The sequence below is a fragment of the Ramlibacter agri genome (genome assembly GCF_012927085.1).
Classification (GTDB): domain Bacteria; phylum Pseudomonadota; class Gammaproteobacteria; order Burkholderiales; family Burkholderiaceae_C; genus Ramlibacter; species Ramlibacter agri.
Genome location: NZ_JABBFX010000001.1, coordinates 832,913 through 1,052,991, shown reverse-complemented (window position 1 = coordinate 1,052,991; position 220,079 = coordinate 832,913). Strand labels below are relative to the sequence as shown.

At 69.1% G+C, this 220,079-nt stretch carries 220 protein-coding genes and 2 tRNA genes (2 of these 222 running past the window's edge); 88 read left to right on the top strand and 134 right to left on the bottom strand.

The window, feature by feature from the left end:
• Positions 1-384, top strand: partial view of a LysR substrate-binding domain-containing protein gene (locus HHL11_RS05085; RefSeq protein ID WP_240980006.1) — the 3' portion only. The gene continues 534 nt to the left of window position 1, outside the view; the window shows 384 of its 918 coding nt (coding positions 535-918); the start codon falls outside the window, past its left edge; it ends in the stop codon at positions 382-384.
• A 1-nt stretch (position 385) separates the two neighbouring features.
• Here HHL11_RS05085 and HHL11_RS34590 read toward each other — a convergent pair whose 3' ends face one another.
• Complete coding sequence (locus HHL11_RS34590; RefSeq protein WP_281068644.1) at positions 386-1,993, bottom strand: methyl-accepting chemotaxis protein; 1,608 nt, start codon at positions 1,991-1,993, stop codon at positions 386-388.
• Complete coding sequence (locus HHL11_RS05075) at positions 1,990-2,427, bottom strand: rhodanese-like domain-containing protein (protein WP_169417345.1); 438 nt, start codon at positions 2,425-2,427, stop codon at positions 1,990-1,992. The genes HHL11_RS34590 and HHL11_RS05075 overlap by 4 nt, the downstream gene beginning before the upstream one ends.
• A 187-nt stretch (positions 2,428-2,614) precedes the next feature.
• On the opposite strand from HHL11_RS05075, the gene HHL11_RS34810 reads away from it, so the two are divergent.
• Together HHL11_RS34810 and HHL11_RS05065 are read left to right on the top strand one after the other, a co-directional pair.
• Positions 2,615-4,471 (top strand): ATP-binding protein, encoded by a 1,857-nt coding sequence (locus tag HHL11_RS34810; protein WP_169417344.1) that lies wholly within the window; start codon positions 2,615-2,617, stop codon positions 4,469-4,471.
• Positions 4,468-5,127 carry a response regulator gene (locus HHL11_RS05065; protein ID WP_169417343.1) on the top strand — a complete coding sequence of 220 codons (660 nt, stop codon included), beginning with the start codon at positions 4,468-4,470 and terminating at the stop codon, positions 5,125-5,127. The genes HHL11_RS34810 and HHL11_RS05065 overlap by 4 nt, the downstream gene beginning before the upstream one ends.
• A gap of 118 nt (positions 5,128-5,245) precedes the next feature.
• Here HHL11_RS05065 and HHL11_RS05060 read toward each other — a convergent pair whose 3' ends face one another.
• A complete protein-coding gene (locus HHL11_RS05060) occupies positions 5,246-5,752 on the bottom strand; it encodes a tetratricopeptide repeat protein (protein ID WP_169417342.1) in 507 nt (168 codons plus the stop codon).
• A 141-nt stretch (positions 5,753-5,893) separates the two neighbouring features.
• Between HHL11_RS05060 and HHL11_RS05055 the strand changes: the two genes are divergently transcribed.
• Complete coding sequence (locus HHL11_RS05055; protein ID WP_169417341.1) at positions 5,894-6,253, top strand: hypothetical protein; 360 nt, start codon at positions 5,894-5,896, stop codon at positions 6,251-6,253.
• 52 nt (positions 6,254-6,305) lie between these two features.
• On the opposite strand, the gene HHL11_RS05050 is transcribed toward HHL11_RS05055, so the two are convergent.
• The 5 genes from HHL11_RS05050 to HHL11_RS05030 are packed head-to-tail and all read right to left on the bottom strand — an operon-like array spanning position 6,306 to position 11,528.
• Positions 6,306-7,364, bottom strand: a complete 1,059-nt coding sequence (locus tag HHL11_RS05050) for a maleylacetate reductase (protein ID WP_169417340.1) — start codon at positions 7,362-7,364, stop codon at positions 6,306-6,308.
• Positions 7,361-8,707 (bottom strand): amidohydrolase family protein, encoded by a 1,347-nt coding sequence (locus HHL11_RS05045; RefSeq protein WP_169417339.1) that lies wholly within the window; start codon positions 8,705-8,707, stop codon positions 7,361-7,363. Before HHL11_RS05045 ends, HHL11_RS05050 begins: the two co-directional genes overlap by 4 nt.
• A 4-nt stretch (positions 8,708-8,711) precedes the next feature.
• Positions 8,712-9,014 carry a Dabb family protein gene (locus HHL11_RS05040; RefSeq protein ID WP_205964207.1) on the bottom strand — a complete coding sequence of 101 codons (303 nt, stop codon included), beginning with the start codon at positions 9,012-9,014 and terminating at the stop codon, positions 8,712-8,714.
• A gap of 16 nt (positions 9,015-9,030) precedes the next feature.
• Positions 9,031-10,692 carry an amidohydrolase gene (locus HHL11_RS05035; protein ID WP_240980005.1) on the bottom strand — a complete coding sequence of 554 codons (1,662 nt, stop codon included), beginning with the start codon at positions 10,690-10,692 and terminating at the stop codon, positions 9,031-9,033.
• Positions 10,689-11,528 (bottom strand): intradiol ring-cleavage dioxygenase, encoded by an 840-nt coding sequence (locus HHL11_RS05030; protein WP_169417337.1) that lies wholly within the window; start codon positions 11,526-11,528, stop codon positions 10,689-10,691. The genes HHL11_RS05035 and HHL11_RS05030 overlap by 4 nt, the downstream gene beginning before the upstream one ends.
• A gap of 116 nt (positions 11,529-11,644) precedes the next feature.
• Here HHL11_RS05030 and HHL11_RS05025 point away from each other — a divergent pair, with 116 nt between their 5' ends.
• From HHL11_RS05025 to sorB, 3 genes are all read left to right on the top strand, one after another.
• On the top strand, positions 11,645-12,571 hold the full coding sequence (locus tag HHL11_RS05025) for a LysR substrate-binding domain-containing protein (protein WP_169417336.1): 927 nt from the start codon (positions 11,645-11,647) through the stop codon (positions 12,569-12,571).
• A gap of 81 nt (positions 12,572-12,652) precedes the next feature.
• Positions 12,653-13,879, top strand: a complete 1,227-nt coding sequence (sorA, locus tag HHL11_RS05020; RefSeq protein WP_169417335.1) for a SorA family sulfite dehydrogenase catalytic subunit — start codon at positions 12,653-12,655, stop codon at positions 13,877-13,879.
• An 11-nt stretch (positions 13,880-13,890) separates the two neighbouring features.
• Complete coding sequence (sorB, locus tag HHL11_RS05015) at positions 13,891-14,208, top strand: SorB family sulfite dehydrogenase c-type cytochrome subunit (protein ID WP_169417334.1); 318 nt, start codon at positions 13,891-13,893, stop codon at positions 14,206-14,208.
• A gap of 9 nt (positions 14,209-14,217) precedes the next feature.
• On the opposite strand, the gene HHL11_RS05010 is transcribed toward sorB, so the two are convergent.
• The 12 genes from HHL11_RS05010 to HHL11_RS04955 all read right to left on the bottom strand — a co-directional run bounded on the left by HHL11_RS05010 (position 14,218) and on the right by HHL11_RS04955 (position 24,832).
• On the bottom strand, positions 14,218-15,033 hold the full coding sequence (locus HHL11_RS05010; protein WP_169417333.1) for a hypothetical protein: 816 nt from the start codon (positions 15,031-15,033) through the stop codon (positions 14,218-14,220).
• Between the two features lie 84 nt (positions 15,034-15,117).
• Positions 15,118-15,546, bottom strand: coding sequence for a DsrE family protein (locus tag HHL11_RS05005; RefSeq protein WP_169417332.1), 429 nt, complete (start codon positions 15,544-15,546; stop codon positions 15,118-15,120).
• 15 nt (positions 15,547-15,561) lie between these two features.
• Positions 15,562-17,115: a methyl-accepting chemotaxis protein gene (locus HHL11_RS05000; RefSeq protein WP_169417331.1), complete on the bottom strand. Its 1,554-nt coding sequence runs from the start codon at positions 17,113-17,115 to the stop codon at positions 15,562-15,564.
• Between the two features lie 19 nt (positions 17,116-17,134).
• Positions 17,135-17,587, bottom strand: a complete 453-nt coding sequence (locus tag HHL11_RS04995; RefSeq protein WP_169417330.1) for a cache domain-containing protein — start codon at positions 17,585-17,587, stop codon at positions 17,135-17,137.
• A gap of 129 nt (positions 17,588-17,716) precedes the next feature.
• Positions 17,717-18,988, bottom strand: coding sequence for a serine hydrolase domain-containing protein (locus HHL11_RS04990; protein ID WP_169417329.1), 1,272 nt, complete (start codon positions 18,986-18,988; stop codon positions 17,717-17,719).
• Between the two features lie 55 nt (positions 18,989-19,043).
• The gene (locus HHL11_RS04985) at positions 19,044-19,910 is read right to left on the bottom strand and encodes an NAD(P)-dependent oxidoreductase (RefSeq protein ID WP_240980004.1); all 867 of its coding nucleotides are present in this window, start codon (positions 19,908-19,910) and stop codon (positions 19,044-19,046) included.
• Complete coding sequence (locus HHL11_RS04980; protein ID WP_169417328.1) at positions 19,907-20,866, bottom strand: tripartite tricarboxylate transporter substrate binding protein; 960 nt, start codon at positions 20,864-20,866, stop codon at positions 19,907-19,909. The genes HHL11_RS04985 and HHL11_RS04980 overlap by 4 nt, the downstream gene beginning before the upstream one ends.
• A gap of 30 nt (positions 20,867-20,896) precedes the next feature.
• A complete protein-coding gene (locus HHL11_RS04975; protein ID WP_169417327.1) occupies positions 20,897-21,820 on the bottom strand; it encodes an NAD(P)-dependent oxidoreductase in 924 nt (307 codons plus the stop codon).
• A gap of 89 nt (positions 21,821-21,909) precedes the next feature.
• Positions 21,910-22,059 carry a twin-arginine translocation signal domain-containing protein gene (locus tag HHL11_RS04970; RefSeq protein ID WP_169417326.1) on the bottom strand — a complete coding sequence of 50 codons (150 nt, stop codon included), beginning with the start codon at positions 22,057-22,059 and terminating at the stop codon, positions 21,910-21,912.
• 190 nt (positions 22,060-22,249) lie between these two features.
• On the bottom strand, positions 22,250-23,455 hold the full coding sequence (gene pcaF, locus HHL11_RS04965) for a 3-oxoadipyl-CoA thiolase (protein ID WP_169417325.1): 1,206 nt from the start codon (positions 23,453-23,455) through the stop codon (positions 22,250-22,252).
• Between the two features lie 31 nt (positions 23,456-23,486).
• Positions 23,487-24,128, bottom strand: a complete 642-nt coding sequence (locus HHL11_RS04960; protein WP_169419914.1) for a 3-oxoacid CoA-transferase subunit B — start codon at positions 24,126-24,128, stop codon at positions 23,487-23,489.
• A 2-nt stretch (positions 24,129-24,130) separates the two neighbouring features.
• Positions 24,131-24,832 (bottom strand): 3-oxoacid CoA-transferase subunit A, encoded by a 702-nt coding sequence (locus HHL11_RS04955; RefSeq protein ID WP_169417324.1) that lies wholly within the window; start codon positions 24,830-24,832, stop codon positions 24,131-24,133.
• 68 nt (positions 24,833-24,900) lie between these two features.
• Here HHL11_RS04955 and HHL11_RS04950 point away from each other — a divergent pair, with 68 nt between their 5' ends.
• Positions 24,901-25,686 carry an IclR family transcriptional regulator domain-containing protein gene (locus tag HHL11_RS04950; protein WP_169417323.1) on the top strand — a complete coding sequence of 262 codons (786 nt, stop codon included), beginning with the start codon at positions 24,901-24,903 and terminating at the stop codon, positions 25,684-25,686.
• On the opposite strand, the gene HHL11_RS04945 is transcribed toward HHL11_RS04950, so the two are convergent.
• The 13 genes from HHL11_RS04945 to HHL11_RS04885 form a co-directional block, all read right to left on the bottom strand.
• Positions 25,577-26,611, bottom strand: a complete 1,035-nt coding sequence (locus tag HHL11_RS04945) for a branched-chain amino acid ABC transporter permease (RefSeq protein WP_169417322.1) — start codon at positions 26,609-26,611, stop codon at positions 25,577-25,579. The two genes, HHL11_RS04950 and HHL11_RS04945, sit on opposite strands and share 110 nt — an antisense overlap.
• Positions 26,612-26,742: 131 nt before the next feature.
• Entirely contained in the window at positions 26,743-27,615 is an 873-nt protein-coding gene (locus HHL11_RS04940; RefSeq protein ID WP_342593176.1) for a branched-chain amino acid ABC transporter permease, read from the bottom strand.
• A 2-nt stretch (positions 27,616-27,617) separates the two neighbouring features.
• Positions 27,618-28,316: an ABC transporter ATP-binding protein gene (locus tag HHL11_RS04935; protein ID WP_425355182.1), complete on the bottom strand. Its 699-nt coding sequence runs from the start codon at positions 28,314-28,316 to the stop codon at positions 27,618-27,620.
• Positions 28,313-29,032 (bottom strand): ABC transporter ATP-binding protein, encoded by a 720-nt coding sequence (locus tag HHL11_RS04930; protein ID WP_169417321.1) that lies wholly within the window; start codon positions 29,030-29,032, stop codon positions 28,313-28,315. Before HHL11_RS04930 ends, HHL11_RS04935 begins: the two co-directional genes overlap by 4 nt.
• Complete coding sequence (locus HHL11_RS04925; protein ID WP_169417320.1) at positions 29,032-30,279, bottom strand: ABC transporter substrate-binding protein; 1,248 nt, start codon at positions 30,277-30,279, stop codon at positions 29,032-29,034. Before HHL11_RS04925 ends, HHL11_RS04930 begins: the two co-directional genes overlap by 1 nt.
• Before the next feature lie 21 nt (positions 30,280-30,300).
• The gene (locus HHL11_RS04920; RefSeq protein WP_169417319.1) at positions 30,301-31,773 is read right to left on the bottom strand and encodes an aldehyde dehydrogenase family protein; all 1,473 of its coding nucleotides are present in this window, start codon (positions 31,771-31,773) and stop codon (positions 30,301-30,303) included.
• Positions 31,774-31,784: 11 nt separating this feature from the next.
• Positions 31,785-32,783: a hydroxyquinol 1,2-dioxygenase gene (locus HHL11_RS04915; protein WP_169417318.1), complete on the bottom strand. Its 999-nt coding sequence runs from the start codon at positions 32,781-32,783 to the stop codon at positions 31,785-31,787.
• Between the two features lie 16 nt (positions 32,784-32,799).
• The gene (locus tag HHL11_RS04910; RefSeq protein ID WP_169417317.1) at positions 32,800-33,306 is read right to left on the bottom strand and encodes a cupin domain-containing protein; all 507 of its coding nucleotides are present in this window, start codon (positions 33,304-33,306) and stop codon (positions 32,800-32,802) included.
• A 111-nt stretch (positions 33,307-33,417) separates the two neighbouring features.
• Positions 33,418-34,365, bottom strand: a complete 948-nt coding sequence (locus HHL11_RS04905; RefSeq protein ID WP_169417316.1) for a LysR family transcriptional regulator — start codon at positions 34,363-34,365, stop codon at positions 33,418-33,420.
• Positions 34,366-34,383: 18 nt separating this feature from the next.
• Positions 34,384-35,109, bottom strand: coding sequence for a ribonuclease activity regulator RraA (locus HHL11_RS04900; protein ID WP_425355204.1), 726 nt, complete (start codon positions 35,107-35,109; stop codon positions 34,384-34,386).
• A 17-nt stretch (positions 35,110-35,126) separates the two neighbouring features.
• Positions 35,127-36,062 (bottom strand): dihydrodipicolinate synthase family protein, encoded by a 936-nt coding sequence (locus tag HHL11_RS04895; RefSeq protein WP_169417315.1) that lies wholly within the window; start codon positions 36,060-36,062, stop codon positions 35,127-35,129.
• Positions 36,059-38,107, bottom strand: a complete 2,049-nt coding sequence (locus tag HHL11_RS04890; protein WP_169417314.1) for a TRAP transporter permease — start codon at positions 38,105-38,107, stop codon at positions 36,059-36,061. The genes HHL11_RS04895 and HHL11_RS04890 overlap by 4 nt, the downstream gene beginning before the upstream one ends.
• 10 nt (positions 38,108-38,117) lie before the next feature.
• The gene (locus HHL11_RS04885; protein WP_169417313.1) at positions 38,118-39,077 is read right to left on the bottom strand and encodes a TAXI family TRAP transporter solute-binding subunit; all 960 of its coding nucleotides are present in this window, start codon (positions 39,075-39,077) and stop codon (positions 38,118-38,120) included.
• Positions 39,078-39,223: 146 nt separating this feature from the next.
• On the opposite strand from HHL11_RS04885, the gene HHL11_RS04880 reads away from it, so the two are divergent.
• Positions 39,224-39,652, top strand: coding sequence for a DUF1841 family protein (locus HHL11_RS04880; protein ID WP_169417312.1), 429 nt, complete (start codon positions 39,224-39,226; stop codon positions 39,650-39,652).
• 40 nt (positions 39,653-39,692) lie between these two features.
• Here HHL11_RS04880 and HHL11_RS04875 read toward each other — a convergent pair whose 3' ends face one another.
• The gene (locus tag HHL11_RS04875) at positions 39,693-40,439 is read right to left on the bottom strand and encodes a c-type cytochrome (RefSeq protein ID WP_169417311.1); all 747 of its coding nucleotides are present in this window, start codon (positions 40,437-40,439) and stop codon (positions 39,693-39,695) included.
• 102 nt (positions 40,440-40,541) lie between these two features.
• Here HHL11_RS04875 and HHL11_RS04870 point away from each other — a divergent pair, with 102 nt between their 5' ends.
• The 3 genes from HHL11_RS04870 to HHL11_RS04860 are packed head-to-tail and all read left to right on the top strand — an operon-like array spanning position 40,542 to position 43,180.
• Positions 40,542-41,384 (top strand): AAA family ATPase, encoded by an 843-nt coding sequence (locus tag HHL11_RS04870; RefSeq protein ID WP_169417310.1) that lies wholly within the window; start codon positions 40,542-40,544, stop codon positions 41,382-41,384.
• Positions 41,385-41,388: 4 nt separating this feature from the next.
• A complete protein-coding gene (locus HHL11_RS04865; RefSeq protein WP_169417309.1) occupies positions 41,389-41,988 on the top strand; it encodes a GNAT family N-acetyltransferase in 600 nt (199 codons plus the stop codon).
• Between the two features lies 1 nt (position 41,989).
• Entirely contained in the window at positions 41,990-43,180 is a 1,191-nt protein-coding gene (locus tag HHL11_RS04860; protein WP_169417308.1) for a vWA domain-containing protein, read from the top strand.
• Between the two features lie 6 nt (positions 43,181-43,186).
• On the opposite strand, the gene HHL11_RS04855 is transcribed toward HHL11_RS04860, so the two are convergent.
• Positions 43,187-43,483 carry a hypothetical protein gene (locus HHL11_RS04855; protein WP_169417307.1) on the bottom strand — a complete coding sequence of 99 codons (297 nt, stop codon included), beginning with the start codon at positions 43,481-43,483 and terminating at the stop codon, positions 43,187-43,189.
• 120 nt (positions 43,484-43,603) lie between these two features.
• Between HHL11_RS04855 and HHL11_RS04850 the strand changes: the two genes are divergently transcribed.
• A tRNA-Arg gene (locus tag HHL11_RS04850) sits at positions 43,604-43,678 on the top strand.
• A gap of 10 nt (positions 43,679-43,688) precedes the next feature.
• Here HHL11_RS04850 and HHL11_RS04845 read toward each other — a convergent pair.
• The 3 genes from HHL11_RS04845 to HHL11_RS04835 all read right to left on the bottom strand — a co-directional run bounded on the left by HHL11_RS04845 (position 43,689) and on the right by HHL11_RS04835 (position 46,513).
• Complete coding sequence (locus HHL11_RS04845) at positions 43,689-44,660, bottom strand: Bug family tripartite tricarboxylate transporter substrate binding protein (RefSeq protein ID WP_169417306.1); 972 nt, start codon at positions 44,658-44,660, stop codon at positions 43,689-43,691.
• A 20-nt stretch (positions 44,661-44,680) separates the two neighbouring features.
• Positions 44,681-45,562, bottom strand: coding sequence for an SMP-30/gluconolactonase/LRE family protein (locus HHL11_RS04840; RefSeq protein ID WP_169417305.1), 882 nt, complete (start codon positions 45,560-45,562; stop codon positions 44,681-44,683).
• A gap of 141 nt (positions 45,563-45,703) precedes the next feature.
• Positions 45,704-46,513 (bottom strand): hypothetical protein, encoded by an 810-nt coding sequence (locus HHL11_RS04835; RefSeq protein ID WP_169417304.1) that lies wholly within the window; start codon positions 46,511-46,513, stop codon positions 45,704-45,706.
• A 318-nt stretch (positions 46,514-46,831) separates the two neighbouring features.
• Here HHL11_RS04835 and HHL11_RS04830 point away from each other — a divergent pair, with 318 nt between their 5' ends.
• Positions 46,832-47,059 carry a hypothetical protein gene (locus HHL11_RS04830; RefSeq protein ID WP_169417303.1) on the top strand — a complete coding sequence of 76 codons (228 nt, stop codon included), beginning with the start codon at positions 46,832-46,834 and terminating at the stop codon, positions 47,057-47,059.
• Between the two features lie 19 nt (positions 47,060-47,078).
• Here HHL11_RS04830 and HHL11_RS04825 read toward each other — a convergent pair whose 3' ends face one another.
• The 7 genes from HHL11_RS04825 to HHL11_RS04795 form a co-directional block, all read right to left on the bottom strand.
• Positions 47,079-47,453, bottom strand: a complete 375-nt coding sequence (locus tag HHL11_RS04825) for a response regulator (protein ID WP_169417302.1) — start codon at positions 47,451-47,453, stop codon at positions 47,079-47,081.
• Positions 47,454-47,521: 68 nt separating this feature from the next.
• A complete protein-coding gene (locus HHL11_RS04820) occupies positions 47,522-48,277 on the bottom strand; it encodes a 1-acyl-sn-glycerol-3-phosphate acyltransferase (protein WP_169417301.1) in 756 nt (251 codons plus the stop codon).
• A 4-nt stretch (positions 48,278-48,281) separates the two neighbouring features.
• The gene (locus tag HHL11_RS04815) at positions 48,282-49,574 is read right to left on the bottom strand and encodes a dihydroorotase (protein ID WP_169417300.1); all 1,293 of its coding nucleotides are present in this window, start codon (positions 49,572-49,574) and stop codon (positions 48,282-48,284) included.
• A complete protein-coding gene (locus HHL11_RS04810) occupies positions 49,571-50,542 on the bottom strand; it encodes an aspartate carbamoyltransferase catalytic subunit (RefSeq protein WP_169417299.1) in 972 nt (323 codons plus the stop codon). The genes HHL11_RS04815 and HHL11_RS04810 overlap by 4 nt, the downstream gene beginning before the upstream one ends.
• Positions 50,543-50,551: 9 nt before the next feature.
• Positions 50,552-51,070 (bottom strand): bifunctional pyr operon transcriptional regulator/uracil phosphoribosyltransferase PyrR, encoded by a 519-nt coding sequence (gene pyrR / locus HHL11_RS04805; RefSeq protein WP_169417298.1) that lies wholly within the window; start codon positions 51,068-51,070, stop codon positions 50,552-50,554.
• A complete protein-coding gene (gene ruvX, locus HHL11_RS04800) occupies positions 51,067-51,486 on the bottom strand; it encodes a Holliday junction resolvase RuvX (protein WP_169417297.1) in 420 nt (139 codons plus the stop codon). Before ruvX ends, pyrR begins: the two co-directional genes overlap by 4 nt.
• On the bottom strand, positions 51,483-52,082 hold the full coding sequence (locus HHL11_RS04795; protein WP_169417296.1) for a YqgE/AlgH family protein: 600 nt from the start codon (positions 52,080-52,082) through the stop codon (positions 51,483-51,485). The genes ruvX and HHL11_RS04795 overlap by 4 nt, the downstream gene beginning before the upstream one ends.
• A gap of 77 nt (positions 52,083-52,159) precedes the next feature.
• Here HHL11_RS04795 and HHL11_RS04790 point away from each other — a divergent pair, with 77 nt between their 5' ends.
• A complete protein-coding gene (locus tag HHL11_RS04790) occupies positions 52,160-53,068 on the top strand; it encodes a DUF5996 family protein (RefSeq protein WP_169417295.1) in 909 nt (302 codons plus the stop codon).
• Between the two features lie 6 nt (positions 53,069-53,074).
• On the opposite strand, the gene HHL11_RS04785 is transcribed toward HHL11_RS04790, so the two are convergent.
• The 6 genes from HHL11_RS04785 to HHL11_RS04760 form a co-directional block, all read right to left on the bottom strand.
• Entirely contained in the window at positions 53,075-59,131 is a 6,057-nt protein-coding gene (locus HHL11_RS04785) for an Hpt domain-containing protein (RefSeq protein ID WP_169417294.1), read from the bottom strand.
• A 43-nt stretch (positions 59,132-59,174) separates the two neighbouring features.
• Positions 59,175-61,448, bottom strand: a complete 2,274-nt coding sequence (locus HHL11_RS04780) for a methyl-accepting chemotaxis protein (RefSeq protein ID WP_169417293.1) — start codon at positions 61,446-61,448, stop codon at positions 59,175-59,177.
• A gap of 27 nt (positions 61,449-61,475) precedes the next feature.
• The gene (locus HHL11_RS04775; protein WP_169417292.1) at positions 61,476-62,006 is read right to left on the bottom strand and encodes a chemotaxis protein CheW; all 531 of its coding nucleotides are present in this window, start codon (positions 62,004-62,006) and stop codon (positions 61,476-61,478) included.
• Between the two features lie 26 nt (positions 62,007-62,032).
• Entirely contained in the window at positions 62,033-62,398 is a 366-nt protein-coding gene (locus tag HHL11_RS04770; RefSeq protein WP_169417291.1) for a response regulator transcription factor, read from the bottom strand.
• 21 nt (positions 62,399-62,419) lie between these two features.
• The gene (locus HHL11_RS04765; RefSeq protein ID WP_169417290.1) at positions 62,420-62,800 is read right to left on the bottom strand and encodes a response regulator; all 381 of its coding nucleotides are present in this window, start codon (positions 62,798-62,800) and stop codon (positions 62,420-62,422) included.
• An 89-nt stretch (positions 62,801-62,889) separates the two neighbouring features.
• Complete coding sequence (locus HHL11_RS04760) at positions 62,890-63,042, bottom strand: rubredoxin (protein ID WP_205964350.1); 153 nt, start codon at positions 63,040-63,042, stop codon at positions 62,890-62,892.
• Positions 63,043-63,143: 101 nt separating this feature from the next.
• On the opposite strand from HHL11_RS04760, the gene thiD reads away from it, so the two are divergent.
• Together thiD and hemL are read left to right on the top strand one after the other, a co-directional pair.
• Complete coding sequence (gene thiD / locus HHL11_RS04755; RefSeq protein WP_169417288.1) at positions 63,144-64,076, top strand: bifunctional hydroxymethylpyrimidine kinase/phosphomethylpyrimidine kinase; 933 nt, start codon at positions 63,144-63,146, stop codon at positions 64,074-64,076.
• Positions 64,077-64,183: 107 nt separating this feature from the next.
• Positions 64,184-65,482, top strand: coding sequence for a glutamate-1-semialdehyde 2,1-aminomutase (gene hemL / locus HHL11_RS04750; RefSeq protein ID WP_169417287.1), 1,299 nt, complete (start codon positions 64,184-64,186; stop codon positions 65,480-65,482).
• Between the two features lie 128 nt (positions 65,483-65,610).
• On the opposite strand, the gene purH is transcribed toward hemL, so the two are convergent.
• From purH to dusB, 3 genes are read right to left on the bottom strand one after another with little or no spacing between them, the layout of a single operon-like run.
• On the bottom strand, positions 65,611-67,179 hold the full coding sequence (gene purH, locus HHL11_RS04745; protein ID WP_169417286.1) for a bifunctional phosphoribosylaminoimidazolecarboxamide formyltransferase/IMP cyclohydrolase: 1,569 nt from the start codon (positions 67,177-67,179) through the stop codon (positions 65,611-65,613).
• The gene (locus HHL11_RS04740) at positions 67,176-67,412 is read right to left on the bottom strand and encodes a Fis family transcriptional regulator (RefSeq protein ID WP_169417285.1); all 237 of its coding nucleotides are present in this window, start codon (positions 67,410-67,412) and stop codon (positions 67,176-67,178) included. The genes purH and HHL11_RS04740 overlap by 4 nt, the downstream gene beginning before the upstream one ends.
• Positions 67,409-68,452 carry a tRNA dihydrouridine synthase DusB gene (gene dusB, locus HHL11_RS04735; protein ID WP_169417284.1) on the bottom strand — a complete coding sequence of 348 codons (1,044 nt, stop codon included), beginning with the start codon at positions 68,450-68,452 and terminating at the stop codon, positions 67,409-67,411. The genes HHL11_RS04740 and dusB overlap by 4 nt, the downstream gene beginning before the upstream one ends.
• A 133-nt stretch (positions 68,453-68,585) precedes the next feature.
• On the opposite strand from dusB, the gene HHL11_RS04730 reads away from it, so the two are divergent.
• A complete protein-coding gene (locus tag HHL11_RS04730) occupies positions 68,586-69,056 on the top strand; it encodes a YqaA family protein (protein WP_169417283.1) in 471 nt (156 codons plus the stop codon).
• Here the strand turns inward: HHL11_RS04730 and HHL11_RS04725 are convergent.
• From HHL11_RS04725 to ychF, 4 genes are all read right to left on the bottom strand, one after another.
• Positions 69,011-69,196 carry a hypothetical protein gene (locus HHL11_RS04725; protein ID WP_169417282.1) on the bottom strand — a complete coding sequence of 62 codons (186 nt, stop codon included), beginning with the start codon at positions 69,194-69,196 and terminating at the stop codon, positions 69,011-69,013. The genes HHL11_RS04730 and HHL11_RS04725 overlap by 46 nt on opposite strands.
• An 86-nt stretch (positions 69,197-69,282) precedes the next feature.
• A complete protein-coding gene (locus HHL11_RS04720) occupies positions 69,283-69,732 on the bottom strand; it encodes a DUF2846 domain-containing protein (protein ID WP_169417281.1) in 450 nt (149 codons plus the stop codon).
• Positions 69,729-70,136, bottom strand: a complete 408-nt coding sequence (locus HHL11_RS04715) for a hypothetical protein (protein WP_169417280.1) — start codon at positions 70,134-70,136, stop codon at positions 69,729-69,731. The genes HHL11_RS04720 and HHL11_RS04715 overlap by 4 nt, the downstream gene beginning before the upstream one ends.
• A 173-nt stretch (positions 70,137-70,309) precedes the next feature.
• Positions 70,310-71,401: a redox-regulated ATPase YchF gene (gene ychF / locus HHL11_RS04710; protein ID WP_169417279.1), complete on the bottom strand. Its 1,092-nt coding sequence runs from the start codon at positions 71,399-71,401 to the stop codon at positions 70,310-70,312.
• Between the two features lie 130 nt (positions 71,402-71,531).
• On the opposite strand from ychF, the gene HHL11_RS04705 reads away from it, so the two are divergent.
• Entirely contained in the window at positions 71,532-73,241 is a 1,710-nt protein-coding gene (locus HHL11_RS04705; RefSeq protein ID WP_169417278.1) for a 7TM diverse intracellular signaling domain-containing protein, read from the top strand.
• Here HHL11_RS04705 and HHL11_RS04700 read toward each other — a convergent pair.
• On the bottom strand, positions 73,238-74,080 hold the full coding sequence (locus HHL11_RS04700) for an MOSC domain-containing protein (protein ID WP_169417277.1): 843 nt from the start codon (positions 74,078-74,080) through the stop codon (positions 73,238-73,240). The two genes, HHL11_RS04705 and HHL11_RS04700, sit on opposite strands and share 4 nt — an antisense overlap.
• Positions 74,081-74,148: 68 nt before the next feature.
• Between HHL11_RS04700 and HHL11_RS04695 the strand changes: the two genes are divergently transcribed.
• From HHL11_RS04695 to HHL11_RS04680, 4 genes are read left to right on the top strand one after another with little or no spacing between them, the layout of a single operon-like run.
• A complete protein-coding gene (locus HHL11_RS04695; RefSeq protein ID WP_169417276.1) occupies positions 74,149-75,279 on the top strand; it encodes an FAD-dependent monooxygenase in 1,131 nt (376 codons plus the stop codon).
• Positions 75,276-76,040, top strand: a complete 765-nt coding sequence (locus tag HHL11_RS04690) for a DsbC family protein (protein WP_169417275.1) — start codon at positions 75,276-75,278, stop codon at positions 76,038-76,040. Before HHL11_RS04695 ends, HHL11_RS04690 begins: the two co-directional genes overlap by 4 nt.
• Entirely contained in the window at positions 76,040-77,797 is a 1,758-nt protein-coding gene (locus tag HHL11_RS04685) for a M61 family metallopeptidase (RefSeq protein WP_169419910.1), read from the top strand. The genes HHL11_RS04690 and HHL11_RS04685 overlap by 1 nt, the downstream gene beginning before the upstream one ends.
• Positions 77,776-78,918: a DUF3108 domain-containing protein gene (locus tag HHL11_RS04680; protein ID WP_169417274.1), complete on the top strand. Its 1,143-nt coding sequence runs from the start codon at positions 77,776-77,778 to the stop codon at positions 78,916-78,918. The genes HHL11_RS04685 and HHL11_RS04680 overlap by 22 nt, the downstream gene beginning before the upstream one ends.
• A gap of 14 nt (positions 78,919-78,932) precedes the next feature.
• Here HHL11_RS04680 and paaK read toward each other — a convergent pair whose 3' ends face one another.
• The 3 genes from paaK to HHL11_RS04665 are packed head-to-tail and all read right to left on the bottom strand — an operon-like array spanning position 78,933 to position 81,468.
• Positions 78,933-80,228, bottom strand: coding sequence for a phenylacetate--CoA ligase PaaK (gene paaK / locus HHL11_RS04675; protein ID WP_169417273.1), 1,296 nt, complete (start codon positions 80,226-80,228; stop codon positions 78,933-78,935).
• A complete protein-coding gene (gene paaI, locus HHL11_RS04670) occupies positions 80,228-80,668 on the bottom strand; it encodes a hydroxyphenylacetyl-CoA thioesterase PaaI (RefSeq protein WP_169417272.1) in 441 nt (146 codons plus the stop codon). The genes paaK and paaI overlap by 1 nt, the downstream gene beginning before the upstream one ends.
• Complete coding sequence (locus tag HHL11_RS04665) at positions 80,665-81,468, bottom strand: enoyl-CoA hydratase-related protein (protein ID WP_169417271.1); 804 nt, start codon at positions 81,466-81,468, stop codon at positions 80,665-80,667. The genes paaI and HHL11_RS04665 overlap by 4 nt, the downstream gene beginning before the upstream one ends.
• A gap of 90 nt (positions 81,469-81,558) precedes the next feature.
• On the opposite strand from HHL11_RS04665, the gene HHL11_RS04660 reads away from it, so the two are divergent.
• A complete protein-coding gene (locus tag HHL11_RS04660; protein WP_169417270.1) occupies positions 81,559-82,338 on the top strand; it encodes an enoyl-CoA hydratase in 780 nt (259 codons plus the stop codon).
• Between the two features lie 108 nt (positions 82,339-82,446).
• Here the strand turns inward: HHL11_RS04660 and HHL11_RS04655 are convergent, their stop codons facing one another.
• Both HHL11_RS04655 and HHL11_RS04650 read right to left on the bottom strand, forming a co-directional pair.
• Complete coding sequence (locus HHL11_RS04655) at positions 82,447-83,505, bottom strand: hypothetical protein (protein WP_169417269.1); 1,059 nt, start codon at positions 83,503-83,505, stop codon at positions 82,447-82,449.
• Positions 83,502-84,116 (bottom strand): sigma-70 family RNA polymerase sigma factor, encoded by a 615-nt coding sequence (locus tag HHL11_RS04650; protein ID WP_169417268.1) that lies wholly within the window; start codon positions 84,114-84,116, stop codon positions 83,502-83,504. The genes HHL11_RS04655 and HHL11_RS04650 overlap by 4 nt, the downstream gene beginning before the upstream one ends.
• Positions 84,117-84,234: 118 nt before the next feature.
• Here HHL11_RS04650 and HHL11_RS04645 point away from each other — a divergent pair.
• The 18 genes from HHL11_RS04645 (at position 84,235) to HHL11_RS04560 (ending at position 103,991) form a co-directional block, all read left to right on the top strand.
• A tRNA-Met gene (locus tag HHL11_RS04645) sits at positions 84,235-84,311 on the top strand.
• Positions 84,312-84,669: 358 nt separating this feature from the next.
• Complete coding sequence (locus HHL11_RS04640) at positions 84,670-85,161, top strand: YbhB/YbcL family Raf kinase inhibitor-like protein (protein ID WP_169417267.1); 492 nt, start codon at positions 84,670-84,672, stop codon at positions 85,159-85,161.
• A gap of 127 nt (positions 85,162-85,288) precedes the next feature.
• Positions 85,289-85,702: a hypothetical protein gene (locus HHL11_RS04635; RefSeq protein ID WP_169417266.1), complete on the top strand. Its 414-nt coding sequence runs from the start codon at positions 85,289-85,291 to the stop codon at positions 85,700-85,702.
• 7 nt (positions 85,703-85,709) lie between these two features.
• Positions 85,710-87,050: a tRNA (N6-isopentenyl adenosine(37)-C2)-methylthiotransferase MiaB gene (gene miaB / locus HHL11_RS04630; RefSeq protein WP_169417265.1), complete on the top strand. Its 1,341-nt coding sequence runs from the start codon at positions 85,710-85,712 to the stop codon at positions 87,048-87,050.
• Positions 87,051-87,060: 10 nt separating this feature from the next.
• The gene (locus tag HHL11_RS04625) at positions 87,061-88,467 is read left to right on the top strand and encodes a sensor histidine kinase (RefSeq protein ID WP_169417264.1); all 1,407 of its coding nucleotides are present in this window, start codon (positions 87,061-87,063) and stop codon (positions 88,465-88,467) included.
• Positions 88,457-89,038 (top strand): hypothetical protein, encoded by a 582-nt coding sequence (locus HHL11_RS04620; protein WP_169417263.1) that lies wholly within the window; start codon positions 88,457-88,459, stop codon positions 89,036-89,038. The genes HHL11_RS04625 and HHL11_RS04620 overlap by 11 nt, the downstream gene beginning before the upstream one ends.
• A gap of 10 nt (positions 89,039-89,048) precedes the next feature.
• Complete coding sequence (locus HHL11_RS04615; protein ID WP_169417262.1) at positions 89,049-90,449, top strand: sigma 54-interacting transcriptional regulator; 1,401 nt, start codon at positions 89,049-89,051, stop codon at positions 90,447-90,449.
• Positions 90,450-90,625: 176 nt separating this feature from the next.
• Positions 90,626-92,179, top strand: a complete 1,554-nt coding sequence (locus HHL11_RS04610; protein ID WP_169417261.1) for a glucan biosynthesis protein G — start codon at positions 90,626-90,628, stop codon at positions 92,177-92,179.
• A complete protein-coding gene (gene mdoH / locus HHL11_RS04605; protein WP_169417260.1) occupies positions 92,152-94,113 on the top strand; it encodes a glucans biosynthesis glucosyltransferase MdoH in 1,962 nt (653 codons plus the stop codon). Before HHL11_RS04610 ends, mdoH begins: the two co-directional genes overlap by 28 nt.
• A gap of 36 nt (positions 94,114-94,149) precedes the next feature.
• Positions 94,150-95,088 (top strand): LysR family transcriptional regulator, encoded by a 939-nt coding sequence (locus tag HHL11_RS04600; RefSeq protein ID WP_169417259.1) that lies wholly within the window; start codon positions 94,150-94,152, stop codon positions 95,086-95,088.
• A gap of 68 nt (positions 95,089-95,156) precedes the next feature.
• Complete coding sequence (locus HHL11_RS04595; protein ID WP_169417258.1) at positions 95,157-96,131, top strand: tripartite tricarboxylate transporter substrate-binding protein; 975 nt, start codon at positions 95,157-95,159, stop codon at positions 96,129-96,131.
• A gap of 5 nt (positions 96,132-96,136) precedes the next feature.
• Entirely contained in the window at positions 96,137-97,501 is a 1,365-nt protein-coding gene (locus HHL11_RS04590) for an acyclic terpene utilization AtuA family protein (RefSeq protein WP_169417257.1), read from the top strand.
• Positions 97,498-97,821 carry a DUF4387 domain-containing protein gene (locus HHL11_RS04585; RefSeq protein ID WP_169417256.1) on the top strand — a complete coding sequence of 108 codons (324 nt, stop codon included), beginning with the start codon at positions 97,498-97,500 and terminating at the stop codon, positions 97,819-97,821. The genes HHL11_RS04590 and HHL11_RS04585 overlap by 4 nt, the downstream gene beginning before the upstream one ends.
• Before the next feature lie 98 nt (positions 97,822-97,919).
• Positions 97,920-99,086, top strand: a complete 1,167-nt coding sequence (locus HHL11_RS04580) for a CaiB/BaiF CoA transferase family protein (RefSeq protein WP_169417255.1) — start codon at positions 97,920-97,922, stop codon at positions 99,084-99,086.
• 48 nt (positions 99,087-99,134) lie between these two features.
• Entirely contained in the window at positions 99,135-100,103 is a 969-nt protein-coding gene (locus HHL11_RS04575; RefSeq protein ID WP_169417254.1) for a tripartite tricarboxylate transporter substrate binding protein, read from the top strand.
• A gap of 13 nt (positions 100,104-100,116) precedes the next feature.
• On the top strand, positions 100,117-102,216 hold the full coding sequence (locus HHL11_RS04570) for an acetate--CoA ligase family protein (protein WP_169417253.1): 2,100 nt from the start codon (positions 100,117-100,119) through the stop codon (positions 102,214-102,216).
• 37 nt (positions 102,217-102,253) lie between these two features.
• Positions 102,254-103,003, top strand: a complete 750-nt coding sequence (locus tag HHL11_RS04565) for an enoyl-CoA hydratase/isomerase family protein (protein WP_169417252.1) — start codon at positions 102,254-102,256, stop codon at positions 103,001-103,003.
• 22 nt (positions 103,004-103,025) lie between these two features.
• Positions 103,026-103,991, top strand: a complete 966-nt coding sequence (locus tag HHL11_RS04560) for a tripartite tricarboxylate transporter substrate-binding protein (RefSeq protein WP_169417251.1) — start codon at positions 103,026-103,028, stop codon at positions 103,989-103,991.
• Between the two features lie 6 nt (positions 103,992-103,997).
• Here HHL11_RS04560 and HHL11_RS04555 read toward each other — a convergent pair whose 3' ends face one another.
• From HHL11_RS04555 to ffh, 3 genes are all read right to left on the bottom strand, one after another.
• A complete protein-coding gene (locus HHL11_RS04555; protein WP_342593174.1) occupies positions 103,998-104,963 on the bottom strand; it encodes a tripartite tricarboxylate transporter substrate binding protein in 966 nt (321 codons plus the stop codon).
• Between the two features lie 31 nt (positions 104,964-104,994).
• Positions 104,995-106,185 carry a M20 aminoacylase family protein gene (locus tag HHL11_RS04550; protein ID WP_169417250.1) on the bottom strand — a complete coding sequence of 397 codons (1,191 nt, stop codon included), beginning with the start codon at positions 106,183-106,185 and terminating at the stop codon, positions 104,995-104,997.
• Positions 106,186-106,314: 129 nt separating this feature from the next.
• A complete protein-coding gene (gene ffh, locus HHL11_RS04545) occupies positions 106,315-107,682 on the bottom strand; it encodes a signal recognition particle protein (RefSeq protein ID WP_169417249.1) in 1,368 nt (455 codons plus the stop codon).
• A gap of 73 nt (positions 107,683-107,755) precedes the next feature.
• On the opposite strand from ffh, the gene HHL11_RS04540 reads away from it, so the two are divergent.
• The 9 genes from HHL11_RS04540 to HHL11_RS04500 all read left to right on the top strand — a co-directional run bounded on the left by HHL11_RS04540 (position 107,756) and on the right by HHL11_RS04500 (position 118,642).
• A complete protein-coding gene (locus HHL11_RS04540; RefSeq protein ID WP_169417248.1) occupies positions 107,756-108,550 on the top strand; it encodes a cytochrome C assembly family protein in 795 nt (264 codons plus the stop codon).
• Positions 108,547-108,780, top strand: coding sequence for a PP0621 family protein (locus HHL11_RS04535; RefSeq protein WP_169417247.1), 234 nt, complete (start codon positions 108,547-108,549; stop codon positions 108,778-108,780). The genes HHL11_RS04540 and HHL11_RS04535 overlap by 4 nt, the downstream gene beginning before the upstream one ends.
• Entirely contained in the window at positions 108,767-110,476 is a 1,710-nt protein-coding gene (locus HHL11_RS34805; RefSeq protein WP_169417246.1) for an ATP-binding protein, read from the top strand. The genes HHL11_RS04535 and HHL11_RS34805 overlap by 14 nt, the downstream gene beginning before the upstream one ends.
• Positions 110,476-111,954, top strand: coding sequence for a sigma-54-dependent transcriptional regulator (locus HHL11_RS04525; protein ID WP_169417245.1), 1,479 nt, complete (start codon positions 110,476-110,478; stop codon positions 111,952-111,954). Before HHL11_RS34805 ends, HHL11_RS04525 begins: the two co-directional genes overlap by 1 nt.
• A complete protein-coding gene (gene ampD / locus HHL11_RS04520) occupies positions 111,935-112,522 on the top strand; it encodes a 1,6-anhydro-N-acetylmuramyl-L-alanine amidase AmpD (protein ID WP_169417244.1) in 588 nt (195 codons plus the stop codon). The genes HHL11_RS04525 and ampD overlap by 20 nt, the downstream gene beginning before the upstream one ends.
• Positions 112,523-113,064: 542 nt before the next feature.
• Positions 113,065-115,929, top strand: a complete 2,865-nt coding sequence (locus HHL11_RS04515; protein ID WP_425355203.1) for a ribonucleoside-diphosphate reductase subunit alpha — start codon at positions 113,065-113,067, stop codon at positions 115,927-115,929.
• Between the two features lie 137 nt (positions 115,930-116,066).
• A complete protein-coding gene (locus HHL11_RS04510) occupies positions 116,067-117,287 on the top strand; it encodes a ribonucleotide-diphosphate reductase subunit beta (protein WP_169417242.1) in 1,221 nt (406 codons plus the stop codon).
• A gap of 190 nt (positions 117,288-117,477) precedes the next feature.
• Entirely contained in the window at positions 117,478-117,999 is a 522-nt protein-coding gene (locus HHL11_RS04505; protein WP_169417241.1) for a histone H1-like DNA-binding protein, read from the top strand.
• A 67-nt stretch (positions 118,000-118,066) separates the two neighbouring features.
• A complete protein-coding gene (locus HHL11_RS04500) occupies positions 118,067-118,642 on the top strand; it encodes an alpha-ketoglutarate-dependent dioxygenase AlkB (protein ID WP_169417240.1) in 576 nt (191 codons plus the stop codon).
• Here HHL11_RS04500 and HHL11_RS04495 read toward each other — a convergent pair.
• The 3 genes from HHL11_RS04495 to HHL11_RS04485 are packed head-to-tail and all read right to left on the bottom strand — an operon-like array spanning position 118,639 to position 121,129.
• Entirely contained in the window at positions 118,639-119,286 is a 648-nt protein-coding gene (locus tag HHL11_RS04495; protein ID WP_169417239.1) for a hypothetical protein, read from the bottom strand. The genes HHL11_RS04500 and HHL11_RS04495 overlap by 4 nt on opposite strands.
• The gene (locus HHL11_RS04490; RefSeq protein ID WP_169417238.1) at positions 119,283-120,323 is read right to left on the bottom strand and encodes an MlaD family protein; all 1,041 of its coding nucleotides are present in this window, start codon (positions 120,321-120,323) and stop codon (positions 119,283-119,285) included. The genes HHL11_RS04495 and HHL11_RS04490 overlap by 4 nt, the downstream gene beginning before the upstream one ends.
• Before the next feature lie 2 nt (positions 120,324-120,325).
• Positions 120,326-121,129: an MlaE family ABC transporter permease gene (locus tag HHL11_RS04485; RefSeq protein WP_169417237.1), complete on the bottom strand. Its 804-nt coding sequence runs from the start codon at positions 121,127-121,129 to the stop codon at positions 120,326-120,328.
• Between the two features lie 152 nt (positions 121,130-121,281).
• On the opposite strand from HHL11_RS04485, the gene HHL11_RS04480 reads away from it, so the two are divergent.
• A complete protein-coding gene (locus tag HHL11_RS04480) occupies positions 121,282-123,162 on the top strand; it encodes a FecR domain-containing protein (RefSeq protein WP_169417236.1) in 1,881 nt (626 codons plus the stop codon).
• Here HHL11_RS04480 and HHL11_RS04475 read toward each other — a convergent pair.
• Positions 123,155-123,412 (bottom strand): hypothetical protein, encoded by a 258-nt coding sequence (locus tag HHL11_RS04475; protein WP_169417235.1) that lies wholly within the window; start codon positions 123,410-123,412, stop codon positions 123,155-123,157. The genes HHL11_RS04480 and HHL11_RS04475 overlap by 8 nt on opposite strands.
• 171 nt (positions 123,413-123,583) lie before the next feature.
• Here HHL11_RS04475 and HHL11_RS04470 point away from each other — a divergent pair, with 171 nt between their 5' ends.
• Positions 123,584-125,077 carry an AMP nucleosidase gene (locus HHL11_RS04470; RefSeq protein ID WP_169417234.1) on the top strand — a complete coding sequence of 498 codons (1,494 nt, stop codon included), beginning with the start codon at positions 123,584-123,586 and terminating at the stop codon, positions 125,075-125,077.
• Between the two features lie 6 nt (positions 125,078-125,083).
• Here HHL11_RS04470 and HHL11_RS04465 read toward each other — a convergent pair whose 3' ends face one another.
• Positions 125,084-125,419, bottom strand: coding sequence for a hypothetical protein (locus HHL11_RS04465; RefSeq protein ID WP_169417233.1), 336 nt, complete (start codon positions 125,417-125,419; stop codon positions 125,084-125,086).
• A gap of 83 nt (positions 125,420-125,502) precedes the next feature.
• Positions 125,503-126,315 (bottom strand): archaetidylserine decarboxylase, encoded by an 813-nt coding sequence (gene asd, locus HHL11_RS04460; protein ID WP_169419908.1) that lies wholly within the window; start codon positions 126,313-126,315, stop codon positions 125,503-125,505.
• 113 nt (positions 126,316-126,428) lie between these two features.
• On the opposite strand from asd, the gene HHL11_RS04455 reads away from it, so the two are divergent.
• The 4 genes from HHL11_RS04455 to HHL11_RS04440 are packed head-to-tail and all read left to right on the top strand — an operon-like array spanning position 126,429 to position 129,979.
• Positions 126,429-127,355 (top strand): ATP-binding cassette domain-containing protein, encoded by a 927-nt coding sequence (locus HHL11_RS04455; RefSeq protein ID WP_169417232.1) that lies wholly within the window; start codon positions 126,429-126,431, stop codon positions 127,353-127,355.
• A gap of 1 nt (position 127,356) precedes the next feature.
• Positions 127,357-128,151, top strand: coding sequence for an ABC transporter permease (locus HHL11_RS04450; protein WP_169417231.1), 795 nt, complete (start codon positions 127,357-127,359; stop codon positions 128,149-128,151).
• Complete coding sequence (locus tag HHL11_RS04445; protein ID WP_169417230.1) at positions 128,148-128,639, top strand: hypothetical protein; 492 nt, start codon at positions 128,148-128,150, stop codon at positions 128,637-128,639. Before HHL11_RS04450 ends, HHL11_RS04445 begins: the two co-directional genes overlap by 4 nt.
• Positions 128,636-129,979, top strand: coding sequence for a GAF domain-containing protein (locus HHL11_RS04440; RefSeq protein ID WP_169417229.1), 1,344 nt, complete (start codon positions 128,636-128,638; stop codon positions 129,977-129,979). The genes HHL11_RS04445 and HHL11_RS04440 overlap by 4 nt, the downstream gene beginning before the upstream one ends.
• 7 nt (positions 129,980-129,986) lie before the next feature.
• Here HHL11_RS04440 and HHL11_RS04435 read toward each other — a convergent pair whose 3' ends face one another.
• Together HHL11_RS04435 and HHL11_RS04430 are read right to left on the bottom strand one after the other, a co-directional pair.
• Positions 129,987-130,694: a hemerythrin domain-containing protein gene (locus tag HHL11_RS04435; protein ID WP_169417228.1), complete on the bottom strand. Its 708-nt coding sequence runs from the start codon at positions 130,692-130,694 to the stop codon at positions 129,987-129,989.
• A gap of 90 nt (positions 130,695-130,784) precedes the next feature.
• Positions 130,785-132,413, bottom strand: coding sequence for a GMC family oxidoreductase (locus HHL11_RS04430; RefSeq protein WP_169417227.1), 1,629 nt, complete (start codon positions 132,411-132,413; stop codon positions 130,785-130,787).
• Between the two features lie 49 nt (positions 132,414-132,462).
• Between HHL11_RS04430 and HHL11_RS04425 the strand changes: the two genes are divergently transcribed.
• The 7 genes from HHL11_RS04425 (at position 132,463) to HHL11_RS04395 (ending at position 138,225) form a co-directional block, all read left to right on the top strand.
• On the top strand, positions 132,463-133,269 hold the full coding sequence (locus tag HHL11_RS04425; RefSeq protein ID WP_425355181.1) for a crotonase/enoyl-CoA hydratase family protein: 807 nt from the start codon (positions 132,463-132,465) through the stop codon (positions 133,267-133,269).
• A gap of 70 nt (positions 133,270-133,339) precedes the next feature.
• Positions 133,340-133,792: a MarR family winged helix-turn-helix transcriptional regulator gene (locus HHL11_RS04420; RefSeq protein ID WP_169417225.1), complete on the top strand. Its 453-nt coding sequence runs from the start codon at positions 133,340-133,342 to the stop codon at positions 133,790-133,792.
• Between the two features lie 33 nt (positions 133,793-133,825).
• Complete coding sequence (locus tag HHL11_RS04415; protein WP_169417224.1) at positions 133,826-134,245, top strand: organic hydroperoxide resistance protein; 420 nt, start codon at positions 133,826-133,828, stop codon at positions 134,243-134,245.
• 71 nt (positions 134,246-134,316) lie between these two features.
• Positions 134,317-135,393, top strand: a complete 1,077-nt coding sequence (locus tag HHL11_RS04410) for a DUF2855 family protein (RefSeq protein WP_169417223.1) — start codon at positions 134,317-134,319, stop codon at positions 135,391-135,393.
• A 22-nt stretch (positions 135,394-135,415) separates the two neighbouring features.
• Entirely contained in the window at positions 135,416-136,420 is a 1,005-nt protein-coding gene (locus HHL11_RS04405; RefSeq protein ID WP_169417222.1) for a serine/threonine protein kinase, read from the top strand.
• 120 nt (positions 136,421-136,540) lie between these two features.
• Positions 136,541-137,506, top strand: coding sequence for a tripartite tricarboxylate transporter substrate binding protein (locus HHL11_RS04400; protein WP_169417221.1), 966 nt, complete (start codon positions 136,541-136,543; stop codon positions 137,504-137,506).
• Positions 137,507-137,511: 5 nt separating this feature from the next.
• Positions 137,512-138,225 (top strand): molybdate ABC transporter substrate-binding protein, encoded by a 714-nt coding sequence (locus HHL11_RS04395; RefSeq protein ID WP_169417220.1) that lies wholly within the window; start codon positions 137,512-137,514, stop codon positions 138,223-138,225.
• A gap of 9 nt (positions 138,226-138,234) precedes the next feature.
• Here HHL11_RS04395 and HHL11_RS04390 read toward each other — a convergent pair whose 3' ends face one another.
• The 8 genes from HHL11_RS04390 to HHL11_RS04355 all read right to left on the bottom strand — a co-directional run bounded on the left by HHL11_RS04390 (position 138,235) and on the right by HHL11_RS04355 (position 147,212).
• Positions 138,235-138,951, bottom strand: a complete 717-nt coding sequence (locus HHL11_RS04390; protein WP_169417219.1) for an energy transducer TonB — start codon at positions 138,949-138,951, stop codon at positions 138,235-138,237.
• Between the two features lies 1 nt (position 138,952).
• The gene (locus tag HHL11_RS04385; protein ID WP_169417218.1) at positions 138,953-143,563 is read right to left on the bottom strand and encodes a PilC/PilY family type IV pilus protein; all 4,611 of its coding nucleotides are present in this window, start codon (positions 143,561-143,563) and stop codon (positions 138,953-138,955) included.
• A gap of 25 nt (positions 143,564-143,588) precedes the next feature.
• Positions 143,589-144,245: a pilus assembly PilX family protein gene (locus HHL11_RS04380; protein ID WP_169417217.1), complete on the bottom strand. Its 657-nt coding sequence runs from the start codon at positions 144,243-144,245 to the stop codon at positions 143,589-143,591.
• Entirely contained in the window at positions 144,242-145,384 is a 1,143-nt protein-coding gene (locus tag HHL11_RS04375) for a PilW family protein (protein WP_169417216.1), read from the bottom strand. Before HHL11_RS04375 ends, HHL11_RS04380 begins: the two co-directional genes overlap by 4 nt.
• Complete coding sequence (locus tag HHL11_RS04370; protein ID WP_169417215.1) at positions 145,359-145,769, bottom strand: type IV pilus modification PilV family protein; 411 nt, start codon at positions 145,767-145,769, stop codon at positions 145,359-145,361. Before HHL11_RS04370 ends, HHL11_RS04375 begins: the two co-directional genes overlap by 26 nt.
• Positions 145,766-146,371: a GspH/FimT family pseudopilin gene (locus tag HHL11_RS04365; protein ID WP_169417214.1), complete on the bottom strand. Its 606-nt coding sequence runs from the start codon at positions 146,369-146,371 to the stop codon at positions 145,766-145,768. Before HHL11_RS04365 ends, HHL11_RS04370 begins: the two co-directional genes overlap by 4 nt.
• Entirely contained in the window at positions 146,365-146,853 is a 489-nt protein-coding gene (locus HHL11_RS04360; protein ID WP_281068643.1) for a type IV pilin protein, read from the bottom strand. The genes HHL11_RS04365 and HHL11_RS04360 overlap by 7 nt, the downstream gene beginning before the upstream one ends.
• A 167-nt stretch (positions 146,854-147,020) precedes the next feature.
• Complete coding sequence (locus HHL11_RS04355; protein WP_169417213.1) at positions 147,021-147,212, bottom strand: hypothetical protein; 192 nt, start codon at positions 147,210-147,212, stop codon at positions 147,021-147,023.
• A 147-nt stretch (positions 147,213-147,359) separates the two neighbouring features.
• Here HHL11_RS04355 and htpG point away from each other — a divergent pair, with 147 nt between their 5' ends.
• Positions 147,360-149,246: a molecular chaperone HtpG gene (htpG, locus tag HHL11_RS04350; protein WP_169417212.1), complete on the top strand. Its 1,887-nt coding sequence runs from the start codon at positions 147,360-147,362 to the stop codon at positions 149,244-149,246.
• Between the two features lie 34 nt (positions 149,247-149,280).
• Here the strand turns inward: htpG and HHL11_RS04345 are convergent, their stop codons facing one another.
• The 9 genes from HHL11_RS04345 to HHL11_RS04305 all read right to left on the bottom strand — a co-directional run bounded on the left by HHL11_RS04345 (position 149,281) and on the right by HHL11_RS04305 (position 158,209).
• Complete coding sequence (locus HHL11_RS04345) at positions 149,281-150,636, bottom strand: ATP-binding protein (RefSeq protein ID WP_169417211.1); 1,356 nt, start codon at positions 150,634-150,636, stop codon at positions 149,281-149,283.
• Positions 150,633-151,316 carry a response regulator gene (locus HHL11_RS04340; protein WP_169417210.1) on the bottom strand — a complete coding sequence of 228 codons (684 nt, stop codon included), beginning with the start codon at positions 151,314-151,316 and terminating at the stop codon, positions 150,633-150,635. Before HHL11_RS04340 ends, HHL11_RS04345 begins: the two co-directional genes overlap by 4 nt.
• A gap of 59 nt (positions 151,317-151,375) precedes the next feature.
• Positions 151,376-152,383, bottom strand: coding sequence for a Csu type fimbrial protein (locus HHL11_RS04335; protein WP_169417209.1), 1,008 nt, complete (start codon positions 152,381-152,383; stop codon positions 151,376-151,378).
• Positions 152,383-154,779 carry a fimbria/pilus outer membrane usher protein gene (locus HHL11_RS04330; protein ID WP_169417208.1) on the bottom strand — a complete coding sequence of 799 codons (2,397 nt, stop codon included), beginning with the start codon at positions 154,777-154,779 and terminating at the stop codon, positions 152,383-152,385. Before HHL11_RS04330 ends, HHL11_RS04335 begins: the two co-directional genes overlap by 1 nt.
• Entirely contained in the window at positions 154,730-155,539 is an 810-nt protein-coding gene (locus tag HHL11_RS04325; protein ID WP_169417207.1) for a fimbria/pilus periplasmic chaperone, read from the bottom strand. Before HHL11_RS04325 ends, HHL11_RS04330 begins: the two co-directional genes overlap by 50 nt.
• A 67-nt stretch (positions 155,540-155,606) precedes the next feature.
• Positions 155,607-156,083, bottom strand: a complete 477-nt coding sequence (locus HHL11_RS04320) for a Csu type fimbrial protein (RefSeq protein ID WP_169417206.1) — start codon at positions 156,081-156,083, stop codon at positions 155,607-155,609.
• 19 nt (positions 156,084-156,102) lie between these two features.
• Entirely contained in the window at positions 156,103-156,594 is a 492-nt protein-coding gene (locus tag HHL11_RS04315) for a Csu type fimbrial protein (RefSeq protein WP_169417205.1), read from the bottom strand.
• A gap of 114 nt (positions 156,595-156,708) precedes the next feature.
• On the bottom strand, positions 156,709-157,494 hold the full coding sequence (locus tag HHL11_RS04310; RefSeq protein ID WP_169417204.1) for a pseudouridine synthase: 786 nt from the start codon (positions 157,492-157,494) through the stop codon (positions 156,709-156,711).
• On the bottom strand, positions 157,487-158,209 hold the full coding sequence (locus HHL11_RS04305) for a Crp/Fnr family transcriptional regulator (RefSeq protein WP_169417203.1): 723 nt from the start codon (positions 158,207-158,209) through the stop codon (positions 157,487-157,489). Before HHL11_RS04305 ends, HHL11_RS04310 begins: the two co-directional genes overlap by 8 nt.
• A 102-nt stretch (positions 158,210-158,311) precedes the next feature.
• On the opposite strand from HHL11_RS04305, the gene HHL11_RS04300 reads away from it, so the two are divergent.
• The 9 genes from HHL11_RS04300 to HHL11_RS04260 all read left to right on the top strand — a co-directional run bounded on the left by HHL11_RS04300 (position 158,312) and on the right by HHL11_RS04260 (position 168,654).
• A complete protein-coding gene (locus tag HHL11_RS04300) occupies positions 158,312-160,246 on the top strand; it encodes an AMP-dependent synthetase/ligase (RefSeq protein WP_169417202.1) in 1,935 nt (644 codons plus the stop codon).
• A 2-nt stretch (positions 160,247-160,248) separates the two neighbouring features.
• Entirely contained in the window at positions 160,249-161,076 is an 828-nt protein-coding gene (locus tag HHL11_RS04295; protein WP_169417201.1) for an ABC transporter ATP-binding protein, read from the top strand.
• Position 161,077: 1 nt separating this feature from the next.
• Entirely contained in the window at positions 161,078-162,007 is a 930-nt protein-coding gene (locus HHL11_RS04290) for a branched-chain amino acid ABC transporter permease (RefSeq protein ID WP_169417200.1), read from the top strand.
• A 2-nt stretch (positions 162,008-162,009) separates the two neighbouring features.
• Entirely contained in the window at positions 162,010-163,086 is a 1,077-nt protein-coding gene (locus tag HHL11_RS04285) for a branched-chain amino acid ABC transporter permease (protein WP_169417199.1), read from the top strand.
• Positions 163,087-163,106: 20 nt separating this feature from the next.
• A complete protein-coding gene (locus HHL11_RS04280) occupies positions 163,107-164,420 on the top strand; it encodes an ABC transporter substrate-binding protein (protein ID WP_169417198.1) in 1,314 nt (437 codons plus the stop codon).
• 20 nt (positions 164,421-164,440) lie between these two features.
• Positions 164,441-165,244, top strand: a complete 804-nt coding sequence (locus tag HHL11_RS04275) for an ABC transporter ATP-binding protein (protein ID WP_169417197.1) — start codon at positions 164,441-164,443, stop codon at positions 165,242-165,244.
• On the top strand, positions 165,244-166,494 hold the full coding sequence (locus HHL11_RS04270; protein WP_169419906.1) for a phenylacetate--CoA ligase family protein: 1,251 nt from the start codon (positions 165,244-165,246) through the stop codon (positions 166,492-166,494). The genes HHL11_RS04275 and HHL11_RS04270 overlap by 1 nt, the downstream gene beginning before the upstream one ends.
• Before the next feature lie 102 nt (positions 166,495-166,596).
• Positions 166,597-167,580, top strand: coding sequence for a tripartite tricarboxylate transporter substrate-binding protein (locus tag HHL11_RS04265; protein WP_342593173.1), 984 nt, complete (start codon positions 166,597-166,599; stop codon positions 167,578-167,580).
• 75 nt (positions 167,581-167,655) lie between these two features.
• A complete protein-coding gene (locus HHL11_RS04260; protein WP_169417195.1) occupies positions 167,656-168,654 on the top strand; it encodes a Bug family tripartite tricarboxylate transporter substrate binding protein in 999 nt (332 codons plus the stop codon).
• A 3-nt stretch (positions 168,655-168,657) separates the two neighbouring features.
• Here HHL11_RS04260 and HHL11_RS04255 read toward each other — a convergent pair whose 3' ends face one another.
• Together HHL11_RS04255 and HHL11_RS04250 are read right to left on the bottom strand one after the other, a co-directional pair.
• Positions 168,658-168,993, bottom strand: a complete 336-nt coding sequence (locus HHL11_RS04255) for a DUF1840 domain-containing protein (RefSeq protein WP_169417194.1) — start codon at positions 168,991-168,993, stop codon at positions 168,658-168,660.
• Positions 168,993-170,255 carry a class I SAM-dependent methyltransferase gene (locus HHL11_RS04250; protein ID WP_169417193.1) on the bottom strand — a complete coding sequence of 421 codons (1,263 nt, stop codon included), beginning with the start codon at positions 170,253-170,255 and terminating at the stop codon, positions 168,993-168,995. The genes HHL11_RS04255 and HHL11_RS04250 overlap by 1 nt, the downstream gene beginning before the upstream one ends.
• Before the next feature lie 150 nt (positions 170,256-170,405).
• Here HHL11_RS04250 and HHL11_RS04245 point away from each other — a divergent pair, with 150 nt between their 5' ends.
• The 3 genes from HHL11_RS04245 to HHL11_RS04235 all read left to right on the top strand — a co-directional run bounded on the left by HHL11_RS04245 (position 170,406) and on the right by HHL11_RS04235 (position 172,975).
• A complete protein-coding gene (locus HHL11_RS04245) occupies positions 170,406-170,882 on the top strand; it encodes a MarR family winged helix-turn-helix transcriptional regulator (RefSeq protein ID WP_169417192.1) in 477 nt (158 codons plus the stop codon).
• Entirely contained in the window at positions 170,879-172,492 is a 1,614-nt protein-coding gene (locus HHL11_RS04240) for an AMP-binding protein (protein WP_169417191.1), read from the top strand. Before HHL11_RS04245 ends, HHL11_RS04240 begins: the two co-directional genes overlap by 4 nt.
• 126 nt (positions 172,493-172,618) lie before the next feature.
• The gene (locus HHL11_RS04235) at positions 172,619-172,975 is read left to right on the top strand and encodes a hypothetical protein (protein ID WP_169417190.1); all 357 of its coding nucleotides are present in this window, start codon (positions 172,619-172,621) and stop codon (positions 172,973-172,975) included.
• A gap of 51 nt (positions 172,976-173,026) precedes the next feature.
• Here HHL11_RS04235 and HHL11_RS04230 read toward each other — a convergent pair whose 3' ends face one another.
• Positions 173,027-174,259, bottom strand: a complete 1,233-nt coding sequence (locus HHL11_RS04230; protein WP_169417189.1) for a sensor histidine kinase — start codon at positions 174,257-174,259, stop codon at positions 173,027-173,029.
• Entirely contained in the window at positions 174,249-174,980 is a 732-nt protein-coding gene (locus tag HHL11_RS04225; RefSeq protein WP_169417188.1) for a response regulator transcription factor, read from the bottom strand. Before HHL11_RS04225 ends, HHL11_RS04230 begins: the two co-directional genes overlap by 11 nt.
• A 95-nt stretch (positions 174,981-175,075) precedes the next feature.
• Here HHL11_RS04225 and HHL11_RS04220 point away from each other — a divergent pair, with 95 nt between their 5' ends.
• From HHL11_RS04220 to HHL11_RS04190, 7 genes are all read left to right on the top strand, one after another.
• Positions 175,076-175,615, top strand: a complete 540-nt coding sequence (locus HHL11_RS04220; RefSeq protein WP_169417187.1) for a phosphatase PAP2 family protein — start codon at positions 175,076-175,078, stop codon at positions 175,613-175,615.
• 72 nt (positions 175,616-175,687) lie between these two features.
• Positions 175,688-176,266 (top strand): undecaprenyl-diphosphatase, encoded by a 579-nt coding sequence (locus HHL11_RS04215; RefSeq protein ID WP_169417186.1) that lies wholly within the window; start codon positions 175,688-175,690, stop codon positions 176,264-176,266.
• A 77-nt stretch (positions 176,267-176,343) separates the two neighbouring features.
• Complete coding sequence (locus HHL11_RS04210) at positions 176,344-177,006, top strand: response regulator (protein WP_169417185.1); 663 nt, start codon at positions 176,344-176,346, stop codon at positions 177,004-177,006.
• Positions 177,003-178,310 (top strand): ATP-binding protein, encoded by a 1,308-nt coding sequence (locus tag HHL11_RS34800; RefSeq protein ID WP_169417184.1) that lies wholly within the window; start codon positions 177,003-177,005, stop codon positions 178,308-178,310. The genes HHL11_RS04210 and HHL11_RS34800 overlap by 4 nt, the downstream gene beginning before the upstream one ends.
• 120 nt (positions 178,311-178,430) lie before the next feature.
• A complete protein-coding gene (locus tag HHL11_RS04200; RefSeq protein WP_169417183.1) occupies positions 178,431-178,817 on the top strand; it encodes a response regulator in 387 nt (128 codons plus the stop codon).
• A gap of 107 nt (positions 178,818-178,924) precedes the next feature.
• On the top strand, positions 178,925-179,314 hold the full coding sequence (locus HHL11_RS04195; protein WP_169417182.1) for a response regulator: 390 nt from the start codon (positions 178,925-178,927) through the stop codon (positions 179,312-179,314).
• 45 nt (positions 179,315-179,359) lie between these two features.
• Positions 179,360-179,572, top strand: coding sequence for a hypothetical protein (locus tag HHL11_RS04190; RefSeq protein WP_169417181.1), 213 nt, complete (start codon positions 179,360-179,362; stop codon positions 179,570-179,572).
• A 13-nt stretch (positions 179,573-179,585) separates the two neighbouring features.
• Here the strand turns inward: HHL11_RS04190 and HHL11_RS04185 are convergent, their stop codons facing one another.
• The 27 genes from HHL11_RS04185 to HHL11_RS04055 form a co-directional block, all read right to left on the bottom strand.
• A complete protein-coding gene (locus HHL11_RS04185; RefSeq protein WP_169417180.1) occupies positions 179,586-180,941 on the bottom strand; it encodes an MATE family efflux transporter in 1,356 nt (451 codons plus the stop codon).
• Positions 180,942-180,968: 27 nt separating this feature from the next.
• The gene (locus HHL11_RS04180) at positions 180,969-182,105 is read right to left on the bottom strand and encodes a tetratricopeptide repeat protein (protein ID WP_169417179.1); all 1,137 of its coding nucleotides are present in this window, start codon (positions 182,103-182,105) and stop codon (positions 180,969-180,971) included.
• 7 nt (positions 182,106-182,112) lie between these two features.
• Positions 182,113-182,880 carry a sigma-70 family RNA polymerase sigma factor gene (locus HHL11_RS04175; protein ID WP_240980001.1) on the bottom strand — a complete coding sequence of 256 codons (768 nt, stop codon included), beginning with the start codon at positions 182,878-182,880 and terminating at the stop codon, positions 182,113-182,115.
• 4 nt (positions 182,881-182,884) lie between these two features.
• Entirely contained in the window at positions 182,885-183,607 is a 723-nt protein-coding gene (gene fliP / locus HHL11_RS04170) for a flagellar type III secretion system pore protein FliP (protein ID WP_169417178.1), read from the bottom strand.
• Entirely contained in the window at positions 183,604-184,053 is a 450-nt protein-coding gene (locus HHL11_RS04165; protein ID WP_169417177.1) for a flagellar biosynthetic protein FliO, read from the bottom strand. The genes fliP and HHL11_RS04165 overlap by 4 nt, the downstream gene beginning before the upstream one ends.
• 1 nt (position 184,054) lies before the next feature.
• Complete coding sequence (locus tag HHL11_RS04160) at positions 184,055-184,402, bottom strand: FliM/FliN family flagellar motor switch protein (RefSeq protein ID WP_240980000.1); 348 nt, start codon at positions 184,400-184,402, stop codon at positions 184,055-184,057.
• A 35-nt stretch (positions 184,403-184,437) separates the two neighbouring features.
• Positions 184,438-185,208, bottom strand: coding sequence for a FliM/FliN family flagellar motor C-terminal domain-containing protein (locus HHL11_RS04155; protein ID WP_169417175.1), 771 nt, complete (start codon positions 185,206-185,208; stop codon positions 184,438-184,440).
• The gene (locus HHL11_RS04150) at positions 185,208-186,383 is read right to left on the bottom strand and encodes a flagellar hook protein FlgE (RefSeq protein WP_169417174.1); all 1,176 of its coding nucleotides are present in this window, start codon (positions 186,381-186,383) and stop codon (positions 185,208-185,210) included. Before HHL11_RS04150 ends, HHL11_RS04155 begins: the two co-directional genes overlap by 1 nt.
• Positions 186,384-186,392: 9 nt before the next feature.
• On the bottom strand, positions 186,393-186,794 hold the full coding sequence (locus HHL11_RS04145) for a flagellar hook assembly protein FlgD (protein WP_169417173.1): 402 nt from the start codon (positions 186,792-186,794) through the stop codon (positions 186,393-186,395).
• Positions 186,795-187,467: 673 nt separating this feature from the next.
• Positions 187,468-187,923 (bottom strand): flagellar export protein FliJ, encoded by a 456-nt coding sequence (locus HHL11_RS04140; protein ID WP_169417172.1) that lies wholly within the window; start codon positions 187,921-187,923, stop codon positions 187,468-187,470.
• Complete coding sequence (locus HHL11_RS04135) at positions 187,920-189,242, bottom strand: FliI/YscN family ATPase (protein WP_205964205.1); 1,323 nt, start codon at positions 189,240-189,242, stop codon at positions 187,920-187,922. Before HHL11_RS04135 ends, HHL11_RS04140 begins: the two co-directional genes overlap by 4 nt.
• Positions 189,239-189,943, bottom strand: a complete 705-nt coding sequence (locus HHL11_RS04130) for a FliH/SctL family protein (protein WP_169417171.1) — start codon at positions 189,941-189,943, stop codon at positions 189,239-189,241. The genes HHL11_RS04135 and HHL11_RS04130 overlap by 4 nt, the downstream gene beginning before the upstream one ends.
• Entirely contained in the window at positions 189,925-190,422 is a 498-nt protein-coding gene (locus tag HHL11_RS04125) for a hypothetical protein (protein WP_169417170.1), read from the bottom strand. The genes HHL11_RS04130 and HHL11_RS04125 overlap by 19 nt, the downstream gene beginning before the upstream one ends.
• On the bottom strand, positions 190,419-191,837 hold the full coding sequence (gene fliF, locus HHL11_RS04120) for a flagellar basal-body MS-ring/collar protein FliF (protein WP_169417169.1): 1,419 nt from the start codon (positions 191,835-191,837) through the stop codon (positions 190,419-190,421). Before fliF ends, HHL11_RS04125 begins: the two co-directional genes overlap by 4 nt.
• Positions 191,838-191,846: 9 nt before the next feature.
• Positions 191,847-192,149, bottom strand: a complete 303-nt coding sequence (fliE, locus tag HHL11_RS04115; RefSeq protein WP_342593172.1) for a flagellar hook-basal body complex protein FliE — start codon at positions 192,147-192,149, stop codon at positions 191,847-191,849.
• Between the two features lies 1 nt (position 192,150).
• Positions 192,151-192,567, bottom strand: a complete 417-nt coding sequence (locus HHL11_RS04110; RefSeq protein ID WP_169417168.1) for a flagellar basal body rod protein FlgC — start codon at positions 192,565-192,567, stop codon at positions 192,151-192,153.
• A 1-nt stretch (position 192,568) separates the two neighbouring features.
• Complete coding sequence (locus HHL11_RS04105) at positions 192,569-192,952, bottom strand: flagellar basal body rod protein FlgB (protein WP_169417167.1); 384 nt, start codon at positions 192,950-192,952, stop codon at positions 192,569-192,571.
• Between the two features lie 16 nt (positions 192,953-192,968).
• Complete coding sequence (locus HHL11_RS04100) at positions 192,969-194,078, bottom strand: flagellar basal body P-ring protein FlgI (protein ID WP_169417166.1); 1,110 nt, start codon at positions 194,076-194,078, stop codon at positions 192,969-192,971.
• Between the two features lies 1 nt (position 194,079).
• Positions 194,080-194,658, bottom strand: coding sequence for a flagellar basal body L-ring protein FlgH (locus tag HHL11_RS04095; protein ID WP_169417165.1), 579 nt, complete (start codon positions 194,656-194,658; stop codon positions 194,080-194,082).
• The gene (locus tag HHL11_RS04090; protein ID WP_169417164.1) at positions 194,655-195,608 is read right to left on the bottom strand and encodes a flagella basal body P-ring formation protein FlgA; all 954 of its coding nucleotides are present in this window, start codon (positions 195,606-195,608) and stop codon (positions 194,655-194,657) included. The genes HHL11_RS04095 and HHL11_RS04090 overlap by 4 nt, the downstream gene beginning before the upstream one ends.
• On the bottom strand, positions 195,605-196,378 hold the full coding sequence (gene flgG / locus HHL11_RS04085) for a flagellar basal-body rod protein FlgG (protein WP_169417163.1): 774 nt from the start codon (positions 196,376-196,378) through the stop codon (positions 195,605-195,607). The genes HHL11_RS04090 and flgG overlap by 4 nt, the downstream gene beginning before the upstream one ends.
• A 15-nt stretch (positions 196,379-196,393) precedes the next feature.
• On the bottom strand, positions 196,394-197,134 hold the full coding sequence (locus tag HHL11_RS04080) for a flagellar hook-basal body protein (RefSeq protein WP_169417162.1): 741 nt from the start codon (positions 197,132-197,134) through the stop codon (positions 196,394-196,396).
• A 7-nt stretch (positions 197,135-197,141) separates the two neighbouring features.
• Positions 197,142-199,184, bottom strand: coding sequence for a flagellar biosynthesis protein FlhA (locus HHL11_RS04075; RefSeq protein WP_169417161.1), 2,043 nt, complete (start codon positions 199,182-199,184; stop codon positions 197,142-197,144).
• Positions 199,181-200,254, bottom strand: coding sequence for an EscU/YscU/HrcU family type III secretion system export apparatus switch protein (locus tag HHL11_RS04070; protein WP_169417160.1), 1,074 nt, complete (start codon positions 200,252-200,254; stop codon positions 199,181-199,183). The genes HHL11_RS04075 and HHL11_RS04070 overlap by 4 nt, the downstream gene beginning before the upstream one ends.
• Positions 200,254-201,036, bottom strand: a complete 783-nt coding sequence (locus tag HHL11_RS04065) for a flagellar biosynthetic protein FliR (RefSeq protein ID WP_169417159.1) — start codon at positions 201,034-201,036, stop codon at positions 200,254-200,256. The genes HHL11_RS04070 and HHL11_RS04065 overlap by 1 nt, the downstream gene beginning before the upstream one ends.
• Entirely contained in the window at positions 201,036-201,302 is a 267-nt protein-coding gene (locus HHL11_RS04060) for a flagellar biosynthetic protein FliQ (RefSeq protein ID WP_169417158.1), read from the bottom strand. Before HHL11_RS04060 ends, HHL11_RS04065 begins: the two co-directional genes overlap by 1 nt.
• A gap of 137 nt (positions 201,303-201,439) precedes the next feature.
• Positions 201,440-202,366, bottom strand: a complete 927-nt coding sequence (locus HHL11_RS04055; RefSeq protein WP_169417157.1) for a peptidoglycan-binding protein — start codon at positions 202,364-202,366, stop codon at positions 201,440-201,442.
• 136 nt (positions 202,367-202,502) lie between these two features.
• On the opposite strand from HHL11_RS04055, the gene HHL11_RS04050 reads away from it, so the two are divergent.
• Positions 202,503-204,233: an ABC transporter permease gene (locus HHL11_RS04050; protein WP_169417156.1), complete on the top strand. Its 1,731-nt coding sequence runs from the start codon at positions 202,503-202,505 to the stop codon at positions 204,231-204,233.
• 10 nt (positions 204,234-204,243) lie between these two features.
• Positions 204,244-205,554 (top strand): ABC transporter ATP-binding protein, encoded by a 1,311-nt coding sequence (locus HHL11_RS04045; protein ID WP_169417155.1) that lies wholly within the window; start codon positions 204,244-204,246, stop codon positions 205,552-205,554.
• A gap of 1 nt (position 205,555) precedes the next feature.
• Here HHL11_RS04045 and HHL11_RS04040 read toward each other — a convergent pair whose 3' ends face one another.
• Genes HHL11_RS04040 through paaA form a run of 6 tightly spaced genes read right to left on the bottom strand, consistent with a single transcriptional unit; the run spans position 205,556 to position 209,906 of the window.
• Entirely contained in the window at positions 205,556-206,176 is a 621-nt protein-coding gene (locus tag HHL11_RS04040; protein WP_169417154.1) for a TetR/AcrR family transcriptional regulator, read from the bottom strand.
• A gap of 4 nt (positions 206,177-206,180) precedes the next feature.
• A complete protein-coding gene (gene paaE, locus HHL11_RS04035; RefSeq protein WP_169417153.1) occupies positions 206,181-207,266 on the bottom strand; it encodes a 1,2-phenylacetyl-CoA epoxidase subunit PaaE in 1,086 nt (361 codons plus the stop codon).
• A gap of 1 nt (position 207,267) precedes the next feature.
• Complete coding sequence (gene paaD, locus HHL11_RS34265) at positions 207,268-207,780, bottom strand: 1,2-phenylacetyl-CoA epoxidase subunit PaaD (RefSeq protein WP_169417152.1); 513 nt, start codon at positions 207,778-207,780, stop codon at positions 207,268-207,270.
• Complete coding sequence (gene paaC / locus HHL11_RS34260) at positions 207,774-208,547, bottom strand: 1,2-phenylacetyl-CoA epoxidase subunit PaaC (RefSeq protein WP_169417151.1); 774 nt, start codon at positions 208,545-208,547, stop codon at positions 207,774-207,776. The genes paaD and paaC overlap by 7 nt, the downstream gene beginning before the upstream one ends.
• Entirely contained in the window at positions 208,547-208,840 is a 294-nt protein-coding gene (paaB, locus tag HHL11_RS04020; RefSeq protein WP_169417150.1) for a 1,2-phenylacetyl-CoA epoxidase subunit PaaB, read from the bottom strand. Before paaB ends, paaC begins: the two co-directional genes overlap by 1 nt.
• Positions 208,841-208,895: 55 nt before the next feature.
• Entirely contained in the window at positions 208,896-209,906 is a 1,011-nt protein-coding gene (paaA, locus tag HHL11_RS04015; RefSeq protein ID WP_169417149.1) for a 1,2-phenylacetyl-CoA epoxidase subunit PaaA, read from the bottom strand.
• A gap of 340 nt (positions 209,907-210,246) precedes the next feature.
• On the opposite strand from paaA, the gene HHL11_RS04010 reads away from it, so the two are divergent.
• Positions 210,247-211,191, top strand: a complete 945-nt coding sequence (locus HHL11_RS04010) for a hypothetical protein (protein ID WP_169417148.1) — start codon at positions 210,247-210,249, stop codon at positions 211,189-211,191.
• On the opposite strand, the gene HHL11_RS04005 is transcribed toward HHL11_RS04010, so the two are convergent.
• Both HHL11_RS04005 and HHL11_RS04000 read right to left on the bottom strand, forming a co-directional pair.
• The gene (locus HHL11_RS04005; RefSeq protein WP_169417147.1) at positions 211,188-212,222 is read right to left on the bottom strand and encodes a transporter; all 1,035 of its coding nucleotides are present in this window, start codon (positions 212,220-212,222) and stop codon (positions 211,188-211,190) included. The two genes, HHL11_RS04010 and HHL11_RS04005, sit on opposite strands and share 4 nt — an antisense overlap.
• A 28-nt stretch (positions 212,223-212,250) precedes the next feature.
• Complete coding sequence (locus HHL11_RS04000; protein WP_169417146.1) at positions 212,251-212,757, bottom strand: Lrp/AsnC family transcriptional regulator; 507 nt, start codon at positions 212,755-212,757, stop codon at positions 212,251-212,253.
• A gap of 101 nt (positions 212,758-212,858) precedes the next feature.
• On the opposite strand from HHL11_RS04000, the gene HHL11_RS03995 reads away from it, so the two are divergent.
• On the top strand, positions 212,859-216,416 hold the full coding sequence (locus HHL11_RS03995; protein ID WP_169417145.1) for an indolepyruvate ferredoxin oxidoreductase family protein: 3,558 nt from the start codon (positions 212,859-212,861) through the stop codon (positions 216,414-216,416).
• 4 nt (positions 216,417-216,420) lie between these two features.
• On the opposite strand, the gene HHL11_RS03990 is transcribed toward HHL11_RS03995, so the two are convergent.
• The 3 genes from HHL11_RS03990 to HHL11_RS03980 all read right to left on the bottom strand — a co-directional run.
• Entirely contained in the window at positions 216,421-217,629 is a 1,209-nt protein-coding gene (locus HHL11_RS03990) for a hypothetical protein (RefSeq protein ID WP_169417144.1), read from the bottom strand.
• A 24-nt stretch (positions 217,630-217,653) separates the two neighbouring features.
• Positions 217,654-219,984 carry an arylsulfatase gene (locus HHL11_RS03985; protein WP_169417143.1) on the bottom strand — a complete coding sequence of 777 codons (2,331 nt, stop codon included), beginning with the start codon at positions 219,982-219,984 and terminating at the stop codon, positions 217,654-217,656.
• Between the two features lie 78 nt (positions 219,985-220,062).
• Positions 220,063-220,079 carry the 3' portion of a glutathione S-transferase N-terminal domain-containing protein gene (locus HHL11_RS03980; protein ID WP_169417142.1) on the bottom strand. The gene runs 691 nt beyond the window's last position, so the window shows 17 of its 708 coding nt (coding positions 692-708); its start codon lies off the right edge, out of view — the gene reads right to left on this strand; it ends in the stop codon at positions 220,063-220,065.

Here is a 220,079-nt window from a genome sequence, read left to right as displayed (position 1 = left end):
GTGGTGGGCATCCGCCATCCGCTGGCGCGGCGCCGTCGCGTGCGCATGGCGGAGCTGCACCAGGTGCGCATGGTGCTGCTGGGGCGGCAGTTCCTCACCCGCAAGCTGCTGGACGAATGCTTCGACCAGGCCGGCGCTTCGCCGATGGTCGTGGCGCAGCTCAATTCGGTGGCGCCGATGATCGAGCTGGTGCGCCAGACCGACCTGGCCGGCGTCATCGCCGAGACCGCCGTCTCGCAATCCGCCGACCTGCGCGTGATTCCGCTGGAAGACCCGACGCCGATCCGCACGCCGGGCATGCTGTGGCACAAGGGCGCGACGCGCTCCCCGGTGTTGAAGCACTTCGCGGAGATCATCCGCCGTGCCGCCGGCACGGCGGCGTGAATCACGCGGGCATCCAGGCCAGGGCGGGCAGCTCCGGCTGGCTCTCCGAAGCGACGGGCCGCTCCTCCACCCGGAACACCGCCACCGCCTTCACCAAGCCCTGCGCCTGCTCGCGCAGCGACTCCGCGGCGGCCGAAGCCTGCTCCACCAGCGCCGCGTTCTGCTGCGTCACGCGGTCCATCTGGCCCATCGCCTGGTTGACCTCCTCGAGGCCTTGGGCCTGCTGGCGCGAGGCCGCGGCGATGTCAGCGATGAAGCCGTCGACCCGCTGCACCGACTGCACGATGTCCGCCATCGTGCGGCCGGCGGCAGCCACCAGGCGCGAACCTTCCTGCACCTCGCCGGCCGAAGCGGCGACCAGCTGCCGGATCTCCCTGGCCGCGGTGGCGCAGCGTTGCGCCAAGGTGCGCACCTCGCCCGCCACCACCGCGAAGCCGCGGCCCTGGTCGCCGGCGCGCGCGGCTTCCACCGCGGCGTTCAGCGCGAGGATGTTGGTCTGGAAGGCGATGCCGTCGATCACGCCGGTGATGTCCGCGATGCGGTGCGAGCTGGCGTCGATCGCGCCCATGGTCTTCACCACCTGCTCGATCACGTCACCGCCCTGCCCCGCGACCTTCGCTGCGCCGTTGGCGAGCGCGCTTGCCGCCCGGGCGTTCTCGGCGTTGCGCTGCACGGTGCCGGTCAGCTCCTCCAGGGCGGAGGCGGTCTCCTCCAGCGAGGTGGCCTGCTCCTCGGTGCGCCGCGACAGGTCCGCATTGCCGACGGCGATCTCGCGCGAGGCGCCGGCGATGGCACGGGTGCCGCCGCGCACGCCCGCGATGGTTCCGCGCAGCCGCTCCACCGTGCCGTCCAGCGCACGCAGCAACTGGCCCAGTTCGTCCGAGCCGCGCCCGCCCGCCGGCTGCGACAGGTCGCCGCGCGCCAGCGCTTCGGCCACGGCAATCGCCGCGCCCACGCCCGCCATCAGCGAGCGGATGACCAGCAGCGCCAGCACCAGGGTCACGCCCAGCACCGCCGCCGCGACGGCCGCCATGGTGCCGCGGAAGCGCCGCGCATAGGCTTCCAGCGACGCGGTCTCCTTCGCCACTTCGGCGCTCAGGCTCGGCACCATCGCATCGAGCGGCTTGACGATCTTCTGCTGCACGATCGGCCACTCGTCTTCCAGCAGCGCCTGCAGCGCCTCCTTGTCCTCGGCGGCGTAGGCCCGGTCCAGCGCCTGCGCGAAGCGCTGGAACTGCGGCATCTCCGATTCGATGGCCCGGGCCAGTTCGGCGCTGCGGCCTTCCAGGTGGCCGGCCGCATTGCGGAACTGCCACCACAGGATGGGCGCCGCCTGCACGGTCTCGTGCAGCTGGTTGCGCGAGCCCGGCACGGGCATCTGATCGAGCAGCACGCCGGCCAGGCGGAAGCGCACCTCCTTCAGCTGCGAGCCCAGCTCCTGCAGCCGCGACAGCGGGGCGAAGCGCTCCTCGTCGATCACGCGCGCGCTCTCGGCCACGCGGTTCGAGAACAGGATGGCCAGGGCGGCCAGCGCGGAGGCGCCGACCAGGCACACGAATCCGAGCAGGACCAGCTTCTGCCGGATGCTCAAGCCTCTGCGCTTGTTCATTCGACCGCGAAGCCCTTGGACTTCCACTCCGGGAAGCCGCCACGCAGCCACTGCACCTTGCGCCAGCCGGCGTCGGAAGCCACCTTGGCCGCCTTGTAGCTCTTCCAGCACTCGGGGCCATTGCAGTAGAAGATCAGCGGCGCGTTGTGGTCCGCGGGCAGCTTCGCCAGGTCGAAGTGGTCCTGCTTCGCGTCGAAGCCGGTGTCCTTGGCGCTCTTCTCCTTGTACGGCACGTTCTTCGCGCCCTGGATGTGCGCATCGGCGTACTCGTTGCCGACGCGGGTGTCGATCACCGGCACGCCAGTTTCGGCCATCTTGCGCGCCTGTTCGGCGCTGACCACCGTCACGCCGGCCAGCGTGGCGGGTACATCGTTCGCGAGCGCCAGGCTCGCGCTTGCGGCGAGCAGCAGCCCCGCAACCCTCTTTCCCAACATGTCTGTATCCCTTCGACGACGTCCACGGCTGCAGGTCCTGCAGTCCGGCGACCAGTCTAGGGAAGCGGCCTACTTGTCACCCCCTCGTCTAGGGGGGGTCTGGGGTTTCACCTTACGGGCCGGGTTCCCCCCGAACAGGGGGTGCCGGCGGGTCGGCGCCGGGCAACCGGCCGGGTAAAGTCCGTTCGTGTCGACTCCGCCCCTTCCGCTGCTGCGCCTGCTGCTCGCCTTCGCCTGCTGGCTGGCGCTGGCCTGGGCGCTGCCCGCACGCGCGGAGGTGCTGACGTTGCGCGAGGCGGTAGCCACGCCGGCCGGTGGCGCCAGCCGGCCCGTGCAGCTGCCGCACGAATGGGCCGACGGCTTCCCGGAATTCGAGGGCATCGTCGAATACCGGCTGCCCTTCGACACCCCCGGCGGCAGCGAGCTGCTGGCCGTGTACGTGCCGCGCGCCTGCAGCACGCTGGAAGTGTCCGTCAACGGCCACCTGGTGGGCTCCGGCAGCGGCATGGAAGCGCCCTACGCGCGCAACTGCTACTACCCGAGCCTGTTCGCCCTGCCGCTGGCGCTGCTGCGGCCGCAGGGCAACGAGCTGCGCATCCGCGTGGCCGGCCATCCCTATGGCGAGGCGTCCTCGCGCCAGCGCGCGAGCGGCCTGGGCGCGGTGCAGGTCGGGCCCATGGCCGAACTGCAGCCGGACTACGAGCAGCAGTACTTCTGGAACATCACCGCCGCCCAGATCATCTGCGTGTGCGTGCTGGGGCTGGGGCTCGCGCTGTTCGGCCTGTGGCTGGCGCGCCGGCACGACCGCTACATGCTGTACTTCGCGCTGTTCACCGTCGGCTGGGCGGCGCTCACGGCGCGCCTGTTCGCGCGCGTGGCGCTGGCCTCGCACTGGGCGACCGAGGCCCTGGTCTGCTTCGTCTTCTTCCCGGTGGTGTCGTTCGCGATGCTGTTCCTCATGCGCTTGCTGGACCGGCCGGTGCGCGGGATGCATCGCGCGCTGGTGCTCCAGTGCGTGGTGTTCGCACTGGTCCTCGCGGGCTCGGCCCACGGCCGGCTGCTGCCGGTGTCCTCGCTGCTCTACGCGATCGGCGCGCTGGAGTTCCTCGCCTGCGTGGTCGCCTTCTTCGTGCTTTCCTGGCGCACGCATCGCAGCGAGTTCTGGCTGGTCGGCGCGGTGCTGCTGCACTCGGTGCTGATGCTGGTGCTGGAGCTGCTGCAGCAGTACCACGTGCTGCCGCTCACGCGCATCCATCCGGCCCACTTCGCGATGCCACTGGTCTTCGGGGTCATCGCGGCACGGCTGATCCAGCTGTTCGTGCGCGCGCTGGGCCAGGCCGAGACGCTGAACCTGCAGCTGGAGCAGCGCGTCGTCGCGAAGACGCAGGAGATCGAACGGAACTGGCAGCAGATCGCCGAACTGCGCACGGCGCAGGCCACGCAGGAAGAGCGCCGCCGCATCGCATCGGACCTGCACGACGACCTGGGCGCGCAGCTGCTGACGATCGTGCAGGCCAGCCAGCGCGGCGGCGAGCCCGAGCGCATCGCCGGCCTGGGCCGCCAGGCGCTGGAGGAGATGCGGCTGTCGGTGCGCGGCATGACGGGCCACGTGACGCCCGCGGAAGAAGCGCTGGCCGACTGGCGCGCGGAAACGGTGACGCGCCTCTCCGAAGGCGGCCTGCGGCCCGAGTGGCTGGCCGACGATCCGCCGCCCGGGCTGATCCTGCCCGCGCGCACCCACGTGCAGCTGACGCGCATCCTGCGTGAAGCGGTGAGCAACGCCATCCGCCACAGCGGCGGCAGCCGCTGCGCGGTGCGCATCCGCTTCCCGCACGAAGAAATCCAGATCGAGGTGGAGGACGACGGCCGCGGCATGCCGGCCGCCGGCCGGCCACAGCGCGGGCACGGGCTGCCCAACATCGAGCGGCGCATCCGCAACCTGGGTGGCACGCACCGCTTCGCCGCGGTCGCCGGCGGCGGCACGCAACTGCTCGTGCGCGTGCCGCTCGCCCCCATCCAACCCGTCCCGCAGGAGGTCGCATGAAGCAAGCGCTGGTGGTGGAGGACCTGGCCGAGGTCCGCGACTGGCTGGCGGACATCGCCCGGTCGGTGTTCCCCGAGATCGAAGTGCACGCGGTGGGCCGCGTCGATGAAGCGCTGGCGGTGCTGGCGACACGCCGTTTCGACCTGGCGCTGGTCGACCTGGGCCTGCCCGATGCCAGCGGCATCGCCGTCGTGCGCGCGCTGCACCAGCGCGACCCGCAATGCCTGGCCGTGGTCGTGACCATCTACGACGACGACGAGCACCTGTTCCCGGCCCTGCAGGCGGGCGCTTTCGGCTACCTGCTGAAGGAGCAGCCACGCGAGGCGCTGGCCGCGCAGCTGCTGCGCATCGCCAATGGCGAGCCGCCGCTGTCGCCGCCGATCGCGCGCCGGGTGCTGTCCTGGTTCGGCCAGGCCCGCGCGCCGGTCCCGCTGGTGCCCCTGGCCGGCGAGCCGGAAGGCGCGCGCCTGACCGAGCGCGAGACCGAGGTGCTGCAGCGGGTGGCCAAGGGCTACACGCTGCCCGAGATCGCGCAGCAGCTCGGGCTGTCGCGGCACACCGTGGCCTCTTACATCAAGCAGATCTACCGCAAGCTGGACGTGTCCTCGCGCGCCGAGGCCACGCTGGAAGCTGCGCGGCGCGGGCTGGTGCAATAAAAAGAAACGCCCCGACTTGCGGCGGGGCGCTGAATCCGGTCCGGGGACCGAAGGAGACAATCGATCGTTGTTCTGGCTCATGGATCATGCCCGCGGCATGTTGCGGCTGCGTGACGCTTCAGGGCTCCGGCGGCCGATGCTTCTGCGCGTGCTGCGCTTCCATCATGTAGCGCGCAGTTTCTTCCGGCGTGATGCCCCAGTCGCCGCGTTGGCCCGCCATCGCGAGTTCCAGGTTCGCTTCCGGCAAATCGTGTTCGGCGGCCTGCTCGAACCAGTACCTGGCCTGCGTCGCGTCGTGCGCGGCGCCCTCGCCGGCCAGCAGCATCTGCCCCAGCAGGAACTGCGCGCGCGGCAGGCCGCCCTGCGCGGCCCGCTGCATCCAGGCGAAGGCTTGCGCGTGGTCCACCGTCACGCCGTCGGCCCCATTGCGAAGCAGCAGCGCCAGGTGGAAGGCTCCCCGCGCGGAGCCCGCTTGCGCCGCCCGGCGCAGCAGCACGGAGGCGGCGCGCGCATCGGGCTGCGGCGCGGCCAGCACGCGCAGGCCCTGCGCGAGTTCGGCTTCGGGGTGCACGCCGCAGCCGGCGACGCCGGCGGCGAGCAGCAGGACGGCGGCGAGGCGGCGCATCTCTTCTTCTCCTTGCACTCCAAAGCCCGGGAGTTTCGGCAGCGAAGGTGAAAGTCGTGTGACACCGGAGGTGCGAAAACGCACTGCGCCGGGCGTGACGCGCCCCTACGCTGTGTCCATCCCTGCGAAAGGAGTCCGACCATGCAGCGCATCGCCCTCGTCCTCGCCGCCGCCGTGCTGGCCTGCAGCGCACTCCTGTCGGGCCGGGCGCAGCCGCCGGCAACCGTCGACGTCGAGGCCGCACAGCACCAGGCGCAGGATGCCCGCTTCCGCGAGGCGATGCGCCTGTGCCGCGCGGGCCATTGGTCCGCCGCCTACGGCCGCTTTGCCGCGCTGGCCGACGAAGGGCATGTGCCTGCGGCCCGCGTCGCACTGGCCATGTGGCAGAACGGCCACCGCGTTTACGGCACCGATTGGAGCGCCGCGCCATCGCAGGTCCTGAGCTGGGAACAGGCGACTGGCGTGCCGGCCACGCATACCGTCGCCGCATCGGCCGAGTGAGGCCCGCGCGACGACCGCCAATGGATGCCGGGTCAAGCCCGGCATGACAGCATCAGGCGGGCCGGCGGCCCTCGTACGCATCCTGCAGCAGTTGGCGGATCGCGGCCTTCTCCAGCGGCCGCGGATTCGGGTACTGGTTGCTCATCGCAATCTCGCAGGCGCGGTCCAGGTCCGCTTCCTTCATGCCGATGTCACGCAAGGCCACCGGCGCGCCGTTGTCCTTGGCGAGATCGAACACGGCCCGCGCCGCGCTCTTGCCTTCCAGCGCCCGCGCGATCTTGCGCATCGCTTCCGGCGCGGCCGGCGCGTTGTAGGCCAGCGCGTGCGGCAGCACGATGGTGTGCGTCTCCGCGTGCGGCAGGTTCCAGGTGCCGCCCAGCGTGTGGCACAGCTTGTGGTGCAACGCCATGTCCACCGAAGCCAGCACGGTGCCGCAAAGCCACGCGCCATAGAGCGCGTCGCTGCGCGCTTCCATGTCGCTTGCCTGCGCCTTGATGCGCGGCAACGCGCGGCCCAGCGCCGCGATGCCCTGCTCCGCCATGATCTCGATGATCGGATTGGTCGTCACCGAGTACAGGCCTTCGGCCGCGTGCGCGATGGCGTTCATGCCACTGGTGATGCTCAAGCCCACCGGCAGGCCGGCGGAGAGCTCGGGGTCGTAGATCACCGTGCGCGGCAGCACCTTGTCGTCGCGGCCGGTCTTCTTCAGCCCGCCTTCGGTGATGCCGTAGATGGTGGTCATCTCCGAGCCGGCGTAGGTGGTCGGGATGGCGATGATGGGCAGCGCGGATTCCAGCGCGATCGCCTTGCCCAGGCCCGTGGTGGAGCCGCCGCCGATGGCCACCGCGCAATCGGCGCCCAGTTTCCTCGCGACCTCACGCGCCTCGCGCGCCGTCTCGATCGGCACGTGCATCACCGCGCGGTCGAAGATGCCGGCGGCCCGCGGCCCCAGCAGCGCCGCGACCTGTTCGGCCGAGGCACGTTGCTCGGGCGTGGAGAGCACGAGCGCCTTGCGCGCGCCCAGCTGGTCGACCTCGGACGGCAGCTGCTGCAGGGTCCCCGCGCCGAAGACCACGCGGGCCGGGCGGCCGATATAGACGAAGTTGTTCATGACGCAAGTCCCAGGGCGGACGTGATCTTGCGCCCGGACGCGCGCAGCGCCTCGAGGCAGGGCGCCAAGTCCACGCCGACGAGGCGGCCATCGCGCTTCTTCCAGCGGCCAGCCACCATCACGTCGGAGATGTTGGACAGCGAGGTCTGGAACACGACCGAGTTCACCGGGTCGTGCACCGGCTGCATGTTGAGGTCGCTCGCGCGGATCACCACCAGGTCGGCCTGCTTGCCTGGCGCAAGCGTTCCGATGCGGTCCTCCTGCTGCAGCATGCGCGCGCCCTCGACGGTCACCCACGACAGCGCTTCGCGCGTGGTGATGGTGGACGTGGGCGGGATGGTGCCGTGCTGTTCGCGCCAGGCGAAGTTGTCCAGCGTGCGTTGCATGCCAAGCGCGACGCGGGCCTGCGTGAACATGTCGCCCGAGAGCACGCTTTCCAGATCGACGCCCAGCGATGGCGCGCGGCCGAACTGGCGCAGGCGCCCGGTCAGCGGATGGCCGTGGCCCTGGGACATCTCGTTCTCCGCCGCCGCCGAGAAGCTCATGCCCAGCTCGCAGAAGCGCTTCAACTGTTCGTCGCTGAGCGCGTGGCCGTGCACGATGTTGATGTTGGGCCCGAGCAGGCCTTCCTGCTCCAGCCGCACCCAGCCGTCCGGCGTGCGGGCCGGCCCGCCGCCCTGGTGCAGCGAGGCGATGAGGCCCAGCTCGCGCGCCATGCGGAAATCGTGCATCGCGACCGGCAGCGTCGAATAGTGCGGACCCAGCACGGCGGCGTGGATGGTGAGCAGCGGGTTGCCCTGGTGCTGCTTCAGCAGGCGCTCCACTTCCGCGCGCGGATGCGGCACTTCCCAGAAGGGCGTCTGGCCCGGCTTCGGGTCCGGCTTGGGCGTGCCATGGAAGAAGGCGGCGCGGATGCCCGTGGAGCGCAGGCCCTCGATAGCGGCGTCGTTGTGCGCCGGCGTCGGATTGTTGTGGCACCAGTCGGCGAGCGTCGTGGTGCCGCAATTCAGCTGGTTCAGCGCGCCGACGCGGGTGGCGATGCGCAGGTCCTCCGGCTGGAACACCGTGGCCAGGCCGGCGTGCATCTTCTGGAAGTACTCCAGCAGCGTCCAGTTGGCGGCCAGCCCGCGCAGCGCCGTCTGCCACGTGTGCATGTGCGCGTTGACGAGGCCCGGGATGACGATGCTGCCGCTGGCGTCCACCACCTCGGCGTCGTCCACCTTCAGCGAAGGCGCGATCTCCACGATGCAGTCGCCGCGTACCAGGATGTCGGCCCGCGGCAGGTCGCCCTGCTGGTCCATCGTGATCACGGTGGCGCCGCGCACCAGAGTCTGCTTTTCCATGTTGCTACTCCACGCGGTAATCGACCTGGTGGCGGGCGATGCGCATGTCGCCCACCTCCTGCTTCACCCGCAGGTGTTCCGGGTGCGTCGCATAGGCGTCCAGGGCCGCCTGCGACTCGAAATCGCTCACCAGCACGACGTCGCAAGCGTAGTCCACCCGGCTGTGGTCCACGCCCACTTCCAGGTGCAGCAGGCCCGGCACGCGGCCGCGCAGGCTGTGGAAGCTGGCCTGCAGCTTCGCGATGTTGGCGCTCTTTTCCTCGGGCGTGGCGCCGCGCACGCTCCACATGACGATATGGCGAATCAAGCCGCGCTCCTCGTTTTCATTGCAGCGCGAACGGCGCGGCCGCATAGACCGGCTTGCCGCCCACCACCGTCAACAGCGACACCGTGCCGCCGATCTCCGCCACCGGCACACCGAAGAAATCGCGGTCCAGGACCGCGAAGTCGGCCAGCTTGCCGGGCTCCAGTGAACCGCGCTTGCGCTCGTCGAAACTGAACCAGGCGCTGCCCAGCGTGTACAGGCGCAGCGCCTGCTCGCGCGTGGGCGTCTCCTCGGCGCCGCGCGTCGCACGGCCGCCCACCGTGCGGCCGTCCAGCATCCATTGCAGCGCGACGAAGGGGTTGTAGGAAGCGACCCGGTGCGCGTCGGTGCCCGCGCCCACGGGCACGCCCAGGCGCAATGCGGTGACCAGGGGCGGCATGTGCGCCGCGGCCGGCCCCGCCTGCGCGGCGATCCGGTCGCCCGAGAGGTACATCGCGTCCTGCATCGTCCAGCCCACCCCCAGCGCCTTCATGCGCGCCAAGGTCGCGGGCGAGGCGTTGTCCAGGTGCGCGATGGACCAGCGCAGCGGCGCGATGGGCGTCTCGCGGTTCACCTGCTCGAACAGGTCCAGCAGCACCGGCGCCGAAGCGTCTTCCTGCCAGTGGATGGTGAGCGCCATGTGCTCGTGCGCCGCCCAGCGCGCCACCTCCAGGAATTTCTCGCGGGTGGCGGCGTCCGGCTGGTTGTTGTTGTACATGGCGATGGTGATGCGCTCGCCGATGCCGTTGAAGCGCAGCATGTCGTCGCCGAAGCCCATGGGCAGCATCTGCGTCAGGTCGCGGTACTCCGCGAGCTCGGCGCCGGGCTTCTGCGCAAACAGGCTGTAGGCCACGCGCAGGGTCAGCTGGCGCTCCCGCCACAGCTGCAGCAGCGCCGCGTATTGCGACGGATAGATGCTGAAGCCGCCCGGGTCCACCACGCCGGTCAGCGCCAGGCGATTCAGCTCGGTGAAGAACTGGCGGGTGCCGGCCACGTTGTCCTGGTACGTCGGCCGCGGCAGCTTGTCGAACAGCGCCGACATGTTGACGATGCTCGCCGTGGCCCAGCCCGTGGGGGCGCCGGCCGCATCGCGCTCCAGCGCCATGCCGGCAGGCAGGCTGGCGTTCGACAGGGCCAGCGCTTCCTGCGCCTTCGGCGTCAGCAGCAGGTGGCTGTAGAACATCTGGACCCAGACCGGCTGGTCCGGCACCGCGGCCATCACCTCGGCCAGAGTGGGCTTGCGCTTCTCGGCGAACTGCAGCTCGGTCCAGCCGCCCGCGACCACCACCCATTGGCCCGGGCGGGCCCGGGCGCCTTCGCGCAGCCGCTGCATCGCTTCGGGAATGGTGTGCGCGCCGATCCAGTTGACCTCGGTGGAGTAGCTGAGCGCGGCCCGCACCGCGTGCATGTGCGAGTCGATCAGGCCCGGAATCACGGTGCGGCCGCCTGCATCGACGCGGCGCGTCGCCGGGCCGGCCAGCGCCAGCATGTCAGCGTCGCTGCCGACCGCGAGAATGCGACCCTCGCGCACGGCGATCGCCTGCGCCATGTGCGAGCCCGCATCCAGGGTCGCGACCTTCGCGTTGGTCAGCACCCAGTCCGCCTGCACCGCGGCCGGCTGCACGCTGGCGCATCCGCCAACGAGGACGGCGGCCAGCGCCGCGAGGCAGGCGCGGATCAATGCTGCCCCTTCGCCGGATTCAGCACGAAGTCGTATTCGACGAGGTAGTGGCCATCCGGCTGCTTCACCCAGTCGGCGATGAGCGACTGCCGCACGCCGAACACCGCATCGGAGTCGAGGTAGGTGTCACCGTTGCGGAACACGTGGGTGATCAGCGTCTCGTAGCCCGGCGCCTTGATCATGAAGTGCAGGTGCGCCGGCCGCCAGGGATGGCGCCTGGTCGCGCGCAGCATCTCGCCGACCGGCCCGTCGGTGGGAATCGGGTAGGCCTCGGCCAGGATGGACTTGAACCAGTACTTCCCGTCCTTGCTGGCGTGCAGCACACCGCGTGCCTGCGCGTGCTCCAGGCCTTCGCGCTGCACGTCGTACATCCCTTCGGCATCGGCCTGCCAGACGTGCAGCTCGGCGCCGGGCACCGGCTCGCCGTTGAGGCCCAGCACGCGGCCGCGCACCTCGCAGGGAACGCCGGGCGCGCCGCCCGCCACGTCCTCGCCCAGGTCGAACTCTGGTGCGCCTTCCACGTAGAAGGGGCCGAACACGGTGGCTTCGGTGCAGCCTGCCGGCTTGTCGTTGTTCATCGCCACCGTCAGCATCGACATGCCCAGGGTGTCCGACAGCAGGATGAACTCCTGCCGCTTGTCGTCGCACTTCTGGCCCACGCGGGTCAGGAAGTCGATGCCCTGGAACCACTCGGCTTCGGTCAGCTTCACCTCGCGGGCGAAGGCATGCAGGTGCTGCACCAGGCTGGTCATGATCTCCTTCAGGCGCGGGTCCGGCGTTTCGGCCAGCCGGGCGATGACGGCCTGGGTGATGGTGTCCTGGTTCACGTTGCGCATGGGTCTCTCCTGCCCCCGCGGGGCGTGGGTGGGACTGTAGGGGGCGGCCATAATTTGGGAAAGCGCGCCGGGGCAAATGAGTTTTTCGCGGCGCGGAAGAGAGCAGGAGACTGGCAGTGGATCGCTGGACAGAGATGGCCTTGTTCGTGCAGGTGGCGGAGACCGGCAGCCTGAGCCGTGCCGCGGAGGAGTTGGGGCTTTCCAACGCCGCGGCCAGCCGGCACCTCTCGGCGCTGGAAGAGCGCCTGGGCGCGCGGTTGGTGGAGCGCAACACGCGGCGCCTCTTCCTCACCGAGCCGGGGCAGGAGTTCCTGCGCCGCAGCAAGGGCATCCTCGCGGACCTGCACGAGGCCGAGTCGGCGGTGAACGCGTCGACGCTCAACCCCACCGGCACCTTGCGGGTGACGGCCTCGCTGTCCTTCTCGATGTCGCACATCGCGCCGCTGCTGCCCGAATACACGCGGCGCTATCCCAACGTGCGCGTGCACGTGGAGACGGCCAACCGCTACCTGGACCTGATCGACAACAACATCGACGTCGCCATCCGCACGCGCGAGACGGAGCCGGACTCCAACATCACGATCCGGCGGCTGGCGGAAACGCGGCGCATCCTGGCGGCCTCGCCCGGTTACCTCAGTCGCGCCGGCACGCCGCGCACGCTGGACGACCTGGCGAAGCACGCGATGCTGATCTACACGTATTCCAACCATCCGCACGAACTGCGCTTCACGCGCGACGGCGACACCGTCTCCGTGCCGGCCACCGGCGTGCTGGAGTCCAACGACGGCCAGGTGCTGCGGTCCGCGGCGCTGGAAGGCCTGGGCATCCTGGTGCAGCCCACGTACATCCTGTACGAGGACATCGTGGCGGGCCGGCTGGTGCCGGTGCTCGATGCCTGGGACCTGCCGCGGCTGGTGATCAACCTCGCCTACCCGAGCCGCAAGCACCTGTCGGCCAAGACGCGCACCTTCATCGACTTCCTCGCGGAGCATTTCGACCGCATGGAATACGAGCGCAAATGGACCACCCGGTTCAACTACTGACTAGGGAAAACCCCCGCGCCTGAGACTTCCCTCTGACCGCTACAGTGCCCGGCAGTACAACTTAAGCATCAGGGAATGTCCATGAATTCGATCCGCAACACGCGGCGCCGCCTGCTGGGTGGCGCCGGTGCGCTCACGGCCTCGGCCCTCGCGCCCTGGCCCTTGAAGGCGGCCGCGCAGGCCGCCGGCAGCGTGGACCTGCCCCTGGCCAACGGCCACCGGCTGCTCGCGAAGTACCCGGAGAAGCGGCCGCTGATCGTGCTGACCTCGCGCCCGCCGCAGCTGGAGACGCCCTGGGAGGTGTTCAACGAAGGCGTGATCACGCCCAACGACGCCTTCTTCGTCCGCTACCACAACGCCGGCCTGCCGTTCTCGGTCGATGGCGACGCGCATGCCATCAAGATCGGCGGCAACGCGGTGGCCAAGCCGTATGCGTTGACGGTGGCGGAACTGCGCAGCCAGTTCAAGCCCGTGGACCTGGTGGCGGTGAACCAGTGCTCGGGCAACAGCCGCGGCCACTTCGAGCCGCGCGTCACCGGTGGCCAGCTGTCCAACGGCGCCATGGGCAATGCGCGCTGGGTCGGCGTGCCGCTGAAGGACGTGCTGGCGCGTGCCGAGCCGAAGAACACGGCGCGCCAGGTCACCTTCGACGGCCTCGACCAGGCGCTGTTCGGCGGCGGCGATTTCGTCAAGGCGCTGGAGATGGGCCACGCCATGGACGGCGAGGTGATGATCGCCTTCCAGATGAACGGGGCCGACCTGCCGATGCTGAACGGCTTCCCGGTGCGCCTGGTGGTGCCGGGCCACTACGGCACCTACTGGGTCAAGCACCTGTCGGCGATCGAGGTCATCGACAACAGCTTCGAGGGCTTCTGGATGCGCCCGGGCTATCGCGTCCCCGACAACGACTGCGCCTGCGTCCCGCCCGGCACCGCGCCGGCGGCGACGCGGCCCATCGGCCGCTTCAACGTGCGCTCCTTCATCACCTCGGTCAACGACGGCGCGCGCGTCAGCGCCGGCCAGCCGCTGGCGGTGCGCGGCATCGCCTTCGACGGCGGCCAGGGCATCCGCGAGGTGGCGTGGTCAGCCGACGGCGGCCAGAGCTGGCGCGGGGCGAAGCTGGGCGAGGACCTCGGTCGCTACTCCTTCCGCGAGTTCACGTTCGGCTTCACGCCGCAGGCGGGCGCGCACGACCTGCGCGTGCGGGCCTGGAACCGCTCGGGCCAGAGCCAGCCGATGGAGGCGCTGTGGCAGCCGGCCGGCTACATGCGCAACGTCGTCGAGTCCGTGAAGATCATGGCAGCCTGAGGAGAACAGCGATGAAGAAGACCCTCGGCCTCCTGCTGCTGGCTGCCTGCACTTGCGCCGGCGCCGTCACCAAGACCATCGACCTGCCGTCCGACGGCGTGTTCCTCAAGCCCAGCCCGCTGCCCGGGTACGCCAAGGCGCAGGCCCAGTGCGTGGCCTGCCACTCCGCCGAATACATGGCCTACCAGCCGGTCAACGCGCCGCGCGGCTACTGGGAAAACATGGTCAAGCGCATGCAGCAGGTGTTCAAGGCGCCGGTGAACGACGCCGACATGCCGGACATCATCGACTACCTGGTCAAGACCTACGGCAACGAACAGGGCAAGTGAGCCCGCCGCTCACGGCAGCACGGGCGGGCCGCTGGCCACGACCGGCCCGGGCTTGCTGTGCGGCACGGCTTTGCCCACCAGGTAGCCGGCGTGGCTGATGCCTATGAGCGCCACCATGCCCTGGCCGATGGCCGGCAGCTCCGTCACCGGCTTGCCGGCCAGCAGGCCGAAGGTGTGCGCCAGCATGGCCGCATAGGCCGCGATCGTCACCAGCGTGAAGAAGAACATCTGCATCCGCGCGAGGTCCAGGTGCGCCGCGTTGCCCACCTCCTCGCCGGTGAACAGGTCCGAGAGGCGCGCCCGCGCCGGTGAATCGTTGATGACCAGCTGGCCCTGGGCGCCCACCGTGCCTAGTGCGTCACCCTGCTGGTCCAGCCGCTCCAGCGTGCGCATGGTCTCGCCCGGGTCGGCGCCCTGGTTCGCCTTGGTGCTCAGGATCAGCGGCGAGGCAACCAGCGAGGTCGTGCTGATGCCCATGAGCAGCCACAGCTCCGAGGGCACGGCGATGTCGAGCGCCGTGCCCGAGCCGATGGCGATGTTCGACAACGCCGCCGTCAGGTAGCCCGAGAGCACCAGCACCGTCCACGCGGCCATCTGGAAGCGCGCGAGCGACATGACGTTGCGGGCGTCGATCAGCGCGCCGAGCGGGCGGCCGGTGATGCCGTGCCCGCACACGAACAGGAAGGCCACCAGCGCCAGCATGGAGAGGTACCACCCCGCCATCAGGTGCTGCGTCTCCGCAAGCCAGCGGGTGCCCGCGAGGATCGCGACGACGATCACGAACAGGCCGGCGGTGTGCCAGATCTTCCAGGAAGGATTGGGCATATGCGCTCTCCGGCTGCGCCAATGCCCGGAACATAGCGGGCCACCGGGCTGCGGCCCATCCGCCATGCGACGGAAGAAAGCTGACTACGGCCGCACGTAGGCCCAGCCCTGCTGCTGCTTCTTCATCAACTCCACCACGCCGGCAGGGACATAGCCGATGTCCGGCAACATGTCGCTCTTCTGCAGGTGCATGCCGGCCATGGTGTTCTCGCAGGCGACCACCTTGACGCCGTTGGTAAGCGCGCTGGAAATGCGCGGCGCCACCGGCGAGCCGGCCTTGAGCATGCCGATGCCGGGGCCGTAGACGACGATCTCGACGTCGACGTCGTCCATGCCCAGTTCCTTCTGGATGTTGGTGGCGTTGTTCAACGCCAGGTTCCACTTGCCCGGATCGTTGTCGCTCACCTGCATCACCACCCGGTTGCGGTTGGCCTGCTGCTGCGCGAGCACGGGCAGGGCGAGCAGGAAGGCCGGCAGGGCGGCGGCGGCGAGGAAAACGCGGCGGGTCGTCATGCCGCGGATCGTAGCCTAGGCCGCAACCCGGAAGCGGCCGAGGGTCATCGCCAGGCTATCGGCCTGCTCGCGCAGGCTGTGGGCGGCCGCCGTCGATTCCTCCACCAGCGTGGCGTTCTGGATGGTGGCCGAGTCGATGGCGGTGATGGCCTGGTTGATCTGCTGGATCTCGCTGCTTTGCTGCAGGGTGGCGGTGCGGATATCGCTCAGCACCTCGGCCACCGCGGTCACCTGGTCCACCAGCTGCCGGATCGCGCCGCCCGCCTTGCCGACCAACTGCTCGCCGGCCTGCACGCTGCCGGCGGATTCCTGGATCAGCGCGGCGATCTCGCGGGCCGCGGCCGATGCGCGTTGCGCCAGGCTGCGCACTTCGCCGGCCACGACCGCGAAGCCGCGGCCATGTTCGCCCGCACGCGCGGCCTCTACGGCGGCATTGAGCGCGAGGATGTTGGTCTGGAAAGCGATGCCGTCGATCACGCCGGTGATCTCCGCGATGCGCTTGCTCGCATCGCTGATGCTCCCCATGGTCTGCACCACCTGCGACACCACGTCGCCGGTGGCACGGGCGGACGCCGCGGCACCGCTGGCCGTGTCGCTGGCCCGTTCGGACGCGCGGGCGTTCTCGTTGACGGCGCCGGTCAGCTGGTGCATCGAGGCCGAGGTCTGCTGCAGCGAGCTCGACGCGGAGTCGGTGCGTTCGCCCAGGCTGGCGTTGCCGCTGGCGATCTCGCCCGCGGCGGCGCGCACCGATTCGCTGGCCTGGCGCACGTCCAGTAGCGATTGTGCGAGACGCTCGCGCACCGCTTCGGCGTCGCGCATCAAGGTGCCGATCTCGTCGCGGCCGCCGGCCTGCACCGGCCGCGTGAGGTCGCCGTCGCCCAGCGCCGTCATGGCCTGCGACAGCAGCTGCACGCGCCGCAGCATGCCGCGCGTGATGGCCATGGTCGCCAGCACCGCCAGGCCGGCGGCAGCCAGCGAAGCCAGCAAGGTCAGCACCTGCATGCGGCTGCTGCGCGCCTGCGCCGCGGCCACTTCCTCGCCGGCGCGCTTCAGCTCGCTGGCGCTCATGGCCGCCACCGTCTTCAGCAGGGTCGCGTACTGCGAGTTCGCCGTCGTGAGGAAGGTGGTCGCGTTGGCAAGCCCGGTGCTCTTGAGGTCCAGCGTGTCGGCCAGCGACTTGCGGTACTTCTTGAGCGCGGCCGAAATGGTCTCCAGCTGCGCGCGCTCGCTGGCATCGGCCGTCTTCAGGCGCTCGGCCACCGCGGCTTCCATGCGCTCGCCCGTGGCCACGATGGCCTTGTCCACCGGGGCCACTTCCTGCGCGCTGAAGCCTATGCCTTCGAACGCGATGGACTGGTTGATCAGCCCGTTCAGGTCGCGCAGGTCGGCTTCCATGCGCGCGGCAAAGCCGTAGCTCGGAAGCCTATCGTTGTACAGGGAATCCAGCGCGGCACCCAGGCGCGCCGAGCTCCACCAGGTCAGGCCCGCCCCGCCGGCCAGCAGCACCAGGCAGGTGGCCAGCACGAGGGCGAGCTTGAGCTTCAGGGACAGGTCATCCAGCCCTCGCATGCCGCAACTCCTTGAAAGCCTACTCCCAGTAGCCGACGGCGACGTAGGCTTCCTTGCCCGGCACGCGGCGCGCCATCAGGTGGCCGTTGTCGATCTTCTTGGTGGTGGGGTTGGCCCAGCGGTAGTCGACCAGCGATTCGCCGCTGGACTTGACGTTGGCGATGGTCTCCTGCACGAAGGCCTTGCCCGAGGCGTCGCGCGCTTCCAGGAAGGACTTGCCGGCCAGCTTGGGGTTGTCCGCGTGGGCCAGCAGCGTGCCGCCATCGAAGTTGACCAGCACCACGTAGGCCTTGGGGTGCTTCCACTTGCCGCCGGCGTTGAAATCGGCCGCGGCGCCGTCCAGGCCCTTGCTCACCACGAGGGCATGCGCTTCGGCCAGCATGGCCTTCGCTTCGGCGGGGGTGTCCGCGGCGGCGAAGCCGGCGGAGACGGTCAGGGCAAGGGCCATCGCGGCCCGGATCCAGGTCTTCATGCTTTGCTCTCCAACGACGTTTGTTGACGGGTACTCGCGGCGATGCCGGGTCCCGCGAACCAATATAGGCCGAACGTATTGAGGTGTAAATGGTGCTTACATCCTCGGATGCGCAAGACGCAACAGCCCTCAGGCCAGGACGCGTCCGAGTGCGAGCAGCATGGGCAAGGTGATCGGGTCGTTGGCGGCGCTGGCGGCGACCGGATGCGAGGCGAAGCGAGCCACCACCATCTGCGCTTTCGGCGCCACGTAAAGCCGCTGGCCGTGGATGCCGCGGCCTTCGAAGGCGCCGAGTTCGTTGTGGGTGACCCACCACATGCTGCGATACGAGTAGCCAGGCAGCAAGGTGTAGCCCGCCTTCGCGAACTTGGCCGGATCGCTGCCGCGGCGGATGTCCGCCACCACCGCGGCGGGCAGCAGCTGGCGGCCGCCCCAGTCGCCTTCGCGCCGCATCAGCTCGCCGAAGCGCGCCAGGTCGCGCAGGCTGGCGTGCAGGCCGCCGCCGCCCATGGGCACGCCGAGCGGGTCGACGGTGAGGTAGGCGTCCTCCTCGCAGCCAAGCGGTTCCCACAGCTGCTCCGACAGCATCTGCGCCAGCGGCTGCCCGGTCACCTGCTTCATCACCCAGCACATCAGCTCGGTGTTGACCGTCTTGTACGCGAAGGCCTGGCCGTGCGCGCCTTCCGGCTGCAAGGTGCGGAGGTACTCGTAGAAGCTGCCCGGGCCCGCGTAGCCGGACGGCCGCGGACGCAGGCCGCCGGCACGCGCGTAGTTCCAGATGTCGGCATTGGCATCCGCGTAGAGCTCCGAATAGGCGACGCCGACCTGCATGTCCATCACTTCGCGCAGGGTGGCGTCCTCGTAGGCGGTGCCGCGCATTTCGGGCAGCCAGTGCGGGATGCGCTGCGTGTCCTGCAGCAGGCCTTCGTGCACCAGCTTCGCCGCCAGCGTGGCCGCATAGGACTTGGTGATGGAGAAGCAGCTGTGCGGCAGCTGCGGCTGCAGCGCGCCGAAGTAGCGCTCATAGATGCAGCGGCCACGGTGCAGCACCAGCAGGCCGTCGGTGTAGGTGTCGGGCAGCGAGCTCGCCCAGGTGCGCGCGCGGCCCTGCATGTCGGTGAAGGCGAGCGCGTCGATGCGCGCCATGTCCGCTTCCGAGGGCGTGCCCAGCGTGTGCGAGGGACCGCGCCCGCGCCAGACGTTCACCGTCGGCAGCAGCTCGCGCATGTGCGACAGCGACCAGCGGATCTGCGGGAAGTCCAGGAAGCGGTCGTCACCGAACTGCACGCGCCGCTCCGGCGCCGGCGGCGTGCCCTGCATCCAGCCCAGGAGGCGGGGATCGGAGGCGTGCCCGTCGAGATAGGGAACGCCGTCGAATTCCAGCTGGCCTTGCGCTTCCATCGCTTCTCCTTCGCCGCTGCGATGGGCGCAGGCTAAGCGGGCCGGGCGGGCAACGTCAATCGGGCGAAAGACCGGCGGCGGTTTCGACGGTGCGGATGATCGCCGCGTAGTCCTCGCCGCCGCGCCCTTGCGCCACGGCGGCCTGCATCAGCTGCAAGGTCGCCGCGGTCTGCGGCAGCGGCACGTGGTTGGCGGAACCGGCGCCGAGGATCAGCCCCAGGTCCTTGATCATCTGTTCCACCGTGAAGGTCGGCGTGAAGTCCCGCTTGGCCAGCTGCACCGACTTCGCCTTGAGGATCGGCGAGGCGACCGCGCTGGCCGTGAGCACGGACCACATGTCTTCCCACTGCAGGCCGCCCTTGCGCCCCAGCGCCAGCGCTTCGGCCAGCATCGCGCTGGTCTGCGCGATCATCAGGTTGACCACCAGCTTCATCAGCCGCGCCTGCTCGGCGTCGCCCAGCCAGAACTGGGCCGGGCCGAGCAGTTGCAGCAGCGGCTGCACGGCGTCGTAGGCCTCGCGCGGGCCCGACGCCATCACGGTCAGCTGCGCCGCTTCGGCCATGTGGTTGTTGCCGGAAACGGTGGCCCGCACGTGGGCGATGCCCGCTTCCGAACAAGCCCGTGCCACCGCGGCCGATACGCGCGGCGATACGGTGCTGGTGTCCATATAGATGGTGCCGCGCGACGCCTCGCGTGCGACCTGGCCACCGACGGCCAGCAGCGCGTCGTCGTGCGGCAGCGAAGACAGCACCACCTCGGCCCCGCGCAGCGCTTGCGCGTCGACGGCGAGCCCGGCGGCTCGGGCCAGCGCGAGCCGCTCCGGCGCCGTGTCCTGCACGCTGACGACGTGGCCACCGCGCCGGAAATGCAGCGCCATCGGCAGCCCCATCTTGCCGACGCCGATGACGTGCACCCGCATCATTGCGCCTTCAGGTTGGCGGCCTTGGCGATCTGCGCGGCCGATTCCATCTCGGTCTTGATGTAGCCGTTGAAGGCCGCCGGCTCCATCGTGAACGCTTCCGCGCCCAGGTTGGCGAGGCGCTGCTTCACCTCGGGCGTGTTCAATGCCTTCACCGCTTCGTCATGCAGGCGCTTGACGACGGCCGGCGGCGTGGCCGAGGGCACGATCATGCCGACCCAGAAGGTGTAGTCGGAGCCGGGCACGCCGGCTTCCACCGTGGTCGGCACATCCGGCAGCGCAGGCGAGCGGCTCGCGGTACTGACGGCCAGCGCCAGCAGCTTGCCGTCCTTGATCAGCGGCAGGGCCGAGGACAGCGGCGCGAAGAACCAGTCGTCGCGGCCGCCGATGACGTCGCTCAGCGCTTCCGGCGTGCCCTTGAAAGGAACGTGCACCGCGTCGATGCCGGCCTGCAGCTTGAACTTCTCCGCGTTCAGGTGGGTCGCGCTGCCGACGCCGGCCGATGCGTAATTGAGCTGGCCCGGCTTGGCCTTGGCCGCGGCCACGACGTCTGCCACCGTCTTCCAGCCGCGCGTGGGCGACACGACCATCACGTTGGGCAGCGCCGCGAGCGGCGTCACGCCGGTCAGGTCCTTCAGCGTGTCGTAGGAGAGGTTGGGATAGATCGCGGGGTTCAGCGCATGGCCGGAGGAGTGGACCAGCACCGTGTAGCCATCCGGCTCGCTGCGCGCCACCTGCGCGGCGCCGATGGTGCCGCCGGCGCCCGGCTTGTTGTCGATGACGATGGGCTGGCCCAGGTTCTTCCCCATCACGTCGCCCACGGTGCGGGCAATGATGTCGGTGCCGCTGCCCGGCGTGAAGGGCACGATGAACCGGATCGGCTTGTTCGGATAGGCTGACTGCGCGGCGGCCACGCCAGCGAGCAGGGTGGCGGCCAGGAGGGTGATGAGTCGCTTCATGTCTTGTCTCCTCTCACGAAGGTTTGGGGTTCAGGATTCCAGGCCGTCGCTGATCTTCACGTTGGCAGGCTTCAGTTCCAGCCCCGCGTCCTTGGCCATTTCCACCAGCAGCACGGCGAAGTCGATGTCCTCGTAACCGCGGCCCACCATGCGCGCCACCGATTCGCGCGTGGCGGCGGCGGCCGGCATGGCGACACCGTGCGCCTTGGCCGCGCCCATGCCCAGGTCCATGTCCTTCAGCAGCAGCTTGGGCGTGAAGGTCACCTGGTCGAAGGTGAGGTTGGACAGCATCGGCGTCTTGTAGCGCGTGTACATCGAGCCGAGCACCGAGTCGTTGATGCTCTCGAGGAACACGTGGCGCGGGATGCCGGCCTTTTCGGCCAGCACCGTGATCTCGCACAGGTTCTGGATGATCACGCCGAACATCGTGTTGTGCGCGATCTTCCAGATGCGGGCCAGCTCGCCCTCGCCCACCCACATCGCCTTGCGGCCCATGGCCTGCAGGAAGGGCTGCGCCTTGTCGTACAACGCCTGCGGGCCGGAGCAGACGATCAGCAGCTTGCCCGCCTTGGCCACCTTGGCGTTGCCGGACACCGGCGCGCAGAGGTAGGCCACGCCCATGGCTTCCAGCTGCTCGCGGATCTCGGCCGAGCCCTCCTGCGAGATGGAGGACGAATCGACCACCACCTTCGGCTTCTCCGCGCCCGTCACCAGGCCGCCTTCGCCGAACAGCACCTCCTTGAGGTCGTCGGTGGTGGAGACCATGGTGAACACCACCTCGCAGCTGGCGAGGTCGGTCTTGTGGTTGACGATCTCCGCGCCGTATTCGGCCAGCGGTTCCGCCTTGCTGCGCGTGCGGTTCCACACCTTCGCGCCGAAGCCGGCCTTCAGCAGCCGCTTGACCATTGCCTCGCCCATGCGGCCGAGGCCGATCCATCCGATCTGGTTTGCCATCTCTCTGTCTCTCTCTCTTCTCTGCTTGCGTGTTCAGCCCGCCATCGCCTGCCGCCAGTAACGGCGGTCGATGCACTTGTCGGGGTCGTTCAAGGGTCGCGGAGGTTGACACCCCTGCCGAAGCTGATGACGGAGACGGGTTGCGGCGGCTTGGCGGGCTGGCTGGCGCAACCGGCGAGAGCGGCCGCGCCTGCAGCCGCCGCGAGCACGCTGCGGCGACGGATCTTGCTTGTCTCCATGGCGCGCAGTGTGTTGCGCGCCCCCGCGGCTTGCAAGCTGGAGCGCCGGAATTCAGTTTTCCGGCGCTTGGAAGAGCACCCTTCGTCATTCCCGCGAAGGCGGGAAGCTGGGGCGCCCAAAGAAAACGCGGCCGGCGGCCGCGTTCATTTCAATGCCCTGGGTCCCCGCCTCCGCGGGGATGACGAGGGTTTACACGTGTTCCAGGATGACGGCGATGCCCTGCCCCACGCCGATGCACATCGTGCACAGCGCGTAGCGGCCGCCGCTGCGGTGCAGCTGGTTGACGGCGGTGGTGGCCAGGCGCGCGCCCGAAGCCCCCAGCGGATGGCCCAGCGCGATCGCGCCGCCATTCGGGTTGACCCGGGGGTCGTCGTCCTGCAGGCCCAGCATGCGCAGCACGGCCAGGCCTTGCGCGGCGAAGGCTTCGTTCAGCTCGATGACGTCGATCTGCTCCAGCTTGATGCCGGTCAGCGCCAGCACCTTCTGCGTGGCCGGCGCCGGGCCGATGCCCATGACGCGCGGCGCCACGCCGGCGGTGGCCATGCCGACGATGCGGGCACGCGGCGTCAGGCCGTTCTTGGCGGCGGTGGCTTCATCGGCCAGCAGCAGCGCACAGGAACCGTCATTGACGCCGCTGGCGTTGCCGGCGGTCACCGTGCCGTCGGGACGCACCACGCCCTTGAGCTTGGCCAGCGCTTCCAGCGAGGTCTCGCGCGGATGCTCGTCCTTGCTGACGACGATGGCATCGCCCTTCTTCTGCGGGATCGTCACCGGCGTGATCTCGGCGTCGAAGAAACCGGCCTTCTGCGCGGCCACGGCCTTCAGCTGGGAGGCGAGGGCCATGCGGTCCTGCGCCGCGCGCTCGATCTTGTAGTCGGTGGCGACGTTCTCCGCCGTCTCGGGCATGGCGTCGACGCCGTACTGTTCCTTCAGCAGCTTGTTGATGAAGCGCCAGCCGATGGTGGTGTCGTACACCGCGTTCGAGCGGCTGAAGGCGCTCTCGGCCTTGGGCATGACGAAGGGCGCGCGGCTCATGCTCTCGACGCCGCCCGCGATCATCAGCGAGGCTTCGCCCGACTTGATGGCGCGAGCGGCGGTGCCGACCGCATCCAGGCCGGAACCGCACAGGCGGTTGATGGTGGCGCCGGGCACGGCTATCGGCAGGCCGGCCAGCAGCGTGGCCATGCGGGCGACGTTGCGGTTGTCTTCGCCGGCCTGGTTGGCGCAGCCGTACAGGACGTCGGTGACGGCCTGCCAGTCGACCTTGGTGTGGCGCGCCATCAGCGCCTTGAGGGGGATGGCGCCGAGGTCGTCGGTGCGCACCGAGGACAGCGCGCCGCCGTAGCGGCCGAAGGGCGTGCGGATCGCATCGCAGATGAAAGCTTGGCGGGTCATTTCAGAGGTCTCCTGGGTTCAGGCTGCCAAATCAGGCGGAAATCGGCAGGCCGACGAGTTTCTCGAGTTCCGCGTGGCTGAGGCCGTCGACGGCGTCGATCAGCTTCAGCCCCTGCGGGGTGCATTCCAGCGTAGCAAGGTCCGTGTAGATGCGCTTCACGCAACCCACGCCGGTCAGCGGGTAGTTGCAGCGCTCCACCACCTTGCTTTCGCCCTTCTTGGTGAGCAGGTCCATCATCACCCAGGTCTGCTTGGCGCCGATGGCGAGGTCCATGGCGCCGCCGACGGCGGGGATGGCACCGGGCTCGCCGGTGCTCCAGTTGGCGAGGTCGCCCTTGGCCGAAACCTGGAAGGCGCCCAGCACGCAGATGTCCAGGTGGCCGCCGCGCATCATGCCGAAGGAGTCGGCGTGATGGAAGAAGGCGCCGCCGGGCAGCAAGGTCACCGGCTGCTTGCCGGCGTTGATGAGGTCGTAGTCTTCGCTGCCCGCGGCCGGCGCCGGGCCCATGCCCAGGATGCCGTTCTCGGAGTGCAGCACGATCTCGATGCCGGGTGGCAGGTGGTTGGCGACGGCCGTGGGCATGCCGATGCCCAGGTTGACGTAGGCGCCGTCGAACATGTCGCGCGCCACGCGGGCGGCCAGCTGGTCCTTGGTTCGCTTCTGGTAAGCCATGTTCATGCTGCCTTCTTGAAGCCGGCGCCTTGCGTGGCGACGCGCGGGATCTTGACGATCTTGCCGACGAAGATGCCCGGGGTGACGATCGCTTCCGGATCGAGCTGGCCCAGCTCCTTGATCTCGAACACGCTGGCGATGGTCAGCTTGGCGGCCGTGGCCATCACCGGGCCGAAGTTGCGCGCGGCCATGCGATAGGTGAGGTTGCCCCAGCGGTCGCCCGCCTCGGCCTTGATCAGCGCGACGTCGGCGTGGATCGGGTGTTCCAGCACGTACTGCCTGCCGTTGATCTCGCGCGTCTCCTTGCCCTTGGCCAGCTCGGTGCCGTAGCCGGTGGGGCAGAAGAAGGCGCCGATGCCGGCGCCGGCCGCGCGGATGCGCTCGGCCAGGTTGCCTTGCGGCACCAGTTCCAGCTCGATCTTGGCGCTGCGATACAGCTCGTCGAACACGAAGCTGTCCACCTGGCGCGGGAAGCTGCAGATGATCTTGCGCACGCGGCCGGTCTTCAGCAGCGCCGCCAGGCCGGTGTCGCCGTTGCCGGCGTTGTTGTTGACGACGGTGAGGTCGCGGGCGCCGTGCTCGATCAGGCCGTCGATCAGCTCGCCGGGAATGCCGGAGGTGCCGAAGCCGCCGATCAGCACGGTGGCGCCGTCGCGCACGCCGGCCAGGGCCTCGGGGATCGAGGCCGCGATCTTGTCGATCATGGGGAAGAACTCCTAAATGTTCGCTATTCGAACAAGTGTTCGTATAATGAATTCTACAAGCCAAACCCATGGACCGCCCGAATAACCCCGAATTGCGCCCCGGCGATGCCTACGTGCAGAGCTTCGCCCGCGGGCTGGAGGTGATCCGCTCCTTCAACGCGCAGTCGCCGCGGCAGACCTTGAGCGACGTGGCGGCGCGCACCGGCCTCACCCGCGCCGGCGCGCGGCGCATCCTGCTCACCTTGCAGACTCTGGGCTACGTGGAGAGCGACGGCAAGCTGTTCGCGCTGACGCCGCGCATCCTGGACCTGGGCTTCGCCTATCTCTCGTCGATGCCGATGTGGAACGTGGCGGAGCCGCTGATGGAAGCGCTGGTGGAGGAGGTGAAGGAATCCTGCTCCGCGGCGGTGCTGGAAGGCACGGACATCGTCTACGTGCTGCGCGTGTCGACGCGCACGATCATGCGCAATTCGCTGGGTATCGGCTCGCGGCTGCCGGCTTATTGCACGTCGATGGGGCGGATGCTGCTGGCTGGCTTGTCGGACGAAGAGGCGATGGCCTTGCTGCGTGCGAGCAAGCTGGATGCGCGCACGCGCTACACGCTGGTCGAGCCGGAGGCCATCCTGGCCAAGGTGCAGCAGGCGCGCAAGCAGGGCTGGTCGCTGGTGAACCAGGAGCTGGAAGAAGGGCTGGTGTCGATGGCCGCGCCGGTGCTGAATCGCGCGGGGCGGATGGTCGCGGCGATCAATGTGAGCGGACAGGCGAACCGGACGACGGCGCGGCAGATGCAGGATGCGATGCTGGCGCCGCTGCGGCAGGCGGCGCAGGAGATTTCGCAGCGGCTCGCGATGTGACGAGGCGTCGCTGAGTCGGGAACAGCGACCAGCCCCAGCGCTGCTGCGCATAGCCCCACAGTCCCTGCTTGAAGAACAGCGTCACCACGATCGCCAGCAGGCCCAGTCCCAGCAGGTACCAGGTGCCCCAATCGCTGAAGAACTTGTTCAGCGCCCAGAAGATCAGCGCGCCGACGATCGGCCCTTCGATGCGGCCGATGCCGCCGATCACCACCATGAAGATCGCGAAGGCCGTCCAGTTCACGCTGAAGGCCGCATCCGGGCTGATGCGCAGGTTGCCGACGAAGTACAGCGCGCCGGCCAGCCCGGCGCCGAAGGCGGCCACCGTGTACACGGCCAGCTTCATGCGCCGCACCGCGATGCCTTGCGACTCCGCGGCCACCTCGTTGTCGCGGATCGCCATCAGCGCCAGGCCCTGCTTGCTGCGCAGGAACAGGTAGACGCCGGCGACGCAGGCCACGACGCTGGCGAGCGCGATCCAGTAGGTGAGGCTCTCGCGGGTGCCGCGCTCGAAGCCGCGCAGTGCCGTGAGCGTGGTGCCCGAGCCGCCGCCCACCGCCGGCACGTTGGCGATGGAGAGGCGGAACACTTCGGCGATGACCCAGGTGCCGATGGCGAAGTAGCCGCCCTGCAGGCGGAAGGCGACCCACGAGACGGGCAGCGCGATCAGCGCCGCGGCGAGCCCGCCGAGCGGCACGGCGAGGAAGGGGTTCATGCCGGCGAAGTTGCCCAGCGCCAGCATCCCGTAACCGCCCAGGCCCAGGAAAGCCTGCTGCCCGATGCTGACCATGCCGCCGTAGCCGGCCAGCAGGTTCCACATCATCGCGAAGATGAAGTAGCTGGCGATCTCGACGAACTCGCGCATCCAGCTGGATTCGGCCCAGAAGGGGAGCGTGGCCGCGACCACGACGAGGATCGCCGCCATTGGGAGCGCCACCAGGCTTGCGCGCGACCCGCGCGTGACCGTCATTCCCGCGGAGGCGGGAACCCAGGGCGTCCCGGCCGCAGGGAGCCCTGGGTCCCCGCCTTCGCGGGGATGACGAAGAGTGCTTTCCATCATCCTCGCGTCCTCGGAAACAGCCCTTGCGGCCTGAGCACCAGCACCGCCAGGAACACCAGGTGCCCGAACCAGATCCCCCAACCCGGATCCAGCCGGAAGCCCACCTGCTGCGCCAGCCCCAGCAGCATCGCGCCGGCCAGGGTGCCCCAGAACGAGCCCATGCCGCCGATGATCACCGCCTCGAAAGCGAACAGCAGCAGCAGCGGGCCATCGGAGGGCGACACCGTCGTGCGCATCGCCTGCAGCACGCCCGCCAGCGCCACCAGCACGAAGGCGATGCCGGTGGCCAGCGCGTAGACCTTGCCGGCATGCAGGCCCATCAACTCTGCGATCTCGCGGTCGTCCGACACCGCGCGGAATGATCGGCCCAAAGCCGTAGCCGAGAACAGCCACTGCAGCCCCGCCGTCGCCGCCACCGCCAGCACCAGGATCAGCAAGGGCAAGGCGCCGATCGCCAGGCCGCCCGGCAAGGCCAGGCTGTGCGTGTTGAAGCCGCCGGTCTCGATGGCCCGCGGGTCCGCCGAGAACAGTTCCAGCAACAGGTTCTGGATGACGATGGCCAGGCCGAAGGTCACCACCAGCGAAGGCAAGGGATCGCGACCCAGCGTGCCATTCAACACCCAGCGCTGCAGCGCCCAGCCGAAGCCGAAGGCAATGGGCAGCAGCGCGAGCGAGACACCCAGTGCCGCCCAGCCCGAGCCGCCGGTGAGCATCAGCCCCGCAATCGCGGCGAAGGCGGCCAGGATGATGAAGTCGCCGTGCGCCGTGTTGGTCAGGCGCATGACGCCGAACATCAGCGACTGGCCCAGCGCGAACAAGGTGTACAGCCCGCCCAGCAGCGCCGCCTGCACCAAGACATCCAGTACCACGCTCAGACTCCGAAATAGGCGCGGGCAACCTGCTCGCGCGTGACGGACGACGAGGCGCCGCTCAAGGACACCTTGCCTTCCTGGAAGCAATAGAGCCGCTGCGAGACCTGCTGCGCCATTTGCACGTCCTGCTCCACGACGACGGCCGTCATGCCCTCCTGCGTGATCTTCGGCAGGGCCGCATAGATCTCGCGGATGACGATGGGCGCGAGCCCCAGCGAGAGTTCGTCGCACAGCAGCAGCTCGGGATTGCTCATGAGCGCGCGGCCGATCGCCACCATCTGCTGCTGGCCGCCGGAGAGCGAAGTGCCGGGCTGCCGCCGCTTTTCCAGCAGCACCGGAAACAGCTCGTAGACGCGACGCAGGTTCCAGGGCCCGGCGCGGCGCGAGTTCGCGCCCATCAGCAGGTTCTCTTCGACGGAAAGCGAAGGAAAGAGCCGCCGGCCTTCGGGCACCAGCGCGAGACCGCGGCGGACGATCTCACCAGGCGCAAGGCCACCGACCGGCTCGCCCTTGAAGCGGATCGCGTCGCGCGGCGCCTTCACCAGCCCGCACAGCGCTTTCAGGAAGGTGGACTTGCCGGCGCCATTCGCGCCGATGATGGCCACCAGCTCGCCGGCTTCCACTTCGAAGTCGATGCCGAACAAGGCCTGCGCGTCGCCGTAGAACGCCTGAAGGCCATGCGTGGACAGCAAGGTCACGCTTCCACTCCCATGTACACCCGCCGCACCGCCTCGTCCTGCATCACCGCCTGCGGCGCGCCCTCAGCCAGCTTGCGGCCGAAGTCGATGACGAACAGGCGATCGGCGATGGACAGCAGCGCGTGCACCACATGCTCGATCCAGATCATCGTGATGCCGCGCGCCTTGATGCGGCGCAGCTCGGACACCAGTTCAGAGGCCTCATGTTCGGTGAGGCCGCCGGCGATCTCGTCCAGCAGCAGCAGCTTGGGGCGCGTGGCGAGCGCGCGCGCCAGCTCCAGCCGCTTGCGGTTCAACAAGGTCAGGCCGCCGGCCGGCTTGTTGGCGTGCGGCATGAGACCGGTCTCCTGCAGCACCTCCTGCGCCGTGTGCCAGGCTTCGCGCTCGGCCTGGCGGCCGCCGAAGCAGGCCGCGGTGACGAGGTTCTCGAACACCGTCATCGCGCCGAAGGGCTGCGGCACCTGGTAGCTGCGGCCGATGCCGGCGCGGCAGCGCTGGTGCGGCGCCAGCGCGGTGACGTCGCGGCCTGCGTACTCCACGCGGCCGGCATCGACCCGCACGTCGCCGCTGATCAGGTTGAACAGCGTCGTCTTGCCCGCGCCGTTGGGCCCGAGGATGCCCAGGGTCTCGCCCTCGGCCACCGCCAGCGAGACGCCGTCGGTGACCCTGAGCGCGCCATAGGACTTGCTGACGCCGTGCAGTGCCAACAGCGACATCAGATGGGGCGGATTGTCCCGCCAGCGGGGATCTGCTTGAACGCCTCGTTGTTGACGATCACCAGGTCGTACTTGTACTTGCCCTTGCCTTTCACCCACTGGCCCAGTACCAGCGGCGTCTTGCTGACGTTCTTGAAGGGACCTTGCCCGCCCCACTTCACCGGCCCGACCACGGTCTGCAGGTTGGTGGCGGCGATCGCGTCGCGCACGTCGCTGTTCTTCAGCGACTTGCTGCGCGTGAGCGCGTCCGAAGCCACTTCGAACAGCGCATGGGCGAAGCCGATCGGCTGCGTCCACTGCCGCTTGGTGCCGGCTTCATAGGCGTCGGCCAATTGCTTGGCGCTCTGCTTCGTCAGCGAGGATGTGAAGGGATGCGAAGGGCTCCACCACACTTCCGTGGTCAGGCCATCGCCCAGGTCGCCCAGGGCCTCGATGGCGCCAGGGAACAGCAGCGCCTTGCCCAAGGTGACCACCTTGGGCCTGAAACCCTGCTGCCGCGCCTGCGTGAGGAAGGTCTTGGCGTCCGGCGGGATCACCACGCCGGTAACGATCTCCACGTTCTCCGCCTTGAACTTCGCGATCTGCGCACTGAAGTCCTGCGTGCCGTTCTGGAAGCGGCCCGGGTCGGTGAGCGTGAAGCCCATCTGCGACAGCGGCTTCGGGAAACCCAGCTCCTTGTCGCCCCAGGCATTGCCATCGCCGTCGTTGGGGAACAGCCCGCCCACCTTCTTGTTGGTGGACACGCTCTTCCAGCCGTTGGTGAAGTTGGCGATGACGTCTTCCAGGCCCCAGAAGACGTGGTAGGTCCAGTCGAAGCCCTTGGCCGGGTCGCCCTTGCGGCCGAAGAACCAGGGCTGCCACGGCACCACGCTGGAGATGCAGGGCACCTGGTTCAGTTCCGCGGCGTCGCTGACGGGATTGGCCGTCTCCGGCGTCCCCGCGGTCAGCAGCAGCGCCACCTTGTCCTTCAGGATCAGGTCGTTGGCCACCTCGCCGGCGCGGTTGGGGCTGGACTGGCTGTCCTTCAGGATCACCTGCACTTCGTACTTCCTGCCGCCGACGGTGATGCCGTTCCTGAAGGCGGTCTTCATCTGCTCGATGACCCACTTGTCCGCTTCGCCGAAAGGCGCCAGCGGGCCGGTCTGCGGCGTGACGTAGCCGATCTTCAGCACGTCCGCCGCGAACACATCGGGGACGGCGCCTGCGGCTGCGAGGGCCGCGGTGAACTGCCTGCGCGTGAGTTGCATGCTTAGTCTCCTTCTCTCTTCTCAACGGGGATAGTGCGGCGGGATGCGGGCGTCGACGTTGACCCAGACGCTCTTCACCTGCGTGTACTCGCGCATCGCGTCGAAACCCATCTCCCGGCCATAGCCCGAGAGGCCCACGCCGCCGAAGGGCGAGCCCGGGTTGACGCGCTTGTAGCTGTTGATCCAGACCATGCCCGCGTGCAGCTCGCGGGCGAAGCGGTGCGCCCGCTGCAGGTTGGCCGTCCACAGGCCGCTGCCCAGGCCGTAGTCGGTGCCATTGGCGATGGCGAGCGCTTCCTCGTCGTCGCGGAAGGTAAGCACCGTGACGAAGGGGCCGAACACTTCCTCCTGCGCGATGCGATCGCGCGGCGTCTTCGCCCGCACGATGGTCGGCTCGACGTAGCAGCCCTGCGCCAGTTCTTGCGCCACCGGGGCGCGGCCGCCCGCCAGCACTTCGCCGCCTTCAGCGCGCGCAACCTCCACATAGGCGAGCACGCGCTCCTGGTGCTGCGCGCTGGTCAGCGGCCCCATTTCGGTGGCGTCGTCCAGCGGGTTGCCCAGCTTGATCGAGCGCGCCAGCGGAATGAACTTCTCCAGGAAGGCGTCGGCGATCTTCTCGTGCAGCAGCAGCCGCGAACCGGCGATGCAGGCCTGGCCCTGGTTGTGGAAGATGGCCCAGGCGCTGCCGTTGACGGCCGCCACCAGGTTCGCATCTTCGAACACGATATTGGCGCCCTTGCCGCCCAGCTCCAGCTGCACCTTCTTCAGGTTGCCCGCCGAGGCCTGCACGATGCGCCGGCCGGTGGCCGTGCTGCCGGTGAAGGCGATCTTGGCGACACCGGGGTGTTCGGCCAGGTACTGGCCCGCAACACTGCCCAGGCCAGGCACCATGTTGACGACGCCGGGCGGCATGCCGGCCTGCGCCATCAGCTCCGCGATGCGCAGCGAAGTGAGCGGCGTGATCTCCGCGGGCTTCATGACGATGGTGTTGCCCGCGGCCAGCGCCGGGCCCATCTTCCAGCTGATGAACATCAGCGGGAAGTTCCACGGCACCACCTGGCCCACCACGCCCACCGGCTCGCGCAAGGTGTAGTTGAGGAAGCCCGCTTCGACGGGAATCGTCTCGCCCTGGAACTTGTCGGCCATGCCGCCGAAATAGCGGAAGCAGCCGGCCGTGCGCGGCACGTCGAGCCCGCGCGAATCGCGGATCGGGTGGCCGGTGTCCAGCGACTCGAGCCGCGCGAGTTCCTCGGTGTTCGCCTCGATCAGGTCGGCCAGCTTCAGCAGGACACGCCCGCGCTCCGCGGCCGGCAGGCGGCTCCAGGCCGGGAAGGCCTTCTGCGCCGCCTCTACAGCGCGATCGACGTCCTCGCGGCCGGCGAGCGCCACCTCGGCGAGCACGCTGTTGTCGTGCGGGTTGCGCGTGGGCAGCGTCTCGCCGGACAGCGCGTCGGTGAACTCGCCGGCGATGAACAGTTGGTGGCGGGGGGTCATGACAAGCAAGGTCAGAACTTGACCGGAACCTCCGGCGCCTCGCCCTTCTGGATCTCGTAGACGAGATTGGGCGAGCCGTTTTCCCACACCAGCAGCATCGAGCGCTTGGGGCTGTAGCCCTGGTGGCGGCAGTAGGCCGGCATGGCGGCCATGTCGCCCGCCTTCATGATCACGCGGGCCAGCGGCTTGCCGGTGTTCTTGTCGGCGCAGTCCCAGTGGATCTCGTCGCACATCTGGAAGAACCACTCGACGCGGTCGTTGCCGTGGATGATGGGCAGGATGTGCTCCTCGGTCGTCGGGCACATGTAGCTGTACTTCACCACGCTGGTGAAGGAAGGGTTCCAGGTCACCTGCGAGCGCGAGAGGAAGGCGAACAGGTTGAAGGCGTGCACCTCGTTCTCGAAGCCTGGTTCGGGGTGCAGCTCCGGCTGGTCCTGTGGCACGTCGGCGAAGGCGCGGTTGATGGTGGCGCCGCGCTCGTCGGTGCGCAGCGGCAGGTCGCCCTTCAGGCCGACGCAGCGCGTGGCGAGTTCGCGGGCGCGCGTGATAGCCTTGGTGTTGTTGCCGTGGCGGCGGCCATAGGGCGTGCCGGTCTCCTGCGGCGCCGCGAAGGGATCGAAGCCCTCGTTGGTCCAGTCGTCCAGCATCGCCTGGAAGGTCGCGGCGATCTGCTCGGTGGGGAAGTTCTCCAGCAGGTCGACGCCGGCCTCCTTGAAGCTGCCGTTGAAGCTGCCGGCATAGAGGTCCACCGACTTGTAGTGGTTGACCGTGCCGAGCACGTTGTCGAAGTTGACCCAGCCATAGAAGAAGCCCCAGGCCACATCGCGCATCAGCGCACGCAGGTAGTTGCCGGCGTCCATGGTGTGCGACAGCGGGCGGCCGTCGCGCGTGGTCCAGCGGATGTGCGCGAAGTACTCGTCGCGCGAGAAGTTGAAGCTGCCCAGCGTGAAGGACTTGTAGCCGAAGGTGGGATGCGGCGCGCTGGCGATGACGGGGGTGGTGTCGCTCATGGTGTGTCTCCTCGCTTCACTGGACCTGGCAGATCTCGGCCCACTTCTCCACGGAGACCTGGCCCTTGCACGTCTGCAGCACCACCACGGCAGGGTGGCTGGCGTAGAACTGGTAGGCCGTGTTCTTGGGCAGCAGGCCCTGGTGGCCGCGCCGCAGCTTCATCCAGCCCATGTTCGGCCCTTGCGGCGGCCCTTCGACGAGGACCGCGCCGTTGTGGTCGGCATCGGGCACGTGCTGCGCCTTGTCCAGCTTGATCAGCCGGATCTCCACTTCGCCGTCCATGCACAGGGCGAACTCGTCGTGCGCGCAGGTGTACCAGGGCGACTCGCCCTGCGCGCGCGCCACCTCCAGCACGTAGATCTGGTTCTGCCCGAACACGACGCGCTCGTACGGCTGGCTCTTGCTCGCGATCTCGAAGCAGTTGGAGAAGGCGTAGTTGCGGACGTCGTCGGTGATCGCTTCGACGCCGCCCTTCTCGTAACTCGCGAGCGAGCCGAATTTCGTCTGGTAGGCCACGGCCATGGTTTGCTCCTGGAGTGCGGAGCGAACTTTAGGAAGCCGAGGCCTCGGCCGGTAGATGGGACTTGGTGACTGGATTGTTCGGCGGCTCCGAACAATCGCGGGGGTTTACCCCTACGCTTCGACCAGCGTCTCGGGCAGCAGGCCCGCGGCGACCAGCGCCGCGTCCCAGGGTGGCACGCGGCCGAAAGCGGCCGTCACGTCCTCGATGAACAGCTTGAGCTTGAAGGCGTTGCGCGACGTGCCGGCATATACGGCGCTGAGCCAGAATGAGGACAGCTGGTACTGCGGCAGCACCATTTGCAAGGCCCCCGTGCGGATCGCCTCGGCAGCCACGAGCGTGGGCAGGCAGACGATGCCGGCGTGCTCCAGCGCGTATTCGCGCAGCAGGTGCACGCTGTTCGTCAGCAGCGCCGCCGACAGGTAGGTGGTGAGCTCGCCACCGTCCTTGTAGAAGGTCCAGCGGTCGCGCGTCGGGTAACCGGAGTAGAGGCCCAGCTGGTGGTGGTGCAGGTCGCGCGGGTCCTGCGGCTCCGGGTGCTGCGCCAGGTATTGCGGCGTGGCGCAGAACACGCGGCGCACGGCGAACAGCGGGCGCGAGATCAGCTCGCTGGAAGCCGCGGGGAAGATCTGCAGCGCGCAATCGACGCCCGCCTGCACCGGGTCGACCACGTTGTCGCCGACGATCAGTTCGAGCCGGATCTCCGGGTAGCGCGCCTGGAACTCGCGCAGCAGCGCGCCGAAGTGCCCCAGCACGAAGCCGGTGAGCGCATGCACGCGCAGGGTGCCGGCGGGCTTGCCGCGCACGTCGCGCATCTGGTCGACGATGTCGTTGGCGCGGCCCACCAGCTCGGTGCAGTCACGCAGGAAGGCCTGGCCCAGCTCCGACAGCCGCACGACGCGCGTGCTGCGATGGAACAGCGGGCCGCCCAGGTAGTCCTCCAATTGCTTGATGCGCGTGGTGACGACGGACTTCGCCACCCGCAGCTGGCGCGCGGCTTCGGCGAAGCTTTGCGTCTGGGCGACGCGGACGAAGGTTTCGATGTTCTGGAGGCGGTCCATGTCTCCAGCGCTCGCCGACTATTTCTTCGAAGCTTCGTAGCGCTTCTTGTTCTCTTCGTTCGGCGGATACAGCCCGGGCAGCGGCACGCCCTTCTCCACCTCCGCCATGATCCAGCCTTCCAGGCGCTCCTGCTCCGGCGCTTCGGCGAGCACGTGGTCCAGCAAGGCGGCGGGGATCAGCACCGCGCCGTCGTCGTCGGCCACCAGCACGTCGCCGGGGAACACCGCCACGCCGCCGCAGCCGATGGGCCGCTGCCAGTCGACGAAGGTCAGGCCGGCTACCGACGCGGGCGCGGCAGCGCCGCTGCACCACACGGGCAGCTGGGTCCCCAGCACGCCATGCAGGTCGCGCACGACGCCGTCGGTGACGAGCGCCGTGATGCCGCGCTTGGCCATGCGCGCGCAGAGGATGTCGCCGAAGATGCCCGCGTCCGTCACGCCCATGGAATCGACCACGGCAATGCAGCCGGCCGGCATGGCTTCGATGGCCGCACGCGTCGAGATGGGCGAGCCCCAGGAGGCCGGCGTCGCCAGGTCCTCCCGCGCGGGCACGAAGCGCAGCGTGAACACGCGGCCGACCAGGCGCGGCTGACCGCTGCGGATGGGTCGCGCGCCGCGGATCCACAGGTTGCGCAGGCCTTTCTTCAGCAGCACCGTGGTCAGCGTGGCGGTGGTGACCTGCGAGAGCGTCGCTATCGCCTTGGGATCGAGCGGGCTCATGTCGGGTTCGGGCAGCGCGGGCATGGTCATGGGGTCGTCCTTCAGGCGAGTTCGCGCAGGCGCTTGTCCTGCCGGCGCACCAGCAGCGCGATGTCGGCGAGGTCCTTGTCGGACAGCTTCGGCCCGGGCTTGCGCACGAAGGCCGAGGTGATCACGCCGCGGTCCTGGAACAGTTGCTTGCGCACTGCGAGGCCGACGCCGGCCTGCTGCTCGTAGCGCGCCAGCGGCAGGTAGGCGTCGAACAGGTCGTGCGCGCGCTCGCGGTCGCCGCGCGCATGGGCCGCCACCACGTCCACCATCATCTCGGGATAGGCGAAACCTGTCATGGCGCCGTCGGCGCCGCGCGTCAGTTCCTCCGGCAGGAACAGGCCGCCGCCGTTGCCGGTGAGGATGGACACGCGCTTCACCTCGCCCTTGTCGCTGGCCGCGCGGATGGCGGAGAGCTTGGCCAGGCCCGGCCAGTCCTCGTGCTTCAGCATCACGCAAGTGGGCGAGTTCTTCAGGATGCGCAGGATGACGGAGGCCGACATCTGCACGGTGGTCGACACCGGGTGGTCCTGCAGCACCCAGGGCACTTTGGCGCCCAAGGTCTCGTCGACCATCTGGAAGTAAGAGAGGATCTGGTCGTCGGTGCGCACGCTGGGCGGCGGCGCCACCATGACGCCGGAAGCGCCGAGGTCCATGACGGAATCCGTCAGCTCCTTCATGGCTGCGAAGCCCGGCGCCGAAGCGCCGACCACCACCGGCACCTTGCCGTTGACACGCGCCAGCACCTGCTTGACGAAGGTGCGCGACTCTTCGGCGGTGAGCTTGGTGGCCTCGCCCATGATGCCCAGCACCGTGAGGCCGGTGACGCCCTTCTCCAGGCAGAAGTCCACCATGCGGTCGGTGCTGGCGAGGTCCAGCGCACCGCTGTCGGTGAAGGGAGTGACGGTGATGAGGTAGACGCCTTGGGCGGAAGAGTCCAGTCGGTTCATGGGCGCGATGCTACGCCGTCCGCGAGCACCGGCCGCATCAACTGCATCGCCAGCACCGCCACCATCAGCGCGAAGCCCACCAGGTCGGCGATCCAGCCCGGGTAGGCCAACGCGAAGCCGGCGATGATCAGCAGCACGCGTTCCACGCTGCTGGTCTTGCGCAGCGCCCAGCCCTGGAAGCCGGCGGCCAGCGCCGCGATGCCCAGCGCGCAGGTGAAGGTCACTTCGAAGATCGACCACCAGTCGGCGTTCGCCAGTGCCTTGCTGGAGCCCATGAGCAGCAGGCCCTGGCCGCTGGGGTCCAGCACGAACATGAAGGGCACCAGGAAGGCCGGCACGGTGTACTTCCAGCACTGCATGGTCGTCTTGTACGGGTCGCCGCCGGTGATGGCAGCCGCTGCGAAGGGCGACAGCGCCGTCGGCGGCGACACCTCGGACAGCACCGCGTAGTAGAAGATGAACATGTGCGCCGCGAACTCGGGCACGCCCAGTTTGATCAGCGCCGGCGCCGCGATCACCGCGCAGATGATGTACGAGGCCGTCACCGGCACCGCCAGGCCGACGATCCACACCACCAGCGACGTGAAGATGGCCGTCAGCAGCAGCGAGCCGCCGGCATAGGCGATGACGATGGTGCTGAACTTCAGGCCCAGGCCCGTGAGCGTCACCACGCCGACGATGATGCCGGCGCCGGCGCAGGTGGCCGCCACGTTCAGCATGCCGATGGAGCCGCCTTCCATGGCCTTGATGAAGGGCGAGCTCCACAGCTTCTTCACGATGCCCGGTCCGCGGAAAGCGTCGTACGGGACCAGCGTGGTGTCCGGCCGCAGGAAGCTGGTGAAGAAGGACACCACCGTCGCCCAGAACACCGACAGCACGGGCGAGAAGCCCCACATCATGAAGGCGATGATCGAGACCAGCGACAGGAAATGGAACCAGTACTTCTTCGTCAGGTTCCACACCGAGTCGACCTTCTCGAAGGTGGTGTTGCCCATGCCGTACTTGCGCGCGTCGATCTCCACCATCAGGAACAGCGCGAAGTAGAACAGCAGCGTGGGGATGCACGCCATCAGCAGCACGTCGAGATAGGAGATCTTCAGGAACTCCGCGATCAGGAAGGCGGCCGCGCCCAGCACCGGCGGCGAGATGATGGCGCCCAGCCCGCCGGCGGCGAGCAGGCCGCCTGCCGCGTTTTTCTCGTAGCCCACCTTGGCCAGCATCGGGTAAGCCACCGTGCCCAAGGTCACAGTGGTTGCCACGCCCGAGCCCGAAGGGCCACCAAGCAGGAAGGAAGCGAGCACCACGGTGCGCCCCGCACCGGTGGGCTTGCCGCCCATCGCGGCGAACGAGAAGTCGATGTAGAACTTGCCCGCGCCCGAGTACTGCAGGAAGGCGCCGAAGATCGTGAACAGGATGATGAGGGACGAGGACACGTCGATCGCCGAGCCGTAGATGCCCTCGAGCGTCATGTACATCACGCCCACCAGCCGGCCGATCTCGTAGCCCTTGTGCGTCCACGGCGCCGGCAGCCAGGGCCCGGCCAGCGCATAGCCGACGAAGGCAAGGCAGATCACCGGCATGATCCAGCCGGCGGTGCGGCGCATCGCCTCCAGCACCAGCAGCACGAGGCAGGTGCCGAAGAAGATGTCCCAGTTGTTCGGGTCGGTGTTGCGGTCGGTGAAGTCGTCGCCGCCCAGCACCAGGTAGACGGCGATGGCCACGGCCAGCAGGGCCGCGATCCAGTCCCACCACATCACGCGGTGCCGGAAGCGCGCGGCCACCGGGAACACGAGGAAGGCGAGGAACAGCACGAAGGCCACGTGTACCGGCCGCAAGGTCTGCGTCGGCACGATGGCATAGGCCGTGTACAGGTGGAAGGCGGACATCGCCACCGCAACGAGCGTGATGAACACCGCCATCGCGCCCTTGAACTTGTTGGCGGCGCCTTCTTCCTGCTCGATGTATTCCTCGGCCTTCTGCAGGCCGGCTTCGCTGACGGCCTCGCTCAGCGCGACGCGCTCTGCCCGCTGTTGTTCTTGCGTCATGGGCCCGTGCTCAGTTCAGCTTGATGCCGTGTTCCGCGAAGTACTTGATGGCGCCGGGATGCCAGGGGACGGGGCTCGCGTCCTTCTTCTGGTTCTCCATCCTGAAGTTCTCGGCTTCCTTGTGGACGGCGACGATGTCGGCCTTCTTGTCGAAGATGGTCTTGACGATTGCGTAGGCCGTCTTGTCGTCCATGCTCTGGTCGGCGACCAGGATGTTCTGCACGGTGGCCTGGTGGTTGTCCTTGTCCATGCCGCGGTACGTTTCCTTGGGGATCACGTCCTGCACGTACAGGTTGCCGTACTTCTGGTTCATCTTCGCCACCAGGTCGGCGTGGTCGATCATCTTGATCTTGTTGCCGGGCGTGTTGGCCAGGTCGGACACGGCGGCCGTGGGCAGGCCGCCCACCCAGAAGAAGGCGTCGATCTTGCCGTCCTTGATGGCGTTGACCGATTCGGCGGCGCCCAGGCGCTCGCGCTTCAGGTCCTTGTCCTTGTCGAAGCCGGCGGCCTCGATCAGGCGGAAGGCCATCACCTCGGTGGCGCTGCCGGGAGAACCGGTGGACACGCGCTTGCCCTTCAGGTCGGCGAAGCTGTTGATGCCCTTGCCCTCGATGGTCACCACGTGCATGCGGTTCGGGTACAGCACCATCAGCGTGCGGACGTTGACCTTGTGGCCCTTGAACTTGTCCTCGCCCTTGAACGCGTCCTGCGCGGCGTCGCTCATGCTGAAGCCCACGTAGGGCTTGCCGCTGCCGACCAGCTTGAGGTTGTCGACCGAGCCGCCGGTCACTTCCGCGGTGGCCTGCATGCCTGGCACGTACTTGGACAGCACGGCCGCGAGGCCGCCTCCCATGGGGTAGTAGACGCCGCCGGTGCCCCCGGTGGCGATGGAAATGTTCTGGGCAAAAGCGGCGAGGCTGAGGCCGAAGGCCGCGATGAGCGCGACCAGGGCAGTCTTCCAGGACTTCATTGCGTTGTCTCCGAATAGGAATGCACTCACGCTCCCGCGCTGTACGGCACGGTGCGGCGCCATTCTGCGGTCAGCTTGCGTTCAGGCGCCTGCGGACTTACCAGCAGACGGGCAGCGGGTTTGGGGCGCGTGCTACCCTGCCGGCCATGTTCGATCCCTCCCAGGAAGAGGTGCGCCGGTTCTTCTGCGGCGTGCAGGCCAAGGCCCGCGGCGGCCAGCTGCTGGACGCGCTGGAAACGCTGGCCAGCGAGTGGCTGAAGGAGCACCCGGAATACGACGCCGACCTGGCCGACGCCGATGCGGCGGTGGCGCGCGTCTACGACGGCAGCAAGGGCACCAATCCCTTCCTGCACCTGTCCATGCACCTGTCGATCAGCGAGCAATGCTCGATCGACCAGCCGCGCGGAATCCGCCAGGCAGTGGAGTTGCTGGCGGCGCGCCGCAACTCGTTGCACGACGCGCACCACGAGGCCATGGAGTGCCTGGGCCAGATGCTGTGGGAAAGCCAGCGCGCGGGACGGCCGCCGGATGGCGAGGCCTACGTCGAGTGCGTGCAGCGGCGCGCGACGAAATGAAAAGGGGCCCGTCGGGCCCCTTCTGCTGTCTGCGTTCCACTCAGTGGTGGAAGCGGGACTCGGTCTTCGTTTCCAGCTCGCTATCCAGCGAACCCACGAACTTGGCCAGCGCCTTCAGTTCGTCGTTGGAGAACTGCTTGGCGATGGCGCCCATCACGCCGTTGTTGCGGCCGACGGCGGGGTTGTTCTCGGTCTTGTACGACTTCAGCGCCACGAACAGGTAGTCGGCGTGCTGGCCCGCGATCTTCGGATAGTTGGGCGCGATCGGCTTGGACAGGTTGGCGCCGTGGCAGGACACGCAGGCGGCCTTCTGCATCAGCGCGGCGACCTGGGCGTCGGGCTCGCGGCTCAGCTTGTCCGCGACCGGCTTCATGTCCTGCTGGCCGGCCTTCTCGTAGTAGGCGGCGATGTCGTTGATGTCCTGCTCGGACAGCGTCGTCGCGATGGCGCGCATGGTGGGATGCTTGCGGTCGCCGGTCTGGTAGGCCTTCAGGGCGGCCGCGATGTAGGCCGCGTTCTGGCCGGCGATCTTGGGAACCTTGTAGACCTCGGGGAAGCTGGTTTGGTAGCCGACGATGCCGTGGCAGCCGAAGCACATGGCCGTCTTGGCTTCCAGCGACTTGGGGCTGGCCGGTGCCTGGGCCGGCTTGGCGGCTGCGGGAGCAGCAGGCGCGGCCGCGGCCGCAGGAGAGGCAGCAGGAGCCGGAGCAGCCGGCGCCTGCGCATGGGCCAGATTGGTCGCGCAAGCGACAAACATGGCGAGAAGCGTGTTCAACAACTTGTTCATTTTGCGCGCACAATCAGACCCGAAGGCCCGTTTCTTTGGATCAACCGGCGATTATAGGGGGGCTCCTCCGGGGCCCTTCCCTCGCACATTCCCGCACCCCCCATGAAGTTCCAAGGCTCCCAGAACTACGTTGCCACGCAGGACCTGATGCTGGCCGTCAACGCCGCCATCACCCTGAAACGCCCCCTGCTGGTCAAGGGCGAACCGGGCACCGGCAAGACCATGCTGGCGGAAGAAGTGGCCCAGGCCTTGAACCTGCCGCTGTTGCAGTGGCACATCAAGTCCACGACGAAGGCGCAGCAGGGCCTGTACGAGTACGACGCGGTCAGCCGCCTGCGCGACTCGCAGCTGGGCGACCAGCGGGTCAAGGACATCCACAACTACATCGTCAAGGGCGTGCTGTGGCAGGCCTTCACGGCGGACCAGCCGGTGGCGCTGCTGATCGACGAGATCGACAAGGCCGACATCGAATTCCCCAACGACCTGCTGCGCGAGCTGGATCGCATGGAGTTCTACGTCTACGAGACGCGCGAACTGGTGAAGGCCAGGCACCGGCCGCTGGTGTTCATCACGTCGAACAACGAAAAGGAACTGCCGGACGCCTTCCTGCGCCGCTGCTTCTTCCACTACATCAAGTTCCCCGACGCCGACACGATGAAGCAGATCGTGGACGTGCACTTCCCGGGCCTGAAGAAGGAGCTGCTCACCTCCGCGCTCAAGACCTTCTACGACGTGCGCAACCTGCCCGGCCTGAAGAAGAAGCCCAGCACCTCCGAGCTGCTCGATTGGCTGAAGCTGCTGGTGGCCGAGGACATCCCGGTGGAAGCGCTGCAAAGCAAGGACGAGAAGGTGGCGGTGCCGCCGCTGGTGGGCGCGCTCTTGAAGAACGAGCAGGATGTGACGCTGTTCGAGAAGCTGGTGTTCATGCAGCGCCACAACCGGTGAGCCGATGAAGAAGCCCGAGCCGACGACCCTGCAGGCCGCGACGCTGCGGCTGGTGCCCATGACGACCGGCCACGTCGCCGGCCTGGAAGCCGCGGCGCGCGATGGCGAGCTGTGGAACCTGCGCGTGACCTCGGTGCCGGAACCCGGCGCGACGGCGGCCTATGTCGCAGCGGGCCTGAAGGGTTGCGAGGACGGCCACATGCTGCCCTTCGTCGTGATCGATTCCGTCAGCGGCCAGGTGATCGGCACCACGCGCTACCACGACATCGTGCCGGCGGTCGAGCGCGTCGAGATCGGCTACACGTGGTACGGCAAGAGCTGGCAACGCACGCACGTCAACACCACCTGCAAGCTGCTGCTCTTGCAGCACGCCTTCGAGACGCTGGGCGCCAAGCTGGTGGGCTGGCGCACCGACAACTTCAACTTCGCCTCGCAGCGCGCCATCGAACGCCTGGGCGCCAGGAAGGACGGCGTGCTGCGCCACCACGCGCTGCGCCGCGACGGCACGGTGCGCGATACGGTGATGTACAGCGTCGCCGCCGGCGAGTGGCCGGAGGTCAAGGCACATCTCACCTATCAGCTGAATCGCCCGCGGGAGGCCTGACATGCTGATCGACTTCTTCTACACCCTGCGCAGCGCCAAGCTGCCGGTCTCGGTCAAGGAATACCTCGTCCTGCTCGAGGCCTTGCAGCAAGGAGTCGTGGGCCCCGAAAGCGACGGCGCGTACAGCCTCGACGACTTCTACTATCTCGCCCGCACCGCGCTGGTGAAGGACGAGAAGCACTACGACAAGTTCGACCGCGCCTTCGCGGCCTACTTCAAGGGCGTGGAGCTGCTCGCCGACTTCAGCAAGGACGTGCCGCTGGAATGGCTGCGCAAGAACCTGGAGCTCGAACTCTCGCCCGAGGAGAAGGCGAAGATCGAGAAGATGGGCTGGGACGAGCTCATGGAGACGCTGAAGAAGCGCTTCGAGGAGCAGAAGGAACGCCACGAGGGCGGCAGCAAGATGATAGGCACCGGGGGCACCTCACCCTTCGGCGCCTACGGCTACAACCCGCAGGGCATCCGCATCGGCCAGGACAAGGGCCGGAACAAGAGCGCGGTGAAGGTGTGGGACCAGCGCGCCTACAAGGACTACGACGACACCCAGGAGCTGGGCACGCGCAACATCAAGGTCGCCCTGCGGCGGCTGCGCAAGTTCGCGCGCCAGGGCGCGGCCGAGGAACTGGACCTGGACGACACCATCAAGTCCACCGCCGCCAACGCCGGCTGGCTGGACATCAAGATGGTGCCGGAGCGGCACAACAACGTGAAGGTGCTGCTGCTGATGGACGTGGGCGGCACGATGGACGAACACGTGCACCGCGTCGAGGAGATGTTCTCGGCCGCCAAGGCGGAGTTCAAGCACCTCGAGTTCTACTACTTCCACAACTGCGTCTACGACTTCATGTGGAAGAACAACCGGCGGCGCTTCAGCGAGAAGTTCCCCACCTGGGACATCATCCGCAAGTACAACAAGGACTACAAGCTGGTGTTCGTGGGCGACGCCACCATGAGCCCTTACGAGATCCTGCAGCCGGGCGGCAGCGTCGAATACAACAACGAGGAAGCCGGCGCCGAATGGCTGCAGCGCCTGACCGGCGCCTTCCCCAAGTTCGTCTGGATCAACCCGGAGCCGCAAGGCGTCTGGCAATACCGCCAGAGCATCGCGGTCGTCCAGCAGCTGATGAACCAGCGGATGTACCCGCTGACCCTCAAGGGGCTGGAAGACGCGATCCGGCTGCTGACGAAGTAGCGGCCCTCAGGGGTTGGCGCCCGGGTTCTGCAACTGCTGCAGCTGCTGCATCGCCAGGTGTGCGCGATAGTCTTCCGGGCTCACGTTGCGCCGCTGCAGGCGCTCGTAGCGGCGATAGTCGGAAGCGCTGTAGCCGTTGCTGTCGATGGCTGCGACCGGCACGCACTGATAGCGCTGCTGCACGTAGCCGACCGGGCAGGCCCGTTCGTAGTTCTGCGTGAGATAGCGGACGGCGGATTCGTGGGCCATGGCGCCGGTGGCGCAAAGCGCGGCGGCCGCGAGGGCCAGCAGTTTTTTGCTCATGAGGTACTCCTTTTGTGGCTTTGCCCCATTCCACACGGGCGCGGCGCCCGCCGGCGTCCGCCGAGGTCCGCGACCGTTGTAGGAAGGGGTAGAGCGGCCACACTTAGAATATCGGCCTCAGCCGCCGTAGTTCAATGGATAGAACGAGCGCCTCCTAAGCGCTAGATACAGGTTCGATTCCTGTCGGTGGCGCCAGTTTTCGGCGCTACTGCCCCTTCCAGCGCTTGTCCATGCCGATCCGCTTGATCTCGGCGCCCATCGTCTCGTAGTCGTCCTTCACCTGGCTGGCAAACTCAGCCGGCGTCGAGGTCGAAACGACCAGCCGCATGGTGGCGATCTGGCTGGCGTAAGCCGGGTCGGCCGAGGCCTTGACGATCGCCGCATTGAGGCGGTTGACGATGTCCGGCGGCGTGCCCTTGGGGGCGAAGACGCCGCTCCAGATCGACACGCCGAACTTGTCCACGCCTTGCTCGCGGACGGTGGCCACATCCTTGATGACCGAGGAGCGGCTGGGCGTGGTGGCGCCCAGCACGCGCATCTTGCCGGACTTCACGTAGGGCTCCACGGTGCCATAGCTGTCGAACATCAGGTCGACGCGGCCTCCCAGCAGGTCGGTGATCAGCTGCGGCGAGCCGCCGTAGAAGATCGGCGTGAATTGCACCTTGGCCGCGTCCTGCAGCTCCTCGACGACGTAGTGCACCACGCTGCCCTGGCCCTGCACGCCGACGTTCAGCTTGCCGGGGTTGGCCCTGGCATAGGCGACCAGTTCGCGCGCGTCCTTCACCGGCAGGTCGGCCCGCGCGGCGAGCACCTGCGGGAACACCCATACCCGGCTGACCGGGGCGAAGTCGTTGACCGGGTGGAACTGCACCGGGCTCACGTAAGGCAGCAGGATCTGCGAGAAGCCGCCAAAGAGGAAGGTGTAGCCATCCGGCCTGGCATGGGCCACCAGGTCCGCCGCGATGCCGGTGCCGGCGCCCGGGCGGTTGTCGACCAGCACCTGGACGCCGATTTCGCGCTTCAGCGCGTCGGCGAGCGCGCGCGCCGCCACGTCGGTCGGCCCGCCGGCCGGATAGCCCACCACCAGGCGGACCGGGTGGTCCGGCCACTTCGGCTCGGCGGCCGCCACGAAGTTGCAGAGCACGGCCGCGGCTACGGCCACCATCCAGCGTTTCATCTTCATCGTCTCCAGGAAATTCACAGGTCTTTGAATCTCGGCTCTTCCAGCCCGCGCACGCCCGTGCCATCGACCCGGAAGACGGCGCCCGCCTGCGGGTTGGTGGAGCGGAACAGGTGGCCGCTGTCGCTGATCGAGGTCACGAACAGGGTCCCGAACTCCGGGCCGCCGAAGCACGGGCAGGTGATGTAGCTCTCCGGCTCGAAGGGGATGGACTGCAAGGAGCGGCCACTGGCGTCGAAACGGGCGAGCCGGCCGTCGCGGATCACGGCGACCCACAGGCAGCCTTCGGCATCGACCGTCGCCCCATCCGGCGGTTTGCCGAGCGCATCCTTGTCGACGAGGATTTCGCGCGGACCGACCGTGCCGGCTTCGGAGTCGTAGGCATAGCGCCAGATCTGCTGGGCGACGCTGTCGGCCAGGTAGAGCCAGCGGCCGTCGGGGCTGAAGCAGGTGGCGTTGGCGATGTGGATGTCGCGTTCGATCTCCAGCAGCCGCCCGCGCCCATCGAGCTGGTAGAAGGCCCCCAGCGGCTCGCGGCGGCCCACGGTCATCGAACCGACCACGAAGCGGCCCTGGCGGTCGACGCGGCCGTCGTTCAGCCGCATCTGGCCGGCGCGGTGCGTGACGGTGGGTCCCCACGGCGTGATCCCGCCACTGGCCGGGTCGAGGAAAGCGAAGCCGTCTTCCAGCGCCAGCAGCACGCGGCCGCTTTCGCAGAGGGCGATCGAGCCGATGTGCGCGGATGCTTGCCAGCTTGCGCGTGCGCCGGTGGCCAGGTGCTGGCGGTGGACGCGCTGGCCGCGGCCGTCGATCCAGACCAGCGACTCGGTGCGCACGTCCCACAAGGGGCACTCGCCAAGCAGGTCGCGATGGGGCGAAAGGACGCTGATGCGGGTCATTTGGGAGGGAAAGGAAAGGCAGCGCGAAACCGCGCCGGAGCCGGCAACGATAGCCAGCGGCGCGCCCGCGGAAACCCATTCCGCGCAAAGCTGCTTTACGGATCCTCGCGACTGCGCCGGCGAGGCCGGGGCGGCGGAGACTCAGCCGGCCGTGGCCAGGCCCTTGCGCGGCAAGAGCCGGTCGCCATCCTGCCCGGCCCGCGGCAGCAGGCTGCAGCGGTGCCGCAGCGCGCCCGCCTCCCGCACCAGGCGGTCCTGCGAGGCCTGCATCCGCAGCGCCAGCGACAGCGCCTGCGTCACCCAGATCTGCGCCTCGCTGCGCGCGCCGGTCACGCCGTGGACGGCGGAATCAGGCGCCAGCGGGCCTTGCAGCAACAGCACGAGGCGGCTGCACAGGCTGGCGCAGGAAGGCTTCACCTTGCGCTGCACCGCTTCGGCCAGCTTGGGCCGGGTCACCGCCAGGCTGTCGGCCAGCGCGTGCACGTTGCGGGCACTGCGGTCCACGGCCTGCAGCAGGGCGAGCCGGCTGCGCAGCTCGCTCAGGCGCTCGGAGACCTCGGCGTCGAACGAGCGCGCCAGGCCTTCCTCCAGCTCCAGCATCCATTCGCCGCAGCGCTCCACCACCTTTTCCAGGACGCGGAAGGCCTGCACGAATTCGAGCAAGGCAGGACCCAGCCGGCCGGCCGCGACCTCGCTGCGCTGCAGGAAGGTGTCGGCGCCCGACACCGCGCGTTCGGCGCTGGCGCGCAGCTGTTCGGCCCGGGAGCCCAGGTGGCCGCGGGCCTCGGCCTCCTCCGGCCCGGGCCAGCGGGCACCCCACTCCAGGGCCGTCAGGCTTTCGTGCAGCGTGTGCAGGTGGCTTTCCAGGCCGGCGGCGTGCCAGGACGCGTGCTGGTGCACCTGGCCCCCCATCGACGACAAGGCAGGCAGGTGCGCAATGGCGCGGGCCATGACTTTCTGCAGCCACGCGGCGAGCTTCGCCGGCGATCGGTGGCGTTGGGAGTGGGTCACTGCGAACCTTGTGCTTGTTTCTGAGCCTTGCGGCGTCAACTACATTCTGTAACACCGGTTGGGCTGGAGCAAGCCAGGACCGCCAAAAGTCCTACGGCACCGTGGGCCCCATCCTACAGACGGCCCGTTCCGGCGGGAGTTGGTGCCGCAGCGCACCATTGCACTCACTTACACCTGAAGCCCTCGCCTTGCAATGCCTGTCATCGGGCCGCCATGCCCGTCTTCCAGAATGGCCTGGAGCTATCAGGAGAGGATGTAATGACTTCGGACTACCGCATCGAGAGCAGCATGCCCATCGCCAGCAGGTTCTGGCCGGCTGCCCGCTCGACGCAATTCGCCGTCAATGACCGCGCGCTGGCCGTCAGCCTCGCGGCCAAGAGCTTCACGGGCCAGGACGAGATCCGCGTGGTGCACGTGCCGACCGGCGAAGTGGTCTTCCGCAAACCGGCTCCGCCCCAACGGGTGGAATGGAGCGAGGAGATCTGAGACCAGGGAGCCCCGGCTCCTACGCCCGGACCGCGCTGCGAGCCGCCGGGCCCCCCGTGAATTCCTCGATGCGGGCCAGCAGGTCCGACAGCGGCGCCCGCTTGGAGGCGCCCGGCCGGCCCCGCACCTGGCCTTCCAGGTCGCGCAGCGCACCCGGGGACACCAGCGACGTCAGGTAGACCAGCGGGATGTCGGCGAGCTGAGGGTCGCCATGGAGCGCGGACGCCACTTCCATCCCGCTCATGCCCGGCATGTCGTAGTCGCACAGGATCAGGTCCGGCCGTTCGCCGCGGGCGAGCGCCAGCACCTGGTAGGGATCGACCGTCGACACCACGTCGTAGTGCCTCGCCAGCTTGGCGCCAAGGTAGACCAGCACCGACTGGTCGTCGTCCACCAGCAAGATTTTTTTCTTGCTTATCCGCATGAGGCCCTCCGAGCACCCCCCATGCTAGTGCTTCAGCGTTACGACTGCTGAGTAACCCGACCGGCCTGCAGGGATTCCACCGACGAGCGGAGGTCCGCGGCCCATTCGCGCCGGTCGCGGCCATCGGCCTGTTCGGGTTCGCCGTAGTGGACGTGCGCTGCGAAGGGCCGGTCCGTCACGCTGCGCCACAGCGAGTGGACGAGCGTGTCGTCCCCGAGCCAGAGCGGCGCCGGGCTGGCCGCGCCGCTGGCCTGGTCCACGTAGCGCAGCGCCACGGGGCCCGCCGGAGCGTCCGCGGAGATCGCGGCCTGGAACAGGTTGGCATGAAAGGGCAGCAGCTGTTGCCCGTCGCCCGTGGTGCCTTCGGGGAAGACCGCCACGATGTCGCCGGCGCGCAGGCTCTCGCTGACGTGGTGCACCACGCGCATCGCATCGCGGCGCTTCTCGCGCTCGATGTACAGCGTGCCGGCGCCGGTGGCCAGCGTGCCGATCAGCGGCCAGTGCTTCACGTCCGACTTGGAGACGAAGCGGCAAGGCCGCGCCGCATGCATCACCAGGATGTCCAGCCAGGACAGGTGGTTGGCCACCAGCAGCAAGGGACCGCGCGGCGGCGGCTCCCCGTGCAGGTGCAGCGGGATGCCCAGGATGCCGAGCATGCGCCGGGCCCAGGCCTGCACGGTCGCGTCCCGCCGCGGCTGGTTCCAGCGCGGGAACAGCAGCCGGATGATCAGCCAGCCGCGGAGAACATGCCCGAGGACGCGGAGCAGGCGCCACGCACCCCGCAGGCCGCGCACCGGCTCAGGCCTCGTAGGCGACCTGGCCGCCCACGATGGTGAAGCGCACCTGCCCGGGCAGCTCGTGGCCGGCGAAGGGCGTGTTGCGGCCCTGGCTGCGCAGCGCGCCGGGCGTGACGGTCCAGGCTTCCTGCGGGTCGAAGATGCAGACGTCGGCCACGCCGCCATCGAGCAGCTGGCCGGCACTCGCCTGCAGCGTGCCCAGCGCGCTTCCCAGCACGCGGGCCGGCTCGCTGGTCAGCACCGCCAGCGCGCGCATCAGGCCCACGCCGTCTTCCTGGCCCCACTTCAGCGCCAGGCCCAGCAGCAGCTCGAGGCCGGTGGCGCCCGGCTCCGCTTCGGCGAAAGGCAGCGTCTTGGCGTCTTCATCCACCGGCGTGTGGTCCGAGACCAGCGCGTCGATGGTGCCGTCGGCCAGGCCTTCGCGCAGCGCGTCGCGATCGCGCTGCTGGCGCAGCGGCGGGCTCAGGCGCATGCGGCTGTCGAAGTAGCCGATGTCGACGTCGGTGAGGTGCAGGGAGTTGATGCTGACGTCGCAGGTGATTGCCAGGCCTTCGCTCTTGGCCGCGCGCACCAGCGCCACGGCGGCGGCGCTGCTGATGCGGCACAGGTGCACGCGCGCGCCCGTGATGCGCATCAGTTCCAGGATGGTCTGGATCGCGATCGTCTCCGCCGCCACGGGAATGCCGGACAGGCCCAGGCGCGTCGCCAGCGCGCCGCTGGCGGCCACGCCCTTGCCCAGGTAGTAGTCCTGCGGCCGCAGCCACACGGCATAGCCGAAGGTGGCCGCGTACTGGAAGGCGCGCTGCAGCACCTGCGTGTTCTGCAGCGGCACTTCGGCCTGGCTGAAGCCGACGCAGCCCGACTCGGTGAGCTCCGCCATCTCGGTCAGCACTTCGCCCTGCAGGTTGCGCGTCAGCGCGCCCAGCGGGAACACGCGCGCCTGGTGCAGCTTCTCGGCGCGGAACTTCAGCATGTCCACCAGGCCGGGCTCGTCCAGCACCGGGTCGGTGTCGGGCGGGCAGACCAGGCTGGTGATGCCGCCGGCCACCGCCGCCGCCATTTCGCTTTCCAGCATGCCTTCGTGCTCGTGGCCCGGCTCGCGCAGGCGCACGGCGAGGTCCACCAGGCCGGGCGCGACGATGCAGCCGCGGGCGTCGATGACGCGGTTGGGGCTGAAGCCCTCCGGGATGTTGCCCACGCTGATCACGCGGCCGGCAGCCAGCGCGACCTCGCAGAACTCGTCGAAGTTGCGCGCCGGGTCGATCACGCGGCCGTTCTTGATCAGGATCTTCATGCCGCCTCCCGCACGTTGTGGGCGACGATCCCCATCACCGCCATCCGCACCGCGATGCCGAAGGTCACCTGCGGCAGGATCACGCTCTGCTTGCCGTCCACCACCGAGGAGTCGATCTCCACCCCGCGGTTGATCGGCCCGGGGTGCATCACGATGGCATCCGGCTTGGCCAGCGCCAGCCGCTCCGGCGTCAGGCCGTAGCGCTTGAAGTACTCCTGCGAGGACGGCAGCAGCGCGCCGCTCATGCGCTCGTTCTGCAGCCGCAGCATGATGACGACGTCGCAGCCCTTGATGCCTTCTTCCAGCGAGTGGAAGACGCGCACGCCCATCTCCTTCAGGTCGCCGGGCACCAAGGTCTTGGGCCCGACCACGCGCACCTCCGCGCAGCCCAGCGTGGTCAGCGCGTGGATGTCCGAGCGCGCCACGCGCGAGTGCAGCACGTCGCCGACGATCGCCACCGTCAGGTTGCTGAAGTCCTTCTTGTAGTGGCGGATCGTGTACATGTCGAGCAGCCCCTGCGTCGGGTGCGAGTGGCGGCCGTCGCCGGCGTTCACCACGTGCACGTGCGGCGCGACATGCTGCGCGATCAGGTACGGCGCACCGGATTCGCTGTGGCGCACGACGAACAGGTCGGCGGCCATCGCCGACAGGTTGGCGATGGTGTCCAGCAGCGACTCGCCCTTGGACGCCGAAGAGCGCGCGATGTCCAGGTTGATGACGTCGGCCGACAGGCGCGTGGCCGCGATCTCGAAGGTGGTGCGCGTGCGCGTGCTGTTCTCGAAGAACAGGTTGAACACGCTCTTGCCGCGCAGCAGCGGCACCTTCTTCACCTCGCGGTCGCTGACGCTGACGAAGGTGGAGGCGGTGTCGAGGATGTGCGTGAGGATGTCCTTCGGCAGTCCCTCGACGGAGAGCAGGTGGATCAGCTCTCCATTCTTGTTCAGTTGCGGGTTTCTCTTGTAGAGCATGGTGTTGTCTTAGTTTGCTCGCTCGACCTCGAAGGTGAACAGCCCGGCGGGGTCGCGCGCCAGGGCCAGGCTCTGGTTGTCCGGCAGGGCGACGCGGGCCGCGGCAAAGTCGGCCTGGATCGGCAGTTCGCGGCCGCCGCGGTCCACCAGCACCGCCAGCTGCACGCTGGCCGGGCGGCCGTAGTCGAACAGCTCGTTGATCACCGCGCGGATGGTGCGGCCGGTGTAGAGCACGTCGTCCAGCACCAGGATGTGCGCGCCGTTCACGTCGAAATCCAGCTTCGTCTGCGCGGTGGCGGCGACGCCGCGCTGCGCGTAGTCGTCCCGGTGCATGGCCGACGAGATGACGCCGGGCGTGCCTTCCAGGTCCAGGTCCTTGTGCAGGCGCTCGGCCAGCCAGGCGCCGCCGGAGGTGATGCCCACCAGGCGCGTGTCGGCGCGGCGCAGCTGCCGCACGCCGCGCGCGAGCTCGCGGTACAGGGCTTCGGCGTCGAGGGTCAGGGCGCCGTTGTGGGTGGCGGGGTTCAAGGCAGGCTCCTCAAGAATTGCTCCAGGATGACGCAGGCCGCGCCGGCGTCGGCATCGCGCGCCCCGCTGGCCAGCGCTTCGGTGGTGCTGTAGCGCTCGTCCACCTCGTACACCGGCTTGCCGAAGCGGCCGCGCAGCTGGCGGGCGAACTTGCGGGCGCGGAGCGTATTTTCGTGGCTGGCGCCATCTGGGTGGAACGGCACGCCCACGACCAGCGCGTCTGGCTGCCAGTCCTTGATGCGCTGATCGGCGGCGGCGAAGCGGGCATCCGCTGCGTCGGCGCGGATCGTCGGCTGCGGCGTGGCGGTGCGCGTCATCCGGTTGCCTACGGCGACCCCCGTGCGCTTCAGCCCGAAGTCGAAAGCGAGAAAGGTCTGGAAATGGGAAGGGACGTCGGGGGTCTCAGGCGCGCTCATGCGTGCCCGGCTCCCGGCGACAGCATCCAGGCCTGCAGGCCCAGCAGCGACAGCGCCTTGTCGTAGCGTTCCTCGATCGGCGTGTCGAAGATGACGATCGGGTCGGCGCCCACGGTCAGCCAGCTGTTTTCGGCCAGCTCGGTTTCCAGCTGGCCTTCGCCCCAGGCGGAGTAGCCCAGCGTGACCAGCAGCTTGCGCGGGCCGGCGCCGGTGGCGATGGCTTCCAGCACGTCCTTGGACGTGGTCATCTCGATGCCGCCGGCGATGGTCATGGTGGAAGCGTAGACCGACTCGTTCGCGTCGGCGCCCTCGGGATGCATGGCCTCGTGCAGCACGAAGCCGCGCTCGGTCTGCACCGGGCCGCCTTGCAGCACCGGCGTGCGGGCCAGTTCCTCGCGGCCCAGCGGCAGGTCGACCTTCTCGAAGAGGTTGCGCAGGTTGATGTCGGTGGGCTTGTTGATCACCAGGCCCAGGGCTCCGCGCGGGCTGTGCTCGCACAGGTACACCACCGAACGCGCAAAGGCGGCGTCCTGCAGCCCCGGCATGGCGATCAGGAAGTGATGGGTCAGGTTGATCGAATCGGCCTCAGTCGGCATGGACCCGATTTTAGTTGCTTGGGCGCCGGTCGATATTGGGACTTGCGCCCCTCGCCAGCGAGTGGTCATATGGCGCGATGAATTCCGCCTGGCCTCCCCTCCCTTTCGAACCCTGGCAGGACACGCATGCGGGCCTGCACCGCTGGCTCCAGGTGGTGGGCAAGCTCAAGCTCGCCTGCACCCCCTGGACCAACCATTCCTGGCACGTGGCGCTGGCGCTGACAGCGCGCGGCCTCAGCACCGGCCCGCTGGCCTGCGGCGAACGCTTCTTCCAGGTGGACTTCGATTTCCTCACCCATCGCCTGCTGGTGCAAGCGAGCGATGGTGGCTCTGCCGCGGTGCCGCTGGAGGCGCAGTCGGTGGCACGCTTCCATGGCGGCGTGCAGCAGGCCCTGGATTCGCTGGGCCTGGCAGTCGCGATCAGTCCCGCTCCCTGCGAGATTCCGGACGCCTTGCCCTTCGCGCAGGACGAGGCGCCGCGCCCCTACGACGCCGACGCCGTGCAGCGCTACTGGCGCATCCTGCTGCAGGCCGAGCGCGTGCTGCGCATCTTCCGCACGCGCTTCACCGGCAAGTGCAGCCCGGTCCACTTCTTCTGGGGCGCGGCCGACCTGGCCGTCACGCGCTTCTCCGGCCGGCGCGCGCCGGCGCATCCGGGCGGCGTGCCGGCGCTGGCGGACTGGGTGGTGCGCGAGGCCTACTCGCACGAGGTGAGCAGCGCGGGCTTCTGGGCCGGCGCCGGGCTGGGGTATCCGGCGTTCTATTCCTACGCCTATCCCGAGCCGGTGGGCTTCGCGGACTGGAAGGTGGGACCGGCAGGCGCGTTCTACAGCGCGCAGCTGCGCGAATTCATCCTGCCGTATGACGTGGTGCGGGAAGCGGAGAACCCGGACGAGACGCTGCTGGCTTTCCTGCAGTCGGCGTACGACGCCGCCGCGGACCTGGGAAAGTGGGACCGGGAGTCGCTGGAGTGCGATCTCCCGTAGGGCCCCTTACGCTGCCACGCCCTGCCTGGCGTAGTGCTTCACCAGGCTCAGCAGCTCCTCTTCCGAGTACGGCTTGCCCAGGTAGTGGTTCACGCCCAGTTCCTTGGCGTGCTCGCGATGCTTCTCGGCGATGCGCGAGGTGATCATCACGATCGGCAAGGCCTTCAGGCGGGCGTCGGCGCGGATGTTGCGGGCCAGGTCGAAGCCGTCCATGCGCGGCATCTCGATGTCCGACAGCACCACCGTCGGCAGTTCGTCGGCCAGCCGCTCCAGCGCCTGCAGGCCGTCGGCCGCCAGCGCGACGCGGTAGCCTTCGCGCTGCAGCAGGCGCTGCGTCACGCGGCGCACCGTGATCGAGTCGTCGACCACCAGCACCAGCGGCACCGAAGGCACCGCCGGGGCGACCGGCTTCGCCGGCGTGACGACCCGCACGGCGTTTTCGCCGAGCACGTCGGGGCTGGCGTGGTCCGCGCTCATCGCGCGGGCCTGCTCGCCGTACACCTGCGTCAGCGCCACCGGGTTGTAGATCAGGACCACGGCGCCGGATGCCAGCACGCTCATGCCGGCCAGGCCGGGCAGGCGCGACATCTGCGGCCCGAGGTTCTTCACCACGACTTCCTGGTTGCCCAGCACTTCGTCGACGTGCACCGCCACGCGCTGCGCGGCGGAGCGGAAGATCACGACCGGCAGCGTCTTGCCCTGCGGCTCGTTGCTGCGCGAAGAGGACTGCAGCAGCGCGCCCGACCAGAAGAAGGGCAGCTGCTCGCCGCCGAAGTCGAAACTGGCCGAGTTGTAGGCCTGCTGCACTTCCTTGACGCTGGCGCGGCGCACCAGTTCCACCAGGTTGGCGGGCACGCCGATGGCCAGCCTGCCGGAGCGCACCATCACCACCTGCGTGACCGCGGTGGTCAGCGGCAGCACCAGCTTGAAGCTCGTGCCGCGGCCCATCTGGGTCGAGGTCTCGATGCGGCCGCCGAGCGCGTTGACTTCGGCGCGCACCACGTCCATGCCGATGCCGCGGCCGGCCAGTTCCGTCACTTGCTGCGCGGTGGAGAAACCGGGCAGGAAGATCAGGTTGGCCGCTTCCTCGTCGGAGATCTGCTGCTCGGGCGTGATCAGCCCTTGCTGCAGCGCCTTCTCGCGGATCCGCGGCACGTTCAGGCCGGCGCCGTCGTCCTGGAATTCCACCGAGACGTCGTTGCCTTCCTGGCGCACGTGGATGCTGATGGTGCCGGTGGCATCCTTGCCGGCGCCGGTGCGCACGTCGGGCGTTTCGACACCGTGGGCCACGCAGTTGCGCAGCAGGTGTTCGAAGGCCGGCGTCATGCGATCCAGCACGCCGCGGTCCATTTCGATCGAGCCGCCCAGGATGTCCAGCTTGACCTGCTTGCTGCTTTCCTTGGCGGCCAGGCGCACCACGCGGTACAGGCGGTCCGAGATGCCCTCGAACTCCACCATGCGCGTGCGCAGCAGGTCGCGCTGCAGTTCGCGGGTCTGGCGGGCCTGCGCGATCAGGTCGTCTTCGGTGGCTTCCACCACGCGCTGGATGTTCCGCTGCACCGTGGCCACGTCGTTCACCGACTCGGCCATCATGCGAGTCAGTTCCTGCACGCGGGTGAAGCGGTCGAACTCCAGCGGGTCGAAGCCCGAGGTTTCCTTGGCCTGCGCCATGCGCGACTGCATCTGCGACTCGGCCTGCACCTCGATGTCCCGCAGCTGGCCGCGCAGGCGGTCCAGGTTGCCGGTGAGGTCGCCGAGCGAGCCACGCAGCTGCTTCAGTTCGGACTCCAGGCGCGAGCGGGTGATCATCACCTCGCCGGCCTGGTTGACCAGGCGGTCCAGCAGCTGCGAGCGCACGCGCACCGCCTGGTTGGCGGCCTGGCGCGCGGGCGCCAGCTGCGTCTGCACCGGCAGCGCGATGGCGGTGCTGCGCACCACCGGCGCAGCGGCGGCCTGCACTTGCGGTGCGGCGGCCTGCACCGGCGCGGCGGCGTGCACCGGCGCCGGAGCGGGCGCGGCCACCGGCGCCGGCGCTTCGTAGGCGGCTTCCGCCGGGGCGACGCCGCCGGTGGCACGCAGCGTGTCGAAGCGGGCCTGCATCGCATCGAAACGCTGCAGCAGCGTGTCGACGTCGGCGGCGGCGATGTTCTCGTGGCCGAGGTATTCCACCTCGGACTCCATGCGGTGCGCCAGTTCGCCCAGCTGCAGCGCGCCGGCCAGGCGGGCGCTGCCCTTGAGCGTGTGCAGGTGGCGCAGCACCTGGTCGCGCGGCTCGCGCTGGCCCGGGTGGCTGGCCCACAGGCGCAGCGCGCTGCCCAGCGCGGGCATCAGTTCGGCCGCCTCTTCCTCGAAGATCGGGAACAGGTCGGGGTCGATGGCGTCGACGACGTCGAGGTCTTCGTCGCCGCTCACCTGCGCCAGCGGCGCATGCCTGGGCGCGAGCACGGTCTGCACCGGCGCGATCAGCGGCTGCACCACCGGGCGCGGACGCTCCATCGGCGGCGGCGTGACGGCGGCGATCTCCGCGGCGTCCGGCGTGGGGAACACGCTTTCGGGCGTCTCGGAACGCGGCTCGCCTTCGGCGTCCTTCAGCTGCTGCAGTTCCTGCAGGATGCGCGGCTCGGGATCCTTCAGGAAACCGGCGGCGAACTGGTGCAGCAGGCGGCGCACTTCTTCGGAAGCTTCGGTGAACACGCGGGCGTGTTCACGCGTGCCGGTGGCCAGCGTCTGCGTGTGCTGCAGCGCGCCTTCGAGGCCGCGGGCGATGTCGGACAGCGCCTGGAAGCCCACGGTGGCGGAGCTGCCCGCCAGCGCATGGGCCCAGCCCACCGTGGAATCGGGCACGCGCTGGTTCATTTCCAGCGTCCACTCGCTGATCTCGGTGGCGAGGCGGCGCGACCACTCGTCCGCCTCGTTGAGGTAGACGTTGTAGAGCGGGATGCCGATGCGCAGGTGGCCGATGACCTTGACCTGCTCGTCGCGCGCCGGGGCCGCGGCCTCCAGCACTTCGGGCTGCGGCTCGGGTTCGGGCTGCATCGCCGGCACCGGCGCGGCGACCGGTTCCGGCTGCGCGGCGGGGCCGGCGACAGCGGACAGGCTGGAGAAGTCGATGCCGTCGATCTCGATCGGCGCGGCCGGCTCCGCCGGCACCGCGGGTGCGGCGGCGGCGGGCGGGAGCTCCAGCTTGGGCAGGATCGCCGTGGTGCTGAATTCGGGCAGGTCCTCGTGCGGGGGCCGCACGGGCAGCTCGATCTTCATTTCCTCGGCCGGCAGTTCCACCTTGAGCAGCTTCTGCGTGGTACCGAGTTCCGCGAATTCGGGCGGCAGTTCGTCGAGGCTCAGTTCCGAAACTTCGGTCGCCGGCACCGGCTCGGCCGGCGTCACTTCGAAGTCGAACTCGAAATCGGGCAGCGAGGCCACCGGTTCGGCCACCGGCGCGGGGTCCGCCACCGGCGCGATGGCCGGTGCCGGCGCGGCGGCGGCGAAGTCGAGGTTGAGGTCGCCGAAATCGGGCAACTCGAGCGCGGCCGGCACGGACGCAGGCGCGGGTTCGGGCGCCACAACGGGCGCGGGCGCAAAGTCCAGGCTGTCGAAGCTCAGCTCGATGGCCGGCTCGGCGGCGGGAGCGGGTGCCGGCAGCGGCGCGGGGGCCTGCGTCGGCAGTTCGTCCAGCGCGGCCAGCGAGGAGATGATCTCGAGGTCCTGCGCCGGCACGGGCTCGGACGCAGGCGCGACTTCCAGCGGGGCCGGCGCGGACACGGCGCCGCCCTTCGGCGAAGCGATGCGCACCAGGCGGTGCTCGGTGCGCATGGCGTCGGCGGGTGCGCGGAATGCGGAGGCCTTCCAGGCGGTTTCCGTGCGGCTGGAGATGTCGGCGATCCAGACGTCGAACAGCTCCATCGCCTGCGTGCACAGGCTGCGAAGTTCGTCGTTGGACGGCTTCTGGTCGGCGAGCCAGGTGTTCATCACCTGCTCCATCGACCACGCGGCTTCACCGAACTCGTTGAGGCCCACCATGCGCGAGCTGCCCTTGAGCGTGTGGAACGCGCGGCGCAGCGTGGTCATGTCCGCCAGGTTGCCGGGGTCGGCGGCCAGCGCCTGCAAGGCGCCCAGGCCGTTCTGCACGACCTCCTTGGCTTCCTCCAGGAAGATGTCCAGCAGCTCGCCGTCATCGTCGCCGTCGTCGACGACGGGGGCGGGCGCAGCCACCACGGGCGCGGGCGCCGGCTTGGCCACCGGGGCCGGGGCCGGCTGCACCGGGGCGAAATCGATGGACAGCTCCGGCGCGGCAAGCGGCGCCGGCGCGGCCACGACGGGCGCGCGGCTCGACGCCAGCACGTGCGAGTCGCCGCCTTCACGGCCCATCAGCGGGCGCAGCTCGCCATTGAGGTCGTCCCACACGAACAGCTTCTTCGCCAGCGTCGGCTGGTAGTTCAGCATGTCGATCAGGAAGCCCAACGCGCCGAGGTTCGTGCCCAGCTTGTCGAAGGTGCCGGCGGCGCGCGCCTTCTCTTCGTCGACCTCGGTCACGATGATGTTCTCGACCGTGTCGCGCATGCGCAGCACGGCCTGCGAGGCCTGTTCCAGGCCCAGCACGGACAGCACGCCGCGCATCTGCGCCGCCTCCCGCAGCGGCCCCTTGTCGGCCGGGTTGCGGAAGAACATGTCCAGCAGCTTTTCCAGCTCGCCCAGGGTGCCGCGCAGTTCGCCGACGACGCTGCCCATGGTCTGCTTGTCGCTGACGCGCCGGTACAGGTCCTCGACCCAGTGTTCCAGCGGCTCCTGCTGGCCGCCGTGCACCACCTTCAGCAGGCGCTCGGACAGGCGCTGCGTGCGCTCGGGCAAGGTGGCGTCGTTCGGGTCGAGGTCCTTGGCCACTTCCATGGCCAGTTCGGGGCTCGGCGGGCGGCCGGAGCGGCCCACCGCTTCCATCGCGGAGCTCAGGCCCTTGGCCAGCGGCTCGCTCGGCGGATAGAGCTTCAGCAGCGTGTCGTTCAGCGCCGTGAACTGGTCCAGCACCGTCTTGAGCTTGTGGGCGTCGCCACCCGACAGCGCCGACCACGACTCCTTGGCCGCGCCGATGCGCTTGCGCATCTGCGACAGCAGCACGGGGTCGAAACGGCCGAAGGGGCTGGTCGCGTAGTCGACCGGCTTGTGCTTGCCCAGGCCATAGGCCTCGCGCACGGCCGCCAGGGCCGGCGCGCTGGCGCCCTGCGGCGGCACGGCCTGCGCGCAGAAGAAAGCGAGGTCCTGCGCCAGGCGGTCGGACACGCCCTGCTCGCCTTTGGCGAGCGATGCGTATTGCAGCAGCACGCGCGAAGCGGCGCGCTTGACGAACACGTCGGGCGGCAACAGGCCCAGCGAGATCGCCTCGAAGTAGCCGGCGGCGATGCGCCAGAAGATGCGCGGCTGGCGGTCCTGCTGCGCCGTGGCCAGGCCCTGGCTGACGTCGACCAGCTCGCGGCCGGCGGCGGCGTCGGCGGACTTGACGATGCGCAGCACCGCCTGGTCCATGCGCGCGCGCACGGCGGGCTCATAGGCGAGCGGCTGCGCCGCGGGGCCCTGCACTTCGTTCCAGCGCCAGTCCATGCCCCACAGGTCGCCGGGGTGGGCCTGGTTGGCGCCCGCGAGGTCCTGCACGTCCTTGTACTGCGGGAACAGCGACAGCGGCGAGACGTCCTTGCCGCCCAGCAGCGCTTCGAGGAATTCCGTCAGCGCGAAGCCGGCGCGCTCCACCTTGGCCGCGGCGGCCTCGGTGCACAGCTCGGGCTTCTCGACGAACTTCTGCGCCGCGCCTTCCATGGCGCGCAGGATCGAGGCCGGCGCAGCCAGCCCCACCATCTCCAGCGCACCGACGGCCTGGTGCATGTGCTGGCGCGCGATGCGCAGCTGCCCCGTGTCGACGGAGCTCATGTCCTGGCCGCGGGCCTGCGCGGTATCGCGCACGAAGCGCCGCAGCGCGGACGAAGCGGACTCGAGCGACTTGCGCAGCTCGTCCAGAACCCAGGCCAATGGGCCCAGGTCGTTGTTTGCCAGGTCTTGGTCGAGTTCGGTGGCTTGCATGAAGGGGCTCGGGATCGGGCTCCGTAGAGGTCAGGCTACCGGGTTATGCAATCTTGAATCGCGACACAGACTGGCGCAGTTCCTCGGCCATCCGGGTCAGCTCGCGCACCTGCTGCGCGGTCGAACGGGTACCTTCACCGGTCTGTTCCGTCACGGCGAAGATGTGCTGGATGTTTCCGGCCACCACGTTGGCGGATTCGGCTTCCTTGGACGCGGAGGTCGAGATCTGCTCGATCAGTTCGGCGAGGCGGCGCGACACCTGGTCGATTTCCGTCAGCGCGGTACCCGCGTTGTCGGACAGCTTGGCCCCTTCCACCACACCCTGCGTGGAGCGCTCCATGGCGGCCACGGCGTCCTGCGTGTCGGTCTGAATGGCCTTCACCAGCGCCGAGATCTGGCGCGTGGCGTCCGCGGAACGTTCAGCGAGGCGCTGCACTTCTTCCGCCACCACCGAGAAGCCGCGGCCGGCTTCACCGGCCGACGCGGCCTGGATGGCGGCGTTCAGGGCCAGCACGTTCGTCTGTTCGGTAATGTCGGAAATCAGTTCGGTGATTTCACCGATCTCCTGCGACGATTCGCCCAGCCGCTTGATCCGCTTGGAGGTTTCCTGGATCTGGTCGCGGATGGCGTTCATGCCGCCGATGGCGTTCTGCACGGCCTGCAGGCCCTGCTCGGTCGCGCGCAGCGTCTGGCGGGCCACCTGGGCGGACTCCTGCGCCTGCCCGGACACCTGGTTGATTCGGGACGCCATGTCCAGCACGGACTGGCCGGTTTCGCGAATTTCGCGCAGCTGCTCGGTCGAGGCCGCCAGCAGCTCGGTGGAGGTCGATTCCACCTGCGCCGTCGTCTGCGCCACCTTGGTTGCCGTGTTCTGCACGGCGCCCACCAGCTGTCGAAGTTCTTCCACCGTGTAGTTCACCGAGTCGGCGATGGCGCCGGTGATGTCCTCGGTCACGGTCGCTTCCTGCGTCAGGTCGCCTTCGGCGACCGACTGCAGTTCGTTCATCAGCCGCAGAATGGCCGCCTGGTTGGCGTCGTTCACGCGCTTGGCTTCCTGCTCCTGGCGCTCGGCTTCGTGGCGCTGCGATTCAGCGCGCTGCTGGCGAACCCGCGAGTCCTGCAGCTGCACGTAGGCGAGGCCGATGGCGCACAGGATGGCGAACAGCGAGGACACCGCCAGGGCGGTCAGGGCGGCGAAGCCCAGGCCGGTCTGCGCGGACAGCTTGCCCTGGATGTCTTCCAGCTGGCGGCGCAGCGGCTCGGAGTCCTGGATGATCGAGGCTTGCGCTTCACGAGCGGACACCAGGCCCTGCAGGTTGCCCAGGATGGCGCCGGCTTGCGTGCGGGTCTGCTCGTACAGCTTCAGCAGCGCATCCAGGCGTTCGCGCGTCTGTTCGTCCTTGGAGGCGGCCAGGCGCAGCTCGGGGCTGCCATCCAGCATGCCTTGGGCGATTTCCTTGAAGGAGTTCAAGTCCTTGCCCAGCAGGAACACGGCTTCCGGCGACACGCCTTCCATCGTCAGGAATTCGTTGGCGGACTTGCCGATACGCTGGGTCAGCATCACCAGCTGGCCGGCGGCGGAGATCTCGGCGGGCGCGGCGTTCTGCTGCAGCTTCAGCGAGGACACCGTCTCGGCGATTTCCAGCAGGTCGGACGACTGGCGGTTGATCGTGCGCAGAGCGGCGCCCACCTGGGTCAGGATCTTCTGCTGGCTCATCACGGTGCCGGCGTTCTTCTCGGCGCGGTCGATCAGCGGCAGCACCTTGTCGACGTCGGTCTGCAGGTCGCCGCTCACCGGCGCCAGGCGCAGGCTGGGGTCGCCGTTCTTCAGGCCGCGCACCGTGGAGGCCAGCACCTTGGCCGACTCCTGCACGTCCGGGAAGGCCTGCGGGCTGCCGATCAGGGCCTGCGACACCGACTTCGCCAGGCGCTGCGACTGCATCAGCGAGCTACCGGTACCCGCCACCTGCTGGGCGACCTTGTCGGCGGAGTTCACCGCGTAGATCGCCACGCCGCCCAGGACCACCAGGGCCAGCGACAGCAGCGTGAACAGGAAGCGCTGGTGGGTGGTGGTGGTGCGGCGCCCCAGCAGGGGCACCGCGATCAGTTCCGCCGCGTCGATTTCCTCGAGCTGGTCGATCGAGTCGACGCTGTCCGGCTCGATGGAGTTGCGGTCCACGCCCTGGGTGCTGCCGGCCTCGATGCTCGCGGTGGAGCCGTAAGGCATGCCCAGGCTCAGTTCCTGGGTGACAGACGGGTCGGCGTCGGGCGGCAGTTTCTTACCGAACAGGTTTTTGATGGAATCGGCGACGGACATGATGGCAAGCCTTCGTGCTTGTTGGGCCTAAGCACTGATGCTCAGGAACTGCGGTTGTTGCGACAGCGCCTGCAGGTTGATTTCCTGCCAGTAAGCACCGCTGGCATCGGTGTAGCCGCTGCCAAAGTATTCGGGGGAGCCCTGGGGGGCCTCGTTCGAGGCGGTGAAGGCGTCGATGTTCCGCAGACCGGCGAGGCGGTCGATCAGGAGTGCGCAATTGATCTCGAGGAGAGCATTGAGCGCGACCAGCCGCGACTCCGCGCGGCCGGCATCGGAACGCTGCGCGGGCGCCTGGCCGCTGACGAAGCTGCCCAGGTCCACGACGCCATAGAGTCCACCGCGCAGGTTGGCGACGCCGAGGAACCACGGATGGGTGTACGGCACCACCTGGGTGGCGGCGAAGGGGAAGATCTCGCCCGACTGGGCCAGGGGGAACAGGAACTTGCGCCCGGCGGACTCGACGGCCAGCCAGGACGCCTGCACGCCTTCGCTGCGGGCGGCCTGCAGCCGGCTGGCCAGCCGGCTCTGCAGCTCACGGAGGGCTTCGCGGTTGGCCATGGACTACTCGGTTACGGCGCGCGGGCTCAGCCCAGGGCCTTGATCTTGGCCATGAGTTCGTCGGCGTCCACCGGCTTCGTGATGTAGTCGCGCGCGCCCTGGCGCATGCCCCACACACGGTCGGTTTCCTGGTTCTTGCTCGTGCACATGATGATCGGCACGTCCGCGTAGTTCGGATCGCGGGTGATCGCGCGCGTGAGCTGGAAGCCGTTCTGCCCGGGCATCACGACGTCCATCAGGATCAGGTCCGGCTTTTCCTCGGCGAGGCGGCGGAATGCATCGTCCGCGCCCTCGGCGGTCTTGACCGAGAAGCCGTTCTTCTGGAGAAGGTCGGTCATGAACATGAGTTCCGTCTTCGAATCGTCGACGACGAGCACTTTCTTGATGGCCATGGGCATCTAACTCCTGAACTTCTATTTCTGTTGGCCGAACTGCTGCACGGTCTGCAGCAGCTGGTCCTTGGTGAAAGGCTTGGTAAGGTAATCCTGCGAGCCGACCATGCGGCCGCGGGCCTTGTCGAAGACGCCGTCCTTCGAGGACAGCATGACGACGGGCACGGCAGAGAACTTGGCGTTGCGCTTGATGATGGCGCAGGTCTGATACCCGTCGAGGCGGGGCATCAGGATGTCGCAGAAGATCAGGTGGGGCTCGTAATCGTTGACCTTGGACAGCGCGTCGAAGCCGTCCTCGGCCAGCATTACCTCGTGGCCGCCCTGCTTCAGGAAGATTTCCGCGCTGCGCCGGATGGTGTTGCTGTCATCGATTACCAGCACCTTCAACCCAGACGTGCTCACTTGACGCTGCTCCTCAACTCGTTACTGCTTTATGTTTTGGGCGGCAGGCGTCCGCTTTTATGAATCTCCGTCGTTGCGGATCCCCTGCCTCAGATCTGGACCATCTCGAAGTCTTCCTTGCGGGCACCACACTCCGGACAGGTCCAGTTCATCGGCACCTGGTCCCAAGGGGTTCCGGGCGCGATGCCATGTTCGGGGGCGCCGGTGGATTCGTCATAAATCCACCCGCAAATCAGACACATCCACGTTTTGGTCTCAGTCACAGCTTAAAGGGCCTTCGCTTAGAATGCAACGATTGTATCTAGGCCCTTTGCCTAGGTTTCTGCGGGCGAAGCGGGCCCCAATGACTAATTCCACACCTATCTCCACGCGCCCGGATCCCCAGCCCGAAAACGACGACGCAGGCCCGGCTTGCGTGATGGTGTTCAACGCGAGCGACCCCAGCGGTGCAGGCGGACTCGCGGCGGATGTCACCTCGATCGCATCGGTGGGCGCGCATCCGCTGCCCGTCGTCACCGGCGCGTATGTGCGCGACACCGGAGAGGTGTTCGACCATTTCGCCTTCGACGAGGACGCGGTCGCCGAGCAGGCGCGCACGATCCTCGAGGACGTTCCGGTGCAGGTGATCAAGGTCGGTTTCGCGGGCAGCCCCGAGTCGATCAGCACCATCGCGGAGATCGCCGCGGACTATCCGGACGTTCCTCTCATCGCGTACATGCCTGCGTTGTCCTGGTGGGACGAAGGCCCTGCGGACCTCTACGAAGACGCCTTCAAGGAGCTCTTGCTGCCGCAAACGACCGTGTTGGTAGGAAACCACAGCACCCTGTGGCGCTGGCTCCTTCCGGACTGGAACAAGGAGAGCAGCCCCACCGCCCGCGACCTCGCCAAGGCCGCTTCGGAGATGGGCGTGCCCTATACGCTCGTCACCGGCGTGCCGTTGCCGGACCAGTTCGTCGACAACGTGCTGGCCACGCCGCAGGCTGTGCTGGCCAGCGAGAAGTTCGAGCGTTTCGACGCCGTGTTCTCCGGCGCCGGCGACACCCTGTCGGCCGCCCTCGCCGCCCTGGTGGCCGGCGGCTCCGACCTCGCGGCGGCCGCCACCGAGGCGCTCGCCTATCTCGATCGCTGCCTCGACGGCGGCTTCCGGCCCGGCATGGGCCACGTGGTCCCGGATCGCCTGTTCTGGGCGCAGCCCGAAGCCGAAGCCGCCGACGAGGACGACTCCTCTTCCGCCCAGCCCGGTTTCGACCTGCCGCCCCATGACACCAAACACTGAGGACAAGGTCCACCCCCGAAGCGCCTGCGGCGCCTCCCCCTCAAGGGGGCGCCACCAGCGGCCCGGCAAAGCCGGTTCCGCGGTGGCACTTGAACAGTCACGACTTCATGGCCACTGACAAGAACTCCCTTCTCTTCGAGCGCGCCCGCGCGCTGATCCCCGGCGGCGTGAACTCGCCGGTGCGCGCCTTCCGCGCCGTCGGCGGCACGCCGCGCTTCGTGCAGCGCGCGCAAGGCGCCTGGTTCTGGGACGCCAACGGCGCCCGCTGCATCGACTACATCGGCTCCTGGGGCCCGATGATCCTGGGCCACGGCCACCCGCGCGTCGTCGAGGCGGTGCAGCGCGCGGTCCTCGAAGGCTTCTCCTTCGGCGCGCCGACCGAGCGCGAAGTGGAGCTGGCCGAGGCCATCGTGCAGCAGCTGCCCTCGGTGGAAATGGTGCGCCTGGTGAGCTCGGGCACCGAAGCGGCGATGAGCGCGATCCGCCTGGCGCGCGGCGCCACCGGCCGCAGCCGCATCATCAAGTTCGAGGGCTGCTACCACGGCCACGCCGACGCGCTGCTGGTGAAGGCCGGTTCCGGCCTCGCGACCTTCGGCCACCCGACCAGCGCCGGCGTGCCGCCCGAGGTGGTGCAGCACACGCACGTCCTCGAATACAACAACGCCACGCAGCTGGAGGAGGCCTTTGCCGAATTCGGCGACGAGCTGGCCTGCGTGATCATCGAGCCGATCGCCGGCAACATGAATTTCGTCCGCGCCAGCCTGCCTTTCATGCAGCGGGCGCGCGAACTGTGCACCCAACATGGGGCGCTGCTGGTCTTCGACGAGGTGATGACCGGCTTCCGGGTGGCGCTGGGCGGCGCCCAAAGTGTGTACGCCAAGCAACTCCCGGGCTTCGCGCCGGACATGACGGTGCTCGGAAAGGTCATCGGCGGCGGCATGCCGCTGGCGGCTTTCGGCGGCCCGCGCGCGCTGATGGAGAAGCTGGCGCCGCTGGGCCCGGTCTACCAGGCCGGCACCTTGTCCGGCAACCCGGTGGCCACGGCCTGCGGCCTGGCGACCTTGCACGAGATCTCGCAACCGGGCTTCTATGAGGCGCTGGGCGCGCGCACCCGGACGCTGGTGGCAGGCCTGGAGTCAGCGGCGGCGGAAGCCGGCGTGCCTTTCGCGGCGGATTGCGAAGGCGGGATGTTCGGCTTCTTCCTGCTTCCCGCCTTGCCGCAGAACTACGGGCAGGTCATGAAGAGCGACAGCGCGAAGTTCGGCAAGCTGTTCCACGGCCTGCTGGATCGCGGCGTGTACATCGCGCCGGCGCTCTATGAAGCCGGGTTCGTCAGCGCGGCACACAGCGATCAGGACATCGCGGACACCGTGTCGGCGGCGCGCGAGGTCTTCAAGAGCCTCTAAGGACGAAAAGCGGCCGATGGCCGCTTTTTGTTGCCAATGCCCTGGGTCTCCGCCTCCGCGGGGATGACGAGGGAATCAGCGATGCAGGGTGCGCAGCGTGCTGCGCACCGCGCGAGGACGCGGGGAAATCAGTGCCGGAAGTGGCGCACGCCGCTGAACACCATCGCCACACCGCGCTCGTCGGCGGCGGCTATGACTTCCGGGTCGCGCATCGAGCCACCCGGCTGGATCACGCAGGTTGCGCCCGCGTCCACCACCACGTCGAGGCCGTCGCGGAACGGGAAGAAGGCGTCGCTGGCGACGGCCGTGCCCTGCAGCGACAGCTTGGCGTGCTGCGCCTTGATGCTGGCGATGCGCGCCGAGTCGAGGCGGCTCATCTGGCCCGCGCCCACGCCCATGGTCATGCCGCCCTTGCAGAAGACGATGGCGTTGGACTTGACGAACTTCGCCACCTTCCAGGCGAACAGCAGGTCCTGCAGTTCTTCCGCCGTCGGCTGCTTCTTCGTCACCACCTTCAGGTCCGCGAGCTGCAGCTCGTGGTTGTCGGCGGTCTGCATCAGCAGGCCGGAGCCGACGCGCTTCACGTCCATGAAGTTCTGGCCCTTGTCCCAGGGCGTCGCGCCGCCCGGGGGCAGCGCGATCTGCAGCAGGCGCACGTTGGGCCGGTCCTTGAAGACCTGCAGCGCCTCTTCGGAATAGGCCGGGGCCATCAGCACTTCGACGAACTGGCCGCGCACGGCCTGCGCCGCCGCGCCGTCCACCGGACGATTGAAGGCGATGATGCCGCCGAAGGCCGAGGTCGGGTCGGTCTGGAAGGCTTTCGAATAGGCTTCCAGCGGGTCCTTGCCCACCGCCACGCCGCAGGGGTTGGCGTGCTTCACGATCACGCACGCGGGCGCGTCGAAGCTCTTCACGCATTCCCACGCCGCGTCGGCATCGGCGATGTTGTTGTACGAAAGCTCCTTGCCCTGCAGCTGCTGCGCGACGGCCAGCGAGCCGGGCGCCGGATACAGGTCGCGGTAGAACGCGGCCTGCTGGTGCGGGTTCTCGCCGTAGCGCAGGTCCTGGATCTTCACGAAGCGGCCGTTGGACTGCGCCGGGAACATCGAACGCGCGCCATCCTCCTGCAGCGACGACAGGTAGTCGCTGATCGCGCCGTCGTAGTTGCTGATGCGGTTGAACGCGGCGACGGCCAGCGCGAACTTGGTCTTCTGCGAAACCGCGCCAGCCTTCAGTTCGGCGATGAAGCCTTCGTACTGCGACGCGTCGGTCAGCACCGCCACGTCCTTCCAGTTCTTGGCGCCGCTGCGCACCATGGCCGGGCCGCCGATGTCGATGTTCTCGATGGCGTCTTCCAGCGTCACGCCGGCCTTGGCCACCGTTGCCTCGAAGGGATAGAGGTTCACCACCAGGATGTCGATCGTGCTGATGGCGTGGCGGTGCAGGGCCGCCATGTGCTCGGGCAGGTCGCGCCGCGCCAGCAGGCCGCCATGCACCTTGGGATGCAGCGTCTTCACGCGGCCGTCGAGCATCTCGGGGAAGCCGGTGAGCTCCGCCACTTCGGTGACGGGCAGGCCCTGGTCGGCCAGCAGCTTGGCGGTGCCGCCGGTGGAGAGGAGGCGCACGCCGGCAGCATGCAACGCTTGCGCGAGTTCGACGATACCGGTCTTGTCGGAGACGGAGAGGAGGGCGTTCATTTCAGCAACTTATGTTCAATCAATTTCTTCCGCAAGGTATTGCGGTTCAGCCCCAGCCATTCGGCGGCGCGGGACTGGTTGTTCTCGGCCTTCTGCATTACCACTTCCAGCAGCGGCTTCTCGACCACCTTGACCAGCATTTCGTACATGCCGTCGGGCTCGGTGCCGCGCAGGTCGCGGAAGTAGCCCTCCAGGCTGGCCCGTACGCATTCTTCTATGTGCTTCTTGCTCATGCGTCGCTCTCGGCAAAAGCGCCGGCCTGCTCGCTCGTCGAGGGGACCGGCAGGCGGTCCATGCGCGTACCCAGCGCCTCGAAGAAAGCGGCCACCGCGGCAAACTGCTCGGCGCTGTTTTCGATGTTGTTCATTCGGTCCCGGAATTCGGCGCCCCCGGGCAAGGCCTTGACGTACCAGCCGATGTGCTTGCGCGCGCTGCGCACGCCGGTGTATTCGCCATACAGCGCGTAGTGGTCCTCCAGGTGCCCCAGCAGAGCGCGCCGCACTTCCGCCACCAGCGGCGGCGCCAGGTGGGTGCCGGTGGCGAGGAAATGCACGATCTCGCGGAAGATCCAGGGCCGCCCTTGCGCGGCGCGCCCCACCATGATGGCATCGGCGCCCGTGGCCCGCAGCACGTCGCGCGCCTTCTCCGGCGACGTGACGTCGCCATTGGCCACCACCGGGATGCCGACGGCGGCTTTCACCGCCGCGATCGTTTCGTATTCGGCGTGGCCGCCGTAGCCCTGCTCGCGCGTGCGGCCATGCACGGTCAGCATGCGGATGCCGACGGACTCGAACGCCCGAGCCAGCACCAGCGCATTGCGGTGCGAAGCGGCCCAGCCGGTGCGCATCTTCAAGGTCACGGGCACGCCATGCGGCTCGCAGGCGCGTACCACGGCTTCGGCGATGGACACCGCGAGCGGCTCGTCCTGCATCAGCGCCGAGCCCGCCCACTTGTTGCAGACCTTCTTGGCCGGGCAGCCCATGTTGATGTCGATGATCTGCGCGCCGCGCTCGACGTTGTACGCCGCGGCCTCGGCCATCATCTGCGCTTCGGTACCGGCGATCTGCACGGCCACCGGGCCGGGCTCACCTTCGTGGTTGGCGCGGCGCGACGTCTTCAGGCTGTTCCACAGCTCGCGCCGCGAAGTGACCATCTCGCTCACCGCGTAGCCCGCGCCGAATGCGCGGCACAGCTGGCGGAACGGACGGTCCGTGACGCCCGCCATCGGCGCCACGAACACGTTGTTCGCGAGACTGTAAGGGCCGATGTTCATGCGCGCTGCGGAAAGGTGGGGTGCCAAAAAAAGAGGCACGATTGTAGGCCCGCGGCATTTCAGCGCTTGAAATGTTGCAATTGCGGTGCACCAAGGCAATCGCATCGCCCGCTCCGATAACATCCGCCCGCAAATGCCCTCCTGGATGGAAACACTGTTCTCCGTGCTGGCCCTGCCGGAGTACGGGCTGACGACCCTGTTCCTCGCCGCCTTCGTTTCGGCGACGCTGCTGCCGGTGGGCTCGGAGCCGGCGCTGTTCGGCCTGCTGAAGTTGAACCCCAGCCTGTTCTGGCCTGCGATCTTCGTGGCCACCGTAGGCAACACGCTGGGCGGCATGCTCGATTGGTGGATGGGCTACGGCGCGCATCGCATCGCCGACAAGTACAGCCATTCGCGCTGGCACCTGAAGGCGCTGGGCTACCTGGAACGGCTGGGCCCCAAGGCCTGCCTGCTGGCCTGGCTGCCTATCGTGGGCGACCCGCTGTGTGCGGTGGCCGGCTGGCTGCGGCTGCCCTTCTGGCCCTGCACGATGTACATGGCCATCGGCAAGTTCCTGCGCTACCTGGCGATGACCGGCGTGCTGCTCTGGATCTGGCCGCACTGAGGCTCGCCCTGCTCGCCGGCGTCGGCCGGCGCCATCCAGGCCGCGACCGCCGCGGCGGCCAGCGCGGCGAAGATGGCCGCTTCATAGAGGCTGGGCAGCTGGCGCCGCAGTCGGCGCAGGAGTCGGGAGTTGGCGAACATGGAGCATCCTGGCGATCTGCTTCGGATGATCCACGCCCGCCGCGGCGCGCGCAGTGATTTGTTGGCTGCGGCGCTGTGGCTGCTGCTTACTTGCCGGCGACGGTGCCGGTGTAGCTCAGCGAATTGAGCTCGTTCACCGCCTTCTCGTGGGTCTCGAGCTCCAGCGTATTGCGGCCCGCGACCACGCCAAAGCCGATGGACGACCGGACGTACTTGGTCTCACCCGGCTGCAGCGTGAAGGACAGCGTCTTCTCCGTCTCGGTGCTGGCGCTGGCGACGTAGTTGCCGGCCGGACGGTCGACGTAGAAGAAGCCGCCCGGCTTGGACGTGCCTACCACGTGCCCGTTCAGGCGGATGTCGGGCTGGATCGCCGCGCCCACCATCGAGGACGAGCGGAAGAAGTAGACGCGGCCTTCGCCCGCCTTCAGCTTCGGCATGCTCGCAGCCATCTCTTCGTGCTTCATGCCGGTGGCGCAACCCGCCAGGACCGCGGACGCAGCGGCCAGCACACACAGTTTCAGGAACGTACGCTTCATCGTTTCTCTCCTCTGGATAAATTCATTGGCAGCAAGGCCGGCGTGAAGTGCGACTCCCCGGGCAGGTAGAAGCCTTGCAGCTGCGCGCCGCGCAGCACCAGCCAGGCTTCGTGGACCTGGCGGCCTTCGACCTGGAAGACGGTATCGAGCGGCTTGAACACGGTGCCCTGCGGCAAGGTGCCGACGGCGCGCCAATGGCTGCCGGCCGGGAGCACGCGGGTGTAGCCGGTGGTGAAGCGGACCTCGGTGGCTTGCGCCAGTTCCATGTCCTCGCCGGCGCCGCTGGCCAAGGGCTGCAACTGCGCGGGCGTGACCGGCACCTGCATCGCGCAGGCCATGATGCCGGCGGCCAAGAGGCCGGCAAGAGCAATCCGAACCGCGCGGCCTGGCAATGGCTTCGCCATGGGAACCCCCTCCACCTCGATCGTTGTTCTGGGCCGGCATGGACCGGCTGGAGGGGATGCTAGCGGCGAGCGCGAGCGCCGGAACACGGGTGCGCATGAATCACGCGGATTCAGCGCACTACGTTGCGCGGGGACAGATTCTTGCGTTGCGCGCCTGCGACGCGCCTGTCCGCTCAGACGTTGAACAGGAAGTTCATCACGTCGCCATCCTTGACGACGTATTCCTTGCCTTCGCTGCGCATCTTGCCCGCGTCCTTCGCGCCCTGCTCGCCCTTGAAGGCGATGTAGTCCTCGTAGGCGATGGTCTGCGCGCGGATGTAGCCGCGCTCGAAGTCGGTGTGGATCACGCCGGCGGCCTGCGGCCCGGTCGCGCCGATGGCCACCGTCCAGGCCCGCACTTCCTTCACGCCGGCGGTGAAGTAGGTCTGCAGCCCCAGCAGCTTGAAGGCCGCGCGGATCAAGCGGTTCAGGCCCGGCTCGTCCTGGCCGATCTCCGACAGGAACATCTGCTTGTCCTCGTCGCTCATGTCGGCCATCTCGGCTTCCATCTTGGCGCAGATCGCCACCACCGGCGCGTTCTGCTTCGCCGCGTAGTCGCGCAGGCGGTCGAGGTAGGGGTTGTTGTCGAAGCCGTCTTCGGCCACGTTCGCCACGAACATCGCCGGCTTGGCGGTGATCAGGCACAGCGGCTTCACGAGCGGCTGGTCTTCCTTGCTGAATTCCAGCGCGCGCACCGGCCGGCCTTCGTTCAGCGCGGCCTGGCAGCGCTCGAGGATGGCGACCAGCTTGGCCGCTTCCTTGTCGCCCGAGCGCGCCGTCTTGTTGTGGCGATGCAGGGCCTTTTCCACCGTGCCCAGGTCCGCCAGGCACAGCTCGGTCTGGATCACCTCGATGTCGCTCACGGGGTCGACCTTGCCGGCGACGTGGATCACGTTCTCGTCGTCGAAGCAGCGCACCACGTTGACCGTGGCGTCCGTCTCGCGGATGTGCGCCAGGAACTGGTTGCCCAGCCCTTCACCCTTGCTCGCGCCCGCCACCAGGCCGGCGATGTCGACAAACTCGACAATGGCTGGCACGATGCGTTCAGGCTTGACGATGTCGGCCAGCGCGGCGAGGCGGGGGTCCGGGAGCTCCACCACGCCGACGTTCGGCTCGATGGTGCAGAAAGGATAGTTTTCGGCGGCGATTCCCGCCTTGGTCAGGGCGTTGAACAAGGTGGACTTGCCCACGTTGGGCAGGCCCACGATTCCGCACTTCAAACTCATGTCAGCACCCGTTGAAAGAACCGGAAAGTGTATGCGATGGTTCGTCGCGGCGCTCCGCGCGGGGGTGTTGGCAGTCTGCTGTGTAGGGGCAGCCGCCGAGCCGGCGCCCGCTGCCGGGCCAGCCCCCGCCGTGCTGCAGGACGCGCTGGGCACCATCGACGCCGTGTCGCTCGCCCGCGCCTGGGAAGACCCCGCGGGCAGCGCCACCCTGGAACAGGTCGCCAGCCCCGCCGGCCAGGCTCGCTTCCATGCAGCGCCGCCGCCTGAAGCCATCCACGACCTCGGCAACCAGGGCGCGCTGTGGCTGCACCTGCGGCTGCAGCGCCCGCCGGAAGGCCGGCAGGAATGGGTGCTGGAATTCCCGATGCCGGTGCTGGACTTCGTCACCGTGTACCAGCGCGGCCCCCAGGGCTGGGCCGGCGAATCGGCGGGCGACACCGTGGCGGTGAACAGCTGGCCCGAGGCGGGCCGCTATCCCTTCTTCCGGCTGGACCTGCCGCCCGGGGAGACGCGCGACGTCTTCGTGCGCATCCGGCACCTCACGCCCGCCAACTTTCCGGTGCGGCTGCTGACCTCGGCGGTGCACGCGCGCAACATCCAGCTCGAATATCTGGCACTGGGCACCGCTTTCGGCGCGCTGCTGCTGCTGGTGGCCGGCTGCCTGGCGCGCGGCCTGGTCTACCGGGACCGCATCTTCGGCTGGTACGCCGTCTATGCGCTGGTGACCAGCCTCGGCGTGGCCGCCTTCACCGGCGCGGCGGCGCACCTGTTGTGGCCCGGCTTCAGCGCGCTGGGCGACTCGCCGCCGCCGATGCTGGCCGCGGCCTTCGGCGTCGCCGCCGTGCTGTTCGTGCGCAACCTCATCGGCGTGCGCCGCCGCTTCCTGGGGCAGGACCGGCTGCTGAAGGGGCTGGCCGGCATCGGCGTCGTGCTGATCGCCGCGCCGCCCGTGCTGCCCAAGATGCTGGGGCTGCACCTGCTGGGCGCCTACCTCGCCATCGCCACCTTCAGCGTGCTCGGGGTCGCCGCCGCAGCCTGGCGCCGGGGCGACGAGGTCGGCAAATGGGTCTGCGCCGCCTTCCTGCCCATGACCTTGTCGGTGCTGGCCAGCTTCATGCGCATCTTTGGCTGGCTGCCGGTGTCGACCGGCTCGCAATACGCCGTGGTGCTGGCGATGGGCCTGGAGATCCCGCTGCTGCTGGTGGCGTTGACCATCCGCTCGCGCGAACGCCACAGCGCCCAGGTGCGCGAACAGGCGCTGACCACGCACGACGCGCTCACCGGCCTGCTGGCGCCGCACCTGTTCCAGGACCGCCTGCGGCAGGTCATCGCCCGCTACAAGCGCGAAGGCCAGGGCGCGGCGGTGATGTTCATCGACCTGGTGAACCACGGGCCGATCAAGGATCGCTTCGGCACCGCGGTGGCCGAGCAGAGCCTGCTGCGCAGCGTGATCAAGCTGCACCGGCTGGTGCGCGACGTCGACACGGTGGCGCGGCTGGGCGAAGCGCGCTTCGCGGTGATCCTGGAAGGCGCCACCGCGCGCGCCTCCGTCACCGACCGCGGCGCGCGCCTGATCGCCGCCGGGCTGATGCCGCTGCCGGGGCTGAAGCCGGACGTCACCTTGCAGTTCCACATCGCCGCGCTGCTGCTCAGCGAGCGGCCCACGGAGGCGGGCGACGTGGAGGCGGCGCTGGCCGACCAGCTTGCGCGCATGTCACCGCGCACGCGGCGGCCGATCCGCTTCGTCGCGCCGGACACGCCGGAGCACGCGGATTCCTCGCTGTTCCTGCCTTCGGACGACGAGAAGCGCAGCCGGCCGCCGCTGTCGGCGGTGAGTTAATCGAACTTGAAGTCGCCGCTGACGGCGTCGCCGACGCGCAGCGTCCGGTCGAAACCTTCGAGGACGATCGCATTCATGGCGAAGGTGATGCCGCCATCCATCTTCTCGTTGCGCCGGTAGCCCTGCAGCGTGTCCCCCACCACCGGGTCGACGTCCGCCGTCGCCGGATCCACGTTGGGAATCGTGCAGCGCACGCAGGGCTTCACCGGCTTCAGCACCACCGGGCCGTCGGTCGACGTGATGGCGATCTCGTCCAGCCGGTCCTCGTCGTGCGCCTCGATGCCATCGAGCACGATGTTCGGCCGGAAACGCTCCACGCCAATCGGCGCCGGCAGCTTGGAATTCAGCAGCTCCATCGACGCCGTGCTGGTCACCAGCAGCGGGTAGCCGTCGGCGAACTGGTTCAGGGCCTCGACACCGCCGGTCCATTTCTGGTTCGACAGGCGGCGGTGTTCCGGGTCGAAGCGCACCAGCCGCAGCTTGCGGCCGAGGAAATCGGTGAACCACTGGGCGGCGACGTCGCCCATGTCGAAGGCGCTCACCTCGTCGTCCCACACCTTCACCCGCACCGGCTCTTCGACCGTGTCGATGGACAGGTGCAGCGCCAGCATGCCGGGCGCCCGCAGCACCACCTCGGTCACCTTCAGCGTCGGGCGCACCAGCGCCATCCGCGGCAGCTCGCGCTGGCTGACGAATTCGCCCTGCTCGTCCACCACCATCCAGGCGCGGTCCAGGTCCAGGCCGGTCTCGGTCAGCAGCGCCTCCTTCAGCTCGACGCCGGCACAGGATTTGACGGGGTAGACGAACAGGCGCGCGATGCGGGCAGTGATGTTGCTCATGCGGCGGAAATCGGGAAGGGATGGGGGAAGCCAGCCGGGATTGTGCCCGGCTCCTACAATCCCCTACCATGCCCGCCCCTCTCGATGTCTGTATCCGCGGTGCCGGGATCGTCGGCCGCACGCTGGCGCTGCTGCTGGCGCGCGACCGCCTGCGCGTAGGCCTGGTCGAAGCGCCGCCGCCGGCCGGCAGCGGCCACAGCGACGTCCGCGCCTATGCGCTCAACACCACCAGCCGCGACCTGCTGGCGCGCCTGCGCGCCTGGCCCGACGAACAGCACGCCACGCCCGTCCTCTCCATGGATGTCCAGGGTGACGACGGCGGCCGGGTGCACTTTGCCGCCGCCGGCGAAGGCGTGCCGGCGCTGGCCTGGATCGTCGAAGTGGAGCCGCTGCTGGCCCGCCTGGCCGAAGCCGTGCGCTACCAGCCGCAGGTCGAAGTGCTGAAGGAGCCGCAGCCGGCCGCCCTCACCATCGTCTGCGAAGGCCGCGCCAGCGCCACCCGGGCCGAATTCGGCGTCGATTTCCACGTCACCGGCTATGCCCAGCGCGCCATCGCGGCGCGGCTGGAATGCGAAATCCCGCACGGCCAGGCCGCCCGCCAGTGGTTTGGCGAAGGCGAAATCTGCGCCCTGCTGCCTTTGGGCGGCTCGCAGGGGAACTCTGCAGCGCTGGTGTGGTCCGTCATGGAGCCGCGCGCGGCGGAGCTGCTGGCGCTGCCCGTGCCGGAGTTCGAGGCGCGGCTGCAGTCCATCTGCGGCGATGCCACCGGCGCGGTCAAGCTCATCACCGACCGCGCCGCCTGGCCGCTGCAGCGGGCCAACGCGGACCGCTGGTGCGGCCCGGGCTGGGTGCTGGCCGGCGACGCGGCGCACAACGTGCACCCGCTCGCGGGCCAGGGCCTGAACCTGGGCCTGGCCGATGCCGAGGAACTCGCCGGCGTGCTGCACGCGCGCGAGTCCTGGCGCGGCCTGGGTGACGAAAAGCTGCTGCGCCGCTACGAGCGTGCGCGCAAGGCCGACGTCCTGGCCATGGGGCTGACGACGGATGGACTGCAACAGTTGTTCGCGCAGCCGGCCGAGCCCTGGTCGTGGCTGCGAAACTGGGGCATGCGCGGTTTCGACCGCAGCGGCCCGATCAAGCATTGGGTGGCGCGCCAGGCCATGGGCGCCAGCAATTTGTTGAGAACAGGAAGACCATGAAGACGATCTCCCGCGCTGTCGTGCCGGCCCTGGTGGCTGCGGCCCTGGCCGCCGGCGTTGCCCAGGCCCAGGCCCCGACCAAGGCGAATGCCGCGCAGGTGCTGCCGGCGCCCATCGAGCAGCAGCTGCGCAAGAACCTCGAGGAGCGCCTGCCCAACATGGGCAAGATCGACGAGGTCCGCAAGACCCCGATCGGCGGGCTCTACGAGGTGCGCGTCGGCACCGAGCTGTTCTACTCCGACGCCGAGGGCAACTACCTCGTCAACGGCCAGATCATCGACACCAAGGCGCGCAAGAACCTCACCGAGGAACGCCAGGACAAGCTGCTGGCGATCGACTTCAACGCGCTGCCCTCGAAGGACGCCTTCACCATCGTGCGCGGCAACGGCAAGCGCAAGCTGGCGGTGTTCGAGGACCCGAACTGCCCCTACTGCCACCGCTTCGAGGCCGACCTGCAGAAGGTCGACAACGTCACGGTCTACATGTACCTGTACCCGATCCTGGGGCCGGACTCCATCGAGAAGTCCAAGAACCTCTGGTGCTCGCGCGACAAGGGCAAGGCCTGGGTGGACTGGATGATCCGCAAGGACACGCCCAAGCAGGCCGACGCCAGCTGCGACGTGAACGCGCTGGCGCGCAACATCGAGTTCGGCAAGAAGTACAAGATCACCGGCACGCCCACGCTGGTGTTCGTCGACGGCACGCGCGTGCCGGGCGCCATCGGCGCGGCCGACGTCGAGAAACTGCTCGCCAGCAAGTGATCGCGTCGACCCGCAGCACCGGCCCGCACTACCGGATCGAGGCGGCCGATCCCGCCGCCCACCTGTTCCACGTCACGCTGACCATCGCGCAGCCGCAGGCGGCGCAGCGCGTATCGCTGCCGGCATGGATCCCGGGCAGCTACCTGGTGCGCGAGTTCGCGCGCCACCTGCAGAAGCTGGGGGCGCGCCAGGACGGCAAGGCCGTGGCCGTCCACCAGGTCGACAAGGCGACCTGGCAGGTGGACTGCATGCCGTCCACGCCGCTGGTGCTGAGTTACGAGGTCTACGCCTTCGACAACTCGGTGCGCACCGCCTGGCTGGACCAGGGCCGCGGCTTCTTCAACGGCACCAGCCTGTGCCTGCGCGTGCAAGGCCAGGCGCAGGAGCCGCATGAACTGGAGCTGGTGGCGCCGCGCGCCTTCCCGCATTGGGAAGCCGCGACGGGCCTCGAGCCGCTGAAGACCGGCAAGCGCGGTTTCGGCACCTATCTCGCCGCCGACTACGACGACCTGGCCGACTGCCCGGTGGAGATGGGCGCTTTCTTCAGCGCCGAATTCCGCGCCGGCGGCGTGCCGCATCGCGTGGTGGTGGCGGGCGCCGCCGAGTCCTTCGACAGCGAGCGGCTGGTCGCGGACATCCACAAGATCTGCGAGGCGGAGATCCGCTTCTGGCACGACCGCAAGCGGCCGCCGTTCAAGAGCTACCTGTTCCTGCTCAATTGCGTGGACGACGGCTACGGCGGGCTGGAGCACCGCAACTCCACGGCGCTGATCGCGTCGCGGCGCGACCTGCCGCGGGTGGGCGAGAGCCGCCTCACCGACGGCTACGTGACCTTGATGGGCCTGATCAGCCACGAGTACTTCCACACCTGGAACGTCAAGCGCCTGCGGCCGGCGGAGTTCGCGCAGTACGACTACACGCAGGAGAACTACACGCAGCTGCTGTGGTTCTTCGAAGGCTTCACCAGCTACTACGACGACCTGCTGCTCAAGCGCGCGGGCCTGATCGACGACGCGACCTACCTGAAGCTGCTCACGAAGACGGCCAACCAGGTGCTGCAGACGCCGGGCCGCGAGGTGCAGTCGGTGGCGCAGGCCAGCTTCGACGCCTGGGTCAAGTACTACCGGCAGGACGAGAACACCGCCAACGCCACCGTCAGCTACTACACCAAGGGCGCGCTGGTCGCCCTGTGCTTCGACCTGACGCTGCGCGTGGAAGGGCACACGAACCTCGACGAAGTGATGCGCGCGCTGTGGCTGCGCTGCAAGGCCGGGCCGATGGCCGAAGCAGATTTCGCCGCGGTGTTGAAAGAGCTGGGCGGCCGCGCCTTCACGCGCGAGCTGGCCAACTGGGTGCACGGCACGCGCGAGCTGCCGCTGAAGGAGCTGCTGGAGCAGCACGGCATCGCGGTGCTGGAAGAACCTTCGCAGCTGCAGCAGCGCCTGGGCGTGCGCGTCAGCGAGAACGGCGGCGCCATCACGCTGAAGAACGTGCTGCGCGGCGGCGCGGCGGAACAGGCGGGCTTCGCGGCCGGCGACGAGTGGCTCGGCGTGGAAGTGGCCGGCTCCGGCTGGCGGCTGAACAAGCTGGATGACCTGACCATGTACGCGGGTTCGCACCGCAAGGTGACCGCGCTGGTCGCGCGCGACCGGCGCCTGCTGCGGCTGGAGCTGAGCCTGCCGGCCGGCGTCACCACCTGGCGGCTGGCGCTGCGCGACGCGGCGCGAGCGCAATCGTGGCTCGGCCCGCAACACTGAGCCGCTGGCTGCTGCTGGGGCTCGTCGTCGTCGCCCACCTCGTGGGCCTGGAGTGGTTCGCCCGCGCCTACGAAGAGCAGGACGCGCTGATCAAGCCGATGGCGCCGCCGATGTACACGCGGATGCTCAAGCCCGAAGCGCCGCCGGAGATCGTGGCGCAGGCCGTCCCGCCGCCAACGAAGCCCAAGCTCAAGCCGCCGCCGCCGGTGCGCATCATCAAGCCGCGGCCGCACGCGTCGGCGCCGAAGCCGGTGCCGGAAGCCGAGCCCGAGGTCGCGCAGGCGCCGCAGGAGGCAGCGAGCGCGCCGGAGGCCGCGGCTTCGGCACCGGACGCAGTTGCTGCCGCGGAGCCCGCGGCGTCCGCGCCCGTCAGGGCCGCGTCCTCGCCGGTTGCAGCCGCTTCCGCCCCCGTTGCCGCGGCTTCCGCACCAGCGGTGGCCGCCAGCGGGCCACCGGCGAACCCCTATGCCGCGCAGGCGGACTGGCCCAGCGACACGCGGCTGTCCTATGAACTGGGTGGCGTCCTCTACGGCGGGCCGCTGTATGGCAGCGCGCATGTGCAGTGGCAGCGCGAGGGCGAGAACTACCAGGTGCGGCTGGACCTGGACGTGAAGTACTTCGTCAACTTCGTGATGATGAGCCAGGGCACCGTCACGCCCGTCGGCCTGCGGCCGAAGGCGTACGAGGAATACCGCCCGGGCAACAAGCGGCGCGCGATCCAGATGAACGCCGATTCGGTCGCCCTGGACAACGGCAAGTCGGTGCCGCGGCTGCCTGGCCTGCAGGACACGGTGAGCCAGTTCGTCGACCTGGCGCACCGCTTCGCCGCGGGCCAGGTACCGCTGGCCATCGGCGAGATCATCCCGGTGCCGCTGGCCCGGCCGGGCGGCGTGGACACCTGGGTCTACGACGTGATCGCGAAAGAGACGCTGACCACGCCGCAGCTGGGCGAGGTGGAGGCCTACCACCTGAAGCCGCGCCCGCTGGACAAGCCGCGCGGCGACATCACCGCCGACATCTGGTTCGCGCCCAGCCTGCAGTACCTGCCGGTGAAGATCCGCATCTCGATGGGAACGTCGCACTACGTGGACCTGCTGGTGGATCACATCGAGCAGCGCTGACGCCCCCGTGAGGGTCAGAGCCGCCGCTGGTCCACCACCCGCTTCGCCTTCCCCACGCTCCGCTCCACCCCACCCGCCGGCCGCACTTCGATGCGCGCGCTGGTGCCGATGTAGACCTTGATCTCGTACGCGAGCCGTTCCGCGGCCGCCTGCGCGTCGCCGCTGTCGTGCGGCAGGCCGGGGCCGGCTTCCACGGCGACGGTCAACGAATCGAGCGGCCCTTCGCGCGTGAGGATGCACTGGTAGTGCGGCGCCAGCGCCGCGTGCTTCAGGATCAGCTCCTCGATCTGCGTCGGGAACACGTTGACGCCGCGCACGATCATCATGTCGTCGCTGCGGCCCGTGATCTTCTCCATGCGCCGCATCGTGCGCGCGGTGCCGGGCAAGAGCCGCGTGAGGTCGCGCGTGCGATAGCGGATGACGGGCAGCGCCTCCTTGGTGAGGCTGGTGAAGACCAGCTCGCCGAGCTCGCCATCCGGCACCGGCTCGCCGGTCTCGGGATCGACGATCTCCGGATAGAAGTGGTCTTCCCAGATCGTCGGCCCGTCCTTGGTCTCGATGCACTCGTTCGCGACGCCGGGGCCCATCACCTCCGACAGGCCGTAGATGTCGACGGCGTCGATGCCCAGGCGCTGCTCGATGGCCGCGCGCATGTCGTTGGTCCAGGGCTCGGCGCCGAAGATGCCCAGGCGCAGGCTGCAGTCCTGCGGGTCCATGCCCTGGCGCTCCATCTCGTCGGCGATGGCCAGCATGTAGCTGGGCGTGACCATGATGATGTCCGGCTGGAAGTCGCGAATGAGCTGCACCTGGCGCTCGGTCTGGCCGCCGCCGAAGGGCACCACCGTCAGGCCCAGCTTCTCCGCGCCGTAGTGCGCGCCGAGCCCGCCGGTGAACAGGCCGTAGCCGTAGCTCACGTGCACCAGGTCGCCCGGGCGCGCGCCGGCCGCGCGGATGCTGCGCGCCATCACGTGCGACCAGGTCTCGACGTCGTTCTTCGTGTAGCCGACCACCGTGGGCTTGCCGGTGGTGCCGCTGGAAGCGTGGATGCGCACGCACTGCTGGCGCGGCACCGCGAACATGCCGAAGGGATACGCGTCGCGCAGGTCCGTCTTCGTCGTGAAGGGGAACTTGCGCAGGTCCGACAGGCTGCGCAGGTCGTCCGGATGCACGCCCGCCGCGTCGAACTTGGCACGATACGCCGGCGAGTTGCGGTACGCGTGGCGCAGCGTGCCTTGCAGGCGCTTGAACTGCAGCCCGCGCAGTTCGTCGACGCTGGCCTTCTCGATCAGCTCCAGGGCGAATTCGGCCATCAGTCCTCCTCGGGCACCACATGGCCCTGGATGCTCGCGCTCTTGCCGCGGAACACGGCCACGATCTCGCCCCGCTGGTTGCTCACCTTCATGTCGTAGACACCGTGCCGGCCCTGCAGCACCTGCTCCACGCCTTCGCAGCTGAGCACGTCGCCCAGGTGCGCGGGCTTCAGGAATTCGATGCTGGCGCCGGCGGCCACCGTCACGCGGTTGTGGCTGTTGCAGGCGTAGGCGAAGGTGGAATCGGCCAGCGTGAAGATCAGGCCGCCGTGGCAGATCCTGTGGCCATTGAGCATGGGCTCGCGCACCACCATGCGCATCAGCGCGCGGCCCGGCTCGCAGGCGAGCAGCTCGATCTGCATGAAGTCGCGCACGGCCGGATCCGCCGCGTACATGGCCGCGCCGACGCGGGCAGCGAGCGCCTTGGGATCAGTGCTCATTCGCCGGTGAACTGCGCGGGACGCTTCTCGCGGAAGGCCATGACGCCTTCGATGTAGTCGTGGGTCTTGCCCAGGCCCGACTGCGTGTCGCGTTCCAGGTCCAGTTGCTGGTCGAGCTCGTTGCTGGCCGCGGCGCGCAGCAGCTTGCGTGTCTGCACGAGGGCCGTCGTGGGCAGCGCCGCCAGACGTTCCGCGAGCGTCATGGCGGTGGCGACGCAGTCTTCGCCCTCGGGCGCCACGTCCCAGATCATTCCCCACTCCTTGGCGTCCTTCGCGCCCAGCTTGTCGCCCAGCATCGCGCAGCCCATGGCGCGCGCGAGGCCCAGCTTCTTCACCAGGAACCAGGAGCCGCCCGCATCCGGCACGAGGCCGATCTTGCTGAAGGCCTGGATGAAGCTTGCATTGCTCGCCGCGACGGCGAGGTCGCAGGTCATGGCCAGCGATGCACCCGCGCCCGCCGCGACCCCATTGACCGCGGCGATGGTGGGCACGCGCAGCGCCATCAGCCTGCGCACGCTGGGGTTGAAGGCCTGCTCGATCACGGGGCCGGGGTCGGCGCGCTTCACGAGGTCGGGGCCGGGCTCGAAATCGAATTCGGCGAGGTCGGCGCCGGCGCAGAAGCCGCGGCCGGCGCCGGTGATGACGGCCGCGCGCACGGACTTGTCCTGCTCGATCCTGTCGAGGACGGCCCACAGCTCGCGGTGCATCTGGCGGGTGAAGCTGTTGAGGGCCTGCGGCCGGTTCAGCGTGATGAGCGCGACGGCGCCGCGCTGTTCGTGGAGGACGGTGGCTTCGGACATGGAGACTCCTTCGCGCTGAATCTAGCACCGGGCCCTGCGCGGCCGCAGCGCGCTTTCCCTTGGTTATAGTCACAGCGAAAAGGAGAAGCCATGGCTTACGAATTCATCACCGTCCGCACCGAAGGGGACAAGGTCGGCGTGATCACGCTGAACCGGCCCAAGCAACTGAACGCCCTGAACAACGAGTTGATGGATGAGCTCGGCCAGGCGATGAAGGCCTTCGATGCCGACGAGCGCATCGGCTGCATGATCATCACCGGCAGCGAGAAGGCTTTCGCGGCCGGCGCCGACATCGGCGCGATGGCCACCTACAGCTTCTCCGACGTCTACAAGCACGACTACATCACGCGCAACTGGGAAACGATCCGCAGCGTGCGCAAGCCGGTGATCGCCGCGGTGAGCGGCTTCGCGCTGGGCGGCGGCTGCGAGCTGGCGATGATGTGCGACTTCATCATCGCCGCCGACAACGCGAAGTTCGGCCAGCCCGAGATCAAGCTGGGCATCATCCCCGGCGCCGGCGGCACGCAGCGCCTGCCGCGCGCGGTGGGCAAGGCCAAGGCCATGGACATGGCGCTGACCGGCCGCATGATGGACGCGACGGAAGCCGAGCGCGCGGGCCTCGTGAGCCGCGTCGTGGCGCTGGACAAGCTGATGGACGAAGCGCTGGGCGCCGCGCTGCAGATCTGCGACTTCTCGCAGATCGCCGTGCTGGCCGCCAAGGAGTCGGTCAACCGCGCCTTCGAAAGCGGGCTGGCCGACGGCGTGATGTTCGAGCGCCGCCTGTTCCACGCGCTGTTCGCCACCGCCGACCAGAAGGAAGGCATGGACGCCTTTGTGAACAAGCGCAAGGCGCAGTTCCAGCACAAGTGAGCCACGCTGGTTGCGGGCTGCCTCGCGCCTGGGTTGGCGGCTGCTTCTTGCCTGGGTTCCGCGGCTGCTCCGCAGGCTGGGTTCGGCGACAAGCCGACCCCAGCTAGCCTAGCGCCGCACCACCCGCAAAGCCTCTTCCCGCACCTGCTCGGTCAACACGGCATCCGTCCGCAGGGCCCGTGTCGTCCCGCCCATGGGCCGCCAGCGCCAGCCTTCGGCGGCCAGCTCCAGCACGCCGGCCGGCAAGCCCGCCTGCGTGAACTCCATCCGCAACTGCGCCGGCGACGCGCCCACGTTCCCGTCCTGCCCTGACTGCAGCAGCTGTTCCAGCAACCCTGCCAGCTTGTCCGCGTCCGCACGCGCGACGCGCTTGTCGCGGGCATCCGCCTGGATGCGCACGGCATCCCAGCCCGGCGGCGCCGTCGGCCGCAATTGCTGCGCCATGGGGGACGCTGGCGCGGGCGCCGGGGCCATGCGCATCGAGGGCACGCCAGTTGGCAGGCGTGTCGCCTCCGCCGGCGCCGGCCGCGTGAGGTCCTGCAGCGGCACTGGCGTGGGAGCCGCTGCGATCGCAGGCGGCGCTTCCACCGGCGCGGGAGCGGAGGGTGCTGGCGCGCCGGTCGCGGCCGACGCTTGCCGCTCGCGCTGTGCGCGCGCTTCCACCGCCTGCTCCTTGGCGCGCCGCTCCGCAGCTTGCTGCTCGGCGCGCCGCTCTTCATCATCTGCCTTGCGCTCGCGCTCGGGCTTGGCCGCGACCGGAGGCGGCGACACGCGCGTCGCCTCTGGCACAGGCGCGGGCGCCACCGAAGCACTGGGCGCAGCCGCAGCGCCCGGCGCTGGCGCGACAACCGTGGGCGCTTCCGGCGCCGGCGCAGCGGCGGTCGGCGCCTGCACGTCCGCCGACGGTGCCTCCTTGCGCGCCCCCGGAATCTCCTCGCGATGCCACACCAGCACCACCAGCGTCGCCACCACGAGGCTGGCGAATGCGGCGATCCAGGGCGTGCCGCGCCCGGGCCGCGCGGCTGGCCACCAGCGGCGCCAGGCCGGTTCCACCGCGGCATGCGCGGCGGCGCGGATCGCTTCGCGCGTGCGCGCGGGCGGCTGCAGGCCGGCGTCCGGCGCTTCCTCCATGGCCCGGCGCAGGCGGGCGTCGCGCAGTTCGGTCATTGCACCGGCTCCAGGGCTTCGAGGTAGCGGCCCATGCAGCCGCGCAGTTTCTTCAGCGCGTAGCGCAGGCGGCTCTTGGCGGTTTCGAAAGGCAGCGCCAGCCGCTGCGCCAGGTCCTCGACGCTCGCGCCGTCCTCGTGGTGCAGCAGGAAGGCCGCGCGCTGGGCGGCGGGCAGCGCTTCCAGGCAGTGCAGCAGCTGCGCACCGGCGGCGCGCCAGAAAGCCTGGTCTTCGCTGGAGGGCGCGACGCGGCCGGTCTTCGCCATCAGCCAGTCCAGCGGCTCGTCGCCATCGTCCTCGCCATCGACGGACACTTCGCGGCCGGCCACGCGCAGGCGGTCCATGCAGGCGTTGTGGGCAATGGTGAAGGCCCAGGTGCGCCAGGCCGCGCCCTGCGGCTTGAAGCTGGCGCGGGCCGCGACGATGCGCAGCCACACGTCCTGGAAGACCTCGTCGGCCTGGGCCGCCAGCGGCGCGCCCAGCAGCCTCCGCACGAAGCGGTACAGGGCGGCTTCGTGGCGGGTGTACAGGAGATCGAAGGCCGCGGCATCGCCGGCGGCATAGGCCAGCATCAGGTCCTCGTCGGGTAAATCGCGCAGCGCTCGCGGCATGGATGGATTCTCACACCGCCTTCTACGGCCGCCACCACGCTTCGGGGTCGATGGCCGAGCTTTGTTGTCGCGCGGCCGCGCGGAAGCCGCCGAAGAATTGCGCTACAATAGCGGGCTTGGCGCTTTAGCTCAGTTGGTTAGAGCGACGGAATCATAATCCGCAGGTCCGGGGTTCGAGTCCCTGAAGCGCCACCAGAACATCGGAACCCGCATCCAGCCCGCCTGGTGCGGGTTTTTCGCTTTTCGGCCCGAGCTCACTGCCGGCTCGCCCGCACGCCGCCATGCGCGGCGCAACTGCCGTCCGGCGGCAGGATCACGCCGTCGCGGCACAGCTTTCCGGATTCCGCGTCAGCCACGCGAGTCAGGCCACCTTGTGCGCAACCCGCACACAAGGCAGCCAGAAAGAACAGGACGGCAACAAGAGACTTCATGTGGCTTCACCGTGCCGGCAGCCCCTCCCCCGGCCTGTAGGAACCCGCGCCCCCGCCTCGCGCGCTTGGGCCGATAATCCCCGCCGGACCGGCCGCCGCGCGGCCGCTTGAGGAGCAATTGCATGGCATTCATCCTGCGCAGCCCCAGCCTTTCCGAAGGCCAGACCCTGCCCCGCGCCAACGTGTTCAACGGCATGGGCGCCGGTGGCGACAACCGCTCGCCCGCGCTCAGCTGGGAAGGCGCGCCCGCCGGCACCAAGAGCTTCGCGCTCACCCTGTACGACCCCGACGCGCCCACCGGCTCCGGCTGGTGGCACTGGGTCGTCTACGACATCCCGGGCAGCGCCACCAGTCTGCCCGAAGGCGCGGGCGCAACCGGTGGCAGCGCGCTGCCCCAGGGCGCCAAGCAGGGCCGCACCGATTTCGGCGGCAAGGAATACGGCGGCGCCGCACCGCCGCCCGGCCACGGCCCGCATCGCTACATCTTCACGCTGTACGCGCTGAACACCGACAAGCTCGACGTGCCGGACGATGCTTCCGCTGCGTATGTCGGCTTCATGATCCATTTCGCCAAGCTGGGCGAGGCGAAGCTCACCACCAAATACGAGCGCTGAAGATGTAACCCACCCAGCGCGGCGGGAAACCAACGTCTGGCACAATCCGCGTTTGACACTCAAGGGCACTGTCTTGCACAGTGCCCTTTGTTATTTTCCCCAAGCCCACAGCCTCTGGCTCTACACCATGAACCGCTGGATCAAGCTGGCCTTCGCAGGCCTTTCCCTCGCCACCGCCGCCTTCGTGGCGTCCGCCCAAGGCATCGTGCGCGAAGCGCCGCGCGACGTGAAGCCGGCCATCATGGTCGTCAGCGCCACGCCGCCCATCATCACCGTCGACGGCAAGGACGACCGCTTCTCGCCCGGCGTCCGCATCCGCGACCTGAACAACATGCTGGTGCTGACCGGCACGCTCGCCGGCAAGACCATCTACACGGTGTACCGCCGCGACGGCGCGGGCCTGGTGCATGAAGTGTGGCTGCTCACGGCCGACGAATACGCCAAGGTCGGCGGCGTCAGCACCGGCGACCCCAACGGCATCAAGCGCTTCTACGAGCTGCTGGACCTGATCTGGTCCGCCCGCCTCCTCCTTCTCAAGTGAGGCCGGCATGAAGAAGGTTTACATCAAGACCTTCGGCTGCCAGATGAACGAGTACGACTCGGACAAGATGGCGGACGTGATGAACGCGGCCGAAGGCTACGAACCGACGCAGGACCCCGAACAGGCGGACCTGATCCTCTTCAACACCTGCTCGGTGCGCGAGAAGGCGCAGGAAAAGGTGTTCTCCGACCTCGGGCGCGTCAAGCACCTGAAGAAGAAGGGCGTGCTGATCGGCGTGGGCGGCTGCGTCGCCTCGCAGGAAGGCGCGGCCATCATCGAGCGCGCGCCGTATGTGGACGTGGTGTTCGGCCCGCAGACCCTGCACCGCCTGCCGCAGCTGCTGGCCGAGCGCGAGCGCCAGCACCGCCCGCAGGTGGACATCTCCTTCCCGGAGATCGAGAAGTTCGACAACCTTCCGCCCGCACGGGTGGACGGCGCCTCGGCCTTCGTCTCCATCATGGAAGGCTGCTCCAAGTACTGCAGCTACTGCGTGGTGCCCTACACGCGCGGCGAGGAAGTGTCGCGTCCGTTCGACGACGTGCTGGTCGAAGTGGCCGGCCTGGCGGACCAGGGCGTGAAGGAAGTGACGCTGCTCGGGCAGAACGTCAACGCCTACCGCGGCAAGATGGGCGACACCAGCGAGATCGCCGACTTCGCCCTGCTGATCGAGTACGTTGCGGAAATCCCCGGCATCGAGCGCATCCGCTACACCACCAGCCACCCGAACGAGTTCACGCAGCGCCTGATCGACGTCTATGCCAAGGTGCCGCAGCTGGTGAGCCACCTGCACCTGCCGGTGCAGCATGGCAGCGACCGCATCCTGATGGCCATGAAGCGCGGCTACACCGCCATGGAATACAAGAGCACCATCCGCAAGCTGCGGGCGGTGCGGCCCGATCTGTCCATGTCCTCGGACTTCATCGTCGGCTTCCCCGGCGAGACCGAGGAAGACTTCGCGAAGCTGATGAAGCTGGTCACCGACGTCGGCTACGACGCCAGCTTCTCCTTCATCTTCAGCCCGCGCCCGGGCACGCCGGCGGCCAACCTGCCGGACGACACGCCGCACGCAGTCAAGCTGAAGCGCCTGCAGCACCTGCAGGCCGTCCTCGAAGAGAACGTGCAGCGCATCAGCGCCAGCCGCGTCGGCACCGTGCAGCGCATCCTGGTCGAAGGCCCTTCGCGCAAGGACAAGACCGAGCTGATGGGCCGCACCGAGTGCAACCGCATCGTCAACTTCGCCGGGCCGCAGCGCCTGGTGGGGCAGATGGTGGACGTGACCATCACCGAAGCGCTGCCGCATTCGCTGCGCGGCGAAGTGGTGCGCGCCGAGTCGACGCTCGCCGCCTGAGCGCCCTTCCATGGGCTCGTTCCGGCGGCTGCTGCTGGTCGCCTTCCTGCTGATCGCCGCGCTGCTGGGCGCCACGGCGCTGCGCGCGGTCGTCGTGCTGGAGCAGCTGATGGCGCAGAGCGCCGATGCCGCCAGCCGCTCCCTGGCCCTCAACGGCGCGGCACAAACGCTGGCCGCGCGCAGCGCCGGCATGGAGCGGGCGGCGCGCCAGTCGCTGGTGCTCAACGACGCTGTGCTGCGGCATCGTTTCGACGACGAGATGCGTCTCGCGCGCGCCGCGCTGCAGGACATGGAAACCGCCGGTTTGCCCGGCGCCGAACCCGCGAAGTGGCGCGAGCAGGCGCAGGACATCACCCGCCTGCTCGATGGCCCCGCGGACACCGCGCTGGACCGCGAGCGCCAGGTGGCCGGCGAATTCCGCGAGCTCGATGCGCGCAATGGCAGCCTCAGCGCGCAGGTGCAGCAGCTGATCCAGGCTCGCAACCGCGAACTGCGCGACAAGCTGGAAGCGGAGCGCGCCAGCCTGATGCGGCAGGTGCTGGCGGCGATCGCACTGGCCGTGCTGCTGGCCGTGGTCTTCGGGCTCTGGCTGGCGCGGCCCTTCAAGCAGCTGGAAAGCGCGATCGTGGGCCTGGGCGAGAACCGCCTCGCCGACCCCATCGACATCCCGGGCCCCTCGGACGTGCGAGGCGTCAGCCAGCAGCTGGAGTGGCTGCGCCTGCGCCTGACCGAACTGGAAGCGGACAAGGCGCGCTTCCTGCGCCATGTGTCGCACGAACTCAAGACGCCGCTGGCGGCGCTGCGCGAAGGCGTGGCGCTGCTGCGCGACGGCGTGCCCGGCGAATTGAGCGCGGGCCAGAAGGAAGTGGTGCGCATCCTGCACCAGAACACGCTGGCCTTGCAGGGCCACATCGAAGCCTTGCTGCAACTGAATGCGGCCGGCTTCGAAGCGCGCCAGCTGCAGCGGCGCCGCACCGACCTGCTGGCGCTGCTGCGCGAGCAGGTCGGGGCGCAGCGGCTGCAATGGCAGGCGCGCGAGCTGCAGGTCGTTGTGGAAGGCGAGCGCCAGCTGCTGCCGGTGGATGCCGCCAAGCTCGGCGCCGCCTTCGCCAACCTGCTGTCCAACGCCATCCGCTTCTCGCCGCGCGGCGCCACCTTGCGCGTGCGCCTGGACAGCACGCCCGCGGGCGTGACGGTGGATGTGCAGGACGAAGGCCCCGGCATCGCGGAAGAAGACCGGCCGCGCGTGTTCGAGCCCTTCTACCGCGGCGCGCGCCAGCCGCAGGACGCCGTGCGCGGCTCCGGCATCGGCCTGTCCATCGTGCAGGAATACGTGGCCGCGCACGGCGGCCGCGTGGCGCTGCTGGACGCGCCCCGCGGCAGCCATTTCCGGATAGAACTGCCCCATGCCAATTGAACTGAACCGGCCGCACGCTGCCAGCGCCCTGGTCCTGCTGGCGCTGGCCGCCGGCTGCGCATCCCAGGTGCCGGCGCCGCCGCTGGTGGCCGCCCGGCCACCCGAACCTGCGCGCACACCGGTCGCCCCGCCCGTCGCGGCCCGACCAGCCCCCGCGCCGGCCGACGCCGTGCTGGCCTACGCCGACCGCGTGCGCACGCTGCCCGCGCCCGAACTGGCCGCCGAGATCCAGCGCTTCGGCGACACGCCACCATCCGCGACGCAGGCCCTGCAACTGGCGATCGCGCTGCTGCAAGCCGGCGACTCCACGCAGCAGCCGCGCGTGCAACTGCAACTGCAGCGCGTGCTGGCGCAACAGGACGCCGAAGCGCAAGCGCTGCAGCCGCTCGCGCGCCTGCTTGCCGCGCAACTGGCCGACCGTCGCAAGGCCGACGAGCTGGCCGACCGCCAGGCACGCGATTTGCGGGAAGCCCGCCGCCGCAACGACGCGCTGAACGAAAGGCTGGAAGCGCTGCGCGCCATCGAGCGCAGCGTGCCCACCACGCCGGCCGCGCCGCGCGCCCCACGCTGAAGCACTGAACATGGCCACCTCCTCGTCCGCGCCCCGCATCCTCGTCGTCGACGACGACGCGGACATGCTGCAGTTGCTGGCGATGCGGCTGCAGTCGGCGGGCTATCGCGTCACAACGACCGGCTCGGCCGAAGCGGCGCTGGCGCAGCTGGAGCTGGAACGCCCGCAGCTGGTGATCAGCGACGTGCGCCTGCCCGGCCGCGACGGCCTGGCGCTGTTCGACGAAGTGCGGCAGCGCCACCCCGCGCTGCCCGTCATCCTGCTCACCGCGCACGGCACCATTCCCGATGCGGTGGAGGCGACGGCGCGCGGCGTGTTCGGCTACCTCACCAAGCCCTACGACAGCCGCGAACTGCTGGAGAAGGTCACGCAGGCGCTCGCGGTGGCCGCGCCCGCGTCGCCCGTCGCGCATGCGGATGAAGGCTGGCGCACCGGCATCATCAGCCGCTCCAGCCGCATGGCGGACCTGCTGGCGGAAGCGCGCCTGGTGGCGCGCTCCGACGCCAGCGTGCTGCTGCGCGGCGACAGCGGCACCGGCAAGGAGGTGCTCGCCCGTGCCATCCATCGCGCCAGCGCGCGCGCCGCGCGGCCCTTCATCGCCGTCAACTGCGGGGCCATCCCGGAGGCGCTGCTGGAGTCCGAGCTGTTCGGCCACGTGAAGGGCGCCTTCACCGACGCCACCAGCAACCACAAGGGCCTGTTCCAGGCGGCCGACGGCGGCACGCTGCTGCTCGATGAAATCGGCGACATGCCGCCGGCGCTGCAGGTGAAGCTGCTGCGCGTGCTGCAGGAGCGCGCGGTGCGGCCCGTGGGTTCCAGCCAGACGCACCCGGTGGACGTGCGCATCATCTCGGCGACGCATCGCGACCTCGACGCCGCCATGGCCGCCGGCCAGTTCCGCGAAGACCTGTTCTACCGCCTCAACGTCGTCGCGCTCACCTTGCCGAACCTGGGCGAGCGGCGCGAGGACATCCCGCTGCTGGCCAACCACTTCCTGGACAAGCTGGCCGCGAAGTACGGACGCAAGCTTTCCGGCTTCGCGCCGGAGGCGATGAAGGCGCTGATCGCCGCGCCCTGGCCTGGCAACGTGCGCCAGCTCTATAACGTGGTGGAGCAGGTCTGCGCGCTCACCACGACGCCGCTGGTGCCGCTGGCGCTGGTGCAGCGCGCGCTGCGCACGCCCTCGGTCCAGGTGCTCACGTATGCGGAAGCCAAGCGCCGCTTCGAACGCGATTACCTGGTGGGCCTGCTGAAGCTCACGGACGGCAACGTCGCCGACGCGGCGCGCCTGGCCGACCGCAATCGGACCGAGTTCTACCGCCTGCTGCAAAAGCACGAACTCACGCCCGGGCACTTCCAGTCGCGTGCACGCGGCGAAGGCCTGTCGCCATCCGGCGACAACGAGGCCTGACGGCAAATCAAGGGCTTGCCGCGGCCGAGCGGCAGGCTTGTCGCCATGCGGCGACGAAAATGCGTCCCAGGCCGGTGCGCCGGGCCGCGATTTCGCCGCGTCCGCCGCCAGGCGCTCGCAAGCCCATGATCTGAAAGGACTTTTCAGGCTGGCACAGGGTTTGCCCTAGGCTCTCCATGCCTAGTCTTTTCCGGCTGCTGCGCCTGTTGTTCGTGGGCGCGCTGGCCGCGATCGGGACGGCCGGCGCGCAAGCGCAGACCGCCCCCGCCTTCGATTTCGATTCCGTCGCCCGCCTTGCCGCCGAACGCGCGCACGCCGCGTACGTGCCTGCGTCGACCACGCTGCCGGCCGAACTGCAAGGACTGGACTACGACGGCCTGCGCGACATCCGCTTCCGCCCGGCGCGCGCGCTGTGGCGCGACGCGAACCTGCCCTTCGAGGCGATGTTCTTCCATCGCGGCCTCTACCAGCGCGAGGCCGTGCAAGTGAACGAGGTCACGCCCGCCGGCGTGAAGCCGCTGCACTACGACAGCCGCGACTACGACTTCGGCGCCAACGCGGTGCACCCGGACACCTGGGGCGACCTCGGCCACGCAGGCTTCCGCATCCACTACCCGCTGAACTCGCCGGCCTACAAGGACGAACTGGTCGTCTTCCTGGGCGCCAGCTACTTCCGCGCGCTTGGAGCCGGCCAGCAGTACGGCCTGTCGGCACGCGGCCTCGCCATCGACACGGTCGGCGGCGAGGGCGAGGAGTTCCCGCGCTTCACCGCCTTCTGGCTGCAGAAGCCGGCCGCCGATGCGCGCCAGCTGACGCTCTACGCGCTGCTGGAGTCGCCGCGCGCCACCGGCGCCTACCGCTTCGACATCACGCCCGGCACCGACACGGTGATGCGCGTGCAGGCGCGCGTGTTCCTGCGCGTGGGCGCCGCGCGCCCGGTCGCGACGCTGGGCATCGCGCCGCTCACCAGCATGTTCCTCTCCGGCGAGAACCAGCCGCGGCCTGGCGACTTCCGCCCCGAGGTGCACGACTCCGACGGCCTGATGATCGCCAGCGGCGACGGCGAGTGGTTGTGGCGGCCGCTGCAGAACCCGGCGCGCACGAGCACGAACTCGTTCGCGGTGCAGCAGCTGCGCGGCTTCGGCCTGATGCAGCGCGACCGGCAGTTCGCCAGCTACGAGGACGTCGAAGCGCGCTACGAGCGCCGGCCCAGTGCCTGGGTGCGGCCCCTCGGCGACTGGGGCCCGGGCCGCGTGGAACTGCTGCAGCTGCATGCGCCGGACGAAACCCACGACAACGTCGTCGCCTACTGGGTGCCGGCGCAGTTGCCCGCGCCGGGCAAGCCGCTGGACTTCGCCTACGAGCTGCTGTGGCAAGGCGACACGCAGCAGCGCCCGCCCGGCGCCTGGACGCAGCAGTCGCGCCGCGGCTCCGGCTACGCCAAGGATGCGGCCGCGCGCGCCGGCGAAGTGCAGTACGCCGTCGACTTCGCCGGCCCGGCGCTGGACGCCCTGCCCGCCGACGCGCCGGTGCGCGCCGTCGTCAGCGCCGGCGCCAACGGCCGCGTCGTCGAACAGAACACCTATCCCCTGCCCGACCACCGGGGCTGGCGCCTGGTCCTGCGCGTTGCGCGGGCCGACGCGGCGCAGCCGGTGGAACTGCGGGCCTTCCTCCAACACGACGGCCACGTCCTGAGCGAGACATGGAGCAACATAGTCCTTCCCGAGTGAAACCCGCGCGCCCGACAGTGCGCGCCGAACGCCATCCCAACTCGATGACGGCGCCGCCGTTCGCGCGCGGCTCGATGCCGCCGCAGCCCTGGCGCGGCTTCTGGCGCAGCATCGCGACGGCGCTGCTGCAAACCTTGCTGCGCGCCCGCACGAGCGGGAAACGCAGCGAGCCACGCGCGGCCTGGCAGGACGCCGCTGACCGCCGCCGCGTGGTGCTGGTGCTGCTGACACTCGCCAGCGCCGGCTGCGCGAGCACCCTCTTCGCGCTGGCGCAGCCGGAGATCGGCAACGCCTGGCTGCGCTGGGGCCAGGTGGCGCTGTTCGCCATCCTCTCGGCCTGGGTGGTTACGGGCTTCGTCACCGCGCTCATGGGCTTCTGGGTCACGCTATTCGGCGACCGGCACTCGCTGTCGGCGCGCAGCGTGCTGAACCACCCGGTCGCACCCGCCGCGCGCACCGCGATCATCATGCCGATCTGCAACGAGGACGTGGGCACCGTGTTCGCCGGCCTGCGCGCCACCTGCGAATCGGTCGCGGCCACCGGCCACGCGCCGGTGTTCGACGTGTTCGTGCTGTCCGACAGCTACGACCCGGAGATCATCGCCGCCGAGAAAGCCGCCTGGGCCACCCTGCGCGCCGCGCTCGCGACGCACCCCAGGCAGCCGCAGATCGAGGTGTACTACCGCCTGCGCAAGCGCCGCACGCACCGCAAGTCCGGCAACGTGGCGGACTTCTGCCGCCGCTGGGGCCGCAACTACCGCTACATGGTGGTGCTGGACGCCGACAGCGTGATGAGCGGCGACTGCATCGTCTCCATGGTGAAGCTGATGGAAGCGAACCCGCGCGCCGGCATCATCCAGACCGCCAGCCAGGCCGTCGGCCACGCCACGCTGCACGCGCGCGCGCAGCAGTTCGCCTCGCGCGTCACCGGCCGCCTGTTCACGCTGGGCATGCAGTTCTGGCAGCTGGGCGAATCGCATTACTGGGGCCACAACGCGATCCTGCGCGTCGAGCCCTTCACGCGCCATTGCGGCCTGGCCGCGATCCCGGGCCAGGGCGGCCTGTGCGGCCCGATCCTGTCGCACGACTTCGTCGAAGCCGCGCTGATGCGCCGCGCCGGCTACCACGTGTGGCTGGTGGGCGACCTGGTCGGCAGCTACGAGCAGCAGCCGCCGGACCTGCTGTCCGAGCTGCAGCGCGACCGCCGCTGGTGCCAGGGCAACCTGCAGAACGCGCGCCTGCTGGCGGAGCCGGGCCTGCATCGCGTGCACCGCACGATGTTCGCCATCGGTGCCATGTCCTACCTGTCGGCGCCGCTGTGGCTGGTGTTCCTCGGCTTCGGCACCGCGCTGTGGATCTCGCGCGCCGGCCTGCAGCCGCAATGGCATGCGTTGCCGGTGGAACTGCGCGGGCTGTGGTCCTGGACCCTGGCGATGCTGTTCCTGCCGCGCCTGCTGGGCATCGCCGCGGTGTTCCTGCGGCGCGAGCAGCGAGGCTTCGGCGGCGCCCGCGCCCTCCTGCGCAGTGCCGTGCTCGAAACGGCGCTCGCCCTGCTGCAGGCACCGGTGCGCATGCTCGCGCATTCGTGGTTCGTGCTGATCGCGCTGACCGGCCTGAAGCTCGAATGGAAATCGCCGCCCCGCTCGGCGAACGGCCTCACCTGGTCGGAAGCGGCGCTGCGGCTCGCGCCCATGACCGTGCTGGTGGCCGCGCAAGCCGCGGTCGTCGCTTCGGTGCAACTGGATGCGCTGGTCGGCCTGCTGCCCGTGGGCCTGCCGCTGCTGCTGGGCGTGCCGCTGGCGGTGCTGACCAGCCACGTGGCGCTGGGCCGCTGGATGCGCGAGCGCGACGCGCTGCTGATCCCCGAGGAAGCGCGCTCGCCGTCGGTGCTGCGGCGCGCCTGGGACGCGCAGGCGCTGCGCCCGGCGGGCTGAGCGCGCACGGCCGCGGCCCGGCGCTACAGTCCGGGCATGCAGCTGAAGCAGTTCGAGGCCCTCTACTGGGTGGCGCGCCTGGGCGGCTTCCACGCGGCCGCCCGCCATCTGAAGACCGCGCAGCCGACGATCTCGGCGCGCATCCGTGAACTGGAGGAGCAGCTCGGGGTGGAGCTGTTCGACCGCTCGCGCCGGCAGGCGGTGCTCACGGCCAAGGGCCGCGAGCTGGTGGGCTACGCCGAGCAGATGCTGCGCCTGGCCTCCGACATCCGCCAGCGCGTGGGCACGCGCCACAAGCTCTCGGGCCGCGTGCGCCTGGGCGTGACCAGCGTGCCGGCTGCAACCTGGCTGCCCACGCTGGTGCGGCGGCTCGCGCATGCCTACCCCAGCATCGCGCTGGAGTTCATGGTGGAGACCAGCGAGGCCTTGCGCGAGCACCTGGTCGCGGGCGAGCTGGACGCCGCCATCGTGTCGGCCGGCCTGCCCTTGCCGCCCTCGCTGCGCGCGCAGCCGCTCGGGCGGGTGGAGCTGGCCTGGCTGGCGGCGCCTTCCTTGGGATTCACCAGCGGCAGCATCGACCCGCAGACGCTGGCCGGCTCCGCCATCATCACCGACGTGCCGGGCAGCCAGCTGCGCACCATCGCCGAACACTGGTTCGCAGCCGGCGAAGCGCGCCCCGACCGCCACCATGCCTGCCCCAACCTGATCTCGCGCATCCGCCTGGCCTGCGAAGGCGTGGGCGTGGCACTGGCCTCGCCATCCGCCGCGGTGCGCGAAGTGGCCGAAGGCGCGCTGCGCGTGCTGGTGGCCGACCCGCCGCTGCCGCCGCTGGAATACGTGCTGGCCTCCACCGCGCCGGGCGTCGCGCCGGCGGCGGTGAGCGTGGTCTCGACGATGGCCATGGAGCTGATCTCCGAGCGCCCGAGCATGCAGTTCTTCTACTCCGAAGCCGCCGGCCACGAACGGGCCGCCTGATCGGATCGATCACGCCTTTCTATCGATCGCTCCCCTAAAGTGGGTGCATCGATAGCACGGAGCTTGTGATGCCGATTCCACTTCGCCGCAGGACTTTCCTTGCCGCCAGCGCGTTGCTCGCGGGCGCGCAGGCCGGGGCCCAGGCCGACCCGAAGTTCCCGCCGGTGGTGAAACTGGTGGTGCCCTTCCCGCCCGGAGGCAGCAACGACGTGGTGGCGCGCGCGCTGGCGCCGCTGCTGTCGAAGCGGCTGAACACCAGCGTCATCGTCGACAACCGCGCGGGCGCGGCCGGCGTCATCGGCTCCGACTATGTGGCCAAGGCGCCGCGCGACGGCTCGGTGCTGCTGCTATCCTCGTCGTCCTTCCTCACCTCGGCAGCCACGCAGCCCAAGCTGCCCTACGACCCGCTGGCCGCTTTCGCGCCGGTGGCCTTGATGGCCAACGGCCCGATGCTGCTGGCCGTGCCGGCGAGCGCGCCGTACAAGACGCAGGCCGACCTGCTCGCCGCGGCCCGCAGCCGGCCCGGCGCGCTGAACTACGGCTCCTCCGGCATCGGCTCGCTGGGCCACCTGGCGACCGAACTGCTGAATGCGCAGGCCGGCGTGCAGACCGCGCACGTGCCGTACAAAGGCGCGTCCGAAGCCTTGCTCGGGCTGGTGTCGGGGCAGATCCAGCTGATGGTCTCCAACTACAGTTCGCTCGCCTCGCAGATCAAGGCCGGCAAGCTGACCGCGCTGGCCGTCACCTCGCCGGCGCGCAGCAATGCCTTTCCCGAGCTGCCGCCGATCTCCGATGCGGTGCCGGGCTACGGCGTCGAGATCTGGGTCGGCCTGCTGGCACCGGCGGGCACACCGGCGCCGCTGGTCGCGCGCCTCAACCGCGAAATGAATGCCCTGGCCGATGCGCCGGAATTGCGCGCCGTGCTCGACCCCGACGGCGCCGCGCCCATGCGGCTGGACCCCGCCGCCTTCGGCACCCGCATGAAGGAAGAACTCGCGCAATGGAAGCGCATCGCCGCCGAACGCCACATCTCCACTGAATGAGCCCCATGGAATCCCTGAAGATCATCTGCCCCAACGGACACCTCGGCTTCGCGCCGATCCGCACCGCCAGCTTCCGCATCGGTGTCGAAGCCAAGCCGCACTACGTGGCCGCCGACTCCGGCAGCGACGACGTCGGCCCCGGTCCGCTGGGCAGCGACACCTCCACCAGCCCGCTGGCCTGGCAGACCCACGACCTGGAGCAGATGCTGCTGGCCTCGCGCGAGCTGGGCGTGCCCATGATCATCGGCTCCTCGGGCGACACCGGCTCCAACAGCCGCGTGGACCTGTACGTGAAGATCATCCAGGAGCTGGCGGCCAAGCACCGGCTGCCGCAATTCCGCGTGGGCTACTTCTACTCGGAGCTGACGAAGGAAGACCTGCGCAGCCGGATGCGCAACGGCGACATCGTCGCCGGCCTCGACGCGCACCAGGACCTGACCGAAGCGGAGCTGGATGCCACCGACCGCATCGTCGCGATGGCCGACGTGCACCCCTTCATCGAGCTGCTGCGCCAGGGCGCCGACGTCATCATCGGCGGGCGCAGCTCCGATGCCGCGGTGTTCGCCGCGCCCGCCATGTTCCACGGCTTCCCGGCCGACCAGGCCTATTTCCTGGGCAAGGTGCTGGAATGCGCGTCCTTCTGCGCCGAGCCCTATGGCGGCAAGGAGACGGTGCTGGGCGAGATCACGCAGGGCGACGTCCGCGTGACGGCCATGAGCCCGGCGCAGCGCTGCACGGTGGCATCGGTGGCCGGGCATGCGATGTACGAGCGCTCCAACCCCTTCTACGAATACGTGGCCAGTGGCGCGCTGGACATGTCGGCCTGCCACTACGAGCAGGTCGCGGAGAAAACCACGCGCATCACCGGCGCGCGCTTCCGCCCGGGCGCCGAGTTCCGCGTCAAGCTGGAAGGCGCCGGCAAGGTCGGCGAGCGCTTCGTCGGCATGGTGGGCATTCGCGACCCGTACACGATCGCGCACGTCGACCAGGTGATTGACTGGGCGCGCCAGCAGGTGCGCGAGCGCTTCGGCGACGGCGACTACCAACTGCACTACACGGTGTACGGCCGCGACGGCATCATGGGCGCGCTGGAACCGAACCGCCACAAGCCGGCGCACGAACTGTGCGTGCTGGTGCAGGGCGTGGCGCCCACCGCGGAGATAGCGGAGGAGGTCTGCATGATCGGCACGCGCCAGATGTTCTACGCGCGCCTGCCGGACGTGAAGGGCTCGGCCGGCTCGGTGGCCTTCGCGCTGGACGAGGTGCTGCGAGCCAGCCCGGCCTACCGCTGGACCCTGAACCACACGCTGCGCTGCGCGCATCCGCTGGAACTGTTCCCCACCCACATGACGACGGCAGGCATCGCATGAAGACACAGAAGCTTTCCGAGCTGGCGAAGACCATCCGCAGCAAGAACGCCGGGGTCGACAAGATCACCTTCGACGTGATCTTCGCCGACCGTGCCATCTACGAGCGCGTGAGGGCGTCCGGCGTGCTGACGCGCGAGACGGTGGCGAAGCTGTATGGCGTGCCCGACTCGCGCATCTCGGACTTCGTCGAGTTCGCGCCGGGCAATGCCATCAAGTTCACCTTCTTCCGGCTGCAGCCGAGCGGCTGCGCCGGCGACCCGGACATCTTCGGGGCGCAGCAGTATGCGCCGCTGCTGGATATCGAAGTGCCGGCGGACTGAGGCCCGGCGGCCGGCGGGGCCGCCGGCCGCTTTCGAAGGGTTCCCAAATATGGAACTCTTGTCATTTATTTCGGAACGGCTTAGGATGTGCTCCGCCTATGACGTTTCCCGCGAGTTCCCTCCTGCCGCTGGCCGGCGTGCGAGTCGTCGAGTTCTGCTCCACCGCATCCGGCCCCTTTTCGACAATGCTCCTGTCCGACATGGGCGCGGAGGTGGTCAAGATCGAGCCGCCCGACGGCGACGGCCTGCGGCAGTGGCCGCCGCTGAACGAGGGCTACAGCGAGAACTTCGCGGCGCTGAACCGCAACAAGCGCTCGGCGGTGCTGAACCTCAAGGACCCGGCCGACCTGGCGCTCGCCCGCCGGCTGATCCTGGAATCGGACGTCGTGGTGGAGAACAACCGTCCCGGCGTCATGGACCGGCTGGGGCTGGGCTACGCCAGCCTGGCGGCGGACCAGCCGGCGCTGGTGTTCTGCTCCATTTCGGCCTATGGCCAGAGCGGGCCGCGCGCCGGTGAAGGCGGCTTCGACCTCACCATCCAGGCCGCCGCCGGCGTGATGAGCGTGACCGGCGAGCCGGACGGCGCGCCGGTCAAGTGCGGCGTGCCGCTGTCGGACTTCGCTTCCGGCCTGTACGCGGCGTTCTCGGTCGCCTCGATGATCGCGCACGTCCGCGCCGGCGGCCACGGCGCGCACATCGACATCCCGATGTTCGGCTGCACGCTGGGCATCGCGGCGCTGCAGACCAGCGAGTTCTTCGGCAACGACCGCAGCCCCGCGAAGCTGGGTTCGGCCCATCCGCGCAACGCCCCCTACCAGGCCTTCGAGGCCGAGGACGGCCACTTCGCCATCGCGGCCGGCAACCACAAGCTGTGGCTGGACGTGCTGCGCGTCGTGGACCTGCCGCACCTGGCCGATGACGCGCGCTTCCTCAGCACCACCGACCGCGCCCGCAACCAGGCGGAGCTCAAGGTGATCCTGGAAGCCGTGTTCAGGCGCCGGCCCGTCGACCACTGGATCGCGGTCTTCAACGCGGCCGGCGTGCCGCACGCGCGCATCAACGACTACGCGGCGGCGCTGGCCGACCCGCAGACGGCCCACATGGGCTGGGTGCAGCCGCTGGAGCTGCCCAACGGCCAGCAGACCCGGACCTTCGCCTCGCCGGTGCGCCTGAACGGCGTCGGGCTTCCGATCCGCCGCATGCCGCCCGACCTGGGCGAGCATTCCGAGGAGATCCGCGAGCAGTACCGCCTCGACGAGACCTGACGCAGCCACGCGCACGACGTGGCCCCCCCGATGAGAAAGGAGACAACCATGACCCGAGTGCAACGATCCCGCCTGCTGGCACCGCTCGCCCTGTTCCTGCCGGCGCTGGCCGCGGCCGCCGCCGAAACCTGGCCCGCGCGCACCATCCGCATGGTGATCCCCTTCCCGCCAGGGGGATCGTCGGACATCCTCGGCCGGCTCGTGGCCGACCGGCTCGGGCATGCCCTCAACGCCACTTTCATCGTGGACAACAAGCCGGGCGCGACCACGCAGATCGGCACCGACATGGTGGCGAACGCGGCGCCGGACGGCTACACCCTGTTGCTGGGCGCGGCCTCGGCCTTCACCGTGCTGCCCAACCTGCGCAAGCTGAACTACAGCCTGGACAGCTTCGAATCCATCGGCGGCGTGGCCGACTACGTCGCCGTGCTGGCCGTGCGCAAGTCGCTGCCGGTGAACAACGCGCGGGAGTTCATCGAGTACGCGAAGAAGAACCCCGCCAAGCTCTCCTTCGGGTCCGCCGGGGAAGCGTCCGCCGGCCACGTGTACGGCGCGACGCTGGCCCGCGACACCGGCATCAAGGTGCTGCACGTGCCCTTCCGCGGATCGGCCGACGCGGTCAATGCCCTGGTGGCCGGCGACGTCGACTTCGTCATCGACGGCGCGGTGACGCCCATGGTGAAGGCCGACCGGGTCCGCCCGCTGGCCACCCTGTACCGCAAGCGCCATCCGGAGCTGCCGCAGGTGCCGACGCTGGCGGAGGCGGGCTTCACGATCGACACGTCCAAGGGTTCGGGCTGGGGCCTGCTGGCGCCCAAGGGGACGCCGCAGGCCATCGTCAACCGGCTGTCGGAAGCGCTGCACGCCGCGCTGGAACAGAAGGAAGTGCAGGACGCGTTCGTCCGCGCCAACTCCATTGCCGCGTGGCAGACGCCGGAGGCCTTCCGCGCTGGCCTGGCCGCCGACGAAAAGATGTACGCGCAGCTGCTGCCGGCCATTGGCGTGAACAAGAACTGAAGGATTTCGCGAGATGAGTGACTACCGATCCGTGCGGCAGATCCTGCACCCCAACGGAGTGGCGATCGTCGGCGCCTCGGACAGCGAGGAAAAGTGGGGCGGCCGCCTGCTGCGCTACATGCTCAAGCACCGCCACCCTGGCGAGTTGTACCCGGTCAACGCGCGCGCCAGCTCGCTGATGGGCGTGCGCGCCTATGCGTCCGTGCGCGACTGCCCCGGGCCGGTGGACCTGGCCATCCTGCTGGTGCCGCGCGACCGCGTGCGCGACGCCATCGAGGACTGCGTTGCGAAGCAGGTCGCGTGCGCCTTGTGCATCACCGCGGGCTTCGCGGAGACCGGACCCGCAGGCCGCGCCGACGAGGAGGATCTGGTCGCGCTCGCCCGCGCCGGCGGCGTGCGCCTCATCGGCCCCAACTGCATGGGCCTGATGAACACCCACCACAACCTGGCGGCCACCACCGGCGTGGTCATGGGCTCGCTGGACCGCCTGCCCGCGGGCGGCATCGGCCTGGCCAGCCAGAGCGGCGCGCTGATGGGCGCCATGATCGCGCGCGGCGCGGACATCGGGGCCAGCTTCTCGTCGACCGTCTCGGTGGGCAACCAGTCCGACCTGGGCCTCAACGACTTCTTCGAATACCTGGTGGACGACCCGCGCACGGATGTCGTCTGCCTCTACATGGAAGGGGTGAAGGACGCGGCGCGCTTCACCGCGCTGCTGGCCCGCGCGGCCGCGGCCGGCAAGCCGGTCTGCATCGCCAAGTCGGGCCGCAGCGAAGCGGGCGCGCGCGCGGCCGCTTCGCACACCGCCAGCCTCGCCGGCGCCTGGCCGGCGTTCGAGGCCGTGTGCCGGCACCACGGCGCCTACCTCTTCGAGACCATCTACGACCTGCTGCAAGGCGCGCAGCTGCTGCAGCGGGGCAAGCGCGCCAGCTCGCGCGGCGCCGCCGTCATGTCGGGCTCGGGCGGCGGCGGCGCGCTGCTGGTCGACGCGCTGCAGGACAACGGCCTGGAGATGCCCACCCTGTCGGAACGCACGCAGCAGGCGCTGGCGAGCGTGCTGCCGGCCACGCACCGCCAGCTGCCGCTGGACTTCGGCATGCTGAACCACCTGGCGCCGCCCGACCCCGCGGTCGAGGGCGGCTCGGTCGGCATCGCGCTGGACCGCGCGATGGCCGATCCGGCCGTGGGCCTGGGCGTGCTGCTGCTCACCACGCAGCCGCAGCAGGAACGCGTGGCGCAGGCCGCCCTTTCGGTGGCGCAGCGCTGCGACAAGCCGCTGCTGTTCGTGCAGGGCGCCGGCAACCACGGCGAACCGGCGCGCGCACTGCTGCGGCAGGCCGGCCACGGTTACTTCGACAGCCCGCACGATGCGCTGAAAGTCGCGCAGGCGCTGGCGCAGCGCGAAGCGCCGCAGCCGGCGGCCGCCAGCAGCGACGGCGCGCACGTGCCGGACACCCTGCCGCGCGGTTTCCTGACCGAACCCGATGCCCGCCGTCTGCTGGAGGCCAACGGCATCCCGACGACGGCCTGGCGGCTGGCGGCCGATGCCCGCCTGGCGGTGCAGGCGGCGCGCGAACTGGGCGGACCGGTCGCCATCAAGGCGGTGAGCCCGAAGATCGTGCACAAGAGCGACGTCGGTGCGGTGCGCCTGGGCGTGCGCGGCGACGATGCGGTGCTGGCCGCCTGCGATGCCATCGCCACGGCGGCAGCCGCCGCCGGCGTCGCCGAACTCGAAGGCTTCCTGGTGACCGAGATGGTCCGCGCCGACACCGAGCTGATCGCCGGCATCCAGCTGGACCCCGACTTCGGCCCGCTGGTGATGGTCGGTGCCGGCGGCGTGCTGGTCGAACTGATGCGCGACGTCCAGCTCGCACCCGCGCCGCTGTCGCTGGACACGGCACGCGGCATGCTGCGCAAGCTGCGCAGCTTTCCGCTGCTGGCCGGCTACCGCGGCCGGCCGCCGGCCGACCTGGACGCGCTGGCGAACGTGCTGGTGCGCCTGGGCCAGCTGGCCGCGGCCGGCGGCGCGCGCGTGCGCGAACTCGATATCAACCCGCTCTTCGTGGCGGGCGACCGCGTCGTCGCCGCCGACGCCCGGGCCACCCTGGGCTGAACGCCCCCAACATTTCTTGAAGAAGGAGACCGTACCCATGACGGCCATCAACGCCGCGATCGCCTATGAGTCCCGCGATGCCATCGCGCTGATCACGATCACCCGGCCCGAAGCGCGCAATGCGATCAACAACGACGTGGTGCAGGGCCTGCACGAAGCCTGGCGCCGCTTCGCCCAGAGCGAGGACCGCGTGGCCATCCTGAACGCGCAGGGCGAACAGGCCTTCTCCGCCGGCGCCGACCTCAAGGACCTGCCGCGCGACGTGTGGCTGGCCATGCCCAACCTCTCGGTGCCCTGCGACAAGCCCATCATCGCCGTCGTCAACGGCTTTGCCGTGGGCGCCGGCGCGACCGCGGTGATGCTGGCCGACATGGCGGTGGCCGAGGAGCACGCGAGCTTCATCTACCCCGAAGCCAAGATCGGCGCCTTCGCGGGCATCATGGGCGGCTTCGCGCCGCGCATGCAATACAAGGCGGGGCTCGAGTGGCTGATGACCGGCGACCCGATGAACGCGCAGCGCGCCTATGAGATCGGCCTGGTCAACCGGCTGGCGCCCAAGGGCCAGGGCCTGGGAGTCGCGCTGGAAGTGGCCGGCAAGATCGCGCGCAACGCGCCGCTGGTGGTGCAGGCGATGAAGAGCATCTCGCGCAGCGTGCTGCCGAAGTCCTCCACCGAGACCTACTACCCGCAGCGCGTGATGCTGGACCGCATCGCGCAGAGCGAGGACCAGAAGGAAGGCGTGGCCTCGTTCCGGGAAAAGCGCGCGCCCCAGTTCAAGGGCCGCTGAATCCAGCCGCAAGGAGCCAGTCGTGAAACTTCATCGTCGTACCTTCTGTGCATCCCTCGCCCTGCCCTTCGTGGCGAAGCCGTCCTGGGCGCAGTCCGGCCGCTGGCCGAACAAGGTGCTGCACTTCGTCACGCCCTACCCGCCGGGAGGCCTGTCGGACCAGATCACCCGCTTCATCGCCAACGGCGTGTCCAGCGAGCTGGGGCAGCCCGTGATCGTGGACAACCGCGCGGGCGCCGGCGCCGTCCTGGGCACCGAGTTCGCGGCGCGCTCGGCGCCCGATGGCTACACCTTCCTGGTGGCGCCCACGGCCGCCGTCGCCATCGCGCCCTGGCTGCGCAAGGTCCGCTTCACGGCGGACGACTTCGCGCCGGTCGCCAAGCTGACCTCCAGCTACGGCCTGGTCACCGCCCGCAAGGAAGCGCCCTGGGCCAACTACCGCGACTTCGTCACCGCGGCCAAGGCAGCGCCGGGCAAGTACACCTTCGCGTCCAACGGCGTCGGCTCCATCGTGCACCTCACCGGCGTGCTGCTGCACAAGCAGGCCGGCATCGACGTGGTCCACGTGCCCTACAAGGGCTCGATGGAGTCGATGACCGACCTGATCGGCGGCCGCGTCGACGTGATGTACGACCCGGTGACCTTGCCGCGCGTGAAGGACGGGATGCTCAAGGGGCTGGTGACCACCAACCCCACGCGCAACCCCGAGCTGCCGAACGTGCCCACCTTGCAGGAGCTGGGCTTCGACATCGACCCGCGCAGCTGGTTCGCGCTGTTCGCGCCCAAGGGGACGCCGCCGGAGATCGTCGCGCGCATGAGCGAGGCAGCACAGAAGGCAATGAGCGCGCCCACGGCCAGGCAGCAGCTGCAGCTGTCCGCGATGTACCCGGACTTCGAGGGCCCCGACGCCTTCCGGCGCCGGGTTCAGGAAGACAGCAGCTTCTTCCGCGAGTTGATCCGCAAGGAAAACATCCAGGCGGAAGGCTGAGGCGGCTTATTCGATGCGGGCGCCGGAGGCCTTCACCAGCACGCCGGCCTGCTCGTAATCCGCCTTCAGCAGCTTCTGGAAATCGTCCACCGACATGTTCGGGCCGGACTCCACGCCCAGGTTGGCCAGGCGCTGCTGCACTTCGGGCAGCGCCAGCACCTTGTTCAGGGCGGCGTTCAGCTTGTCGACTTCCGCCTTCGGCGTCGTCGACGGCGTCAGCACGCCGATCCAGGAATCGAACTTGTAGCCCGGCACGCCGGCTTCGGCCGCCGTGGGCAGGTCCGGCATGAAGCGCGAGCGCTGCGTGCCCGTGTACGCCAGCAGCTTGATGCGCGGGTCCTGCTTGAAACCCACCAGGCCGACGACGGCGGACGTGACGCCCTGCACGCGGCCGGCCAGCACCTCGTTGACGGCGTCGCCGGTGGACTTCATCGGCACGTGCTGCATCTCGGCCCCGGCCTTGGACAGGAAGTAGGCCATGCCCAGGTGCGTCGCGCTGCCGTTGCCGGCTGACGCGTAGTTGAACTGCCCCGGCTTGCTTTTCAGCAGCTTCACGTAGTCGGCCAGGTTGTTCACGCCCAGGTTGGACGGCGCGGCGATCACGTAGCCCGAGTTGCCGATGTAGGCGACGCCCGTGAAGTCCTTGATCGGGTCGTAACCCAGCTTCGAGTACAGGTGCCCGGCCAGCGTGTGGCTGGCCGCGGCCAGCACCAGCGTGTTGCCGTCGCCGGGCGCCTTGGCCGCCTGCAGGGTGCCGACGGTGCCGCCGGCGCCGGGCTTGTTCTCCACCAGCACGCTGGCGCCGAGCTCCTTGCCCAGTTCCTGGCTGAAGGTGCGCGCCACCGTGTCCTGCACCGCGCCGGGGCCGAAGGGCACCACCATGTGGATCACGCGGTCGGCGAAGGCGGGCGTGGCCGCGGTGGCGGCGAGGGCAAGCGCCAGCACGGCGCGGCGGCTACTGCGAAGGGTCACGGTTGTCTCCTGTGGTTTGTTTGTCGCGTGCTCAGGCCGGGGCCAGCCATTTCTGCGCCAGCCGCACGAAGTAGCTGGCGCCGATGGGGATGATCTCGTCGTTGAAATCAAACGAGGTGTTGTGGATGATGCAAGGACCGGGCCCGTGGTCCGGCAACCGGTGGCCGCCGTCGCCGTTGCCGACGAAGGCGTAGCAACCCGGCTTGACGCGCAGCATGTGGGCGAAGTCCTCCGCGCCCATGACGGCGGGGTAGTTGTCGTCGACATGCTCGGCGCCGACGATCTCGCGCATCACTTCGGCGGCGAACCGTGCCTCTTTTTCATGGTTGACCACCGGCGGCGAGGCGCGGCGGAAACCGATCTCGGCCCGGCAGCCGTGCGCCTGGGCGATGCCGTCGGCGAGGCGGCGCAGGCCGGCCTCGATCTTGTCGGTGGCGTCGGTGGAGAAGGTGCGCACCGTGCCGCCCACCCAGGCTTCGTCGGGAATGACGTTGGGCGCGCCGGAGCCCTGGATCTGCGTGACCGCCAGCAGGGCGCGCTCGCGCGAGTCGATCACCTTGGCCACCAGGGTCTGCAGCTGCTGGCCCAGTTCGATGACGGCGGACACCGGGTCGATGCCGGTGTGCGGCATCGACGCGTGGGTGCCGCGGCCGTGCATGGTGACCTTCCAGGTATTGCTGGAGGCCATCAGCGCGCCGTCGTTGACGGCGAAGGTGCCGACGTCGACCGCGAAGTTGTGCAGGGCGAAGACGGCGTCGCAGGGGAAGCGCTCGAACAGGCCGTCCTCGATCATCTTCAGGGCGCCGGCCTTGCCCATTTCCTCGGCCGGCTGGAAGATGAAGTTGACGGTGCCGTCGAAGTCCTTCGTCTTCGACAGGTGCCAGGCCGCGGCCAGCAGCATGGTGGTGTGGCCGTCGTGGCCGCAGGCGTGCATGCGGCCGTCGTGCTGCGAGCGGTGCGGGAAGTGGTTCTCTTCCTGCAGCGGCAGCGCGTCGAGGTCGGCACGCAGGCCGATGCTGCGCTTGCTGCTGCCCCGGCGCAGGACGCCGACGACGCCGGTCCCGGCGATGCCGGTGTGCACTTCGAGGCCCCACTCCTGCAGGAGTTCGGCCACGATCTTCGAGGTGCGATGCTCCTCGAAGCCCAGCTCGGGATGCATGTGGATGTCGCGCCGCAGGGCGACGAAGCGGGAGATGTCGGCGAAGGAATCGACGAGGTTCATGGCCGACGAGTATAGGTACTTCGTCACCCCCGCGAAGGCGGGAACCCAGGGCTCCCAGGAGCGAAAAAGCGGCCTTGCGGCCGCGATTGAACACCCTGGGCCCCCGCCTGCGCGGGGGCGACGAAAGGGTCAGAACGGCATCTTGGGCATCCCGCCCTTGCCGCCGAAGCGCTTCATCAGCTTCATCATGGCGCCGCCCTTCATCTTCTTCATCATCTGCTGCATCTGCTCGAACTCGTTGAGCAGGCGGTTGACTTCCTGCACCTGCACGCCGGCGCCGGCGGCGATGCGGCGCTTGCGGGTGGCCTTGATGATTTCGGGCTTGCGGCGTTCGGCCGCCGTCATCGAGCAGATGATGCCTTCCTTGCGGCGCACGTCGCGCTCGGCGCGGTCCATGTCCACCTGGCCGGCCTTGGCCTGGATCTGCGCGGGCATCTTGTCCATCAGCGTGGACAGGCCGCCCATCTGCTTCATCTGCTGGATCTGCGACAGGAAGTCGTTCAGGTCGAAGCCTTCGCCGCTCTTCACCTTGGCGGCCAGCTTCTGCGCGGCCTCCATGTCGACGCCGGCCTGCACCTGCTCCACCAGCGCCACGATGTCGCCCATGCCAAGGATGCGGCCCGCATGGCGCTCGGCGTCGAACACCTCCAGGCCGTCGATCTTCTCGCTGGTGCCGGCGAACTTGATCGGCGCGCCGGTGATCTGGCGCACCGACAGCGCCGCGCCGCCGCGCGAGTCGCCATCGAGCTTGGTCAGGATGATGCCGGTGAGCGGCAGCGCCTCCTTGAAGGCCTTGGCCGTGTTGATCGCGTCCTGGCCCTGCATGGCGTCTACCACGAACAGGGTCTCCACCGGGTTCAGCGCCGCGTGCAGCTCGCGGATCTCCTTCATCATCGCCTCGTCGATGGCGAGGCGGCCGGCGGTGTCGACCAGCAGCACGTCGAAGTACTGCTTGCGCGCGTAGTCGATGGCGGCCCGGGCGATGTCCACCGGCTTCTGGTCCGGCGTGCTGGGGAACCATTCGGCGCCGGCCTGGGCCGTCACCGTCTTCAGCTGCTCGATGGCGGCGGGGCGGTAGACGTCGCCCGAGACCGTGAGCACCTTCTTCTTGCGCTTCTCGATCAGGTGCTTGGCCAGCTTGGCAGTGGTGGTCGTCTTGCCGGCGCCCTGCAGGCCGGCCATCAGGATCACGGCCGGCGGCTGGGCCTGCAGGTTGATGTCGCTGACGCCTTCGCCGATGGTGGCCACCAGCTCGCGGTTGACGATGCCCACCAGCGCCTGGCCGGGGTTCAGCGAACCCACGACCTCGGCGCCGAGCGCCTTGTCCTTGACCCGGTTGATGAAGTCGCGCACGACGGGCAGCGCGACGTCCGCCTCGAGCAGCGCCATGCGCACCTCGCGCAGCATGTCCTGCACGTTGGCTTCGGTGATGCGGGCCTGGCCGCGCATCTGCTTGACCAGTCGGGAAAGTTTGTCGCTGAGTGCGGAGGTGGCCATGGAATGGGGGGAAGTGGGGGTTGCGCCACAGGCGCCCAAGGGCGCGCGAGGCGGGGGGACTAAACTTGTCCACATGATTTTATCCAGTGCCTCCCCGGCCAGTGTGGCGCTGTCCGTGGCCGCGGCGGTGGCTTATGCCGTGCCCGCGGCAGGCTCGAAGCGGCTGAGCGAGGCCGCGGCCCGCCGCGCCTTCCTGGCCGCCTGGGCGCTGCACGCGCTGGCGCTGGCCTGGGCGCTGCTGGGCGAGACGCCGCGCTTCGGCTTCGCGCCGGCGCTGTCGATCACCGTCTGGCTGGTGTGCACGGTCTACGCGGTGGAACGCCAGTTTTTTCCGCAACTGCAGGCCCGCTGGGCGCTCGCCGGCCTGGGCGCCCCGGCGGTGCTGCTGGCGCTGGCCTTTCCCGGCACGCCGCTGCACGTGTCCTCGCCCTGGCTGCCGCTGCACCTGCTGCTGGGCGTGGGCGCCTACGGCCTGTTCGCGGCTTCCGCGGTCCACGCCTGGCTGATGACGCGGATGGAGCACACGATGCGCAACGCCACCGAGCTGCAGCCCGGGCTGCCGCTGCTGACGCTGGAGCGCCTGACCTTCCGCTTCGCCACCGCGGGCTTCGTCCTGCTGTCGGCCACCCTGCTGGCCGGCATGTTCTTTTCCGAGGCGCTGTATGGCCGCGCCTGGCGCTGGGAGCACAAGACGGTGTTCTCGGTGCTGGCCTGGATCGCCTTCGCGCTGCTGCTGCTGGGGCGGGCCCGCTTCGGCCTGCGCGGGCGCCGCGCCGTGCGCGTCATCTACGTCGGTTCGCTGCTGCTGCTGCTCGCCTACGTGGGCTCTCGCTTCGTGCTGGAAGTCATCCTGAGGCGCGCCGCATGAAGTACCTGCTGCTGATCGCCATCCTGGTGGTCGCCTACATGATCTGGCGCAACAACCAGCTGCTGGAGCAGGACGAGCGCGCCCGCGCGCCGCGCCAGGCCGCCGGCAAGCCGCAGGACATGGTGTGCTGCCCGGTCTGCTCGGTGCACCTGCCGCGCTCCGACGCGGTGGCCGGCGCCAAGGGCGTCTTCTATTGCAGCCAGGAGCACCGCCAGCGTGGCGGCGGCTGAAGCCATGACCGAGAACTCCACCTGGGAACTGCCTGCGCGCATCGAACCCGCGGAGGAGCTCCCGGCCTTCCACCGGCTCTGGCTCGGCTTCATGGCCGCGCGCATGGGCGTCGGCGTCGTGCTGCTGGTGCTGCTGGGCGGCCTCATGCTGGCCGGCTTCACCTCGGTCAACGGCTGGCAGCTGGCGCTGTGCGGCGCCTACCTGCTGGCCTCCGTGGCCGTGCGCATGTTCGCGCGGCCGGCCATGCCGGGGCGCACCTTCGACCCGCAGTGGGTGTCCACCATCGGCATCGACCTGCTCGCGTTCTCCACGCTGCAGTTCCTGCAGGCCGCCAGCCTGAACTATGCGCCGCTGTACGCGCTGCCGGTGCTCACCGCCTCCGTGCTGGGCTCCTTCCTGCTGGCCCTGGGCACGGCAGCCGGCGTCACCCTGCTGCTGCTGATCGACGGTTGGCTGCAGGCCCTGCTGATCGGCGACCACACGGGCCCGCTGGTGCAGGCCGGCCTCAGCGGCGGCGGCTATTTCGCGGTGGCCGTGCTGGCCAACCAGCTGTCGGTGCGGCTGGCGCGCGAGGAACTGGCGGCGCGCCGCAGCCGCTCCGCGATCCGCACCCAGGCCCACGTCAACGAGGTCGTGATCGAAACGCTGACCGAAGGCGTGCTGGTCGTCGGCGCCGACTGGCAGGTGCACGCGGCCAACCCCGCCGCGCGCCAGCTGCTTGGCTGGCAGGCGCGCGAAGCGCCCGCTTCGCTGGCGCTGATCTCGCGACCGGGCTGGAAGCCGCTGGTGGCGCTGGCCCAGCGCACCTTCGCCGACCAGACCTCGCACGCGGCCGAACTGGCGCTGGAGCTCACGCGCGGCGAGCGCCTGCACGTGCGCGTGCGCACCCGGCTGACGCCTCCGCAGGATGCTTACGCCGATGCCCTATGCGTGATGTTCCTGCAGGACCTGCGCGAAGCCGAAGCGCGGCTGCGCACCGAGAAGCTCGCGGCCATGGGCCGCATGTCGGCAGCCGTGGCGCATGAGATCCGCAATCCGCTGGCCGCGATCGCCCAGGCCAACAGCCTGCTGGCCGAGGAACTGTCCGATGCCGGCCAGCAGCAATTGACCACGATGGTGCGGCAGAACGCCCAGCGGCTGTCGCGCATCGTCGACGAGATCCTGAACCTGGCCCGGCTGCAGCAGCCCTCCACCGACTGGCTGGAGCTGGACCTGGCCGTGGACCTGTTCGCCCGCGAGTGGTCCGAGCAGAACAAGCCGGGCGAGCGGCTGCGCCTCTCGCTCGCTTCCGATGCGGCCTGGACCGCTTTCGATGGCGAGCACCTGCGCCGCATCCTGGTGAACCTTCTGGACAACGCCCTGCGCTATGCCAGCCCGGCACCGGGCGCAATCGTTGTTGCCACGCAAATGACGGGCGAACAGGCCCGGCTGCATGTGTGGAGCAACGGCGCGCCGCTGGACCCGGGCGTGCAGCGCCACCTGTTCGAGCCCTTCTTCTCCTCGGAAAGCCGGTCCAGCGGGCTCGGGCTCTACATCTGCCGCGAGTTGTGTGACCGCCACGGTGCCACGATCAGCTACACGCGTGCGCCGGCGCCGGACGGCAGCGGCCGCGATGGCAACCAGTTCACGATCGCGTTTCGCACGCGCGCAACAGTGCTGCCAGGCGCCCTGCCGTTTGCCACAATACGCGCCTGATGCCCCAGCCAGCCGCTCCCTCGCCCCAGGTCCTCGTCGTCGACGACGAGCCGGACCTGCGCACGCTCTACGAGCTGACGCTGTTGCGCGAAGGCTATCGCGTCGACGCCGCTGGCACGCTGGCCGAAGCGAACCAGCTGCTGGAGCAGCGCCGCTTCGACGCCGTCATCACCGACATGCGCCTGCCCGACGGCCTGGGCCTGGAACTGCTGCAGAAGATGGGCGCGCAACAGCGCCCCGAGCGCTGCATCGTCATGACGGCCTACGGCTCCGCCGAGAACGCGGTGGAAGCGCTGAAGGCCGGCGCCTTCGACTACCTCACCAAGCCGGTGGACCTGAAGCAGTTCCGCTCCGTCGTGGCCTCGGCCATCCAGGAAGTGGGCGAACGCACCCGGCCCGGCACCACGCGCTCGGCCCCGGCACCGGCGGAACGCACCGGCTCCGCCGCGGCGCTGCTGCGGCTGGTGGGCGACTCCGCACCGATGCGGATGGTGAAGGAACGCATCGGCAAGGTCGCGCGCAGCATGGCGCCGGTGCTGGTGCGCGGCGAATCCGGCACCGGCAAGGAACTGGCGGCGCGCGCCATCCATGCCTGCAGCCACCGCGTCGACGGGCCCTTCATCGCCGTGAACTGCGGCGCCATCCCGGAGACCTTGCTGGAGGCGGAATTCTTCGGCGCGAAGAAGGGCTCCTACACCGGCGCTTCGGCCGACCGCGAAGGCTATTTCCAGGCCGCGCGCGGCGGCACGCTGTTCCTCGACGAGATCGGCGACCTGCCGCTGCAGATGCAGTCCAAGCTGCTGCGCGCGATCCAGGAGCGCAGCGTGCGCGCGCTCGGCTCCACGCAGGAAGAGTCCGTGGACGTGCGCATCGTCAGCGCGACCCACAAGGACCTGGCCGCCGACGTGCAGGCCGGGCGCTTCCGCCAGGACCTGTTCTACCGCCTGAACGTCATCGAGATCCTGGTGCCGCCGCTGCGCGAGCGGCGCGAGGACCTGCCGGTGCTGTGCGGCGCGCTGCTGGCGCGAATCGCGCACGAGACCGGCATGCCCGCCCCGCAGCTGTCGCCCCAGGTGCTGCTGCAGTTGCAGCAGCTGCCCTTGCCCGGCAACGTCCGCGAGCTGGAAAACCTGCTGCACCGCGCGCTCGCCCTGTCCGACGGCAGCCAGCTGCAGGTGGATTTCGCGCCGACCACGGCGCCGGGCGAGCCGGCCGCCGCGGCAGCAGCAACTGCGGTCGCGACCGCCACGGCCCCCGCCGTCGCGGCCCCGGCGCCGGTGGTGCCCAGCGACCTGCAGGCCTACCTGGACCAGCAGGAGCGCGACATCCTGGTGAAGGCGCTGAAGGAAACGAACTTCAACCGCACGGCGGCGGCGCAGAAGCTCGGGCTGTCGCTGCGCCAGATCCGCTACCGCATCGCCCGCCTGGCCATCGCCACGCCCGGCAGCGAAGAGCCGGATGACCCGACCAACCCCTGATGCACTCTGGGCGGGCGGCTGGTACCGCTTCGCCCACCGCTGCGATTCGCCGAACTTCGGCCCGCGCCCGGCCGGCGCGCAGATCGACCTGGTGGTGGTGCACTCCATCAGCCTGCCGCCCGGCGCCTACGGCGGCGACGAGGTGCAAAGGCTGTTCACCAACACGCTGGACTGGGACGCACACCCGTACTTCCAGACGATCCGCGGCATCCAGGTCTCGGCGCATTTCTTCATCCGCCGCGACGGCGCGCTGTGGCAGTTCGTGAGCTGCGACGAGCGCGCCTGGCATGCGGGCCCTTCGCAGTGGCGCGGGCGCGCGAACTGCAACGACGACTCCGTCGGCATCGAGCTGGAAGGGCTGGAAGGCGAGAGCTTCGAGCCCGCGCAGTACGAGGCGCTGTCCGCGTTGTGCGCAGCCCTCGCGCAACACTACCCGATCCGCCATTTGGCGGGCCACGAGCACATCGCGCCCGGGCGCAAGGCCGATCCGGGCGCGCGCTTCGACTGGGCGCTGCTGCAGCGGGAAACGGGTTTTCCACCGGAATGGTTTCCGGCGCCCTACGCCTAGTTTTGTGGCGGGTGCACTACATCTAGTAGCACCCAAGCGCGGCAACACCACCTATAGTGTCCAGCGCTGCACTCCACCGGTGCCGCCTGGGGATGAAGCTGTGGAAAACCTGTTGGCTCGCTGGGTAGACGTTGTTGTCAACGCACGTGCGGGCAAACACTATAGGTAGGCCCTTGCAATCTCCGGAACGCTAGATATAGTGGTTGCAGTACACTCTGCGCCGTACGAGAGGAGAAGAGATGACCAGTGAAATGCAGCAAGCGCCTTGCGCGCCCGTAACCTGCACACCCGCACTCGTGTCTCGCGTCCCAGGTCTCCCCAGGACCCCTCCTCGTCCAATCCTTCAGCCGGGGTTTCCCACCCTAGGCTGGTAGCCGCAACCGCCCCGCCCCTTGCTTCGAGCAACACCTGCGCTCGCAGGTGAGCGGGAGCGTCTGCGCCTCTTCATCGTCAGTCGGAACAATAAACCAGGAAGAAACATGCAACCTGCTGCTGTATCTCAAGCCGTGACCCACCAGCCGCTCCCCGCCGGGACCGCCTCCATGCCGCCAGCAGGCAGTGCCGCCGCGCCCCTCGCGCATTACCAGATCATCCGCCGCAACGGCGCCGTGGTCCCCTTCGAGCCGAACAAGATCGCCGTGGCGATGATGAAGGCCTTCCTGGCGGTGCACGGCACCACCGGCGCCGCCTCCGCCAGCGTCCGCGAGACGGTGGACCAGCTGACGCAGAACGTCATCAAGGCGCTGGTGCGCTCGCGTCCGGGCGGCGGCACCTTCCACATCGAGGACATCCAGGACGCCGTCGAACTGGGCCTGATGCGCAGCGGCCAGCACGACGTGGCCCGTGCCTACGTGCTGTACCGCGAGCGCCGCTCGCAGGAGCGCGCCAAGCAGGTCCAGGCCGAAGCCCCCAAGGCGGTCGAATTCCACGTCCTCGACGGCGGCCAGCGCGTGCCGCTGGACACCGGCGCGCTGCAGGCGCTGATCGTCGCTTCCTGCGAAGGCCTGGGCGCCGACGTCAAGCCCGAGCCGATCGCGGCCGAGACGATGCGCAACCTGTACGACGGCGTGCCGCTGGACGAGGTCTACAAGGCGTCCATCCTGGCCGCCCGCACGCTGATCGAGAAGGAGCCGGACTACACCTTCGTCACGGCCCGCCTGCTGCTGCACACGATCTTCAAGGAAGTGATCGGCCGCGAAGTCGCCGCCGGCGAGCGCGCCGAGGCCTATGCCGACAGCTTCCCGCAATTCATCAAGAAGGGCGTCGAGAACGACCTGCTGGACGAAAGGCTGCTGCAGTACGACCTGAAGCGCCTGGGCGCCGCGCTCAAGGCCGAACGCGACAACCAGTTCGACTACCTGGGCCTGCAGACGCTGTACGACCGCTACTTCCTGCACGTGCGCAAGTCGCGCATCGAGCTGCCGCAGTCCTTCTTCATGCGCGTGTCCATGGGCCTGGCGCTGAACGAGATCGACCGCGAAGCCCGCGCCATCGAGTTCTACGAAGTCCTGTCCAGCTTCGACTTCATGTCGTCCACGCCGACGCTGTTCAACAGCGGCTCGCTGCGTTCCCAGCTGTCCTCCTGCTACCTGACGACGGTGCCGGACGACCTGGACGGCATCTACGAAAGCATCAAGGAAAACGCCCTGCTGTCCAAGTTCGCCGGCGGCCTGGGCAACGACTGGACGCGCGTGCGCGCCCTGGGCTCCCACATCAAGGGCACCAACGGCGAGTCGCAGGGCGTCGTGCCCTTCCTGAAGGTCGTCAACGACACCGCCGTGGCGGTGAACCAGGGCGGCAAGCGCAAGGGCGCCGTCTGCGCCTACCTGGAAACGTGGCACCTGGACGTCGAGGAATTCCTGGAGCTGCGCAAGAACACCGGCGACGACCGCCGCCGCACCCACGACATGAACACGGCCAACTGGATCCCGGACCTGTTCATGCGCCGCGTGATGGAAAAGGCCGACTGGACGCTGTTCTCGCCGGCCTCCGTGCCCGACCTGCACGACAAGTTCGGCACCGAGTTCGAGAAGGCCTACCTGGCCTATGAAGAGAAGGCCAGGCGCGGCGAGATCAAGCCCAGCAAGTCCGTCCCGGCGACCGACCTGTGGCGCAAGATGCTCTCGATGCTGTTCGAGACCGGCCATCCCTGGATCACCTTCAAGGACGCCTGCAACGTGCGCTCGCCGCAGCAGCACGCCGGCGTGGTGCACTCGTCCAACCTGTGCACCGAGATCACGCTGAACACGTCCGACACCGAGACGGCCGTCTGCAACCTGGGTTCCGTGAACCTGCTGCAGCACCTGAAGGACGGGAAAGTGGACCACGAGAAGCTGAAGCGCACCATCTCCACGGCGATGCGGATGCTCGACAACGTGATCGACATCAACTACTACGCCGTCAAGAAGGCCCGCGACTCCAACATGCGCCATCGCCCGGTGGGCCTGGGCGTCATGGGCTTCCAGGACGCGCTGTACCAGCTGCGCATCCCGTACGCCAGCCAGGAGGCGATCCAGTTCGCCGACGAGTCGATGGAAGCGATCTGCTACTACGCCTACTGGGCGTCGACCGACCTGGCGCGCGAACGCGGCCGCTACTCCAGCTACAAGGGCTCGCTGTGGGACAAGGGCGTGCTGCCCCTGGACACGCTGAACCTGCTGGCCGAGCAGCGCGGCGACATGTATGTCGACGTCGACCGCTCCGCCTCCCTGGACTGGGATGCCCTCCGCAAGAAGATCGCCGCCGACGGCATGCGCAACAGCAACTGCGTGGCCATCGCCCCGACGGCGACGATCTCCAACATCATCGGCGTGGACGCCTCGATCGAGCCCTGCTTCGGCAACCTCTCGGTCAAGTCCAACCTGTCCGGTGAATTCACGGTCATCAACCACTACCTGGTGCGCGACCTGAAGCGCCTGGGCCTGTGGGACGACGTGATGGTCATGGATCTGAAGCACTTCGACGGGTCGCTGCGCCCGATCGACCGCGTGCCGCAGGACATCAAGGCGCTGTACGCGACCGCCTTCGAGGTCGAGCCGGTGTGGCTGGTGGAAGCCGCCGCCCGCCGCCAGAAGTGGATCGACCAGGCGCAGTCGCTCAATATCTATATGGCAGGGGCGTCGGGGAAGAAGCTGGACGAGACGTACAAGCTGGCATGGCTGCGCGGTCTGAAGACCACGTACTACCTGCGCACCACCAGCGCCACGCAGGCCGAGAAGAGCACGGTGCAGTCAGGTCGCCTGAACGCCGTCTCTTCCTCGGGTGGCTCCAACGGAATGTCCGCTCTCGATGCTGCAGCCGCCGCGGCGCGCGCGCAGATCGATGCGGTGACGCAGCCCGCTGCGACGCCCGCCACCGACATCAAGTTCTGCGGCGTCGACGATCCGACCTGCGAGGCTTGCCAGTAATCGCGATAGAAAAGAAGGATGTATCGGCGTTCTCCGACAGATCGCCGATGCAATGAAGCAACAAAATGCGAGCCGGATGTGAACGGACACTTTGACTCTCACATCCGTGCTCGCATAATCCGAGCACTGGAAAACTTATGTTGACCTGGGACGACGAAGTCACGCCCACACCGTCAATTCCTGCGACGAGCGGTTCCCCTGCGATGAACCGCGAGGTGACCCATTCGCCTCTCGCGCAGACCGCTCCCGTTCCGCAAGCTGCGATGCGCACGTTGGACGATGGGGCCATCGCGCCTGCGGCGCCGCGCGCGCAAGCGGGTTCCTCGCAACCCACCAGCCAGCGCCGCGTCACCGCCGCGGACAAGCGCATCATCAACGGCCAGACCGACGTCAACCAGCTCGTCCCCTTCAAGTACAAGTGGGCCTGGGAGAAGTACCTGGCGACCTGCGCCAACCACTGGATGCCGCAGGAAGTGAACATGAACCGCGACATCGCCCTGTGGAAGGACCCGAACGGGCTTTCCGAGGACGAGCGCCGCATCATCAAGCGCAACCTCGGCTTCTTCGTGACGGCCGACTCGCTGGCCGCCAACAACATCGTGCTGGGCACCTACCGCCACATCACGGCGCCGGAGGCCCGCCAGTTCCTGCTGCGCCAGGCTTTCGAAGAAGCGATCCACACCCACGCGTACCAGTACATCGTGGAGTCGCTGGGCCTGGACGAGAGCGAGATCTTCAACGCCTACCATGAGGTGCAGTCGATCCGGGACAAGGACGAGTTCCTGATCCCCTTCATCGACGCGATCATGGATCCCAACTTCGTGACCGGCACGCCCGCGAACGACCAGACGCTGCTCAAGAGCCTGATCGTGTTCGCCTGCCTGATGGAAGGCCTGTTCTTCTACGTCGGCTTCACGCAGATCCTGGCGCTGGGCCGCCAGAACAAGATGACCGGCGCCGCCGAGCAATACCAGTACATCCTCCGCGACGAGTCGATGCACTGCAACTTCGGCATCGACCTCATCAACCAGATCAAGCTCGAGAACCCGCACCTGTGGACCGCCGAATTCAAGGCGGAGATCAAGGGCCTGTTCCAGAAAGCTGTCGAACTCGAGTACCGCTACGCCGAGGACACGATGCCTCGCGGCGTGCTGGGACTCAATGCCTCCATGTTCAAGGGCTACCTGCGCTACATCGCGAATCGCCGCGCCACGCAGATCGGCCTGGAAGCGCTTTTCCCGAACGAGGAAAATCCCTTCCCGTGGATGAGCGAAATGATTGACCTGAAGAAAGAGCGCAATTTCTTCGAGACCCGCGTGATCGAATACCAGACGGGTGGCGCTCTTTCCTGGGATTGAAGGCAACTGCGAATAGGTTTGGATTAGTGCCCGTACGCACACGACCCGAAAAGAGGCCGGTGCGTGGCGGGCGATGGTGTTCGTGGGGCTGGGCCCGAGGGCCCAACCGCACGGATCGCTTCGCGTCACCAACAACGCGCGAAGTGCTTCTTATGGTTGACGTTTTGATCAACTTGAACAGGAGATAGTCATGGCAACTGCGAAGAAATCGGCCGCCAAGAAGGCGCCGGCGAAGAAGGCTACCGCGAAGAAGGCCACGGCCAAGCGCCCGGCCGCCAAGAAGACCGCGGCGAAGAAGGCCCCGGCGAAGAAGGCCGCTGCCAAGCGTCCGGCCGCCAAGAAGACCGCGGCGAAGCGCCCGGCTGCGAAGAAGACCGCGGCGAAGCGCCCGGCCGCGAAGAAGGCGGCGGCGAAGAAGACCACGGCCAAGAAGACCGCGGCGAAGAAGACCACGGCCAAGAAGGCGACTGCGAAGAAGAGCACCGCCAAGAAGGCCGCGAAAAAGGCGCCTGCGAAGAAGGCCGCGAAAGCGCCTGCGAAAAAGGCCGCGAAAGCGCCAGCGAAGAAGGCTGCGAAAGCGCCCGCGAAAAAGGCCGCCAAAGCCCCTGCTGCAAAGCCGGCGGCCGCTGCGGCGCCGGTTGCTGCTCCCGCGGCTCAGACCACTCTGAACCCGCAAGCGGCCTGGCCCTTCCCGACCGCGTCCAAGCCCTAAGCCGACTTGAAACGCGAAAACCCCGCGGGTCTCCCGCGGGGTTTTTTATTTGGGCTATGGTCGGCGCATGTCGTCGTTGGACCTGTTCGGCCCCGCGCTGCCGCCGGGCATGCGCCTTGAAGAAGAATTCCTGTCGCGCGCGGAAGAAGCCGCGCTGGTCGCGCGCATCGCGCAGTTGCCGCTCGCGCCCATGAAGTACCAGCAGTACGAGGCGCGCCGCCGCGTGGTGAGCTACGGCGGGCGCTATGACTTCAGCGCCCAGAAGCTGGAGGAGGCCGAGCCGCTGCCGGATTGGCTGCTGCCGCTGCGCCGGCAAGCCGCCGCCTGGATCGGCGCGGAGCCCGACGCGTTCACGCAGGCGCTCGTCGCCGAGTACACGCCCGGCACGCCGCTGGGTTGGCATCGCGACGTGCCGGACTTCGAGGACGTGGTGGGCGTGTCACTGCTGAATGACGCGGTGCTGCGCTTCCGGCCCTATCCGCACGTCGTCGGCAGCAAGGCGCCGGTGTTCAAGGTGGAGGTGGCGCCGCGCTCCATCTATTTGCTGCGCGGCGCATCGCGCTGGGAATGGCAGCACAGCGTGGCGCCGACGAAGAGCTTGCGCTATTCGATCACCTTGCGCACGCCGTCGCGGCAGCGCTAACGCTCCTGGGCCGCGATCTCCATGCGACGCCGCAAGCGTGCCGCTTCCTCGGTCGCGCCGGCCTGCTCCGCCCGCATCGCCTGCGCGCCCAGCCAGGCCAGCACCGCGCGCCGCCAGCCCTGCTCGGAGGCCGTGTCGCTCGCCACCTGCAGCACCTCGGGGTCTGCCTTGCCGGTGCGCAGCAAGACACCAGCCGCGACGAGACGCGACAGCGGTTCCTTGATGCCCTTCACGGCCGCGCCGCCGCCGGCCCCGCCCGCAACGCCACGATAGGCTTCGGGCAGCAGCTTCACCTGTTCGGGCGTCACGACCCCGGCGAGGAAGTCCGCGTACGCGCGCTCCGCATCCGGCGCGTCGGCGCGCAGCGGCTCGAAGCCGGCGCAGGGCTGGAAGTCCAGGCTCGCCACGCGCACCGCGCAGCGCGTGAGCTCCGCGCGCGCCGCCAGCCCCGGCTGGCCGGTGCTGGCGACGTCCTGGCGCAGGCGCGTGAACTCGGAAGCCGCGACCTTGTCGTCGCCCTTGAGGAAAGCGCGCTCGAAGCGGTCCTGCTCGCCGTCCGCGTTCATCAGCCAGTCCGGCTGGCGCGGCTTGCTGCCACAGGCGGCCAGGGCCAGCACGAGCATCAGCAAAGCCAGGGGCTTCATGGCAGCTTCACCTCGCGGTCCTTGGCGAAAGGCCACTTGCGATTGAGGTCGTTGATCAGGTCCTCGATCTTGCGCAGGTTGGCCTCGACGTCGCCACGCAGGCTGCCCAGGTCCTCGGTGGCGGAGCGCACGTTGCCGGCCACGCCCTGCGCCTCCTTCAGCACCGCGTCCACGCGCTGCAGGCTGCCCTTGGTGTCGTTCAGCAGGCCCTGCACCTGCTGCAGGATGTTGCGCGCATCGGTGGTCAGGCCGTTGGGGCCGAACACCTGCCGGTCGGCGTTGACCACCATGCGGTCGGCGTTGCCGGTGAGGCTCTCGATGCGGGCCAGCGCCGCGTTCGCGCGCTCGATGGTCACCACCAGCTTGCGCGCGTCCTCCTCGTTGCCGAACACGGCGTGCAACGCGCCCTGCCTGCTTTGCAGCTTCTGCGTGAAGACCTGCAGGTTGGCCATGGCCTTGTTCAGGTCCGAGCTGGCGGACGTGATCTGGTTCAGGTTGTCCAGCACGTCGCGCGCGGCGCCGATCACGCGCTGGATCTCCTCGTTGGCGTCGCCGCGCAGCACAGGCCTTTCGGCATCGGGCGCCAGCGGCGGATCGCTCAGCACGCCGGTATAGGCGCGCAACTGCGGGCTGCCCAGCAGGCCTTTCACCAAGGTGAACACGCTGGACGTGCGCAGCCACTTGGCGTCCTTCTCGCGCACGTCGATGCTGATGCGCACGTTGCCCTGCTCGCCCAGGTCCACCCGCTGCACCGTGCCGATCGGGAAGCCGGAGAAGGTGAGGTCCATGCCGGCCACCACGCCTTCGGCGTTGTCGGCGATCAGCACCAGCCGCTGCTTGGGCTCGAAGTAGCCGCGCGCGCGCATGATGTACAGCGCGGAGCCGATGATCAGGCCGAGGGTGAAGACCAGCAGCAGGATGGCCTTCATCTCCAGGTGGCGCACCGGCCGGTTCTTGGCGGCCGGCTCGGACTTCTGGACCGGGGTTTCCGGCTGCGGCGGGGCGGTGGGCGGTGGCGGCTTCTTGGGGTCGGCCATGGTCAGAGGTAATTGGCCACGAGCGACATTGCTTCCAGCACCAGCAGCACGCCGAACATGCGCACCAGGCCCTGCAGCGCGGCGCTTTCGCGCGAGCCGTCGTCCTCGATGTTGTTGAGGCCCGAGGCCATGGGAATCATGGAGACGGCGAGCGCGAAGAACACCGTCTTCATCGCGAAGATCAGCGTGAACATCGGCTCGAACACCCGTCCGACCATGTGCGTGTAGGCGGCTTCGCCGGCGAAGGTAAAGCCGTAGACGGCCAGGTAGGCCAGCGCGCCCGCCACCACGCAACTGAGCGCAGCCAGCGTGATGCAGGCGAACACGCCGGCCAGCATGCGCGGGAGAACCTCCACCGCGATCGGGTCCAGGCGCTTGTGCCGCAGCAGGTGGAAGTGGCCGATGCGCCGCATCTCCACCAGCGCGGCGCCGCTTGGAATGGTGCAGCGCAGCGCGACGAACAGCGCGGCCGTAAGCGGGATCAGCTCGATGATCAACACCCGCACCACCATCTCCAGCGCGTACTGCGAAAGGCCGTAGCTGGCGGCGGTGACGATGACGATGTGCGTGAGGATCAGCGTGAACAGCGAGATCAGCACCGTGAACCAGCCCAGGATGGGCGCCGTGTCCAGGTACATGTGGCGCGCCAGGTTCTGGCGGGTCTGCGGCCCATAGCTGGCCGGCGAGAAAGCGCGGACCACCATCACCGAGCCGAAGAAGGAGATCCGCCCCCAGGCCGCCGCCCAGCGCACGGGCGCCGTGCTGTGGTGGCTGACCGTCCTATACCAGTTGGGCAGGTGGATCATGGCGCCGATGGTAACGGCCCCGCACTTCCTTGGGCCCGCAGCGCAACAAGCCAATGACAAATTCCTGCGCGGAGCTTTCTTCGGGAAAAGGGAGCCGGAAATTTACACAGGCTTTATTCACAATTTCGGGAACTCATGCGTTCAATACGCGAATGAACGCAATCAGCAGGACCACCGGGAGGGAGGGCAGTCTCCGGTGGGTCCGTGGACTCGCGCTGGTCGCCACGGTATGGGGCGCCAGCGCACTGGCCCAGGTGGTCACCGTTCCGGCGGCCCATCTCAACCACGCTGAGGGCACCGTCGCCCTCTCGCCGCAAGGCGACACCGAGTGGCACGACGTGCAGCCACGCCGCGTGCTCAAGCGCGGCGACCGATTGTGGACCGATCGCGGCTCGCGCGCCGAGATCCAGGCCGGCGGCCACGCCGTCCGCCTCGACAGCCAGACGCAGGTGATCCTGGAAAACGCCAGCGACAACGCCACCCAGCTGAGCCTCACGCAAGGCAGCATGGTCATCACCGTCACCCGCGTGAACCCGGGCGACACGGTGGAGATCGGCACGCCGAACCTGGCGTTCCGCGCGCGCCAGCCGGGCGACTACCGCGTCGACGTCGACACCAAGTCGGGCACCACCCGCGTGGTGGTGCAAAGCGGCACGGGTGTGGTGTACGGCGAGAAGGGCGAGGCGCTGGAGCTGCACACCGGCCAGCGCGCCATCTTCCGCGCCCGCGACCTCGCCCGCGTGCAGCAAGGCGCGTTCGCCGCCAACGACGATTTCGACCGCTGGGCCGGCGCGCGCCGCCGCGGCGAGCCGACCGTCAGCATGCCCAGCGTCGCGCAGGCGGCGCCGGCAACGCCACCGCCCAACGCGCTGGTGAACCGCGGCCGCGACATCATCATTTCCGGCCCGGCGGCTTCGCTGCCCGGATCCAAGCTGGCCGCCAAGGAGCCGGCGGTTGCAGCCGCGCCCGTGCCGGCCTCGGCCAGGCCGCAGTTCCAGATCAAGGGGCCGCCGGTGATGGCGACCGCGCCCGTGGCCCCGGTGCCGGCGGCACCTCCTGCAACGCCGGCAGCACCTCCTGCAACCGCGCCGGTCGCTGCCGCCGCCCCGGTGATCAAGGCCCAGGTCATTCCGACGGTCCCCGTCGTGCCCAACACGCCGGCCGCCGCCCCGCTGCGCGTCACGGCGCCCGCGTCCACGCAATTGCAGCAGGCGCAAGCCCAGGCCGATGCCGCGCTGCGTGCGCAGGCCCGCGCCGCCGAACAAGCGGCCCAGAAGGCCGCGGCCGAACAGGTCGCGCGTGAACAGAAGGCTGCGGCGGCGCAGAAGGCGGCCGCGGACCAGGCCGCACGTGACCAGGCCCGGGCGGCCGAAGCCCAGGCCCGCGCCGCGCGCGAACAGCAGCGCGTCGCCGCGCAGCAGGAAGAACAGCGCCGCGCCGCCGCCCGCCGCGACGAAGACCGCCAGGCCGCCGCGAGCGCGAAGCGCGCCGACGAGCGCCGGCGCTCCGTCGCTGCCGCCCGCCGCGCGGAAGAAGAGCGCCACCAGCTGCAGGCCCGCAAGGCCGAAGACGCCCGCCACGCAGCCGCCGAAGCCCGGCGCGAGCAGGAGCACAAGCGCCAGCTCGCCGCGAAGAAGGCCGCGGAGGAAAAGCGTCTTGCTGCACTGCGCAAGGAAGAAGAACGCCGCCAGGCAGCGGCCCGCGCGGCCGAAGAGAAGAAGCTGGCCGAAGCCCGCCTGCGCCACCTGACGCACCTGCGCGAACAGGCCGGGCGCGAGGAAGCCAATGCGCGCGAGCAGCAGGCCAGGCGCGCCGAACAGGACAAGCAGGAACAGGCCAGGCGCGACGACCAGGCGCGGCGCGACGAACAAGCCCGCCGCGACGATGCCGATCGCCGGCAGCGCCAGCTGGCGGAGCAGTGGCGCAAGGACCAGGAAAAGAAGGATCAGGAAGTGTGGCTGCGGCAGCAGCAGGCGCCGCTGCAGCCCATGCGGCCGGTGCCGATGGGCGTGCCGTTCCGGAGGGTCAGTTGACGCGGCGCGTGTAGGTGCGGGTGACCGGCTGCGCCTTTTCTTCCTCGGGCGGCAGGTAGATGGTGGTGCGGTCGATCTTGGCGTCGAAGGCGGCGATTTCGGCGCTGGCGCAGCGGATCACGGCGCGGTCCAGCGGATGGCACTGGCGTTGGGACAGCTTGTTCAGTTGTTCGGAACGGTCGATGTGTTGACGCACTTCCGAAGGGTCCACCATGAGGGCGAAGGGGTTCGCGGCCACCGCAGTCGTCATTTTCTTTAGCTCCTTGAAATTCGCGTTCCAGCGACGTCGTTCTCGATGACGCAAACTGTCGTCGCTGAGCGAAAGATGTAACGTCATCCGGTGTCGTTCCGTGTTGTAGGACTGCGGCGCACCTCCGGTCGGGTTGGACTGTGGTTGGCATGCTGGTTGCACAATAGGCACATGCCCTTCCTGCCGCCGTTCATCCCGCCCACGTTCCACGCCGACCCGGACAGCGCGCTTGCGCAGGTGCGCACGATCTACGCGCAGCAGATCGGGCACCTGCGCGAAGCGATGCAGCGCTTCGTCGCCGGCGAGTCCTTGCCAGGCCGCGTGCGGGCTTGCTACCCCTACGTGCGCATCCAGACCGACACGGTGATGCGGCAGGCGGTGCTGGAGAACGCGGGCCTCAGCTACGGCTTCGTCGCCGGCGCGGGCGTGTTCGAGACCACGCTCTCGCGGCCCGACCTCTATGGCAACTACTACCTCGAGCAGTTCCGCCTGCTGCAGCAAAACCATGGCGTGCAGCTCGAAGTGGGCACCAGCAACGAGCCGATCCCGATCCACTTCTCCTTCGCGGAGCACGACCACATCGAGGGCAACCTGCCGCCGGCGCGCCGCATGATGATGCGCGACCTGTTCGACCTGCCGGACCTCGAGCTGATGGACGACGGCATCGCCAACGGCACCATCCGCTTCGCGCCCGGCCAGCCGCACCCGCTGTCGCTGTTCACCGCTTCACGCGTCGACTACTCGCTGCACCGCCTGCGCCACTACACGGGCAGCGCGCCGGACTGGTTCCAGAACTTCGTGCTGTTCACGAACTACCAGTTCTACATCGACGAATTCGTGAAGCTCGGTCACGAGGAGATGAGCCGCCCGGACAGCGAGTACCTGGCCTTCGTCGAACCGGGCAACGTGGTGACGCGCCGCGTGGGCCTGCCGCGCGAGCCGGTGGACGCCTTCGGCGCGGCGCCGCCGCGGCTGCCGCAGATGCCGGCCTACCACCTCATTCGGCCCGGGCACAGCGGCATCACGATGGTGAACATCGGCGTCGGCCCGTCCAACGCGAAGAACATCACCGACCACGTCGCGGTGCTGCGCCCGCACGCCTGGATGATGCTGGGGCACTGCGCGGGCCTGCGCAACAGCCAGCAGCTGGGCGACTACGTGCTGGCCCACGGCTACGTGCGCGAGGACCACGTGCTGGACGAGGAACTGCCGCTGTGGGTGCCGATCCCGGCGCTGGCCGAGATCCAGGTGGCGCTGGAGCAGGCGGTGGCCGACGTCACCCAGTGCCAGGGCGCGGACCTCAAGCGCATCATGCGCACGGGCACCGTGGCGAGCACCGACAACCGCAACTGGGAGCTCCTGCCCGGCAACGAGCCGCAGCGGCGCTTCTCGCAAAGCCGCGCGGTGGCGCTGGACATGGAAAGCGCCACCATCGCCGCCAACGGCTTCCGTTTCCGCGTGCCCTACGGCACCTTGCTGTGCGTGAGCGACAAGCCGCTGCACGGCGAGATCAAGCTGCCCGGCATGGCCAACACCTTCTACCGCGAGCGGGTCGACCAGCACCTGCGCATCGGCATGCGCGCCATCGAGATCCTGCGCTCGCAAGGCTCGCAGCGGCTGCACAGCCGCAAGCTGCGCAGCTTCGACGAGGTGGCGTTTCAGTAAGCGGGCTCAGGCCTTGGGCGCCGGCTGCGCGTGCCGCGCGGAGCGGCGCCCCTTCACGCGCTTGAAGGGCGTGGCGCGGCCCAGCAGCACCAGCACGATGATGCCGGCGACGACGCCGGCCGCAAGTGCATAGCCGGCAGCGACGTAGTACTCGTCCAGCTCCTGGCTCAGGATGTAGAGCACCGAAAGCGCCAGCACGATCATGGTGATGGCCGCGACGAAGAAGGCGAAGAAGTCGCCCAGCACCACCTTCTGGCCGCACTTGGGGCAGGCGGTGATGTCGTGGAAGAACAGGCTCGGCACCTTCAGCATCTTGCTGCACTGCGGGCAACGGTAATTCATTCGCGCGCTCCTGGGAGAGAACGCAAAACTACACCCATCGGAGAGCCGCCCGCAAGAGCGCCGGATGGACGAGAACGGCCGAGCTAGAGCGCGGCTTCGCTCTCGATCAGGGTCGCCATCGCCTCGCCCAGCCGCACCGGCTTGCTCGGCGCCCAGTCCGGCGTGAAAGTGAGCACGTTCTGCGGAAACAGCAGGACCACCGTGGAGCCGAGCAGGAAGCGGCCCATCTCCGCCCCTTTGGCGATCACGATGTCCTGGCCGTCGTAGCGCCATTCGCGCGGCTCGCGGGTGCGGGGCGGGTTCACCACGCCGTGCCAGACCGTCGCCATGCTGCCGACGATGGTGGCGCCCACCAGCACCAGCACCATCGGCCCGTGCGCGCAGTCGAACTCGCACACCACCCGCTCGTTGCGGGCGAACAGGCCCGGCACATGGCGCGCCGTCAGCGGGTTCACCGAGAACAGGTTGCCGGGGATGTAGATCATCCGCTTCAGCCGCCCTTCGCTAGGCATGTGGATGCGGTGGTAATCCTTGGGCGCGAGGTACAGCGTGGCAAAGTGGCCGTGGTCGAATTTCGCCGCTAGCGCCGCGTCGCCGCCCACCAGCGCGCGGGTGGAATAGCTGTGGCCCTTGGCCTGGAAGATCTGGTCGTTCTCGATCGGGCCGAACTGGCTGATGGCCGCGTCCACCGGGCAGATGAAGGGCGCTGCGTTGAGTGGGCGCGCACCTTCGCGCAGCGGCCGGGTGAAGAAATCGTTGAAAGTGGCGTAGCTCCCGATGTCCGGGTCGGCCGCCTCCGCCATGTTCACCTTGTACTTGGCCACGAAGTTGCGGATGGTCCACTGGGTGACGCCGCCCAGCCGGGCGCCGGCGAGCTTGCCCGCGAGCGCGGTCATCAACTTCTTCGGCAGCAAGTACTGCTGCGCGATGGGCAGGGGTGGGAACAATTGTTTTCCTTCTTCTGGGCGGACAGGGAAAATTCTACGGGTTGGGACAGAATACGCGCGGCATGACCGAGCTGCTCTTCGATGCCCGCCAGCTGACCAAGCGCTACGGCGGCCAGGCCGTGGTCGACGCGCTGTCGTTCCAGATCGCGCGCGGCGAGTGCCTGGGCGTCATCGGACCCAATGGCGCCGGCAAGACCACCACCATCCGCATGTGCCTGGGCCTGACGGCGCCCGACGCCGGCGAGATCCACGCCCTGGGCCTGCACATGCCGCGCGACGCCCTGGCGATCAAGGCGCAGCTGGGAGTGGTGAGCCAGTTCGACTCGCTCGACCCGGACTTCAGCTGCGCCGAGAACCTGCTGGTCTACGGCCGCTACTTCGGCATGCAGGACGCGCAGATCCGCGAACGCATCCCGCGCCTGCTGGAGTTCGCCGCGCTCTCGCACAAGGCCGACGCCAGGCCGATGGAGCTTTCCGGTGGCATGCGCCGCCGCCTCAGCCTGGCCCGCGCCCTGGTCAACGACCCCAAGCTGCTGCTGCTGGACGAGCCGACCACCGGCCTCGACCCGCAGGCGCGCCACCTGATGTGGGAGCGCCTGCAGGTGCTGCTGCAGCAGGGCAAGTCCATCCTGCTCACCACCCATTTCATGGACGAGGCCGAGCGCCTTTGCTCGCGCCTGCTGGTGCTGGACCACGGCCGCAAGATCGCCGAAGGCCGGCCGCGCGACCTGATCGCCGAGCACCTGGAACCGGACGTGGTGGAAGCCTACGGCAACGGCGCGCTGGCGCTGGCCGAATCGCCGACCCTGAAGGCCATGGCGAACCGCACCGAGGTGAGCGGCGAGACGGTCTTCTTCTACACGCAGGACGCACGGCCGCTGCTGGACGCCCTGGGCCGCGAACAGCGCCTGCGCACCCTGCACCGGCCGGCCAACCTGGAAGATTTGTTTCTCAAGCTCACCGGCCGGCAGATCCGGGAGGAGGCGTGACATGAACGCGCACTGGCGTCCCCCCGCCCTGTCCATGCGCTGGTGGCCCGTCTTCCTGCGCAACCTGCTGGTATGGCGCAAGCTGGCGCTGCCCAGCCTGATCGGCAACATCGCCGAGCCGCTGATCTGGCTGGTGGCCTTCGGCTACGGCATGGGCGCGCTGGTGGGGCAGGTCCGCTGGAACGGCGAGCAGGTGCCCTACCTGCTGTTCCTGGCCAGCGGCTCCATCTGCATGAGCGCGATGAACGCCGCCAGCTTCGAGGCGCTCTATTCCGCCTTCTCGCGCATGCACGTGCAGAAGACCTGGGACGGCATCATGAACGCGCCGGTGGGCCTGGACGACGTGGTATTCGCCGAGATGCTGTGGGCCGGCTACAAGGCCGTCTTCACCTCCACCGCGATCCTGCTGGTGATGCTGGCGCTGGGCATCAGCCACAGCCCCAAGCTGCTGGTGGCCTGGCTGGTCCTGGTGGCAGTGGGCATCACCTTCTCCTGCATCGCGCTGATCTTCAACGCGCTGGCCCGCAGCTACGACTTCTTCACCTACTACTTCACGCTGTTCCTGACGCCGATGATGTTCCTGTCCGGCGTGTTCTTCCCGCGCGAGCAGCTGCCGGAAGTGGTGCGCATCATCTCCGGCTGGCTGCCGCTGGCCAGCGCGATCGAGCTGGTGCGGCCGCTGTTCCTGGACCGCTGGCCGCAGCAGCCTTTGCAGCACCTGCTGGTGCTCCTGGCCTATGCAGTGGCCGCCTACTGGGCGGCGCTGGCCCTCACGCGCAAGCGCTTCGCGGCATGAGCACCGCGCCCGTCATCCCGCCGCAACTGCTCGCGGTGATGGTGCGCGGCGTTTCCGTGATCGTCAGCTCGCGAGACGCCGCGATGCGGCCGAGCCTGATGCGCGCCGTCGGCAGCCTGGTGGAGGACGAAGGGCGGGAGGTCACCGTCTACCTCTCGCGCCCCCAGTCGCGCCAGGTGATCCAGGACATTGCCGCCACCGGGCACGTCGCCGTGGTGTTCAGCTCGCCGTCCACGCACCTCACCGTGCAGCTGAAGGCGCGCAGCGCCAGCATGCGCCAGGCGGAAGAAGGCGACCGGCCCGTGCTGGCCGCCTACCTTTTGTCCATGGAGCGCGAGATCGAACTGGCCGGCTACGGCCGCGAACTCACGCGCGCGATGCTGGCGCACAAGCTCGAGGAGCTGGTCGCCGTGCGCTTCACGCCCGAACTGGCTTTCGACCAGACGCCGGGCCCGCGCGCCGGCGCGCGGCTGGGGACCGAGCGATGAACGGCCTCGCGCTGCAGGATATCCGGGCGTGCTTCGAAGGCGCCATCCCCGCCGTCGTCGCCACCTGCAGCGCCGACGGCGTGCCCAACGTCGCCTACATCTCGCAGGTGTTCTACGCCGACGAGCGCCACGTCGCGCTGTCCTTCCAGTTCTTCAACAAGACGCGGCAGAACATCCTGGCCAACCCGCGCGCCACCGCGCTGCTGCTGCATCCGGTCACGGTGCGCTTCTATCGCCTGCACATCCGCTACCTCCGCACCGAGACCGAGGGCCCGCTGTTCGAGGGCATGAAGGCGCAGCTGGCGGGCATCGCGTCGCACACCGGCATGCAGGACGTGTTCCGGCTGCTCGGCTCCGACGTGTACGAGGTGGAGCAGGTGGAAGCGCTGGAAGGCGAGCCGTTGCCGGAGCCACCGCCACGCGCCGGCCTGCTGGGCGCCGTGCGCCGCGCCAGCGAACGCCTGGCCCGCTGCGCCAGCCTGGACGAGGCGCTCAACGCGGTGCTCGCCAGCCTGAACGACCTGCTGGCCGTGCGGCACGCGATGGTGCTGATGCACGATGCGGCCCTGCAGCGCCTGTACACGGTGGCCAGCAGCGGCTACGCGACCTCCGGCGTCGGCTCCGAGATCGGCATCGGGCAGGGCGTGATCGGCGTGGCGGCGCGCGAACGCACGCCGGTGCGCATCGGCCACGTCACCAATGCGGCGCTGTACACGCAGGCGATGCGCAGCAGCTTCGACGCCCACGTGCCGGATTTCGAACCGGTGCTGGAAATCCCCTACCCCGGCCTGCCGCAGCCGCACAGCCAGTTGGCGGTGCCGATCGTGAACGGCGGCCGCCTGCTGGGCGTGCTGTTCGTCGAGAGCGAAGTGGACCTGCGTTTCAGCTACGAGGACGAAGACGCGCTGGTGGCCATTGCCGGCCACCTGGGCGCCGCGATCGAGCTGCTGCAGGCTGCCACCGATTCACTGGAGGCAACGGCCAGCGCGCCACCAACGGCGGCGCCGGCCGCGCCCCTGCCGCCACTGCCGGTGCGTCACTATGCGGCCAACGACAGCATCTTCCTGGGCGACACTTACCTGATCAAAGGCGTGGCGGGCGCCATCCTCTGGAAGCTGCTGGGCGACCACGTCCGGCAGGGCCGCACCGAGTTCACCAACCGCGAGCTGCGGCTGGACCTGGCGCTGCGCCTGCCCGATGTGGCCGACAACCTGGAAGCGCGCCTGCTGCTGTTGCAACGGCGGCTGGTCGAACAAGGGGCCGGGCTGCGCATCGAGAAGACCGGGCGCGGGCGCTTTCGCCTGGTCGTGGAGCGCGCGGTGCAGTTGGTCCCGGCCTGAACCGCCATCACGCGGCCAGCGCCAGTTCCAGCTTCGCCCACTCGCCTTTCGTCAGGTGCAGTCGCACGGTGTCCAGCACGGCCTGGAAAGCCGGCGCGGGCGCCTTCGCGCGCACGTCGCCCAGCATGCCCGCGCGTTCCGCCGGGTGCATGAAGGGCACCATCCAGCGCATCGCCACCATCATCTCCTGCGGCGGGATGGAAGCCACCAGCCGGTCGTGCAGCGCCACCAGCTCCGCATCGGTGTAGCGGGCCCACAGCACGGCGTTGTGCGCGGTCTCTTCCACGTTCATGTGCTGGAAGTTGTCGGCGACGAACAGCGCGAGCTCGCGGTACAGCGCGGCGCCAGCCGCTGCACGCGCCGCAGAGGCGCAGTTGCGCAGCACGGCCACGCGATCGGCCAGCTGCGCGATGTGCCGCACGTGGTCCTCGTGCTCGTGCGCGATCTGCGCGCTGGCGCCGGGCGCACGCGCTTCCATGGCGGCGTGGATGAAGTCGTTCTCGTGCTGCAGGTGGCCGGCGCAGAAGTCCAGCAGCTGCAGCACGCGCTCGGTGACGTCGGCGCGCTCGAGGTCGTCGGCGGCATCCATGCGGCCGACGGCCAGCAAGGTGTCGGCCATCAGCGCGCGCAGCCCCTTGTGGATGCCGGAATAGAGGTCGAAGCGGGGCGCGGCGGCGGCGGCAACGGAGGCAAGTTCCTGGGAATCGAGGTTCATGGTCGGGTCTCTCTGGATGGGAGACCGGATGCTAGGAACCGGCGCGCCAGCGCGCTCTGAAGAATCCCTTAAGAAAACCTTCCAGCAACCTTAAGCGGCGACGGCTTCGCGCGTGGCGTGAACTGGTTCACGCGCGGCCTTCACCAGGTCGGCCGCCTTCTCGCCGATCATGATGACCGGCGCGTTGGTGTTGCCCCCGACGATGCTGGGCATGATGGACGCGTCCACCACGCGCAAGCCTTGCATCCCGTGCACGCGCAGCTGCGCATCCACCACGTCCAGCGGCCCGCTGCCCATGCGGCAGCTGCCCACCGGGTGGTAGATGGTGTCGGCATGGCCGCGGATGAAACGCTCGACCTGCTCGTCGCTGACGGCCGCCGCCGACGCCGCCTGCTCGCGGCCACGGAAGGCGGCCAGCACCGGTTGCGCGAGGATGTCGCGCATCACCCGGAAGCCGCGCACCAGTCGGCGCAAGTCGTCGGCATCGGCCAGGAAGTTGGGGTCGATGCGCGGCGGCGCCAGCGGGTCCTTGCTGGCCAGCAGCAGGCTGCCGCGGCTGCGCGGCCGCAGCAGGCAGACGTGGCAGGAATAGCCGTGGCCCCACACCGTCTGGCGGCCATGGTCCATCAGCTTGCCGATGACGAAGTGCAGCTGCAGGTCGGGCAGCGGCTCGGCCGGATCGCTCTTGATGAAGCCGCCGGCTTCGGCGAAGTTGGTCGTCAGCAGGCCGCTGCGGTGGCGCCGCCATTCGACGATGCCCTTCAGCGCGTTGGCGATGCCGCGCGGCGACAGCCCGAACAGGTCGGTGAGGTGCGGCGCCTCGACCACCTGCACCACGTCGATGTGGTCGTGCAGGTTGCGGCCGACGCCCGGCAGGTCGTGCAGCACCGGGATGCCGTGTTCCTGCAGGTGCGCCGCCGGGCCGACGCCGGACAGCATCAGCAGCTGCGGCGACAGCAGCGCGCCGGCGCTGAGCAGCACTTCACGCCGCGCCTTCACCGACTGGATCGTGCGCTCGTGCCGGTAGGCCACGCCGACAGCGCGGCGGCCGTCGAACAGGATGCGCGTGGCGTGCGCGCCGGTCACCACGTGCAGGTTCGGCCGCGCCAGGTGCGGCGTGAGGTAGGCCTTGGCCGCGCTGCAGCGCTCGCCGTTCCTGTGCGTCACCTGGAACAGGCCGACGCCTTCCTGCTCCGCGCCGTTGAAGTCGCGGTTCTCGCGGAAGCCCGCCTGCATGCCGGCCTGCACGAAGATGGGCCCGAAGCGGTGCGGACTGCGCAGGTCCATCACGTTCAGCGGGCCGCCGCTGCCGTGCCAGGCGTCGGCGCCGCGCTCGTTGTGCTCCGCCTTGCGGAAGTAGGGCAGCACCTCGTCCCAGCTCCAGCCCGCGTTGCCTTCGGCGGCCCAGGCGTCGTAGTCGGCATGGTGGCCGCGGGCGTAGATCATGGCGTTGACGGAGCTGGAGCCACCCAGCACCTTGCCGCGCGGCTGGTAGCCGCGGCGGCCGCCCAGGCCCGGCTGCGGCACCGTCTCGAAGCCCCAGTTGGCCTGCCCGTTCTTCGCCAGCAAGGCCAGGCCGGCCGGGCAGTGGATCAGCACGCTGGCATCAGGCGGCCCGGCCTCGAGCAGCGCGACTTGCACCGCCGGGTCTTCGGACAGGCGAGCGGCCAGCACGCAACCGGCCGAGCCGCCGCCCACGACGACGTAGTCCACCTCCATGCCGCCTCCTCGTTGTGTCGTGGGCGCAGTCTAGGCTTTAATGCCTGCCATGGACACCGTAGTACCTCCCGAAGGCACCATCCTCACCGAACGGCGCGGCACCCTGCTGCTGATCGGCATCAACCGTCCCGCCAAGCGCAACGGCTTCACGCCGCGCATGTACAAGGAGCTGGCCGAGGCCTACACCTTGCTCGATGACGACCCGGATCTGCGTGCTGGCGTTCTGCATGCGCACGGCCCGCACTTCACCGCGGGCCTGGACCTGCCGGCGATGGCGCCGCTGATGCAGCGCGGCGAGAAGGCCATCCCGCCCGGTTCGGTGGAGCCCACCGATCTCGGCACGCCGGGCTATCGCCGGCGCGGCAAGCCGCTCGTGTGCGCGGTGCAGGGCATCACCTTCACGCTGGGCATCGAGCTGATGCTGGCGGCCGACTGCGTGGTGGCGGCGGACGACTGCCGCTTCTCGCAGCTGGAAGTGAAGCGCGGGATCATGGCTACCGGCGGCGCCACGCTGCGCATGGCGGAGCGCGCCGGCCTGGGCAGCGCGCTGCTCTACCTGCTCACGGGCGACGAGTTCGGCAGCGCCGAGGCGCTGCGCCTGAATTTCGTGCAGAAGGTGGTGCCCGCCGGCGAACAGCTGGCCGAAGCGATCCGCATCGCCGAACGCATCGCGGCGCAGGCGCCGCTCGCCGTGGTCGCCACGCGCCTGAACGCGCTGAAGGCGGTGGAGGAAGGCCCGCTGCGGGCGATGGGCGAGTTCCTCGCCGTGCAGCAGCGCCTGTCGTCCAGCGAGGACGCTGCCGAAGGCGTGCGCTCCTTCGTCGAGAAGCGCGCCGCGCGCTTCACCGGCCGCTGAAGCCTGCCGCCCCACGGGCGGCATGGTGATTGAATTGCGCGCAATTCAATTTTCAGCTACATTTCCAGCCATGGCGACGCCGCGCACCCTCTCCCCGGACCAGGCCCTGCTGCTGGACAACCAGCTGTGCTTTGCCTTGTATTCGGCGTCGCTGGCCATGACCAAGCTGTACAAGCCGCTGCTCGACGAGCTGGGCCTCACCTATCCACAATACCTCGTCATGCTGGTCCTGTGGGAAGGCGACGGGCTCATGGTGTCCGAGCTCGGCCAGCGGCTCAGCCTCGACTCCGGCACGCTGACGCCGCTGCTCAAGCGGCTGGAAGTCGCCGGGCTCATCAGCCGCTTGCGCGACGTGCACGACGAGCGCCGCGTCCACATCCACCTCACCGCCGCCGGCCGCAAGCTGAAGGCACGCGCAGCCAAGGTCCCGCACTGCCTGCTCGCCGCCAGCCAGTGCTCGGTGCCGGAGCTGGTGCAACTCACCCGCCAGGTGCGCGCGCTGCGCGACCGGCTGGCCGCCTGAACCTTTTCCCCCAACCACCACCAAGGAAGATCCATGCCCACCGCACTCGACAAGGTCCTGTACACCGCCAAGGCCAAGACCACCGGCGGCCGCGACGGCCAAGGCCGCACCGACGACGGCCGCCTCGAAGTGACGCTGTCCTCGCCCGGCGGCGCCGGCAAGGGCACCAACCCCGAGCAGCTGTTCGCCATCGGCTACTCCGCCTGCTTCATCGGCGCCATGAAGGCCGTCGCGCCCAAGGTCGGCGTGCAGGTGCCGGCCGACGCCACCATCGACGCCGAAGTCGACCTCGGCCCCACCTCGCTGGGCTATGGCATTTCCGTGCGCCTGAACATCGCGCTGCCGGGCCTGGAGCGCGCCAAGGCCGAGCAGCTGGTCGCCGAAGCGCACAAGGTCTGCCCGTACTCCAACGCGACCCGCAACAACATCGACGTCAAGATCAACGTCGCCTGATCGACTTTTCGTTTCCACGCAAGCGGCCGGACCCGGTTGATCGGGCCGGCCGTTTTCTTTAGGGTGTGATCATGAGCACCACCACCCTGCTGGTCCGCAAGGACCGCCTCGCCGAAGCGAAGCTCGCCACCACCGAAGACCAGCGGCTCGCGCCGGGCGAGGTGCGCGTGCGCATCGAGTCCTTCGCGCTCACCGCCAACAACGTGACCTACGCCGCCTTCGGCGCGGCCATGCACTACTGGGATTTCTTCCCGGTGGCCGAGGAAGGCTGGGGCGTGGTCCCGGTCTGGGGTTTCGGCACGGTGGTGCATTCGCAGTGCCCGGGCGTCGCGGTGGGCGAGCGGCTCTACGGCTACTGGCCGATGGCGAGCGCCGTCGTGCTGCAGCCGCAGCGCCTGACGGAGAACGGCTTCGACGACGGCAGCGCGCAGCGCGCGCCGCTGCCCGCCGTCTACAACCGCTACATGCGCTGCAACCGGGACCCCTTCCATGCCGTGGGCAGCGAAGACCTGCAGTCCGTGCTGCGGCCGCTCTTCACCACCGCCTGGCTGCTGGACGACTTCCTCGCCGACAACGACTTCTTCGGCGCCCGCACCATCCTGTTCTCCAGCGCTTCCAGCAAGACGGCCTGGGGCACCGCCTTCCACCTGCGGCAGCGGCCCGGCCTCACGTTGGTTGGCTTCACCTCCGCGCCCAACCGCGCCTTCTGCGACAGCCTGGGTTGCTACGAACGCGTGCTCGCCTACCAGCAGCTGGCGCAGGCGGAGGGCGACATGCCTTGCGTGTACGTGGACTTCTCGGGCGACGCCGGTTTCCGCGCCACGGTGCACCGGCACTTCCCGCAGCTGCGCTACAGCAGCGCCGTCGGCGGCACGCACGTCGGCCACCTGGGCGGCGCGGGCGAACTGCCGGGCCCGCGGCCGACGCTGTTCTTCGCGCCCGAGCAGGTGCGCAAGCGCCAGCAGGACTGGGGCGCGGCCGAATTCGGCAAGCGCGCCGTCGAAGGCTGGCAGGCGATGGTCTCGCAGGCCAGCGGCAAGATCACCTTGCAGCATCACGCGGGCTCCGAGGCCGCGCTGCGCGCGTGGCACCGCATGGCCAACGGCGACACCGATCCCGCTGTCGGCCATATCGTCAGCATGCGGTGAGCGTGGGCGGCGACAATGCCGCATGTCCGACAACCGCCACCCGTACGAGTCACTCACCCCCGACGTGGTGCTGGATGCCCTCGCCGATGTGGGGCTTTACGGCGACGGCCGCCTGCTCGCGCTGAGCTCCTATGAGAACCGCGTCTACCAGGTGCACCTGGAGGACGCGTTCGAAGGCAGCGGCGTCGTGGTGGCCAAGTTCTACCGCCCCGGCCGCTGGAGCGACACGCAGGTCGGCGAGGAGCACGCCTTCGCCGCCGAACTGCAGCTGGCCGAAGTGCCGGTCGTGGCGCCGCTGGCGCCGCAAGGCCGCACGCTGCACCACCACGCCGGCTTCGCCTTCAGCGTCAGCCCGCGCCGCGGCGGCCGCGCGCCCGAATTGGACGACGGCGAGGTGCTGGAGTGGATCGGGCGCTACCTGGCACGCCTGCACCAGGTGGGCGCGCAGCGCGCCTTCCAGGAGCGGCCGGCGCTGGACCCCGCCACCTTCGGCGCCGAGCCGCGCGACTGGCTGCTGGCGCACCAGGCGATTCCGCTGGAAGTGGAGCGGGAGTGGACCGAGGCCTGCGACGCCGCGCTGGCGCTGGTGCACGCGGCCTTCGCCAATTCGCAGGAAGCCGGCGTGCGCCGGATCCGGCTGCATGGCGACTGCCATCCGGGCAACATCCTGTGGACGCCCGATGCCGGCCCGCATTTCGTCGACCTCGACGACGCGCGCACCGGGCCGGCGGTGCAGGACCTGTGGATGCTGCTGTCCGGGGAGCGGTCGCAACAACAGCGCCAGCTGGGCGCACTGCTCGATGGCTACGAGCAACTGCGCGAGTTCGATCGCGCGGAGCTGGCGCTCGTCGAGCCGCTGCGCACGCTGCGCCTGCTGCATTACAGCGCCTGGCTGGCGCGGCGCTGGGACGACCCGGCGTTCCCGCTCACCTTCCCTTGGTTCGGCACGCCGGACTACTGGCGCGGGCAGGTCGTGATGCTGCAGGAGCAGGCAGAGGCGATGGAGGAACCGCCCCTCGTCGCCTGAGTCCGCCGGCCTTCCAGGTTGCCGTTCGTAACGTTATGCAACCATTCATCGGGAAAACTCTCTCTTCGGGCCCGAAGTGTGCTTCGTAGCATGCTAACAAACCACAAGGAGGATCTCCCGATGTTGCGCCGTACCCTGGTGGCTGCCGTCCTGGCGGCCACCGCTGCTTTGGCCGTCGCCCAGCAGCCTTATCCCACCAAGCCCGTCACCATGATCGTGCCCTTCCCGCCCGGCGGGCTGGCCGACGTCGTGGGCCGGCCGGTGGCCGAGGCCATGAGCCGCGAGCTGGGACAGCCGGTCGTCGTGGAAAACCGCGCCGGCGCCGGCGGCGGCATCGGCATGGCTTATGTGGCCAAGGCGCCCGCAGACGGCTACACGATCCTGATGTCGCTGTCCTCTTTCACCGTGCTGCCGGAGGCGGACGTGATCATCGGCCGCTCGCCGCTGTACAAGCTCGATTCACTCAAGCCCATCGCCCGCTTCACCGCCGATCCCACCGTGCTGGCCGTGCGTGCCGACGCCCCCTGGAAGACGGTGAAGGACTTCGTCGAGGACGCCAGGAAGCGTCCGGGCGCCATCAACTACGGCTCGTCCGGCAACTACGGCACCATGCACGTGCCGATGGAGATCCTGGCGCAGAACGCCGGCATCAAGATGACGCACGTGCCCTTCACGGGCGCCGGCCCCGCGGTCGTCGCGCTGCTCAGTGGCCAGATCGACGCCGTCTCCACCGGCCCGGCCACCGTGCTGCAGCAGGTGAAGGCCGGCAAGGTCCGCGTGCTGGCCCACTGGGGCAACGGCCGCCTGGTCACGCTGCCCGAGGTGCCTTCGCTGAAGGACTCCGGCTACGACGCCGAATACGCGCAGTGGTCCGGTCTGTTCGTGCCCGCGAACACGCCCGATGCGGTGGTGCAGCGGCTGCGCGCCGCTGCCCGCACGGCGGCCAATGATCCCAAGGTCAAGGAAGTGATCCTCGGCGCCGGCAGCCCCATCCTGTACCAGGATACGCCCGAGTTCGAGAAGTACGTGCAGGCCGACGCCCGCAGGATGGCCGACGTGGTCAAGAAGATCGGCAAGGTCGAATAGGACTGATGCCCGAAGCTCGCATCCTCCAGATCCTCAGCGGCGGCGCCGCCCACGGCCTGGTCCGCAAGCTCCAGCCGGCCTTCGAAGAAGAATATGGTTGCCGGCTCGCCGGCAGCTTCGGCGCCGTCGGCGCGATGCGCGACCAGCTGGTGGCTGGCGCGCCCTGCGACCTGCTGATCCTCACCGAATCGCTGATCGCCGACTTGTCCGCGCAGGGCCATGCCGTGGGTGCGACCTCGCGCCCGCTCGGCGTGGTGCGCACCGGCATCGCGGTGCAGCTGGGCGCGCAGGAAGCCGACCTCTCCTCGCCGGCGGCGCTGAAGGCGCTGCTCGAACAGGCCAGCGCCATCTACATGCCGGACCCGGCCAAGGCCACCGCCGGCATCCACTTCATGAAGATGCTGGCCGGCCTGGGCCTGGCCGCGGCTGTGGCCGCGAAGCTGCGCACCTTCCCCAACGGCACCACGGCGATGACCGAACTGGGACGCTCGCAGCAAACCGGCGCCGTGGGCTGCACGCAGGTGCCCGAGATCCTGTCCACGCCGGGCGTGAAGCTGGCCGGCCTGCTGCCGGAACCCTGGGGGCTGGCGACGACCTACAGCGCCGCGGTCTGCAGCCACGCCGCCGAGGCGACGCTGGCCGTGCACCTGATCGGCGCGCTCACCGCAGCGGAAGCCGCGGCCACGCGGCGCGACTGCGGCTTCGACCCCGCGCGCTGAAGCGCGCTTTCAGGACGAGGGCCCGTTGGCCGTGCCCGGGCTGTGCAGGCCCGCGGGCGTGCCCAGCGTTCCCGCTGCGGGCGCGCCGCGCCCGGGCGCATGGAATTCCAGCTGCAACTTGACGCGGGATCGCACCGGCTTGCGATCGACCTCGCCCGGCTTGAAGCGCGCGCCGACGAAGGTCTCCGAAATGGCCCGCACGAATTCCGGCGGGACATCGGGCGATTCGAGCTGCACGCGGCGCACGAGTCCCGTTTCGTCGATGAACAGGGCGACGTCCACCTGGAGGTCCACCACGCCGGCGACGTTCGCGGGGAAGGGAACGTCCAGGTCCATCGGGGCCACCGGCGCCACCGTGAGCAGCTTGCGCGGCAGGTAGGGCGCCTCGCCGGGGACCAGGGCGTCACCCTCTTCGCGGGCCGCAGGCGCCGGCGGTGGCGGCGGGGCCGAACGGGCTTCGCGCTGCAGGAGGGGCGCTGGTGCCGGAGCGACGATGGCCGGTACAGGCTCGGCCAGGGGCGCCGCAACCGGGCGCATGGCGGCTGGCGCCGGCTCGGCGGGCCCTGCTTCGGCCGCAAGCGGCGGCGCCGCAATCCAGCGCACCTGGAAATCCTGGACGGGCCCGCCTCGAGGGCCGGCAGGCCCGCCTTGCACCTGGGTCAGGAGCACGCCATGGGCCAGCAGGGCCAGCCCGGAGGCCACCCACAGGCCCTGGCGCCGCTCCATGTCACTCCACCAGTTCGCGCCAGGACGTGCGGCGCAGCGAGTTGGTGGCGGTGCTCGGCGAGCCGACCACCGATTGCAGCGTGCCGTCGCTTCGCGTGATGATGGTCACCACGCTGCCCGCCGCCGCGCCCGTGGTCAGTTGCACCAGCGTCAAGCCCTGGATCATCACGTTACCCACGTAGTTCGCCACCGAGGTGCCGGTCCCGATGTCGAACTGGTACAGGAAGGACTGGCCGCCCACCGTGCAGGCATCGCTGCTTGGCAGGTTGGAGCCGACAAACAGCGTGGTCAGCGCCAGCTGCGGGTTCACCGAGACGCGCTCGCCGGCGGGCAGGTCGGCGTACCAGCCCTGCTTGGCACCCCAGTCCACCGGGTTGCTCGTGCTGGTGCGGGCGGTGCCGCTGGCCGTGATCGTCTGCGTCACGAAGTCGGAGCGGCTGCGCACCACGCCCAGCGCCGTGTTGGTCAGCGGATCCTTGATCGCGTAGACCGATTGCACGCTGCTGTCCGTCAGGTCGGTGGTGCCGAGGTACTTGCCGGTCGCCACGTAAGCCACCGGGTACTTGCTGCCGTTGTAGTTCACCTCCGCCAGCGCCGGCTTCACGGTGATCGGCTGCGCCGTGCCCGTCGGGCCGGTCAGCTGCGCCAGCCGCAGGGCCGCGCCGTTCGGCTGGACCTGGTTGTCCAGGTCGAAGCGCCACAGGTTGCCCAGCAGGTCGCCGCCGTAGAAGCGCTTGGCGGTGTTGACCGTTTCCGAATCGATCCAGGGGTTGATGTGCGCCAGGCCGCTGGGCGTGCTGGTGCTGCCGGCCGGCGTGCTGCCGCTGGAGAACGTCTGGATCTGCGTGATGAGCGCACCGGTATTGGCATTGACCACGAACATGCGGCCGTTGCCGTCGCCCGGGCTCACGTTGTTGTAGCCGGAGCCGAACACGACCACCCAGGTGCCGTCGGTGCGCTTGGTGATCACCGGGTTGCCGTAGGTCAGGCCCAGGTTGTTGTCCGTGAACTCCCACAGCAGCTTCGGGTGGGCCGGGTCGGTCATCTCCAGCGCGTAGTAGCTGCGGCCACCGTCGTTGAGGCCGCCCACGACGATGGTCTTCCAGTGCGGGCCATTGCCGTCGCCGTCGTCGGCGTAGATATCGCCGATCTGCGGCGAGCCATCGACGAAGTAGGTGTGGAAGTTGGAGTAGCTCGTGTCCGCCAGCTTGTACAGGTTCGGCAGCACGGCCGTCGGCACGAAAGCCCACAGCTCGTTGCCGCTGGTGCGGTCCAGGGCGTGCAGCATGCCGTCGTTGGCAGCCGCCAGCACGACGGCGGTCCGGGTCGCGTTCGCGCTCACGTAGGACTGGTAGGCGTTCTCCGTGTACTTGAAGCCCGGCTTGCCGACGAACAGGGGCGAGGCGTTGATGATGTCGCCCAGCAGGTTGTCGCGTTGCCGGTAGTAGGTGCCCAGGGTCTGGTCGCCGCGCAGGTAGCCCACCAGGTTGGTGCCGGTGTTGGCCGTGGACTGCTGCGCCGTGGTCAGCGACGGGCACTGCTGCGGCGTCGCGCCGGCGTTGGCGCCCGTCTTCGAGCAGAAGTTGTCGAAGTAGCTGTTGTAGCTGTCCGCCTTCAGGTTCGCGTACGTGAAGGCACGCAGCGCCTTGCTGTTGCCCGGGGACGAGTAGTAGATCGTCCGGCCGGTCGGCGTCATCGTGTCCAGCTGCGTCTTCGCCGACCAGGTCGGGTTCTGCGAGATCAGGCCGGTGACCGGGTCGATCTTGAACGACAGCACGTCGCCCACCCACTTCTGCGTGGTGAACTGGGCTACGTAGATGTCGTTGTCGCCCTGCACCGGCTGCAGCGAACTGGTGGACGCCGCGGACGCCGCGCCGGTGATGGCCTTGATCGAATCGAGCGCCGAGTTCAGGCTGTTGGCCAGGGCCGTCGGGTTGCCGGCGCTGAAGTACTGCCCGCGCCCGTTGACGGCCGCGTGCCAGAGGTCGTCGATGTTCTCCGGGCCGCCGCCGTTGGAGGTGTTCTGCGGCGTGGGCCAGTTCTTGGCGCCGTTGGTGATGTCGAAGAAGTCGCCCGACAGCTGCGTCAGGTAGCTGGGGTCGTAGCGCAGCAGGCCGCTGGCGCCCAGGCCCAGCGTGAACGTGGTCATGTGCTGCCAGGAGGCCGAGTCGCCGTAGGAGTGCGAGGCATCGCTGACGTTGCCCGGCACGTTGTTCGTGCAGACGTCACCCTTCGTGCCGTCCGCGCGCGCGCCGCCCGTGCAGTTGCCGAGCGCGGTCGTGCGCAGGTCCGACATGTAGTAATACATGGCGACGTCGGCCAGCGTGTCGAGGGAGCCGCCGCTGGTGGACTGGCCCGTGTTGGAGGAGTGCGTGCTCTCCGTGTTCGTGGTCGACGGCCCGAAGGTGATCGTCAGGGTGCCGGTGGCGGTAGTCGGCCCGGTGGTCGTCGGCCCGGTCACCGTCGAGACCGTCGACGTGGTAGTCGTCGCCAGGGCCGCCGGCGTGGTATTCGCCGGTGCGGTGCTCACGCAGCTGCCGCTGAACGCGGCGCTGCCCGAGTTGATCCAGGTGGTGGTGCCCGTGGAGGTGGTCGTGTTGGACGACGGAGTCACCGTCGGCGTGCTGTTGGTCGTGCTGGTGCTCGTCGCGGTCACGCTGCTCTGCGAGCCCGCCGTCGTGGTGTCGGACACGGTCACCCCGTTCACGACCTTGAGGATGCGGGTGTAAGGCGTCGTCGTGGTGGTCGTGGTCGTGGTCGCCACGGAACTGACGGTCATCGTCGTCGTCGAGGAGTTGACGACCGTGGTGAGGTACGTGTCCTGCGTCTGGCGCTGCTTCGACGCGACGCCCTGGCCCACCGAGCAGCTCGCTGCCCCGGTCGTCCGGACCTGGAGGGTCATGCCGCTGCTCGGGCTGCTCGGGCGGCTGCCGGTGGTGGACGGATAGGTGAAGGTCGTCCCGCTGGTGACGGTGGCCGTCACCGTGCCGGAATAGCCGTTGACAGTAGTGCCGGCGGTCTGGGTGATCACCAGGGTGAGCGTGGTGCCGACCGGGCCCATCCCCGCGGTCGAAGGGACGGTCACCGTGACGGTATAGGGTGAGGTGTTCGCCGGCCGCACGACCGAGGTCGTCGTCACCGTCGGGACCAGCGAGTAGAGGTACTGTTCGTAGCCCTTCGTCGGCGTCTGCGTGTTGGTGCTCTTGTTGACCGAGGTCGTGGTCGTGGTCGGCTGGGCGCTCTTGGTCACCGTGACGGCCGTGATCGTCCACGTCTCCGTGGTGGTGGCGGTCACGCTGCCGCCGTCGAACATCGGACGCAAGGTGGCGCCGCCGTCCTGCTGGCCGACGTTCGTCGAGTTGTCCATCTGGTAGGGGCCGTACTTCGGCGCGCTCGTGCGCTCCCAGCCGGTGTTCCAGTAACCGTCCGTGGACAGGATCGTGAAGTTGCGCTGGCAGGAATACAGCATCGGGTCATCCGTCGATGCCTGCTGGTATGCCTTGGTCGCGAAGTACTGGCCGGCCTTGGCCAGCGCGCCCCGCAGCGGGGTGCTGGAGTTGGGGGTGGCGGCGTTCAGCGCGGTGTAGAACTTGCCCTTCTGCGTCGCGTCGAAGTCCCGCACGCTCAGGAAGTTGGTGCCCTCGGCCGCGCTGTACGTGCTGATGGTGCTGTAGCCGACCCGGTAACGGTTGTCCACGCCCTTGAAGGCCAGGGTCATGGCCGTCTGCATCATCTGTATTCGCGTGTTGTAGTACTGGTACCAGTTGGCGTAGTTCTGCGCCTCCGTGGATGTCGGCAAGACGTAGACCCGCTTGAAGACGTTGCTGCCCGGAGTGGTCCCGATCGTGCTGGCGCACTCCTTGTAGAAGTCGGTCGTGGTGATCACGCCGCTGCTGGTGTACGTGTAGCCCAGCTTGGTCTGCGTACCGACCGTCGTGTCGTACGTGAAGTAGGTGTTGGGCGAACCCTCGGCGATGGTGCCCGAACTCAGCGACGTGCCGATCGTGTAGCTCGCGGTGCCCGACAGCGTGTTGCTGCTGGTGTTCCGGCTCGTCACCGTTCCGATAAAGAACTGGGTGGACGTGCCGTAGACCGTGATGACGTCGCCGACGTTGAAGTTGCTGATGTTGTTGCCCTTGACCGTGAAGTTCGCGGCAGTGCCGGTGGTGCCAGTCGGCCAGGTGCTCGTGGAGCTCAGCGAAGTCGTGACCCCATAGCTGTTGCTCCGGTTGTAGCTGCTGTTCGGCGCCAGGATGCTCGTGTCGCCCGAGGTCACGGAGGTGCCGGTGCTGCTCACCGGCACGCTGTAGGTCACCGTCGGGTCGTAGGCCACGCCGTTGCACTGCGAGGACATGAAGCCATACTGGCCGTTGCCGCCGCCGCTGAAGTTTCCCGCATCGTCCGGCAGGTAGTTCCACGCCATGGACCCCGAGTCGTCCAGGATGAACATGATGTTCGGCTTGACCGACACGTTCGACGAAGTGAACAGCGGCGCGGTGGAGATGTCGGTGACGCCGGCAAACACGGGGGCGCAGGCCAGCGCGAGCAGGCCGCACGCCAGCCGGAAGGCGCCGCGCAGCCGGGCGAGGAGGGAGAGGTCCGCGAACTTCATGGGTGGGCCTTTCGGGCTGTCGCGCTCAGAAGTGGACGAGCGATTCGGTGTACGTCACGGCGCTGCGGGGTCCTTCCACGCGCACGACGACCCGGTAGTAGGGGCCCATGATCGCGGCGCTGATCCGGCCACCCGGGTTCAGTTCGCCGCGCTCGAGGGCCGTCGATGTGGCGGCGGACGCGGGCCGCACGCACAGGTTGGTGCCGCTGGGGGCACCGGTGTTGTCGCACAGCCGGGTGATGACCCACTGCACCTTGTTGCCGTTCACGGCGGTGCCGGTCTTCGCCAGGGTGTCGCAGGTGGCATACGTGCCCGAGGCCGCGCCGTTGCAGTCGCCGTCCCAGTTGACCAGCGACAACGGCGTGGCGGCGGAGGAGTGGTTGCCGGTCGGGTCGAGCTTGTCGATGCTGCTGGCGTAGTAGCCGTTCGACGGGTCGCTCGAGTCCAGCGTGTTGCCGGTGACGTTGGCCTGCAGCCAGGCGATGGCCTGTTCCGCGGCCGGCGCGCTGGACGCCAGCGTGTCCTGCTTCATGCCCAGGTTGCCCATCACGAGGGTCCCGGTGTCGACCGAGCGGGTCAGGGCCACCGCGCCCAGCGCGAGGACCACGAGCGCCATCAGCGCGAACAGCAGCGAAATGCCGCGTTGCGCGACGCGCCTGGAGGGAGAGTGCACGCGCTTCATGAGTTCCACAGCAGGTTGCGCAGGGGCACGATGGTTTCGAAGACCTTGTAGCGGTAATGCTTCCAGTCGGTCAGCGTGTCGAGCTTGATCGTCATGCACTGGCTCGTGCCGCAGGCCGTGCTGCCCGCGACGGTCGCGGTCAGCGCGCTGCCGACGTCCCAGCTGATGTTGTTCATCGTCGGGCAGTTGCCCGTGCCGGCGGTGTCGTCGCACTTCTCGTACTGCTGGCTGCGGGAGACCACCGCCAGGCGCACCGCGATCACCTGCAGCCAGCCCGCATTGGTGGTCGGCGTCACGTTGTCCCAGGTGTCCACCATGCCGTCGCTGTTGGTGTCCTTGCCGTACAGCGCCTGCAGCTGCACGATGTTCGGGTACAGCTCCGTCGCCGCGCCATAGGACGGCACGGCCGTCGTCGCATCGACCTTCAGCGTCTGGGCCACCAGCGCGTTGTTGGCGATGCTGTAGGTCGCGTCGATCGGAACTCCCATGTTCAGCAGGACCGAACCGTCGCTGTAGCCGGCGGACGGTTTGTTGGCCGCGTTCCACTTGCCGTCATCGACGCGCGAGACCGTGGGCGCCGAACCGGGGTCCGCGCTCACCTGGAAGATCTCGCAGGCCGAGCCCGCATTCGAGGCCACGATGATGTCGCCGGCCGCGATGCCCCGCACGCTGGACACGGGGAAGCTGGCGTTGCCCGCCGTGTAGCCGGGCGCCACCACCCGCAGCGGGATGGAGTACGAGGTTTTGCCGCTCGCCAGGATCCGGATCGAGTCGGGCGCGCCGGACGCGCCGTCCGTGATGACGACGGGCGCCAGCGAGGTCGGGAAGTTGGGCAACGTCGCCGTGACGGAGTTGCCGCTGAAGGTGCCGGTGAGCGTGCAGCCGATGACCGACGGCGTGGCCGCGAAGCCGTAGCCGGCGGGCATCACCGCGCGCTGCAGCGATCCCAGGGCCAGCGCGCCGTTGACCTGGGCGTCCGAGCCCGAGGCGACAGTGCGCTTCTGGCCTTCCCAGTTCACCAGCACCTGCGTGACGGCAAGGCTGGCCAGCAAGCCGATGACCACGCCGATCATCAGCTCGATCACCGTGAAGCCGGCCTGGCGCCGGCGGGCATCAGCGGACGGCAGTACTGACCGCATGGGTATGGGTTCCTTCCGCGCTGGTGGTCCAGGTGACGGTGAGCGCCACGTCACCGGAGGAGGTGGCGCTGATGGTGGCCGCGCCGCCCGGCAGGCCGGTCTGCACCTTGGCCAGCCAGTCCTTGCACGGGTTGTAGCTGGCGCAGTTGGCGGAGTCGTAGCTGGCGACGTGGGAGCGGTCCGCCCACATGGCGCCCATCAGCTGGGCGCCGAGGTAGACGGCATCGGCACGCAGCTTGGCGGTGCCCTGCGCGCGGGTCATCGCCGCCTGCAGGCCGACCAGCCCGATGATGCCGAAGGCGAAGATCAGGATCGCCACCAGGGCCTCGATCAGCGCGATGCCGCGCTGCCTGGGCCGGTTACGGGATGGAGTGGCTCGTCTCATGGTGTGCAGGCCCGCGGGTCCGGGGAAGCGATCCCCCTGTCGCACATGCGGATGCTGCCGCTGGTGCTGATCTGGATGCGCAACTGCCGCGCCGACGCATCGGCGTGGGTCACGTCGATGTTGGCGAGGGTGCCGGTGCCGACGCGCTGGCCGTAGCCGTTGAAGCTGACCGAGGTGGCGGCCGTCGAACCGTCCGTCTGGGTGCCTGCCACCGAGATCAGGGCCGCCGCGTTGCCGGGGCCGTAGGTCTGGACAATCCGGGGCGCGTCCGTGGGCGAGGGAGCCGTCGCGCAATGGCTGGTCGGGTCGTCCAGGCTCACCACCCAGGCTCCCGACGTGGAGGACAGCGCGCAGGTATCGTCAGGCGCGGCCGTGGTATTGGGCGACACGAGCCAGAAGGTCACCACCTTGTTGCGCTTGATGGCTTCGGCGCGGGCGCGCTGCAGGCCGGTCTGCGCGTTTTCCGCGACGGTCCGCACCTTGGTGGAGTTCATCCAGTCGCTCATGCTGGGCAGCGCCATGGCGATCAGCAAGCCGAGCACCGACAGGGTCACCATCGCCTCGACCAGGTTGAAGCCGCGCTGGCGCACAGGGTTCAGCACTCGGTGCCCTTCATCAGCCAGCAGTTCTTGCCGCTGACGCTCGCGCCCTTGAACTGGGTGGTCGTCTGCAGGTTGTCCTGGTTGACCGTGTAGACGTGGCCGACCGCCTTGGCCGCACTGCCGGTCGCGGTCAGGATGTAGCCGGGGACGGTACCGGTGTTGTTGACCGTGCAGCTGTAGGTGAAGTACTTGGCGCCCTTCGGCACGAAGTTGCTCCAGCCCGGTGCGTTCGTCCCGTTGGCGCAGGCGCTGCCGTTGGTGGTGCCGTAGTTCTTGTAGTCCTGGAAGTACTGCTCCATCTTCACGCGGTAGTCGGACAGGGCCGCGGTGGCTTCCGGCAACTGGCCGCGGCGGATGTAGTCGGTATAGGCCGGGTAGCCGATCGAAGCCAGGACCGCGACGATGGCCACGGTCACCATGAGCTCGATGAGCGTGAAGCCTGCGGCGGCGGCACGGGGACGGGCGATGGCGGTCAGGGACAAGGTTCTGCTCCAGGATTCATGGACTTGGAGGGGATGCTAGACACCCCGACCACCCCCTTTCCAACCCCATATGCCAAGCGGTCAAGAGGGGATGATGAGCGGCGGAGGCTTGTCGCAGCCGTGACTGAGCGGTGCGAAAGGCGACCCGAGCGGCGTAGGGGCCGTGCCTAGAGGGTCAGCGTGAGGGTCCGCGGGGCGGCGGCCCGGACCTCGATGCGGGAGCTCGTGCCTTCCGCCCCGGCCGCCAGCAGCAGCTCGTCCAGCGCCGGCGAGCGCTGCTCGGGCACCGTCAGCGTGTGGGCGTCTTCCTGGGCGCGATGGACGTCGGCCCAGGAGGGGGAAGGCAGCTCGATGCGCATGACCTAGACTGTAACCACCGGTACTACTGCCTTGGCGGGCCGGCCCGGGCCAAACGTCGAATTCTTCACGAGGCACTGCTGTAGCATCGTCCGCCTTGGAAAATTCCCGCGCCGGCCCCACATCGGCGCTGCATTCTCACCACAGAAATGAGCCAGAAACAGACCCTCTCCTTCCAGGCCGAGGTGGCACAGCTGCTGCACCTGGTCACGCACTCGCTGTACTCCAACAAGGAGATCTTCCTGCGGGAGCTGATCTCCAACGCCTCCGACGCCTGCGACAAGCTGCGCTTCGAGGCGCTGCACCACCCCGAGCTGTACGAAGACGCCCCCAATCTCGAAGTGCGCGTCAGCTACGACCCGGCGGCGAAGACGCTGACCATTGCCGACAACGGCATCGGCCTGTCCGAGCAGGAAGCGATCGACAACCTGGGCACCATCGCCAAGAGCGGCACCCGCGAGTTCATGGGCCGGCTCTCCGGCGACCAGAAGGCGGACGCCCAGCTGATCGGCCAGTTCGGCGTGGGCTTCTATTCCGGCTTCATCGTCGCCGACCGCATCACGGTGGAGTCGCGCCGGGCCGGCCTGAAGCCGGAAGAAGGCGTGCGCTGGGTCAGTACCGGCGCCGGCGACTTCGAGGTGGAAACCATCACCCGGGCGCAGCGCGGCACCAGCGTCACGCTGCACCTGCGCGACGACGCGCTGGACTACCTCTCCAGCTGGAAGCTGAAGTCCATCATCGGCAAGTACTCCGACCACATCTCCCTGCCGATCGCGATGCGCAAGGAGGAGTGGAAGGAAGGCGAGGAAGGCAAGCCGGGCGAGCACGTGCTCACTGACGAATGGGAGACCGTCAACCAGGCCACCGCCCTGTGGACCCGGCCCAAGAAGGACATCACGCCGGAGCAGTACCAGGAGTTCTACAAGGCGATCAGCCACGACTACGAGCCGCCGCTCGCCTGGACCCACAACCGGGTGGAAGGCAGCACCGAGTACACGCAGCTGCTGTTCATCCCCGCGCACGCGCCCGTCGACCTGTGGAATCGCGACAAGGCCGCCGGCGTGAAGCTGTACGTCAAGCGCGTCTTCATCATGGACGAGGCCGAGGCGCTGCTGCCCTCGTACCTGCGCTTCGTCAAGGGCGTGATCGACTCGGCCGACCTGCCGCTGAACGTCAGCCGCGAACTGCTGCAGGAAAGCCGCGACGTGAAGGCGATCCGCGAGGGCAACACCCGCCGCGTGCTGTCGATGATCGAGGAGCTGGCGAACGCCGAGGACAAGACCAAGTTCCAGAAATTCCAGTCCGAGTTCGGCGCCGTCCTGAAGGAAGGCCTGGGCGAGGACTTCGGCAACCGCGAGCGCATCGCCAAGCTGCTGCGCTTCGCCTCCACCGCCAGCGACACGGCAACCGTCTCCTTCGCCGACTACAAGGGCCGGATGAAGGAAGGCCAGGAGGCGATCTACTACGTCACCGCCGACAGCCAGGCGGCCGCGGCCAACAGCCCGCAGCTGGAGATCTTCCGCAAGAAGGGGATCGAGGTGCTGTACATGACCGACCGGGTCGACGAGTGGGCGCTGGGCTTCGTCAACGAGTTCGACGGCACGCCGCTGCAATCCGTGGCCAAGGGCCAGGTCGACCTGGGCACGCTGCAGGACGAGGCCGAGAAGAGGGCGGCCGAGGAAGCGGCCGAATCCTTCCAGCCGGTGCTGGCGAAGCTGAAGGAAGCGCTGAAGGACAAGGCGTCCGACGTGCGCGTCACCACCCGCCTGGTCGATTCGCCGGCCTGCCTGGTGGTCACCGAAGGCGGCATGAGCCTGCAGCTGGCGCGCCTGCTGAAGCAGGCCGGCCAGCAGGCGCCGGACATGAAGCCAGTGCTGGAGGTGAACGCCTCGCACCCGCTGGTGCAGAAGCTGGAAGGCTCGTCGCACTTCGACGACCTGGCGCACATCCTGTTCGACCAGGCGCTGCTGGCCGAAGGCGGGATGCCGGAGGATCCGGCGGCTTACGTCAAGCGGGTGAACGCGCTGCTGGCGTGAGGCTCGCAGGGCCGGGGCGGCCGCCCCGGCTGGCTCAGGCCGCCGTCTCGACGCGGGCGATGAGCCCGCTGCGGTCCTCGCGATTGCGCAGGGTCAGCGACAGCCCGCAGCGCTGCGCCGCGGCCTGCGCGATCGCCAGGCCCAGGCCGCTGCCGTTGGCCGCGCTGCCCGGCACCCGGAAGAAGCGGTCGAACACCCGCGGCAGCAGCTCCTGCGGGATGCCCGGCCCGGTGTCCACCACCTCCAGCGCCAGCTTGCCCTGGTCCTGCGATACCCGCACGTCCACCACTCCACCTTCGGGCGTGTAGCGCAAGGCGTTCTCGATCAGGTTGTCCAGGATGCTGCGCAGGTCGCCCGCGACGCAGCGCAAGGTCACCGGCGCCGCGCCCTGCTCCGGCCCGACCAGGCCCAGGTCGATGTTGCGCTGGTCGGCCAGCGCGATCAGGGTGTTGATGCTTTCGCGCAGCTGCGCCTGCAGGTCCACGATGCCGACGCCATCGGCGCCCGCCGCTTCCTGGCGCGACAGCCGCAGCAGCTGGTCCACCACGCGCTGGGCCCGCCGCACGCCGGCTTCGAGCTGCGAATAGCGGCCGCGGGCGCCCTCGCAGCTCATGTCGCCGCGCAGGTTCTCCAGCTGCAGGCCGATAGCCGTGATCGGCGTGCGCAGCTCGTGCGCCGCGTCCTGCACGAAGCGGCGCTGGGTGGTGAAGGCGTCGCGCAGCCGCCGCAGCAGGCTGTTGAAGGAATTCACCAGCGGCCGCAGTTCGTGCGGCACCCGCTGCATCGACAGTTCCGTGATGTGGTGTTCGTCCTGCTGCGCCGCCTGCCGGCCGATGTCCTCGAGCGCCCGCGAAATCGCGCGGGCCAGGCCCCACAGCACCAGCATCGCCAGCGGCAGCAGGATCAGCACCGGGGCGACGACGGCGGCCGCCCGCTCGGCCGCCAGGTGCGTGCGGAACGAAGCGCTTTGCAGCACCTGCACGGTGTGGTTGCCCGGAGCCGTCGGCGGCAGCGCGTAGGCGCGCCAGCCGTGGCCGGCCACCTCGACGTCCTGGAAGCCCTCGCCCTGCGGCATGGGCGCCGCCAGTTCGGGGTAGGTGGTCGAGACCAGCTGGCCCTGGCGATCGAAAGTCTGGACCACGAAAGCGCCCCAGTGCTCGACCCGGTCCGTGGTCTGGCGCGGCAGCCTCGCCTCCTCGGAGCCGGCCGCCGCATTGGCGATCTGCACCATCTGGTCGTCCAGGAAGCCGCTGACCATGGCGCAGTAGCTCCAGTAGCCCAGGCCTGCAGCGGTAGCGCCGACCACCAGGAACACCGGCACCAGCCACAGCATCAGCGCCCGCCGGATGGAGCACATCGGCCCCTGCGGGAAGACGTGCCACTTCATCATGCCGCCGCCCCCGCCGCCTGCGCGTCGGCCGCCACGCGCCAGCCGAGGCCGCGCACGTTGCGGATGGTTTCGGCGCCGAGCTTGCGGCGCATGCCGTGGATCAGGACGTCCACCGCATTGCTGCTGACCTCTTCGCCCCAGCCATAGATGCGGTTTTCCAGCTGTTCGCGCGAGAGGATGGCGCCGGGCCGCTCCAGCAGCGCGTGCAGCAGCGAGAACTCGCGCGCCGACAGCTGCGAGCGCTCGCCCTGCACCAGCACCTCGCGGGTGGTCAGGTCCAGCTGCACCCCGGGCGTGCCGATCACGGAATGGGCGGCGCCGTCGCGGCGGCGGATGACCGCGCGCATGCGCGCCAGCAGCTCGCGCAGTTCGTAGGGCTTCAGCAGGTAGTCGTCGGCGCCGAGATCCAGGCCGGCGACGCGGTCGTCCAGGCCGTCGCGCGCCGTGAGCACCAGCACCGGCGTCGTGTCGCCGCGGGCGCGCGCCTTGCGCAGCACCTCGACGCCATCGACCTTGGGCAGGCCCAGGTCCAGGAGCATGCAGGCGTAGTCGCCGTCGGCCAGCGCGCTCTGCGCCAGCTCGCCGTCCTTGACCCAGTCGACGGACCAGCCCTGGCCGGCCAGCGCTTCGCGCAGGCTGCGGCCGATCATCTCGTCGTCTTCCACCAGCAATACACGCATGGGATGCATTCTCCTGGCCGAAGCTTAAGGAAAGTGCATTAGACGGGGATTAGCCTGGGTTAATACGTCAAGGTGACAGTGACGGTGTCGGAATAAGTACCGCTGGTCGCCGCCTGGGCAGGCACGCGGCCGTAGACGGTCAGCGTCGTCGGGCTGGCGTCGCCGGCCCCGGTGCCGGTGGCCCAGGTTCCGCTGGCGTTGCCCCAGCGCTGGCTGCGGCCGGTGTCCCGGTACATCTCGTAGGTGACGTACTGGCCGGCCGCGTTGCGCATTCGCCGGGTGCTGGTGCCGGTGACGTTGACGCCGTTGCTGAGCCCCAGCGTCCAGGTGGTGCCCGCCTTGCAGCGGACCGAGATCTGCGAAGTCTGGTCGCGGTTGCTGGCCAAAGTGGACACGGCGCCGAAGTCCAGGTCGGTGGCCAGGGAGATCCGGCAGGCATTGGCCACCGAAGCGCTGACGCCGATGTAGAGCGGGCCGACCGAGCCGGTCCAGGCGCCGGTGGTGCAGCTGGCCGGATAGCTGCTGGTGGCCATGGCCACGTAGAACATCACATTGCTGATCCCCGCCTGGTAGTTGCCCGCCGGCAGGTCCTGCCCCGCGGCCACCCGGCCATAGACCGGCACGGAGATGGCCGATTGCGCATAGTTGCCGGGCACCACCGCGGTGCCGGTGTAGACCGTGAATCCACTGCCCGTGGGTGGCGGCCCGATGACCTGCGTCCGGGCGGCGTCCGAGTAGAGGTCGTAGGCCATCTGGCCGCCGTTGTAGTTGGTCATGTAGCGCGGGTTGACGCCGGCGATGGGCGCCTCGCCGCCGATGAACAGGCACCAGCGCAGGTAGCGCGGGTTGGCGTCCGCCTGGCAGGTGAGGTTGACCGTGTCCGACGTGTCGACCGCGATGCCGTTGCCGGCCGAGCCGAAGGCTATGCTGGCCGACCCGCTGCTCCAGCAGTTCTGGGCCGCTGCCGGCCCAGCGGCGGCGAAGAGCAAGGCCAGCAGCCACAACCGCAGCCAGCGGCGCGGCCAGGCGCCCAGGAAGGCCGGCGAGTGCATGTTCGATTCCTTCATCAGCGGCAGGTGAGGGGGCCCAGGTCGATCCAGCCGGTCCCCGGGATGGGCGGCAGCGCCGCGGCGCAGGTACCGCCGCCTTCGCGCTCCACCCGCAGCACCGTGCCTGCGGGCGGGTCCTCCAGGTAGACCAGGCCATCGTAGCCCACGGATGTGGTGGCCGCCGGCGCCGCGCCGGCGGCCGGCTCCAGGGTGACGTTGCTGCCCACGGGCAGCGGCGTGCCGGCCTCGTCGCGCAGCGTGAGTTGCACCGCGGCAATGCGGCGCAGCTTGAATGCCACCAGCGTGCCGCTGTGGCTTTCCGGCACGGCGTCGGCCGTGGTGCTCTCCACGCGCATGTCCGCCGGCAAGTCCAGCGTATCGATGGCGACCTTGTTGCGCTGGTAGGCGTTGAGCTGGGGGATCAGCAGCAGGCCATGGCTGTCCGTCTGGCCCACCACCCGGTTCTCCAGCCGCACCGGGACGTCCGGCACACCGCTGGTGGAGACCAGGGCGAAGGCATCGTCCACCTGTCGCATCGGCTTGAGGCCGCCGCCCATCCAGACCGCCGAGCCGCTCGCGCCGGCGTAGCCGGTGGTCGCTTCGCTGCTGCCGCCGGAAACGCCGGCGCGCCACTGCCCCAGGCTGCCCATCTGCGTGACCTCGGCCTGCGAGCGCGCCGGGCCGCTGCCGGCGGCGGCCTGCAGGCGCCAGCCCCAGCCGCCGGCGCTGCTGTCCACGCTCTGGCTCGCATCGACGGCCAGGTTGGTCCGATCGCCCTGCCGCGCGGCGGTGACGGACACGCTGCGCCGCTGGTCCAGCGGCACGTAGAGCGCCAGCTGGGCCTGGTAGTCGCTGTTGCTCGCCAGGTCCTTCACCACGTTCAGGCTCAGCGTGGCGTCGCCGATCTGGCGCGACCAGCTCAGGGTGAGGAAGCGCTGCGAGTCCCCGCTGTCGTAGCTCTGGCGCACATAGATCACGCCCAGCTGCCCCAGGAAGGACGAATAGCCGGCGTAGACCGAATCCTGGTCCAGGGCATGGCGCGTCTCGAAGCGGCTGGCAATGTCGCGCCAGCCCGCGCTGCGGCGCTGGCTGTTGATGGAGACGCTGTAAGGCTGGGCCGTCCACTGGTAGCCCGCGACGGCCTGCCGGCCGGTGCCCGCCCCGCTATGGCTCGCCGCCACCGAAGCGCTGACCACGCCGGCCCGTTCGCCCAGGCGCCAGGCGCCGCCGCCGCCGGCCAGCGCCACGCCGCCACCGGCCTGGGCCTGCGCCTCCAGCGTGCTGCGATCCGACAGGCCGTAGCGCGCAGTCCCGCTGGCCACCAGCGCGTGGTCGTAGGAGAACGAGCGCTGCCCATAGTCCTGGCGTACGAAACCGGTGGTGGCCGACCAGTCCCAGAGCCCCTCGCGCAGCAGGCTGGGCGCGCCGTAGAAATCGAAGTTGACGGCGCGGCGCTGGCCGTTGATGTCGGTGATGACCAGCTCGGCGCGGCCCGCGCCATTGAGCGAAGGCAGGCTGTCGATCAGGAACTGGCCCGGCGACACGCGCTGCGTGGACTGGCGCAGGCCATTGATGTACAGGTCCACCGTCGACGGCAGCGTGGCCTCGCCCACGAAGGTATTGAGCGGGGCGGTCACCTGGTAAGGCTGCAGCCCGAAGTTGCTGCCGAACCGCAGGCCACCCACGCGCACCGCGCGCGACGACGTCAAGGCGCCGGAGTAGGTGTCGCCCAGCGTGAGCGACAGCGCCTGCTGCGGCCAGTTCATCTGCCACGAGGTGTCCAGCCGCACGCTGGAGTGGTGGGAGCCGAGCAGGTCGTGCGTCACCCCGCTGTTCATCGACGTGCTCCAGACGCCCGGCCCCACGCCGAACATGCGCAGCTCGTTCCAGCCGCTGAGGGCCGACGTGTCGTGGCTGTCCTGCGCGAACAGGTCGTAGTTGAACAGCAGCCCGGGTTCGGCCGGCGAAGCCTCGGCCGGCTGCGCCGCGCCCAGCCCCGACACCAGCCGCAGGGGCACGCGGTCCAGCATGGCCACGGGCGCGACCAGGTTGATCATCTGGTTGCGCGGGTCATAGGTGGCCTTCAGCCCCGAGAGCTGCGCCAGTTCGACCAGGCCGCTGGCCGTTTCGCTGCCTGGCCAGCGCAAGCCGATCTCGCGCAGCGTCGCGGCGCTGGCGGCGAGCGCATCGCCCGGCCCGACCAGGAAGCGGGCGAGTTGCGGCAGCGCCTCGCCATTGACCGTGACGGCCAGGTACAGCTCCTCCCGGTCCGGCGCCGCGGCGGCCGCGGACACGGCCTGGGCCGCCACCGGTGGCGCCCAGGACAGCAGGAGAACGAGGCCCAGCCCGAAGGCCGCGGCGGCTTCAGGAAGTCGGAGCCGCGAGGCGCAGCACCTGCTCTTGCAGGTTGTCATTGAAGCGGGCTTTGAACACGCCACCGGGCGCCAGCCTGGTCGCCGCCGGCGGCAGCTGGAACTGCATGCGCTGGCCCGCCAGTACGTAGCCCATCAGGCCGGGCACGAGCTCGGTCTGCTCGCCCTTCGCGTTTTCGTAGATCAGCCGGCTGATGCGCACGCGCGCCTTGCCGGCGTTGGCAACCTCCAGCACCTGCGGCGCGGCGGGCTTCCACTGCGCGGTCAGCGCGTCGCCACTGCCCGGTGCGGCAGCCGATGCGGCATTGGCCGGCGCGCCGGCGGCGGCCACATCCGGCGCGATGAACACCGGCACCGAATAGCGCAGCAGGAACTGCAGGCCGGCAGGTGCCCCGCTCGCGCCTGCCTGCGGAGCGGTGCTGGGCGGCAGTTCGTCGACGATCAGTCGATAGGCGCGCTCCACCGGCGCCGGTTGCGTCTGCGGCCGGACGATGCGGATCAACTGGCGCTGGCCGGGCTGCACTTCCACCGTGGGCGGGCTGGCGACCAGGTCGTTGGCCGGCTCCAGCTTGTCCACGCCTTCGGCCTGCGACCAGCGCTGCACGCGGATCTGCGCGCGCAGCGGCTGGGTGCCGCTGTTGCTCAGCCAGAAGGGTTGGCCCTGCTCCCGGGCCTGGAACTGCAGCGAAATCGGCGAGACCTGCAGGTCGGCCGCGAACGCAGCCGGACCGCCCGCGAGCAGGGCTGCCAGGGACAGCAGCCCGCAGCGGGCCAGACGGGAGAGGGTGGTAGGAATATTCACGGGAACGATGGCCGCAAGGTGAACCGGCCGCACGAGGCGGCCGGCGAGGAAGGCAAGCGCCTGGCGATCAGTAGTCGACGGTGACCAGCACCGTATCGGTGTAGTTGCCGGCGGGGAAGGAGAGGCTGGGCACGCGGCCGTAGACCGTGAAGGTGTTGGTGCCGGTGCCGGTCTGCGTGTCGGTGCCGATGGTCTGGCCCCACACCTGGGTGTGGCTGCTGTCGCGATACAGCTCGTAGGGCACGTAGTTGCCGCTGGCGACCAGGCGGCGGCCGCTGGAGTAGTTGCCGCCCTGGCCCAGCAGGACGTTGTAGGGCGTGGAACCCTGGCAGGTCACCGTGACGGCGCCGGTGTTGTCCACCGGGGTCGATGCGGTCTGGGCGTGGCTGCCGAAGGCCACCGAGCTGGGCGCCGTCGTCGTGACGTCGCAAGCGGCGGTGATGGTCAGCGAGACCTGCAGGTTGTTGGTGTCCGTGAGCGCGTAGGCGCCGGAGACGCCGGAGATGGCTGCGGCAACCAGGGCCGCCTTGAAGAATTGACGCATGAGTCCCTCCAACGAGTCGTTAGTAAGTGACGGTCGCCGTGACCGTGTCGGAATAGGTACCGGCCGGGAAATTCAGGCTGGTCAGGCGGCCATAGACCGGGGTGGCCACTGCGGCGCCGGTTCCGGTGCCGGAGACGGTCGTGCCGAAGGTGGTGCCATTGCCCCAGGGCGTGGCGCGGGCGGAGTCCTGGTACAGCACGTACGCCGCGACGTTGGCGCCGGACAGCATCTGGCGGGTCGAGGCCGTGGCGTTCAGGCCGCCGTTGAGCGCGATGGTGTACGGCGTGCCGGAGCTGCAGTTGATGCTCAGCGAACCGGCGGCGTCGGTGTTCACGGCCGTGGTCTGGCGGGTGTGGGTGCCGAAGTCGACGTCGGTCGGCGTGGTGCCGATCGAGCAGCTCTCCTGCACGACCAGCTTGACGCCGAAGGTCTGGGTCGCTGTGGCAGCGTAAGTGCCCACCATCGCGCCCGACGCGGCGGCCAGCAGGGCCAACTTGAGAAGCAGATTCATCCAGTTACTCCATAGTAGAGTTCTTAGGGATTATTCCTAAGAACCCCTACGGGCCTGGCCTAGGTCGTCAGCTTCGGACAAGGATTGCAATTAATCCCGGGATTTCCCTGGTTTCTAGAAACCTTCTGTTGCATCCAGGTAACGCCACTGTCCTACGGGTAGTTGGCCGAGCGCCACCCTGCCGATCCGGACCCGCTTCAGGCCCAGCACTTTCAGCCCCACTGCTTCGCACATGCGGCGGATCTGGCGCTTGCGCCCCTCGGTGAGGACGAAGCGCAGCTGCTCCGGGTTCTGCCAGTCGACCTTGGCCGGCTTCAGCTTGACGCCATCGAGGCTGAGGCCATGGCGCAGGCGAACCAGCTGTACCGGCGGAAAAACCCGCTGCACGTCGGTGGCGACCGCGCCGAAGGCCACCCGCACGAGGTATTCCTTCTCGATGTTCGAGTCCTCGCCGATCAGCTGGCGGGCCACGCGGCCATCCTGTGTCAGCACCAGCAGGCCCGTGGAGTCGATGTCCAGCCGCCCCGCCGGCGCCAGGCCTCTCAGCTGGCCCGGGTTGAACTTGTGCGCCGCGCGGTCGCCCTGCCAGCGATTGCGCGCCTGCACCAGCACCACGGCCGGCTCGTAGCCGTCTTCCGCCTGGCCGCTGACGTAGCCCATGGGCTTGTGCAGCAGCACGGTGACCTGCTCGCGCTGCTGGCCGCGCGCCTTCGGATCCACCTCGATGCGCGAGCGCGGGCCGACCTGCAGGCCCATGGTGGCCACCTGGCCATCGACCTTGACCCAGCCCTTGGCGATCCAGTCGTCCGCCTCGCGGCGCGAGCACAGGCCCAGTTCGGCCATGCGCTTGTTCAGGCGGGTGGTGGCGGCGTTGTTGTTGTCGGATTGCGGGTCAGGCATGGGCTCGGTTCGGGATGAGGCTGGTGCGAAGCGCCTGCAGGTCGAGGATGCGCAGGCCGCCGTATTCGACGCGGATGATGCCCTGTCCCTGCAGCGCGGACAGCGCCTCGTTCACGCGTTGGCGCGACAAGCCGACCAGGTAGGCCAGCTCCTGCTGCGTGATGCGCAGCATCTCGCCGACGCCGGGAAACAGGGCGGGGTTGAACAGCGCGGCGAGGTTGCGCGCGACCCGCAGGTCCGGGTTGCTCATGCGGTCGATCTCGCGCGCGGCGATGAACTGCGCGAGGCGCTCATTGAGCTGGTTCATGACGAAGCGGTTGAAGCCGATCGAGTGATCGAGCAGCCAGTGGAAGGTGTCCGCCGGCAGGCCACCCACCACGCTGCGGCGCAGGGCCTGCACGTTGTAGCGATAGCTCTCGCCTTTCAGCACGGTGCCTTCGCCGAACCAGCCGCCCGGCGGCAGGCCGCTGAAGGTGATGGTCTGGCCCTGCGCGTTCTCGTTGCTCATCTTGAGCAGGCCTTCGATGACGCCGAACCAGTAGGTGACCGGCCGGCCGACGCGGCACACGAGATCGCCCGGGAGCGCGTCACCGACCTTGATGTGCGGCACGGCACGCGCGCGTTCGGCCGGTTGCAGCACGGCCAGCCAGGGGATCAGGGCCAGTTCCGCATCGGTCGGGGCGCGGCGGCGCTGGTGCAGGGTCAGTTCGGACATCGGATGGGTGATTGTCGTTCGGGCTCGCCCTACTAGGAGTATCCCTAGGAATGTCGTTGCAAAGACAGATCGGCGTCAAAAGCCCCGCCTACATTGCGCCCCATGGAGACGACCTTCCCCCGCCAGCTCCTGCAGCACGCCGCGCAGCGGCCGCAGGCCAGCGCCATGCGCGAGAAGGAGTACGGCATCTGGCAGGCCACCAGCTGGTCGCGGCTGGCGCTGCTGGTGGAGCAGCTGGCCTGCGGCCTGCACGCGGCAGGCCTCGCGCGTGGCGAGCACATGATCGTGATCGGCACCAACCGGCCGCGCCTGTACGCGACGATGCTCGCGGCGCAGGCGCTGGGCGCTGTTCCCGTGCCGCTGTACCAGGACGCGGTGGCCGCCGAATGCGTCTTCCCGATCAACAACGCCGAAGTGCGCTTCGCGCTCGCGGAAGACCAGGAGCAGGTGGACAAGCTGCTGGAGATCCGCCCGCAATGCGCGCAGCTGGAACGCATCTGGTTCGACGATCCGCGCGGGCTGCGCAACTACGCCGAGCCCGGGCTGGCTTCGCTCGGCGCATTGGCGGCCGAAGGCGCGGCCTTCATGCAAGCGCAGCCTGGCTTCTTCCGCGCCGAAGTGGAGCAAGCGCAGCCCGATGACGTGGCCGCGATGTTCTTCACCTCCGGCACCACCGGCCAGCCCAAGGGCGTGGTGCACACCCACCGCAGCCTGCTCGATCGCGCGCGGGCCGGGGCCGAGTTCGACCACCTCACCGAGCGCGAGGAAGTGCTGGCCTACATGCCGCCGGCCTGGATCGGCCAGAACATCTTCAGCTATGCGCAGTGGCTGGCGTGCGGCTACGTGGTGAATTGCCCCGAGTCGGCCGCCACGGTGATGATCGACCTGAAGGAGATCGGGCCCACCTACTACTTCGCGCCGCCGCGCGTGTTCGAGGCGCTGCTCACCAGCGTGATGATCCGCATGGAGGACGCCGGCGCGCTGAAGCGCCGCATGTTCCACGCCTGCATGGCGCTGGCGCGCCGCGTCGGCCCGGCACTGCGCGATGGCCGCCCGGTCGGCGCCTGGGACCGCCTGCGTTACGCCATCGGCAACCTGCTGGTGTACGGGCCGCTGCGCACCAACCTGGGCTTCTCGCGGGTGCGCGTGGCCTATACCGCGGGCGAGGCGATCGGGCCCGACCTGTTCACCTTCTACCGCGCGATCGGCGTCAACCTGAAGCAGCTGTATGGCTCCACCGAGACCGCGGTCTTCGTCTGCATGCAGCCGGACCACCAGGTGCTGCCCGACACCGTGGGCCTGCCCTGCCGCGACGTGGAGATCCGGCTGGCCGACAACGGCGAGATCCTGGTGCGCTCGCCCGGCCTGCTGAAGGAGTACTACAAGAACCCGCAGGCCACCGAAGAAGCGCGGACGGCGGACGGCTGGTTCCACACCGGCGACGCCGGCTTCCTGGACGCGCGCGGCCACCTGAAGATCATCGACCGCGCCAAGGATGTCGGCCGCCTCGCGGACGGCTCGCTGTTCGCGCCCAAGTACATCGAGAACAAGCTCAAGTTCTTCCCGCACATCAAGGAAGCGGTGGCTTTTGGCGACGGTCGCGGCCAGGTCTGCGCGATGGTCAACATCGACTTCGATGCGGTGGGCAACTGGGCCGAGCGGCGCAACCTGCCCTATGCCGGCTACACGGACCTCGCGCAGAAGCCGGAGGTGTATGCGCTGGTGCAGGACTGCATCGAAAAGGTCAACGCCGACCTCGCCGCCGACGAGAAACTGGCCGGCAGCCAGGTGCACCGCTTCCTGGTGCTGCACAAGGAGCTGGACGCCGACGACGGCGAGCTCACGCGTACCAACAAGGTCCGCCGCGGTTTCATCGCCGACAAGTACCAGGTGCTGGTCGACGCGCTGTATGGCGGCAAGACGGAGCAGTACATCGCGACCCAGGTCAAGTTCGAGGACGGGCGCACGGGCAGCGTGAGCGCGACCCTGAAGATCCTGGAAGCCCGCACCTTCGCGCCGGTGCGGGCGGCGGCGTGAACATGAGAGACCCGGCCCTCGGCGGCATCGCCACTTCCACGCCCGCGTCCGAACGCGTGCTCGGCGACGTGATCCTGGACGTGCGCAACATCTCGCTTGCCTTCGGCGGCGTGAAGGCGCTCACCGACATCTCCTTCGACGTGCGCGAGCACGAGATCCGCGCCATCATCGGCCCCAACGGCGCCGGCAAGAGCTCGATGCTCAATTGCATCAACGGCGTGTACCAGCCGCAGCAGGGGACCATCGCCTTCCGCGGCCGCAGCTTCAAGCACATGAAAAGCCGGCAGGTCGCGGAGATGGGCGTCGCCCGCACCTTCCAGAACCTGGCGCTGTTCAAGGGCATGAGCGTCCTGGACAACATCATGACCGGGCGCAACCTGCGGATCAAGACCAACCTGCTCCTGCAGGCGCTGCGCATCGGCCCGGCCGAGCGCGAGGAGATCCGGCACCGCGAATACGTGGAGCGGATCATCGACTTCCTGGAGATCCAGGCCTGGCGCAAGGTGCCGGTGGGCCAGTTGCCCTACGGCCTGCAGAAGCGCGTGGACCTGGGCCGGGCCCTGGCGATGGAGCCGCAGGTGCTGCTGCTGGACGAACCGATGGCGGGCATGAACCTCGAGGAGAAGCAGGACATGTGCCGCTTCATCCTGGACGTGAACGACGAGTTCGGCACCACCGTGGTCCTGATCGAGCACGACATGGGCGTGGTGATGGACATCTCCGACCGCGTGGTGGTGCTGGACTACGGCAAGAAGATCGGCGACGGCACGCCGGGCGAAGTGCGCGCCAACCCGGAGGTGATCCGGGCCTACCTCGGGACCAGCCACTGACATGGGCTTCTTCCTCGAAACCCTCCTCGGCGGCCTGATGGCCGGCATGCTCTATTCGCTGGTGGCGCTCGGCTTCGTGCTGATCTTCAAGGCGAGCGGCGTGTTCAACTTCGCGCAGGGCGCGATGGTGCTGTTCGCCGCGCTGGCCATGGCGCGCTTCGCGCAGTGGATCCCGCAGTGGACCGGTATCGCGAACCCCGTGTTCGCCAACGTCGCCGCCTTCCTCGTCGCCGGCCTCATCATGTTCGCGGTCGCCTGGGCCATCGAGTTCCTGGTGCTGCGCCAGCTGGTGAACCAGGAAGGCGCCACCCTGCTGATGGCCACGCTGGGCATCGCCTACTTCCTCGAAGGACTGGGCCAGACGCTGTTCGGCAACAGCATCTACAAGATCGACATCGGCATGCCCAAGGACCCGGTGATCGCCTTCGACAAGGTGTTCGAAGGCGGCATCCTGGTCAACCAGGAAGACCTGATCGCGGCGCTGATCTCCGCCGTGCTGGTCGCCCTGCTATCGCTGTTCTTCCAGAAGACGGCGACCGGCCGCGCGTTGCGCGCTGTGGCCGACGACCACCAGGCCGCGCAGTCGGTCGGCATCCCCCTCAATCGCATATGGGTCATCGTCTGGTGCGTGGCCGGCGTGGTGGCGCTGGTGGCGGGAATGATCTGGGGCAGCAAGCTGGGCGTGCAGTTCTCCCTGGCGACGGTCGCTCTGCGCGCCCTGCCGGTGGTGATCCTCGGCGGCCTCACCTCGGTGCCCGGCGCCATCATCGGCGGGCTGGTCATCGGCGTGGGCGAGAAGCTGTCGGAGGTCTACATCGGGCCGCTGGTGGGCGGCGGCATCGAGATCTGGTTCGCCTATGTGCTGGCGCTTGCGTTCTTGCTGGTTCGCCCGCAAGGCTTGTTCGGCGAAAAGATCATTGATCGGGTCTGAAAATGATCTACAGAGAGAACGGCCAGTTCAAGACCTCCTACCGCGCGGACCAGCAGATCTTTGCCATCGTGCAGGACCGCTGGGCGATCGCGGCGCTGCTCGCCCTCGCCTTCTTCGTCGTGCCGGCGCTTGCCAGCGACTATTTCTTCCGCGCCATCCTGATCCCCTTCCTGATCATGGCGCTGGCGGCGCTGGGCGTGAACGTGCTGGTCGGCTACTGCGGCCAGATCTCGCTGGGCTCCGGCGCCTTCATGGCCGTCGGTGCCTACGGCGCCTACAACTTCTTCGTGCGCATCCCCAACATGCCGCTGGTGCCGGCCATCCTGCTGGGCGGCCTGTGCGCCACCGCTTTCGGCATCCTGTTCGGGCTGCCCAGCCTGCGCGTGAAGGGGCTCTACCTTGCGGTGGCCACGCTGGCCGCGCAGTTCTTCTCCGACTGGATGTTCCTGCGCATCAAGTGGTTCACCAACGACTCGTCCTCGGGCTCGGTGTCGGTGAACAACCTGCAGGTGTTCGGCCTGCCGGTGGAGAGCGCGCAGGCGAAGTACTGGTTCTGCCTGGCCTTCCTGTGCGTGCTCGCGCTGGCCGCCAAGAACATGGTGCGCGGGGCGATCGGCCGCGAGTGGATGGCGATCCGCGACATGGACGTGGCGGCCGCCGTGATCGGCATCCGCCCGATGTACGCCAAGCTCACGGCGTTTGCCGTCAGCTCCTTCATCATCGGCGTGGCCGGCGCGCTGTGGGCCTTCGTCTACCTCGGCGCCTGGGAACCGGCGGCCTTCTCGGTGGAGCTGTCCTTCCGGCTGCTGTTCATGGTGATCATCGGCGGCCTCGGCTCCATCATGGGTGCGTTCTTCGGCGCGGCCTTCATCGTGGTGCTGCCGATCTTCCTCAACCAGTTCCTGCCGGCCCTGGTGGCGAGTGTCGGCCTGTCGATTTCCACCGCCGGCGTGTCGCATGCCGAGTCGATGATCTTCGGCGCCCTCATCGTCTGGTTCCTCGTGGTGGAGCCGCATGGCCTGGCCCGCCTGTGGTCCACCGGCAAGCAGAAGCTGCGGCTGTGGCCCTTCCCCCATTGATTTCAACAAGGAGACAAAGCATGAAGTTGCGTTCCATCCTGCTGGCCGCCCTGCTGGGCACGGCCGCGGCCGGCGCTTTCGCGCAGGCCAAGGAGCAGTTCTTCCCCTTGCTGTCCTACCGCACGGGCCCGTACGCGCCCAACGGCACGCCGTGGGCCAACGGCAAGCAGGACTACCTGAAGATGATCAATGCGCGCGACGGCGGCATCAACGGCGTGAAGCTCACGTTCGAGGAATGCGAGACCGGCTACGCCACCGACCGCGGCGTCGAGTGCTACGAGCGCCTGAAGAGCCACGCGGGCGTGACGCTGTTCGACCCACAGGCCACCGGCATCACCTTCGCACTGACCGAGAAGGTGCCCACCGACAAGATCCCGCTGATCACGCTGGGCTACGGCCTCTCCGTCTCGCAGGACGGCAACGCCTTCAAGTGGAACTTCCCGATCATGGGCAGCTACTGGACCGGCGCCGACATCATCATGCAGCACATCGCCAAAAAGGAAGGCGGCTGGGACAAGCTGAAGGGCAAGAAGATCGCCCTCGTCTACCACGACTCGCCCTTCGGCAAGGAGCCCATCCCGCTGCTGCAGGAGCGCGCGACCATGCATGGCTTCAAGCTGGACCTGATCCCGGTCACCGCGCCCGGCGTGGAGCAGAAGGCCGCCTGGCTGCAGGTGCGCCAGATGCGTCCGGACTACGTGCTGCTGTGGGGCTGGGGTGTGATGAACTCCACCGCGCTGAAGGAAGCGCAGGCCACCGGCTACCCGCGCGACAAGATGTACGGCGTGTGGTGGGCCGGCGCCGAGCCGGACGTGAAGGACGTGGGCGATGGCGCCAAGGGCTACAACGCGCTGGCGCTCAACACCTCGGGCCAGCAGCCCAAGGTGATGCAGGACATCCTGAAGTACGTGCACGACAAGGGCCAGGGCACCGGCCCGAAGGACGAAGTGGGCTCCGTGCTGTACACGCGCGGCGTGATCATCCAGATGCTGGGCGTCGAAGCCGTTCGCCGTGCCCAGGAGCGCTTCGGCAAGGGCAAGGTGATGACGGGCGAGCAGGTGCGCTGGGGCCTGGAGAACCTGGCGCTGGACCAGAAGCGGCTGGACCAGCTGGGCTTCGCCGGCGTGCTGCGGCCGATCTCCACCAGCTGCAGCGACCACATGGGCTCCACCTGGGCGCGCATCCACACCTGGGACGGCAGCAAGTGGAACTTCTCCAGCGACTGGTACCAGGCCGACGAGCAGATCATCAAGCCGATGGTGAAGACCGGCGCGGAGAAGTATCTGGCCGACAAGAAAATGCAACGTCGCGACCCCGCGGACTGCCAGTCCTGAGGAACACGCAGGGACCGTCCATGAGCAAAACCGTCCTGAACGTCAACGGCATCGAGGTCATCTACAACCACGTGATCCTCGTGCTCAAGGGCGTGTCCCTGCAAGTGCCCGAAGGCGGCATCGTGGCGCTGCTCGGGGGCAATGGCGCCGGCAAGACCACCACCTTGCGCGCCATTTCCAACCTGCTGAAAGGAGAGCGCGGCGCGGTCACCAAGGGCTCCATCGAGCTGCGCGGCGAACGCATCGAGAGCCTGACGCCGGCGGACCTGGTGAAGCGCGGAGTCGTGCAGGTGATGGAAGGGCGGCACTGCTTCGCCCACCTCACCATCGAGGAGAACCTGCTCACCGGCAGCTACACGCGCAGCGACAAGGCCGAAGTGGCGCGCAACCTGGAGAAGGTCTACACCTACTTCCCGCGCCTGAAACAGCGCCGCACTTCGCAGGCGGCGTACACCTCCGGCGGCGAACAGCAGATGTGCGCGATCGGGCGCGCGCTGATGGCGAGCCCGAGCATCGTGCTGCTGGACGAGCCCTCCATGGGCTTGGCACCGCAGATCGTGGAGGAGGTCTTCGCCATCGTGAAGGACCTCAACGCGCGGGAGCGCACCACCTTCCTGCTGGCCGAGCAGAACACCAACATGGCCCTGAAGTACTCCGACTACGGCTACATCCTGGAAAGCGGCCGCATCGTCATGGACGGCGCCGCCTCCGAGCTGGCCGGCAACGAGGACGTCAAGGAGTTCTACCTGGGCGTGGGCGGCGGCGAGCGCCGCAGCTTTCGCGACGTCAAGAGCTACAAGCGCCGCAAGCGCTGGCTGGCATGATGAACCACGAGCACTACGACCCCCTCGAAACGCGCGATCCGGCCGCGCGCGAAGCACAGTTGCTGGCCGCCCTGTCGGCGCAGCTTGCGCACGCGCAGCAGGCCGCTCCGGCCCTCGCCCGCATCCTGGAAGGCGTGGAGGCGAGCAAGATCACCTCGCGCGCGGCGCTGGCGCGGCTGCCCGTCACCCGCAAGCCCGAACTGCTGGAGCTGCAGAAGGCGCAGCGGCGCAGCGACCCCTTCGGCGGCTTTTCCACGGTGGCGCGCGGTCCCGGCATGACGCGCGTCTACGCGTCGCCCGGGCCGATCTACGAACCCGACGCCGGCAGCCACGACTACTGGCGCCTCGCCCGCGCGCTGTTCGCCGCCGGCCTGCGCAGCGGCGACCTGGTGCACAACGCCTTCAGCTACCACATGACGCCCGGCGCTTTCATGTTCGAGTCCGGCGCGCAAGCCGTCGGCTGCACCGTGTTCCCGGCCGGCACCGGGCAGACCGAGCAGCAGCTGCAAGCCATCGCCGACTTGCGGCCCGACGCCTACACCGGCACGCCCAGCTTCCTGCGCATCCTGCTGGAGAAGGCAGCCGAGGCAGGCACCGACATCACCAGCCTGCGCAAGGGCCTGGTCGGCGGCGAGGCCTTTCCGCCCAGCCTGCGGGACTGGTTTGCCGAACGCGGGCTCGCCGTCTACCAGTGCTACGCGACCGCCGACGTCGGCCTCATCGCCTACGAAACGGCATCGCGCGAAGGCCTGGTGCTCGATGAAGGCGTGCTGGTGGAGGTCGTGCGGCCCGGCACCGGCGTGCCGGTGCCGGATGGCGAAGTCGGCGAAGTGGTCGTCACCAGCTTCAGCCAGGCTTATCCGCTGGTGCGCTTCGGCACCGGCGACCTGTCCGCCGTGCTGCCAGGCACCGACCCCACGGGTCGCACCAACACCCGCATCCGCGGCTGGCTCGGGCGCGCCGACCAGACCACCAAGGTCCGCGGCATGTTCGTGCACCCCGGGCAGGTCGCGGAGATCGCGCGCCGCTTTCCGGAAGTCGTGAAGGCGCGGCTGGTGGTGAGCGGCGAGATGGCCAACGACAGCATGACGCTGAAAGTGGAGGCCTCCTCCAGGCCGCAAGGACTGGAAGGCCGCATCGCGGACGCTATCCGCGACATCACCAAGCTGCGCGGCGATGTGCAGTTGCTCGCCCCGGGCAGCCTGCCCAATGACGGCAAGGTGATCGAGGACGCCCGCAGTTACAGGTGACTTGATCCAACGCAAACTGTAAGTGCTAAGTAGAAGCAGGGGGGCCCGCTTCGAGGCAGCGCTCCTATGATCTGCGGTTCGTTTTCGTGCAAGGAAACCCGCGTGAAGAACCTCCTCAAGTCGCTGCTGCCCGTCGCCCTGCTCGCCACCGCCGTCACGGCCGGCGCCCAGGATTTCCCGAACGGCAAGCCCATCACCATCATCGTGCCCTTCGCCGCCGGCGGCCCCACCGACAAGGTGGCGCGCGACCTGGCCGAGGCACTGCGCAAGCCGCTGGGCACCACGATCATCGTGGACAACGCGGCCGGCGCGGGCGGCTCCATCGGCGCCAACAAGGTCGCCAAGGCCCAGCCTGATGGCTACACCTTGCTGCTGCACCACATCAGCATGGCCACCATGCCCACCCTGGTGCGCAACATCCCGTTCAAGGTGGAGAGCGACTTCGAATACCTGGGCATGATCAACGACGTGCCCATGACGGTGATCGGCAAGCCAAGCATCCCGGCCGGCAACTTCAAGGAGTTGACGGCCTGGATGCAGCAGAACAAGGGCAAGATCAACCTGGGCAACGCCGGCATCGGCTCCGCCTCGCACCTGTGCGGCATGCTGTTCCAGCACGCCGTCGGCGTGGACATGACCGCCGTCCCGTACAAGGGCACGGGCCCGGCCATGACCGACCTGATGGGTGGCCAGATCGACCTGATGTGCGACCAGACCACCAACACCACCGGCGCCATCGAGGCGAAGAAGGTGAAGGCCTATGCGGTCACCACCGCGCACCGCCTGACGGTGCCGGCGCTGAAGGACCTGCCCACGCTGCAGGAGTCCGGCCTGAAGGGCTTCGAAGTCACCATCTGGCACGGCCTGTACGCGCCCAAGGGCACGCCGCCGGCGATCCAGAAGAAGATCAACGAAGCCCTGAAGGTGGCACTGAAGGATCCGGACTTCATCAAGCGTGAAGAGTCGCTCGGCGCCGTCGTGGTGCACGACAACCGCGTCGAACCCGCGGAGCACAAGAAGTTCGTGCTGTCCGAGATCAACAAGTGGAGTCCGCTGATCAAGGCCGCCAACGTGTACGTGGAGTAAGCTGCCCGCAGCTCTCACAGGGCAAGGCCGCCTGCGGGCGGCTTTGTCGCATTCGAATCCAGGAGACCAAAGACCGTGAGCCGTTCCGCCCTTCCCTTCCGCCGCCGTTGGCTGCTGGCCCTGGCCTGCGCGCTGCCGCTGGCGGCCGCCGCGCAGAGCAACTGGCCGACCAAGCCGGTGCGCATCGTCGTGCCCTTCGCTGCCGGCGGCACCACCGACATCCTGGCGCGCGCGGTCGCCCAGGAACTGACGAAGTCCTTCGGCCAGTCCTTCATCGTCGACAACAAGCCGGGCGCCGGGGGCAACATCGGCGCCGACCTGGTGGCCAAGGCCCAGCCGGACGGCTACACATTGCTGATGGGAACCGTCGGCACGCAGTCGATCAACAAGTGGCTGTACACCAGGATGCCCTTCGACCCGCAGAAGGACTTCCAGCCGATCACGCTGGTGGCCGGCGTGCCCAACGTGATGGTGGTGAACGCGGAGAAGGCGCAGGCGCGCGGCATCCACAACGTCGCTGACTTCATCAAGTACGCCAAGGCCAACCCGGGCAAGCTGAACATGGCCTCCAGCGGCAACGGCACCTCGATCCACCTCGCCGGCGAGCTGTTCAAGGTGCAGGCCGGCGTCTACATGACGCACTTTCCCTTCGGCGGCTCCAACCCGGCGCTCTTCAGCCTGATGTCCGGCGACATGGACGTGATGTTCGACAACCTGCCTTCGGCCATGCCGCACATCAAGTCCGGCAAGCTGAAGGCGCTGGCCGTCACCAGCGCGCAACCTTCGGCGGCGCTGCCTGGCGTGCCGACGGTGGCGGAGGCCGGCAACCTGAAGGGCTTCGAAGCGAGTTCCTGGTTCGGCCTGCTGGCGCCGGCCGGCACGCCGATGGACATCGTCAACCGCGTGCAGCAGGAAACGGCGAAGGCGCTCGCCACGCCGCAGATGAAGGAGCGCCTGCTGTCGCAAGGCGCCATTCCCAGCGGCAACACGCCGCAGGAGTTCGCGCGGCTGATCGACTCGGAACTGAAGAAGTGGCAGCCGGTGGTGAAGGCCTCCGGCGCGAAGGTGGACTGACCGTCAGGGCGGGCTGACGTCGCCCCAGACGATGTCCTTGCCTTCCTGCTGGCAGCGCTTGAGCATGTCGATGAAGGGCAGGGCCCGCTGGCGCAGCGAGATCGCGCTGAGGCTGGGCGGCACCTGGCCCTTAGACCGCGCTTCCTCGACGGCGGCCTTCTGCTCGGCCTCCTCGCGCGTGATCGTGTCTTCCAGCTTCTGGATGGCGCCGGGCATCTCGGTGACCTGGATGATGCCCTGCGGCCCGGGATCCTTGCCGACGATCTCGAGCACGCGGCGGCCGTTCGGCTCCAGCATGATCAGGTCGCCGGCGGCCTTGGACTTGAACTTGTAGAGCATCAGCGGTAGATGTAGTCGCGGTTGAAGGGGTACGCCGATTGTGCGCCCCGGATCGTGCCGCTGTGCATGTCCCCATCAGGCCGGGTGGCCAGGATCTGGTGCAGCGCGATCCAGCCGCGCTCGAAGCACATCGCGCAACCCGCCAGGTACATGCGATAGGCACGCAGCACCGTGCCCGCGCCCTCGGTGCCATGCGTGCGCTCCAGCACCGCCCTCGCTTCATCCAGCTGCGCTTCGAGCGCATCGGACCAGGCCCACAGCGTCCGCGCGTAGTGCGGCCGCAGGTTCTCGGTGTCCACCATCTCCAGCCCGCCCACGGCCATGTCGCGCAGGACCAGGCTGGGATGCAGCAGCTCGCCGCCGGGGAAGATGTACTTGCCGATGAACTCGCCCATGCCGCTGCCCAGCCCGCCCGGGTCCAGGCCGCCGGCGGTGATGCCGTGGTTCATGACCAGCCCGCCCGGCTTCAGCAGGCGATAGAGCTTGCCGAAGTAGGCGGGCATGTTGACCTGGCCCACGTGCTCGAACATGCCGACCGAGGCGATCTTGTCGAAGGCCTGGCCCTCGGGCAGGTCGCGGTAATCCTGCAGCAGCATGCGCACGCGGCCCTGCAGGCCCTTCTGCTCGATCAGGCGGTTCACGTGGGCATGCTGGTTGCGCGACAGCGTGATGCCGGTCGCGTCCACGCCGTAGTGCTCCGCCGCCCACAGCAGCAGCCCGCCCCAGCCGGCGCCGCAATCGAGGAAGCGCTCGCCGGACCGCAGCATCAGCTTGCGGCAGATGTGGTCCAGCTTCGCCTCCTGGGCCTGCGCCAGCGAGAAGTCCGGCTCGCGGTAGTAGGCGCAGGAGTAGACGCGCCGCGGGTCCAGCCAGAGCGCGTAGAAGTCGTCCGACACGTCGTAGTGGAAGCGGATCTGCTCGGCGTCCTTCTGCTGCGTGTGCTGGGCGAGCGACCTGGCGCGGCGGAACATCTGCGTCCACCAGCTGGTGTCGCTCTGCACCGGGCTGCCCGGCAGCAGTTCCGCGGCGGCGGCCATGATGTCGCGCATGCGGCCTTCGAGCTTCAGCCGCTTTTCGACGTAGTCTTCGCCGACGGTCCCGATCTGGCCGGCCGCCAAGGTGGCGAGCCCGGACCAGTCCTGGAACTCCAGCCGGACGGCGGCTGTTTCCGGGCCGATGCGGCGGCCGCCGGGGAGGGTCACTGCCAACGTGACCGGCAGTTTCGCAATCTGCGCCTCGATCTTCTGGACAAGCGGTTCCATCGCTCCATTCTTGCGGACCGTGAATTGCCGCGTCAATGACGGGGGTGTAGGACGGCGCCGCGAGAGGCTGATCGCCCCGTCAGGAAGCCCCGGTTGCAGCGCGATTGCTTTAACCCTAAACTATTTAGACAGAATCGAAAGGACGGCTCCATGGACCTCGAAGCCCGCGCCCACAGCGAGCACCCGGAGGCGCTGCGCCTGTGGCTGCGGCTGCTGACGTGCACGCAGCTGGTGGAAAAGCAGGTACGCACTCTCCTGCGCGAGCGTTTCGACACGACGCTTCCCCGCTTCGACCTGATGGCGCAGCTGGAACGCGCGCCCGCCGGCCTGAAGATGAACGAGCTGTCGCGCCGCATGATGGTCACGGGCGGCAACGTCACGGGCATCACCGACCAGCTGGTCACCGAAGGCCTGGTCGAGCGCATCGACGTCGAGGGCGACCGCCGCGCCTACCGGGTGCGCCTCACGCCCAAGGGCCGCAAGTTGTTCAACGACATGGCCCGCCAGCACGAGGACTGGATCGTCGAGGCCTTCTCCTCGCTGAACGAGAAGGACATCGGCACGCTGCACAAGCTGCTCGGCAAGGTCAAGGACCACGCCAGCACCCGCCAGGAGAGCGCTGCATGACGTCCGCGCAGACCGACCGCTTCGTCCACGACCGGCTGCCGGCGCCGGAAGCCCTGCCCCTGCTGCGTTTCGACCGGCCGGAGCTGCAGTTCCCCGCGCAGCTGAACGCCGTCCACGAGCTCCTGGACCGTGCCGCCGACAAGGGCTGGGGTGAGCGCCCGCTGCTGCGCTCGCCCCGCATCACCCTCAGCTACGCCGACGTACGCGACCGCGTGGACCGCATCTGCCGCGTGCTGGTGGAGGACCTCCGCATGGTGCCCGGCAACCGCGTGCTGCTGCGCGGCGGCAACTCCATCGGCATGGCGCTGGCCTGGCTGGCCGTGGTCAAGGCCGGCGGCGTAGCCGTGGCCACCATGCCGCTGCTGCGCGCCCGCGAGCTGGGCGACATCATCGACAAGGCCCAGCCCACGCTGGCCCTGTGCGACAGCAAGCTGCTGGAGGAACTGGAGCTCGCGCGCCAGGACCGCCCGGTGCTGCAGACCGTGGTCCCCTTCAACGCGCCCAACGAGCCCGGTTCGCTGGCCGTGCGCTCGGCGCAGAAGGAAGGCGACTTCGAAGCTTGCCCCACCGCAGCGGAAGACATCGCGCTGATGGCCTTCACCTCCGGCACCACCGGCAAGCCCAAGGCCGCCGTGCACACGCACCGCGACGTGCTGGCCGCCTGCGAAGCCTGGCCGCGCCACCTGCTCCAGGCGACGCCGGAAGACGTCGTCGTCGGCACGCCGCCGCTCGCCTTCACCTTCGGCCTGGGCGGCATGCTGGTGTTCCCGATGTATGCGGGCGCCTCCGTCTACTTCCCCGAAGGCCCGTACACGCCGGAGTCGCTGGTGCGCACGATCCAGGAAGCCGGCGCCACCATTTGCTACACCGCGCCCACCTTCTACCGCCTGGCCGCGCCTTTCGCGCGCGACCTCGGCATCGGCAAGCTGCGCGCCTGCGTCAGCGCCGGCGAGAGCCTGCCCGATGCCACGCGGCAGCTGTGGAAGCAGGCCACCGGCATCGAGATGCTCGATGGCATCGGCGCCACCGAGATGTTCCACATCTTCATCTCCTCCGCCGGCGCGGAAGTGCGGCGCGGCGCCATCGGCAAGGCCGTGCCGGGCTACAGCGCGAAGGTGGTGGACGACGACGGCCGCGAAGTGCCACGCGGCACCGTTGGCAAGCTGGCCGTGATCGGCCCCACCGGCTGCAAGTACCTGGACGACGCGCGCCAGTCCAACTACGTCAAGGACGGCTGGAACTATCCCGGCGACGCCTTCCTGCAGGACGACGACGGCTACTTCTTCTACCAGGCCCGCGCCGACGACATGATCATCACGGCCGGCTACAACGTGGGCGGCCCGGAGGTGGAGGACGCGCTGCTGAAGCACCCCGCCGTCGCCGAGTGCGGCGTGATCGGCAAGCTCGACGAGGAGCGCGGCATGATCGTCAAGGCCTACTGCGTGCTGCGGCCGGGCCATGCCGGCGACGCGGCGATGATCAAGGCGCTGCAGGACCACGTGAAGGCGTCGATCGCACCGTTCAAGTACCCGCGCGAGATCGAGTTCGTCACCGCGCTGCCGCGCACGGAGACGGGCAAGCTGCAGCGCTTCAAGCTGCGCCAGCTGTAATTGCGCACCTGAGGCACGGGCGCCGTGCGAGGCGCGGTCCTACCCCCGGCGCGCCGGTCCGCGTACTTGGCGGCCATGGATTCCTTCCCTATGTTCGACCTGTTGAAACCAGGAAAGGAAAGACCCATGAAATCCTCCAAGCACATCGTGTCCATCCTGTCCGCCACCGCGGTGCTGGCCTTGGGCGGCGTCGCGTTCGCGCAGACCTCGAACAACTACGGCTCGACCACGGGCACGGCCACGACGGCGAACACGCCCGCCACCACCGGCAGCACCGCCATGAACAACGGCACGACCGCGAACGACACGAACACCATGGGCGCCAATGCCAGCAGCGGCACGACGGCCAGCAGCAACGCCAGCGGCACGAACCCGGACATGAGCTCCAGCAAGATGGGCTCCAGCAACAGCGCGATGGCTTCGGACCACAGCGCCGGCTCCAGCTCCAGCACGACCAAGAAGGCGCGCCGCGACCGCAACTGAGCGCCGCAAGCGCAAGGAACGAAAGAGAGGGCCGTCGGCCCTCTCTTCCATTTACGGGGCCAGCCCGATCTCGAAGCAGCAGCCACCCACGTCCGATGCGCTCAGCGTGATCGACCACCCCAGGTGCGCGCACACGCGCTGCACGATCGCCAGCCCGAGCCCGGTTCCGGGCACGCTGGTGTCAGCGCGGACGAAGCGCTCGAACACCTGGCTGCGGATCGCCTCCGGCACGCCCGGACCCGAGTCGCTGACCAGGATGCGCCCGCGCTCCAGCGTCACCTGCACGCGGCCCTGTTCGGTGAACTGGCAGGCATTGCGGATCAGGTTGCCGAGCGCGATGGCGATCAGCTCCGGCCGCCCCGCCACGCGCTCCTCGTGCTCCACCTGAAGCTGCAGCTGCACGGGCTTGCCCTGCAGCAGCGGCCGGCAGCGTTCCATCTCGCGCTGCACCAGCGGCAGCAGTTCCACGCTCGGCGCGTCCAGCGCCTCGGGCGCGCGCGACAGCAGGAGCAAGGCGGCGACGCGATCGGCCGTCTCGACGGCGGTGCGCCGGATCCGCTCCACGGCTGGCAGCAGATCGGGCCGGTCGGCCAGCCGCGCCTGCAGCACTTCCGCCGCGCCGAGGATGACGGTGAGCGGCGTGCGCAGCTCGTGGCTGACGTCGCCGGTGAACAGCTGCTCGCGCGCCAGGAAGCGCTGCATCTGCTGCTGGTGCGCTGCCAGCGCCCGCGCCAGCACGCCCACTTCGTCGGCCGCCCCGAGCGCCGGCGCATCGTCCGCCAGCCGGCCTTCGCGCACCGCGTCCGCCAGGGCCACCACGGGCTGGATCACGCGCGTGGCTGTCATGCGCCCCAGCACCACGGCCAGCCCCATGCACAGCACGAAGGCGGCGGCCACGGCGCTCCACACCAGCGCCTCGAGCTCTTCGAAATCGCTTTCGTCATCGACCACGGCGAAGCGGCGGCCGGCGCGTTCGCGCACCAGCACGTGCAGCACGCGCTTGCCCTCGTCCACCTCGTGCATGCCCACTGGCAGATCACGCCATTGCGGGGGGATGGCCGCGCCCTCGTACACGCGCGGGTCGCCGGGCACCTCGCCGCGGAAGCCCTGCAGGTGGTTCGTGATCAGTTGGTCGGCCGCCTCGTCCAGCCGGTCGTTCAGCAGCCGGTCCTCGATCACCATCATGCTGGTGACGATGACCGCGGCATAGACGGCGCACAGCACGGCGGCCAGCACCAGGCAGGCGCGCACGATGCGCCGCCGCAGCATGCCTTCAGCTGGCATGCGGCGCGCCCTCCCCCGCCGCGGCCAGCCAGTAGCCGATGCCGGGCAGCGTGTGCAGCACCGGCGCGGCGAAGGGCTTGTCCAGCGCCGCGCGCAAGGCATGCATGTGCGTACGCAAGGCGTCGCTGGCCGGCGGGCTGTCGCCCCACAGTTCGCGCTCCAGCTCGGCGCGGGTCACCACGCGCGGCGCCGCGCGCAGCAGCGCCGCCAGCAGCTTCAGCCCGGTGGGCGTCAGGCGCAGCGGCACGCCTTCGCGGCTGGCCTGGAAGGTGCCGGGATCGAGCTGCACGCCGGCCGTGGCGAGCACGCAGGCCACGTGCAGGCCGCGCGCCCGCCGGTGCAGCGCGCGCAGCCGCGCGTCGAGTTCGGCCAGCGAGAAGGGCTTGACCAGGTAATCGTCGGCGCCGGCCTCGAAGCCGGCCAGCTTGTCGCGCTCGGTGTCGCGCGCAGTGAGCATCAGGATCGGCGTGGCCACACGCAGGCGCTGGCGCAGCTCGCGGCAGACTTCCAGGCCGTCCTGGCCCGGGAGCATCAGGTCCAGCACGATCACGTCGTACGCCTGCGCCGCGGCGGCACGCAGGCCGGCGGGCCCGGTGCGAGCGGAATCGATGGCGTAACCCATCGGCTCGAGGAAGCCGTACACATTGGCCAGGATGTCGGCGTTGTCCTCGATCACCAGGACCTGCGGCGCGGGCCCGGCCGCCTGCTGGGCGGTCTGCATGGTTCGCCTCCTCGTTGCTGGCGCAGCGGGCCATGATACGGCGGCCGCGCGGCGTTTACGCGTTCTTAACGCCCGCGCCTCTACAGTGCCGCCGCATGAAGCCTGCCCGTGCCGCTGCCGCCTGCGCGCTGTTCGCCTGCTGCGCGCTCGGCGCCCAGGCGCAGACCGTGGCCAAGCCCGACCCCTTCGGCGATGCCATGGAGTACGCCTTGCCCGCCGGCGCGGCCATCCTGGCCCTGGTGCATGACGACACCGAGGGCCTGAAGGGCCTGGGCTACACGCTGGTGCTGTCCCAAGGCACCACTGCGATCCTGAAGCCGGTGATCGACGCCAAGCGGCCGGACGGCACGGGTGAGGGCTTTCCCTCGGGCCACACCTCCGCCGTCTTCGCCTCGGCAGGCTTCGTCCGCCAGCGCTATGGCTGGCAGGAGTCGGTGCCCTTCTACGTGCTGGCCACCGCCACCGCCTGGAGCCGCGTGAACACCCACCACCACTTCGCCAAGGACGTGGTGGGCGGCGCCCTCATCGGTGAAGGTTCCGCGATGCTGGTCGGGCACTGGATGGGACCGCGCACGACCGCCTCGGTGGGATATGGGGGCGGCGGCGCCTGGGTGCGCGTGGCACGGGTCTGGTAGCTGGCGCAGGGCCCTCAGCTGGGGCTCAGGATGCGCGCGCATCATCCGGAGCCGCTCCCTGCGCCCGACCCCATGCTCCTGAACAACGTCCAACTTTTCGAAAGCATCAATGCGTCCGCCGCGACGCCCCACTCCGCCATCGCATTCGCGCTCGCCATCGCGCAGTGGCTGATCTGGGCGCTGCCCGTGGGCATGGTGCTGCTGTGGCTGCGCGGTGGCCAGGCGCAGCGCCTGGGCCTGCTGGAAGCCGCCCTGGCCACCTTCGTCGCGCTCGGCATCGGCCAGCTCGTCGCCCTGGCCTGGCCCGAGCCCCGGCCTTTCATGCTGCACCTCGGGTCGCAGTTCCTCGCCCACAGCGCCGACCCGGGGCTGCCCAGCGACCACACGACGGTGTTCTGGGCGCTCGCCTGGTCTACGCTGCTCGGCAAGCGGCTGGCCCGCTGGTCCCCCGCCTTGTTCGCGCTCGGCCTCCTCGTGGGCTGGAGCCGCGTGTTCCTGGGCGTCCACTTCCCGTTCGACGTGGCCGCGGCGCTGCCCGTGGCACTCGCCGGCGCCCTGGTCGTGCGAACGCTGCGGCAGCCGCTGCTGCCCGCCTACGGGGCGGCGCTGCGCTGCTGGGCCGCCCTGGCGCGTCGCGTCGTGCGGGCCTGATGCGGGCTCGTGCTGAGCACGATGGCGACACCATCGCCACGGTCGGCCGCTAAAGTAGCCCGGAGCCGGAGTCCGCCATGCGCATCCTCCTCATCGAAGACGACCCCATGATCGGCCGCGCGACCGCGCAGGCGCTGGTGGACGCGGCGCACGCCGTCGACTGGGTGCGCGACGCGGCCCACGGCACGGCGGCGCTGCGCGACAACCAGTACGACCTGCTCTTGCTGGACCTGGGCCTGGGCGCGGCCGACGGCATGGACATCCTGCGCACGCTGCGTCGCAGCGACCCGGCCCTGCCGGTGCTCGTCCTGTCGGCGCGCCACCAGCTGGACACGCGCGTCGACGTGCTGGACCTCGGCGCGGACGACTACCTGGTCAAGCCCTTCGAACTGAAGGAGCTGCTCGCCCGCATGCGCGCAGTGGTCCGCCGGAAGGCCGGCTCCGGCGCGCCGCTGCTGGCCTGCGGCGAGCTCACGCTCGACCCGGCTTCGCACGAGGCCGAGTTTCGCGGCGCGCGCAGCCGCCTGTCGGCCCGCGAGTTCGCGCTGCTCGAGGCCCTGGTGCGCCGGCCCGGCGCCATCGTGTCCAAGGGCGACCTCGAGGAACGCATCTACGGCTGGGACCAGAACGTCGAGAGCAACACCGTGGAGGTGCTGGTGTACGGGCTGCGCAAGAAGCTGGGCGCCGAAGTGATCCGCACGGTGCGCGGCGTCGGCTACATGGTGGACAGGGCGCCGTGAAGCGCAACTCGCTGCAGTGGCGGCTGTCGCTGGGCCTGTCGATCACGCTGCTGCTCGCTTGTGCCGTCGCCGGCGGCGTGTCGTTCGCCTGGGCGCTGCACGATGCCAACGAGATCATGGACGACCTGCTGCACGAGACGGGCGCGCTGATCGCGAACGGGCAGATGCACCTGCCTGCGCAAGCCGCGCAGTTGCCGGGCTCCGAACCGGACAACGACCTGCTGATCGTGCCGCTGCGGCCAGGCAGCGCCGCGCCGGCTCCGCTGGCGAGCCTGCCGGACGGCATCCACACGATCGAATGGAACGGCGGCGGCTGGCGCGTGCTGCTGCAGCCGCTGGCCCAGGGCGAGCGGGTCGCAGTCGCGCAGCGCACGCAGGTGCGCGACGAGGTCGCCTTCCACAGCGCGATCCGCACCCTGATCCCGCTGCTGGCGCTGATCCCGGTGCTGGCCTTGCTGATGCGCGAGATCGTGCGCCGCACGCTGGAGCCGGTGGGCCGGCTGGCGCACCACGTGGATTCGCATGCCTCCGCGCGCGCGGCGGCCTTGCCCGAGGTGGAGGTGCCCGCGGAGGTGCAGCCCTTCCTGCACTCCATCAAGCGGCTGCTGGGGGACCTGACCTCGTCGCTGGCGCGGCAGGAGCGTTTCGTCGCGAACGCGGCCCACGAGCTGCGCTCGCCCGTCGCCGCGCTGCGCCTGCAGGCAGCCAACGTCGAAGCGGTGCTTGATGACGACGAGGCACGTTCGCGGCTGGCCGAACTGCAGCTGGGGATCGCGCGCATCCAGCACCTGCTGGAGCAGCTGCTGTCGATGGCGCGGGTGGAGGCGCCGCTGCCCGCCGCGGCAGCGCCGGTCGGCGTCGCCGGCATCGCTTGCGACGTGCTCGCCGAACTGGTTCCGTCCGCGCAGGCGAAGGGCGTGGACCTCGGCATGGAACGTTGCGAGCGCGACGCCTGCCTGCAGGCGAGCGAACTCGATTTGCGGACGCTGATGCACAACGTGGTCGGCAACGCCGTCAAGTACTGCCCGGCCGGCGGCCGGGTCTCGCTGTCCGTGTATGTCGAAGCGGGCGACGCCGTCATCAGCGTCGTCGATGACGGCCCGGGCATTCCGCCAGCGGAGCTGACGCGCGCGTTCGAGCCCTTCTACCGCGTGCCAGGCGCCAGCGAAACCGGCAGCGGGCTCGGCCTGGCCATCGTTGCGGCCGTGGCCCACCGGTACGCGGGCCGCATCACGCTGGCGCCGGCCGCTGGCACCAGCGGCCTGCGCTTCGAGTATCGCCAGCCGGCGTGTCACGCGGCCTGAGCAGGCCGCGCCCACTGCTCGCCCGACAACTTCCCGGCGGTTCGTCAGTAACCCGCGCGACTTGGCGGCTGCAGAGCCAGCAAGTAAGCAGAATGTCTGCCACCGGCTCCGGAGTTTGCGTTGGACGTTCGCCTGTTCCTGGTCGAAGACTTGTGGAGCATGCGCACGCTGATCGAGGACGCCTGCACCGCCATCGGCGACCTGCGCATCGTCGCCAACGAGGGCACCGAGGCCGAAGCGCGCCTCTGGCTGCGCAGCAACGTGGGCGGCTGGGAGATCGCGGTGATCGACCTGGTGCTCGAGCAAGGCTCCGGCCTGGGCGTGGTGAGCGAATGCGTGCTGTGCCCGGGCCGAGGCCGCATCGCCGTCTTCAGCAGCTATGCCAGCCCGGGCATCAAGACGCACTGCCTGGGGCTGGGCGCGGACGCCGTGTTCGACAAGTCGGATACCGAGGCCTTCCTGCAATGGCTGGACGAACACAGGCGCCGCGCGCAGGCGGGCGCGTGAAGAAGGTGGAAGTGCTGCAGTCCTACAAGGCGGCCGCCACAGTTGGCGCCTAATCCCCGGACAAGCTGAGCCAGGGCTCTGCGAACCGGAGAAACAAGGAAACCGCCATGGACCCCATGCGTGTACTGATCGTCGACGACAACGAGGACGCCGCCCAGAGCCTGGCCATGCTGCTGGAACTGCACGGCCACGAAGTGCAGACCGCCAACTCCGGCCAGCAGGCCCGCGCGGCGGTGGAGCAGTTCCACCCCGACATCGCCTTCCTGGACATCGGCCTGCCGGACATGACGGGCTACGAACTGGCGGGCCTGCTGCGCGCCAAGCCCGACCTGTCCCACATGCGGCTGGTGGCGCTGACCGGCTGGGGCACGGCGGAGGACCGCGAGCGCACGCGCCGGGCCGGCTTCGACACCCACCTGACCAAGCCCGTCGATTTCGACCACCTGCAGAATGTGCTGGCCGAGTCACGCACGGCGGAAACCGGCGCGGGCGATTGAGGCCGCACAGCTTGGTTTCCGGCGACCCGGACATAGCATGAAAGAATGGACAGCATTCGCAAGGGTGACCGGGTGACCGCGGGTTCGGACGGACCAGTGATGACCGTGCTGGCGTGCTCGCAGCACACGGCAGTGTGCAGCTGGGAACAGGACGGCGCCGGCCACCAGGGCACCTTCGAACTCAGGGAACTGCGCAGCAAGGCCGCGCAGCCGGCACAGCAACAACCCCAGCCGGAGGGCGACGCCGACCAGCAGTGAGCCGCCCGCGGCGCTACACCAGCCGCGCGATGGGCCGCCGCTTCCACACGCCGTAGAAGTACAGCGTCTGCAGCACCAGCGCGCATGCGTAGGTGAGCGGGTACGCGACCCAGATGCCTTGGAGCCCCAGCGCGTTCTCCAGGGACCAGGCAAAGGGGAACAGCAGCAAGGCGATGCAGCCCAGCGAGATGCTGGTGGGCACGCGCACGGTGCCGGCCGCGCGCATGACGGCGGTGAACACGCTGGCCATGCCGAAGGCGATGCTGCCCCACACGGTGATGTGCAGCAGCGAGGAGGCCAGCGCGATGATGGCGCCGTCCTTCAGGAACAGCGCCACCGCGAAAGGCGCGGCCAGCGCCGCGACGACGGCCAGCCCGCCGGTCAGCAGCAGGTTCAGCCACAGGCCCACGCGCGTCACGTGGTCCACCTCCGCCAGCTGGCGCGCGCCGATGGCCTGCGCCGCGAACACCGAAGAGGCGATGGCGATGGACATGGCCGGGAACTGCACGTAGGCCATCACCTGGTTGACCGCGCCCCAGGCGGCGGTGGCCTGCGAGCCGTGGCGGTTGACCAGCGAGAGCATGCCCACGTCCGCCGCCGAACTGGTGATGAAGAAGAGGCCGGTGGGGATGCCCAGGCGCGCCACCGTCTTGAGCAGCGGGCCGTTGAAATGAAAGTAGGGGCGCAGCGCGCCGAACGCCACCATGTGCTGCTTGCGGTGCAAATGCCACCCTAGCCACGCCACAGCGGCGCTGTTGCCGCACAGGCTGGCCCAGGCGGCGCTGGTGACGCCCAGCCGCGGCAGCCCCAGCCAGCCCAGGATGAAGGCCGGCGTCAGCGCCACCCACACACTGCTGGCCACCAGCAGCGCGCGCAGCGGCGTCACCGAGTCGCCCAGCCCGCGCAGCACCGCCGCCGACAGCAGGTGCAGGAACAGCGCGGGCAGCGCCAGCAGCAGCACGCGCGCATACGCGATCGAATCCGGCAGCACGTCCGCCGGCGTGCCCAGCGCGCGCATGAGCGGCGCGATGCCCAGCTCGCCAACCCCGGCGACGATGCAGGACAGCGCCAGTGCGCCCACCAGCACCGTGCCCGCCACGCGCCGCACCTTGTCCGGCTCGCGCGCGCCCCAGGCCTGGCCGATGAGGATGGACGCGCCGGCGCCCAGGCCGATGACGAAGCCGATGCAGCACATGAAGAGAGGGAAGAAGCTGACCGCCGCGGCCAGAGCGCGCGCACCGAGCAACTGGCCCAGGTAGATCGTGGTGATCGTGCCCGCGAGCGCCTGCAACACGTTGGTGAGGACCAGCGGGCCGAGAAAGACCAGGAAGCGGGTCCAGAGCGGACGGGCATGCGGGGTCGGCTGCATGCCGGCATGGTAGCCGCCGTCCCGCGATCAGCGCTTCGGCATCGAGTCGCGCAGCTTGCCGCCGAAGAAGCCAGGACGATCGAGCAGCCGATGCGCCAGCGCCTGCAGGCGCGCGGCATCGCCAATCTCGCCACGCAGCAGCGCCTGCGCGAAGCGGCCGGTGACGTTGCGCGGGTCCAGGCGGGCGGCCAGCGCGAGCTGCCCTTGCGCGGCCTCGCGGTGGCCGCGCAAGGCGAGCACCAGGCCCACCGCGCCATGGCTTTCGGCGAAGTTGCGGTCCAGGGCCAGGGCCTGCGCAAAGGCCTGGTGCGCGCCCGGCAAGTCCTGCTGCAACAGGCACGCCCAGCCCAACGCATGCCAGCTCCCGATGTGCCGCGGGAGGGCCTGCACCGCCCTTTCCAGCTGCGCCTGGGCCAGCGCGAACTCGCGCGCCTGCAGGCTGGCGAGGCCCAGCATGGACCAGGTCCGCCCGTCATCCGAGTTAGCCTGCAGCGCCTGCGCCAGCCAGCCGCGCGCCGACTCCACCTGCTGCTCCGCCAGCGCCACGGTGGCCCGCGCCACCAGCGCTTCCGGGTGCATGGGATGCACGGCGAGCGCCGCTTCGGCCAGCGTGCGGGCGGCCGCGAAATCCTCGGCATCGACGGCCAGCAGGCTGGCCACGCCGCGCAAGCCTGCCGGCAGCCGCGCCGCCTCCTGCTGTTGCAGCCAGGACCAGGCGTCCTCCACCAAGCCCGATGCATGCATCGCGCGCAGCCAGAGCGCCTGGATCGCTTCCAGCGGCTGGGGAGCGCAGTCCCTGGTCAGCCAAGGCTCCAGCAAGCTGCGGCAAGTCTCGGCATCGCCCTGGAGCAGGCGCACATAGGCGAAGTCATGGGCCAGCACCGGATGCTCGCCTTCGGTGGCCGCGAGTTGCTGCAGCAGCTCCGCGGCGCGCTCCAATTCGCGCCGTGCGATGCACAGGCGCGCCTGGCGGAAGCTCCAGGCCGCCGGATCCAGCCGCAGCCGGCTGGCGGTGGCGAGATGCGCCTGCGCCTCTTCGTGCGCACCGGCGGCAATGGCGCTGTCGCAGGCGTCGGCCAGCAGTGCCGGGTTGTCCGGGTCCTCGGCGAGCCAGGCCTGCAGCTGGCCCAGGCGGGCGGCGGAAGAATGCGTGCTCGCGTCCATGGCATTCTCACAACGCCACGGCCGCGCCATCGCCCAGGCAGGCGCGCAAGCGTTGCAGCGCGCTCTTGTGGACCTGCGAGATGCGGCCCTTGGTGAGTTGCAGCATGGTGGCGATCTCCTCGAAAGGAAGGTCCTGCAGGTAGTGGCTGCGGATCACGGTGCGCTCCTGCGCGGGCAGCGCTTCCACGGCCTGCAGCAGGCTTTCGCGCAGTTGCCGCACTTCGGCATGGTGGTAGAAGGGCAGCGACTCGGCGCGCTCGCCGGGATGGACCAGGCCGGTCCCTTCCAGCAGCCAGGCGAGCGCCAGCCCCACGCCGACCTCCGCAACGTACGCGTAAAGCCTGTCGCCGGTGCCGGCGTCCCGCGCCATCTCCTTGGCGGCCTGCACGCGCTCGGCCCGCAGGCGCTGCCGCGCCGAGATCTGCTGCTGCTTTTCCGACAGGCGCTCCAGGCCGTTGAGGATGGCGCCATGCATGCGGCGGGCTGCGAAGGTGCGGAACAGCGCGCCGCGATCCGGGTCGAAGCGCTCCAGGGCCTCGAGCAGGCCAATCGAGGCGTACTGCAGGTAGTCGCCGAATTCGACCTCGTCGGTGTAGCGCCGTGCATAGTAGGTCGCGGCAACGATCCGGGCGTAGGGCATGTGCAAGGCGAGCAGCCCCGCACGCGCCTCGCCGTCACCGCTCGAGCGCAGGCGGCGCCACAGCGCCAGTTCGTGCGCGGCCGCCGGTGGCATCTGCGCCGGCGGGAGACCCCGAGCCGCAAGCGTCGCGTCCATGGCATCAACGGAAGCTGCCGACCAGCGCCTTCAGGACCAGACTCCAGCCGTCCACCAGCACGAACATCAGGACCTTGAGCGGCAAGGCCACCGTGGTCGGCGGCATCATCATCATCCCCAGGGCCATCAGGACGCTGGAGACGACCAGGTCGATCAGGAGGAAAGGCAGGAACACGAGAAAACCGATCTGGAATGCAGCCCGCAGTTCGGAGAGCATGAACGCGGGCACCAGCTGCACGTTGCTGATGTCGTCCATGCCTTGCGGCACATCGGCCTTGGAAAGTTCCACCATCAAGGCGAGGTCCTGCTCGCGTGTCTGGCGCACCATGAACTCGCGCAGGGGCGCCGCGCCCTTGTCATAGGCCGCCTCCATCGGCAGCGTGCCTTGCATGAAGGGCTGGAAAGCCTCCTGGTTGGCTCGATGCAGCACCGGCGCCATCGTGAACAGCGTGAGGAACAGGGCCAGGCCGATCACCACGGTGTTGGGTGGCGTTTCCGGCATGCCCAGGGCGTGCCGCAGCATCGCCAGCACGATCACGATGCGCAAGAAAGCGGTGACGCAGACCAGCAGCGCCGGCAGCACGGCCAGGACCGTGAGGCCAAGCACGATGCGCAGCGTCTGCGAGGTTTCCATGCCGACCAGCGACGGGCCAGCCGGCGCCGCCTGCGCGCCCGCGGCCAGCAGCAGGAGCAGGATGGCTGCACCACGCCGAACCGCGTTGCTCATGCCCTCTCTCCCTCCGCGCTGCTCGCAGGCCGCCGGGCCAGCAGCGTCACCTGCTGTGCCGTGCAGGCAACGAGCAGCTCTTCGCCGTTCCAGCGGACGGCGTGCAGGCTGGCCTGCGCCGTCAGCGCCTGGCTGGAGATGCGCTCCAGGCCAGGGCGTCCGCCGTCAGGCCGAGCGATGCGAAGCCATGGCCAGCGCTGCCTCCGCATCACCAGCAGGCCGCCACCTGCCGCAGCGAGCAGCAGCACGCTGGAGGCGGCGAGCCACGGCGGCGCAGCCGGCGTGTCCGCCGCCCCGCGCCTCAGCGGCAAAGTCGTGGGCAGGACGCTGCTTGCTCCCACTCGCGCGGCCCGGACCGTCTCCTGCGCGTGGCCGCTTGCCGTCAGCGCCCAGCCGCAGGCGAGGAGCCACGGGGCGAGCCGGCGACGGCATGCGCGAGGGTCCATGTCACAGCTTCAGCGGAACCGGCAGCTCGGTGATGCGTACGGCGAAGCAATCGTCCACCGCCACCAATTGGCCGCGCGCCACGGTGCGCCCATCGAGTACGAGGTCCACCGGCTGGTCCACGCCGCGGTCCAGGGCCAGCACCTGGTTCTCGCGCGCTGCCAGCAACTCGCCCACCGTCATGGAGGCCGAACCCACGCGCACCTGCAGCTGCACCTTGACGCCGAGCAAGGGATGCGTGTCGGCGAGCAGCGGCGGACCATCGACCGCCCCGGCCACCAGTTCCTCGAAAGCAATGCTGCGCGCCCGCGGCCGCGGTGGCGTGCTCTCGTGCAGAAGGGTTTCGATCATCTGGCTCATGGCATCCCTCGTCCGCTGCGGCGCGCTCAGGCCGGTGCGAGTTCGACGGCCTTGGCGCCGCCTTGGCGGCCCAGGTGGGCGGAGAAAAGCGTGCGGCCTTCCTGGCGCACGTTCGCCGGTGCTTCCAGTCGATGCGGCAAGCGGATGACATCGCCGGGCCGCAGGTCGCGCAATGCGCCGAGCTGCAGCTCGCAGCCTTGCAGTTCGACCTGCAGCACGAACTCGCGCTGGAACAAGGCTTCGTGGACCGCGGCCAGCGGGCCCGCGCAGCGCGCGGTACTTGCGCCGGGGCGCGATCGCCAGGGCGCGGCAGCTGCCGCACCGATGACCAGCCGCCACGGCAGCGGCGCCGCCCATTCGGCCGTGACCGCGCCGGACCCCGGCACGGCGACTCCTTCCGGCGGGGCTTCCACACAGCTTGCGGGGGAAGTCAGTCCCAGCACAGTGGCCAGACGCTGCAGGCCATCGGCGCGAAACCGTTCCAGTACCGCCCGTGCCATGGCGCCTGTGCGGGTGGATCCGGGAAACAGCAACCCTGCAAGCACCGCTTCGTCCGCACTGCGAGAACCGAGCCAGGCGCCCGCACCGTCGCTGCCGCCGAACACATAGGCCGCCTGCTCCTGCAGGTCCGCGGCAACGGGCAGGCGGCAGTGCACCCGCAGCGCGCTGCGTTGCGCCGTCCATGCTGCCAGCCAGGACTCGGTGGCGTCCGTCAACACCTGCGCGAGCGATTGCAGGTGACGTTCGTCCCACCAGCGCAGTTCACGCCCGGTGTCGGGCGGCAGCCAGGCAACCATCACTTGGCCTTCATCCGGAACAGTTCCTGCAGCATGTCGTTGGCCGTCGTGATGACCTGCGACGAAGCCTGGTAGCCACGCTGCATCACCACCAGGTCGGTGAACTCGCGCGAGAGATCGACGTTCGACATCTCCAGAACGCCGCTGCGCACGGCCCCGAACCCTGCCTCGCCGGCAGCGCCGGTTTCCGGCTCCGCACCTTCGGCCGCGGCGAACTGGTTGCCACCTGCTTGTTGCAAGCCATCGGCTGAACGGAAACGCGCCAGCTCCAGGCGCGCGCCCTTCGCTGTCGCACCATTCGTATAGGTTGCCACCAGCGCTCCACTGTCGTCGAAACTGACCTTGCTCAGCGTGCCGGGCGCCCGGCCATCCTGGCTGCTCATGGCGAGCGTGGACAAGTCGCCCGAAGCAAAGGACGTGACGTCGCTGGAGAAATCGAGCGTGAGCTGGCGCGCGGAGCGGCCCGCCGGCTGGAAGCTGAAGGAGAGCTTCGCGCTCGCTTCCGTCGGCTTGCCGTCGACGAACACCAATTGCCCGGTGCCTACGCTGGAGCCGGCTTCCTGCACGTCGACGTTCCAGGCGCCCACGCTATCCGCGACGGGCGTGAACTTCACCGTGAGCTCGTGCTGCTCGCCGATGGCATCGAACACCTTCACGCCGCTGGCCGTGAAATCCGGCACTGTGCTGGAGAGATTGCCGGTGAAGCGCGCGCTATTGGTCGGCTCGCCGTCAATGCTGCGCAGGCCATCCAGGCGGATTCCCGTGCGCTGGCCGGCAGCGTCCAGGCCCATCACCTTGCTGCCATCCAGGCGGTTGACGAACACGCCGGCCTGGTCGAATTCGAACTGGCCCGCACGCGTGTACCGCGTTTCGCCCGCTTCGTTGCGCAGCACGAAGAGGCCTTCGCCATCGACGGCCAGGTCGAAGTCATTGCCGGTCTGCCGCAGTTCGCCCTGGCGCATGTCGAGTTGCGTTCCACCCGTCTGCAAGCCGTAACCGAGCCGCTCCGGTTGTTCACCGGATGAAGACGAAGCCGCGTAGAACAGGTCGGCAAATTGCAGCGTGGAGCCCTTGTAGCCGGGCGTGTTGAGGTTGGCGGTGTCATTGCCGATGACACGCAGGCCCTTGGCATAGCCGGCCAGGCCCGTCATGCCGACGTAGATGGAATCGAGCATCGCACCCCCTCAGCGCACGGCGCTCACCTGCGCGAGGCCCAGGTCCTCCAGCAGGCTGCCGTCACTGGTTCTCACGCTAAGCTTTGGCTGGTCGCCTTGCAGTGACAGGGAGGCGACCGTCCCTGTGATATTTCCGCTGTTGGTGGTGACGTCCACCTGCCGGCCGATCAGGCCGACCGATTGCAGCGCCGACTGATTGGCGATCAGCAGGTCCAGCTTGTCGTTCATGCGCTGCGTCTGTTCCAGCGCAGTGAATTGCGCCATCTGCGCCATGAACGCCTGGTTGTCCATCGGCTTGAGGGGATCCTGGTAGTTCAGCTGCGTCAGCAGGATCTTCAGGAAGTCCTGCAGCCCGATGCTGTTCGCGGAAGCTGCGGCAGCCGTGCTGCCATCGACGGAGCTGATCGCCATCATGGTTCCTTTCGTTCCTGGTAGAGGAGGCGGCCGTTGCAGGAGAGGCTCGCGATTCGCAGGCCTGTGCCTACGAGCCGCAATGCCGCGCGCGCGCTTTCGGTCGTCGCGCAGTGACTGCCGGGGATGCCCAGCCAGACGTGGACGCTGCCTGCATCACCTTCGACGTGGACATGCGGTCCGTGCGACGGTGAGGCGATACGAAGAGGCATGACGGGACGGGACGGCGCCGTTCCCGTGTCGCGAGCGGCGCCAGCGGTTCGTCGCACGGAGCCGGCGGTATCTCGAAGCGCTGGAGGCCCTTCGTCGATTGATGAGGCCGCCTCCTGGGCCAGGGCATCGGGTGCCTTCGACGAAGGCAGTGCAATGCAAGTGCGCTTCCCGGATGCACCCACCTGGTGTGCGGCGTCAAGTGCTTCACTGCCTCCCTGCGTTCCGCCTGGTGTCCTGGCGGGTTGGCTCGCATGGAACGCGACGGCCGCACCTTTCCGGGATGCGACGGCGATTGCAGACGGAGAAGCGTCGCGTTGCGCCAGTCCATCCGCGCGCCGGAACCAGCCGGCGGCCTGCGCGCGCTGCAGTTCCTGCTGCCACCCGTTTCCCACGGCTGCCTTCGGTGCCGGTGGCATCGCTGTCATGCGCGCAGAACGCACCAGGAACGGAATCCCTGCGCTCACCCGCGCTCTCCCGGCGACTGCGAGCCGCGCCGGGCGAGCCAGGCGAGATCGGCTTCCTTGGCTTCCATGCGTTGCTCTTCCCGCCAATACGCCACCGCCGCCTGCCCGCGCAGCCGCTCCATCGCATCCAGGCGCTTCCGGCAGCGCAGGCATTCGGCGCGGGCTTGCGCGATTTCGCGCTGCAAGTGCTGCTCCTGCGCTCGAGCCTGCGCGATGCGCGCCTCCATGGCGCACAGGTAGGCCAATGCCTGCGCGCGCAGGCCGGGATCGGCTTGCATGCGAGCCTGGGCGCCGACATGCATGACCTGTTCCGACTGCTGCCCCTCCAGCGCCGTGAGCAGCGCGGCAGCGTCCTCGCCGCCGCGTTGCAGGACGGCCAGCCGGCCCTGCGAAAGGTCCAGGTCCCATTCGAGCTTGCGCTGCAGCGGGAACAGCTTCCACTGGAATCTCATGGCTTGCCTTTCCCCGCCAGCGCCGCGCGCAAGCCGCTCAAGGCCTCCGCACGCGGCACGCCGCCCTCCGCCTGCTGCTGCCAGGCGCGCAGCCCGGGCTCGCGCTCCAGCGCCTCGTCGAGAGCCGGATTGCCACCGCGCTGGTAGGCACCGATCTCCACCATCTGCCGGTGCCGCTCCAGCAACGCGAGCCGCTGCACGGCGCTGGCGGCCAGCGCCCGTTCGGCTGCGTCCGCCAAGTCCGGAAAAAGTCGGCTGACACTGCGCAGCAGGTCGATGGCGGGATAGAGCCCTTGCTGCGCAAGCTCGCGCGTCAGGACGACGTGACCGTCGAGAATGGCGCGCATGCAGTCGGAGACGGGTTCATTGAAGTCGTCGCCTTCGACCAGGACGGTGAACAGGGCGGTGACGGAGCCTCCTGACGGGTGCGTGCCGCAGCGCTCGCACAGTTGCGGCAGCTCGGCGAAGACGGACGGCGTATAGCCGCGCGCCGTCGCGGGCTCGCCGGCGGCCAGCCCGATCTCGCGCCGCGCCATGGCCAGCCGCGTCATGGAATCCAGGGTCAGCACGACTTGCTGGCCGCGCTGCGCGAACCATCCCGCCAGCGCCACTGCCGCGTGCGCCGCGCGTACGCGGGCAAGCGCCGGCTGGTCGGCGGTCGCGACGACGACCACCGAGCGCGCCAGTCCCGCCGCTCCCAGTTGCTTGTCGATGAACTCGCGCACTTCGCGGCCCCGTTCTCCGACCAGCGCGACCACATTGACGTCGGCCCACACGTGCCGGGCGATCATCCCGAGCAGCGTGCTCTTGCCGACGCCGCTGCCGGCGAAGATGCCCACCCGCTGCCCCTGGCCCAGCGTCAGCAAGGCGTCGATCGCGCGGATGCCGCTTTCCAGCACGCGCGTGATGCGTGGGCGTGCCAACGGGCTGGGCGCGGGGTACCGCAGCGGGCAATGTTCCGGCAGTGCGGGCAAGGGGTGGCCATCGAGCGGCTGCCCGAAGGCATCGATGACGCGCCCCAGCAGGGCGTTGCCGGCCGCAATGGTGGAGCGCTGTCCCAGTGCATGGACCTCCGCCCCGGCTGCGATGCCTTCGAGGCTGCCGAAAGGCATCAAGGTGACGTGCCCTGCCCGCAAGCCGACCACCTCGGCCATCACGCCGCTGCCACCCGTCCGCGCCGCTATGTGGCACAGCTCCCCGACTTCCGCCTCGGGCCCCTCTGCCTCGATGGCGAGGCCCTGCAGCCTGCGCACCCAGCCAAGGCGCGGATGCAAGTCCGCGGCGCGCATGGCGTCGCAATAGGGGGCGAACGCGTTCATCGCGCGGACTGGCGCACGCCGCGCGCCGCCAGCAAGGTCTGCCGCACGGCGTCGAGCACCCGATCGAGCCGGGCATCGAGCGCCCCTTGCGTGCCGCGCACGATGCACCCTCCGGCCTCCACTTGCGGATCGGCGACACAGGGCAGGCCGGGTTCGACGTCCCCCTCGCGCAGCAAGGCGAGGTCGCCTGGATGCAGGTGCACGGCGATGGGCGGCGCACCGAGCCACTGCGACAGCAACGCCCGCACCTGCGTGGGCACGCTCTCGCGGTGCTGCGCAGCCTCGCCGATCACACGCGTGATGGTCTCGAAACAGAGCAGGACCATGTCGTCCTCCGCCTTCGCGGCGATTGCCTGCAGCGCCTGCTGCAAGGCCGAAGAGAGGCTGCGGAGTTCCTGCGCACGCTGTTCCTCAGCCTGCGCCACTTCGGACTCCCGCATCTGTTCGGCCTCCTGCGCCGCCGCTTGGGCAGCTTGCAGGCCTTGCTTCCGCCCATCTTCATAGCCCAGTCGCAGCCCTTCCTCCCGACCGGAGCGCAAGCCCTCTTCGTAGCCGCTGCGGGCGGCGCTCGCGACCGGATCTGCAGGCGGCGCGTTGCCTGCGGCCGGCCGGCTGCGCGCCAGCAATGCAGCCGTGCCATCCAGCCGAACCTGGCGCAAGACGATCTCGGGAGGGGAATGGATCATGGGGTTTGCCTCCATGGCAGGCGCCAACGCCGGCCGCGGCCCGCGCCAACAGGCGACCGCCGGGCCAACGCGTGCAGCGCTGCTTCACACATCGCCCGGTGCAGCAAGGCGCTGGGAGCCGCGTGCATCGCGCTGGCCAGGCGAGAGCGGAAGCCTTCGTCGCAATGTGCGAGCAGGACTTCGCGCCAGGCCTGGCCCGCCAGCAGGCGACAGGTAAATTCCGCTCCCTCGTCCTGCAGGCATCGCGCGAGCGACTGCCACTCATTGCCGGAGAGACGTGCAAGCCGCTCGGCTGGCGTTGCTCCAGGCGCCTCGGCCAGTGGCCGCAGCAGCGCATCATCCGGCGGGATGCCGAGCACTTCCAGTTCGGCCAGCATGTCCCGCAACGCGCCGACCTGCGCTGCCGGCAGGGCGGCGAGCACCCATTGCCGGTCCGCCGGCTGCATGGCATGGAGCAACAAGGCGGCCCTGCGTGCGCCAGCGGTGGCATTCATGGTGTCCGTCTCCCCGCGGCTATGGATACCGCTTCGACCGGCGCAGCCTCCTGCAACCAGGCTTCGACCCGCTGCAGCGCCAGCCGCCGCTGTTGCTCGTCCAGCACGAGGGGAGCGCTGGCTTGCCGGCGCCTGCGCAACAGCAGCACCAGCAGAACCGCGAGCAAAAGCAGCACCGCGCCCGCGACGAACGGCCAGGCCGGCCAGGACAGACCAGACGCGGCGCGTGGCACCACCTCCACGGGAGGCGCAGGCGCAGCTCCGGGCGCGGCAATGGCGGCAAAGGACTGCACGACCACCGTGTCGCCGCGCTCGAACGACGCACCGACGGCAGCCGCAACTAGCTTGCGCACCTGCTCCTGCTGCGCGGCGTCGAGCGCGGCACGCAGCACCGCCACCACCTGCAAGCGGCGGATCGATCCCGGCTGGCTCACGACCTGCTCGACGCGCCGGCCGGCCTGGTACTCCACGTCCCGCTGCACGCTGCTCCCGCGCAGGCCGCGCGCATCCATGCCGCGCGGCTCGGGCGTCGCGGTGTCGCGCGACGACTCCCGCTCGCGCACCAGCACTCCGGCGGCCGGACCGCCGCGTCCGTCCGGCGCAGCGATGACGTCTTCGGTGGTGACGCGCACCTGCTCCATGTTCAAGGTGGCGTCCACGCTGGCGAGCGCCTGCCCCGGACCGAAGGCGCGCTCCAGCACGGCGCCGGCCTTGCGCGAGAGGTAGTTCTCCGTTTCGCGCTTCAGGTCCAGCCGCGCTCCGCCTTCTTCGCCCTCCTGCGTCACGCGACTGAGCGCCAGGCCTTGCTGGTCGACGAGAGTGACTTCCGATGCGGAGAGCCCGGGCACGGCGGCCGCCACCAGCCGCTGGATGCCGCTCACCTGTTCGGGCCGCAAGCCTGATCCGAAGCGCAGCGCCAGCGTGATCGCGGCCTTGGGACGCGCGGATGCGGGCTTGAACAGACCTTGCTCCGGCAGCGCCAGGTGCACGCGCGCATCCTGCACTTCGGGAAAGGTCAGGATGGTGCGCGTGAGCTCACCCTGCAGCGCGCGCTGGTAGTTCACCTTCTGCGCGAACTCGGTCATGCCGAAGTCGCCGTTGTTGAACAGTTCGAAGCCGACGGCCCCGTGCAGCGGCAGGTCCTTGCCCATCAGCTTCATGCGGGTGGCGTGGACCTGCGAGCGCTCCACCAGCAAGGTGCTGCCGTTCTCCGCCACCGCGTAGGGCAGCTTCAGCTTGTCCAGTTCCGCCGCCAGCAAGGCCGCGTCCTGCTCGCGCAGGTCGGAAAACAGCACGGCCCGGTCCGGCCGCAACGCCCACCAGGAGGCGAAAGCGACGAACAGCAGGATCGCGACCAAGCCCGCCACGAGGCCTGCCTGCGCGCGCCGCCCGAGTGCGAGCCACCAGTGGTCCATGGCCGTTCCTCAGACCTGCATCTTCATCACGTCCTGGTAGGCCTCCAGGACGCGGTTGCGAACCTGCAGCGCGAGCTGCAGGGCGATGCGGCTTTCTTCCAGCCGGATCATCACCTCGTGCAGGTTCTGCGCCTCGCCCAGGGCCAGGTGCTGAAGGTCGGCCTGGCTGGTCTTCAGTTGCGTGTCCAGCGCCTGCAGTCCCTCGCTGACCATGCGGCCGAAGGACAGGCTGCCCGCGCCAGGGCCAGCCATTGCCGGCGAAGGCAGGCCCGGGACTTCGTCCTGCGGGCCGAGCGCGGTGATCGCTTCCACTTCAGCCTCCCCGCCCTATTTCGAGTGTCTTCAGCGCCAGCGCGCGCGCCGTGTTCAGGGCCGCCACGTTTGCCTCGTAGGAACGCAGAGCCGTCATCAGGCTCACCATTTCGGTGGCCGGATCCACACCCGGATACGCGACGAAGCCTTGCTCATCGGCCAGGGGATGACCCGGCTCCTGCACGAGGCGCACGGCGACGGGCGCGGCCTCGACACTGCCGATCGGGGGCGCGACCTCACCCGTTTCGACCAAGCCCGCGAACGCGGCTCGGGACACCACCCGCAGCGGCTGGTAGCCGGGGTTCGACGGGTGCTGCGGGCTATGGGCGTAGGCCAGGTTCATCGCGGCGACCTCGAGCCGCGTCCGTTCCAACTGCATGCCCGCAGCACTGAGCGCAAAGATCCGTCCATAGTCCATGTCAATGCCTTCCCTCGGCGGCCGCAGCCGACAACAGCGCGAAATGGCGCGACAGGCCCTGCAGCAGCGCCTGGTAATGCACCGCGTTGCGCGCCATTTCGGTCACCTGCGCGTCCAGCTGCACGGCGACGGGTGCGCCCGCCTCGTCCAGGTCGGCCTCCAGTTGCGGCTGCAGGGCTTGCACCTGCTGCAGGTTCACGCTGCCGCGCTCGCGCAGCGTGTCGCGCGCGTCCTCCAGCTGCGCCGCGAACTGCAGGCGCAATGCCTGCCAGCCTTCGGTGTTGGCGTTCGCCACGTTGGCGCTGACCGCCTGGTGCCGCAAGGCCGCAGCGTCGAGCGCCTTGGCCAAGGTGGCAGTGGTCACGGCTTCCAGCGACGGCGTCATGGCTGCTGCATCCGATTCATTGCACGACCAGTTCGCCGTGCAGGGCTCCCGCGGCCTTGACGGCACGCAGGATGGAAATGATGTCGCGCGTGCTGGTCTTCATGCGGGCCAGCGACTGCACGAGATCGGCGACCGTGCCTCCGCTGGCCAGGAAACCCACGCCGGTCGGCTCTTCCACCGTCAGCTCGGTGTTGGTCACCACCTCCGTTCGAACGCCAGGGCCGGTCCGTCCGATGAAGGCCGGCTGCGACACGCTGTTGGTGCTGGCGACGGTGATCTTCAGGTCGCCATGCGAGATAGCCACCCGCGACAGCCGGACGTCACCGCCGGAGACGACGGTGCCAGTGCGCTCGTTGATCACCACGCGAGGCCGGCGGTCCGGCTCCACGGCCACGCTCTCCAGGCGCGCGAGAAAGGCGACCGGCTCGCCCTGCTGCGCGGACGGCACTTCGATCTCGATGCCGGAAGCATCGCGCGCATGCGCCAGGCCCGGGCCCAATTGCCGGTTGATCGCTTCTGCCACGCGGCTGGCCGTGGTGTAGTCCGGTTCGGCGAGCACGAAGGTGACGTGGGCAAAGACGCCCGGCTCCGGCGGCGGCATGCCGACTTCGACCGTCGCGCCGTTGGGGATAGCGGCAGCGGTCGGGTGGTTCTTCTGCACGACGTTGCCATTCGCGTCGTAGCGGTGGCCGCCCACCGCCAGCGGGCCTTGCGCCAGCGCATAGACCCGCCCGTTCGGCGCGCGTAGCGGCGTGAGCAGCAGGTTGCCGCCGACGAGGCTGCGCGCATCGCCGCTCGAGGCCACGGAAACATCCAGCGTATCGCCCTCGCGGGCGAAGGCCGGCAGTGCCGCGCTCACCATCACCACCGCCACGTTGCGGCTGTTCACCTGCTCCGGTGCCACGGTGAGGTTGAACTGCGCCAGGACGTTCGACAGCGCCTGGCGCGTCGCGCGGTTCCCCGGTGAATCGCCGGTGCCGGCGAGCCCGGTGACGATGCCGGTGCCGACCAGCACGTTCTCGCGCCAGCCCTGCACCTTGCCGAGGTCCTTCACCCGCAGCGCCGTGCCCTGCGCGGCGGCGGTGATCCATCCGGCGAGCAGGACCAGAAGCAGCAGCGCCCGCATCTCAGAACCCCACGAAATCCAGCAATTGCCGCCACCAGGGCCGCCGGCTGCGGTCGCTGACGCCACCTTCCCCGAGATAGGTGATGCGGGCCGCTGCGATGCGCGTGGACTGCACCACGTTGCCATCGCTGATGTCGACCGGACGCACGACGCCCTCCAGCGTGACGGTCTGTACCTCGTCGTTCACCGTCACCGACTGTGTGCCCGCGATCCGCAACTGGCCACCGGGCAGGACTTCCTGCACCGTCACAGACACGATGGTCAGCAGCCGGTTCGTGCGCTGCGTGCGGCCGCCGCCATCAAAATCGCCGCCGACCGCCAGCGAAGCCTGCGCGGCGACGTTGCTGCCGTGTGCGAGCGCGCCGCTGATGTGGTTGTTGCGCCGCGTCCCGGTGTCCGCGCTGGTGGTGGCGCTGGAGTTCTCGAACACCTGCACGGTCAGCACATCGCCAGGACGGAAAGCCTTGTTGTCCGCGGTCAGGGGCCGCCAGCTGTCTTCGCGGTAGAGGCTTTGCGCCTGGGCCGCACCCGCGCAGGCGAGCGCAAGCAGGAAAGCAGATGCGCGGTTCCTTGTTCTCATCTCGCGATCTCCAGGAGTCCCGGACCCGTCACGCGCGCGATGACGCCGCCGGATGCGCCGGGCTGCCGCACCCGCACGCTGTCGCCCAGACGGCCGTCCTGCAGCACTTCGACGCGGGCTTCGCTCGTCACCAGGCCGGCGCCGGAGCGCAAGGCGGCCCACTGGCCGCGCTGCACCAGTGGCCGGATTTCGGTATTGGCCGCGTTCAACGTTTCGCCGGGGCGCAGCGCATGGCGGACCCGCAAACCGGCGGGCACATCCGCCAAGGGCGGCGTTGTCGCCGCCGCCACGTCTACGTCCTGGTTCACCAGCACGGCCTCCAGCAAGGGAGCGCCGGCCGGCAAGGCGGCGGCAGTCCGCGGAACCGTGCGCCAGGCCTGCACATGGAAGGGGACGGGGACGGCGCGCACGAAGTTCTCACCCGACCAGACCTCCACCCACACGACCATGCGCGGGCGCAGGCCCAGGTGCTGCAGCGAGCGGGGACGCAAGGCCACGTCGCCCGCGAGCATGTCGAGGTCGCCCGGCAGGCCGTCGTGCTGCAACTCGCCGCGCACACCCTGGGCCTGCAGCCATTCGCGCAACGCGACCTCCGCAGCTGCCGCGATGTCCTCGCCGCGCAGCAGCCGCGTCGCAGCAACCAGCTCGCCTGCGGCGGGCCCCACCCACTGCAGCGCCTCTTCCGGAATGCCGGCACGGACGCGGATCCATGCGGCCAGGGCCACGCGCTGCAGCGTCGCCGTCCGGCCGGCAGCTGGGGCGGGCCCGAGCGGCAGGTCGACGAGGGCACGCATGACGGAGAGGTCCTTCGATTCGAGCCTTGCGACCTCGCCCAAGGTCACGACGGGTCGTGTGACTTCGACGTGCGGCCGCAGTTCGATGGTGGCCAGCGGCGCCGCACGGACCGTCATCGCGAGCAGCACGAGCAGCCAGGGGAGATGCGCCTTCATCGCCGCAGCCCGTTGACGATGCCCAGCATCTCGTCGGAGGCCTGGACCACTTTCGCGCTGGCTTCGTAGGCGCGCTGCGCCACCATGAGGTTGACCATCTCCTCCACCAGCTTGACGTTGGAGCCCTCCAGCGAACCCTGGGCCACGGTACCAACGCCGTCCTCGCCCGGCTTGCCGCCGATGGCCTCGCCCGAGGCATCGGTCGCCCTGTAGACGTTGCCTCCCTGGGCCAGCAGGCCGCCTGGATTGGCGAAGCGCACCATTTCCAGTTGCCCCGCCTCCACCGGCGTGGACTGCCCGGGGATGCGGACCTGCACGCGGCCGGTGGCGGAGATCACCAGCGCCTCGGCGTTGTCGGGGATCAGGATGCCGGGCTTCAGCGGGATGCCGCCCGCGGTGGCGAGCTGTCCGTCCGCGTTCACCTTCAGCGTGCCGCCGCGCGTATAGGCGCGCGAGCCATCCGGCATGGCCAGCTCGAGGAAGCCGTCGCCCTGGATGGCGATGTCCCAGGGCGAGTCGGTCTTCTTCAGGTCCCCGCCCTCGAACAGGCGTACGGGCGTCGGCAAGGCGACGCCAGCGCCCGCGCCCTGCAAGGCTGCCAGCGGCGCGCCGGCGCGCTGTGTGGCAGCTGGCGCCACCAGGTCGGAGAAGACGATGCGGCTTTTCTTGAAGCCGGTGGTCTGGACGTTGGCGAGGTTGTTGGCGATTGCGTCCACGGTGGCCTGCTGCGCGTGCATGCCGGTGGCGCCGATGGCGAGGGCATCGAACATCTCAGCTTTCCTTCCTTATGGGTTGTCCGCCAGCTTGCGCAGCGCGTTGGACAGCATCTCGTCGTACGCAAGCGCCACCTTCTGCATGGATTCGAAATGGCGCAGGGTCTGCAGCAGCTGCACCATCTCGTCGGCCGAGCGCACGTTGGAGTTCTCCAGGTAGCCCTGCCGGACTTCGGTCTCGCCGTCAGCGAGCCGCGGCGAGCCGTCGAAGGCCACCAGTCCGTCGCCGAGACGGTGCGAGACGGCACCGTCCTCGAAGGCGACCAGCCGCAACTGGGCGACCGGCTCGCCGCGCAACCGGGCCTGGCCAGCGCCCGCGACCGATTCGAAGATGCGGCCCTGCACATCGATGACGGGAATGCCGTCCGGCAGAGTGATCTCGCCGGAAGTGCCCAGCACCGGCTGGCCTTGCGCAGTCACCAGCCGGCCTTGGGCATCGCGCCGGAAATTGCCCATGCGCGTGTACGCGTTGCCTTGCGCGGTGGCAACCTCGAACCAGGCCGGCCCGGAGAGCGCGAGGTCGAGGCTCTGGCCGGTCGTCTGCATCGTTCCCTGGCGCAGGTCGAGATGCACGGCGGTCGCCGCCGGGGCCGCGGCGCCGTCCGCCGGCTGCAAGCGCTGCGCGAAGTTGGCCAGCATCACCTCGCGCTTGTAGCCGGCCGTCTGGGCGTTCGCCAGGTTCATGCCCGCACGGTCCATGCGAGCCATGCCAGCTTGCATGGCTTCGAGGCTGAGGGCGAGGATGCTGTCCATGCCGGTCTCAGGCGCCGACGGTGGCGTAGGACTTCAGTTCGAGCGTCGCCGGCACTTCCGCCATCGACAGCACGCGCAGGTGGGGCAAGCCGCGCTCCGAAAGCGCCCGCAGGTGCCGGCGCAACTCGGGCGCGCACAGCAGCACCGGCAACAGGTCGCTCTTCATCATCCGCTCGGCCTGTTGCATCAGGTGCAGCAGGATCTTCTCGACCAGCTTGGGCTCCAGCGTGAATGCTCCCGCGGCCACACTGGCCTGCTGCGCGGACCGCAGGTTCTGCAGCAGCCGCCCTTCGACGGCCGGGTCCAGCGTGAGCACGTGCAGGGCCGCGCGTTCGCCCGCCAGCCCCTGGCAGATGGCGGGCCCGAGCCGCTGGCGCACGGCATCGGTCAGGACCCCTGGGTCCTTGCTCCCGCGCGCGGCATCGACCAGCGTCTCCAGGATGGCCTCGGCGTGGCGGATCGACACTTTCTCGCGCAGGAGGTTCTGGAGCACCTTCTGGACGTCGCTGGTCGACAGCAGGGCCGGGACGAGCTCTTCCACCAGGGCGGGCTGGCTTTGGCGGACCCGCGCCAGGATGCGCTCGGTTTCGCCGCGCGTGAGGAGCGTCGCGCATTCACGCCGCAGCACTTCGGCCAGGTGCGTGAGGAAGACCGTGGGCGCATCGACCAGCGTGTAGCGCGCCGCGGCGGCGGCCTCGCGCTGGGACAGCTCGATCCAGAGCGCGGGCAAGCCGTAGGTGGGATCGCGCGTGGGTGTGCCAGCCACGCTGCGCTGGTCGCCGGCCGGGTGGATGGCGAGCAGCCGTTCCTCGCTGGCTTCGCCACGTGCCACCAGCGCTCCGTCGATGTGGATCTCGTACGCGTCGGGCGCCAGCCGGGCACCACGGTGGAAACGAATGCGCGGCAGCAGCAGGCCGAACTCCTGCGCATGCTGCTTGCGCAGCGCCGCGATGCGCTCCATGAAGAGGCTTGCGTCGTGCACCCGCGCCTCCCAATGCTGGCCGACCTGCACCTCCACGGGCTCCACCGGGACGATATCGTTGCCGTCTTCGACAGCGGCGGCTTCCGCGGCCGGCTGCGGCGCCGGCCCGGATGTCCCCATGCGGCGCGCAACCCAGGACAGGCCGAGCGCCGCCGCCACGAGCGCCAGCCCGGGCAGGACCGGAATTCCGGGCAGCAACAGCAAGCCCGCCAGGACGGCCGCGACGATCAGCAGCGTCTTGGGAAAGGCCGTCACCTGGCGCAGCGCCTCCTGGCTCAGGTTGCCATCCGAGGCAGAGCGCGTCACGAGGATTCCGGTGCCCACGGCAATCACCAGCGCGGGGACCTGCGTGACGATGCCGTCGCCGATGGTGAGCAGCGTGTACATCTGCAGCGCCTGCGCCCACGGCATGTGGTGCTGCACGAGGCCGATCACCAACCCGCCCCCAATGTTGATCAAAAGAATCGTGATCCCGGCGATGGCATCGCCTTTCACGAACTTGCTGGCTCCGTCCATGGCGCCGAAGAATCCCGCTTCCTTTTCGAGCTGGCGGCGGCGGCGCTGCGCCTCGGCCTGGTCGATGAAACCCATGTTGAGGTCGGCATCGATGCTCATTTGCTGGCCCGGCATGCTGTCCAGGGTGAAGCGGGCCGCGACCTCGGCGACACGCTGGGCGCCGTTGGTCACGACGATGTACTGGACCACGATGAGAATGAAAAACACCACAAGGCCCACGACATAGTTTCCGCCCACCACATGGGCGCCGATGGCGGCGATGACCCGGCCCGCATCGCCGTCGGCGAGGATCAGCCGCGTCGCGGCGACGTTGAGCGACAGCCGGAACAGGGTCGCGACCAGGAGCACCGAAGGGAAGGTGGAGAACTCGACCGGCTTCGCCACGAAGAACGTCAGCAACAGGATGAGCAGTGCGAACGCGAAGTTCGCCAGGATCAGGAAGTCCAGCAGCGGACGGGCAATAGGCACGAACAGCACCAGCAGCACGCCCAGCACGGCGAGCACCAGCACGGCGTCGCTGTGGGCGGCCAGCAGGCGGGTGAGCGCCTTCATGCCGCCGCTCCCCGCCGCTGCTCACGCAGGGCGAACACCCAGACGATGATGCGGGCCACCTCGGCGTGGAAAGCTGGCGGCACGTAGTCGTCGATGGCGAGCTCGCGAAACAGCCGGCGCGCCAGCGGCGGGTTCTGCACGATGGCGACGTGATGGCGGAAGGCGATCTCGCGCATGGCGCTGGCCAGCTGCCCCGCGCCCTTGGCAACCAGCCGCGGCGCTTCCATCTCGCCGTGCACGTAGCGCAGCGCGACCGCGTAGTGCGTGGGGTTGGTCAGCACGACGTCGGCCGTGCCGGTATTGCGCAGGGCGGCGCTGCGCTTGAGGAGTTCGCGCCGCAGTTCGCGCAGGCGGGAGCGGATGCGCGGGTCACCTTCGCGCTCCTTGAATTCGTCCTTCAGTTCGCGCCGGCTCATGCGCATGCGCTGGCCGAATTCGCGCCGCGTGAAGGCGAAATCGGCGGCGGCAATGAGGGCCAGCACCAGCGCCATCCTCAGGCCCAGGGCCGCGGTGTCCTCCAGCAGCAAGCGCAGGAAGCCCGCCGGCGGCAGGTTCGCCACCGCCAGGAATTGCGGCGCCAGCGCGCGCAGTGCGTACCACGCGGCCAGCAGCAGAACGAGCAGTTTCAGGCAGGCCCGCGCGCCATCGAACAAGGTGCGCAAGGACAGCAGGCGCCGCAGGCCCGTCGCCGGACTGACCCTCTCGAAGTCGACATGCAGCGGCTCCAGCGAGAGCACGAAGCCCGACTGCAGCCAGTGGCCGGCGGCCGCCGCCAGCATCAGCAGCAGCATGAAGGGCAGGACGACGGGGGCTGCATCGTGCACCAGCGACGCCACGGCATTCCACGCAGCGTCCGGATCCGGCGACGCCATTTGCAGCAAGGCTCCGCGGGCAACGTGCAGCAAGGTATCCGTCGCGGCGCCGCCCCGGCAGGCGAGATAGACCATCGCAACCGCGAACACGAGGGTCGCGACGCAGTCCGTGCTGCGCGCCGTCTGGCCGCGTTCGCGCGCCTTCTTCAGCTTGAAAGGCGTGGCGGCTTCGCTGCGATCGACGTCCTGGTCCGCCATCAGCGCCCACCTTCGAAGATCGCGCTCCAGCCGGCCAACAGCTGGCCGTGGATGCGCGAGCTGACTTCGCCCATGCTGCCGGCCCACAGCGACAGCGCCAGCAAGCCGACGACGACCTTGACGGGAATGCCCAGCACCAGCATGTTCGCCTGCGGCAGGTTGCGCGCCAGCACGCCCAGCGCGAACTCCATCAGCAACAGGCTCAGCACCACCGGCGCGGCCAGCGCGAAGCCCAGCGTGAACAGGCCGGCGGCCTGCTGCAGCACCGGGCCGGCCGCCTGCTGCAACGACCAGGGCTGTCCCACCGGAAAGCGCTGCAGGCTCCAGGCCACCCCGCGCAGCAGCGCATGGTGGCCGTTGGCGAGGAAGAAGAGGACTACGCCGGCCAGGCTCAGCGCCGAGGTCAGCACCGGCACCTGGCTGCGCGTGACCGGATCGAACACCTGCGCGATGCCGAAGCCCACCTGCACGTCCAGCAGCCGCCCCGCCAGCGTGAAGCCGGCGAACGCCATCAGCACGCCGAGCCCCAGCGTGGCGCCGATCGCCAGTTCGCGCAGCATGGCGTCGAAGAGAGCCGCCACGTCCGCGACCGCCGCGGTCTGCGTCCCCAACGGCAAGGCCAGTACGGCCGACACACCGATGACCAGCAGCAGGCGCACGGTGGGCGGCAGTGGCATGGCATGCAGCACCGGCGTCATGAGCAGCAGGGCCGCGAGGCGCGTTGCCACCAGCAGCACACCCGCAACCCATGCGGCACCTGGAAGGGTCAGCAGCTCGCCCATCAGAACATCCCCGGGATGCGCGCCCAGAGCTGCACCGTGAAGCCGCAAAGCGTGCGCAGCATCCAGGGGCCGAACGCCAGCACCGCGATGCCCGCGGTCACGAGTTTCGGAACGAAGCTCAGGGAGGCCTCCTGCACCTGCGTGATGACCTGCAAGATGCTGACGGCCACCCCGACCAAAAGGGTCAGGCCAAGCACCGGCAGGCAGACGAGCAGGCCCGTCCAGAACAGGTCGGACGTGACCTTCAAGGCGAGGCTGCTATCCACTTCTCACTCCCTGCGCCGCGGGACGGCGTCAGCGAAGTCTCGGCGGAGTTAAGGGGCCGGGCCTGGAAATCTTGCAGGCCCGGGGCCCGCAAAAAGAGAGAGGATGCGGCGGCAGGATCAGCCGGGAAGCGTGTATCTCAAGTTACGGGAAAGAGTCCCAATCCCCACGCTGACAATTTGAAATCTGCGCCATGCACGTTCCCCGCGCCGGTCGCGATGCACATCCGCCGCGACAGCACGTCGATGCGGTACTTCGGCCGGCTCACCGCCTGCGCGATGGCCTTGGCCAGCAGCGGCAGGCGATCGCCCTCGGTCAGGTTGGCCGGCAAGGTGGCGGCCAGGTCCAGCACCGGCTGCCGCACGCCGCCGCTTTGCACATGGGTGTCGAAGCACAGGGCAATGCCGCGCTCGGTCTGCAGGCCCAGGCGCTGGGCGGACTGCAGGGCCGGCGCGTAGTACTTCTGCTGCGCAAAGTCGATCTGCACCTGCTGCGTGACGGGTAGCGCGCCCAGGCGCGCGAACACCTGCACCCACGGCGGCGGCAAGCGCGCCTTGCTGTCGCCCAGGCTGATGCCGTCGGCCCAGGCCACCTGCTCGTCGACGGAGCGGGCCAGCACCGCGCGCCATGTGGGCGCCAGCGCGCCGAAGGCCTCGTCCACCTTGCCGGGCGCGCGTGCGTCGATTTCGGCCATCACCCGCTGCAGCTCGCCGCCGGCCAGGGTGAAGCCGATGATGCCCCAGGTGATGCCGGCGCCGTCGAAGTTGCCCTGCGCCAGGCCGAAGCCGTGGCCTTCGAAGTCCGCGGTCAGCTGCAGGCAGCGCTCGAACAGCGTGGGCAGCGGCGCGGCCACGGCGGCCGTCCAGGTGGCTTCGTCCACTTCGCCGCTCGCGCCCAGGCCCCTGGCCTGCTGCAGCGCGCGCACCGCCGTGGCCGTCTTGCCGCCGTAGTCGCCGTCGGCAAACTGCACCAGCACCGGCGGCGCGAAGCCCTGGGCCTGCAGGCCCTGCTGCAGCCGCATGACGATGCCGCCGCGGCAACCCTGGGAGAAATAGCTGCGTGCCATGTCACAAACTCCGTGTATACCGTTGCAGTTTGGGTGGCGATCCAGCGACCCGCAACATTCCTTGGGATGACGGTGCTGGGCCATTCGCCTGACCGTGCCCTGACGCTCGGCTTCGCAGGCAAACTAGCGCCCTTCCATGTTCGCCCTCCTTCCTTTCCGCCGCTCCGGCAGCAAGCTGCTCGCGCCCAGCCCCAACCGTTGGGACTGGGCGCTGCTGCCCTTCGTGCTGCTGGTGCTGAGCGCACTGGCCTTCGGCGCCGCGCAAATGGGGCATCCCTTCGTCCTGGGCCAGCCCACGCCCATTTCGCTGGACCCGCTGGAACTGCCCTATTACCTGCTGCGCACGGTGCTGCGCATGTTCACGGCGCTGGCCTGCTCGCTGGTCTTCAGCTTCGCCTTCGCCGCGCTGGCGGCCAAGTACCGGGCGGCGGAAAAAGTGCTGGTGCCCATGCTGGACGTGCTGCAGTCGGTGCCCATCCTGGGCTTCCAGGCGATCGCCATCGCGCCCTTCATCGCGCTGTTTCCCGGCCGCATGCTGGGCGTGGAGTGCGCGGCCATCTTCGCCATCTTCACCTCGCAGGCCTGGAACATGGCCTTCAGCCTGTACCAGTCCATCAAGACGGTGCCGCCGGAGCTGAACGAGGCCGCCCGCCTGTTTCGGCTGTCGTCGTGGCAGCGGTTCTGGCGGCTGGAGCTGCCCTTCGCCATGCCGGGGCTGCTGTGGAACATGATGATGTCGATGTCCGGCGGCTGGTTCTTCCTGGTGGCCGCCGAGGCCATCTCGGTGGCCGGGCAGGACATCAAGCTGCCCGGCATCGGCAGCTACATCGCGGTGGCCATCGAGCAGGAGAACGGGCACGCCATCGCCTGGGCCATCGCCGCCATGCTGGCCGGCATCCTGCTGTACGACCAGCTGTTCTTCCGGCCGCTGCTGGCCTGGGCCGACAAGTTCCGCTTCGAGGAGACGCAGGGCGAGACGGCGCAAAGCTCCTGGCTGCTGGACTGGGTGCACCGCAGCAGCGTGGTGCGCGGCGTCAGCGACCGCTTCTGGTCCGCGCTGCGCTCGACCCTCGGCTGGTTTCCCGCCCGTCCCGTCGCGCCGGCGCCCGTGGCCCGCAACACGTCCACCATCGACTGGGAGCGGGTGTGGGACGTCGTGCTGGCGCTGGGCCTGGCTGCCGTGGCCACCTACCTGGTGGTGTACGTGCACTCGGTCGTGGGCTGGGGCGAGGCCGCGCGGGTGGTGGGGCTGGGCTTCATCACGCTGGTGCGGGTGCTGCTGCTGATCGGGCTGGCCTCGCTGGTGTGGGTGCCCGTCTCGGTGTGGATCGGGCTGCGCCCGCGCTATGCGCAGCGCGTGCAGGCCGTGGCGCAGTTCCTGGCCGCCTTCCCGGTGAACCTGCTGTTCCCGCTGGTGGTGTATGTGCTGGTCACCTGGAACCTGAACCCGAACATCTGGCTCAGCCCGCTGATGGTGTTCGGCACGCAGTGGTACATCCTCTTCAACGTGGTGGCGGGTGCCTCCACGTTGCCCACGGAGCTGCGGCTGGCCGCCGACAACCTGGGCCTGAAGGGCTGGCTCAAATGGAAGCGGGTGTACCTGCCCGCCGTGTTCCCCAGCTTCGTCACCGGCGCCATCACCGCCAGCGGCGGCTCGTGGAACGCCAGCATCGTGGCGGAGTACGTGAGCTGGGGCAAGACTTCGCTGGTGGCCGACGGCCTGGGCAGCTACATCAAGCAGATGACCGAGGCCGGCGACTTCCACCGCATCGCGCTGGGCATCGGCGTGATGTGCGTCTTCGTCATGCTGCTGAACCGCTTCTTCTGGCGCCGGCTGTACACGCTGGCCGAAGACCGCAGCCGCTAGGAAACACGACATGAACCGCAACACGCTCGTCGACCTGAAGGGCATCTCCAAGAGCTTCCGCATCGCCGATGGCCGGCCCCGCAAGGTGCTGGACAACGTCGACTTCAAGCTGGCCGAAAACGAGATCGTCGCGCTGCTCGGGAAATCCGGCTCGGGCAAGTCGACCTTGCTGCGCATCGTGGCCGGCCTGATCCCGGCCGACAGCGGCAGCGCCAGCTACCGCGGCAACCCCATCCACGGGCCGGCCGCCGGCATCTCGATGGTGTTCCAGTCCTTCGCGCTGTTCCCGTGGCTGACGGTGCAGCAGAACGTGGAACTGGGGCTGGAAGCGCAGGGCGTCGGCCCCGAGGATCGCGCGCAGCGCGCCGAGGCCATGCTGGAACTGATCGGCCTGGCCGGCTTCGGCGGCGCGCTGCCGCGCGAGCTTTCGGGTGGCATGCGCCAGCGCGTGGGCATCGCGCGCGCGCTGGTCACCAACCCCGACGTGCTGCTGATGGACGAGGCCTTCTCCGCGCTGGACGTGATGACGGGCGAGACGCTGCGCGACGAAATCCTGGAGCTGTGGGCCGACCAGCGCATCCCGACCAAGGGCATGCTGATCGTGTCGCACAACATCGAGGAAGCCGTGATGATGGCCGACCGCATCGTCATCCTGGCCAGCGACCCGGGGCGCATCCGCTGCCAGTATGCGGTGAGCCTCGAGCGGCCGCGCGATGCCGATACCGCGGACCTGCGGCAGATGGTGGACGAGGTGTACGCGCTGATGACCGCGCGTCCCGTGCCGCAGGTGGCCGTGGCCGCCGCGGCCGCGCCGGCGCCGGTGGACTACGCGCTGCCGGCCACCGACGTGGCCCGCATCGAGGGCGTGCTGGACCTGCTGGCCGAAGCGCCGTTCGAAGGCCACGCCGACCTGCCGCAGCTGGCGGAGGAATCCGCGCTGACCGACGAGGAACTGTTCCCCACCTATGAGGCGCTGGCCATGCTGGGCCTGGCGCAGGTGGAAGCGGGCGACATCGCGCTCACGCCGCTGGGCCAGCGCTATGCCCAAGCGGGTCACGTGCTGCGGCAGGAAATCTTCGGCCAGCAATTGCTGGCGCAGGTGCCGCTGGCCACGCGCATCCGGCGCATGCTGGAAAGCGAGCCCTCGGGGACGATGCCGCGCGAGCGCGTGCTCGACCTGCTGCGGGAAGGCATGGAGCAGGAGAAGGCGGTGCACACGCTCGAGGTCGCCATCGAATGGGGACGGTACGGCGAGGCGTACGAGTTCGACTTCCATACCGGCGTGTTGAAGTTGCCGGATGAGGCCGAAGAGGCGGCGTAAGTCAGGAGTCCAGCACGGTCACCGCGGGCGTCTCCACGGCGCCGATGCCCCCAAGGAACAAGTCGGCCACGACCGGCGCCATCGCTTCGTAGTCCAGCGGCCCATCCGGTTTCATCCACGTGAACATCCAGTTGATCATGCCGAAGAGCAGCATGGTCAGCGGCTTGCTCATGGCGGCGTGCTGCAGGTCCGGGCGCAGGCCCGTCACCACCTGCGCGAAGCCGCGCACCACCTCGCGTTCCTTGTCCAGGATGCGCTCACGGTCGTCATCGACCAGGAACTTCACGTCCTCGGTCAGCACGCGGTGTGCGTTCTGCGCGTGGGCGTATTCCTCCACCAGCCGCGCGATCAGCTCGCGCATGGCGTCTTCCGGCGGCAGGTGGGCGGCCAGCACGTCGCGCACCAGCGCCTGCAGGCGCGTCACGTGGGCGTCGGCGATGCTGACCAGCAGCGCGTACTTGTCCCTGTAGTAGTGGTACAGCGTGGCCTTGCTCAGCCCGCAGGCCTCGGCCACCTGGTTCATGCTGGTGCCCGGGTAGCCGCCGCGGGCGAACAGCGCCGCCGCGCGCTCGAGGATCATCTCGCGCTGGTCTTCGTAGGTCGATGAACGTCCGCGTCCCATGCGCCTATCGCTCGTCGAAAGAGAGAACCACGCGCTCGGTCGTGGGGTGCGACTGGCAGGCCAGCACGAAGCCGGCCGCCACTTCCTTCTTGTCCAGCGCGAAGTTGCGCTCCATGCGCACCTGGCCTTCCACCAGCCGCGCGCGGCAGGTGCCGCACACGCCGCTGGTGCAGGAGAAGGGAACCTCCAGGCCGGCGGCGCTGGCGGCGTCCAGGATGCTGGGCTGGTCGCGGCTGAAGCTGATCTCGCGCTGCAGGCCGTCGCGGATGATCACCACCTTGGCCCGCTCGGCGTCCTCGGCGTGCGCCTTGTGCACCACGGCGCCCACTTGCGCCGCCTGCGGCGCGGCGATGCCGAAACGCTCGATGTGGATACGGCCTTCCGGCACGCCGGCAGCCAGCAGCGCCGCCTCGGCTTCGTCGTTCATCTGGAAGGGGCCGCAGACGAAGGCGTGGTCGATGCTTCCTGCGGGCACGACGGTCTGCAGGAATTCGCCGAGCTTCTCGCGGTTCACCAGGCCCATGTTCAGCGGCGCCTCGGTGTGCTCGTCGGAGAACACGTGGTGCAGCACCAGCCGCGTCATGTAGCGGTCCTTCAGGTCCTCGATCTCCTCCTTGAACATGGTGCTCTTGAGGCTGCGGTTGCCGTAGACCAGCGTGAAGCGGCTGTGCGGTTCGCGCGCCAGCACCGTCTTCATGATCGAGAGGATGGGCGTGATGCCGCTGCCGCCGGCGATGCCCAGGAAGCGGCGTCGCGACTCGCGCTCGATCGGCACGAAGAAGCGGCCCTGCGGCGCCATCACGCTCAGGGTGTCGCCGGGCTTCAGGTATTCGTTGATCCAGTTGCTGAAGACGCCGCCGCGCACCTTGCGCACGCCCACGCGCAGTTCGCCGTCGTCGACGCCGGCGCAGATGGAATAGGAGCGGCGCAGGTCCTGGCCGTCGATGTCCTTGCGCAGGGTGAGGTACTGCCCCTGCGTGAAGCCGAAAACCGGCTGCAGGTGCTCGGGCACCTCGAAGCTGACGATGACGGCTTCCTGCGTATCGGGCTCGACCGAACGCACGCGCAGGTTGTGGAACAGGGCGCTCATGTCAGATCGGCTTGAAGTATTCGAAGGGCTCGCGGCAGGCGAGGCAGCGGTAGAGGGACTTGCAGGCGGTGGAGCCGAAGGGGGAGAGGCGTTCGGTGCGCTTGCTGCCGCAATGCGGACAGTCGACGGCTTCGGCCTTGCGGCCGAAGATCTTGATCGGGACGCCCTGGGTCCCCGCCTCCGCGGGGATGACGTGGTGGGGCGGTGCGATGCCGTATTCCTTCAGCTTCGCCTTGCCGTCCTCGCTGATCCAATCCGTCGTCCAGGCGGGCGCGCGGCGCAAGGTCGCGCGGGCCGGCCCCAGGCCTTCGGCTGCTATCGCGGACAGCACGCTCTGCTCGATCGCTTCGGTGGCCGGACAGCCGGAATAGGTGGGCGTGAGCACCACCTCCAGTTCCTCGCCATGGTCGATGACCTCGCGCACGATGCCCAGGTCGCACACCGACAGCGCCGGCACCTCGGGGTCCAGCACGGTGCCCAGCACCTCCCAGGCGCGCGACTCGCGGCTCACCACACGCCTCCGGGGTAGGCGCGCTGCAGGTGCTGCATCTCGGTGAGGATGAAGCCCATGTGCTCGCTGTGCACGCCGCGCTTGCCGGTGGACAGGAAGGACGTGGACTGCGGCATCGTGAGGCCCGCCTCGTCGAAGATCTGCGTCATCTCGGACTGCCACTGCGGCTGCAACGCGCTCCAGCGCGGGCCGAGGCCCGAAGCTTCGGCCGCCGCGTCGACGGCGTCGTCCTGGAACAGCTCCGCGGTGAAGCGCCACAGGTCCGCCAGCGCCGCGTCGACGCGACGCCGCGATTCCTCGGTGCCCTGCGCGAGCCGCACGACCCAATCGGCCGCATGCTGCTGGTGATAGCGCGCTTCCTTGATCGCCTTGCCGGCGATGGCGGCCACCTCCTCGTCGCTGGAGCGCTGCAGCTGCGCCCACAGCTGCTTGAAGAAGGTGGCCATGGCGGCATTGCGCAATACCGTGAAGGCGAAGTCGCCGCGCGGCAGCTCCACCAGGGTCACGTTGCGGTAGTCGCGCTCCTCGCGCAGGAAGGCCAGCTGGTCTTCGTCGTGGTCCGCACCTTCGAGCTGGCCCGCGCGCGTGAGCACGCCGCGCGCCTGCCCCAGCAGGTCCAGCGCCATGTTGGCCAGCGCGATGTCCTCTTCCAGCACCGGCGCATGGCCGGTCCATTCGCCGAGGCGCTGCGCGAGGACGAGCGCGCTGTCGCCGGCGCGCAGCAGGTACTGCACGGCCGGATCCTGGGAGACGTGGATGGAAGCCTGCATCACATGTGGTCCACGGACTTGGGCAGCGCGTAGAAGGTCGGGTGGCGGTAGACCTTGTCTTCCGCCGGATCGAAGAACATGTCCTTCTCGCCCGGGTCGCTGGCGACGATCTGGTCGCTGCGCACCACCCACACGCTGGTGCCTTCCTGGCGGCGCGTATAGACGTCGCGCGCCATCTGGATCGCCATCTTCGGGTCGGCCGCGTGCAGGCTGCCGCAATGCTTGTGGTCCAGGCCGCTCTTGCTGCGCACGAAAACCTCCCAAAGAGGCCACTCTTGTTTCACGTCGCTCATTCGAAACCTCCATGCTGCGCATTGCGGTATTCGCCCTTGGGGCGGCCCTGCGGGCTCATGCGGCCTCCTTGATGCCTTCGGTCTGCTTACGGGCGTAGGCCAGCGCGGCTTCGCGCACCCAGGCCCCGTCGTCCCATGCCTTCACGCGCGCGTTCAGGCGCTCGCGGTTGCATGGGCCGTTGCCGCCGATCACGTTCCAGAACTCGGTCCAGTCGATGGCGCCGAAGTCGTAGTGCTGGCGCTCCTCGTTCCACTTCAGCTCGGGGTCGGGCAAGGACACGCCCAGCACCTTGGCCTGTTCGACGGTGGCGTCAATGAACTTCTGCCGCAGCTCGTCGTTGGAGACGCGCTTGATGCCCCAGCGCATGGACTGCGCGGAGTTGGGCGACTGGTCGTCCGGCGGCCCGAACATCATGATCGACGGCCACCACCAGCGGTTCACCGCGTCCTGCACCATCGCGCGCTGGGCTCCGGTGCCCTTCTCCATCATCGTCAGCAGGCTTTCGTAGCCCTGGCGCTGGTGGAAGCTCTCCTCGCGGCAGACGCGAATCATCGCGCGCGCATAAGGCCCGTAGCTGCAGCGGCAGATGGGCACCTGGTTCATGATGGCCGCGCCGTCCACCAGCCAGCCGATGACGCCGACGTCGGCCCAGGTCAGCGTGGGGTAGTTGAAGATGGAGCTGTACTTGGCCTTGCCGGTGTGCAGCGCTTCCAGCATCTGGTCACGGCTGGTGCCCAGGGTCTCGGCCGCCGAATACAGGTACAGGCCGTGCCCGCCCTCGTCCTGCACCTTGGCCAGCAGGATGGCCTTGCGCTTCAGCGTGGGCGCGCGCGTGATCCAGTTGCCCTCGGGCAGCATGCCGACGATCTCGCTGTGCGCATGCTGGCTGATCTGCCGCACCAGCGTCTTGCGGTAGTGGTCCGGCATCCAGTCCTTGGGCTCGATGAACTCGCCCTCGGCGATGCGCGCCTCGAAGCGCTCCTCCATCTGCAGGTCCTCGGCGGAACGCACGGCCTTGCGCGCATCGCCGTCCTTGCCCTGCGTGTCCATGGCTTGGGTGTACATGGGATCTCCAGAAACCGACCGACCGGTCGGTCGATAATAAAGGCTGGGGGGCTGGAGCGCAAGGGGAGTGCAGCGTCAGCCTGGCAGGGCGGACTTACGACCAGATGCGCAGAAGCTCGGCCGTTGGCCAGATAGCGGCTATTTCTCGCGCCTCCGGAATGCAGCCAGGAGCCCGCAAGTGCCAAGCAAATCACGCTTCGCACGCCACCCGGAAATCCGTCATCCGCCGCCGGTGCGCTTTCGCACTTGCCGTGACAACTCGCGCGTGACGCATTCACCTTCGCGAACGACTATGCACACAACGGCCCGCCAGTGGCCGCAGCACCCAGGAGCCCCGACCATGTTGGATACCGCCTCTCCCTCAGCCAGCCGGACCCAGCGTTACGCCAAGTGCATCGAGCTGTCGAAGCACGTGCGGTGGGACATCGAAAACGACGTGATCCGGGGCCGCCACCTGGACTACTCGCGCAAGTTCCTGCCCGACAGCCTGTCGCGCATGGAGCACTTCGGCTTCACGACCGACTGGGAGAAGGTGCTGATCAGCCAGATCCAGGGCCGCACCTACGCCAACATGCTGGCGCTGGTGGAGCGCTACATCGGCGCGATGATGCTGGACCGCGGCCGCAGCCACGCGCTGGGCGACCTGGTCGCGATGGAAGCGCTGGTGCGGCTGACGGACGAGGAGTTGAAGCACCAGGCCCTGTTCCGCCGTCTGGAGGCCATGATGGCCGCCGGCATGCCCCCGGGCTACCACTTCGACGCGCATTCGAACGAGGTGGCAGGCGCCGTGCTCGCGCGCGGCGACTGGTCGGTGCTGGCCCTCACCTGCCTGATCGAGCTGGCCACCGTCGCCCACTACCGGCAATGCATCGACGAGGACCCGCTGACCTCCGAGCTGTGGCGCGACGTGTTCCGCTTCCACATGCGCGAGGAGATGCAGCACGCATTGCTGGACGAACTGGAATGGCAGCGCGAGGACTTCCTGCTGTCCGCCGCCGAGCGCGAACAGGGCGTGACCGACCTCGTCGACCTGCTGCAGGCGCAGGACGCGCTGCTGCAACAGCAGGCCCAGCTGGATGCCTGCTACTTCATGCGCGTGAACGGCCGGCGCTTGTCGCCACAGGACACCGAGCGGCTGCGCGAAGGCTTCCTGGCCGCCTACCGCTGGCAATACATGGTCAGCGGCATGGGCAACGAGCGCTTTTGCGAGCTGCTGGCTTCGCTGTGCACGCCGGCGCAGGTGCAGCGCCTGCGGCAGGCGCTGGCGCCGGTGATGAACGATTAGTCTTCGCCCTTGCGCTTGCGGAAGGCAAACCAGCCCGCCACCAGTGTGAAGGTGACGACCAGCGCCGTCACCACCCAGAAGCCGTGCGGGTGCTGCGCCAGCGGCACGCCGCCGACGTTCATGCCGAACAGGCCAGCGAGGATGTTGATCGGCAAGGCCAGCACGGTGACGACCGTCAGCACGAACACGCTGCGGCTGGTGCGCTCGTCCACCATGGCGACCAGTTCCTCCTGCAGCAGCTTGATGCGCTCCTGCAGCGCCGCCATGTCGCGCAGCGCCACCGAGAACTCCTCCGCCGCCTCCCGCAGCTGCTGCGCATCGCCCGCGTCCACCCAGGCGGGCGGGTGCTGCAGCAGCCGCAACAGCGCGGCAGGTTCCGGCGCCAGCAGGCGCTGCAGCCGCACCAGCAAGCGGCGCGAGGCGCCCAGGCGCGCGCGCTTGGCGTCCAGCCGGCCGGCCAGCAGGTCGTCCTCCACCCGGTCCACCTGGCGCGTGACCTCGCGCACGATGTCGACCAGCACGTCGGCCTGGGCGCGCAGCAGGCGCTCCAGCAGCTCCAGCGTGGAGCGCAGCATCTCGCCGTTCTTGACGGCGCGGGTCAGCTTGTCGATGGAGCGCAGCGGCGTATGGCGCGCCGTCACCACCAGCTGGCGGTCCAGGCTGACCCACAAGGTCGACAGGTCCGAGGGCGCGAAGGCGAAATCGAAGCGCACGTCGTTGACGACGGCGACCAGCGCCTCCTCGTCGCGTTCGATGCGCGTGGAGCGCAGCTCGTCGCGCAGCGCGTCGTAGAAGCCGGGCGAGAGCTTGGCGTGCCGCTCCAGCCAGCGCTCGGCCGTGGCATGCGCGAGGTTGAAGTGCAGCCAGAAGAAGTGCGGGTCGCCGGCGGGGCGGGCGCGCAGCGCCTGCAGTTCCGCGACGAGATTCTCGGACGAGAGGGGTTGGGGCGGCTGGCCGGGCGCGAATGCGTAGCCGCTGATCAGCCCCGTCTCGTCCGCCCCGTAGCGGGTGATGTTCCGTTCCAGGGGCATGCCCTGCCGAGTACAAGACAGTTTCGTTTCAACTGTGTGACACCCGCCGGCCGCGGGCCGGGCGTTCGGGCGCGGCCAGCGGCAGCCGCGTCTCGGCCTTCACCTCCTTCAGCACCACGCTGCTGCGCACGTGCGTGACGCCGGGCAGCTTGAAAGCCGTGTCGTGCAGGAAGCTTTCGTACCTCTTGATGTCCGGCACCAGCACCTTGAGCACGTAGTCGGCCTGGCCAGTGGTGGAGTAGCAGCTGACGATCTGCGGCGAGTCGGCCACGGCCTGCTCGAAGCGGCGCACGTCGTCCTCGTTGTGGCGCGTGAGGTTCACCTCCGCCAGCACGGCCAGCGACAGGCCGACCTTCTCGCGGTCCACCAGCGCCGTGTAGCCGCGGATGATGCCGCTGGCCTCCAGCTCCTTCACGCGCTTCCAGCAGGGCGTGCTGGACAAGCCGGCGGCGGCGGCAAGCTGCTGCACGGTCTGGCGGGAGTCGCGCTGCAGCTCCGTGAGCAGGGCGATGTCGTGGCGGTCGAGTTCGTTCATTCCTGGTTTCCTGCCTTCCGAGGAATTCCATTCTCTTCCAACGGACTCCCGCCGGAAAGAAAAGAAGCCTATTCCCGGCCTGCACGCATAAGCTTCCCCGCATGGATGCCTCCACCGCCTCGCCCATCGTCCGCCCCGAGTACCGCCTGCAGGACAACCTGTGGGCGCCGGCCGGCGCCGTCTTCCTCACCGGCACCCAGGCGCTGATCCGGCTGATGCTGATGCAGCGCCAGCGCGATGCCGCGGCGGGCCTGAAGACGCAGGGCTTCCTCAGCGGCTATCGCGGCTCGCCGCTGGGCATGGTGGACCAGCAGGCCTGGAAGGCGGGCAAGAAATTCGAGGAAAGCGGCATCCGTTTCCTGCCCGCCATCAACGAGGAACTGGGCGCGACCGCGGTGCTGGGCACGCAGCGCGTCGAAGCGGACCCCGAGCGCACCTGCGAAGGCGTGTTTGCCATGTGGTACGGCAAGGGCCCGGGCGTGGACCGCGCCGGCGACGCGCTGAAGCACGGCAACGCCTATGGCGCCTCGCCGCACGGCGGCGTGCTGATGGTGGCGGGTGACGACCACGGCTGCGTCTCCAGTTCCATGCCGCACCAGAGCGACCAGGTGTTCCAGAGCTGGCACGCGCCGATCGTGGCGCCGGCCAGCGTGGCGGAATACCTGGAGTTCGGGCTCTATGGCTGGGCCCTGTCGCGCTTCTCCGGCAACTGGGTCGGCTTCACGGCGCTGTCCGAAGTGGTGGAGAGCGGGGCGACAGTGGACCTGGACCTGGTGAACGCGCGCGCGGCGGCCTGGCAGGACGCGGATACCGTACGCCAGCTCACCGGCTACGAAGCGCCGGCCGGTGGCCTGCACTACCGCTGGCCCGACCTGCCCTCGCTCACCATCGAGCAGCGGCTGCATGCCAAGCTGGATGCGGTGCGCGCCTTCGCCCGTATCAACAGCATCGACCGCCACGTCGTGCAGAGCGATCGCGCGACGGTGGGCATCGTCACTGCCGGCAAGGCGCACTACGACTTCATGGAGGTGCTGCGCCGGCTCGAAATTACCCAGGAGGCGCTGGCGCAGCATGGCGTGCGCATCTACAAGCTGGGCCTCACGTATCCGATCGAACCCACGCGCATGCGCGAGTTCGCGCAGGGGTTGAAAGAAATCCTCGTCATCGAGGAGAAGGGCCCGGTCGTCGAGGAGCAGCTGCGCTCCATGTTCTACAACGACGCGGTGCGCCCCGCGATCGCCGGCAAGCAGGACCCGCAGGGCCAGCCGCTGGTGTCGGCGCTGGGCGAGCTGCGTCCCTCGCGGCTGATCGAGATCGTCGCCGACTGGCTGGCGAACCACTTCGCGGACCTGGACCGCCGCCACCTGGTGCGCGACTTCACGCCGCCGGAGCTGCTGTCCAACGCCTCCGACAGCGTCAAGCGCCTGCCCTATTTCTGCGCCGGCTGCCCGCACAACACGTCCACCAAGGTGCCGGAAGGCTCGCACGCGCAGGCCGGCATCGGCTGCCACTTCATGGCGAGCTGGATGAACCGCGACACCGAAGGCCTGATCCAGATGGGCGGCGAAGGCGTGGACTGGGTTTCACACGCCATGTTCACCAAGGTGCCGCACGTGTTCCAGAACCTCGGCGACGGCACCTACTACCACTCGGGCTATCTGGCCATCCGCCAGGCCGTCGCGGCCCGCGCCACGCTCACCTACAAGATCCTGTTCAACGATGCCGTCGCCATGACCGGCGGCCAGCCGGTGGACGGAGTCACGAGCGTCGACCGGATCGCGCGCCAGGTGGAAGCCGAGGGCGTGAAGCAGGTCGTGGTGGTCTCCGACGACATCGCCAAGTACGACAAGCTCCGCGACCGTTTTCCTGCCGGCACCGAATTTCATGACCGCGACCAGCTGGATGCCGTGCAGCGCCGCCTGCGCGAGATCGCCGGCGTCACCGTGCTGATCTACGAACAGACCTGCGCCGCCGAAAAGCGCCGCCGGCGCAAGAAGGGCGAACTGGTGGAACCGGCGCGCCGCCTCTACATCAACGACCGCGTCTGCGAAGGCTGCGGCGACTGCACGGTGCAGAGCAACTGCGTGGCGGTGCAACCGCTGGAAACGCCGCAAGGCCGCAAGCGCAAGATCGACCAGAGCAGCTGCAACAAGGACTATTCCTGCGCCAAGGGCTTCTGCCCCAGCTTCGTCGGCGTGGTCGGCGGCAAGGTGCGCAAGCGTACGGGCGCGCTGGCGGGGGGCAGCGGTGAATTCATGCGGCGCGTGGACGCATTGCCGCAACCGGCGCTCCACACCTGGAACGCGCCTTACGACCTGCTGGTCACCGGCGTCGGCGGCACCGGCGTCGTGACGGTGGGCGCGCTGATCGCGATGGCCGCGCACCTGGAAGGCAAGAGCGCCAGTGTGCTGGACTTCATGGGCTTCGCGCAGAAGGGCGGCTCGGTGCTGTCGTACGTGCGGCTCGCCGACGTGCCCGCGCGCCTGAACCAGGTCCGCATCGACACGCAGCAGGCCGACGCGATCCTGGCCTGCGACCTGGTGGTGGGCGCCTCGCCTGACGCGCTGGTGACGGTGCGCCACGGCCGCACGCGCATCCTCGCCAACACGCACGAAGTGCCGGTGGCCGAGAGCCTGCACAACCCGGACGCGAGCCTGAAGGTGCCGCAGCTGCTGGAGAAGCTGCGCTTCGCCACCGGCGCGGAGCGCATGGAGACGCTGGACGCGCAGTCGCTGGCCGAGAGCTTCCTCGGCGACACCATCTTCTCCAACATCGTCGCGCTGGGCTTCGCCTGGCAGCGCGGGCTGGTGCCCGTGAGCCTGGAGGCCTTGCTGCGCGCGGTGGAACTCAATAACGTGGGCGTGGACAACAACAAGCTGGCCCTGTCGCTGGGCCGGCTGGCTGCGGCCGACCCGAATGCGATCGCCGCGCTGCTGCGCGCTGAGCCGGCGGCGCCCGCGGCGGAAGCGCTGGACAGCCTGCTGGCCCGCGCGGCGGCGCAGCTCACGGCCTACCAGGACGCTGCATATGCGCGCCGCTTCACGGAAGCTGTGGCGCGCGTGCGCGAGCGTGAGGAGGCCGTCGGTGCCGATGCGGCGCTGCCGCTCACGCGCACCTTCGCCCAATCGCTGCTGAAGCTGATGGCCTACAAGGACGAATACGAGGTCGCGCGGCTGTACACCGACGGCGAGTTCCAGCGTTCGCTGCAGCAGCAGTTCGAAGGCGACGTGCAGCTGGAGTTCTACATGGCGCCGCCGGTGCTCACGGGTGGCCAGCCGCGCAAGATGCGCCTGGGCGCCTGGATGCTGCCGGCGATGAAGCTGCTGGCGCACGGCCGGCGCCTGCGCGGCACCACGCTGGACTTCTTCGGCCGCACCGAGGAGCGCCGCCTGGAACGCCAGCTGGTGCGGGATTTCGTGGCGCGCATCGATGCACTGTTGCCGGCGCTGTCAGCCGAACGCCTGAAGGCGGCCTGCGAGATCGCCGCGCTGCCGCAGTCGATGCGCGGCTACGGCCACGTGAAGCTCGCCAACGTGGTCTTGGCGCGCGCACGGGAGGCGGAGCTGCTGCACCGCTTCGACCCGCAGGCCTATCCGCGGCCGGCGGCTTCGAAGGAGGCGGGGCAGATCCGCGGAATCCGGGTGACGGCGGCCGCCTGAAACCTCAGCGCAGCAGGCCGGCGAGCGTCTTCAACACGGCGTCCACCGGCATCACCATCAGCGCCACCGGCACGAAGGGCGCCAAGGTCGCGGCCGCCAGGATGACGACGTTGTGCAGGTTCACCGGCACCCAGCGCATGTCGCGCACCCGGTCGACCACCGAGTAGAGGTCGCAGGCCGCTGAGTAGTCCGACTGGTCCAGCAATTCGACGCCTTCCACCGGGCGGCGCCCGGCGAACCAGCGCTGCTCGAACTGCTGCCCGAGTTCGTGCGCGAGCCCGTCGTATTCGCGGGCACCACGCTGCCACTCCCGCCAGAGCCTGGGGGTGAAGGCGAGCAGCGGGGCGGTGAACAGCGCCACCGACACGATCACCGTGGCCGCGATGCCATGTTTCATGTCCGCCATGGCGGCGCCGTCGTGCATCACGGCATTCGCCATCGCACCCGCAACGAGCGTTCCGATGGCCGTTCCGACGAGCCCGAAGCCGCGCAGCGACAGCCCCGCGAAGCCGATGCCCGCGGCCTTGTCCGGGTGCACCGGCAGCAGCGGCAGGTCCAGCTGCGCCACCTGCCACAGGAAGCGGCTCCACAGGAACAGCCGCCACAGCCAGGACATGACCAGCAGCAGCAGCAGCGGCAGGCTCACCACCGCCGCCCACCAGCCCGCCGGCGACAGCAGCGCGGGATCGGCGGCACTGCGGTGCCAAGGCGGCAGCTGGCTGACGGACATCCCCGCGACGGCCCAGGCGAGCAGGCTGGCCAGCACCGTCATGACGATGGCAGGAGTGACTGCATCGCGCTGGCGGCGCACCGCTTCGGCCACGTGCTGGAAGCGCACGCGGCCGGGATCGCCGGCCGGCCACAGCGCGGCGAAGCGCCGTGCGATCCGGCTGAGGACCTCTCCGGCCACCGCTTCGGCCGCCAGCAGCATCGGCCCGGCGAAAACGAAGCGCGCCCAGGCGCCGTAGTCCGTGAGGAGCGCGGGCCCGCCGGCGGCCGTCCACAAGCGCCCTTCGGCCGCCGCCAGCGGCAGCAGCGGCACCCAGGTGAGAAGCAGGAACAGCAGGATGCGCCGGGTCAGCAGGACCCTCCCGGCGGCCGCCAGCCGCAGCCAGGCCTGCAGCGGCTGCGCCGGCCCGCCCAGGAACAGCGGGTCGTGCGCCGTTTCCACTGCGTCAGCGGGCGTGGCGGATGCGAACGACACCGAGCTCATACCCTGCTTGCTCGCAGCACGCTGTCAATCCACCGCGAACGCCGCAGCCGCCAGCCGCTCGAGATCGAGGTACTGCGCCTTCTCCACGGTCACCGCCACCATCACGATCGAGCCGCCCTTGAACTCGCCGGGCGACGCGTAGTCCTCGCTGACCGCGTCGCCGCTGTCACGCCCGATGCACAGCCCGTCGCCGGCCAGCGTGAACTTGCCGGCCTGGGTCTTCATGTCGCCCTGCGCCTCGATGTGCTCGTTGACGTAAAGCGTGCCCTTGCCGACGGATTCGCCGTGCTCGCCCGCGTGGTCGCGGATGAACTCCATGCCCACGGTGTACTTGCCGGGCTTCAGCTCGCCGGAGACGAACTTCTGCTCCGGCTTGATGCCCAGGAAGTTGTAGACGTAGTGCAGCTTCCGGTCCTTCAGGAACAGCGCGTGGCCGCCGAAGCGCGAGCCGTGCGCGAAGACCACGCCGGCGCAGTCGGGGCTCTCGATCACGATGTCCGCCAGGATCTTGTACGAGCGGCCGCGCACGTTGACCGCCACGCCTTCCGGCACCGGCGAAGTGCCCGGATAGTAGATGTAGCGCTCGCGCGGAGCCTCTTCGCTGGGCCGCTCCACGCCCAGCAGTTCGGCCGCCGAGCGGTCGTCCAGCGGCAGCACCTTGTTGGTCTCGGCTTCCTCGAACCAGGCCGCCACCAGCTGCTTCAGCTTCTCGGGGTTCTGCTGCGCCACGTTGGTCGACTCGGAGCGGTCCGCGTCGACGTGGTACAGCTCCCATACATCCTTGTCAAAGTGGCCCTTGCTGGTGAGCGGCGCGTGCAGCGCCACGGCTTTCCAGCCGTCCTCCCACATGCCGCGGGTGCCCAGCATCGAGTAGTACTGGCGCTTCTTCTGAGTCGGCGCGTCGGGCTTGGCCTCGAAGGTGTAGCGCATCGAGACGCCGGACAGCGGGTACTGGTCGACGCCGCGGTAGGTCTTGGGCATCTGCAGGCCGCAGACGTCCAGGATGGTCGGCACCACGTCCGTGCTGTGGTGGTACTGGTTGCGCACCTCGCCCTTGGCCTTGATGCCCTTGGGCCAGGAGATCACCATCGGGCAGCAGGTGCCGCCGGCGTATTCGGAGTAGCGCTTGAACATCTGGAAGGGCGTCGAGAAGGCCACCGCCCAACCGGTCGGGTAGTGGTTGTAGGTTTCGACGCTGCCCAGCGCGTCCATGTACTTCAGGTTCTCCGACAGTTCGTCCGGGTAGTTGTTGAAGAACTTGTTCTCGTTCACCGAGCCGTTGGGGCTGCCCTCGCCCGAGGCGCCGTTGTCGGAGCAGTAGAAGACGATGGTGTTATCCAGCTGTCCGCTCTGTTCCAGGTAGTCGATGAGGCGGCCGATCTGCACGTCGGTGTACTCGGAGAAGCCGGCATAGACCTCGGCCATGCGGGAGAACAGCTTCTTCTCGTCGGCGCTGAGTGTGTTCCAGGGCCGCACCATGTCGCCCGCGTTGGCCACGTCCTCCGGCAGCGGGTTGATGGGCGTGAGCTTGGTGCCCTGGGGTAGCAGGCCCTTCTCGATCATGCGCGGCAGCGCCCACTCGCGATACGCCTCGTAGCCGGCGTCGAACTTGCCCTTGTACTTGTCCACGTACTCCTTGGGCGCGTGGTGCGGCGCATGGTTGGCGCCGGGGCACAGCCACATGAACCAGGGCTTGGAAGGGTTGCTGGCCTTCTGGTCGCGGATCATCTGCAGCGCGTGGTCCACCAGGTCCTTCGACAGGTGGTAGCCCTCCTCCGGCGAATAGGGCTGGTCGATGAACTTGTTGTCCTCCACCAGGTCGGGATACCACTGGTTGGTCTCGCCGCCGAGGAAGCCGTAGTAGCGGTCGAACCCCTTCTGCACCGGCCATTCCGAGCGGCTGGCGCCGGCGGCGATGTCCTGCTCGGGCACGTTGTGGTCCTTGCCCAGCCAGTAAGTGCTCCAGCCGTTGTCCTGCAGCACCTGGCCGATGGTCATGCACTCGGCGGGCAGGCGTCCGCTCCAGCCCGGGAAGCCCTGCGAGGCTTCGGTGATGCACGAGCAGCCGTTCAGGTGGTGGTTACGTCCGGTGAGGAAAGTGGAACGCGTCGGCGAGCACAGCGCGGTCGTGTGCCACTGCGAATACATGAGCCCGCGGTCGGCCAGCTTCTGCAGCGTGGGCATCTGGATGCCGCCGCCCATGGGCGACCACGCGGCCAGGCCGGTGTCGTCGTAGAGGACGATGAGCACATTGGGCGCGCCCTGGGGCGCGCGCGCCAGCGTGAACGGCTCCCAATCGGGCTTGGAATCCCGGATGTCGAGCTTGATGACTCCCTTGAACGGCTTCGTGGCCATGCCTGATCTCCAGTGCGGGTCGACGGGCCGACAAGGTACCGGCGACAGCGTGCCGCCGGTATGGGACCTTGGTGTTCTTCAGCTAGGGCGCTTCG

Coding starts and splice junctions, on each gene's coding strand:
- HHL11_RS34590 (WP_281068644.1), bottom strand. CDS start 1,993: ATGAACAAGCGCAGAGGCTTGAGCATCCGGCAGAAGCTGGTCCTGCTC.
- HHL11_RS05075 (WP_169417345.1), bottom strand. CDS start 2,427: ATGTTGGGAAAGAGGGTTGCGGGGCTGCTGCTCGCCGCAAGCGCGAGC.
- HHL11_RS05065 (WP_169417343.1), top strand. CDS start 4,468: ATGAAGCAAGCGCTGGTGGTGGAGGACCTGGCCGAGGTCCGCGACTGG.
- HHL11_RS05060 (WP_169417342.1), bottom strand. CDS start 5,752: ATGCGCCGCCTCGCCGCCGTCCTGCTGCTCGCCGCCGGCGTCGCCGGC.
- HHL11_RS05055 (WP_169417341.1), top strand. CDS start 5,894: ATGCAGCGCATCGCCCTCGTCCTCGCCGCCGCCGTGCTGGCCTGCAGC.
- HHL11_RS05050 (WP_169417340.1), bottom strand. CDS start 7,364: ATGAACAACTTCGTCTATATCGGCCGCCCGGCCCGCGTGGTCTTCGGC.
- HHL11_RS05045 (WP_169417339.1), bottom strand. CDS start 8,707: ATGGAAAAGCAGACTCTGGTGCGCGGCGCCACCGTGATCACGATGGAC.
- HHL11_RS05030 (WP_169417337.1), bottom strand. CDS start 11,528: ATGCGCAACGTGAACCAGGACACCATCACCCAGGCCGTCATCGCCCGG.
- sorA (WP_169417335.1), top strand. CDS start 12,653: ATGAATTCGATCCGCAACACGCGGCGCCGCCTGCTGGGTGGCGCCGGT.
- sorB (WP_169417334.1), top strand. CDS start 13,891: ATGAAGAAGACCCTCGGCCTCCTGCTGCTGGCTGCCTGCACTTGCGCC.
- HHL11_RS05010 (WP_169417333.1), bottom strand. CDS start 15,033: ATGCCCAATCCTTCCTGGAAGATCTGGCACACCGCCGGCCTGTTCGTG.
- HHL11_RS05005 (WP_169417332.1), bottom strand. CDS start 15,546: ATGACGACCCGCCGCGTTTTCCTCGCCGCCGCCGCCCTGCCGGCCTTC.
- HHL11_RS05000 (WP_169417331.1), bottom strand. CDS start 17,115: ATGCGAGGGCTGGATGACCTGTCCCTGAAGCTCAAGCTCGCCCTCGTG.
- HHL11_RS04995 (WP_169417330.1), bottom strand. CDS start 17,587: ATGAAGACCTGGATCCGGGCCGCGATGGCCCTTGCCCTGACCGTCTCC.
- HHL11_RS04990 (WP_169417329.1), bottom strand. CDS start 18,988: ATGGAAGCGCAAGGCCAGCTGGAATTCGACGGCGTTCCCTATCTCGAC.
- HHL11_RS04985 (WP_240980004.1), bottom strand. CDS start 19,910: ATGATGCGGGTGCACGTCATCGGCGTCGGCAAGATGGGGCTGCCGATG.
- HHL11_RS04980 (WP_169417328.1), bottom strand. CDS start 20,866: ATGAAGCGACTCATCACCCTCCTGGCCGCCACCCTGCTCGCTGGCGTG.
- HHL11_RS04975 (WP_169417327.1), bottom strand. CDS start 21,820: ATGGCAAACCAGATCGGATGGATCGGCCTCGGCCGCATGGGCGAGGCA.
- HHL11_RS04970 (WP_169417326.1), bottom strand. CDS start 22,059: ATGGAGACAAGCAAGATCCGTCGCCGCAGCGTGCTCGCGGCGGCTGCA.
- pcaF (WP_169417325.1), bottom strand. CDS start 23,455: ATGACCCGCCAAGCTTTCATCTGCGATGCGATCCGCACGCCCTTCGGC.
- HHL11_RS04960 (WP_169419914.1), bottom strand. CDS start 24,128: ATGGCTTACCAGAAGCGAACCAAGGACCAGCTGGCCGCCCGCGTGGCG.
- HHL11_RS04955 (WP_169417324.1), bottom strand. CDS start 24,832: ATGATCGACAAGATCGCGGCCTCGATCCCCGAGGCCCTGGCCGGCGTG.
- HHL11_RS04950 (WP_169417323.1), top strand. CDS start 24,901: ATGGACCGCCCGAATAACCCCGAATTGCGCCCCGGCGATGCCTACGTG.
- HHL11_RS04945 (WP_169417322.1), bottom strand. CDS start 26,611: ATGGCGGCGATCCTCGTCGTGGTCGCGGCCACGCTCCCCTTCTGGGCC.
- HHL11_RS04930 (WP_169417321.1), bottom strand. CDS start 29,032: ATGTCGCTGTTGGCACTGCACGGCGTCAGCAAGTCCTATGGCGCGCTC.
- HHL11_RS04925 (WP_169417320.1), bottom strand. CDS start 30,279: ATGCAACTCACGCGCAGGCAGTTCACCGCGGCCCTCGCAGCCGCAGGC.
- HHL11_RS04920 (WP_169417319.1), bottom strand. CDS start 31,773: ATGACCCCCCGCCACCAACTGTTCATCGCCGGCGAGTTCACCGACGCG.
- HHL11_RS04915 (WP_169417318.1), bottom strand. CDS start 32,783: ATGAGCGACACCACCCCCGTCATCGCCAGCGCGCCGCATCCCACCTTC.
- HHL11_RS04910 (WP_169417317.1), bottom strand. CDS start 33,306: ATGGCCGTGGCCTACCAGACGAAATTCGGCTCGCTCGCGAGTTACGAG.
- HHL11_RS04905 (WP_169417316.1), bottom strand. CDS start 34,365: ATGGACCGCCTCCAGAACATCGAAACCTTCGTCCGCGTCGCCCAGACG.
- HHL11_RS04900 (WP_425355204.1), bottom strand. CDS start 35,109: ATGCCCGCGCTGCCCGAACCCGACATGAGCCCGCTCGATCCCAAGGCG.
- HHL11_RS04895 (WP_169417315.1), bottom strand. CDS start 36,062: ATGAACCGACTGGACTCTTCCGCCCAAGGCGTCTACCTCATCACCGTC.
- HHL11_RS04890 (WP_169417314.1), bottom strand. CDS start 38,107: ATGACGCAAGAACAACAGCGGGCAGAGCGCGTCGCGCTGAGCGAGGCC.
- HHL11_RS04885 (WP_169417313.1), bottom strand. CDS start 39,077: ATGAAGTCCTGGAAGACTGCCCTGGTCGCGCTCATCGCGGCCTTCGGC.
- HHL11_RS04880 (WP_169417312.1), top strand. CDS start 39,224: ATGTTCGATCCCTCCCAGGAAGAGGTGCGCCGGTTCTTCTGCGGCGTG.
- HHL11_RS04875 (WP_169417311.1), bottom strand. CDS start 40,439: ATGAACAAGTTGTTGAACACGCTTCTCGCCATGTTTGTCGCTTGCGCG.
- HHL11_RS04870 (WP_169417310.1), top strand. CDS start 40,542: ATGAAGTTCCAAGGCTCCCAGAACTACGTTGCCACGCAGGACCTGATG.
- HHL11_RS04865 (WP_169417309.1), top strand. CDS start 41,389: ATGAAGAAGCCCGAGCCGACGACCCTGCAGGCCGCGACGCTGCGGCTG.
- HHL11_RS04860 (WP_169417308.1), top strand. CDS start 41,990: ATGCTGATCGACTTCTTCTACACCCTGCGCAGCGCCAAGCTGCCGGTC.
- HHL11_RS04855 (WP_169417307.1), bottom strand. CDS start 43,483: ATGAGCAAAAAACTGCTGGCCCTCGCGGCCGCCGCGCTTTGCGCCACC.
- HHL11_RS04845 (WP_169417306.1), bottom strand. CDS start 44,660: ATGAAACGCTGGATGGTGGCCGTAGCCGCGGCCGTGCTCTGCAACTTC.
- HHL11_RS04840 (WP_169417305.1), bottom strand. CDS start 45,562: ATGACCCGCATCAGCGTCCTTTCGCCCCATCGCGACCTGCTTGGCGAG.
- HHL11_RS04835 (WP_169417304.1), bottom strand. CDS start 46,513: ATGGCCCGCGCCATTGCGCACCTGCCTGCCTTGTCGTCGATGGGGGGC.
- HHL11_RS04830 (WP_169417303.1), top strand. CDS start 46,832: ATGACTTCGGACTACCGCATCGAGAGCAGCATGCCCATCGCCAGCAGG.
- HHL11_RS04815 (WP_169417300.1), bottom strand. CDS start 49,574: ATGAAGATCCTGATCAAGAACGGCCGCGTGATCGACCCGGCGCGCAAC.
- HHL11_RS04810 (WP_169417299.1), bottom strand. CDS start 50,542: ATGCTCTACAAGAGAAACCCGCAACTGAACAAGAATGGAGAGCTGATC.
- ruvX (WP_169417297.1), bottom strand. CDS start 51,486: ATGAGCGCGCCTGAGACCCCCGACGTCCCTTCCCATTTCCAGACCTTT.
- HHL11_RS04795 (WP_169417296.1), bottom strand. CDS start 52,082: ATGCCGACTGAGGCCGATTCGATCAACCTGACCCATCACTTCCTGATC.
- HHL11_RS04790 (WP_169417295.1), top strand. CDS start 52,160: ATGAATTCCGCCTGGCCTCCCCTCCCTTTCGAACCCTGGCAGGACACG.
- HHL11_RS04785 (WP_169417294.1), bottom strand. CDS start 59,131: ATGCAAGCCACCGAACTCGACCAAGACCTGGCAAACAACGACCTGGGC.
- HHL11_RS04780 (WP_169417293.1), bottom strand. CDS start 61,448: ATGTCCGTCGCCGATTCCATCAAAAACCTGTTCGGTAAGAAACTGCCG.
- HHL11_RS04775 (WP_169417292.1), bottom strand. CDS start 62,006: ATGGCCAACCGCGAAGCCCTCCGTGAGCTGCAGAGCCGGCTGGCCAGC.
- HHL11_RS04770 (WP_169417291.1), bottom strand. CDS start 62,398: ATGGCCATCAAGAAAGTGCTCGTCGTCGACGATTCGAAGACGGAACTC.
- HHL11_RS04760 (WP_205964350.1), bottom strand. CDS start 63,042: ATGTGTCTGATTTGCGGGTGGATTTATGACGAATCCACCGGCGCCCCC.
- thiD (WP_169417288.1), top strand. CDS start 63,144: ATGACTAATTCCACACCTATCTCCACGCGCCCGGATCCCCAGCCCGAA.
- hemL (WP_169417287.1), top strand. CDS start 64,184: ATGGCCACTGACAAGAACTCCCTTCTCTTCGAGCGCGCCCGCGCGCTG.
- purH (WP_169417286.1), bottom strand. CDS start 67,179: ATGAACGCCCTCCTCTCCGTCTCCGACAAGACCGGTATCGTCGAACTC.
- HHL11_RS04740 (WP_169417285.1), bottom strand. CDS start 67,412: ATGAGCAAGAAGCACATAGAAGAATGCGTACGGGCCAGCCTGGAGGGC.
- dusB (WP_169417284.1), bottom strand. CDS start 68,452: ATGAACATCGGCCCTTACAGTCTCGCGAACAACGTGTTCGTGGCGCCG.
- HHL11_RS04730 (WP_169417283.1), top strand. CDS start 68,586: ATGCCCTCCTGGATGGAAACACTGTTCTCCGTGCTGGCCCTGCCGGAG.
- HHL11_RS04725 (WP_169417282.1), bottom strand. CDS start 69,196: ATGTTCGCCAACTCCCGACTCCTGCGCCGACTGCGGCGCCAGCTGCCC.
- HHL11_RS04720 (WP_169417281.1), bottom strand. CDS start 69,732: ATGAAGCGTACGTTCCTGAAACTGTGTGTGCTGGCCGCTGCGTCCGCG.
- HHL11_RS04715 (WP_169417280.1), bottom strand. CDS start 70,136: ATGGCGAAGCCATTGCCAGGCCGCGCGGTTCGGATTGCTCTTGCCGGC.
- ychF (WP_169417279.1), bottom strand. CDS start 71,401: ATGAGTTTGAAGTGCGGAATCGTGGGCCTGCCCAACGTGGGCAAGTCC.
- HHL11_RS04700 (WP_169417277.1), bottom strand. CDS start 74,080: ATGAGCAACATCACTGCCCGCATCGCGCGCCTGTTCGTCTACCCCGTC.
- HHL11_RS04695 (WP_169417276.1), top strand. CDS start 74,149: ATGCCCGCCCCTCTCGATGTCTGTATCCGCGGTGCCGGGATCGTCGGC.
- HHL11_RS04690 (WP_169417275.1), top strand. CDS start 75,276: ATGAAGACGATCTCCCGCGCTGTCGTGCCGGCCCTGGTGGCTGCGGCC.
- paaK (WP_169417273.1), bottom strand. CDS start 80,228: ATGGCCGAATTCGCCCTGGAGCTGATCGAGAAGGCCAGCGTCGACGAA.
- paaI (WP_169417272.1), bottom strand. CDS start 80,668: ATGAGCACTGATCCCAAGGCGCTCGCTGCCCGCGTCGGCGCGGCCATG.
- HHL11_RS04665 (WP_169417271.1), bottom strand. CDS start 81,468: ATGTCCGAAGCCACCGTCCTCCACGAACAGCGCGGCGCCGTCGCGCTC.
- HHL11_RS04660 (WP_169417270.1), top strand. CDS start 81,559: ATGGCTTACGAATTCATCACCGTCCGCACCGAAGGGGACAAGGTCGGC.
- HHL11_RS04655 (WP_169417269.1), bottom strand. CDS start 83,505: ATGACCGAACTGCGCGACGCCCGCCTGCGCCGGGCCATGGAGGAAGCG.
- HHL11_RS04650 (WP_169417268.1), bottom strand. CDS start 84,116: ATGCCGCGAGCGCTGCGCGATTTACCCGACGAGGACCTGATGCTGGCC.
- HHL11_RS04640 (WP_169417267.1), top strand. CDS start 84,670: ATGGCATTCATCCTGCGCAGCCCCAGCCTTTCCGAAGGCCAGACCCTG.
- HHL11_RS04635 (WP_169417266.1), top strand. CDS start 85,289: ATGAACCGCTGGATCAAGCTGGCCTTCGCAGGCCTTTCCCTCGCCACC.
- miaB (WP_169417265.1), top strand. CDS start 85,710: ATGAAGAAGGTTTACATCAAGACCTTCGGCTGCCAGATGAACGAGTAC.
- HHL11_RS04625 (WP_169417264.1), top strand. CDS start 87,061: ATGGGCTCGTTCCGGCGGCTGCTGCTGGTCGCCTTCCTGCTGATCGCC.
- HHL11_RS04620 (WP_169417263.1), top strand. CDS start 88,457: ATGCCAATTGAACTGAACCGGCCGCACGCTGCCAGCGCCCTGGTCCTG.
- HHL11_RS04615 (WP_169417262.1), top strand. CDS start 89,049: ATGGCCACCTCCTCGTCCGCGCCCCGCATCCTCGTCGTCGACGACGAC.
- HHL11_RS04610 (WP_169417261.1), top strand. CDS start 90,626: ATGCCTAGTCTTTTCCGGCTGCTGCGCCTGTTGTTCGTGGGCGCGCTG.
- mdoH (WP_169417260.1), top strand. CDS start 92,152: ATGGAGCAACATAGTCCTTCCCGAGTGAAACCCGCGCGCCCGACAGTG.
- HHL11_RS04600 (WP_169417259.1), top strand. CDS start 94,150: ATGCAGCTGAAGCAGTTCGAGGCCCTCTACTGGGTGGCGCGCCTGGGC.
- HHL11_RS04595 (WP_169417258.1), top strand. CDS start 95,157: ATGCCGATTCCACTTCGCCGCAGGACTTTCCTTGCCGCCAGCGCGTTG.
- HHL11_RS04590 (WP_169417257.1), top strand. CDS start 96,137: ATGGAATCCCTGAAGATCATCTGCCCCAACGGACACCTCGGCTTCGCG.
- HHL11_RS04585 (WP_169417256.1), top strand. CDS start 97,498: ATGAAGACACAGAAGCTTTCCGAGCTGGCGAAGACCATCCGCAGCAAG.
- HHL11_RS04580 (WP_169417255.1), top strand. CDS start 97,920: ATGACGTTTCCCGCGAGTTCCCTCCTGCCGCTGGCCGGCGTGCGAGTC.
- HHL11_RS04575 (WP_169417254.1), top strand. CDS start 99,135: ATGACCCGAGTGCAACGATCCCGCCTGCTGGCACCGCTCGCCCTGTTC.
- HHL11_RS04570 (WP_169417253.1), top strand. CDS start 100,117: ATGAGTGACTACCGATCCGTGCGGCAGATCCTGCACCCCAACGGAGTG.
- HHL11_RS04565 (WP_169417252.1), top strand. CDS start 102,254: ATGACGGCCATCAACGCCGCGATCGCCTATGAGTCCCGCGATGCCATC.
- HHL11_RS04550 (WP_169417250.1), bottom strand. CDS start 106,185: ATGAACCTCGTCGATTCCTTCGCCGACATCTCCCGCTTCGTCGCCCTG.
- ffh (WP_169417249.1), bottom strand. CDS start 107,682: ATGGCCACCTCCGCACTCAGCGACAAACTTTCCCGACTGGTCAAGCAG.
- HHL11_RS04540 (WP_169417248.1), top strand. CDS start 107,756: ATGATTTTATCCAGTGCCTCCCCGGCCAGTGTGGCGCTGTCCGTGGCC.
- HHL11_RS04535 (WP_169417247.1), top strand. CDS start 108,547: ATGAAGTACCTGCTGCTGATCGCCATCCTGGTGGTCGCCTACATGATC.
- HHL11_RS04525 (WP_169417245.1), top strand. CDS start 110,476: ATGCCCCAGCCAGCCGCTCCCTCGCCCCAGGTCCTCGTCGTCGACGAC.
- ampD (WP_169417244.1), top strand. CDS start 111,935: ATGACCCGACCAACCCCTGATGCACTCTGGGCGGGCGGCTGGTACCGC.
- HHL11_RS04515 (WP_425355203.1), top strand. CDS start 113,065: ATGCCGCCAGCAGGCAGTGCCGCCGCGCCCCTCGCGCATTACCAGATC.
- HHL11_RS04510 (WP_169417242.1), top strand. CDS start 116,067: ATGTTGACCTGGGACGACGAAGTCACGCCCACACCGTCAATTCCTGCG.
- HHL11_RS04505 (WP_169417241.1), top strand. CDS start 117,478: ATGGCAACTGCGAAGAAATCGGCCGCCAAGAAGGCGCCGGCGAAGAAG.
- HHL11_RS04500 (WP_169417240.1), top strand. CDS start 118,067: ATGTCGTCGTTGGACCTGTTCGGCCCCGCGCTGCCGCCGGGCATGCGC.
- HHL11_RS04495 (WP_169417239.1), bottom strand. CDS start 119,286: ATGAAGCCCCTGGCTTTGCTGATGCTCGTGCTGGCCCTGGCCGCCTGT.
- HHL11_RS04490 (WP_169417238.1), bottom strand. CDS start 120,323: ATGGCCGACCCCAAGAAGCCGCCACCGCCCACCGCCCCGCCGCAGCCG.
- HHL11_RS04485 (WP_169417237.1), bottom strand. CDS start 121,129: ATGATCCACCTGCCCAACTGGTATAGGACGGTCAGCCACCACAGCACG.
- HHL11_RS04480 (WP_169417236.1), top strand. CDS start 121,282: ATGAACGCAATCAGCAGGACCACCGGGAGGGAGGGCAGTCTCCGGTGG.
- HHL11_RS04475 (WP_169417235.1), bottom strand. CDS start 123,412: ATGACGACTGCGGTGGCCGCGAACCCCTTCGCCCTCATGGTGGACCCT.
- HHL11_RS04470 (WP_169417234.1), top strand. CDS start 123,584: ATGCCCTTCCTGCCGCCGTTCATCCCGCCCACGTTCCACGCCGACCCG.
- HHL11_RS04465 (WP_169417233.1), bottom strand. CDS start 125,419: ATGAATTACCGTTGCCCGCAGTGCAGCAAGATGCTGAAGGTGCCGAGC.
- asd (WP_169419908.1), bottom strand. CDS start 126,315: ATGACCGCGCTCGCGGGCAAGCTCGCCGGCGCCCGGCTGGGCGGCGTC.
- HHL11_RS04455 (WP_169417232.1), top strand. CDS start 126,429: ATGACCGAGCTGCTCTTCGATGCCCGCCAGCTGACCAAGCGCTACGGC.
- HHL11_RS04450 (WP_169417231.1), top strand. CDS start 127,357: ATGAACGCGCACTGGCGTCCCCCCGCCCTGTCCATGCGCTGGTGGCCC.
- HHL11_RS04445 (WP_169417230.1), top strand. CDS start 128,148: ATGAGCACCGCGCCCGTCATCCCGCCGCAACTGCTCGCGGTGATGGTG.
- HHL11_RS04440 (WP_169417229.1), top strand. CDS start 128,636: ATGAACGGCCTCGCGCTGCAGGATATCCGGGCGTGCTTCGAAGGCGCC.
- HHL11_RS04435 (WP_169417228.1), bottom strand. CDS start 130,694: ATGAACCTCGATTCCCAGGAACTTGCCTCCGTTGCCGCCGCCGCCGCG.
- HHL11_RS04430 (WP_169417227.1), bottom strand. CDS start 132,413: ATGGAGGTGGACTACGTCGTCGTGGGCGGCGGCTCGGCCGGTTGCGTG.
- HHL11_RS04425 (WP_425355181.1), top strand. CDS start 132,463: ATGGACACCGTAGTACCTCCCGAAGGCACCATCCTCACCGAACGGCGC.
- HHL11_RS04420 (WP_169417225.1), top strand. CDS start 133,340: ATGGCGACGCCGCGCACCCTCTCCCCGGACCAGGCCCTGCTGCTGGAC.
- HHL11_RS04415 (WP_169417224.1), top strand. CDS start 133,826: ATGCCCACCGCACTCGACAAGGTCCTGTACACCGCCAAGGCCAAGACC.
- HHL11_RS04410 (WP_169417223.1), top strand. CDS start 134,317: ATGAGCACCACCACCCTGCTGGTCCGCAAGGACCGCCTCGCCGAAGCG.
- HHL11_RS04405 (WP_169417222.1), top strand. CDS start 135,416: ATGTCCGACAACCGCCACCCGTACGAGTCACTCACCCCCGACGTGGTG.
- HHL11_RS04400 (WP_169417221.1), top strand. CDS start 136,541: ATGTTGCGCCGTACCCTGGTGGCTGCCGTCCTGGCGGCCACCGCTGCT.
- HHL11_RS04395 (WP_169417220.1), top strand. CDS start 137,512: ATGCCCGAAGCTCGCATCCTCCAGATCCTCAGCGGCGGCGCCGCCCAC.
- HHL11_RS04390 (WP_169417219.1), bottom strand. CDS start 138,951: ATGGAGCGGCGCCAGGGCCTGTGGGTGGCCTCCGGGCTGGCCCTGCTG.
- HHL11_RS04385 (WP_169417218.1), bottom strand. CDS start 143,563: ATGAAGTTCGCGGACCTCTCCCTCCTCGCCCGGCTGCGCGGCGCCTTC.
- HHL11_RS04380 (WP_169417217.1), bottom strand. CDS start 144,245: ATGAAGCGCGTGCACTCTCCCTCCAGGCGCGTCGCGCAACGCGGCATT.
- HHL11_RS04375 (WP_169417216.1), bottom strand. CDS start 145,384: ATGCGGTCAGTACTGCCGTCCGCTGATGCCCGCCGGCGCCAGGCCGGC.
- HHL11_RS04370 (WP_169417215.1), bottom strand. CDS start 145,769: ATGAGACGAGCCACTCCATCCCGTAACCGGCCCAGGCAGCGCGGCATC.
- HHL11_RS04355 (WP_169417213.1), bottom strand. CDS start 147,212: ATGCGCATCGAGCTGCCTTCCCCCTCCTGGGCCGACGTCCATCGCGCC.
- htpG (WP_169417212.1), top strand. CDS start 147,360: ATGAGCCAGAAACAGACCCTCTCCTTCCAGGCCGAGGTGGCACAGCTG.
- HHL11_RS04345 (WP_169417211.1), bottom strand. CDS start 150,636: ATGATGAAGTGGCACGTCTTCCCGCAGGGGCCGATGTGCTCCATCCGG.
- HHL11_RS04340 (WP_169417210.1), bottom strand. CDS start 151,316: ATGCGTGTATTGCTGGTGGAAGACGACGAGATGATCGGCCGCAGCCTG.
- HHL11_RS04335 (WP_169417209.1), bottom strand. CDS start 152,383: ATGAAGGAATCGAACATGCACTCGCCGGCCTTCCTGGGCGCCTGGCCG.
- HHL11_RS04330 (WP_169417208.1), bottom strand. CDS start 154,779: ATGACAACCTGCAAGAGCAGGTGCTGCGCCTCGCGGCTCCGACTTCCT.
- HHL11_RS04320 (WP_169417206.1), bottom strand. CDS start 156,083: ATGCGTCAATTCTTCAAGGCGGCCCTGGTTGCCGCAGCCATCTCCGGC.
- HHL11_RS04315 (WP_169417205.1), bottom strand. CDS start 156,594: ATGAATCTGCTTCTCAAGTTGGCCCTGCTGGCCGCCGCGTCGGGCGCG.
- HHL11_RS04310 (WP_169417204.1), bottom strand. CDS start 157,494: ATGCCTGACCCGCAATCCGACAACAACAACGCCGCCACCACCCGCCTG.
- HHL11_RS04305 (WP_169417203.1), bottom strand. CDS start 158,209: ATGTCCGAACTGACCCTGCACCAGCGCCGCCGCGCCCCGACCGATGCG.
- HHL11_RS04300 (WP_169417202.1), top strand. CDS start 158,312: ATGGAGACGACCTTCCCCCGCCAGCTCCTGCAGCACGCCGCGCAGCGG.
- HHL11_RS04295 (WP_169417201.1), top strand. CDS start 160,249: ATGAGAGACCCGGCCCTCGGCGGCATCGCCACTTCCACGCCCGCGTCC.
- HHL11_RS04290 (WP_169417200.1), top strand. CDS start 161,078: ATGGGCTTCTTCCTCGAAACCCTCCTCGGCGGCCTGATGGCCGGCATG.
- HHL11_RS04285 (WP_169417199.1), top strand. CDS start 162,010: ATGATCTACAGAGAGAACGGCCAGTTCAAGACCTCCTACCGCGCGGAC.
- HHL11_RS04280 (WP_169417198.1), top strand. CDS start 163,107: ATGAAGTTGCGTTCCATCCTGCTGGCCGCCCTGCTGGGCACGGCCGCG.
- HHL11_RS04275 (WP_169417197.1), top strand. CDS start 164,441: ATGAGCAAAACCGTCCTGAACGTCAACGGCATCGAGGTCATCTACAAC.
- HHL11_RS04270 (WP_169419906.1), top strand. CDS start 165,244: ATGAACCACGAGCACTACGACCCCCTCGAAACGCGCGATCCGGCCGCG.
- HHL11_RS04255 (WP_169417194.1), bottom strand. CDS start 168,993: ATGCTCTACAAGTTCAAGTCCAAGGCCGCCGGCGACCTGATCATGCTG.
- HHL11_RS04250 (WP_169417193.1), bottom strand. CDS start 170,255: ATGGAACCGCTTGTCCAGAAGATCGAGGCGCAGATTGCGAAACTGCCG.
- HHL11_RS04245 (WP_169417192.1), top strand. CDS start 170,406: ATGGACCTCGAAGCCCGCGCCCACAGCGAGCACCCGGAGGCGCTGCGC.
- HHL11_RS04240 (WP_169417191.1), top strand. CDS start 170,879: ATGACGTCCGCGCAGACCGACCGCTTCGTCCACGACCGGCTGCCGGCG.
- HHL11_RS04235 (WP_169417190.1), top strand. CDS start 172,619: ATGAAATCCTCCAAGCACATCGTGTCCATCCTGTCCGCCACCGCGGTG.
- HHL11_RS04230 (WP_169417189.1), bottom strand. CDS start 174,259: ATGCCAGCTGAAGGCATGCTGCGGCGGCGCATCGTGCGCGCCTGCCTG.
- HHL11_RS04225 (WP_169417188.1), bottom strand. CDS start 174,980: ATGCAGACCGCCCAGCAGGCGGCCGGGCCCGCGCCGCAGGTCCTGGTG.
- HHL11_RS04220 (WP_169417187.1), top strand. CDS start 175,076: ATGAAGCCTGCCCGTGCCGCTGCCGCCTGCGCGCTGTTCGCCTGCTGC.
- HHL11_RS04215 (WP_169417186.1), top strand. CDS start 175,688: ATGCTCCTGAACAACGTCCAACTTTTCGAAAGCATCAATGCGTCCGCC.
- HHL11_RS04210 (WP_169417185.1), top strand. CDS start 176,344: ATGCGCATCCTCCTCATCGAAGACGACCCCATGATCGGCCGCGCGACC.
- HHL11_RS04195 (WP_169417182.1), top strand. CDS start 178,925: ATGGACCCCATGCGTGTACTGATCGTCGACGACAACGAGGACGCCGCC.
- HHL11_RS04190 (WP_169417181.1), top strand. CDS start 179,360: ATGGACAGCATTCGCAAGGGTGACCGGGTGACCGCGGGTTCGGACGGA.
- HHL11_RS04185 (WP_169417180.1), bottom strand. CDS start 180,941: ATGCAGCCGACCCCGCATGCCCGTCCGCTCTGGACCCGCTTCCTGGTC.
- HHL11_RS04180 (WP_169417179.1), bottom strand. CDS start 182,105: ATGGACGCGAGCACGCATTCTTCCGCCGCCCGCCTGGGCCAGCTGCAG.
- HHL11_RS04175 (WP_240980001.1), bottom strand. CDS start 182,880: ATGGACGCGACGCTTGCGGCTCGGGGTCTCCCGCCGGCGCAGATGCCA.
- fliP (WP_169417178.1), bottom strand. CDS start 183,607: ATGAGCAACGCGGTTCGGCGTGGTGCAGCCATCCTGCTCCTGCTGCTG.
- HHL11_RS04165 (WP_169417177.1), bottom strand. CDS start 184,053: ATGGACCCTCGCGCATGCCGTCGCCGGCTCGCCCCGTGGCTCCTCGCC.
- HHL11_RS04160 (WP_240980000.1), bottom strand. CDS start 184,402: ATGATCGAAACCCTTCTGCACGAGAGCACGCCACCGCGGCCGCGGGCG.
- HHL11_RS04155 (WP_169417175.1), bottom strand. CDS start 185,208: ATGGTTGCCTGGCTGCCGCCCGACACCGGGCGTGAACTGCGCTGGTGG.
- HHL11_RS04150 (WP_169417174.1), bottom strand. CDS start 186,383: ATGCTCGATTCCATCTACGTCGGCATGACGGGCCTGGCCGGCTATGCC.
- HHL11_RS04145 (WP_169417173.1), bottom strand. CDS start 186,794: ATGGCGATCAGCTCCGTCGATGGCAGCACGGCTGCCGCAGCTTCCGCG.
- HHL11_RS04140 (WP_169417172.1), bottom strand. CDS start 187,923: ATGAGATTCCAGTGGAAGCTGTTCCCGCTGCAGCGCAAGCTCGAATGG.
- HHL11_RS04135 (WP_205964205.1), bottom strand. CDS start 189,242: ATGAACGCGTTCGCCCCCTATTGCGACGCCATGCGCGCCGCGGACTTG.
- HHL11_RS04130 (WP_169417171.1), bottom strand. CDS start 189,943: ATGGAGGCAAACCCCATGATCCATTCCCCTCCCGAGATCGTCTTGCGC.
- HHL11_RS04125 (WP_169417170.1), bottom strand. CDS start 190,422: ATGAATGCCACCGCTGGCGCACGCAGGGCCGCCTTGTTGCTCCATGCC.
- fliF (WP_169417169.1), bottom strand. CDS start 191,837: ATGGACCACTGGTGGCTCGCACTCGGGCGGCGCGCGCAGGCAGGCCTC.
- HHL11_RS04110 (WP_169417168.1), bottom strand. CDS start 192,567: ATGGACTATGGACGGATCTTTGCGCTCAGTGCTGCGGGCATGCAGTTG.
- HHL11_RS04105 (WP_169417167.1), bottom strand. CDS start 192,952: ATGACGCCGTCGCTGGAAGCCGTGACCACTGCCACCTTGGCCAAGGCG.
- HHL11_RS04100 (WP_169417166.1), bottom strand. CDS start 194,078: ATGCGGGCGCTGCTGCTTCTGGTCCTGCTCGCCGGATGGATCACCGCC.
- HHL11_RS04095 (WP_169417165.1), bottom strand. CDS start 194,658: ATGAGAACAAGGAACCGCGCATCTGCTTTCCTGCTTGCGCTCGCCTGC.
- HHL11_RS04090 (WP_169417164.1), bottom strand. CDS start 195,608: ATGAAGGCGCATCTCCCCTGGCTGCTCGTGCTGCTCGCGATGACGGTC.
- flgG (WP_169417163.1), bottom strand. CDS start 196,378: ATGTTCGATGCCCTCGCCATCGGCGCCACCGGCATGCACGCGCAGCAG.
- HHL11_RS04080 (WP_169417162.1), bottom strand. CDS start 197,134: ATGGACAGCATCCTCGCCCTCAGCCTCGAAGCCATGCAAGCTGGCATG.
- HHL11_RS04075 (WP_169417161.1), bottom strand. CDS start 199,184: ATGAAGGCGCTCACCCGCCTGCTGGCCGCCCACAGCGACGCCGTGCTG.
- HHL11_RS04070 (WP_169417160.1), bottom strand. CDS start 200,254: ATGGCGGACCAGGACGTCGATCGCAGCGAAGCCGCCACGCCTTTCAAG.
- HHL11_RS04065 (WP_169417159.1), bottom strand. CDS start 201,036: ATGGGCGAGCTGCTGACCCTTCCAGGTGCCGCATGGGTTGCGGGTGTG.
- HHL11_RS04055 (WP_169417157.1), bottom strand. CDS start 202,366: ATGGCACGCAGCTATTTCTCCCAGGGTTGCCGCGGCGGCATCGTCATG.
- HHL11_RS04050 (WP_169417156.1), top strand. CDS start 202,503: ATGTTCGCCCTCCTTCCTTTCCGCCGCTCCGGCAGCAAGCTGCTCGCG.
- HHL11_RS04045 (WP_169417155.1), top strand. CDS start 204,244: ATGAACCGCAACACGCTCGTCGACCTGAAGGGCATCTCCAAGAGCTTC.
- HHL11_RS04040 (WP_169417154.1), bottom strand. CDS start 206,176: ATGGGACGCGGACGTTCATCGACCTACGAAGACCAGCGCGAGATGATC.
- paaE (WP_169417153.1), bottom strand. CDS start 207,266: ATGAGCGCCCTGTTCCACAACCTGCGCGTGCGTTCGGTCGAGCCCGAT.
- paaC (WP_169417151.1), bottom strand. CDS start 208,547: ATGCAGGCTTCCATCCACGTCTCCCAGGATCCGGCCGTGCAGTACCTG.
- paaB (WP_169417150.1), bottom strand. CDS start 208,840: ATGAGCGACGTGAAACAAGAGTGGCCTCTTTGGGAGGTTTTCGTGCGC.
- paaA (WP_169417149.1), bottom strand. CDS start 209,906: ATGTACACCCAAGCCATGGACACGCAGGGCAAGGACGGCGATGCGCGC.
- HHL11_RS04010 (WP_169417148.1), top strand. CDS start 210,247: ATGTTGGATACCGCCTCTCCCTCAGCCAGCCGGACCCAGCGTTACGCC.
- HHL11_RS04005 (WP_169417147.1), bottom strand. CDS start 212,222: ATGCCCCTGGAACGGAACATCACCCGCTACGGGGCGGACGAGACGGGG.
- HHL11_RS04000 (WP_169417146.1), bottom strand. CDS start 212,757: ATGAACGAACTCGACCGCCACGACATCGCCCTGCTCACGGAGCTGCAG.
- HHL11_RS03995 (WP_169417145.1), top strand. CDS start 212,859: ATGGATGCCTCCACCGCCTCGCCCATCGTCCGCCCCGAGTACCGCCTG.
- HHL11_RS03990 (WP_169417144.1), bottom strand. CDS start 217,629: ATGAGCTCGGTGTCGTTCGCATCCGCCACGCCCGCTGACGCAGTGGAA.
- HHL11_RS03985 (WP_169417143.1), bottom strand. CDS start 219,984: ATGGCCACGAAGCCGTTCAAGGGAGTCATCAAGCTCGACATCCGGGAT.